This window comes from Opitutus sp. ER46 (assembly GCF_003054705.1).
Classification (GTDB): domain Bacteria; phylum Verrucomicrobiota; class Verrucomicrobiia; order Opitutales; family Opitutaceae; genus ER46.
Genome location: NZ_QAYX01000025.1, coordinates 288,358 through 519,043, shown reverse-complemented (window position 1 = coordinate 519,043; position 230,686 = coordinate 288,358). Strand labels below are relative to the sequence as shown.

Annotated in this window: 176 protein-coding genes and 1 tRNA gene (1 of these 177 cut by a window edge); 61 read left to right on the top strand and 116 right to left on the bottom strand. The window is 66.7% G+C overall.

Translation table 11 applies throughout. The features are described from left to right. The 4 genes from DB354_RS20425 to DB354_RS20410 all read right to left on the bottom strand — a co-directional run. Positions 1 to 1,242: the 5' portion of an MFS transporter gene (locus tag DB354_RS20425; RefSeq protein ID WP_107837488.1), read on the bottom strand. It extends 96 nt beyond the left edge of the window; the window shows 1,242 of its 1,338 coding nt (coding positions 1-1,242); its start codon is at positions 1,240 to 1,242; its stop codon lies beyond the left edge, outside the window. Positions 1,243 to 1,589: 347 nt separating this feature from the next. Continuing rightward, positions 1,590 to 3,158, bottom strand: a complete 1,569-nt coding sequence (gene malQ, locus DB354_RS20420) for a 4-alpha-glucanotransferase (RefSeq protein ID WP_107837487.1) — start codon at positions 3,156 to 3,158, stop codon at positions 1,590 to 1,592. A gap of 16 nt (positions 3,159 to 3,174) precedes the next feature. Further along, a complete protein-coding gene (locus DB354_RS20415; protein WP_107837486.1) occupies positions 3,175 to 5,655 on the bottom strand; it encodes a TIM-barrel domain-containing protein in 2,481 nt (826 codons plus the stop codon). Between the two features lie 80 nt (positions 5,656 to 5,735). After that, the gene (locus DB354_RS20410; RefSeq protein WP_233256711.1) at positions 5,736 to 8,531 is read right to left on the bottom strand and encodes a TonB-dependent receptor; all 2,796 of its coding nucleotides are present in this window, start codon (positions 8,529 to 8,531) and stop codon (positions 5,736 to 5,738) included. A 342-nt stretch (positions 8,532 to 8,873) separates the two neighbouring features. On the opposite strand from DB354_RS20410, the gene DB354_RS20405 reads away from it, so the two are divergent. Continuing rightward, complete coding sequence (locus tag DB354_RS20405) at positions 8,874 to 10,562, top strand: alpha-amylase family glycosyl hydrolase (protein WP_107837485.1); 1,689 nt, start codon at positions 8,874 to 8,876, stop codon at positions 10,560 to 10,562. A gap of 30 nt (positions 10,563 to 10,592) precedes the next feature. Here DB354_RS20405 and DB354_RS20400 read toward each other — a convergent pair whose 3' ends face one another. The 3 genes from DB354_RS20400 to DB354_RS20390 all read right to left on the bottom strand — a co-directional run bounded on the left by DB354_RS20400 (position 10,593) and on the right by DB354_RS20390 (position 13,685). Continuing rightward, positions 10,593 to 10,952 carry an energy transducer TonB gene (locus tag DB354_RS20400; protein WP_107837484.1) on the bottom strand — a complete coding sequence of 120 codons (360 nt, stop codon included), beginning with the start codon at positions 10,950 to 10,952 and terminating at the stop codon, positions 10,593 to 10,595. A gap of 176 nt (positions 10,953 to 11,128) precedes the next feature. Continuing rightward, complete coding sequence (locus DB354_RS20395; protein ID WP_107837483.1) at positions 11,129 to 12,112, bottom strand: AraC family transcriptional regulator; 984 nt, start codon at positions 12,110 to 12,112, stop codon at positions 11,129 to 11,131. A 184-nt stretch (positions 12,113 to 12,296) separates the two neighbouring features. Next, entirely contained in the window at positions 12,297 to 13,685 is a 1,389-nt protein-coding gene (locus DB354_RS20390; protein ID WP_107837482.1) for an alpha-amylase family glycosyl hydrolase, read from the bottom strand. Between the two features lie 603 nt (positions 13,686 to 14,288). Here DB354_RS20390 and DB354_RS20385 point away from each other — a divergent pair. Continuing rightward, complete coding sequence (locus DB354_RS20385; protein WP_199226899.1) at positions 14,289 to 15,233, top strand: hypothetical protein; 945 nt, start codon at positions 14,289 to 14,291, stop codon at positions 15,231 to 15,233. A 106-nt stretch (positions 15,234 to 15,339) separates the two neighbouring features. On the opposite strand, the gene DB354_RS20380 is transcribed toward DB354_RS20385, so the two are convergent. From DB354_RS20380 to DB354_RS20355, 6 genes are all read right to left on the bottom strand, one after another. Beyond that, positions 15,340 to 16,758 (bottom strand): polysaccharide lyase 6 family protein, encoded by a 1,419-nt coding sequence (locus DB354_RS20380; RefSeq protein ID WP_107837481.1) that lies wholly within the window; start codon positions 16,756 to 16,758, stop codon positions 15,340 to 15,342. 84 nt (positions 16,759 to 16,842) lie between these two features. After that, positions 16,843 to 19,059, bottom strand: a complete 2,217-nt coding sequence (locus tag DB354_RS20375; RefSeq protein WP_107837480.1) for a TonB-dependent receptor plug domain-containing protein — start codon at positions 19,057 to 19,059, stop codon at positions 16,843 to 16,845. Positions 19,060 to 19,196: 137 nt separating this feature from the next. Then, a complete protein-coding gene (locus tag DB354_RS20370; protein WP_107837479.1) occupies positions 19,197 to 19,847 on the bottom strand; it encodes a response regulator transcription factor in 651 nt (216 codons plus the stop codon). Then, on the bottom strand, positions 19,844 to 22,867 hold the full coding sequence (locus DB354_RS20365; RefSeq protein WP_146180345.1) for a sensor histidine kinase: 3,024 nt from the start codon (positions 22,865 to 22,867) through the stop codon (positions 19,844 to 19,846). Before DB354_RS20365 ends, DB354_RS20370 begins: the two co-directional genes overlap by 4 nt. Positions 22,868 to 23,047: 180 nt before the next feature. Continuing rightward, positions 23,048 to 24,100, bottom strand: a complete 1,053-nt coding sequence (locus DB354_RS20360; protein WP_107837477.1) for a glycoside hydrolase family 3 protein — start codon at positions 24,098 to 24,100, stop codon at positions 23,048 to 23,050. 21 nt (positions 24,101 to 24,121) lie between these two features. After that, positions 24,122 to 25,144, bottom strand: coding sequence for a dipeptide epimerase (locus DB354_RS20355; protein WP_107837476.1), 1,023 nt, complete (start codon positions 25,142 to 25,144; stop codon positions 24,122 to 24,124). A 127-nt stretch (positions 25,145 to 25,271) separates the two neighbouring features. On the opposite strand from DB354_RS20355, the gene DB354_RS20350 reads away from it, so the two are divergent. Beyond that, on the top strand, positions 25,272 to 26,579 hold the full coding sequence (locus tag DB354_RS20350; RefSeq protein WP_107837475.1) for a DUF1343 domain-containing protein: 1,308 nt from the start codon (positions 25,272 to 25,274) through the stop codon (positions 26,577 to 26,579). Positions 26,580 to 26,591: 12 nt separating this feature from the next. Then, a complete protein-coding gene (locus tag DB354_RS20345) occupies positions 26,592 to 27,596 on the top strand; it encodes an N-acetylmuramoyl-L-alanine amidase (protein ID WP_107837474.1) in 1,005 nt (334 codons plus the stop codon). A 74-nt stretch (positions 27,597 to 27,670) separates the two neighbouring features. On the opposite strand, the gene DB354_RS20340 is transcribed toward DB354_RS20345, so the two are convergent. Genes DB354_RS20340 through murQ form a run of 3 tightly spaced genes read right to left on the bottom strand, consistent with a single transcriptional unit; the run spans position 27,671 to position 31,472 of the window. Beyond that, complete coding sequence (locus tag DB354_RS20340; RefSeq protein ID WP_107837473.1) at positions 27,671 to 28,948, bottom strand: AmpG family muropeptide MFS transporter; 1,278 nt, start codon at positions 28,946 to 28,948, stop codon at positions 27,671 to 27,673. Then, positions 28,945 to 30,552 (bottom strand): family 10 glycosylhydrolase, encoded by a 1,608-nt coding sequence (locus DB354_RS20335; protein WP_199226898.1) that lies wholly within the window; start codon positions 30,550 to 30,552, stop codon positions 28,945 to 28,947. The genes DB354_RS20340 and DB354_RS20335 overlap by 4 nt, the downstream gene beginning before the upstream one ends. Before the next feature lie 29 nt (positions 30,553 to 30,581). Next, complete coding sequence (gene murQ, locus DB354_RS20330) at positions 30,582 to 31,472, bottom strand: N-acetylmuramic acid 6-phosphate etherase (protein WP_107837472.1); 891 nt, start codon at positions 31,470 to 31,472, stop codon at positions 30,582 to 30,584. A gap of 57 nt (positions 31,473 to 31,529) precedes the next feature. Between murQ and DB354_RS20325 the strand changes: the two genes are divergently transcribed. After that, a complete protein-coding gene (locus DB354_RS20325; protein ID WP_107837471.1) occupies positions 31,530 to 32,642 on the top strand; it encodes an anhydro-N-acetylmuramic acid kinase in 1,113 nt (370 codons plus the stop codon). Between the two features lie 150 nt (positions 32,643 to 32,792). On the opposite strand, the gene DB354_RS20320 is transcribed toward DB354_RS20325, so the two are convergent. The 5 genes from DB354_RS20320 to dacB form a co-directional block, all read right to left on the bottom strand. Beyond that, complete coding sequence (locus DB354_RS20320) at positions 32,793 to 34,013, bottom strand: hydrolase (protein WP_158277636.1); 1,221 nt, start codon at positions 34,011 to 34,013, stop codon at positions 32,793 to 32,795. Positions 34,014 to 34,044: 31 nt separating this feature from the next. Then, positions 34,045 to 35,100, bottom strand: a complete 1,056-nt coding sequence (locus DB354_RS20315; RefSeq protein WP_199226897.1) for an N-acetylmuramoyl-L-alanine amidase-like domain-containing protein — start codon at positions 35,098 to 35,100, stop codon at positions 34,045 to 34,047. Between the two features lie 64 nt (positions 35,101 to 35,164). Next, on the bottom strand, positions 35,165 to 38,269 hold the full coding sequence (locus DB354_RS20305) for a TonB-dependent receptor (protein ID WP_107837469.1): 3,105 nt from the start codon (positions 38,267 to 38,269) through the stop codon (positions 35,165 to 35,167). A 283-nt stretch (positions 38,270 to 38,552) separates the two neighbouring features. Further along, complete coding sequence (locus DB354_RS20300) at positions 38,553 to 39,695, bottom strand: heparan-alpha-glucosaminide N-acetyltransferase domain-containing protein (protein ID WP_107837468.1); 1,143 nt, start codon at positions 39,693 to 39,695, stop codon at positions 38,553 to 38,555. Between the two features lie 94 nt (positions 39,696 to 39,789). Then, positions 39,790 to 41,328, bottom strand: coding sequence for a D-alanyl-D-alanine carboxypeptidase/D-alanyl-D-alanine-endopeptidase (gene dacB / locus DB354_RS20295; protein WP_158277635.1), 1,539 nt, complete (start codon positions 41,326 to 41,328; stop codon positions 39,790 to 39,792). 350 nt (positions 41,329 to 41,678) lie between these two features. Between dacB and DB354_RS20290 the strand changes: the two genes are divergently transcribed. Then, positions 41,679 to 44,057, top strand: coding sequence for a transporter substrate-binding domain-containing protein (locus DB354_RS20290; RefSeq protein ID WP_158277634.1), 2,379 nt, complete (start codon positions 41,679 to 41,681; stop codon positions 44,055 to 44,057). Positions 44,058 to 44,143: 86 nt separating this feature from the next. Next, positions 44,144 to 44,287, top strand: a complete 144-nt coding sequence (locus DB354_RS22420; protein ID WP_158277633.1) for a hypothetical protein — start codon at positions 44,144 to 44,146, stop codon at positions 44,285 to 44,287. Between the two features lie 68 nt (positions 44,288 to 44,355). Here DB354_RS22420 and DB354_RS20285 read toward each other — a convergent pair whose 3' ends face one another. The 3 genes from DB354_RS20285 to DB354_RS20280 are packed head-to-tail and all read right to left on the bottom strand — an operon-like array spanning position 44,356 to position 46,983. Further along, positions 44,356 to 45,291, bottom strand: coding sequence for a mannitol-1-phosphate 5-dehydrogenase (locus DB354_RS20285; protein ID WP_343205597.1), 936 nt, complete (start codon positions 45,289 to 45,291; stop codon positions 44,356 to 44,358). 43 nt (positions 45,292 to 45,334) lie between these two features. Continuing rightward, on the bottom strand, positions 45,335 to 45,544 hold the full coding sequence (locus DB354_RS22850; RefSeq protein ID WP_199226895.1) for a hypothetical protein: 210 nt from the start codon (positions 45,542 to 45,544) through the stop codon (positions 45,335 to 45,337). Next, on the bottom strand, positions 45,544 to 46,983 hold the full coding sequence (locus DB354_RS20280; protein ID WP_107837465.1) for an MFS transporter: 1,440 nt from the start codon (positions 46,981 to 46,983) through the stop codon (positions 45,544 to 45,546). Before DB354_RS20280 ends, DB354_RS22850 begins: the two co-directional genes overlap by 1 nt. Positions 46,984 to 47,290: 307 nt before the next feature. Between DB354_RS20280 and DB354_RS20275 the strand changes: the two genes are divergently transcribed. From DB354_RS20275 to DB354_RS20245, 7 genes are all read left to right on the top strand, one after another. Continuing rightward, positions 47,291 to 49,681: a TonB-dependent receptor plug domain-containing protein gene (locus tag DB354_RS20275; protein WP_107837464.1), complete on the top strand. Its 2,391-nt coding sequence runs from the start codon at positions 47,291 to 47,293 to the stop codon at positions 49,679 to 49,681. A gap of 50 nt (positions 49,682 to 49,731) precedes the next feature. After that, the gene (locus DB354_RS20270; RefSeq protein ID WP_107837463.1) at positions 49,732 to 50,634 is read left to right on the top strand and encodes a glycerophosphodiester phosphodiesterase family protein; all 903 of its coding nucleotides are present in this window, start codon (positions 49,732 to 49,734) and stop codon (positions 50,632 to 50,634) included. A 352-nt stretch (positions 50,635 to 50,986) separates the two neighbouring features. Further along, positions 50,987 to 52,405, top strand: a complete 1,419-nt coding sequence (locus DB354_RS20265; RefSeq protein WP_107837462.1) for a PTS mannitol transporter subunit IICB — start codon at positions 50,987 to 50,989, stop codon at positions 52,403 to 52,405. Positions 52,406 to 52,411: 6 nt separating this feature from the next. Continuing rightward, complete coding sequence (locus DB354_RS20260; RefSeq protein WP_107837461.1) at positions 52,412 to 54,430, top strand: PRD domain-containing protein; 2,019 nt, start codon at positions 52,412 to 52,414, stop codon at positions 54,428 to 54,430. 11 nt (positions 54,431 to 54,441) lie between these two features. Continuing rightward, the gene (locus DB354_RS20255; protein ID WP_107837460.1) at positions 54,442 to 54,891 is read left to right on the top strand and encodes a PTS sugar transporter subunit IIA; all 450 of its coding nucleotides are present in this window, start codon (positions 54,442 to 54,444) and stop codon (positions 54,889 to 54,891) included. 10 nt (positions 54,892 to 54,901) lie between these two features. Further along, a complete protein-coding gene (ptsP, locus tag DB354_RS20250) occupies positions 54,902 to 56,728 on the top strand; it encodes a phosphoenolpyruvate--protein phosphotransferase (protein WP_107837459.1) in 1,827 nt (608 codons plus the stop codon). Between the two features lie 5 nt (positions 56,729 to 56,733). Further along, positions 56,734 to 56,997: an HPr family phosphocarrier protein gene (locus tag DB354_RS20245; RefSeq protein ID WP_107837458.1), complete on the top strand. Its 264-nt coding sequence runs from the start codon at positions 56,734 to 56,736 to the stop codon at positions 56,995 to 56,997. A 297-nt stretch (positions 56,998 to 57,294) separates the two neighbouring features. Here DB354_RS20245 and DB354_RS20240 read toward each other — a convergent pair whose 3' ends face one another. Continuing rightward, the gene (locus tag DB354_RS20240) at positions 57,295 to 58,146 is read right to left on the bottom strand and encodes an MBL fold metallo-hydrolase (RefSeq protein WP_146180344.1); all 852 of its coding nucleotides are present in this window, start codon (positions 58,144 to 58,146) and stop codon (positions 57,295 to 57,297) included. A gap of 116 nt (positions 58,147 to 58,262) precedes the next feature. On the opposite strand from DB354_RS20240, the gene DB354_RS20235 reads away from it, so the two are divergent. Continuing rightward, the gene (locus DB354_RS20235) at positions 58,263 to 58,553 is read left to right on the top strand and encodes a hypothetical protein (protein WP_158277631.1); all 291 of its coding nucleotides are present in this window, start codon (positions 58,263 to 58,265) and stop codon (positions 58,551 to 58,553) included. Between the two features lie 83 nt (positions 58,554 to 58,636). On the opposite strand, the gene DB354_RS20230 is transcribed toward DB354_RS20235, so the two are convergent. From DB354_RS20230 to DB354_RS20220, 3 genes are all read right to left on the bottom strand, one after another. Beyond that, a complete protein-coding gene (locus DB354_RS20230) occupies positions 58,637 to 59,941 on the bottom strand; it encodes an acetamidase/formamidase family protein (protein WP_107837772.1) in 1,305 nt (434 codons plus the stop codon). Between the two features lie 96 nt (positions 59,942 to 60,037). After that, positions 60,038 to 61,156, bottom strand: coding sequence for a GNAT family N-acetyltransferase (locus DB354_RS20225; RefSeq protein WP_107837455.1), 1,119 nt, complete (start codon positions 61,154 to 61,156; stop codon positions 60,038 to 60,040). Beyond that, the gene (locus DB354_RS20220; RefSeq protein WP_107837454.1) at positions 61,153 to 62,286 is read right to left on the bottom strand and encodes an ATP-grasp domain-containing protein; all 1,134 of its coding nucleotides are present in this window, start codon (positions 62,284 to 62,286) and stop codon (positions 61,153 to 61,155) included. The genes DB354_RS20225 and DB354_RS20220 overlap by 4 nt, the downstream gene beginning before the upstream one ends. A 170-nt stretch (positions 62,287 to 62,456) precedes the next feature. On the opposite strand from DB354_RS20220, the gene DB354_RS20215 reads away from it, so the two are divergent. Genes DB354_RS20215 through DB354_RS20200 form a run of 4 tightly spaced genes read left to right on the top strand, consistent with a single transcriptional unit; the run spans position 62,457 to position 65,825 of the window. Beyond that, entirely contained in the window at positions 62,457 to 63,404 is a 948-nt protein-coding gene (locus DB354_RS20215) for an NAD(P)-dependent oxidoreductase (RefSeq protein ID WP_107837453.1), read from the top strand. Then, on the top strand, positions 63,401 to 64,381 hold the full coding sequence (locus tag DB354_RS20210) for a 3-oxoacyl-[acyl-carrier-protein] synthase III C-terminal domain-containing protein (RefSeq protein ID WP_107837452.1): 981 nt from the start codon (positions 63,401 to 63,403) through the stop codon (positions 64,379 to 64,381). The genes DB354_RS20215 and DB354_RS20210 overlap by 4 nt, the downstream gene beginning before the upstream one ends. Further along, the gene (locus tag DB354_RS20205) at positions 64,378 to 65,199 is read left to right on the top strand and encodes an MBL fold metallo-hydrolase (RefSeq protein ID WP_107837451.1); all 822 of its coding nucleotides are present in this window, start codon (positions 64,378 to 64,380) and stop codon (positions 65,197 to 65,199) included. The genes DB354_RS20210 and DB354_RS20205 overlap by 4 nt, the downstream gene beginning before the upstream one ends. Beyond that, positions 65,196 to 65,825 (top strand): phosphatase PAP2 family protein, encoded by a 630-nt coding sequence (locus DB354_RS20200; protein ID WP_107837450.1) that lies wholly within the window; start codon positions 65,196 to 65,198, stop codon positions 65,823 to 65,825. The genes DB354_RS20205 and DB354_RS20200 overlap by 4 nt, the downstream gene beginning before the upstream one ends. Before the next feature lie 338 nt (positions 65,826 to 66,163). On the opposite strand, the gene DB354_RS20195 is transcribed toward DB354_RS20200, so the two are convergent. The 4 genes from DB354_RS20195 to yajC all read right to left on the bottom strand — a co-directional run bounded on the left by DB354_RS20195 (position 66,164) and on the right by yajC (position 71,215). After that, positions 66,164 to 66,240, bottom strand: a tRNA-Arg gene (locus tag DB354_RS20195). Positions 66,241 to 66,314: 74 nt separating this feature from the next. After that, a complete protein-coding gene (gene recJ / locus DB354_RS20190; RefSeq protein WP_107837449.1) occupies positions 66,315 to 68,051 on the bottom strand; it encodes a single-stranded-DNA-specific exonuclease RecJ in 1,737 nt (578 codons plus the stop codon). 131 nt (positions 68,052 to 68,182) lie between these two features. Continuing rightward, a complete protein-coding gene (gene secD, locus DB354_RS20185) occupies positions 68,183 to 70,735 on the bottom strand; it encodes a protein translocase subunit SecD (RefSeq protein WP_107837448.1) in 2,553 nt (850 codons plus the stop codon). Between the two features lie 108 nt (positions 70,736 to 70,843). After that, positions 70,844 to 71,215, bottom strand: coding sequence for a preprotein translocase subunit YajC (gene yajC, locus DB354_RS20180; RefSeq protein ID WP_107837447.1), 372 nt, complete (start codon positions 71,213 to 71,215; stop codon positions 70,844 to 70,846). A 240-nt stretch (positions 71,216 to 71,455) separates the two neighbouring features. Here yajC and speA point away from each other — a divergent pair, with 240 nt between their 5' ends. Further along, complete coding sequence (gene speA / locus DB354_RS20175) at positions 71,456 to 73,399, top strand: biosynthetic arginine decarboxylase (RefSeq protein ID WP_107837446.1); 1,944 nt, start codon at positions 71,456 to 71,458, stop codon at positions 73,397 to 73,399. 129 nt (positions 73,400 to 73,528) lie between these two features. On the opposite strand, the gene rlmN is transcribed toward speA, so the two are convergent. The 3 genes from rlmN to DB354_RS20160 are packed head-to-tail and all read right to left on the bottom strand — an operon-like array spanning position 73,529 to position 79,456. Next, positions 73,529 to 74,590: a 23S rRNA (adenine(2503)-C(2))-methyltransferase RlmN gene (gene rlmN / locus DB354_RS20170; protein ID WP_107837445.1), complete on the bottom strand. Its 1,062-nt coding sequence runs from the start codon at positions 74,588 to 74,590 to the stop codon at positions 73,529 to 73,531. 57 nt (positions 74,591 to 74,647) lie between these two features. Beyond that, the gene (locus DB354_RS20165; protein ID WP_107837444.1) at positions 74,648 to 76,801 is read right to left on the bottom strand and encodes a glycoside hydrolase family 36 protein; all 2,154 of its coding nucleotides are present in this window, start codon (positions 76,799 to 76,801) and stop codon (positions 74,648 to 74,650) included. A 6-nt stretch (positions 76,802 to 76,807) separates the two neighbouring features. Then, positions 76,808 to 79,456, bottom strand: a complete 2,649-nt coding sequence (locus DB354_RS20160) for a TonB-dependent receptor plug domain-containing protein (RefSeq protein ID WP_158277630.1) — start codon at positions 79,454 to 79,456, stop codon at positions 76,808 to 76,810. Between the two features lie 226 nt (positions 79,457 to 79,682). On the opposite strand from DB354_RS20160, the gene DB354_RS20155 reads away from it, so the two are divergent. The 7 genes from DB354_RS20155 to DB354_RS20125 all read left to right on the top strand — a co-directional run bounded on the left by DB354_RS20155 (position 79,683) and on the right by DB354_RS20125 (position 90,800). Then, positions 79,683 to 80,393: a GDSL-type esterase/lipase family protein gene (locus tag DB354_RS20155; RefSeq protein WP_158277629.1), complete on the top strand. Its 711-nt coding sequence runs from the start codon at positions 79,683 to 79,685 to the stop codon at positions 80,391 to 80,393. A gap of 65 nt (positions 80,394 to 80,458) precedes the next feature. Further along, positions 80,459 to 83,056, top strand: a complete 2,598-nt coding sequence (galA, locus tag DB354_RS20150) for a beta-galactosidase GalA (protein WP_107837442.1) — start codon at positions 80,459 to 80,461, stop codon at positions 83,054 to 83,056. After that, positions 83,053 to 84,855: an FAD-dependent oxidoreductase gene (locus DB354_RS20145; protein WP_107837441.1), complete on the top strand. Its 1,803-nt coding sequence runs from the start codon at positions 83,053 to 83,055 to the stop codon at positions 84,853 to 84,855. The genes galA and DB354_RS20145 overlap by 4 nt, the downstream gene beginning before the upstream one ends. Then, positions 84,852 to 86,108 carry an SGNH/GDSL hydrolase family protein gene (locus tag DB354_RS20140; RefSeq protein ID WP_107837440.1) on the top strand — a complete coding sequence of 419 codons (1,257 nt, stop codon included), beginning with the start codon at positions 84,852 to 84,854 and terminating at the stop codon, positions 86,106 to 86,108. The genes DB354_RS20145 and DB354_RS20140 overlap by 4 nt, the downstream gene beginning before the upstream one ends. 68 nt (positions 86,109 to 86,176) lie before the next feature. Beyond that, positions 86,177 to 87,232, top strand: coding sequence for a LacI family DNA-binding transcriptional regulator (locus DB354_RS20135; RefSeq protein WP_158277628.1), 1,056 nt, complete (start codon positions 86,177 to 86,179; stop codon positions 87,230 to 87,232). Positions 87,233 to 87,315: 83 nt separating this feature from the next. Continuing rightward, positions 87,316 to 88,530: an MFS transporter gene (locus DB354_RS20130; protein WP_107837438.1), complete on the top strand. Its 1,215-nt coding sequence runs from the start codon at positions 87,316 to 87,318 to the stop codon at positions 88,528 to 88,530. Further along, the gene (locus tag DB354_RS20125; RefSeq protein WP_107837437.1) at positions 88,527 to 90,800 is read left to right on the top strand and encodes a right-handed parallel beta-helix repeat-containing protein; all 2,274 of its coding nucleotides are present in this window, start codon (positions 88,527 to 88,529) and stop codon (positions 90,798 to 90,800) included. Before DB354_RS20130 ends, DB354_RS20125 begins: the two co-directional genes overlap by 4 nt. On the opposite strand, the gene DB354_RS20120 is transcribed toward DB354_RS20125, so the two are convergent. From DB354_RS20120 to DB354_RS20090, 8 genes are all read right to left on the bottom strand, one after another. Next, on the bottom strand, positions 90,787 to 91,005 hold the full coding sequence (locus DB354_RS20120) for a hypothetical protein (protein ID WP_107837436.1): 219 nt from the start codon (positions 91,003 to 91,005) through the stop codon (positions 90,787 to 90,789). The genes DB354_RS20125 and DB354_RS20120 overlap by 14 nt on opposite strands. A 6-nt stretch (positions 91,006 to 91,011) precedes the next feature. After that, positions 91,012 to 91,467, bottom strand: a complete 456-nt coding sequence (locus DB354_RS22115; RefSeq protein ID WP_146180343.1) for a hypothetical protein — start codon at positions 91,465 to 91,467, stop codon at positions 91,012 to 91,014. Between the two features lie 863 nt (positions 91,468 to 92,330). Next, positions 92,331 to 92,987, bottom strand: coding sequence for a hypothetical protein (locus tag DB354_RS20115; RefSeq protein ID WP_107837435.1), 657 nt, complete (start codon positions 92,985 to 92,987; stop codon positions 92,331 to 92,333). Positions 92,988 to 93,435: 448 nt separating this feature from the next. Further along, complete coding sequence (locus DB354_RS20105) at positions 93,436 to 93,933, bottom strand: hypothetical protein (RefSeq protein WP_146180342.1); 498 nt, start codon at positions 93,931 to 93,933, stop codon at positions 93,436 to 93,438. A 334-nt stretch (positions 93,934 to 94,267) separates the two neighbouring features. Then, positions 94,268 to 95,278, bottom strand: a complete 1,011-nt coding sequence (locus tag DB354_RS20100) for a serine protease (RefSeq protein ID WP_146180341.1) — start codon at positions 95,276 to 95,278, stop codon at positions 94,268 to 94,270. An 84-nt stretch (positions 95,279 to 95,362) separates the two neighbouring features. Continuing rightward, positions 95,363 to 95,515: a hypothetical protein gene (locus DB354_RS22765; protein WP_233256710.1), complete on the bottom strand. Its 153-nt coding sequence runs from the start codon at positions 95,513 to 95,515 to the stop codon at positions 95,363 to 95,365. Positions 95,516 to 96,020: 505 nt separating this feature from the next. After that, positions 96,021 to 96,332, bottom strand: a complete 312-nt coding sequence (locus DB354_RS20095; protein ID WP_107837431.1) for a hypothetical protein — start codon at positions 96,330 to 96,332, stop codon at positions 96,021 to 96,023. A 278-nt stretch (positions 96,333 to 96,610) separates the two neighbouring features. Continuing rightward, positions 96,611 to 96,943, bottom strand: a complete 333-nt coding sequence (locus DB354_RS20090; RefSeq protein WP_107837430.1) for a hypothetical protein — start codon at positions 96,941 to 96,943, stop codon at positions 96,611 to 96,613. An 845-nt stretch (positions 96,944 to 97,788) separates the two neighbouring features. Between DB354_RS20090 and DB354_RS20085 the strand changes: the two genes are divergently transcribed. From DB354_RS20085 to DB354_RS20040, 10 genes are all read left to right on the top strand, one after another. Continuing rightward, positions 97,789 to 100,455, top strand: coding sequence for a chondroitinase-B domain-containing protein (locus DB354_RS20085; protein WP_107837429.1), 2,667 nt, complete (start codon positions 97,789 to 97,791; stop codon positions 100,453 to 100,455). A gap of 401 nt (positions 100,456 to 100,856) precedes the next feature. Further along, positions 100,857 to 103,223 (top strand): TonB-dependent receptor, encoded by a 2,367-nt coding sequence (locus DB354_RS20080; protein WP_107837428.1) that lies wholly within the window; start codon positions 100,857 to 100,859, stop codon positions 103,221 to 103,223. Between the two features lie 80 nt (positions 103,224 to 103,303). Then, positions 103,304 to 104,485 carry a glycoside hydrolase family 88 protein gene (locus tag DB354_RS20075; protein ID WP_107837427.1) on the top strand — a complete coding sequence of 394 codons (1,182 nt, stop codon included), beginning with the start codon at positions 103,304 to 103,306 and terminating at the stop codon, positions 104,483 to 104,485. Positions 104,486 to 104,571: 86 nt separating this feature from the next. Next, the gene (locus DB354_RS20070; RefSeq protein WP_199226894.1) at positions 104,572 to 106,446 is read left to right on the top strand and encodes an alpha-L-fucosidase; all 1,875 of its coding nucleotides are present in this window, start codon (positions 104,572 to 104,574) and stop codon (positions 106,444 to 106,446) included. Positions 106,447 to 106,469: 23 nt separating this feature from the next. Next, entirely contained in the window at positions 106,470 to 108,482 is a 2,013-nt protein-coding gene (locus tag DB354_RS20065; protein WP_107837425.1) for an NPCBM/NEW2 domain-containing protein, read from the top strand. Between the two features lie 187 nt (positions 108,483 to 108,669). Continuing rightward, the gene (gene lexA / locus DB354_RS20060; protein ID WP_107837424.1) at positions 108,670 to 109,290 is read left to right on the top strand and encodes a transcriptional repressor LexA; all 621 of its coding nucleotides are present in this window, start codon (positions 108,670 to 108,672) and stop codon (positions 109,288 to 109,290) included. 58 nt (positions 109,291 to 109,348) lie between these two features. Next, positions 109,349 to 109,543, top strand: a complete 195-nt coding sequence (locus tag DB354_RS20055) for a hypothetical protein (RefSeq protein WP_107837423.1) — start codon at positions 109,349 to 109,351, stop codon at positions 109,541 to 109,543. Positions 109,544 to 109,594: 51 nt separating this feature from the next. Then, entirely contained in the window at positions 109,595 to 110,263 is a 669-nt protein-coding gene (locus DB354_RS20050; protein WP_107837422.1) for a hypothetical protein, read from the top strand. Positions 110,264 to 110,316: 53 nt separating this feature from the next. Beyond that, entirely contained in the window at positions 110,317 to 111,945 is a 1,629-nt protein-coding gene (locus tag DB354_RS20045) for a DNA polymerase Y family protein (RefSeq protein WP_107837421.1), read from the top strand. A 453-nt stretch (positions 111,946 to 112,398) separates the two neighbouring features. Further along, the gene (locus tag DB354_RS20040; RefSeq protein ID WP_107837420.1) at positions 112,399 to 116,637 is read left to right on the top strand and encodes a PQQ-binding-like beta-propeller repeat protein; all 4,239 of its coding nucleotides are present in this window, start codon (positions 112,399 to 112,401) and stop codon (positions 116,635 to 116,637) included. Between the two features lie 254 nt (positions 116,638 to 116,891). Here DB354_RS20040 and DB354_RS20035 read toward each other — a convergent pair whose 3' ends face one another. The 4 genes from DB354_RS20035 to DB354_RS20020 form a co-directional block, all read right to left on the bottom strand. Then, positions 116,892 to 118,109, bottom strand: coding sequence for a hypothetical protein (locus tag DB354_RS20035; protein ID WP_146180340.1), 1,218 nt, complete (start codon positions 118,107 to 118,109; stop codon positions 116,892 to 116,894). Positions 118,110 to 118,454: 345 nt separating this feature from the next. After that, positions 118,455 to 119,096 (bottom strand): hypothetical protein, encoded by a 642-nt coding sequence (locus DB354_RS20030; protein ID WP_146180339.1) that lies wholly within the window; start codon positions 119,094 to 119,096, stop codon positions 118,455 to 118,457. Positions 119,097 to 119,201: 105 nt separating this feature from the next. Continuing rightward, positions 119,202 to 120,050, bottom strand: a complete 849-nt coding sequence (locus DB354_RS20025; RefSeq protein WP_107837417.1) for a hypothetical protein — start codon at positions 120,048 to 120,050, stop codon at positions 119,202 to 119,204. A gap of 30 nt (positions 120,051 to 120,080) precedes the next feature. Then, positions 120,081 to 120,980: an AAA family ATPase gene (locus tag DB354_RS20020; RefSeq protein WP_107837416.1), complete on the bottom strand. Its 900-nt coding sequence runs from the start codon at positions 120,978 to 120,980 to the stop codon at positions 120,081 to 120,083. A 113-nt stretch (positions 120,981 to 121,093) separates the two neighbouring features. Here DB354_RS20020 and DB354_RS20015 point away from each other — a divergent pair, with 113 nt between their 5' ends. Continuing rightward, on the top strand, positions 121,094 to 121,567 hold the full coding sequence (locus DB354_RS20015; protein WP_107837415.1) for a GreA/GreB family elongation factor: 474 nt from the start codon (positions 121,094 to 121,096) through the stop codon (positions 121,565 to 121,567). A 42-nt stretch (positions 121,568 to 121,609) separates the two neighbouring features. Here DB354_RS20015 and DB354_RS20010 read toward each other — a convergent pair whose 3' ends face one another. Then, complete coding sequence (locus DB354_RS20010; RefSeq protein ID WP_107837414.1) at positions 121,610 to 123,772, bottom strand: carbohydrate-binding protein; 2,163 nt, start codon at positions 123,770 to 123,772, stop codon at positions 121,610 to 121,612. A 120-nt stretch (positions 123,773 to 123,892) separates the two neighbouring features. Here DB354_RS20010 and DB354_RS20005 point away from each other — a divergent pair, with 120 nt between their 5' ends. Together DB354_RS20005 and DB354_RS20000 are read left to right on the top strand one after the other, a co-directional pair. Next, on the top strand, positions 123,893 to 124,426 hold the full coding sequence (locus tag DB354_RS20005) for a hypothetical protein (protein ID WP_107837413.1): 534 nt from the start codon (positions 123,893 to 123,895) through the stop codon (positions 124,424 to 124,426). Positions 124,427 to 124,490: 64 nt separating this feature from the next. Continuing rightward, complete coding sequence (locus DB354_RS20000; RefSeq protein ID WP_107837412.1) at positions 124,491 to 125,579, top strand: LacI family DNA-binding transcriptional regulator; 1,089 nt, start codon at positions 124,491 to 124,493, stop codon at positions 125,577 to 125,579. 4 nt (positions 125,580 to 125,583) lie between these two features. On the opposite strand, the gene DB354_RS19995 is transcribed toward DB354_RS20000, so the two are convergent. Then, positions 125,584 to 127,209 (bottom strand): hypothetical protein, encoded by a 1,626-nt coding sequence (locus DB354_RS19995; protein WP_233256709.1) that lies wholly within the window; start codon positions 127,207 to 127,209, stop codon positions 125,584 to 125,586. A 164-nt stretch (positions 127,210 to 127,373) separates the two neighbouring features. On the opposite strand from DB354_RS19995, the gene DB354_RS22110 reads away from it, so the two are divergent. Then, a complete protein-coding gene (locus DB354_RS22110; RefSeq protein WP_158277626.1) occupies positions 127,374 to 128,777 on the top strand; it encodes a sigma-54 dependent transcriptional regulator in 1,404 nt (467 codons plus the stop codon). Then, complete coding sequence (locus DB354_RS19980) at positions 128,774 to 130,153, top strand: sensor histidine kinase (RefSeq protein WP_107837410.1); 1,380 nt, start codon at positions 128,774 to 128,776, stop codon at positions 130,151 to 130,153. Before DB354_RS22110 ends, DB354_RS19980 begins: the two co-directional genes overlap by 4 nt. A gap of 90 nt (positions 130,154 to 130,243) precedes the next feature. On the opposite strand, the gene DB354_RS19975 is transcribed toward DB354_RS19980, so the two are convergent. The 40 genes from DB354_RS19975 to flgB all read right to left on the bottom strand — a co-directional run bounded on the left by DB354_RS19975 (position 130,244) and on the right by flgB (position 162,459). Continuing rightward, positions 130,244 to 131,116 (bottom strand): flagellin, encoded by an 873-nt coding sequence (locus DB354_RS19975; RefSeq protein WP_107837409.1) that lies wholly within the window; start codon positions 131,114 to 131,116, stop codon positions 130,244 to 130,246. Between the two features lie 61 nt (positions 131,117 to 131,177). Next, positions 131,178 to 131,486, bottom strand: a complete 309-nt coding sequence (gene csrA, locus DB354_RS19970) for a carbon storage regulator CsrA (protein ID WP_107837408.1) — start codon at positions 131,484 to 131,486, stop codon at positions 131,178 to 131,180. 7 nt (positions 131,487 to 131,493) lie between these two features. Then, a complete protein-coding gene (fliW, locus tag DB354_RS19965; RefSeq protein WP_107837407.1) occupies positions 131,494 to 131,961 on the bottom strand; it encodes a flagellar assembly protein FliW in 468 nt (155 codons plus the stop codon). A 56-nt stretch (positions 131,962 to 132,017) separates the two neighbouring features. Further along, the gene (flgL, locus tag DB354_RS19960) at positions 132,018 to 132,911 is read right to left on the bottom strand and encodes a flagellar hook-associated protein FlgL (protein WP_107837406.1); all 894 of its coding nucleotides are present in this window, start codon (positions 132,909 to 132,911) and stop codon (positions 132,018 to 132,020) included. Positions 132,912 to 132,935: 24 nt separating this feature from the next. Further along, complete coding sequence (flgK, locus tag DB354_RS19955) at positions 132,936 to 134,330, bottom strand: flagellar hook-associated protein FlgK (RefSeq protein ID WP_107837405.1); 1,395 nt, start codon at positions 134,328 to 134,330, stop codon at positions 132,936 to 132,938. Positions 134,331 to 134,370: 40 nt separating this feature from the next. Beyond that, positions 134,371 to 134,892 carry a flagellar protein FlgN gene (locus DB354_RS19950; RefSeq protein WP_107837404.1) on the bottom strand — a complete coding sequence of 174 codons (522 nt, stop codon included), beginning with the start codon at positions 134,890 to 134,892 and terminating at the stop codon, positions 134,371 to 134,373. Continuing rightward, on the bottom strand, positions 134,889 to 135,260 hold the full coding sequence (locus DB354_RS19945) for a rod-binding protein (RefSeq protein ID WP_107837403.1): 372 nt from the start codon (positions 135,258 to 135,260) through the stop codon (positions 134,889 to 134,891). Before DB354_RS19945 ends, DB354_RS19950 begins: the two co-directional genes overlap by 4 nt. A 5-nt stretch (positions 135,261 to 135,265) precedes the next feature. Next, positions 135,266 to 136,411, bottom strand: coding sequence for a flagellar basal body P-ring protein FlgI (locus DB354_RS19940; RefSeq protein WP_107837402.1), 1,146 nt, complete (start codon positions 136,409 to 136,411; stop codon positions 135,266 to 135,268). A 26-nt stretch (positions 136,412 to 136,437) separates the two neighbouring features. Continuing rightward, on the bottom strand, positions 136,438 to 137,061 hold the full coding sequence (locus tag DB354_RS19935; RefSeq protein ID WP_233256708.1) for a flagellar basal body L-ring protein FlgH: 624 nt from the start codon (positions 137,059 to 137,061) through the stop codon (positions 136,438 to 136,440). Then, positions 137,042 to 137,758 carry a flagellar basal body P-ring formation chaperone FlgA gene (flgA, locus tag DB354_RS19930; protein ID WP_107837400.1) on the bottom strand — a complete coding sequence of 239 codons (717 nt, stop codon included), beginning with the start codon at positions 137,756 to 137,758 and terminating at the stop codon, positions 137,042 to 137,044. The genes DB354_RS19935 and flgA overlap by 20 nt, the downstream gene beginning before the upstream one ends. Next, the gene (gene flgG / locus DB354_RS19925; protein WP_107837399.1) at positions 137,755 to 138,537 is read right to left on the bottom strand and encodes a flagellar basal-body rod protein FlgG; all 783 of its coding nucleotides are present in this window, start codon (positions 138,535 to 138,537) and stop codon (positions 137,755 to 137,757) included. The genes flgA and flgG overlap by 4 nt, the downstream gene beginning before the upstream one ends. Before the next feature lie 159 nt (positions 138,538 to 138,696). Further along, positions 138,697 to 139,446 (bottom strand): flagellar hook-basal body protein, encoded by a 750-nt coding sequence (locus tag DB354_RS19920; RefSeq protein WP_107837398.1) that lies wholly within the window; start codon positions 139,444 to 139,446, stop codon positions 138,697 to 138,699. A 315-nt stretch (positions 139,447 to 139,761) separates the two neighbouring features. Continuing rightward, a complete protein-coding gene (locus DB354_RS19915) occupies positions 139,762 to 139,965 on the bottom strand; it encodes a hypothetical protein (protein WP_146180337.1) in 204 nt (67 codons plus the stop codon). A gap of 32 nt (positions 139,966 to 139,997) precedes the next feature. Further along, positions 139,998 to 140,816, bottom strand: a complete 819-nt coding sequence (locus DB354_RS19910) for a flagellar motor protein MotB (protein WP_107837396.1) — start codon at positions 140,814 to 140,816, stop codon at positions 139,998 to 140,000. 3 nt (positions 140,817 to 140,819) lie between these two features. Beyond that, positions 140,820 to 141,680, bottom strand: a complete 861-nt coding sequence (locus DB354_RS19905; RefSeq protein ID WP_107837395.1) for a motility-associated protein — start codon at positions 141,678 to 141,680, stop codon at positions 140,820 to 140,822. Positions 141,681 to 141,761: 81 nt separating this feature from the next. Beyond that, complete coding sequence (locus DB354_RS19900; RefSeq protein WP_107837394.1) at positions 141,762 to 142,556, bottom strand: FliA/WhiG family RNA polymerase sigma factor; 795 nt, start codon at positions 142,554 to 142,556, stop codon at positions 141,762 to 141,764. A 34-nt stretch (positions 142,557 to 142,590) separates the two neighbouring features. Next, positions 142,591 to 142,833, bottom strand: coding sequence for a hypothetical protein (locus DB354_RS19895; protein ID WP_107837393.1), 243 nt, complete (start codon positions 142,831 to 142,833; stop codon positions 142,591 to 142,593). A 31-nt stretch (positions 142,834 to 142,864) separates the two neighbouring features. After that, positions 142,865 to 144,007, bottom strand: coding sequence for a flagellar GTP-binding protein (locus DB354_RS19890; RefSeq protein ID WP_107837392.1), 1,143 nt, complete (start codon positions 144,005 to 144,007; stop codon positions 142,865 to 142,867). Between the two features lie 2 nt (positions 144,008 to 144,009). Further along, positions 144,010 to 144,258, bottom strand: coding sequence for a hypothetical protein (locus DB354_RS19885; protein ID WP_146180336.1), 249 nt, complete (start codon positions 144,256 to 144,258; stop codon positions 144,010 to 144,012). A 1-nt stretch (position 144,259) separates the two neighbouring features. Continuing rightward, complete coding sequence (gene flhA, locus DB354_RS19880) at positions 144,260 to 146,425, bottom strand: flagellar biosynthesis protein FlhA (RefSeq protein ID WP_107837390.1); 2,166 nt, start codon at positions 146,423 to 146,425, stop codon at positions 144,260 to 144,262. A gap of 3 nt (positions 146,426 to 146,428) precedes the next feature. Beyond that, positions 146,429 to 147,532 (bottom strand): EscU/YscU/HrcU family type III secretion system export apparatus switch protein, encoded by a 1,104-nt coding sequence (locus tag DB354_RS19875; protein ID WP_107837389.1) that lies wholly within the window; start codon positions 147,530 to 147,532, stop codon positions 146,429 to 146,431. A 395-nt stretch (positions 147,533 to 147,927) separates the two neighbouring features. Further along, entirely contained in the window at positions 147,928 to 148,680 is a 753-nt protein-coding gene (locus DB354_RS19870) for a flagellar biosynthetic protein FliR (protein ID WP_107837388.1), read from the bottom strand. A 58-nt stretch (positions 148,681 to 148,738) separates the two neighbouring features. Beyond that, the gene (locus tag DB354_RS19865) at positions 148,739 to 149,008 is read right to left on the bottom strand and encodes a flagellar biosynthetic protein FliQ (protein WP_107837387.1); all 270 of its coding nucleotides are present in this window, start codon (positions 149,006 to 149,008) and stop codon (positions 148,739 to 148,741) included. Between the two features lie 54 nt (positions 149,009 to 149,062). Next, entirely contained in the window at positions 149,063 to 149,950 is an 888-nt protein-coding gene (gene fliP, locus DB354_RS19860; RefSeq protein WP_233256707.1) for a flagellar type III secretion system pore protein FliP, read from the bottom strand. Further along, positions 149,947 to 150,411 carry a flagellar biosynthetic protein FliO gene (locus DB354_RS19855; RefSeq protein WP_107837386.1) on the bottom strand — a complete coding sequence of 155 codons (465 nt, stop codon included), beginning with the start codon at positions 150,409 to 150,411 and terminating at the stop codon, positions 149,947 to 149,949. Before DB354_RS19855 ends, fliP begins: the two co-directional genes overlap by 4 nt. Beyond that, positions 150,408 to 150,671 (bottom strand): flagellar motor switch protein FliN, encoded by a 264-nt coding sequence (gene fliN, locus DB354_RS19850; protein WP_107837385.1) that lies wholly within the window; start codon positions 150,669 to 150,671, stop codon positions 150,408 to 150,410. The genes DB354_RS19855 and fliN overlap by 4 nt, the downstream gene beginning before the upstream one ends. Then, complete coding sequence (locus tag DB354_RS19845; protein ID WP_107837384.1) at positions 150,640 to 151,695, bottom strand: flagellar motor switch protein FliM; 1,056 nt, start codon at positions 151,693 to 151,695, stop codon at positions 150,640 to 150,642. Before DB354_RS19845 ends, fliN begins: the two co-directional genes overlap by 32 nt. Positions 151,696 to 151,716: 21 nt before the next feature. After that, on the bottom strand, positions 151,717 to 152,337 hold the full coding sequence (locus tag DB354_RS19840; RefSeq protein ID WP_107837383.1) for a flagellar basal body-associated FliL family protein: 621 nt from the start codon (positions 152,335 to 152,337) through the stop codon (positions 151,717 to 151,719). 46 nt (positions 152,338 to 152,383) lie between these two features. Then, a complete protein-coding gene (locus DB354_RS19835) occupies positions 152,384 to 153,202 on the bottom strand; it encodes a flagellar hook-basal body complex protein (protein ID WP_107837382.1) in 819 nt (272 codons plus the stop codon). A 21-nt stretch (positions 153,203 to 153,223) separates the two neighbouring features. Next, positions 153,224 to 153,688 (bottom strand): flagellar hook capping FlgD N-terminal domain-containing protein, encoded by a 465-nt coding sequence (locus DB354_RS19830; RefSeq protein WP_107837381.1) that lies wholly within the window; start codon positions 153,686 to 153,688, stop codon positions 153,224 to 153,226. A gap of 4 nt (positions 153,689 to 153,692) precedes the next feature. Beyond that, positions 153,693 to 155,480 (bottom strand): hypothetical protein, encoded by a 1,788-nt coding sequence (locus DB354_RS19825; RefSeq protein ID WP_107837380.1) that lies wholly within the window; start codon positions 155,478 to 155,480, stop codon positions 153,693 to 153,695. A 60-nt stretch (positions 155,481 to 155,540) separates the two neighbouring features. Further along, positions 155,541 to 156,149 carry a hypothetical protein gene (locus DB354_RS19820; RefSeq protein WP_107837379.1) on the bottom strand — a complete coding sequence of 203 codons (609 nt, stop codon included), beginning with the start codon at positions 156,147 to 156,149 and terminating at the stop codon, positions 155,541 to 155,543. A gap of 12 nt (positions 156,150 to 156,161) precedes the next feature. Continuing rightward, complete coding sequence (gene fliJ, locus DB354_RS19815; protein WP_107837378.1) at positions 156,162 to 156,620, bottom strand: flagellar export protein FliJ; 459 nt, start codon at positions 156,618 to 156,620, stop codon at positions 156,162 to 156,164. Beyond that, positions 156,617 to 157,918: a FliI/YscN family ATPase gene (locus DB354_RS19810; protein ID WP_343205596.1), complete on the bottom strand. Its 1,302-nt coding sequence runs from the start codon at positions 157,916 to 157,918 to the stop codon at positions 156,617 to 156,619. The genes fliJ and DB354_RS19810 overlap by 4 nt, the downstream gene beginning before the upstream one ends. 24 nt (positions 157,919 to 157,942) lie before the next feature. Next, complete coding sequence (locus DB354_RS19805) at positions 157,943 to 158,527, bottom strand: FliH/SctL family protein (RefSeq protein ID WP_107837376.1); 585 nt, start codon at positions 158,525 to 158,527, stop codon at positions 157,943 to 157,945. Positions 158,528 to 158,540: 13 nt separating this feature from the next. Further along, on the bottom strand, positions 158,541 to 159,560 hold the full coding sequence (gene fliG / locus DB354_RS19800) for a flagellar motor switch protein FliG (protein ID WP_107837375.1): 1,020 nt from the start codon (positions 159,558 to 159,560) through the stop codon (positions 158,541 to 158,543). 11 nt (positions 159,561 to 159,571) lie between these two features. Further along, positions 159,572 to 161,206, bottom strand: coding sequence for a flagellar basal-body MS-ring/collar protein FliF (fliF, locus tag DB354_RS19795; protein WP_107837374.1), 1,635 nt, complete (start codon positions 161,204 to 161,206; stop codon positions 159,572 to 159,574). Positions 161,207 to 161,257: 51 nt separating this feature from the next. Next, positions 161,258 to 161,590, bottom strand: a complete 333-nt coding sequence (fliE, locus tag DB354_RS19790; RefSeq protein WP_107837373.1) for a flagellar hook-basal body complex protein FliE — start codon at positions 161,588 to 161,590, stop codon at positions 161,258 to 161,260. A 40-nt stretch (positions 161,591 to 161,630) separates the two neighbouring features. Further along, a complete protein-coding gene (gene flgC / locus DB354_RS19785) occupies positions 161,631 to 162,050 on the bottom strand; it encodes a flagellar basal body rod protein FlgC (protein ID WP_107837372.1) in 420 nt (139 codons plus the stop codon). A gap of 22 nt (positions 162,051 to 162,072) precedes the next feature. Then, a complete protein-coding gene (gene flgB / locus DB354_RS19780; RefSeq protein ID WP_107837371.1) occupies positions 162,073 to 162,459 on the bottom strand; it encodes a flagellar basal body rod protein FlgB in 387 nt (128 codons plus the stop codon). 222 nt (positions 162,460 to 162,681) lie between these two features. On the opposite strand from flgB, the gene DB354_RS19775 reads away from it, so the two are divergent. The 4 genes from DB354_RS19775 to DB354_RS19760 all read left to right on the top strand — a co-directional run bounded on the left by DB354_RS19775 (position 162,682) and on the right by DB354_RS19760 (position 166,516). Beyond that, positions 162,682 to 163,497: a protein-glutamate O-methyltransferase CheR gene (locus tag DB354_RS19775; protein WP_107837370.1), complete on the top strand. Its 816-nt coding sequence runs from the start codon at positions 162,682 to 162,684 to the stop codon at positions 163,495 to 163,497. 2 nt (positions 163,498 to 163,499) lie between these two features. Next, positions 163,500 to 164,576 carry a chemotaxis response regulator protein-glutamate methylesterase gene (locus DB354_RS19770; protein ID WP_107837369.1) on the top strand — a complete coding sequence of 359 codons (1,077 nt, stop codon included), beginning with the start codon at positions 163,500 to 163,502 and terminating at the stop codon, positions 164,574 to 164,576. Further along, positions 164,573 to 165,889: an HD domain-containing phosphohydrolase gene (locus DB354_RS19765; RefSeq protein WP_107837368.1), complete on the top strand. Its 1,317-nt coding sequence runs from the start codon at positions 164,573 to 164,575 to the stop codon at positions 165,887 to 165,889. The genes DB354_RS19770 and DB354_RS19765 overlap by 4 nt, the downstream gene beginning before the upstream one ends. 105 nt (positions 165,890 to 165,994) lie before the next feature. Next, entirely contained in the window at positions 165,995 to 166,516 is a 522-nt protein-coding gene (locus tag DB354_RS19760; protein WP_107837367.1) for a chemotaxis protein CheD, read from the top strand. Positions 166,517 to 166,631: 115 nt separating this feature from the next. On the opposite strand, the gene DB354_RS19755 is transcribed toward DB354_RS19760, so the two are convergent. Both DB354_RS19755 and DB354_RS19750 read right to left on the bottom strand, forming a co-directional pair. After that, on the bottom strand, positions 166,632 to 167,501 hold the full coding sequence (locus DB354_RS19755; protein WP_107837366.1) for an HDOD domain-containing protein: 870 nt from the start codon (positions 167,499 to 167,501) through the stop codon (positions 166,632 to 166,634). 11 nt (positions 167,502 to 167,512) lie between these two features. After that, positions 167,513 to 169,738, bottom strand: a complete 2,226-nt coding sequence (locus DB354_RS19750) for a chemotaxis protein CheA (RefSeq protein ID WP_107837365.1) — start codon at positions 169,736 to 169,738, stop codon at positions 167,513 to 167,515. A 234-nt stretch (positions 169,739 to 169,972) separates the two neighbouring features. On the opposite strand from DB354_RS19750, the gene DB354_RS19745 reads away from it, so the two are divergent. After that, complete coding sequence (locus tag DB354_RS19745) at positions 169,973 to 170,482, top strand: chemotaxis protein CheW (protein WP_107837364.1); 510 nt, start codon at positions 169,973 to 169,975, stop codon at positions 170,480 to 170,482. Positions 170,483 to 170,682: 200 nt separating this feature from the next. On the opposite strand, the gene DB354_RS19740 is transcribed toward DB354_RS19745, so the two are convergent. From DB354_RS19740 to DB354_RS19730, 3 genes are all read right to left on the bottom strand, one after another. Beyond that, positions 170,683 to 171,840: a response regulator gene (locus DB354_RS19740; protein WP_107837363.1), complete on the bottom strand. Its 1,158-nt coding sequence runs from the start codon at positions 171,838 to 171,840 to the stop codon at positions 170,683 to 170,685. A 19-nt stretch (positions 171,841 to 171,859) separates the two neighbouring features. After that, positions 171,860 to 172,375 carry a chemotaxis protein CheX gene (locus DB354_RS19735; protein ID WP_107837362.1) on the bottom strand — a complete coding sequence of 172 codons (516 nt, stop codon included), beginning with the start codon at positions 172,373 to 172,375 and terminating at the stop codon, positions 171,860 to 171,862. A 245-nt stretch (positions 172,376 to 172,620) separates the two neighbouring features. Continuing rightward, entirely contained in the window at positions 172,621 to 174,123 is a 1,503-nt protein-coding gene (locus tag DB354_RS19730; RefSeq protein ID WP_107837361.1) for a sigma-54 dependent transcriptional regulator, read from the bottom strand. Between the two features lie 235 nt (positions 174,124 to 174,358). On the opposite strand from DB354_RS19730, the gene DB354_RS19725 reads away from it, so the two are divergent. Next, positions 174,359 to 174,763, top strand: a complete 405-nt coding sequence (locus DB354_RS19725) for a hypothetical protein (RefSeq protein WP_107837360.1) — start codon at positions 174,359 to 174,361, stop codon at positions 174,761 to 174,763. 80 nt (positions 174,764 to 174,843) lie between these two features. Here DB354_RS19725 and DB354_RS19720 read toward each other — a convergent pair whose 3' ends face one another. The 4 genes from DB354_RS19720 to fliD form a co-directional block, all read right to left on the bottom strand. Further along, on the bottom strand, positions 174,844 to 175,176 hold the full coding sequence (locus DB354_RS19720) for a hypothetical protein (protein WP_146180335.1): 333 nt from the start codon (positions 175,174 to 175,176) through the stop codon (positions 174,844 to 174,846). Positions 175,177 to 175,236: 60 nt separating this feature from the next. Continuing rightward, the gene (fliS, locus tag DB354_RS19715; protein WP_107837358.1) at positions 175,237 to 175,665 is read right to left on the bottom strand and encodes a flagellar export chaperone FliS; all 429 of its coding nucleotides are present in this window, start codon (positions 175,663 to 175,665) and stop codon (positions 175,237 to 175,239) included. Positions 175,666 to 176,049: 384 nt separating this feature from the next. Beyond that, a complete protein-coding gene (locus DB354_RS19705) occupies positions 176,050 to 176,757 on the bottom strand; it encodes a hypothetical protein (protein ID WP_107837356.1) in 708 nt (235 codons plus the stop codon). Beyond that, on the bottom strand, positions 176,754 to 178,487 hold the full coding sequence (gene fliD, locus DB354_RS19700; protein WP_107837355.1) for a flagellar filament capping protein FliD: 1,734 nt from the start codon (positions 178,485 to 178,487) through the stop codon (positions 176,754 to 176,756). The genes DB354_RS19705 and fliD overlap by 4 nt, the downstream gene beginning before the upstream one ends. A 605-nt stretch (positions 178,488 to 179,092) precedes the next feature. Between fliD and DB354_RS19695 the strand changes: the two genes are divergently transcribed. Further along, on the top strand, positions 179,093 to 179,917 hold the full coding sequence (locus DB354_RS19695; RefSeq protein WP_107837354.1) for a flagellin: 825 nt from the start codon (positions 179,093 to 179,095) through the stop codon (positions 179,915 to 179,917). Between the two features lie 358 nt (positions 179,918 to 180,275). Further along, positions 180,276 to 181,106, top strand: coding sequence for a flagellin (locus DB354_RS19690; RefSeq protein WP_107837353.1), 831 nt, complete (start codon positions 180,276 to 180,278; stop codon positions 181,104 to 181,106). A gap of 260 nt (positions 181,107 to 181,366) precedes the next feature. On the opposite strand, the gene DB354_RS19685 is transcribed toward DB354_RS19690, so the two are convergent. Continuing rightward, the gene (locus DB354_RS19685) at positions 181,367 to 182,446 is read right to left on the bottom strand and encodes a hypothetical protein (protein ID WP_107837352.1); all 1,080 of its coding nucleotides are present in this window, start codon (positions 182,444 to 182,446) and stop codon (positions 181,367 to 181,369) included. A 103-nt stretch (positions 182,447 to 182,549) separates the two neighbouring features. After that, complete coding sequence (locus DB354_RS19680; RefSeq protein WP_107837351.1) at positions 182,550 to 186,566, bottom strand: polysaccharide pyruvyl transferase family protein; 4,017 nt, start codon at positions 186,564 to 186,566, stop codon at positions 182,550 to 182,552. A gap of 298 nt (positions 186,567 to 186,864) precedes the next feature. Between DB354_RS19680 and DB354_RS19675 the strand changes: the two genes are divergently transcribed. Next, positions 186,865 to 189,516 carry a glycosyltransferase gene (locus DB354_RS19675; protein ID WP_158277625.1) on the top strand — a complete coding sequence of 884 codons (2,652 nt, stop codon included), beginning with the start codon at positions 186,865 to 186,867 and terminating at the stop codon, positions 189,514 to 189,516. Between the two features lie 763 nt (positions 189,517 to 190,279). Here DB354_RS19675 and DB354_RS19670 read toward each other — a convergent pair. The 5 genes from DB354_RS19670 to DB354_RS19650 all read right to left on the bottom strand — a co-directional run bounded on the left by DB354_RS19670 (position 190,280) and on the right by DB354_RS19650 (position 199,161). Beyond that, positions 190,280 to 192,619, bottom strand: coding sequence for a tetratricopeptide repeat protein (locus DB354_RS19670; RefSeq protein WP_158277624.1), 2,340 nt, complete (start codon positions 192,617 to 192,619; stop codon positions 190,280 to 190,282). A gap of 138 nt (positions 192,620 to 192,757) precedes the next feature. Next, positions 192,758 to 194,641 carry a tetratricopeptide repeat protein gene (locus DB354_RS19665; RefSeq protein ID WP_107837348.1) on the bottom strand — a complete coding sequence of 628 codons (1,884 nt, stop codon included), beginning with the start codon at positions 194,639 to 194,641 and terminating at the stop codon, positions 192,758 to 192,760. A 6-nt stretch (positions 194,642 to 194,647) separates the two neighbouring features. Further along, the gene (locus DB354_RS19660) at positions 194,648 to 196,948 is read right to left on the bottom strand and encodes a tetratricopeptide repeat protein (protein ID WP_158277623.1); all 2,301 of its coding nucleotides are present in this window, start codon (positions 196,946 to 196,948) and stop codon (positions 194,648 to 194,650) included. Positions 196,949 to 197,198: 250 nt separating this feature from the next. Further along, positions 197,199 to 198,083, bottom strand: coding sequence for an HDOD domain-containing protein (locus DB354_RS19655; protein ID WP_107837346.1), 885 nt, complete (start codon positions 198,081 to 198,083; stop codon positions 197,199 to 197,201). Between the two features lie 232 nt (positions 198,084 to 198,315). Continuing rightward, positions 198,316 to 199,161, bottom strand: coding sequence for an HDOD domain-containing protein (locus DB354_RS19650; RefSeq protein WP_107837345.1), 846 nt, complete (start codon positions 199,159 to 199,161; stop codon positions 198,316 to 198,318). A gap of 268 nt (positions 199,162 to 199,429) precedes the next feature. Here DB354_RS19650 and DB354_RS19645 point away from each other — a divergent pair, with 268 nt between their 5' ends. From DB354_RS19645 to DB354_RS19615, 7 genes are all read left to right on the top strand, one after another. Next, positions 199,430 to 200,356: an HDOD domain-containing protein gene (locus DB354_RS19645; protein WP_107837344.1), complete on the top strand. Its 927-nt coding sequence runs from the start codon at positions 199,430 to 199,432 to the stop codon at positions 200,354 to 200,356. Between the two features lie 19 nt (positions 200,357 to 200,375). Continuing rightward, positions 200,376 to 202,289, top strand: coding sequence for a PAS domain-containing sensor histidine kinase (locus DB354_RS19640; protein ID WP_107837343.1), 1,914 nt, complete (start codon positions 200,376 to 200,378; stop codon positions 202,287 to 202,289). A 730-nt stretch (positions 202,290 to 203,019) separates the two neighbouring features. Then, a complete protein-coding gene (locus DB354_RS19635) occupies positions 203,020 to 204,420 on the top strand; it encodes a tetratricopeptide repeat protein (protein WP_107837342.1) in 1,401 nt (466 codons plus the stop codon). Continuing rightward, positions 204,417 to 204,794: a hypothetical protein gene (locus DB354_RS19630; protein WP_107837341.1), complete on the top strand. Its 378-nt coding sequence runs from the start codon at positions 204,417 to 204,419 to the stop codon at positions 204,792 to 204,794. The genes DB354_RS19635 and DB354_RS19630 overlap by 4 nt, the downstream gene beginning before the upstream one ends. Before the next feature lie 387 nt (positions 204,795 to 205,181). Beyond that, positions 205,182 to 206,756 carry a response regulator gene (locus DB354_RS19625; RefSeq protein WP_107837340.1) on the top strand — a complete coding sequence of 525 codons (1,575 nt, stop codon included), beginning with the start codon at positions 205,182 to 205,184 and terminating at the stop codon, positions 206,754 to 206,756. After that, positions 206,753 to 207,394, top strand: coding sequence for a response regulator transcription factor (locus DB354_RS19620; RefSeq protein WP_107837339.1), 642 nt, complete (start codon positions 206,753 to 206,755; stop codon positions 207,392 to 207,394). Before DB354_RS19625 ends, DB354_RS19620 begins: the two co-directional genes overlap by 4 nt. 12 nt (positions 207,395 to 207,406) lie before the next feature. Further along, positions 207,407 to 207,787 carry a response regulator gene (locus DB354_RS19615; protein WP_107837338.1) on the top strand — a complete coding sequence of 127 codons (381 nt, stop codon included), beginning with the start codon at positions 207,407 to 207,409 and terminating at the stop codon, positions 207,785 to 207,787. Between the two features lie 79 nt (positions 207,788 to 207,866). Here the strand turns inward: DB354_RS19615 and DB354_RS19610 are convergent, their stop codons facing one another. From DB354_RS19610 to DB354_RS19585, 6 genes are all read right to left on the bottom strand, one after another. Then, positions 207,867 to 208,583, bottom strand: coding sequence for a zinc metallopeptidase (locus DB354_RS19610; protein ID WP_107837337.1), 717 nt, complete (start codon positions 208,581 to 208,583; stop codon positions 207,867 to 207,869). A gap of 178 nt (positions 208,584 to 208,761) precedes the next feature. Beyond that, entirely contained in the window at positions 208,762 to 210,867 is a 2,106-nt protein-coding gene (locus tag DB354_RS19605; RefSeq protein WP_158277622.1) for a BamA/TamA family outer membrane protein, read from the bottom strand. Continuing rightward, complete coding sequence (locus DB354_RS19600; RefSeq protein WP_146180334.1) at positions 210,864 to 214,526, bottom strand: translocation/assembly module TamB domain-containing protein; 3,663 nt, start codon at positions 214,524 to 214,526, stop codon at positions 210,864 to 210,866. The genes DB354_RS19605 and DB354_RS19600 overlap by 4 nt, the downstream gene beginning before the upstream one ends. Before the next feature lie 132 nt (positions 214,527 to 214,658). Continuing rightward, positions 214,659 to 216,719 carry a M3 family metallopeptidase gene (locus DB354_RS19595; protein WP_107837334.1) on the bottom strand — a complete coding sequence of 687 codons (2,061 nt, stop codon included), beginning with the start codon at positions 216,717 to 216,719 and terminating at the stop codon, positions 214,659 to 214,661. Positions 216,720 to 216,773: 54 nt separating this feature from the next. Then, entirely contained in the window at positions 216,774 to 218,588 is a 1,815-nt protein-coding gene (locus DB354_RS19590) for a TonB-dependent receptor (RefSeq protein WP_107837333.1), read from the bottom strand. A gap of 144 nt (positions 218,589 to 218,732) precedes the next feature. After that, the gene (locus DB354_RS19585) at positions 218,733 to 218,969 is read right to left on the bottom strand and encodes a ferredoxin (protein WP_107837332.1); all 237 of its coding nucleotides are present in this window, start codon (positions 218,967 to 218,969) and stop codon (positions 218,733 to 218,735) included. A 235-nt stretch (positions 218,970 to 219,204) separates the two neighbouring features. On the opposite strand from DB354_RS19585, the gene DB354_RS19580 reads away from it, so the two are divergent. Continuing rightward, complete coding sequence (locus DB354_RS19580) at positions 219,205 to 220,131, top strand: rhomboid family intramembrane serine protease (RefSeq protein ID WP_107837331.1); 927 nt, start codon at positions 219,205 to 219,207, stop codon at positions 220,129 to 220,131. A gap of 113 nt (positions 220,132 to 220,244) precedes the next feature. Further along, complete coding sequence (locus DB354_RS19575; protein WP_158277621.1) at positions 220,245 to 222,743, top strand: carboxy terminal-processing peptidase; 2,499 nt, start codon at positions 220,245 to 220,247, stop codon at positions 222,741 to 222,743. A gap of 22 nt (positions 222,744 to 222,765) precedes the next feature. Here DB354_RS19575 and prmC read toward each other — a convergent pair whose 3' ends face one another. Continuing rightward, entirely contained in the window at positions 222,766 to 223,632 is an 867-nt protein-coding gene (gene prmC / locus DB354_RS19570) for a peptide chain release factor N(5)-glutamine methyltransferase (protein WP_107837330.1), read from the bottom strand. Position 223,633: 1 nt separating this feature from the next. After that, entirely contained in the window at positions 223,634 to 224,752 is a 1,119-nt protein-coding gene (prfA, locus tag DB354_RS19565) for a peptide chain release factor 1 (RefSeq protein ID WP_107837329.1), read from the bottom strand. Positions 224,753 to 224,859: 107 nt separating this feature from the next. Here prfA and DB354_RS19560 point away from each other — a divergent pair, with 107 nt between their 5' ends. Further along, on the top strand, positions 224,860 to 225,879 hold the full coding sequence (locus DB354_RS19560) for a haloacid dehalogenase-like hydrolase (protein ID WP_107837328.1): 1,020 nt from the start codon (positions 224,860 to 224,862) through the stop codon (positions 225,877 to 225,879). Between the two features lie 193 nt (positions 225,880 to 226,072). Here DB354_RS19560 and DB354_RS19555 read toward each other — a convergent pair whose 3' ends face one another. From DB354_RS19555 to DB354_RS19545, 3 genes are all read right to left on the bottom strand, one after another. After that, positions 226,073 to 226,810 carry a hypothetical protein gene (locus DB354_RS19555; protein ID WP_107837327.1) on the bottom strand — a complete coding sequence of 246 codons (738 nt, stop codon included), beginning with the start codon at positions 226,808 to 226,810 and terminating at the stop codon, positions 226,073 to 226,075. Between the two features lie 167 nt (positions 226,811 to 226,977). After that, complete coding sequence (locus DB354_RS19550; RefSeq protein ID WP_158277620.1) at positions 226,978 to 228,159, bottom strand: FecR domain-containing protein; 1,182 nt, start codon at positions 228,157 to 228,159, stop codon at positions 226,978 to 226,980. A 163-nt stretch (positions 228,160 to 228,322) separates the two neighbouring features. After that, positions 228,323 to 230,518, bottom strand: coding sequence for an adenylate/guanylate cyclase domain-containing protein (locus DB354_RS19545; RefSeq protein ID WP_107837325.1), 2,196 nt, complete (start codon positions 230,516 to 230,518; stop codon positions 228,323 to 228,325). Between the last annotated feature and the right edge of the window lie 168 nt (positions 230,519 to 230,686).

The window sequence follows — 230,686 nt, the reverse complement described above, 5'->3', positions numbered from 1 at the left end:
GGCCATCACGGCCCAAACGAGGTTCCCATGGAGGACGTGCTTCACGATCCCGCCGAAGAACAACGCCGCCAGGATCTCGGGCAGCACGATGAAGAAATTGAAGATGCCCATGTACACGCCCATCCGCTCCGGCGGCAGCGCACCCGACAGGATCGCATACGGCATCGACAGAATCGACGCCCACGCAATGCCGCCCAGCGCCAGCGCGCCCAGCAGCAGGAAGCGTTGCTCCTCGCCGTGGATGAAGCCCACCGCCAGCAGTCCAACCGCGCCGAGCACGAGGCACACGGCATGCAGCCATCGCCGATCCAGCTTCCGCGCCGCCGCCATCAGCACGAACGCCGCCAGGAAAGTCACGGCGTCCTTTGTCGCATAACACACCCCCGCCCACTCCGCGCCGCGCTTGAACAGATCCGAGCTCGGATCGCCGCTGCCAAAGATCACCGGCACCGCGTTCGAAAAATGCAGCCACATGCAGAACAGCCCCATCCAGGTGAAGAACTGCACCACCGCGAGGCGCCGCATCGTCGTCGGCATCTCCGCCAGCGCGCTGCCGATCTCCCGCACCAGCGGTCCGATTCCCTTCGTCTCCGACTTCTTCCGCCGGAACGCCTCCATGTCCGCCGGCGGCTCCTCTTTCGTTGAAATCACCGTCCAGAGCACCGCCGTCAGGAACGCCGCCGCGCCCACGTAGAACGAGATTTTCACGTTCAACGGGAGTGCGTTCGCGCCGTCGGCCGCCGGGCTCACGCCGAACCAGTTGCGCAGCATCCACGGCAGCAATCCCGCCACCACCGCGCCGACCCCAATGAAGAAGCTCTGCATCGCGAAGCCGGTGCCCCGCTGCTCCTCGGGCAGCTTGTCTGCCACAAACGCGCGGAACGGCTCCATCGAGATGTTAATGCTCGCGTCGAGCACCCAGAGCAGCCCCGCCGCCATGTAGAACTTCGGCAGGTGCGGGATCAGCCACTCCGCCAGCGACCCGGCGTTGGGCATCAGGAGCAGCGCGATCGTGCTCAATATCGCGCCAATCAGGAAATACGGCCGCCGCCGCCCCAGCCATCCCCAGGTGCGATCGCTCATCGCCCCGACGATCGGCTGCACCAGCAACCCCGTCAGCGGCGCCGCCAGCCAGAGCTTCGCGATCTGCTCATCGGCCGCGCCGAGGTACTTGTAGATCGGACTCATGTTGGCCATCTGCAGCCCCCAGCCGAACTGGATGCCCAGAAAGCCGAAATTCATGTTCCAGATAGCTGGTAACGAGAGCTTGCGCATGGGGTATTGTTTCAGAAGCCGGAAGCCAGAGGCCGGAGGCCAGAAACCAGAGGTCAGATGTCAGAGGTCAGAGGCCAAAAGCCGGAGGACGGAAGCCGGAGGTCAGATGTCGCATGTCGGAAGTCAGGGGTCGCAGCGAAGGAAGACAGCGAAAACCAGCATCCCACGCCGAGCCAACTCGGGGAGAGTCATCCCATTCGTGTACCTTCGTGTCCATTCGTGGTTACCCATCATTTTCAGCCTCCTGCATTCACCGTCGCCTGCCTTCAGCGCTCCGCTTGAGCCATTCTGCATTCTCTATTCCATGGCGCGCCTCAGCGCGCCATGGGCTCGCTGTACTCGACGATCGCGTGGTCGCCCGCGCGGTCGTACGTGCCGATCCAGTCGCGCAGCGTCGGCAGCCGATCGCGCCGGAGTTCATTCAACTGCACCATCGTGAAACGCCACTGCCAGTTGCCTTCGCAGGTCCCCGGCCGGTTCAGCGTCGCCGCCGCCGGCAGGTCGAGCAGGTCCTGCATCGTCACCACCGCCAGCCGCGACACCGTCGAGAGCAGCACCCGGATCATCGGCCACGCGGATCGCTCGCCATGCAGCTGAAAATACGTGTCGATCTGTTGCGCCAGCTCCGGCGGCACCGCCTCCAGCCAGCCCCGGGCCGTGTTGTTGTCGTGCGTGCCGATGTACGCGACGCTGCCCGGCCGGAAATAGTGCGGCAGGTTCACGTTGTGCGCATCGTGCCCGTACGCGAACTGCAGGATCTTCATCCCGGGCAGCCCCGCCGCCTGACGCAGCGCCACCACGTCCGGCCCAATGTAGCCCAGGTCCTCCGCGATGATCCGCGCCTCGGGCAACGCCTGCTTCACCGCCGTGAAAAACGCCTGCCCCGGTCCCTTCCGCCACACGCCGCCGCGCGCATCCGAGGCTGTCGCCGGGATTTCCCAGTACGTGTCGAAGCCGCGGAAGTGATCCAGCCGGATGATGTCGTACAACGAGAACGCCGCGCGGAGCCGATCGATCCACCAGGCGTACCCGGTCTGCGCCAGGTAATCCCAATCGTACAGCGGGTTGCCCCAAAGCTGGCCCGTCGCCGAGAAGTAGTCCGGCGGCACACCCGCCACCACCACCGGCTGGCCCGCCGGATCGAGGCGGAATACCGCCCGGTTCTGCCACGTGTCGGCGCTGTCGAGCGCAACGAAGATCGGCACGTCACCGATGATCCCCACGCCTTTTTCCCGCGCATACGTCCGCAGCCGCTGCCACTGGCCAAAGAAGACGTACTGGTAAAACGCCTGCCGGTCCGCCTCCCGCCGCGTCGCCCCCGGCAGCACCGCGCGCATCGACGGCCGCCAGGTCCGGTACTCGGCCGGCCAATACGTCCAGGGGTACCCGCCGAAGTGCGACTTCAGCGCCATGAAATCGGCAAACGGCTCCAGCCAGTCCTGGTTCTGCCGCCGAAACTCGGCAAACGACCCCAGCCCTGGCAGTTCATCCCCTGCCCGATCGGCGAAGCGATCGTACGCGCGGCCGAGCACCAGCCAGAAATTCTCGTATAGCCGGCCGTAATCCACCCGCTCCGCCGGCAGCGCGCTCAGGGGCGCCAGCTCCGATTCCTTCAACAGGCCGTCCTCCACCAGCTCCGCCAGGTCGATGAAGTATGGGTTGCCCGCCCGACCGGAAAAGAGCTGGTACGGCGAATCGCCGAAGCCCGTCGGCCCGATCGGACAGATCTGCCAGTACCGCACGCCCGCGTCGGCCAGCAGGTCCATGAAGGCACGGGCGCCCGGGCCCAGGTTGCCGATGCCATACCTCCCCGGCAGCGAAGAAATGTGCGCCAGCACTCCCGCACTGCGGGTATCAAGCCAGGTCGTCGAGGATGCGGACATGAAAGGGGTTGGGTTGCTAACGAATGACGATTTCGTGGGGGCGCGAGTCGTCGGGCAAGATCACCGTCACTACGCCGGCTGCGTCGTGCTTCCACCGGTTCGGCAGGTCTTCCGTGGTCGTCGCGGGCAGCGTCTGGCCGTCCAGTATGACGGTGTTGGCCGGACCCGCGTTGCGCACCACGACTTCAAATTTCCTCGGCGCGGGCACGAAGGGACCTTCCGGCGCCGCTAGTCTCACGCGCAACTCCGCGCCGGAACGGACGCAGCTCACCGCCGTCCGCCGCCACGCGCCCTGCAGGTATGCCGGCGTCTGGCCGTCGTCCTCGTAAAGTGAGCCCGCGGCCGCCCCCGCGGCATCCGGGTAGATCTCGAACCGCACCGGGTCCCAGGGCTTCTCCGCGACATACGCCATCGGTTCCGTGGTCACCAGCACCGAACCGCCGCGCACGAACAGCGGCATCCGGCTCAGCGGCGCGTCGCATCGGCGAAGTTCGCCGCCTTCAACGCTCTCGCCCGTCCAGAAATCGTACCAGCGGCCGCGCGGCAGGTAGACATCCTTCGCCCGCTCGCCCGCCCGCACCACGGGCGCCGCCAGCAGCGCCGGGCCGACCATGAAGCTGTCGTCCAGGTTCAGCGTCGAGGGATCGTCCTGGAACTCGAGCAGGAGCGGCCGGAACCACGGCACTCCCGTCCGGTGCGCCTCCTCGAGCGTGGTGTATAGGTAGGGCATCAGCCGATACCGCAGCTTCAGGTACTCGCGCACGATCGCCTCGTACGGCGCCCCGTACCGCCACGGCTCGTGGTCGTAATTGTCGATCGCCCCATGGTTCCGGCACAGCGGCACCAGCGAGGCTAGTTGATAGCTCCGCGCCAGCAGTTCGCCATCACCGCGGCCGATGAAGCCCGGGACGTCCGACCCGACGAAGGCCTGCCCCGACAGCCCAAGCGACGCGAACATCGGAATGTTCAGCGCGAGCGACTCAAACGTCGCGTTGTTGTCCCCCGTCCACACCGTCGAGTACCGCTGCACGCCGGCATAGCCCGCGCGCGTGATGACGAAGGGTCGATCGTTCGGCCGCAGCCGCTGCAGGCCTTCGTACGTCGCCCGCGCCATGTTCAGCGCAAAGGTGTTTCGGTTCTTGCCGTAAAGCGTCCGCGCCCCGCGGTCGTCGAAGACCACGTCGCGCTGCGTCTCGCCGGTCTTGTCCAGGAAATCCGAGGGCTCGTTCATGTCCGTCCAGATGCCCGCCACCCCGCCGTCGAGCAGCTTGCGATGGAGGTCGCCCCACCAGCGGCGCGCGTCCTCGCGGGTGTAGTCCACGAACACCGCCTTCCCCGGCCAGACTTCGCCAATGTAGGGGCGGCCATCGGTCCGCCGCAGGAAAAAGTCCTTCGCCATGCCTTCGTCGAACACCGCGTATCCCCCCTCGGGCTGATACTTCACGCCGGGATCCACGATTGTGACGACCTTCACGCCCTGCTTCGCCAGCCGCGCTGACATCCCCGCCGGATCCGGAAAACGCTTTGGATCCCAGGTGAACACGCGGTAGCCGTCCATGTAGTGGATGTCCAGGTACACGACGTCCAACGGGAGGTCCCGGCGGCGGTACTGGGCAACGATCTCCTCGACCATCGCCGCCGGGTAATAGCTGTAGCGGCTCTGCTGGTGGCCCAGCGCCCACCGTGGCGGCAGCGGCATCCGGCCCGTCAGCTCCGTGTAGCGGCCGAGGATCTTTTTCAGCCCCGGTCCCTGGAAAAAGTAGTAGTCGATCTCCCCGCCGTCCGCCGCGAAGCCGGCGTACTCCTGCGTCGTCCGCCCCAGGTCAAAGACCGTGCGGTGCGAGTTGTCGTAGAAGAGCCCGTACGCCCGGCCGTCCTCCAGCCCGACATAGAAGGGAATGCTCTGGTAGATCGGATCCGTGCCCTCGACGTAGCCCGGCGTATCCGAATTCCACATGACAAATTCACTGCGCCGGCGGTCGAGCCGCGCGGCCTTTTCCCCCAGCCCGTAGAAATGCTCATCGAGCCCCAGGCGCTTCGCCGCGCCCACCCGGCCCGTCGCCGCGTCGCGCCCCATCGGCCGCTCGTCGGCATTGATCGTGCGCCCCGCCGGATCGCGGAACGTCACCAGCAGCGGCGACCGCCGCACCTCCACCACCAGCTCCGCCGTCGTCAGCGTGACACTCTCCGGCGTCTCCCGCACCTGCCACGGCACCACCGGCCAGTCCGTCCGGGCGATCGCCCAGGAGTGGTCCGGCCCCGCCGGCTGCCCCGCGAACCGCGTGCGCACGCGCACCAGATCCGGCGCCAGCACCAACAGCTGCACGGTCGCCCCATCGGCGCACGTCAGCGTAAGCCCACGTTCCTGCCGCGCCACCGTCTGCACGTCGCCAATCGGACGCAGGGCGCTGAGATCGACCGCCTGGAGCCAGGACGCCGCCGTCGCCGTGACGGCGATCACGAGGGCGCGAAAAAGGGAGGGACGAGGGAGGAGCATGGAAAACCGAGGTTAAGGATGCGGCCGGCGGCGGTCTGCCGGCCGGCCGCACCTCAATGCGCGGGAAACCGGGCGTTGACTCAGAACTTGTACGAGACGCCGGCCGAGTACCAAGCGCCGTACTTCTGGTAGTTCGTCACCAGGCGCGAGTCCTCGTTCTGATACGTGACCTCAGGTTCGTTGTTCAGGTTGTAGGCCTGGATGACGAACGTGAGCCCCTTCAACGAGCCCTTCTGGAAGGCGTAGCTCACCTGCGCGTCGATCAACTTCTGCGCCATGACGGTCTGGAAGTTGTCCCCGCGGGGGCCGAACGTGTAGATGTTGGCGCGGAACTTGGAGCGATACCGCGTGCTCACGCGGGCCGAGAAGCCGTTGCGCTCATAGTAGAGCGTCGCGGTGCCGACCTTGCGGGAGAAGCCCGGGATCGGGGTGTTCTGCGAGCCCGGGCCATAGGGCGCGATCGCGCTCTCGGTGTAGGCGCCGCCAAGGACGACACCGAAGCCGCGCACCGCGGGCAGCAGCAGTTCGCTCGGCAGCTGCACCGAGGTCTCGAGGCCTTTGATCGAGCCACCCTGGCCGTTCGCCGGACGGTTCACCGCGCCAAGGAAGGTCGCCGGCGTGCCGCCGGTCGTCGGATAGCCGGAGAAGTCGGCGATCGTCTTCTGCGAGTAGGTGTACGTGCGCAGGTCCTTGTAGAAGCCGGCCAGCGCGACGTAGCCCTTGTTGTCGTGGAAGTAGTGCTCGAGCGAGAGGTCGAAGGAGTTCGACTCCCAGGGCCGCAGCTCGGGGTTGCCGCCCGAGGCGCTGAACGCGCTGTTGTACGGGTCCGTGGAGTTCGCGAGGGCCGCGTTGTAACCGACGTTCATGCCGGCCGCCATGTCCGCCATGCGCTGGCGGGCGAGCTGCCGGGCGAGGCTCATGCGCACCTGGGTCTTCGGCGTGACCTTCAGCGTCAGGTTCAGGCTCGGGAGGAAGTTGGTGTACTTCTTGCCGCCCGTGGTCGGCACCGTACGGGTCGCGCCGTTGATCGGAATCGCCGATAGGCCGGTCGAGCTCTGGTCGGTGTTGACGACTTGGCCGCCGAGGTTGCCGGTCAGCGGCAGCGAGCCGAGCTTCCGGTTGATATTCAACTGCAGGAACGCCAGCGAGATTTCCTCTTTCACGTTCCAGGCCGCGGAAATCACGTCCGCATTCGGATTCTTGATCGCGCGGTACGTGCCGCTGCTGAGGGCCTGGATCGGGTCATAGGAAGCGAGGCCCTTGATGCCGATGAAGCTGAGGTCGGTGATGCCGGTCAGCGTCGGCAACGGAGCCGTGGCCGCACCATTCGGCAACGCGAGATAGTAGCCGTCCTCGATCTCCGACTTCGTGCGGCGGTTCACGTGCGCGCCGACCTCAAAGCTGCTGAAGATGAAGTTCAGATCGTGCTTCGTGGAGATCTTCGCGGCCGCGAGCGAGTCGGTCGTCGGGATGTACTTCAGATAGCCGACTTGGCCACCGGACACCACGTCGCCACCCCAGCCTTGCGGGCTCGAGAGCTTCATCAGCGTGGCATTGGTATAGTCGAGCGTCGGCGTGAAGATCGCGCCGGTGCTGCCTTGCAGCTGGTAGGTGAGGCGATCCGCCGTGCCGGCCTGGTTGGCGCCGTAGCCCGAATAGGTCTCGAGCACGATGTCCTTGCGATAGATGCGGGAGTAGCTCAGGTCCGCGACCGTGGTCCAGCCGGTGCCGTCGCCGAACTTGAGGTTCCAGCCAAGCGCCCAGATGTCGTTGTTGCGGAACACGCCGTCGTTGCGCGCCACCCCGAAGACATTGCCGTAGGTCGCCTTGGTGATGACGCCACGGTCAACGGTGAAGCCGGGTTGCAGCGTCGCGGAGCTCCACTGCAGCGGGATCTCGATGCCCTTGAGCGACTGGTCCTCCTTAAACTTCGAGCGGAACAGATCGAACGTCGTGTGGAAGAAACTGTTGGGCTTGAACTCCACGACGCCCATGAAGCCGTTGCGCTTCATCTGGCTCGAACGCACGAACGGCTTCGCGCCGCCCAGCACGTAAGGCGCACCCGTGGCGACGGACGCGTCGACGTTGGGATAGCCCCAGGCATTCCACTGCTTGCCCTGGCCCGGGTCATCGGCGTGGGCAAACCCGACGGCGACGCCGAGCTTACCGTCCATGAACTGGTCGATGTAGGAGATCGACGCGCGCTTGCCGTCGCGTTCCGTGCCCGCGACGAGCGGCTCGAACTGCGTGCGCTCGTACAGGGCGTTGAACGCGATGGTGCGCTTGCCCTGCGAGAGCGGGCGCACCGTGCGCATGTCGACCGTGCCGGAAAGGCCCTGGCCGATCAGCGAGGCATCGGCCGTCTTGTACACCACGGCGCCGCTCAGCAACTCCGCGGGGTACTGGTCGAACTCGACCGAGCGATTGCTGCCGCTGCTGACCTGCTCGCGGCCATTGAACAGGGCCGTGCTGAAATCACCGGGCAGGCCGCGGATGTTGATCACTTCGCTGCGGCCATTGAGCCGCTGGGTCGCCAAGCCGGGCAACCGGGCCAGCGAATCCGCGATGCTGATGTCGGGAAGCTTGCCGATATCCTCGGCGATGACGACTTCCGTGATGGTGGGCGCTTCGGCCTTGGCCGTCGCCGCCACCGTGAGACTGCTGGCGAAGCCCGCGGTCACGCGGTACTCGTCAAGTTTGACAATGGGTTCAGCGGCAGGGGCCTCCTTCGCCGGCGCCGCAGGATCGTTTGTGGGGGTGGCGGCCGGGGCGGTCTGCCCTGCGGCCGTAATGGCCGACTGCGTCAGCAGCATGGCCAGCGCGGCGCCCTGCAGAAGGCGCCGACGTACGTTTGCTTTGCTTGTGCGGTTTTGCATGGGGGGTGCGAATCTCTCCATTCCGGAGGTACTGACGACAGCCCGGGGGTAGCCGGGCGCTTGGCTGGTTGGTTGGTTGGAAAACCGCCGCATCAGGGGTCGCGGCAGTATCAAACCGTGCGGCAACGGCCCGCGCCCCGCCATGCGGTTTCGGCACAGAAAACTGAGATGGGTAGGAAAAATCTTGGATGCCGCCCCAGCCCAGCCGGCTGGCGCGCCCCTTCGCGCCGTCGCCTCGCATCAGGCACCCAAGAATATTCCAGCCTGCCTATGATTTGTCTTCCTGCCGGCCTTTGACCCGGGTCCTCGCTCGTGCACGCTCTCCCCACTCCCCCTCCCGATATGCGTTCGCTGCGTTCCCCTTGGCGCGCCTCGTTCCGCGCCCTCCTCGCCTGCGCCGGAGCCGGTCTGGTCTCCGGTTTGTCCTCCCTGAGTGCAACCCCGGCGCCGGATGATCCCCCGGTCGGCTGGTGGCGCGAGGCCACCTTCTACGAGATCTTCGTCCGCTCCTTTGCCGACGCCCGCACGGGCCCGCTCGCCGGCGACGGCATCGGGGATCTGCAGGGCGCGATCGAGCGCCTCGATCATCTCAACGACGGCCGTGGCGCCGCCGGCACCTCCCTGGGCGTGAATGCCGTCTGGCTCATGCCGATCCACCCATCGCCCAGCTATCACGGCTACGACGTAACCGACTACTTCGCCGTGAATCCACAATATGGTGACATCGCCCTCATGAAGCGCTTTGTCGCCGAGGCCCACCGCCGCGGCATCCGGGTCATCATCGACTTCGTCCTCAACCACAGTTCGTCCGCCCACCCCTGGTTCGTCGCCGCGCTGGCCGATGGCACGCTCCCCGGCGGCCAGAAGGCACGGGAGCTGTTCCGCTTCGCGCCGCTGCCCGAGCAGCTCGCCGGCCCCTGGGGACAGTGGGTGTGGTATCCGGCCGGCCGGGATTTCTACTACGCCGTCTTTTCGCCAGACATGCCCGACTGGAACTTCCGCCATCCCGCCGTCACCGCCCACCATCGGCGCGCCGCCGCCTTCTGGCTGCGGGACGTGGGCGTAGACGGCCTCCGGCTCGACGCCGTGCGCTACTTTTGCGAGACCGGCGACGCCCTGCAGGACACCGAGGAGACGCGGCAATGGCTGCGTGAGTTCACCGCCTACTGCCACCAGGTAAAACCGGACGCGTTCGTCATCGGCGAGAACACCGCGGACATGCGCGAGGTCACCCGCAACCTCCGCGGTGGTTCCCTCGACAGCGCCTTCGAGTTCGACCTGGCCAAGGCCACGATCCAGGCCGTGCGGCTGGAAACGCCCGGCATCCTGCAGCAGGCGCTCACCCAGCTCGGCCAACTCTACGGCAACGACGCGCCCTGGGCCACGATCCTCACCAACCACGACCAGGAGCGCGCGATTACCCAACTCGGCGGCGACCTCGCCCGCACCCGCCTCGCCACCGCCGTGCTGTTCACCCTTCCGGGCGTGCCCTTCGTCTATTACGGCGAGGAACTTGGGCTCCGTGGCGCCAAGCCGGATCCGGAGTTGCGCACGCCGATGCCGTGGACGCCCGAGTCGCCCCATGCGGGCTTCACACCCGCCGGGGTCGCACCGTGGCACCCGCTCACGGCCGCCATCGCCACCGAGAACGTGGCGACCCAGGAGGCCGATCCGCACTCGATGCTCGCGCTTTACCGGCGACTTGTCCGGCTCAACGCAAATTCGCCCGCGCTGCGCCACGGCCAGCCGGTCGCCGTGACTGGGAACGATCGTTCCGTGTACGCCACGCTCCGGCAAACGCCGGCGGAGGTCGTCCTCGTCATCGCCAACTTCACGGCGCGCCCCCGGCCTGGCCCGCAGTTGTCCGCCGTCGTCTCTTGTATCCAGGTCGGCTGGACCGCCACGGAGCTGCTGCAGGGCGCAGCGGTCGCCGCGGTGCAAACAAACGCCCAGGGCGGATTCGCCCAGTACGCTCCGCTCGCGGAGCTCGCGCCGCTCACGCTGTACGTCGTGCGCTGGCGGGCGCCTTGAGGGCCGCCGCCGCACGCGTAGGGCGAAAGCTCAGCTCGCCTCTGCGGTGATCAACCGGATCGGCAGCAGGAAGCGGCCGGCCACGGGCTGGCCGTTTTCGATTTTCGGGGAGAACCGCCACTTGGCGAAGACGGGCAGGAGCTGCGCCTGCAGATTGTCCGGCACCCAGCCTTTGAAGCTGATGTCGTGCGGCACGCCCTGCTCGTCGATCGTCACGTAGATTTCGAGCACCATGTCCTGCGCCCAAGGCGGCAGGCCGGTCGGGTTGACGACGGACACCGGCGCCGGCGGCTTGTTGGCCGAAGTGGTCGCGGTGAGCGACTGGGCGGACGCGGTGCAGGCCGCCAGCAGGCTGGCGGCGAAGAGAACGGACAGGGAGGATTTGGACATGGTGGGCAGGGATTGATGGTTTCAACCCAACGCCCCGCCCCCGATGGGCCGTGACGTTGTGGTCATGCCCTCAATACCCGCCCCGCCGCGAAAAGTTACAGGGCCCGCGGGCGCCACGTGTCATACCTTCGCGCCGCCCGGTCGCGTCTCCGGCCGCCGCGAGACCGCGCCAACCCTCAGCGCGCCGAACAGGGCTGGCCGTGGGTGAAGTCGAGCCGGTCCTCGTACACGGTCTTCGGCTGCGACTCGCGCCGGTTGCGCTGCGCATCGAGCTGCGTCCGAAATTCCTGCGGCGACACGCCCTTGTGCTGCTTGAACACGCGCGCGAAATACGCCGGATCCGCGAAGCCGCTGGCGTAGGCGATCTCGGAGATGTTCAGGCCCGTGGTCTCGAGCGCGAGGATCGCACCCTCAATCCGGATACGCTGAATGTAGTGCGTGAGCCGTTCCTTCGTCTCGGTGTGGAACAGGTGCGACAGGTAGTCGGCCGAGCACCCAAGGTTCGCCGCGATGTCCTGCACGCGCAGGTTCGCGTTGGAGAACTGCTCCCGGACAAAGCACTTCGCCTGGAAAACCTTCCCGATGTCGCTGTTCAGGCTCCCCGCGCCGGTCTCGACGATGTTGCGGAAGAGCCCGAGCAGCGCGAGGAGCAGCCCCTTGACGACCGCCGCCCGCGCCGGCGCCTGCATGACGTGAGCGTGGACCAGGCTGTTGGTCAGCGTGAGAAAGACGTCGAGATTGGGCGCGTCGAAGAACTCGATCGCCTGGATGTCCGGCCGCCCGGGCGACGCCTCGTGCGCGAAATGCAGGCTGATCGTGTTGTTGTAGAAGCCCACGACCAGATTGCGGAACGGATGCGCCGTCTCGCGCTGCACCGTCTCGCCGTGCGGCACGCCGGCCGGCACCACGCACATCTCGCCGGGCCCGACCTCAAACTGCTCCCGTGGAAACCGAAAATTCGTCTGCCCGTGGATCTGCAGGAAAATCTCCGGCCGGTAATGATAGTGCATTCCCTTGAGGTCGTGCACCGGCCGCGCCTCGTGCGGAATCCGCAGCCGCAGGTGGCCATGCTCCACCTGTTTGATCCACAGTTCGAAGATCTGGCGCATCTCGGCGCGATCCTGGTGGCTCAAGGCCCGGGCATCGAAAACGGCGTTCATGTGGGACGTCGGCTCTTCCGGATTATCAAACGGTCAGACGCTGGGGAGGGGAATGGCGGGGAACTTGGCGTTGTGCCCCGCCGATACAACCGAAAACCGGCCGCAGGTTACGCGTAAGGTGCAAGTGACCGACCGCGCGCCGGTTGCCCGGTTCCACGGCCGGTCGGGACCATCGCCCTGCGGGTCAGGGCTGGGATACCAGCACGCGAAACTGCCACGCTTTCAGCGCCAGCGGCGTCGTCGCCTTGAACGTCACCTTCTCGCTGGTAAACACATCCTGCCAATTTCCCGCCAACGCGGGATCATAGGCGGTCACGTCGTTCACGTCGCGGGCGGTGAGGTTGAGCAACGCGACGACCCGCTGTCCCTGCGCCTCGCGCACCAGCGCGTAGAGCGCATCGTTGCGGGTGGTCGCGATGCGCCGCATCGCCGCACCGGTCGCGAGCGCCGGGTGCGTGCGCTTGAGCTGGTTCAACGTGCGATAAAAGCCGGTCAGCGGATGCGAGCGCCACACGATCGGGTCGCGCTCAAAGAACTGCAGCCGGCGATCGAGGCCGATCTCCTGCCCGTTGTAGATCAGCGGCACGCCATCGATGACGTACGTCAGCACCGCCAGCGGCGCCGCGCCGCCACCGAGCCGCTCGAACTCCGTCCCGTCCCAACTGTTGCGGTCGTGATTGCTGGTGTAGTACAGCCGCGCCGCCCCCGCCGGGAACGTCGCCCGCATCGCCGCGAGATTGTCGTCGAGATGGGAGACTCCCGCCCGCCCTTGCGCCACGGCGTCAAAGGTCTCCGCCATCGAAAAAGCATAGTTGACGTTGAACGCCTTCAGCTGGTGCTGCGGCAGCTCGGATTCCGATAGCAGGAACAGGTCCGGTCGCAACTGGCGGAGCTTCGCGAAGAGCGCATCCCAATACGAAGTCGGCACGCCCGTCGCGAAGTCGCAGCGATATCCGTTCACGCCGAATTCCTTCACCCAATACGCCATCTGCGCGTACTGCGCCTCGAGCACCGCAGGGTTCGCGAAATCGAGCTGGATCACGTCCGTCCAATCAAAGCCCGTCGGCGGCTGGAAGACTCCCTTCGCGTCGCGCACATAGTACTCGGGATGCTCCTTCGCCATCGGGTTGTCCCACGAGGTGTGGTTCCCCACCCAGTCCAGGATCACCCGCAGGCCCTGCGCGTGCGCCGCCGTCACGAGCTGGCGGAAATCTTCCTTCGTGCCGAACTCCGGGTTCACGGCCAGATAGTCTCGGATCGAGTAGTAGCTCCCGAGCGGCCCTTTCCGGTTCTGCTCCCCGATCGGGTGGATCGGCATCAGCCAGAGAACATCCACGCCCAGCCCCCGGATCCGCGGCAGGTCGGCCGTCACCGCCGCCAACGTGCCCGCCTCCGAGTACTGGCGGATGTTCACCTCGTACACGACCGCGTGCCGCACCCAGTCCGGCATGCCGATCGCGGTCTGCTCCGGACACGGCTGCGGCTTTTCCGCCGCCGACACACCGAGCGCCGCGCACGTAAGGCCGACCAGGAGGGCTGCACCCAGACGCCAGGCCAGGGAAAACCGGCGCATGGCGCGATCCAGACTTGGGGAGGGGGTAACTCGACTCATGCGCCAATGGTTAACGAGTTCCGCCCCGCCTGCCGCCCCAAAAACCCAGAACAATCCGAAATGGCCCGGACAAATCTTAGCCCCGGCGGCGGCTGACTCCGCCGTCGAAGCCACCGAACCGTCGCGGAAGGACTAGGCGAGTTGCAGGGTCACCGGCTCCAAGTTGTCGACGCCGGAGGCGTACGAACCACGCTCCCATCCCGCCTCACGAAAAGCGCACGCGCGGGTAGCCGCACCGCATGCCGACCATCCGGCGAGTATCTGGACATTATTCCGGAGTATCTGGACATTATCCCGTAACTTCCCGAACGACATATCGATATAATTGCAGCCCTCGTCCCCTCCGCATCGTGATGCCCGAGCCCGCGGGAGGGAAAATCTGCGGTTTGGAACGTTGCCAGGCGGCACGTCACAGGTTGGAACGGTGCAGGCGGAAAAGCCCAAGCAGCGGCGCCTACGATGTCCCAGCCCGGCCCCGCGACTCTCCGTCGCCCCGACCTGCAACCTGCGACTTTCCAACCTGCAACGCATCTCTCAGCCTCGGCCTTCAGCTTTCCGCCTTCCATGCCTTCCGCCCGCCCCGCCCGTCGCACCCGCCCCGCTACCACCGTCCGCGCCAGCGCGTCCTCCGCGCCCGTCGACCCCAAGCTCCTCCGCCTGCCGAAGCTCACCAGCGGCATGGAGAAGGGCGTCTCGCTCAAGGCCATGCTGGCGGAACCCGCCATCGAGTGCCTCGCCCACAACCTGACGCTTGCCTACCCCGGCTTTGACGGCCCCGCCTTCCAGGCCGATGCGCTCGCCGGCCTGGAGCCGCTCTCGATCATGGAGCGCGGTCCGCACGTCGCCCGCGTGCTGCGCCGCCATCTGCCGCCGCGCTACCGCGACGCCGTCGCCGTCCTGCTCCGCTCCCTCACGCCCCCGCTGAGCGAGGTCACGCAAGAGGGCCACAGCGGTTTCTTTTACGCGCCACATACGTGCTTTGTCGCCGAATACGGACTAGATCCGGCCCACAACGACGGCGAGGACCCGTTCGAGATTTCGCTGCACGCGCTCTACGAACTCACCCGCCGCTTCACCGCCGAGTTCGCCATCCGCCCCTTCCTGATCCGCTGGCCGGAACGCACGGTCGAGCAACTGCTCGCGTGGACCCAAGACCCCGATGCGCACGTCCGCCGCCTGTGCTCGGAAGGCAGTCGTCCGCGTCTTCCGTGGGGTCAGCAGCTCACCGCGTTCGTGAAGGATCCGACGCCCACGCTCCCCATCCTCGAGGCGCTCAAGGACGATCCCGACCTCTACGTCCGCCGCAGCGTCGCCAACCACCTCGGTGACATCCTCAAGGATCACCCGAAAGTCGCGTTCGCCCTCTGTGAGCGCTGGATTGAAGGCGCCACCGCCGAACGCAAATGGCTGATCCGCCACGCCGTCCGTCTCCCCGCCAAGAAGGGCAACCCCACCGCCCTCCGCCTCCGCAAGAAAGCAAAAGCTGAAGGAACGAAGGCTGAAAGCTGAAGGCGGAAGGCTGTAGGCGGTAGGCTTTAGGCTGTAGGCGGTGTCGCGAGAGGCACGAACCCGCCTCCGTTCAGTTTTCAGCGTTCAGCATTCAGCCTTCGTTCCTTCAGCCTTCGGCTTTCCACGCCGTCCCCACGTCCGCACGCGTCAGCGGCCGCTGCGTGACCGGCGCGTTCGAGAACTCGTCAGCGCCGACGTCCTTCTTCTCCCCTCGGGACTGACCGTCGAAATCCGTCGTCACCGCCCCCGCCACCCCGACCGCCGCGTCGATCGCGACGCTGCCGGCCCGCAGTCGCAACAGCCCATCGCTCCCTCGCACGAGGCCGGCGTCAGCGACGCCACGCACGCCCGCCGCAATCGCCGGCCCCATGTGCTCCGTCCCGCGCTCCGGCGCGACCAGATTTCCCTCCCAGCGCCAATCCGCACCCGCCTGCCCCACCGTGAGCTGCGCGCCGCGTCCCAGCACGAAGAGGTTGTTCGCCACCGTGATCCGCTCCGGTTTGAGGGTGCGCCCGCCTTCGCCGAGCCCGTTCGCCAGGTCGAGATACGGCCCGGCGCTGTCCACCACGGTGTTGAACGCCACGATGCAATCCTTCGCCACGAAGTACCGGTTCAGCGGCGAATTCGGCACGCCCGCGGTGATCCAGAACCCGCCGCGGTCCACCGCCTCGACATAGTTGTTCACGACGACGTGCCCCTCGCCAATGATCCGCACGCCGCCCGAGTGCTTCTTGCCTTCGCCGAGGAAGAAATTGCCGTCCACCACGCAGCGGTTGCCATGCCGCAGCGTCAGCATGCCGGCGCAGCGCCGAAACGTGTTCGCCCGGTACACATTCTCGCACGACTTGCTGGAGATGATCTCGATCTCGCCGTCGCACGCCTCGAACAGGTTCTCCTCCACCAGCGTTCGCGACACGTTCATCGACTGCCCGCTGTAGCCGACCCGGATCGTCTCCCCGCCATTCGCCCCCAGCGGCGGCCGCGGACCGAAGTAATTGTGGTCAATCCGGTGCTCGTTCGGCCCGGTTGGCTCGGACTCCACCTGCAGCGTCGGCTCGCCGCTCGTCTTGCCCTCGAACTGGCAGTGATCGATCCGGTTTCTCACCCCGAACACCCGCACGAAGTGCTTGTACGTGCCGCCGATCATCGCGGTCTCCGTGAGCCGGTTGTGCTCGCCGCGCAGCGTGATGCCCGCCGCCGGGCCGCTCCCGCCGCGCACGAAGAACCCGCTCACCACCAGCCAGCGGCCGTCGATCGTCAGCGTCGAAGTACCTGTCAGCACCACGCCGCCCGGGCGCGCCGCCCGAAACGTGATCGGGGCCTTCTCCGTCCCCTGCCCGCGCAACACCAGCGCCTGGTTCTGCCAGGTGCCATTCGCGAGCACGACCACGTCGCCGGGCGCCAGCCGGCGCTGCAGCGCCGCCAGCTCCGCCGTCGTGCCCGCGGCGTACTCCGCCGCGCCCGCTGCGACGGCAAGCAGCAGCGCCAACGCCACGGGGATGAGGAATCGGGAGGACCATTTCATGGGCGGGGGGGCGGGGAATTCAGCCGGCTCAGGGTGCGCCGCCGACACTGGCACGGCGCATCCGGCGAAGGCGACCCACTTTCGTCAGTGGGACAGGGTGTATTGCAGGTAGAACGACCGGCGATCGCCCACCACGCGTGCCACGTTCGTCGGCGTGATGTACTCCTTGTCGAGGAGGTTGTTCACGTTCAGCCCGACCCGGTGCCGAAACTTCCCGCGTCCCGGCGGAAACGCGTAGTGCACGCCCAGGTTCACCGTCGCGTACGCCCAGGTCTTCAGCTGCCACTGGTTGTTCGTGCCGGTGTACACGCCATTCACATACGTGTCGCCTGCCGCCGGCCCCTCGAGCGGCGTCGCCGCCACGTAGGTGACGCCGAGATTGCTCGACAGCCCGGTCAACGGCCCGCGCAGGAAGTTGTATTTGGCATACACGCCAAAGTTGTCCGGCGAGATCTTCGCGGGTGAACGCCCCACCGACATGTACTGGTAGCCGAAATCGGTGATGCGTGAATCGATGTGCCCCCAGCTGCCACCCACGCTCAGCGGCTCGGTGATCCGCCAGTTGAGGTCCACCTCAAACCCGCGGACGAGATGACTGCCGTCAGCGACGGTGTGAGGCAGGCCCAGCTCATCGAGTTCGGTCACCGCGACGTTGCGGCGGACGACGTAGAATCCACCAACCGTGAAGTTGAGCCGGTCGTCGAGGTACGAACCCTTCAGGCCGTAGTCGTAGCCGTAGGACGTCTCGTTCGGCAGGATGTTCGACGCCGTCGCCTGCTGCGCGTTTGGCGTAAAGCCATTGCTGCGATTCGCGTACACTGCGAGGTTCCGCGTCGCCTTCACGTTGACGCCCACGTTCGGTGACCACGCCCGCGAGAGAAACCGCGCGTTCGCGCCCTTTACGAGATCGCGCAGGCTGAAGCGCACGTAGTCGAAACGTACGCCGGTGTAGAAGAGCACGCGCCCGTCGAGGAACGCCGACTGGTGCCGGAACAGCCCACCGAAAATCGTGGTACGGTTCTTGTTGTTCCGGTTGTAGCGGGCCTGTGCGTAGTCGAACGGCAGCAGGTAGAACGGGATCGAATCGCCGACCTTGAAGGTGCGGATCGGGGTCCATTTCGCGAGATCGGTGCCCGCCACCGCCCACTGCGGATTGTGCGCGTAGTAGTCGTTGAAATCGAACGTCAGCAGATCGCGGTTCTCGACCCGGTGGTTCGCCATCCAGTAGTGCGCCAGCAGGTCGCTCTGCAGCCCGCCGCCCTCCTCGCGCGTCACCGTCTTCGTCGGCGCCGCCGCGCGCGTCATCGTCATCGCGGGCAGCGTCAGCTGGTTTGCCACCGTGTTCTGGTTGAAGTCCCAGCGCCGCGCGCGGAAGTAGTTCGCGCCCACGCGCAGGCTCCAGACGGGGTTGAAGGTTTTCTCATAAACGCCGGTCGCCGAGAACATGCCGCGGTTCAGCTCACTGTTCGGCCCAAGTTCCTGCAGCGTGCCCAGGTTCCGCGCGATGCCGGTGTATTGCTTCGTCACCGAGTCGTAGATTTCCGGTGCGCCGGCGGGCGGTGAATGCTGCTCGCGCAAGACGTACTCCACCTGCAGCAGCAGGCTGCTTTCGTCCCGGAAGAAGTGCTGCACGCCCGTGAAGAACTCCTTGTTCCGCAGCTGCGCCATCTCGGTCTCATAGCCGCGCTCGTAGAAGCCGAGCGTGCTCACGTAGAACGTCCGTCCGCCCGAGCCCAGCGGCCCGGTCGACTCGAGCACCTCACGGTTCGTGTCATAGCTGCCCGCGCTCACCGAGACTTTCTGCGCCGTGCGCTTCTTGGGCCGCTTCGAGATCATGTTGATCAGGCCGCCCGGCGACGACTGGCCGTAGATCGACGCATTCGGACCCTTGATCACCTCGATGCGGTCAATGTTGCTCGAGCCGTATCGCCCGAGCCGAAAGAAGCCGTCGCGCAATTGAAAGGTCTGGTTGAACCCCCGCAGGTTGTACGCCCCGCCCTGGTCCAGCATCGTGAACGAGCTGATGTAGGCGACGTTCTCGTTGAGCTCGAACAGCGCGAAGTCCTCGAAGAACTCGCTCGTCAGCACGTTCACGCTGAACGGCAGGTCCTTGATCTGCGTCGCCACGCGCGTGCCGGTCATCGATTCCGACGCGATGTAGCCCTTGTCCGATGCGCCGGATACGGTGAACGGCGAAAGCGTCACTGGCTCGTCGTTGGGCGGTGAACCCTGGGCGCGCGCGGTGGTCAGGGCCGCGGCACAGCCCGCCAGGAGGAGGTACGTACGGTACTTGGTGTTCATGGGGTCAAAGGGGACGCCCACCGGCGCAGGCGCGCCACGAGGGCAGGGAGCACTCCCCAGTCTACCGACCGCCGGGGCACGCCGGTATCCTCAGACCTAAGGATTCTGGCGCCTCGCCCCCGCGATGTCGCCCGCCGTCAGACACCGGAGGTCCGCTTGTCGCTCTGCAGGTACTTCGCCACCGCGGCGGTGCGCGAGCGCACCTGGAGCTTGCCGTAGATGTTGCCGAGGTGCGTGCAGACCGTCGTGTAGCTCACCCCGATTTCATCCGCGATCTCCTTGCTGGCATGCCCCTCGGCCAGGAGCTGCAGGATCTCGCTTTCCCGCGGCGTGAGCGCCGCGATCTCCTCCGCGCGCGCCGCCGGCTGCTGGAACGATTGCACCACTTTGCGCGCGATCTCCGCGCTCATCGGCGCGCCGCCGGCCTGCACGTCCACGATCGCGCGCACAATCTCCTCCGGCGTGGAGCGCTTCAACAGGTAGCCGCTCGCGCCGGCCTCCAAGGCCCGAAAAATCTGCCGGGCGTCGTTGTACACCGTGAGAATCAGGATCTGCAGCTCCGGCTGCTGCCGCTTCAGCCGCGCCGTGCACTCGATCCCGGTCAGGTCCGGCAGATTGATGTCCATCACCACCACCTGTGGCCGGTGGCGCGCGATGGCGCGCAGCCCATCGCCGGCATTCCGGCTGGCGCAGACGCAGCGGCACGAGGCCGAGGCGTTGATGATCTGCTCCAGCGAGGCGCAGAACGCGGCGTTGTCTTCCACGATGGCGACGGTGATCGGATTCACGAGAAAGAGCGGGGCGAGCCGGAGTCCGGCAATGGTTTCCGCCCGGGGAAGGCCGTCGTGACGATGACGCGCGTGCCGCCGGGCCCGGACTGCCAGTCGATCGTGCCGCCGACCCGCGCAATCCGGGAGCGCATGTTGGCGAGGCCGTTGCCCCCGGCGCGGCCCGCCGCCGGGTCGAAACCGGAGCCGTTGTCCTCGACCACGAGCGTCAGTCGCTCCTCCCGCCACGCGATCCGCAGCCAGGCTTCCCGCGCGCCGGAATGCTTCAGCACGTTGTGCATCGCCTCCTTCGCGGTGAGGAAAAGGTGCGAGCGCTCCTCGGCCGACAACGGGTAGCGTGGCACGTCACCCACCACCTCCAGCCGCGCGCGAATGCCGCTGGCGCGAAAGAGCTCCTGGAAGAGCTCGGCCACGTAGGAAACCAACTGGTCCAGGGAATCGTTGGCCGGATTCACCGCCCACACGATGGCGTCAAGCGACGCGGCCAGGGAACGGACCCGCTGGCCAACCGCCTCGAGGCCGCGGTCGGCCTCGGCCGGCGCCCGCCGGGCATGTTCCGCGTACAGCCCGATCTCCGTGAGGCTCGCGCCGAGGTCGTCATGCAGGTCCTGCGCGATCCGCCGGCGTTCGGCCTCCATCGCCCGCTCGCGCTCCAGCCGCTCCAGCCGCAGTCGCAGTTGACGATGGGACCAGAGGTACGCGCCCCAACCCGCCGCGGCAAGAGCGGCCACGACGAGAACCCGGAACCAGAGCGTCTCGTAGAAGTGCGGCAACTGAACGACCTGCATCGCGGCGGCGCGCGTGCTCCACACGCCGTCGCCGTTGCGCGCCCGGACCCGGAACGTGTATTCGCCGGGCGGCAACGCCCCGTAAAACGCGCTCCGGCGATTGCCGACGTCCACCCAGTCGGGATCATAGCCTTCGAGCCGCACGGAGAACCCCACGGTCTCCGGCTGTACGAAACTGGGCGCCGTGTATTCAAACGCCAGCGACCGCATGCCCGGCGGCAGGCGCACCGCCGCCCCCGGCGGCGCCGGCTGCCGGTCCACCAGCACCCGTTCCAGCAGGATCGGTGGCGGCACGTCGTTGCGGAATGTCCGCGCCGGATCGATTGCCACCACGCCCCGCCGGGTCGCGAACAACAGTCCGCCATCCGCCGCCCGCCACGCCACGGGCTGCCCGCCCGACCACACGGGCAGCGAGCGTACCTCGTCGCCCGCCGCGATCGCATGCAGCGGCGGTGCGCCTCCCCCGTCCCGCAGCCACGGCAGCAACTCCGCCTTCCAGGCCCACAGGATACCGGCCAAGGTGCCGAACCAGATCCGGCCCCGGCCATCCTCGATGATGGCCGAAACCTGCCCGCCCAGCGCCGCCGTCAACGCCGCGGGATTGGTCCAGCGGCCGCCCTCGCCCACCGCGAGCCCCCGGCCGTTCAGGCCCACCCAGAGGCGACCTTCCGCGTCCACATGCACCGCCCGGACTTCGGCGCCCCGCGCTCCGCCGCCGATGCGCACCGGCTCCGCGTTGTCACCTCGAACTCGATACAGACCGCCGCGCCAGGTGCCGACATAAAGGGTTTGATCCGGCGCCGTGGCAAAAGCCGTGGCCGCGGCAATGTGCGCGCCGTCCGCGGTCCGCACTTCATCCAGCTTCTCGTACCGCCAGCGGAAGAGCCCCATCTCATCGGTGCCGATCCACATCGCACCCGCCGCGTCCTCGAAGAGCCCGCGCACGAAACGCAGGTCGGTGTGCTGCCGCCAGAGCCCCTCCCGCCGCACCCAGAGGTGTGAACTGATTCCCGCCCAGACCGAGCCATCCCGCGCCGGCCAGACCACCGCCGGGTCCGATTGGGGCAGTCCCTCCTCCACCGCGTCGCGCACCGTGCCGTCGGGACTCAACCGCAGGATGCCGTGGCCGCGCACACTGACCCAGAGGTCGCCCGCCGCATCCTGCGCGACGTTCTTCACGTTTTCCTGCGGCAGGCCTTCCGGCCGTGCGAGCAGGCGATACGGCATCGGGTGCATCCGCGCCAGGCCCTCCGCCCCCGCCCCCAGCCACAGTCCGCCTTCGGCGTCCTCCGCCAGCACGCGCACATTGCGATTGGGCACGCCGGTGACGACCACAGGCCGCGGTTGCGCCGGGTCGGCCATGCGCAGGAGCGCGCCCGCCGCGAGCCAGACCTTTCCGTCCCGCCCCGCCATCACTTGCCGGACCGGCAACGTTCCCCCGCCCGCCTCGGTAACGATCCTGTTCAGCGCTCCGTCGCGCAGCCGAAACAGCCCGGCGCGCTGCGTACCAAACCACAGCGTGCCGCGCGGCTGTTCGGCGATCGTCAGAATTTCCCCGAAGAACGGATTGTCCCCGTCGTAGGGCCGGGCGACGCCGCGTTCGACCCGCCACACACCGCGTTCGCGCTCCAGCGCGACCCAGAGGCGGCCGTCGGCGTCGGCGTGCAGCGCGCGGATTTTTGCCTCCGCCGGCAAACCCGCAATCTCAGGCCGGCTCCACTCGCCGCCGCGAACCACCCACAACCCGCGTCCCACCGTCCCCGCCCACACCTCGCCCGCCGCTCCCCGGGCCACCGCGCGCACCGCCACGGGAGTCGGGTTCACCGGCTCGAATTTTCCGCCCCGCACTCGGGTCAGACCCGCATCCGAGCCAATCCAGAGCGCGCCGTCCGCGTCCACCAGCAAGGCGTGGATCAAGTCGCCCCCCAACCCCGGCGTGTCGGCCGCGCGAAAGCTCACGAATCGCACGCCATCAAACCGCGCCAAGCCTGAGGTTGTGCCCACCCAGATGTATCCGTCCCGTCCCTGCGCCACCGCCGTCACCACGCTGCCTGGCAGCCCCGCCGTACCGGCGTAATTCTCGAACAAGTAGCGTCCGGAGTCCTCGTCCGCCCAACCTGCCGCCCCAAGCGGCAGCGCCAGGACCACCATCAGCCAGCTGGCCGCGCCAACCCTGGCCCGCCAGGAAAGCCGCGGACGGGGCGAAGGACGTGGGTGAAACAGGGTACGCAAGAGGGAAGCGCCGGGACGCGACAGCCTGCCGCGCTCACCCGAGCCCGCCACGTTGTTGTTGGTGTCATCCTTAAGCAAGGCGCCCACCCAACTCCGCCGTCCCACCCGCTTCGCGCCTTCCGGTTCGCAACCTGCAACCTTTCCACCTGCCACCTGTTAACTCGGCGGCCGTCCCGGCCGTCACGGCCGCCCCGGGAGCCGGGCCTTCAGCGCCAGGACGCGCGCCACGGATTGGTCGATCCGGCTTTCCGGGATGCGGCCGGACTCGACCGCGCGCGCCAGGATTTCGATCGCCCGGGGCGCAATGTCCGAGTCGTAGCTCATGTTGTTGCCGAAGCAGAGCACATCGATGCCCGCCTCGATCGCCGCCGGCACCGCCTTCTCGAGGCCGTAATGGCTCGAGATCGCCTTCATCTCCATGTCGTCGCTCGTCACGACGCCTTGAAAGCCGAGCTTCTCGCGCAGGATGCCGGTGATCACCGCCCGCGAGAGCGTCGCCGGGCGCTCCGGGTCGAGCTTCGCGTTGAACACGTGCGCGCTCATGATCGAGTCGCACAGGCCCGCCTGGATCAACCGCTGGAAGGGAATCAGCTCCTGCTCGCGCCAAGTCTGCGTGACATCCACCAGCCCGAGGTGCGTGTCGCCCGCCGCGCTGCCGTGGCCGGGGAAATGCTTCGCGCACGTGAGCACGCCGCGCGCGTGATGCCCGCGCACATACGCTGACGCCAGCCGGCCGACCGCCTCGGGGTCGGCGGCGAAGCTGCGGCCCTTCCCCTTGATGATCGGGTTGTCGGGATTGGCGTCGAGGTCGACGACCGGCGCGAGGTTCAGGTTGATGCCAACACTCGCCAGCGTCGTCGCAATCGCCTCGCCCTGCCGGTACGCCGCGTCCTCGCCCGCCCGGCCGAGTTCCTCGTGCGACACCGTCTCCGGAAAACCATAGGCCGGCTTCAGCCGGTTCACGCGCCCGCCCTCCTGGTCGATCGACACGAGCAGCGGCACGACGGCGTGAGCCTGGAGATGGGCCACGAGTTCCTTCACCTGCGCCGGCGACACGATGTTGCGGCGGCCGCGGGTGGCCTCGGTCATCTCCTGGTCAAACAGGATGATGCCGCCGACGCCGTGCTGACGCACGTCGCGGAGCGCGATCTCGCATTCCGCGGGCGTGGCGCCGCGGAAGCCGACGTTGAGGAGCTGGGCGATCTTCTGGCGAAGGGTGAGCGGGACGGACATGGCGGGAGGCGGCACGCGGGGTTACTTGATCTTCTCGACGCCGATACCGGGGCGGTCGGGCAGCGTGAGTTTGCCGTCGACGATCGTGGCCCCGCGGAAGCAGTCGTTGCGGATGAGCACCGCGCCGTCGAGGTCGGCCCAGTCCACAAGCGGCGACAACTGGACCGCCGCCGAGATCGCGCACGAGGTTTCGGTCATGCACCCGAGCATCACCTTCATGCCGAGCGCGCGGGCGACCTGAATCATGGCGTGGGCCTCGCGGAGGCCCGTGCACTTCATGAGCTTGATGTTGATGCCATCGAACGCGCCGCGCAGGCCGGCGACGTCACCGATGCGTTGGAGACTTTCGTCGGCGATGAGGGGCAAGGGGCTGCGTTCGCGCAGCCAGGCGGTCTCGTCGAGCCGCGTCTTCGGCAGGGGCTGCTCGATGAACACGATGCCGCGCTCCGCCAGCCACTCGATCATCCGCAGCGCCTCCTCCAGGTTGGTCCAACCCTGGTTGGCATCGACGGTGATGGGTTTGTCGGTCACCTCGCGGATGGTGTTGATCATCATCCGGTCGGTTTCCTGGCCGCGCCCGAGCTTCACCTTGAGGATGCGGTACGGCTCGGCCTCGCGGGTCTTGGCGCGGACGACCTCGGGCGTGTCGAGCCCGATGGTGAAGGAGGTGACGGGAGTCTTCGCGGGATTGAGTCCCCAGATGCGGTACCAGGGGGCGCCGAGCTTGCGGCCCATCCAGTCGTGCAACGCGATGTCGACCGCCGCCTTCGCCGCAGTGTTGCCCGGGGCAATCGCGTCGATCGCCGGCAGGATCTCCTGCAGGCAGAACGGATCGGAGAAGCGCGACCAGTCGATCTTCCGGTGAAACGCCAGGACCGACTCCTGCGTTTCGCCGAGGTACGGCGGCATCGAGGCCTCCCCGTACCCGACGATCCCGTCGTGCTCGAATTCAACCAGGACGTCCGGCGTGGTGGTCCGGGAGTTCGTCGCAATGGTGAACGTGTGCTTCAGCTCGAGGGTGTAAGGGTGGCTCGTGAGCTTCATGGGGACGCGGCGCGACCATGTCAGCGGAACGCCCGGCAGGAATCGAGGCTGAATCCGCGCCCGCCGCCCCGCCGCCAATTGTCACGCAATAACGTGACACCGGCCGGGCGCCCGGCATGCTGTCGCGATGCTTACGCCCCGCACGTTTTCGCCCCTGGTCGCGCTGAGCCTTGTCGTCGTGCTCGCCGGCTGCACCACCCCGAAGCCGGCCGGCACGTCCCGCGCGGAGCCTCCCGCTGCCGCCGCCGGCCCCGCCGCCACCGCCCAGGTGCGGCTGGGCAACGAGGTGCTCGCGTTGCACGGCTTCCGCGAACTCGCCGGCAAGCGCGTCGGGCTGATCACCAACCCCTCCGGGGTGAACCGGAACCTCGAGACCACGATCGAGGTTTTGCGGCGCGCGCCCGGCGTGAAGCTGGTCGCGTTGTTCGGCCCCGAGCACGGCGTTTATGGCGACGTGCCGGCCGGTGAGCAGGTGAAGGGCGGCGTCGATCCACGCACGGGCATCACGGTGCATTCGCTCTACGGCGCCACGCATCGCCCCACCCGCGAGATGCTGGCCGGGCTCGACGCCGTCGTGTACGACCTTCAGGACACCGGCTGCCGCTCCTACACCTTCATCAGCACGATGGGCGACGCGATGGACGCCTGTGGGGAGGCCGGGGTGGAATTCGTGGTGCTAGACCGCCCCAACCCGCTCGGCGGCGAGCGCATCGAGGGCAGCGGCGTCGAGGAGAAGTTCCGCTCCGGCGTCAGCCGCTGGGACATCCCCTACGTGTACGGCCTGACCTGCGGCGAGCTCGCCCGGATGATCAACGACCGCGGCTGGATCAAGCATCCCTGCAAGCTGACGGTCGTGCCGCTCGAGGGCTGGCGGCGCGATATGACCTGGACCGACACCGGCCTGCCCTGGGTGCCGACGTCGCCGCACGTGCCGCATGCCTTCTCCCCCCTGTTCCTCGTCGCCACCGGCATGCTCGGCGAGACCCCCGTGGTGAACATCGGCGTGGGCTACACACTGCCGTTCCAGTGCATCGGCCTCCCCAAGCTGGACGCGCATGCGTTCGCCGCCCGGATGAATGCGTTCGGGCTGCCCGGCGTGCACTTCCAGCCGCTCACGTTCCAGCCGTTCTATGGGACCGCCAAGGGCACGATCCTCGGCGGCGCGCAGCTGTATTTCACCGACGCGGCCCACGCACCCCTCACGGCGATCAACTACTATGCCATCGAGGCGCTGAAGGAGACCGCGGGCTTCGACCTCTTTGCCGAGACCGCGAAGACAAACGCCCAGCGCCTGCAGATGTGGGACAAGGTCAACGGCAGCGATGCCCCGCGCCGCCGCATGGAGGCAGGAGCCCACGCCGCCGACATCGTCGCCTCGTGGAAGGCCGCCGAGGACGAGTTTCGTCAGGCCCGGGCCAAGTACCTCCTGTACTAATACCTCTTCTCCATGCGCTCCCCCAGCCGCTTCCTGGTCGTATTCGCGGTGCTCGCCGCTCTCGTGGTGTCTGGCTGCCAGACGCCCGGCAAACGCGTCAAACGCAAGGGCGACGAGATCGTCGTCGCCGGCCAGCTCTATCACATCGGGACACCGGTCGTGACCTGGATGGACCCAGGTGGTTACGACGCCTACCGCGTCGAGCGGCGCTTTAGCCCAATCGAGGAGAGCAGTTGGGAAAAGTCATCGCTCGCCGTGAAGGGCCTCGGCACGCCAAACCGCTACGGTCTCCGTTCCGAGTCGCTCACGCCCGAGGAAATCGAGCGCGTGCGCGGCGGTGGCTGGGACCTCCCCACGCTGCAGCGGGTCGTCGACCAGTTCGTGATCCACTACGACGTCTGTGGCTTCAGCAAGACGTGCTTCCGCGTGCTCCACGACCACCGCGGCCTGAGCGTCCACTTCATGCTCGATGTCGATGGCACCCTCTACCAGACGCTCGACCTCAAGGAGCGCGGCCGGCACGCCACCATCTCCAACGATCGCTCGATCGGCATCGAGATCGCCAACATCGGCGCGTACGCGCCGGGCACCGAGGGCAAGGTGTTCGCGGATTGGTATCATACCGACAAGGACGGCCGCATCACGCTCACCGTGCCGGAGCGCATCGGCGACCCGATGATCCGAACCAAAGGCTTCGTCGGCCATCCCGCGCGCCCCGCCCCCGTCAAGGGCGTCGTGCAGGGGCAGGAGCTCGTCCAGTATGACTTCACGCCGCAGCAGTACGCCGCGCTCATTCGCCTCACCGCCGCGCTCTCGCGCATCTTCCCCAAGATCAAGTGCGACGTGCCGCGCGACGCCGACGGCCGGATGATCACGAGCAAGCTGCCCGACGATCAGCTCAAGGCCTACCAGGGCGTCATGGGCCACTTTCACATCCAGACGAACAAGACCGACCCCGGTCCGGCGTTCGACTGGGACAAAGTCATCGGCGGCGCGCAGCGACTGCTGAACCGATAGCAGGTCGCCGGGAGTCACCCGGCAACCTGTTAGCCGAAACGCCGGCGCCGTTTTGGCGGACGCCCGCCCCCGCCTCAGGCCTTGCGGCCGAAGGCGGGATCGATCCTCACCAGCGACGCGGCAATGAAGGACGGGATCGTCGCGGCGCAGACGTAGAGGAAGAATTTCTGGTAGCCGAGATGGTCCTCGATCCAGCCGGCGGCCATGCCCGGCAGCATCATGCCGAGCGCCATGAACCCGGTACAGATCGCGTAGTGGGCCGTCTTGTGATGCCCCTCGGCCGCCAGGATCATGTACATCATGTACGCGGTGAACCCGAAGCCGTAGCCGAACTGTTCGACGGAGAGCGCGGCGCCGATCAGCCACAGGTTTTGCGGCTGCGTGAACGCCAGCAGCACGAACACCAGGTTCGGCACGTGCATGATGATGATCATCGGCCACAGCATCCGCTTCAGCCCGTAGCGGGAGATGATGATGCCGCCAACGATACCGCCGACCGTCAGGGCAATCACGCCGGCCGTGCCGTACACGATCCCTACCTGCTTGGTCGTGAGCCCAAGCCCACCCACGTCGCGCGCATCGAGCAGGAACGGGGTGACGAGCTTCAGCAGCTGCGCCTCGGCGAACCGATAAAGAAGGAGAAAGGCCAGGATCCGGCCGATTTCCTTGCGGCGGAAGAACTCGACAAAGACCGCCGCGAACCCGCTGAGGAACGATCGGTTCGTGGTGTCCGGGCGGTCGGTCTCCGGCCGCGGCAACGCCCACGAGTGGTAAAGCCCCGCCACAACAAACACCCCCGCGATGATCCAAAAGACGATCGACCACGCCTTGGTCACGCTGCCGTAGCGCTCCTGCAGCGCGCCCGCGAGGTACACGAGCCCGCCCTGCCCCGTCAGCGTCGCCATCCGGTAGAACGTGCTGCGGACGCCGACAAACGCCGCCTGCTGGTGCGGCGGCATGGCCAGCATGTAGAAACCGTCGGCCGCGATGTCATGCGTCGCCGAGCTGAACGCCATCAGCCAGAACACCGCCAGGGTCATCTGGAAGAAGTGCGTCGTCGGGACGGTCAGCGCCACACAGGCGAGCGCCGCGCCAATCACCAACTGCAACAGGTACGTCCAGCGCCGTTTCGTCCCCAGCAGGTCGACCAGCGGTGACCACAGCGGCTTGATGACCCACGGCAGGTACAGCCAGCTCGTGTAGAGCGCGATGTCGGTGTTCGAGATGTGCAGGTTTTTGTACATCACGACCGACACCGTCATCACGATGACGTACGGGATGCCCTCGGCGAAGTAGAGCGTTGGGATCCAACGCCAGGCGGCGGAAGCGCGGACAGGAGCCGGAGTTGTCATGGAAATGAGGGTACGTTGGACGCCAGGTGCAGCACGGGCGTGATGGCGCACGCCACGCGCGGACTCTCGTTGCCGAGCCGGTCGACGGCACTCACCACGATGGCATCGGGGGCGCCAAGTTCAGCATCGGCGCCGAGCGCGATCACGCGTTCCGCCGCCGGCACCACGGCAAACCGCCATGTGCCGCCCGCGTAACGCCGCCAGACCGCAAAGTGCGTGGGGCGCGGGCCAAATCGGCTGGCCCGCACGACGACGACCTCCGCCGGGGCGGTCTCACGCACCAGCGTCGGCGCCCGCATCGGCTCCGCCTTCATCCACGGCGAGACGGGCACCAACGCCGGTTGCGCGTACGGGCCGCGGCGCAGGTAGGTCGCGAGCCCCGCGCGATCCTGGAGGAGCGCCTTCGCGCTGAAATGAATCTGACCTAGGCTGTCTGGCGGGGTCGGCGGTGCGGCCCGCATCAGCGCGATTTGGCGCCCGAGTTCCTCCGGGCTCCAGCCCTTGTCCGCCCGATCCACCGAACTCGCGTTCAGTCCCGGCCAGATATGGCGCTGCGCCGGGTTGTGCTGCCGCCAGTAATCCAGGAGCACCGGGAACGACTGCGCCTTCTGGTCGATCCGCCAGTAGAGCTGCGGCGCAAGGTAATCGAGCCAGCCTTCCGCCAGCCACTTTTCCACGTCGGCGTACAGCTTGTCGTACTGGCTGAACCCCGTGATGCCCGACGGACGCCGGTCCGGCCGGCCGATGCCGAACGGGCTCACGCCGAACCTCACCCACGGCTTCGCGTCATGGATCGACCGGTACATTGCCTCGATCAACCGGTCGACATTCTGCCGGCGCCAGTCGTCGCGGGCCAGCCGCCCGCCGCGCTTCACATACCGCTGCCACGAGGCGTCATCGGGAAAGTCGCCCACCTCGGGTTTCGGATACGGGTAGAAGTAGTCGTCGATGTGGATGCCATCCAGGTCGTACCGGCGCACCAGGTCGCGAACCACGCCGAGGGTCTGCGCGGCCGCATATTTGTCGCCCGGGTCCATCCAGAGGAGGTCGCCGTACGCCTTCACCGCGGACGGGTGCGCGCGCGCCAGATGGAGTCGCGCGAGCGGCCCCTTCGCCGCCGGACTCCGCGCGCGGTACGGATTCAGCCAGGCGTGCAGCTCGAGTCCGCGCCGATGCGCCTCGTCGATCCAGGCGCGCAGCGGGTCGTAATAGGGTTCCGGCGCCCTGCCCTGCTCGCCCGTGAGAAACTCAGACCAGGGCTCCAGCCGCGAGGGATAGAGCGCGTCCGCCGCGGGCCGCACCTGGAGGATGACGGCGTTGAGGTTCAACTCCCGCGCGCGCTCGAGCAGAGCGATCATCTCGGCCCGCTGCTGTTCCACCGACAGCCCCGGCCGGCTGGGCCAGTCGATGTTCGCAACAGACGCCACCCACATGGCGCGAAACTCACGCGGCGCGGCCGGGGCCACCGCGGCCAACGCCTCCTCGGCTGGTGCCGGGGCCTGGCCCGTCGCACAGCCACCGAGCGTCAACGCCACCGCGGCCAGCAGCGCGGCGCCTGCCGCGCGGAGTCCACTCCCTCGTACCCGTGATTGCATCGTGGCCATGGCGGAAAGTCGCGTTACCTAGGTGTTGATCACGCGCGTTCGCCGGCAATCGCCGCGCGGACATCACCATCCACCTTCTCCAGGGCCGCGCGTGCCGCCGCCGCGTCAAGGCCGCGCTTGATCGCGACGATCGCGACTTTCACGCGGTAGTCGCAGGCCTCGAGCGTGCGCCGGGCCGTCGCCTCGTCCGCACCGGTCGCGCGCATCGTCAGCGCCGCGGCGCGGCGCACGAGCTTCGCGTTGGTCGGCTGCACGTCGACCATGAGGTTTCCGTACACCTTGTGCAGCCGCACCATGATGGCGCTCGAAAGGGTGTTCAGAACGATCTTTTGGGACGTGCCGGCCTTGAGCCGCGTGCTACCCGAAACCACCTCGCTGCCCGTGTCCAGCGTCAGCCCGATCTCCGCCTGCGCCGTGACCGGCGCGCCGGGATTATTCGCCATGCCAATCGTGAGGGCACCGGCGGCCTTCGCCGCCTCGAGCGCGCCGAGCACGTACGGGGTGCCGCCGGAGGCCGCGATCAGAATGACGACGTCGTTGCGCGTCGGGTTGACCGCCCGCAGGTCGGCTGCGCCTTGCTCGCGGTTGTCCTCGGCGCCTTCCACCGCCTCGTAGACGGCGCTGCGGCCGCCGGCGAGCAGTCCGAGCGCGCGGTCCTTGGGCCAGGAAAAGGTGGGGAACAGTTCGACGCTGTCCAGCAGACCAAGCCGTCCCGAAGTGCCGGCGCCGACGTACAGCAACCGGCCGCCCGCGGCGATGCGCGGCGCGGCGGCGTCCACCGCGCGAGCAAGATCGGCGGCCGCCGCATGGACGACGTTGGCCGCATGCACGTGGTCTTCCGTGAACGCGCGGACCAGGTCGATCGTCGCGTAACGATCGAGGTTCTCATGCCGGGTGCTGGGGGTTTCGGTGTTGAGCATCGTAGTGAAGTAAAGTCCTGCGTTGCCGCGGTCCGCTCAACCGCGCATTTCCGAGGCATGTCCGACCTCTTCATCGGCTTGATGTCCGGCACGAGCATGGACGGCATCGACGCCGCGCTTGTGCGCTTCACCCCGCAGGCCGAACTCGTCGCCTCGCACACGCTCGCCTTCCCCGCCGCGCTCCGTGCGGAGCTGCTCGCGCTGAGCCGCCCCGGTCCCGACGAGATTGACCGGATGGGGCGCGCCGACGTGGCGCTCGGCCGCTGCTTCGCCGCGGTCGTGCGCGAGCTCCTGGCCAAAGCCGGGGTCGCACCGAAGGACGTGCGCGCGATCGGCAGCCACGGGCAGACGATCCGCCATCGACCCGACTTCAAGCCGGCCTTCACCCTGCAGATTGGTGACCCCAACGTGATCGCCGCCGAAACCGGCATCGCGGTCGTGGCCGATTTCCGGCGCAAGGACATGGCGCTGGGAGGCCAGGGCGCGCCGCTCGTGCCGGCCTTCCACGCCGCGATCTTCGGCAGCGCGGAGACGGACCGCGTGATCGTGAACATCGGCGGCATCGGCAACGTGACGGTTCTGCCCGCGACGCCCGGCGCGCCGATTCTCGGCTTCGACACCGGTCCGGGCAACACGCTGCTCGACAGCTGGGCGCGTCGCGTCCTCGGACAACCGCTCGACGTCGATGGCGCGCTCGCCGCGCGCGGCCGCGTGGACGCCGCGCTGCTCGGCCGTTTCCTCGCGGATCCCTTCTTCGCCAAAGCCGCGCCGAAGAGCACCGGGCCCGAGTACTTCTCGCCCGAATGGCTCGACCAACACTTGCAGGCGCACGGAGTCGTCGGGGAAGCGGACGTCCAAGCCACGCTGGTCGCGTTGACGGCGGAAACGATCGTGGCCGCGATCCGGCCGCTCGTGCGTTCCCGCGCGCCCGATCTGTTCATCTGCGGCGGCGGCGCCCACAACCCCGTCTTGATGGCGGCCCTGCAACGTGTGCTCGGCGAGGGACGCGTGCAGCGCACCGACGCGCTCGGCGTGCCCGTCGGCTGGGTGGAGGCGATGGCCTTCGCGTGGCTCGCTTACCAGCGCCTGGAAACGCTGCCGGGCAATTGTCCCGGCGTCACTGGCGCCAGGCGTCCCGCCGTCTTGGGCGGACTGTATCTGCCGAATTAAGGCCGGCCCACGGCGAGCCGACCTCGCGGCCGCATCCGCCCCTCCGGGACACGAGGCCCCGGTGGCAAGGAGAAGGCGGCGCGAGAAGGACACCATTTCGGCAGAGGAACGCGCGCGGCGGGCCCGGCAAGCGGCGCCGGAGGTTGCGGTTTACGACCGCGCCGCCGGCACCGGCGGCAGCGCCACCTCACCGGAGGCGACGCGGTGGAGGAACAGCGCCGCGATCTGCGCCCGCGGGGCGATCGTGTCGACGCGGCAGACCTCGCGTTCGCTGTGTAGCCCGTCGGCGATCGGGCCGAGGCCATCGAGCGTCGGCAGGCCGACCTCGCCGAGGAAATTGCCGTCGGAAGCGCCGCCGGTGTGCACCCATTTGAACGGCGGCACGCCGACATCAGCAGCCGCCTTTTGCCACGCGGCGTAGGCGGCCTCCTCGGCCGGGGTGCATTCCTTCGGCGGACGGTTGAACCCGCCCTGCAGTTCGAGCCGGAAACCCTCGCGGGCGTTGATCGCGGCGGCGAGCGCGTGGATCCGCGTGAGCAGCGCATCGCGGTCGGACATCCGCGTGACGCGGACGTCGATGTCGGCGCGCGCGTAGTGCGGCACCACGTTGGTCACGGGCGAGCCGCCGTTGATGTTGGCGACGCTCACGAGCACGCCGGGCAACTCGTCGGGGAGCTTGGCGACGCCAAGGAGAAACTCCGCCAGCGCGAGGACGGCGTTGCGACCGTCGTTCGGCACCTTCGCCGCGTGCGAGGCGCGGCCGTGGCAGATGGCGGTGAACACGCCGGTGCCCTTGCGCGAGTGCACGATGTCACCCGAGGGACGCGCCGGCTCGAAGACGAAGGCAAACTGGTTCCGGCGCGCCGCGGCGCGGAACAGCTCGAGGCTGCCGTGGGAGCCGATTTCCTCATCCGGCGTGAGCAGGACCTCCCAGCCGAGCTGCGCGGCGTTGGCGGTCTGCTCGAACGCCTGGAGCGCGGCGAGGAGCGTCACGATGCCGCCCTTCATGTCGCCCGTGCCGGGCCCCGACATCGTCTTCGCATCCACCCAGCGGCACGTCTGGAACGGGCTGGTCGCCTCGTACACGGTGTCGTAGTGGCCGCAGAGCAGCACGTGCTTCGGGGCCGCGGGCCGCATCCGGATGCTCAGCGAGCGGACGCCCGGCGGGTTGAAACCGGGAGCGTCGGCGGCGACCTCCTCGATCGTGGCGGCGGGAAAGCAGCGGGCGAACTCCGTCCGCAGCGTCTCACGCATCCGGGCCAGCCCGGCGGCGTGATCCGAGCCCGAGTTGATGTTGGCCCAACGCTCCAGCAGCGCGCCGAGTTCGGGCGTGCGCTGCGGCAGGGCGAGAATCGAGGAAGGAACGGACATGGAAGCGGGAGAGAATGCCACCGCGGCGCGGTCAAAGTCCAGCGCGTGCCCCACCCGGCAGCGTGACCCGCGGCGTGTCATCGCCATCGATCTGCCGCAGGTTGGCGAGCGGGTCGTCCTGGAGCCGGAGGAACTTGAAGCCGAGAAGGCGCTGGCGGGCCTGGGGCGACTTGGCCGACTCCACGCCGCGGGCGATGAAGGCGGCGAGCGGCTCCTCGCGGACCTTGGGTTCGGCGGAGTGGATGATGGTGACGGTGCCGTCCGGCGAGTGGGCAATGAGCCCGGTGTGGCCGACCCAGGCCTTGCCGCCGTAGATCTCGGCGTTGGCGTGGCCGGCGTTGATGGAGCCGCGAACGACGTTCACGAAGTCACCGTCCTTGAGTTGCGACGCGATGCGCTCGATTTCGGAGAGCGGGATAAAGCGGTCGTGGTGCTCCTCGACGGGGATCGAGACATCGAGTCCGTAGCGGTTGTGGAGGAACTTGCTGCGGTCGATGCGGGCATCGAACGGCAGCGCCTTGGCGCCTGCGAGTTCGTCGGTGAGGTCGCGCACCAGCCAGCGATTGGAAACGTTCCAATCCGCCTCGGTGTAGTGGTTGCGCGTGGCGACGCCGAGCTTGCCGTCGCGGTAGCGGATGCGTTGGAGCATCCGGATGAACCCGGACCAATCGCGGGTCAGCGCCATCGCGTAGGTGTGCTCGGTGAACACGAGGCAGTCGCTCTTGGTGAGACAGTAGATGGGCTGCGGGTCGTAGGCCTCGAACGGCATCTCGCCGAGCAGGTACAGCTCGTACGGCTGGCCGATGTTCTTGCGGGCCAGGTGGACGATCCGCTGGCGGAGGTCCGGCATGGTGGCCTGCAGGTAACCGAGGTACTGCCCCACCTCGCGCTCGGTGAACTGATAGAGCGGTTTCGCCAACAACGGCGGGATGGGATCGACCGGCGTGGCGGCAGGAGTCGTGCCGGCCTTGGGTGTTGCAGCCGTCGCAGCCGTTGCGGGGGCAGCGGGCGCAGGCGCGGTTGCCGCCAGCGCGCTGGCGCCCAACGCGAGCAGTGTGGAGGAAAGGAGAAGGGTACGGGAATTCACGGTAGATAGAAAAAGGGGGCGGTCCGCATACGGACCGCCCCGCAGGAGAAATGGCAACTCAGGCCTAGAACGTGCCCTTCACGCCAAAGTTGATCGACATCGGCGTGATCCAAAGACTGCGCTTGCGCTCCGGCACCCAAGTATAGCGGTCCGGCCCCGCCTCAGTAATATTGTTCACATTAAGGTAGGCTGTCGCGTTGGGCCGCACGCGGTAGTAGAACCCGACGTTCAGGCGGGTGAGTGACTTACGATGGACCATTAGCTGGACCCAGGACGCTGTGCCGATCGTGCCCACCGTGCCGCTGTTCGTGACCGCATAGTCGCTGGAGTAGCTCAGGTCCGCGGACACATCGAATTTTCCATACGTGTACTGTAGCCCAAGGTTGGCGGTCCGCGGCACGAGCCCTGGGATATCGGCCGTCCTGCGTTCGACGAAGCCGACTTGGGCAGCGCTGTACACAAACTGCCCCTTACCCGTGATCACCGTGTAGTTGCCGCGCACGGTTAAGCCCTTCAGCGCACCGGGTAGGAAGGTCAACCGTTGGCGGAAATCGAGCTCGACACCTTGAACCCTCAGCGTGCCGATGTTTTGCGGACGAAAGATCTGGTACCCGGCGTACTCGCCGCCAAAGCCATTGTTCGGCCCTTCTCCTACCGTCTCGACCGTCCCGTAATTAATGCCAGAGGCAGGCAGATAGTCAGTGATGTTCTTTCGGAATGCACCGACCGAGTACACGCCGTTGACGGTGGGATAATACTCCAACTTCAGGTCAATATTCTTGGCCAACTGCGGCTTCATATTGGGATTACCGTACGTGACCTTGCCTTCATATCCATTATCATCAGCATGGTCATAGGTCGTAACCGATATCCCAGGAATCAGCTGGAGCATATCCGGCCGCGCATAGCTGGTTGACCAGCTTGCTCTCGCCACGAGGTTAGGTGTGACGTTATAGCTGCCGTGGATGCTCGGGAAAAGCTTGGTGTACTCGCCATTCGCGCCGCCTTTCGTATATTCCATCGCAGCCCGTTTGTAGGGATCAGGCTCGCCGGCGGCAGCGGGGACTCTCACCGCTGTATCGCGATAATAGGTCCAGACGTATGTCTTCACCTTCTCGATGCGCGCGCCCCCGACCAACTTAAGTTGTCCGAGCGTCACGTGGCTCTGCAGGTATCCGGCATCGACCATCTCTTTGAAGTGGCGTGAGCTCGTGAAGTTCTGTGAAGCCGTATAATATTCATCTTGGGCCCACTTGCCATTATTGAGGGTCTCGCTCACCGCGACGGGGTTAAAGATCGGCAAGCGTTGGCCGCCGTGATTTTCTTCAAACGTCGTGATTGGCATCAAGGCCGTGTCGGAGATGTAGTTATTCTCCTTCAAGTACCAGCGCAACGGGTTCGACTGGAAATTATTCACCCGCCGATTCACGGTGTCGGCGCCGGCCTTGAGTGTGACAGGAAAAGTGAACGGCAGCGGGTACGTTGCATTGATTGTGCCGCTCCACTCGTCGGTATTTGTGATCGTGCCACGCTTATCGAGACGAACGGAGGTTTGGTCCACCGGAACGGTGCTCCGGTTCGCGGTGGTGGATCTGGTCACGACGTACGAAGTATACGACGCGGGATCGTACACATTCGGTCCTGCAGTCTGCGTGAAAACGCGGCCGGTCAGGTCCGAGTTATCGAGAATGAATCCGATCGAACCCTTCGTCCGAAGCGTTAGCTGCCCACCCTCTCGGTTGTTACCTGCATTCGAATCCCAATGGGTCCGGCTCATGCGCCACGCATGGTCGATTTTCAATCGACCAAAGTTGTGTTCAAAGAAGAGCGTACCGGTGGGATTATTGCTCGTGAAAGAATAGGTCCGAGGCGTGAGGAGCATCTGCCCATTGCCGCTAGTGCTGATCTCGGCGCGGGTGGAATTGGACCCGGCAACGATGCCGGTGGAGGCGAAGGGATTAATGAAGGTATAATGGAAAAATGGTTCGCGGCCTGCATTATAGGTGAATCGTGCGGACACCGTCGTTGTAGGCGACAAGCGGTAATCGGCGCGTAGGCCGAGACCAGTAATGAACCGGTGATTGGCGCCACTTCGCTTATCATAGTCACGGAAGTACGCGGTTGAGGCATCCGTCGTAGCAGCGTATTGCAGCACATCGTAATCGAACTGGGTAGTTATTTGCTGCTGCGCGATGCTTGCGCTGATGCCGAGATTTCGCGTACCGCCAGCAATGTCGAAGACCCCAGTGTAATCCATCGTTGCAGTATACCCTAGGGGATGTTTGCCCAGATCGCTGTTACGTGCGCTGGTACCCGGCGTGTAGCGGCCACCCAAGTTATACGCGAAGCGCTGGCGCTCCTTCATCGCAAGGGGGGAACGGGATTTTAGGTTGATCTGGCCGCCGATCGAATCGGCGCGCTTGTCCGGCGTCTGGCCGGCGATGAGTTCGATCTGCTCATACATCGCGGCCGAGAACGAATGCAGCGTGGCGGTGCGGCCGTTGCCGCCGACGCCGGTCGAGGACATGCCGTCGACCACGAGGCGGGTAAAGCTCTGGCCGTTGGAGGAAACCATGCCGCGGATATCGACGCTGTTGATCAGGTCGTCTTCGTCGGTTTGGAACGAAACGCCGGGCATGCGGGACAGCAGTTCGCCGACGTTCTGCGTCGGCAGGACGCCCCACTCGTCGAGGGCCATGACGTTCTTCGGGTTCGTCGCATTGCGCTGCTCGGTGATGGAGAGCGCCTGGCCTTCACGCACGGATTGCACCGTGTACTTCTCCATGGTCACGACGTCGGCAGACTTGAGTGACACATCGAGCCGGGCGGTCGCGCCGGCCGAGACGTTGACGCGCTCGGTGGTCGGCGTGAACCCGGTGTAGCTCACGGTCAGGTCGACGATGCCCGCGGGTACATTCAGGAATACGAAATAGCCGGCATCGTCGGTAAGGGTCGTGCGGTTCATGCCCGGGAGCGTGACTGCCGCGCCTTGCATGGCGTTTTGGGTCACCGAGCTGGTCACGGTGCCGCTGATGGTGCCGGTACCGGCGGCGTCCGCGGCGTGGGCCGCGACTGCCCCGAGGACCAGGGTAAGGAACAGGCTCGTTGCGACCTGCAACAGCCGAGACGGAATACGGCCAAGTCGGCCGTGCGGAACGGTGTAGTTCATGGGTGGTAGGTCGTGTGCGGCACCAATGGGGGTAGCGCCACACACAGGGTGTGTAAGCTGCCGCCTTGCCTACGGCGCCGCGGATGGAGGTAAAGCGATTTCCGGTCCATGGGCCCGCAAACCGGCCCGGATTGGCAGTTCGGTTAAATAATTCATCACCGCGGTGATGGTCGGAAACGTCCCCCGGGGGCCAATTTCGGGCGCGCGGCGGCCCCGGAGGCGCTCCGTTCCGCTCCGTAACCGATCTTTGGGTACAGTAGTCCGCCCGCTCCGCCTGCGGGCCTCAGATCTTGATGAACCACTGCCGCCGCCACATCGCCCAGGCGACGAGGAAGTGGACGCCCACAAACGCCAGGGCGAACAGGAGCGACGCCAGCTCCGGCGGGGCCACCGGCACGAAAACGTGGTTATACAGCCACGTCTTCAAAACCACCCGCGTGCCCGCCACATCGGTCCAGCGGATCAGCGTCAGCATCCGCGCCACCAGGCCCGCGAGCACGTACATCGCGATCGCGTTCATGCCGAAGATCACCGCCGGCGCGGCCCAGCGGCGCCAGCCCCGCACGTCGATCAGCCAGGCGCACAGCGTGAGCCCGACCGCCGCGCTGCCCGCCATGAACAGCACAAAAGAGCTGGTCCAGAGGTTCTTGTTGATCGGCAGCCAGAGGTGCCACAGCAGCCCCGCGACCACCAGGCCTCCCCCACCCGCCAGCAGCCCGCCGAGTCTCGCGTTCAGCGGGCGCGCGCTCCGCAGCCAGGTGCCAGCCAGCGCGCCGAGCAGCGTCGTCGCGATCGCGGGAATCGTCGAAAGCAGGCCCTCCGGATCGAAACCGCGCACCGGGGCGCCCGACCAGGTGTGGCCGGCGAGCAGGTGCGAATCCACCCACCACGCGAGATTGCCCTGCGGCTCGAGCACACCCGCGCCGTAGCCCGGCACCGGGATGAACTGCAGCGCCGCCGCGTAGGCCAGCAACAGGCCCGCGACCCATGCGACCTGCCCGCGCACCCGCGTGGTGAGCACGATTGCCCCCGCCGCGGCATAGCACAACGCGATGCGCTGCAGCACACCCATGATCCGGAGCTTGCCGAGCACGACGGTATGGCCGGGATACAACCCAAAGGGGAACGTCGCCAGCAGCAGCCCGAGCGCGAAGATGATCGCCGCCCGCACGATCACGTGCCGGTACAATTCCGCCGGGCTCGCCCCCTGCTCCAGCCGCCGGCCGAACGACAGCGTCATCGCCACGCCGACAATCCACAGAAAGAACGGGAACACCATGTCGGTCGGCGTCCACCCATGCCAGCTGGCGTGCCGCAAGGGCGGATACACGTCGTGCCAGGTGCCGGGATTGTTCACGAGCAACATCGCGGCGACCGTGGCGCCACGGAACGCATCGAGGGAAACGAGCCGACCGGTGGGGTTCATCGGCCGCGTTCGATGGCAGGTCCGGGCGCGCCACGCAACTCCGCGTCGCCACCCCACCGGCGTCGCCACGCCCGGCGGCGCGCTGTCCGCCCGCTCAACGTGAGTCGCCGCGATACCGCGCCAGCATCACGGCCAGTTCGTCGAGCTCGTCGCGCGTCCGGTGGTCCGCGGGCGCCACGTGCCGGTTCAGCATGAAACAGAATGCGAGCCGCTCGCCGGCGGCCGTCGTCACGTAGCCCGAAAGCGAATTGGCCCAGCGCAACGTGCCGGTCTTGGCCTGCACCTGGCCTTCCGCCGGCGTGCCCTTCATCCGCCCCCGCAGCGTGCCGTCCCGGCCTGCCACGGGCAGCGCGTCGGCAAACGCCGCCGCCTCGCGGTGCTGCGCCATGAACCGCAGCAGGCGCACCATCGCGTCCGCCGTCACCAGGTTGTTGCGCGAAAGTCCGGAGCCTTCGTCGAACTGCACGTCGCCCGGCCGCAGGTCGTGCTCGCGGAGGAACCGCCCCAGCGCCGTCAGCGCCAGTTCGTCCGCGGTGCGCCACGCCGACGTCTCCGGCTGACGCTCCAGCTCGCCCAGCGTGGCGAACAGGAGATCGGTGCGCAGGTTCTGCGAAACCTTGAGGAGCACCGACACCATCTCGCGCAAGGTCGGCGAGACGATCTCCCCGAGTTGCCGCGCGCCCCGCACATCCGGGGTCAGCTCGGGCCAGCGCACGCCGCGCGCACGGCCGGTCACCTCGATGCCCGCCCGGCGCAGCGCCTCCTTCATGCCGGTGGCAAACCACTCCGCCGGCCGAGGCACCGTGGTGGCCTCGAGCGCCTCTCCGCCACCCGCCGGCACCGTGCCGAACACCGTCACCCAGCGCTCGCCCGGCAGCCGGAGCACGCGCACCTGACGCGCCCCCGACTCCGTCACCGTCGTCAGCCGGTTGTCGATTTGCAGCCCGGTCAGCGGCTGGACCAGCTCGATCACGCCGGGGGCGCCGGGCACGGCCCCCGGCCCCACGCGCAGATCGAGGTAGTTTTCCTCCAGGGCCACCCCCGAGATCTCGGCGCCGTAGTAGTCGTTCAGGTCGTCCGCCGTCCACCCCGCTCCCTGGGGCGTCGTGCGCAGCCACGTCCCATCCGCGATCACGTCGCCGCGGATGCGGCGGATCCCCGCCTCGCGGACCAGCGCCACGAAGGGCTCAAACGCCGTCCAGAAATCCTTGCCCGCTCGCCGGGGGTTCCAGCTTGGATCGCCCCGCCCCGCGACCACGAGGTCGCCCTGCAACGCGCCTTCGCCGTCGACAACCCCGCGAGCCAGCACGGGCGTCTTGATCCGCCAGTCGCCCCCCAGCCGGTCCAGCGCCAGGGCGGCGACGTAGAGCTTGGCGTTGGAGGCCGGGCTCAGCCGCTGCGCCGCATCGCGCTCCACCAGCACCGCGCCGGTGTCCACTGAGACCACCTTCACCCCCCAGGCCGAGCCGCGAAACCGCGGCGCATCGAGCCGGAGGCCCACCTCGGCGCGCAGGTCGGCGAGCGTCTCAGCCCCCGTCACCGCCACGGCTTCCTCGGCGCGTGCCGGCCGCCAAAGCGCCAGCGCCAGGAGCAGTATCCATCCGAAAACACACCGCCAATGACGGGGGATCATGTTCCGCATGGTAGCCGCCCGCGCGCCAAAGACGAAGCCGTTTTCCGTCCCCGCCCCACCCCGCGTTCCGCTCACCATCGCGCCCATCTCGGCTCCTCACTCCGGCGGAGGCGCACCCCGCCTGCCATCTTCACTCCCGCGGCGCGGCCACCGGTCACCTTCACTCTCACTCCAGCGACGGCACGTCGCCGGTCACTTTGCCCTTCACCCTCACTCGCCCCCGTTCCCCGGGGCTGCCGCCAATGCGTTGCACGAGGCAAAGACCATGAATTGCGGTGAATTCAGGGTCGCGCCGCATCGCCTCCTTGGTCATAGCAACCTCCCCCACCGCCATGGCGTCCTCCCACCCCATGCTCCTTCGCCTCCGCTGGCTCATCGCGGTACTCGGCTCCGTCACCGCGCTGACCGCGGCGCCGCGGCTGCGGGTTGGCGTGGATCGCGCCGCCCCGCCGCTCGCCTACGTGGACGACAAGGGGCAGCCGACAGGCTTTACCGTTGAGCTGCTCCGCGAGATGTCCCGGGTGAGCGGCGTCGAAATCGAGATCATCCCAGGCTTCTGGAAGGAGCATATCCCGGAATTCAACGCGGGGCGGCTCCATGCCTACGGCAACGTCCTGTCCACGCCGACAAACGAGGCTGAGATGGCGCTCTCCATCGCCCACGCCGAGCTGCATGGCATGGTGTTCCAGCGGCGCGACCGCCCCCCCATTCGCCGCCGCGCCGATTTTGCCGGCCGGACGGTCGCGACAATGCGCAGCAGCGCGGCGTACTCGGAAATGCTGCGCAATCGCGCCTGGGGCGCCAAGCTCCTGACCTACGAGACCTGGCAGCAGGCGCTCGACGCGACGCACCGCGGCGAATGCGACGCGGCGTTCATGTCCACGCGCCTGATGCACTCGCTCATCAACGAGCACGGGCTGGCGCGCCACATCATCACCGACGTGACGTACCGGTTCCACTTCGGCGTGCACAAGGGCGACCAGGCGACGCTCAACCTCCTCAACGAGGCGCTCGCGACCGTGATGCGCAACGGCACCTTCGATGAGCTGTACGCGAAATGGATTGGCCCGATCGAGCCGCGCCGGCTGCGGTTTGCGGACGTCCAACCCTTTCTCCTGCCCATCGGATTCGGCCTGTGTGCGGTGGCCATCTTCATCGGCTGGCAGCGGCACATGCTGGCCCGGCTCGCGCGCCAGGCCGAGGCCCTGCGGCTGAGCGAACAGCGCTGGAAGTTCGCCCTGGAGAGCTCCGGCGCCGCGGTGTGGGACTGGAACATGGCCGAGCGGAACGTGCTCTACTCGCACGACTGGAAGGCGCTCCTCGGCTATGCCGACGATGAGTTTGAGCCCACGATCACCGCGGCCACGCGATTGATCCACCCGGAGGACCGCTCGCGGCTGAAACAGGCACTCCGGGCCCACTTGCGGAACCAGAGCGCGCCCTTCACCGCCGAATACCGGATGCGCTGCAAGGACGGATCCTGGAAATGGATTCTCAACCGGGGCGTCGTCGTCCGACGCGATGCCCACGGCCACCCGCTGCGCATGGTCGGCACACATACCGATCTCACGCTCCAACGCCACGCCGAGGAGGACCGGATTGTGCGCGCCAAGCTCGAATCCACCGGCCTCCTCGCCGGCGGCATCGCCCATGATTTCAACAACCTCCTCGCCGCAATCGTCCTCAACACCGACCTGGCCTCCTGGCCCAAGGCGACGCGCGAGGACATCAACCGTCATCTCGCCGAAATCCGGAAGGCGGCAATGTCGGCCCACGACCTGACGCAGCAATTCATCACCTTCGCCACGGGCGGCGTGTCGGTGCGCCGACCCACCGCGCTGGAGGCGACACTGCGCAACGCGGCCGAGCTCGCGCTCCGCGGCTCTTCCTGCCGCTTTGAACTGCAACTCACGCCGGACCTCTGGATGGCGGACGTCGATGCCGCGCAGATCGGGCAGGTCATCCGCAACCTGGTCCTGAACGCGCGCGAGGCCATGCCGCATGGCGGCACGGTCACGGTCAGCGCCGAGAATCTCGCCCTGCGCAAGGACGGCGTGCCGGGACTCGAGAGCGGGCGCTACGTGCGCATCAACATCCACGATACGGGGATTGGCATCCCCCGGGAGTTGCTCGCCACAGTCTTCGATCCCTATTTCTCCACCAAGCAGCGCGGGCCGCAGAAGGGCATGGGCCTCGGCCTGACGATCTCCCTTTCGATCGTGAAGCAGCATGGCGGCACCATCCTGGTGCACTCGTCGCCGCAGGAGGCGACGACCTTTTCGATCTACCTGCCTGCGTGCGACGTCATGCCAACCCCGCCGGCCACGACGACACGGGCCCGCCCGGCCGTGCCCCGCGTGCTCGTCATGGATGACGAGGAAGGCGTGAAGGCCGCGCTCGGCGGCGTAATCCGCCAGTTTGGCTACGAAGTCGCCCTCGCCTCCGATGGCGCCGAGGCGGTCGAACACTATCGGCACGCGCTCGAAGCGAAACAGCCGTTCACCGTCGTCATCCTCGACCTCACCGTCCGCGGCGCGATGGGCGGGCTCGAGGCGCTGGAGGGCCTGCGCCGGCTCGATCCCGACGTCTGCGCCATCGTGATGAGCGGCTACGCCGACAACGAGGCGCTGCGCCAGTATACGCAGTACGGATTCAGGGCCTCCCTGACCAAGCCGTTCACCGTGGAAAAGCTCCGCGAGGCGCTGGCGGCGGCGATGCCGCCGGCCTGACGATGCCGTCTCAGCCGGCAAAACCTCAACGCGCCCCGACGCGTCGCTCCCCTCGCCCGCCTGCCCCAGCGGCGCCGGTTGCCGGCATGCAATCCACCGAGACGCTCCGCCATTTCCAGTGTGGCGCCTGCCACAAGTGGTGGTCCATCGGCGACGCCCCGGACCGCCCGCGCTGGTTTTGCCCTTGGTGTGGCCGCGAGAACCGCTTCGTCCCGTTTTCGCCCGTGTGAAAACGGCAAGGGGCCAGCGCCGAGTAAGCCGGCACGGTCCCTCAGGGGTTGGCGCGAGGTGAACTGGACTAGATTCCCGGCTCGTTCAGCCGGGCCTCGACGTTGGCGTAGGCGGTCGCGATGCCAGCGAGCAATTCGGGCGCGGTGATGCCGGTGATTTCCGCCGCAGCGGCCCGGAGCCCCTTGGTTTGAATGAGGTCCTGCAGGCGAACACTCTGCGGGTCGCCGGCATTCGCATACCGAAGCGCGGCACCGATACCCCACAGCAGGTTCTCCACCTTGAACCCGTGGGCATGGCACACAACCAGCGGGCGCACCAACCGGTCCATGGCACCCAGTTTGCGGAGCGGATCGCGGCAAACGCGCGGGAGTTCGTCCTCCAGTGCGGGGTTGGCCAGCCGCGCGAGAATCTTGTCGATGTACCGTTCATGCGCGGCGGGATCGAGGCCGTGCTCCGCGATCAAACCGCGGCCGGATTCCACCATGGCCGCCCGCACGATGGCGCGAATGGGCGCGTCGGCGATGCTCTGGTCCACCGTGCGATGATGCCGGAGCCAGCCGAGGTAAGCCGCGACCGCATGACCCGTATTCAGCGTGAACAGCTTGCGCTCAACGAAGACGATGAGGTTGTCCGCCAGGTTCATGCCGGTGATCTGCGGTGCGTCGCCCCGGAACGAACCCGCCTCCACATTCCACTCGAAAAAGTCCTCCACCACGACATCGGTCGGGTTCGCGCTCTTCACCGGCGGCACGATCCGGTCGACCGAGCAGTCGGGGAACCCGACGTAGATTTCGGCGTAGGCTGCATCCTCGGGTGACAGGTGCTTCAGCACCTCCTGTTTCAAGAACGTGCTCGCGCGCACGCCGTTTTCACAGGCAATCACGTTCAGCGGCTCCTTGACCCCTTGCGCGCGCCGGCGAGCGATGCCGCGCGCGATGACGGGAGCAATGCGCGGCAGCACGGCCAAGCCAACCGCCGTCGTCACGAGTTGCGCGGTGACCATCTCGTCGAGGAGGGCCTCCGCGGCGGTGTTCACCGCGCCGATGTTACAGACCTTCTCGTCCATGTTCTGCCTTCTTTTCGGATGCCACCTGGGGCTCGAGCACATGCACGGTGTAGCACCGGTCGCGGTTAAGCCGATCGACCATCTCCTGGTTGATGTCGGCGAAGATCACGCGATATCCCGCGTGCTCCAGCACCAGGCCGATGAAGCCCCGGCCGATGTTGCCGGCGCCAAACTGGATTGCCTTATTCATCACGAATTCGGTTTGCCGGGCGCAAGTACGGGTGCCGCGACCGGGGCCGCCGGGGAAGGCTCGTCCGCCGCCCCCCTGTAGCCGTGCGCCTTCGCCCGCCAGCTCAGCGCGAACAAGGCGGTGCCGAGCGTCACGATGATCATCAGGCCGCCGAAGGCGGCATCCCAACCGCGGGCCTGCACCAATCGGCCGAGGCCCCACCCGGAAAGGATCGTGCTCGCATACGAGAAGATACTCGTGAAGCCGATGGCGGTGCCCGCGAGGCGCTTCGTCGCCAGGTTCACGACAATGGCGCCGACGAGCGCCTGCGGTCCGTACAGGAAGAAGCCGGTGAGGCAGATCAGCGCCACGCTGACGCCGATCGAGGAAAGCGGCAGCCGCCAGAAGAGCAGCACCGACACGCCCGCGAGGGCCAGCGAGATCACGGACAACCGGGCGCCCCGGCCGCCGAAGCAACGATCGGTCAGCCAACCGCTGGCCAGCATGCCCACCACGCCGGAAATCTCGAAGGCCGCGACAATCCAACCGGCATCGGCCAGCCGGATTCCCTTCATCTCGGTCAGGAAGGTCGGGCCCCAATCCAGGATGGCGTACCGGATGGTGTAGACGCAGAAACTCGCGAGCCCGAGAAACCAGATGTGCCGATTCCCGAACACCCGCCGCAGATCCGTCGCGCTGAATCCCTCTTGGGCGCGGGGGCCCTCCTCGGTACCCGCCAGCTCGGGCAAACCGAGGGACGGCGGCGTGTCGCGCAGACGCCAGAGCAGGAAGAGGGCGCAGAGAATTGCCAGCGCGGCCGGAATGACGAAGCAGAGCCGCCAATGGTAGCTCGCAAGGTAGCCGCACAGGACAACGACGATGCCCGCGCCAATCGAGTGGGACGTGTTCCACACGGAGAAGGCGGTGGCGAGCTGCCGCGGCGGGAACCAGTGCCCCATCAGCCGGGCGCACGGCGGGAACCCCATGCCCTGCACCCAGCCGTTGAGCATCCAAAGCAGCCCCAGCGTCAGCACGGCCGAGCTAAAACCGAACCACAGGTTGACACCGGCCGAGAGCAACAGGCCGGCCGCCATGAACGTGCGCGCGTTCGCGCGGTCGCCGAGGAACCCGTTGGCAAATTTCGACACCCCGTAGAGCAGCCCGTGCAGCGTGAGGAACAAGCCGAGGTCCGCCTTTCCAATCCCGAGATCACCCGCCATCGCGGGCATGGCGGCGCTCAGGTTCTTTCGCACCAGGTAGAAGCTCGCGTAGCCGATCAGCGAGGTGATGAGAATCCGCCGCTGCCAATACCGATACTGGGCGCCGATCTCCCGTGGATCAGTGGAGACCGGTGCGACCACGGGAGCGGGGGCGAAGATCTGCAGCAGGCGCCACCGCGCGCCGGAACGAGGCGGCAGCGCCGAACCGCCGGCAGGGGATGGTGTATTGGGGTCCGACATACAGAGGGCAGATCGCCCGCCCACTTGTCGGGACCGGGCGGCACCTCCAGCAATCGAAAGAAAACCCAGCCCAGCCCCGCCGGACTGGTGCCAAAACTTTCCCCGACAGATCGGCGTGACGCCCCGGCCGCGCCAGCATTCCCCGGGGCGGCGGCGTCACCGCGACCTCCACGGGGCTGTCTCATTTTGGCCGCAGCGCCACCGGCCGAAACTGGTGGTTCTTTCCGTTGCCCGGCCGCCGCGCGGCGTTCGATACCCGTGACACGCGAGGCGCCATCGCGTCCGCGCAACCCCAACTCCACTCCGTATGCAACGCTCCCTCCTTCGAGCCGGCTTCCTGAGCGCGTCCTGTCTGGCGCTCGCGCTTGGTTCCGCCTCCGCCCAAGTCGCCCCGGCGCCCTCCGGCCCGGCCGCCGCCAAGACTGATCCCAACGAGGTCATCACCCTCTCGGTGTTTGAAGTCTCGACCAACAAGGACCTGGGCTACCAGTCGGCCAATGCGGCGGAGGTCACGCGCATGAACACGCCGATCGAGAACATCCCGATGAACCTGACGATCTTCAACAGTCAGTTCATGGAGGACATTCTCGCGACGGACACCTCGGACCTCCTCGCCTTCGAGGCGTCCGCCCAGCGCACGACCGAGAACGACGGCTTCCTGGCGCGCGGTTCCGCCAGTGTCGGCGCGAACTTCCTCAATGGCTTCGCCCAGGCCACCGGCAACGGCTCGCAGCCGCTCGCCAACATCGACCGCGTCGAGGTGATCCGCGGCCCGGCGGCGGTCCTGTACGGTGCCGGCGGTTACGGCGGCACCATCAACCGCATCACCAAGCAGCCCCAGCCCAAACCGTTCTATCGCGCCCGCACCATTCTCCGCGACAAGAGTTCCATCCGCATCGAAGGCGACGCGAACTTCGGTTACCTGCCGTTCGGCAAGAAACGGTTCCTCTTCCGACTGAACGGCGTGCACGAGCGCGGCTACACCTGGTTTGGCCAGAGCAAGAAGGAGGACTCCTTCGCTCCGTCCTTCACCTGGCAGATCGCGCCCCAGACCAAGCTCGTGCTCGAGTATCTCTACAACTGGCGCGAAACCCAGGGTTCCTGGGAGACGCCGATCCATAACGGCGATCTCAAAGGCATCACCACCGGCGACGGCACGTACCACATTCTGCCGCGCAAGATCAACTGGGTGGAGCCCGAGGACTACCGCCGCCAATACCGCAACGTCGGCTCCTACAACTTCCAGCACGCGTTCAGCCGCGATCTCCAGTTCCGCTCCCAGTTCCAGTTCGAGGGCAAGGAGCAGAAGCTCTATGAGCACCAGGCGGCCTCGTCCGGCCTCACGATCCTCAAGGACACCGCCCTCATGCCCCGCCTGTTCCGCGACCAGCCGCGCCGCACCTACGGCTACAACTCCCGCCACGAACTCGTGTGGCAGAAATCGACCGGCCCGCTGCATCACCGCATGCTCTTCGGCTTCGGTACCGTCGAGGTATACGACTACAACACCTCGTACCTGGCGGTGCGCGCCCACGGCGGCATCACCAACCCTTCCCGCCTGTATGGCGACGGTCGCCTCAGCACCGCCAACGCCGGCAATCCCTACAACTATTTTCCCAATCTCACGTACCAGCAGTTTCTCGCGGATCCGACCCTCGCGGGCTTCAACATCAACAATTACATGCCGATCAACCTTTTTGATCGCGCAGCGGAAGGCCCGACCTGGGTCGGACCGCACCGCCCCTACAACTACCTCGACGCCTGCACGAAAACGGTGACGGCCAACCAAGACTACTACTTCAACGACGTCTTCTCGTTCGCCAAGGATCGACTGTGGATCATGGCCGGTCTGCGCCATTCGGAGGTCGAGCGCCGCACCATCGCGTTCGCGAGCGGCAGCTATCCGAACAAGGTCCTGCGTTCGAGCGCGCCGACCGTCTCCCAGAACACCAGCGCCACCACCAACAGCACCGGCGCCGTGTGGCATCTCAACCGCAGCCACACCCTCTCGCTCTACGCCAACCTCAACACCTCGTTCAACCCCGAGTTCCGCTCCCAGCCCGACGGCTCCCGCCTCGATCCCGAAGAGGGCAAACAGAAGGAAATCGGCCTGCGCTTCAGTTTCCTCGATGGCCGCCTGACGGGCTTGTTCACCTATTTTGACATCCTGCAGGACAATGTCACCAAGGCCGATCCCGACCCCGATCGCACCGGGTATTACATCCAGGTGAGCGGGCAGCGGAGCACGGGCTTTGAACTCAGCTGGAACGCCCGCATCACGGACCAGTGGCTCGTCTTCGGCGGCGTCGCCGACACGGACGCCCGCAACGACATCACGGGCGAGGCGAAGGACCTGCAGCCGCAGTACCGCTTCACGATGTTCAACCGCTACAACTTCGAACGCGGCTGGCTCAAGGGGCTCAACGTCAGCCTCGGCACCATCTACACCGGCGAACGTCCTGTGAATCCCGCGAACTCCCGCAACGAACCGGACTGGAGCCCGGTGCCAGAGTGGTGGCGCGTGGACGCGACCGTGGGCTACAAGTGGAAGCCGAAGCGCAGCAAGTATAGCTACGATGCCTCATTCAAGGTCAGCAACCTGTTCGACAACCGCGAAATCTACTATGTCGCCGAACGCCACCGCTACACGATCGATCCCGGTCTGGACTGGCAGGTCGTCATGGGCGTTCGATTCTAGCAACACCAGACGACGGGCCGGCCTGCCCGGCCCGTCGTCTCTCTTCCTTCATGAAAACTCTTATCGCCAGCGCGCTCATCGCCCTGCTCGGCACCACCGCCTACGGCAATGCCTCGGAACAACAGCTGCGGGCCCGGCTCACCGGCCTGTACGCCGAGCACGGTATCCGCTCGATTCCGATCCACCGCGGCGGCGGCATGCACCAGCCGGAGAACACCATCGAATCGTTTGAGTACACGTGGGCCCGCCAGATGGTGCCCGAGTGCGACGTCCGCACCACCAAGGACGACGTGATTGTGGTCATCCACGACGACACGGTCGCCCGCACCGCGCCAGGCGCGCCGGATGACATTCGACGGAAGCGGATCAGCGACCTAACGCTGGCCGAACTGAAGACCGTCGACGTCGGAGCCTTTCGCGGCCGGCCCGGCCAGCGCATCCCAACGCTCAACGAAGTCTTCGCCGTGATGGCCCGCGACCCGCGGAAGTTCCTTTACCTCGACTACAAAGATATCGACCTCGACCGCCTCGCCGCGATGGTGCGCGAACACGGCGTCGACCGGCAGGTGATCTTCACCACCAACCGGCACGACCTGATCAAGGCCTGGCGCCAGCGCGTCCCGGAGTCGCAGACCATGATCTGGATGGGCGGCACCCAGTCGGAAATCGCCGCCCAATTGGACCGGCTGCGGGCCGCGGACTATGCCGGCATCTACATCGTGCATCTTCACCTGCGACCGACGGAGAAGGCCGGGCGCTATAACATGAGCCGCGACTTCATGCTCTCCACGCAGCGGGAACTAGATGCCCTCGGCATCGTGCTCCAGATCCAGCCCTGGAACATCGAAGACCCTGCGATCTACGAACAGCTCTTCGCGATGGGGATTCGCAACGTTGGGACGGATTTTCCGGACATGCTGCTCGCGATCCTCCCCCGTTTCGGACGGCGCTGAATGCCGTATTTCCATTCGGCCCTCGTCTGCCGTCCGGCTGCCGGACGGCAGCTCGGCCGAGCCGTGATGCCAGCCATCTGCACGGCGATCCTGCAATTTGCTTACGCGTCACCTGCTTCGGGCAGAGAACTCCAATATTGTCACCAACGCACCCGGCCGATGCTGCCACTTTTTCCCATTGCGCACGCTGCCGCCCGCCGGGGACGTTACCACCCGCCATCCGTTGGATGAGTCCCGGCCCGTCTGGCGCCCGCGCGGCGTCCGACCCCACCGAGCAGGGGCTGACCACGGCACGCCGGTCTCGTCGATGCCTGCCCCGAATCCCTGCCTAACCCCTCCCCGTCCGCACCCCATGGCCTTTTCTCCCCGCCCCGCCGCCTCCCGGTTCCGCGCGCACCTGCAGAGCACCGGACGTTTCCTCAGCGGCATGGTGATGCCCAACATCGGCGCGTTCATGGCATGGGGCCTGATCACCGCGTGTTTCGTCCCGTCCGGTTGGCTGCCCAACGAGCATCTCGCCCAATTGGTGCGGCCGATGATCATGTTTCTGCTGCCGCTGCTCGTCGGCTACACCGGTGGGCAGATGGTACACGGGACGCGCGGCGGAGTCATTGGCGCGATTGCCACCTTTGGCGCGATCGTCGGCGCTGACACGCCGATGCTGCTCGGCGCGATGATCTGCGGCCCGGCCGCGGCCTGGCTCCTCCGATGCACCGATCGCTGGACGACCGCGCGCGTCAGTCCGGGATTCGAAATGCTGGTGAACAACTTCTCCGTCGGGCTGATCGGTGGCGGATCCGCGCTGCTGGCCTGGAGTGCCGCCGGTCCACTGGTCGACAACATCAGCACCCTTCTCGCCCACGGCGTCGCCGTGGTCGTCGAGCACCATCTGCTGCCGCTGACGCACGTTGTCATCGAACCCGCCAAGGTCCTTTTCCTGAACAACGCGATCAATCACGGAATTCTCGGGCCGGTGGCCATGACGGAAGCGGGCGTCCACGGCACCTCGGTGTTGTTCATGCTCGAGTCGAACCCCGGGCCTGGTCTGGGCATGCTCCTCGCCTATTGCTGGCTTGGCCGCGGCACCGTGCGCCAATCGGCGCACGCCGCGGCGGTCATCCACTTCCTCGGGGGTATCCACGAGATCTACTTTCCGCACCTGCTGATCGCACCGCGGCTGCTGATCGCCACCATCGGCGGCGGCATGGCCGGCACGCTCACCTTCGTCGCACTCGGCGCCGGGCTGGTCGCAGCCCCCTCGCCCGGCAGCATTTTCGCCTATCTTGCCATGGCGCCGAAACACGGCCTCGGCGCGGTGCTGGCCGGCGTCGCCGTCTCCACCGCGGTATCCTTCAGCATCGCCGCCATCCTGCTGCGGTTCACCGGCCGGCAATCCGACGCCGGGGCGTTGGCCGCGGCGCAGGTCCACGCCCGCGCACTCAAGACGCCCCCGGCCCGCGCCCCCCGGCCGGCAGTCTCCCCCGCCGTGGTCCCCACGGGAGTCGTGTTCGCGTGCGATGCCGGACTCGGCTCAAGCGCCATGGGCGCCTCCCTCCTCCGCAAACGCTTCCGCGCCGCCGGCATCACCCTGCCCGTCACCAACTGCGCCATCAGCGAGTTGCCAGCAGACGCCCGGCTCGTGGTTACCCAGCAAAGCCTCACCCCCCGCGCCCGGCAGAAACTGCCTGATGCGGAGCATGTGTCCCTTGACGATTTCCTGAAGACGGCGGTGTACGACGAACTCGTGCGACGCTTCGCCCCGAAGTCCTAACGCGCCGTGCCTTTCGCCAGCAGCATCCCCCTGCGTCAGCGCCTCATTCTCGACCAGCTCCTGGCCGCGCCCGGGCGCCTCACGGCGCGCGAGATCGCGCGCGCGGTGGGGACCAGCGTGCGCACGATCCGCCGGGACCTGCCACAGATCGAGCAGCTCCTCCGCGCCTACCAGATTCCACTCCATCGCAAGGCGGGCACCGGGCTGTGCCTCGGAGGCGCACCCGAGCATCAGGCCCAGCTGCGGCAGGAGCTTCCCACCTCCCGGGTGGGGCAGGTTCGCCCGGTCGATCGCCAGGCCTGGCTCACCTGCCAGCTGCTCGCCAGCTCTGGCCCGCTGAAGCTGCACGCCCTGGCCATCGACCTGGACGTGACCATCACCACGATCACCGCAGACCTCGACGTCCTTGATCCCTGGTTTCGCACGCGACGCCTCACCCTGCAGCGCAAACGCGGCCACGGGGTCAGCCTCCAGGGCACGGAAAACGACCGGCGCCACGCGATCGTCGAGGTGTTCTTTGTGCAGTTCGACGAGGCCGCACTCCTGTCGCTTTGCCGCGACGCCGCGCGACCCGTGCCGCCGGCCGGTGATGCCCTGCTGCACCCGGCCTGGCAGTTGCTTACGCCTGGCCACTTGCCCACCGCCGCCCGGCTGATTGACACCTGCGAAGCCGCGGGCCACTTCGCGCTCGAGCCCGCCGCCCGGCTGGAGTTTGCGCTCCATCTCGCGGTCTTTCTCGAACGCACCGGAGCCCGCCGCTATTGCGAACGCCTCCCGGGCGCCGATGCCCAGACCGCGACCCTTGTCGAGGTGTTGCGCCCGCATGTCATGGGGCTCGTCTCGTTCGCCCCGCCTGAGGCCGAACTGGAACGGCTGGCCCGGTTCCTCCAGGGCCTCGGCGCCCCGCCGGTCGACGAGAAGCTGCCTTTGCTGGCGCAACAGTTTCTCCTCGAATGCGAGAGCCGGCTCTGCGTGCCCGTGGGCGCGGATCCCGCCTTGCTCGACGGTCTACTCTCGCATCTTCATCGCACCCAACATCGGCTCCGCCACCACCTTGAGATTCGAAATCCACTGCTGGACCAGGTGCGCCAGAACTATCCGGACGTCTTCGCCGTCGCCCGCGCCGCCGCGGACGCAACTTTTGTCGCCCCAGTTCTGCCAGACCCGGAAATCGGCTATCTGGTCATGCACCTCGGCTCCGCCTTGCAGCGACGCCGGCAGCGCCGCTGGCGGGCGGCGGTGGTCTGCCCGTCCGGCATCGGCACTTCCCGACTCCTCTCCTCGCGCCTCCGCATCGAGCTGCCCGAGATCGACGTCATCGCGGTCCGCCCCGCCCACGAGGCGGCGGCCATCGATCCGGCCGGTTGCGACCTGATTCTCTCCACCGTCGTCCTCGACCTTCCGCATCGACGGCACGTCGTCGTCAGCCCGATCCTGCCGGAAAATGATGTCCGGAAGATCCGCGCCACCCTCGCGGAACTCGGATCGCCACCGCAGACCGTCGCCTGCGCCGGCGGGGAAGCGCTCGCGCGGCTGAGCGACAGTCATCGCCGCGCGAGCTTCACCCTGGACCTGCTGCATCGTTGGCGCGTCTGCCGGTTCACGCCCGGCTCGGCTTCCCTGACCGACGCGCTCGCCGACTTGATGGCCCCCCTGCTCGCGGATGGCACGCTCGCCAAGGGCGAGACGCACTTGGACCAGCTCGCGCACCGCCTCGGCCAGACTCCGCTCGTGCTCCCCGGCAGCCAGCTGGTGTTTCTACACGTTCGCGACCACGGGATCACGCGGCCTTCGCTTACCCTCCACGTCCCTGAACGGCCGATCGCCACGGCCGACGGCACGACCATCCGGCAATGCCTGCTGATGCTCGCGCCTCAGGATCTTGAACCCGCCCAGACCGCCATTCTCAGCCAGCTCAGCTCACTTTTCGTCGAGCCGGCCACGGTCGCCATTCTCGCCAGCGGTGATGAAGCGGCTGCGCGGGACTACTTCGCGCGCACGCTCGATCAGTCCCCGCAAAACTAGTCCTCCGCGCCATGCCCCCTCCTTTACCGATTCTCTCCGCCGACAAGATCGTCGTCGGTGCCCGCCCCGCCAGCCGAGAAGCCGCGATCCAGGCCGTCGGCAACCTGCTCGTGTCGGCGGGCCACGTCAGCAGCGCCTATGTATCGGCCATGCTTGCGCGCGAACAGCTGGCGACGACCTACCTGGGCAACGGCGTCGCCATTCCCCATGGCACCCGCGAGGCGCTCGCGTTCGTGCACGCTCCCGGGCTGGCCATCCTCCAGGTCCCGGGCGGCGTCGATTTCGGCGGCGGGCATACCGCCCGCCTGGTCATCGGTCTGGCGGCTCGGGATGACAGCCACCTCGACCTGCTAACGGCGATCGCCGAGGTCTGCAGCGACGACACCCAGCTGCAGCGGCTGCTGTCCGCGCGCCAATCCGCCGAGATCCTGGCTCAGCTCGAGTCGAGTCTGCCCGCATGAAACCCATGTCATGGCCCTGCGCACGCGGCGCGGGACCAGCGCCCCAACGCGTTCTGCCCATTGCCCGCATACCAGAAGGCCGCCCGTGCTAAGCGAGCATCACAACAGGGTGCCACAAACGACGACGCGCCTGACCGGCCAGCCGACCTCGGGCGGGGTCGCGATCGGCCGCGCCGTCCACCTGTGGCCGACTCCGCCCGCGCCTCCGCCCCCCCCCGTCCCGGTGCGCGCCGTGGACGAGTCAGCCCGGCTCAAGACGGCCGCTGCCGCGACGGCTGCGGTCGTGCGCGAGCTCAGGGAGCAGACGCGCGCGCGGCTCGGCGAGGCGAAGGCGGAGATCTTCGACGTCCAGCTCGCCTTGCTCGCCGATCCCGAGTTTCTCGACCGCGTGCACGAGCTGATCCGCACCCGCGCGATCGCGGCGAGCGCGGCACTGCGCGAGGTCACGCAAGCGTTCACGGAGGAGCTCAGCGCCACGGAGGACGAGCGGTTCGCGGCCCGCGCCGCCGATCTCCGCGACCTGGCCGAGCGCCTCGAGACCGCGCTGGCCTGCGACGCGACCCCTGCCCCCGAGGAGTTCGACGGCGACGTCATTATCGTCGCGCCAGAGCTCACCCCGTCGCAGACCGCGCAGCTCGACCTGGCGCACGTGCGCGGGTTCATCACCGAATTGGGCAGCGCCCATTCGCACGCCGCGATTCTGGCCCGTGGCCTCGGGTTGCCAGCGGTCATGCGGGTGCCGCAGGCAACGACGATCATTCCCCGCGACACCACGCTTTGCCTCGACGGCACCACGGGCGAAATCCTGCTCTCGCCCTCGCTGGAGCAGATCAGCGCGTGCCGGAAGCAACTAGCGCACCAAAGCAAGGCGCGTATCGGCTGCGCCCGCCATCCGCACCGCCCGAGCCAAACCGCCGACGGCCGACCATTGCCGCTGGGCGCGAACGTCGGCCGATTGGAGGACATTACCGGAGCCATGGCACGGGGCGCGGAGCACATCGGGCTATTCCGGAGCGAGCTGTCATATCTCGGGCGCAACTGTCCACCCGGCGAGGAGGAGCTCAGCACGTTGTACGGCGCGATGCTGGCGCGGGCCGCGCCCCATGCAGTGACAATTCGGACGCTCGATCTCGGCGGCGACAAGCAGGTCGAAGCACTCACCCCGGTCCACGAAGCCAATCCTTTCCTCGGTGTGCGCGGAGTACGCCTGTGCCTGCAGCAGGAGGTCGTCTTTCGCGCGCAGCTGCGCGCCCTGTGGCGCGCGAGCGTCCGCGGCCGGCTGAAGATCATGCTACCGATGGTCACCGTCGTCGCTGAAGTCCGCACCGTGCGCAAGTGGCTCGCCGAGGAGCGGGCCGGACTGGTCTCCCGCGGCGAGCCCGTTGCTCGCGATCTGCCGCTTGGCATCATGATAGAAACCCCCGCCGCCGCCCTGACCGCCGATGCGCTCGCGCGCGAAGTCGATTTCTTCAGCATCGGGACCAACGATCTCACCCAGTACACGATGGCGGCCGATCGCCTCAACGGGCAGCTGGCGCACCTCCAGGCCGCGCACCATCCCGCCGTGCTCCAGCTGATCCAGCGCGCGGTCGAGGCGGCGCATCGCCACGGCAAGCGCGTCAGCGTCTGCGGCGAGATGGGCTCGCACGCCCTGGGCCTGCCCGTGCTCGACGGCCTCGGCGTCGACGAGATCAGCATGCCACCGGACCTGATTCCCGAGGCGCGGGCGCGACTGGCGCGGCTCGACCACGCGGCCAACGTGCGTCTCGCGCGGGAGTGCGTTGGGCTCGGAAGCGCCGAGCAGGTCGCCGCCGCCGTCGCCGCCACCTCCGCCTGAACGCCATGCCGACCCAAGTGCAGACCGTCCACAATCTGACCGGGCTTCATGCCCGGCCAGCACGCCGCTTCGCGGAAACCGCGGCCCTTTTTACGAGCACGATTCGGGTGCGGAAGGGCAGCAAGGCGGTGAACGGGAAAAGCGTACTGGGACTCCTCACGCTCGGCGCGAGGCACCTCGATACCGTCACCATTGAGGCCGAGGGGCCCGATGCGGCGGAGGCGGTGGCCAGCCTGGGACGGCTCCTCCAGCAACAGCACGCTGAATGATGCCGTTTTCGCCCGTGCGAAAACGGCATGGGTCGGGGCCAGGTACGGCTTAGCGCGCGGGCACGAAGGTGTGACAATGCCTCCGCGCACGGTCCGCCGCGCATCTGGCGGCGCCGGGCTCCCCGGAGTATCCGGACATTATCCGGGCGAGTATCCGGACATTATTCTGAGTATCCGGACATTATCCCGCTAGCCGTTGCGTCTCGGCGCTTTATAATTGCAGCCCTCGTTACCCCCGGGTCCTTCGGTGGGGCGATTGGGACTTGATTGGAGCGGACGCGATGGCGCCGCGCCGGCTCACCGGCTGGCGGCCGCGAGGAGGGCTTCAGTGTTGGCGAGAACGGTGGGCGCGAGGTTCGGGCTGTGCGCCGGGATCGCGACTTCGACCGCGAGCGCGCGCAGATCGCGCACCGCAGCCAGCCATGAGCTCACGTTGGCCTCCGCCATGTTGCCCAGCCGCGGGCCACCGATCAGCGCGCAGCCGCCATACAGGAGCTTCCGGGCGGGAAAATAGATGAGCACCTTGTCGGGCGCCTGCGTGGGACCGGGGTAGATCACCCGGACCTGCTCGCCGCCGAACATCAGCGTCAGCCCGTCGGCCGCGCGGAACACATGATCGGGCGCATGGTACCGCTGTTCCGCGAGCGCCCGGTAGCACCGCGAGGTCTCGCCGCCGATGAGCCGCAACGTGAGCGCACGCGTCGCCTCGCCGCGTTCCGCGAGCAGCCGCACCGTCAGGTCGGAGCCGTACACCGCGACGCCGGCGGCCAGGAGCGCCTCGTTGCCGCCGAGATTGTCGTAATGATAGCCGTTGTTGATCGCGACGACGCGGCGCTCTCCCCAGCGCGCCCGTGCCCAGCGCAGCAGCTCACGCGTCGCGTCCGCGGTGCACGGGGTCCCGGCGAGCACCAGCGTGCCATCCGCCATCTCGACGAGCGCGGAGTTGCAGAGCCCGGGGAATCGGTGCGCGACGACGAACGCGCCGTCGCCGATTTCGCGGAGCACGAGGTCGTCCGACAGCTTGATCTCGGCCCGCGGGCTCGGCGCCACCGGGCCGCGACCGACGGCCGCCGAATCCGCCAGCCCCGGAGCGGTCGCGGCGGCACCAGGCACCGGAATCATGAGCAGCAGCAGCAGCACCGAACGCATCGCGAGAGCCTCGCGCCCCAACCCTGCCGGCACGAGCCTGAAAAGGGCAGTCTCGGCCGCGGCGCGCGGTCGGCTCGCCTGCACGGAAGCACCGAAGCGCGATCCACGAGACGCTCGTGGGCTTCGGCTCGTTCGACCCCCGCGCCGCCCCTCAATCTGCCCGCATCGGCCACAACTGCATCCGGCCCGCGTATCAAGGACTCGGCTACGGCCGGCTCCAGCTACAGGAAATTCTCCTCCGCCTCGTGGAGAGAAAGGTCGCGGAGATCCACGTTTCCACGCTCGCCCTGCCCTTCTTCGCGCCGGCACAACGCATGTATTCGTCGGGCGGCTTTCGCTTGGTCCAGCGCACGCCTTGGGCGCGCGACCCGAGCGTCGAGATGCTCCATTTCCTCCGCGCGGCTTAGCGCGGCGGTCGGCGGCGCGAAGCCCAAGCTAAGAGTCACGGGACGCGCAGCGGCCGAGCAGACCGTCGGGGCATGAGAGGTGGCTACCGTCGCTCGAGCGATGACAGGTCGGACTTCGCGATCCTGGCGGCCACTCCCACACTTCGGCCCGCCAGATTGGCCACGCTGTAACGAACCGACGTTCCCAGAACCTGAGCGCTCTCCGACAGCGACAAGCCATAGTCCTTTTGCAGCCACTGGATGATGCCGTCGGTCGCCTGCCGCAGGGCGTCGTCGAGTGAGCCCGCCTGCCCCAGCACCATGAGCTCCGTCGGCGACTCCACGCGCGGCGTTTGAATCGACTTCCCCTTGATCACCTCGACCCGGAATTCGACGTCCATGGACGTTTCCAGCGCCCATTGCGTCGTCTCGCCGTCCCCCTGCAGGGCGTGCGCATCCCCCAAGTAGAGCAGGGCGCCCGGCTGCTGCACCGGCAAGTAGACGGTGTTGCCCTCCACAACCCCGTTGAAATCCATATTGCCGCCGGTGCGTCCGGTGTCGCCGCTCGAAAGCGGTGCGGCGCCGAATCCCGGTGCCAGCGCCAGGCCGCCGAGCATGGGGCGCACCGGCACGCCGAAGCCCTGCAACCCCGGCGCATCTACCGCGGCCGGCGTCGCGAGCCCCGACGCACGATCGAGTTTCCACCGCACGCGCTTGCCCAGCCCTGCGGCCCGGGAGGCCAGCGCAGGGGTTCGGATGCGTCCGACAAGGTCGTCGAGGCTGTCGGCAAAATCCCGGTTCAACCGGACGCGGACCAGCGTCACCGCCAGCGTGTCGCCCGGCTGCGCGGTCATGACGAAGAAGGGCCCCGTCTGGGGATTGCCGTAGAGGGAACGGGTGCGCCCATGCTCGTCGAGGCCTCCCGAATCGATCGTCTTCGTGGCAACGGTGTCGCCCGGCCACACCGTCAACACGGGCGCCCGATGCGGGCTGAATTCGTTGCTGAAGTCCTCCGGCAGATATTCGTGGCGCTGGGGGAGGGAATCCGCCCGCGCCGGCAATTTCCGGGCGGTGAAGGCATGGCGGACCTGTCTTCCGGCGTCGTTGGGATCCGGTAACTGCGCGGTGCCCGCGATGCGTTCGCCGTCGACCGTGCCGGTGAAGACGAAGGTGGCTTCGCCTTTCCTGGCCGTGAATTCGATCGCCTGCGCCGCGGTGCCGCCGCGCAGCGGGTCGCCATCGAGATCGCCCACGAAACGCCCGTCCAGGGTGGCCGGCTGCAGATTCAACGTCTGGTAGCGCGGATTTCCCCAGAGGTCGACCGCCACGAGCCAGGTTGAACCATCGGCCGCCGCCGCCAGCGAAGCCACCGATATCAAAACAAGGAAGGAGAAGAGGCGCGTGATCATGTGCTCCATCATCAACCGCCCTCGCTCGGTAAAGTTACCAAGGGGGAGTCCCTCCCCCGTGAACGCCATCCGCCACTCTTCCCGGCAAGCCACACATCAGCAGCGATGCGTCTCGAGATACGGCACCACGCTGGCCATGACCACGCGGCTGAGCGTTCTCAACCCAGCCCGCCGGTAGGCCGGCAGGTGATTGGCCCAGACCGCCGCGTACTCCACGGAGGCGCGCGCCCCCCGGTTGTACTTAAAGCTTCCCGCGCCAGCGCTGCAGTGAAAGCGGGACTGCCGGCGTTCGCAGGTGAGAAACGCCCGCAGCATCAAGCGGCGGTACAGCCCTAGTGACGCCGGCGCATCAATGTCGTATCCGAGCAAAGGCGTGCAGGATTGCGCCCCGCGATGCGCCATGCCCACGAATCCCACCAAGGGACCGCCCTCCGCACGGCGCAATCCGTGGATCTCGAGGAACCCCGTGGCCGCCCCCAGCCGCAAAAGCTCGGCGGTGTAGTCTGGATTGAAACGCGGATAACGTTCCCGGTACAGCCGCTGGTACAACCGCCACGCCTGCGCGTAGTCCTCCGGCGTGAAGTCCGCCTCCGGAACCCACGCCCATTGCGACGCCGTGCTCCGCGCCAGCTCGAGATCGCGGCGAGGATCCCGGTGCGTGCGCCATTCGCCCGACGCCGGGTCGTCCACGATCCACACCTGCCGCGAAGGCAGCAGCAGGAAGCCAGCCGCCGCGAGTTCCTGGATCAAGGTCGCATGCAGCGGCGGCGTGAGCGACCGGATCACAATCGGCAGTCCGTCCACCGCACGTACGAGGTCATCGAGTCCGGCCAGCACGGCAGCGGCGGAGAACTCCGTGCGATACAGGTTCGTCGCGAGCATCCAGTTGTTGAGGTAAGCGCCCCCCGCGAGCCCGCCCGCGGCGAGCAGTCGTTCCGCGGCGAGCGAGCCTGCGAGATACCACGGCCGCACCCACCGACTCATCTTCACGATGTCCGTCTCCGCCCGCGCATAGGGACCGTAGGCGTTCCGCAAGCTGGCGACCCAACTGCAGTCGCGGTCGCCGCGGCGGTTGATGACGAGCGGCACCGGCTCCTGCCCCACGGACCACGCGGCCACCTCCACGTCCGCGTTGCTCACCAGCGAAACACCGCCCAGCAACCCGGCGGTGAGGAACCGCTGCCACGACGCCTCGGTGCCGAGATCGGCGTTCACGCGATTTCCTCTCCGTTCCACTCGATGTCGGCGGTGGTTGCCCGCGTCAGGCCCAGCCCGGCGCCAAGCGCGCGCACCGCCATCTCCGCCAACGCGCCCAACTGCCGCCCAGGCGAGACGCCCGCGACCGCCAGCGCGTCCCGCGCCCCGGCCAGGGCATCGCGCCCGCGCGCCCTCAGGACCAGTCCCGGTGACTGCAACAGCAGCGGCAGGAGCAGCATGCGCGGCTCGGGCATGAACGTCGTTGGCCCCACCGGCCCCGCCTCGCCCAACAGCGCGGCCGCGAGCGCGTCCGGCGCCTGAACCGCCAAATGGACCCCGCTGGTTCCGCGGGGATTGCACTCCAGCGCCACCAATCGATCGCCCGCGTCGATCACGTCGAAGCTGATCTGCCCCGTGAACCCCGTCGCCGCGATGAACCGTTCACAGAGCAGGCGCAGGGGGGCGCTGGTCACGGGGGAGAAGTAGACGCTCGCGCCGACCCCGAAACGGAAGGCGGGCTCATACGCCACGTGCAGCAGCAGCCGGCCGCGGTCCGCCACGTTGTAGGCGCAGAGTTCCCGACCGGCCACGAACGACTGCGCCAGCCACGGATCGGCGGCACTTGGCCGCAGCCGCGCGACGCGCGCGCGCGAAGGTCGAATCAACACCCGGGAAGCGAAGCGCGAGAACACGGGCTTGAAGACGAACGACTCCGGATTTGCCACGGCCGCCAGGTCAGCCGCGGAACGCAGTTCCACATTCGTTTCGGCGCCGTACCCCAGTTGTGCCGCCAGCCCCGCGAACCGCGCCTTGTCATGCAGCTCGGCCAGCACGGCCAGCGAACTCGTCCGCGCCTGCGTGCCCGCGGGCAACGCATCCGCCGCCGCGGTGAGCCAGAAGACCTCCTCCGACACCGGGATCACCACGTCGATTGCCCGTGCGGCACACAGTTCGGCGAGGCGCCGCCGAAACAGCCCAAACTGCCTCCGGGGGGCCGGCAGCCGCACGTGCCCCGCCACGCCGCCAACTCCTCCCGCAACCGGCACCCACGCACTGTCGGCGAGCCACACCCGGTGCCCGGCCGCCGCAAGGGCGCGGGCGAGATCGGCGGCGATGGGCGCGCGGGAACCGAGGACCAGGACGTGCATGCGGCCGCCACCGTAGACGATCCGGGGCGCGGCGCGCTAATCGAAACTGCCGATGGCACGCATCGAAATTGTCGACGGCCCATCACCTTGACCGCTTTTCCGCGTTTCCGCTAACTCGGCCCCCGTCCCGCCTCCGTATCCAATCCTCCCCTTCACGTCCTGCCCCACCCATGAAAATTCTGGTCACCGGAGCGTCTGGTTTCATCGGTGGCGCCGTGTGGCAGGCCGCCGCGCGCCAGGGGCACGAAGTCCTGGCCACGGGCCGGCGCCCGCTCGCCGCCCCCGGCTACGTCCCGGGCGACCTCACCGCCGGCTGCGATTTTGAGTTTGCGCCGGACGTCGTCCTTCACGCCGCCGCGCGCTCCTCGCCCTGGGGCACGCGCCGGGAATTTGAGCGCCAGAATGTCGAGGCGACCCGCCACGTGGTGGATTTCTGCGAGCGCCACGGCCGGCCGCATCTCGTGCACCTTTCGACGACGGCCGTGATGTACGACCAGTCGCACCAGTTCGGGCTGACGGAGGCCAGCCCGTTGCCGCCGCACCCGATCAACACCTACGCCGAGACCAAGCGGGAGGCCGAGCGCGTCGTGCAGGCCTACCGTGGTTCCTGGTGCATCGTGCGCCCGCGGGCGGTGTTCGGTCCGGGGGACACCGTCGTCTTCCCCCGGATCCTGCGCGCCGCTGCGGCGGGCCGCCTGCCGCTGATCGAGTCGGACCAACCGGTCTGGGGCGACCTGATCTACATCGAGACGCTCGTCGCGTACCTGCTGCGGATCGTGGAAACGCGGGCCTCGGGTCTGTACGTTCTGACCAACAACCAGCCGGTGCCCATCCTCGAGTTTCTCGGGACGGTATTCGCCCGGCTGCACCTGCCGGCCCCCCGCCGGAAGGTGCCGGTCGGGCGCGCCATGGCCTTCGCCACCGCCATCGAGGCGGTGTACGGCGCGCTCCCCTTCCTCGGCGAACCGCCGCTCACGCGGTTCGGCGTTAGCGTGTTTGCGTATTCGAAAACATTCGACGTCAGCAAGGCCCTCCACGATCTCGGCCCGCCCGCCGTTGGGCTCGACGAGGGCGTCGACCGATTCGTGCGCCACTGGCAGCAAACCTCTTCCCGATGAAGCAGTACTTCCGCATTCTTGGATCACACGGCGCCCTGCCGCAGACGCAGGTGCTCGCGCAGGAGCTGGACGAGCGCCTGGGACTGGAGCCGGGATGGACCGCAGACCACACCGGCGTCTGGCGGCGGCACCAGTGCTCCGGCCCCGCCGAGAGTCGCGAACTCACCGTCAAGGTCTGCCGCGGCGCGCTCGCCGATGCCGGCAAGTCGCTGGCGGACGTCGACCTGATCGTCGATGCCAGTCTCTGCGTGCAACAGCCGATCCCGTGCAACGCGGCCCTCGTGCAGGAGACCCTCGGGGCCGAGGCCCGGGGCATCCCGAGTTTGGACGTGCACGCCAGCTGCCTCGGCTTTGTGGCGGCGCTGAACGTGGTCAACGGACTGTTTGCCACCGGCGCGGCTCGCACCGCCCTGGTGGTCTGCGTCGAGACCCCACTGCAGGGCGTAAACTGGGATGAACCCGAAAGCGCGTGCCTGATGGGCGATGCCGCCGCGGCCTTTGTGCTCGGGGCCCGCGACGAGCCCGTCGATTGCGAGTTTGCCTTCGAGACCTATGCCGAGGGCGCACACCTGTGCGAAGTCCGCGCCGGCGGCCACCGGATTCCGCCGTTCCGCTACACGCCGGCGGAGCACGCGGCGTATCAGTTTCACATGGATGGCAAGGCGGTGCACCGGCTCGCGAGCAAGTTGTTCCCGCCCATGCTCACCCGCGTGCTCGCCCGCGCCGGCCGTACCCTCGATGGCCTCGAGGTGGTGCCCCACCAGGCATCGGGGCCCGCGTTGGAGTTCATGCGCCGGCGGCTGGGCGTGCCGCCGGCCCGCTTTCACGTGTCGGTCGCGGAACACGGCAACGTGGTCGCCGCGGGCATTCCCTTCGTCCTGAACCGCGTGCGCCGCCAGCTCGCCCCGGGAGCGCCGGTGCTGCTCGTCGGCACCGCCGCGGGCTACACCCAGGCGGCGGCATTGATCACCCTATGATCGACGCCATCCGGGCCTTCGAAGGCGGCTCGTGCCGGCAACTGCTGGCCATGGTCGACCGCCGCACGTGGCGGCTGGAGCGCTTCCCCGCGGTGTTCTTCGCCCTGCATCATACCCGGGAAGGCTGGGTGTTGGTGGATACCGGATACGGCGGTCGGTTTCACGCCGCCACCCGCCGCTTTCCCGCGCGGTTGTACCGCTGGTCCACGCCGGTCCAGGAGGCGGGCTCCGCGGCGGCGGCGCTCACCGCCGCGGGCATTCCCGCCGGGGAGGTCCGCCACCTTATCGTGACCCACTTCCACGCCGACCACGTGGGTGGACTCGCAGAATTTCCGCAGGCCACGATTCACCACCACGAGGAGGCGCTGCGGCCGCTCCGGGCGCTGCCCGCGTGGCGCCAGGTCCGGGCGGCGTTTCTCGCCGATCCGGTCCCCGACTGGCTGCCGGAGCGTGCCCGGTTGGTGCCGGCGCGCGCTTTCGAAGGCCGAGCCTCCGCCTCGGCCACATTCGACCTCTTCGGCGATGGCAGCGTCGGGCTGGTGCATCTGCCCGGCCACGCGCCGGGCCAGCTCGGCATCAGCTTCGCGCTGGGCGGCCGCCGGCTGCTCTATGCCGCCGATGCGTACTGGCGCGCGTGCCAGATCACCGACGGCGTTGAGCCCCTCCCGGTTGCGATGGCGCTGCAGTGGGATCGTCGGGCGTACCGACAGACCGTCGGCCGGTTGCGCGCCCTGCATGCCCGGGGTGAATACGAACTGCACGCCTGCCACGACGTCGGCGTTGCCGCGCGGCTCAACCAGCTGAGCCCGATGCGATGAAGGCGCGCGAGCTCACGATCCGCTTGGTCTATGGTGGCACCGTCGGGCTCATCGCCACCGTCATGTACCACGGCACCCAGGGGCTCGGGGCGGCCCGGGCCGTGACGCGCGAGCATTGCTGGTCTTGGGACCTGGTGCCGTTCAATCCCGAGTGGCTCTGGCCGTACCTGTCGCTCTTCGCGCTGCTCGCGTTACCGTGGTTCACGTTGCGGGAGCTTGGTTCCGTGCGACGCTTCGCCGTCGTCCTGCTGGGCATGGCCGCGGTGGGATGGATCACCTTCCTGCTCTTTCCCACGGCCTGCGCCCGTCCCGATCCGAGCCGCGTGCCCGAGTATCTCGCCTTCTTTTACGAGCGGGTGGACGGCCCCAACAATTGCCTGCCCTGCCTCCATTCGGCGCTCACCATCTTCGCGACCTACGGCATCTGTGGCCGGCATGCGCGCGGCTCGTCTCCCGGCTGCACCATCCTGGTTTCCGCCTGGGCGGTCACGATCCTAGTCTCGATCCTCGCGCTGCGACAGCACACCGGCGCCGACACCCTGGTCGGCCTCGTCCTCGGCACGGCCGCCGCGTGGCTCTTCTCCCGCTGGGCGAGTAGTGCACAACCCGCGACCCGCGGCCGCTGAGCCTCCGGATGAGGCTCGGCGGGAATCCGGACATTATTCCAAAGTATCCGGACATTATTCCGCGTATCTGGACATTATCTCCCTTAGGCATTGGCGCCCGGCCTTTTATAATTGCAGCCCTCGTGCTCTCGGAGTCGTGCGATCTCGCTGTCCGGCGTGCTAGCGACCACGAGACGCCGTCAGCCATTCCGAGCAGCGGCCCACGGCCCACCGCGCCCCTGAGCGTGCACAACGCGACGGGTCTTCTGCCACCGCACCTTCGGTTTTCGCCGCGCGAAAACCGCCGCAAAAAAAGCCGGCCAGTGCTGCCGAGAGGCGACACTGGCCGGCTTCAAAACTGGCGCACCCGTAGGGAGTCGAACCCCAAACCTTCTGATCCGTAGTCAGATGCTCTATCCAATTGAGCTACGGGTGCGTGAAAGAGCGGGAGAAAAAGCAAGGATTCGGGGCCGAGCGCAAGCGCTAAGTTTTACGCCCGCCCCGAAAATTTCAGAGCAGGTTCTCAACCCGGGAAGACCGCCAATCGATGAGCCCGAGCTGCAGCAGTTTGCGGCCGTTGAAGTGGTTCCATTTCAGCTCCACGGCGAGGTCGATCGGGGTGCCGATCGGGGGCAGGCGCTGCGCCATCTTCCAAGCCACGCCATGCAGCCGGCGGCCGCGGCCGTCCTCAAAATGAAACCGGAAATGCTGCTCCTTGAAGACTTCGGGCGGGTTGCGCAGGACCACTCCCCTCACCCCGAAAACCGGCTCCGGGTTGCCCTGGCCAAACGGGTGCAGCGCATCCAACTCCTCCATCAGCCGCTCGCCGATCTGCTCGGGCATGAGCCAGGCGGCCAAGTCGAGCCGCGCCTCGGCGATGTCACCGCCGGCATGCGCGCGCACCGCCTCGGCGAACCGCGCGCGGAACGACTCGAGGTGCAGCTTCGGCAGCGAAACGCCGACCGCCATCGGATGCCCGCCCCAGCTGGTCAGGTGCTCGCAGCAGGTGCCAAGGACCTCGACGAGGTTGATGCCATCGACACTGCGACCGGAGCCCTTGGCGAGATCGCCCTCGTTGCCGAGGACGACGCACGGGCGGTTGTACTTCCGCGTCACGCGTCCCGCGACGATGCCGACGACGCCGGGATGCCAGGTCTCGCCGAAGAGCACGATGCCGGCATCGGCGGCGAACTGGGTTTCCACGATCCGCTCCGCCTCGTCGGTGATCGCACGCTCGATCTCCTGGCGCTCGCGGTTGAACACGTCGAGCTGCCGCGCCGTCTCCACGCAGAACGCGGTGTCGTCGCTGAGCAAAAGCTCCACGGACAGCGCGGCGTCGGCGAGGCGACCACTGGCGTTGATGCGCGGCCCAAGCCGGAAGGAGATGTCGGTCGGCGTGATGCCCTGGTTGGGCTTCACGCCGGAAACCTCCATGAGCGCGCGCAGGCCGGGACGATGGGTCTGCTCGAGAATGCGCAGGCCGTGCCGGGAGAGGATGCGGTTCTCGCCCACCAGCGGGACGAGATCGGCAATCGTGCCGAGCGCGACCAGGTCGAGGTGGTCCCGCAGCTTGATGCGGAACGCCACGGGATGGTTCTCCGCGCGCAGCTGCTTGAGCAGGCCGTGCATCAGCTTGAACACCAGCCCGACGCTGCAGAGATGGCGCCACGCGGAATCGACCTCGCTCAGCTCCTCGTGGACGTGTGGGTTGATCAGGATGCCATCCTCGAGGGTGCGCTCCTTCGAGCGGTGGTGGTCGATGACCATCACGTCGATCCCCTGGGCGCGCAGGTAGGCGGCCTCCTCGTGGGAGTTGGTGCCGCAGTCGAGCGCGATGAACAATTCGGGCCGGCCGGCCTCGAGCGCCCGGTCAATCGCGCTGCGGGACATGCCGTAGCCGTCCTCGGAGCGCCGGGGCACGATGAAGCGCGGGTTCAGGCCAAACCGACGCAGCACCATGACGAGCAGCGCGGTGCTGCTCACGCCGTCGACGTCGTAGTCGCCGAGCACGACGATCTGCTCGCGTTGCGCGATTGCCTGGCGGAGCCGCGTCGCCGCGGCGTCCAGATTGCGCAGGAGAAAGGGATCCTGCAGCCCGGCGAGGGCCGGCTGGAGGAAACCTGCGGCGGCGTCGGCGTCGCGCAATCCGGTGCGGAGCAGCAGCTCCGCCAGGACGCGACTCACCCCGGCGCGTTTGCTCAGCGCTTCGACCTCAGCGGCCGGAAGCGGCGTATGAGTCCAGCGCATGGCGTGGGAGGGGCGGGCGCCCGACCTCCCCACCGGTCCGGAACGAGCGGGTTCATCCCGCGAAGGCCGGAGCCGCGAACGACTCCGCCTTCGGCCGGACCGGCGCGTGGGGAAGCACGCGCCCTACCCGCTTATTCCGAAGCCTTGCTGGTACCCTGCCACTCGTACTTCGGCGCGATGTCGTGGTGCGCCTCGACGTGCTTACGGTCGCCCTTGTGCCACCAGTAGAAGATCGGGCTCGCGATGAAGATCGACGAGAACGTGCCGGTGACGATGCCGACGAGGAACGTGAACGACAGGTCATTGATGACGCCGCCGCCGAAGACGAAGAGGGCCAACGCGGCGAGGAAGGTCGTCAAGCTGGTCAGGATCGACCGGGCGAAGACCTTCGACGTCGCGATGTTGATGATGTCCTTCAGCGTGCCATTGGGGTTGGTCTTCAACTCCTCACGGATGCGGTCGAACACGACGATGGTGTCGTTGATCGAGTAACCGACGATCAGCAGGATCGCGCCGACCATCGGGGCCGAGAACTCACGTCCGCTCAGGACGAAGATGCCGACGGTCATCAGCACGTCGTGGATGGTGGAGACGACGGCGCCGATGCCGTAGCCGATCTCGAACCGGAAGGCCACGTACACCATGATGCCGATGATGGAGAGGCCGATGGACATCAGCGCGTTCCATTGGATTTCCTTACCAATCGAGGGGCCGATGTTGTTCTTGCCGACCACGTCGAGACCGGCATTCGGAAACGCCTTCTGCAGGGCGGCCACCGCCTCTTCGCCACGACCGGACTCGGTCTGGACGTTGAGGATATCCTGGCCGCCGCCGATCTCGGTCTGGTAGGTCGTCATGACCTCGCCGAGTTTCGCGGCATCAGCCGCCGCCTGCAGCTTCTCGGTGTCGATCTTCTGTTTGAAGGTGAGGCTCGTCACGTCGCCACCGGCGAAGTCGACGCCGTAGATCTTGTGCCCGCGGACGCCGATGCCGATCACGCCGACCGCAACCAGAATCCACGAAGCGATGAACGCCGCGCGGCCGAACTTGACGAAGTCGATGCCCGGCGAGCCGAAGAGGCTCAGCATCCGCATCCGCTTCATCAGGCCCGAGTAGATCGACATATCCAGCAGCATCTGGCTGACGATCAGGGCGGTGAACATCGTCGAGAAGATACCGATCGTGATCGTGACACCAAAGCCACGGACGGGACCGGTGCCGAAGGCGATCATCAGGCCGGACGTGATGAGGGTCGTGAGATTGGCGTCGACGATGGTCGTGAACGCCTTGTCGTGGCCGGCGTGGAACGCGGCCACGAGCGTCTTGCCGAGCTTCAACTCCTCGCGCATGCGCTCGAAGATCAGGATGTGCGCGTCGACGGCCATGCCGACGGTGAGCACGATGCCGGCGATGCCGGGCATCGAGAGCGTCGCGCCGAGGCTGGCGAGCACCGCCAGCACGATGAAGACGTTGAGGGTGACGCTCGCGACCGCGATGAAGCCGGCGAAGGTGTAGTAGGCGATCATGAACGCCGCCACGAGGCCGACGCCGATGTAGGTGGCGCGCTTGCCGCTGGCGATCGCACCATCGCCGAGAGTCTTGCCGACTTCGTACTGCGTCTTGATCTGCAGTTCGACGTCGAGCGGGTTATTGAGGACGTTGGCGAGGTTGATCGCCTCGCGGTCGGTCATGTTGCCGCCGGTGATCTGGGCCGACGGGCTGTCGATCTCCTCCCGGACGGTCGGGGCGGAGTAGAGCTTGCCGTCGAGCACAATGGCGAGGCGGCCGAGCCGGCCGCTCTGGCGGCCTTCCTCGGCGATCTGCCGCGTGACCTGAGCGAAGCGGGCCTTGCCCTCCTTGGTAAACTCGAGGACGACCTCGGGCTTGCCGTACATATCGGGCCGCGCGAACGCGTTCGCCATGGACTCACCGGTCATCTCGGGGATGCGCTTGACGAAGACTTCCTCCACGCCGGTCTCACCACGACGGCCCTCATAATCGAGGGTAAGAATTTCATAGCCAACCGGCGTCTCCACGCCGGCTCCGGGGGTGAGCGTCGGATGCACGATCCGGAAATCCAGGCGGGCGGGCGCCTTGACCTGGTTGACGATGTCGGGGTTGTCCTTGGTGTTGACGCCCGGCAGCTGCACCTCGATGCGATTGTCACCAACCTGACGGATGACCGGTTCGGCGACGCCGAACGCATTGATACGGGTGCTGATGATGTCGATGGCCTTGGCGAGCTTCTGCTGGCGGGCGTCCTTGTCGTCCTTGTCGGCCGGCCGCTCGGTGGCCTCGAGGGTGAAGGCGACGCCGCCGTTCAGGTCGAGACCGAGTTGGAGGCGCGCCTTGGAACGGCGCAGCAGCTCGGTCAGGAGGATGTCGTTCCGCTTCTCAATGTTGGTGAGCGTGCTCTCGAGCCGGATGTCGGGAAAGTACTGCGACAGATCCAGGCGCCGCTCCTTGCCAATCTGCTTCAACGCCACGAACTCGCTCGCGGCCTGGAGATTTTTCCGACGGCCCGCGGCTTCATCCAGCAGCTTGGCGAAGTCCGCCTGTTTGGCCGTCGCGTGCGTGCGCGCGTAGTCCACGAACGGGACATCCTGGTACGGGACGAGCTGCGAAGCGCCCCACGCGATCAGCGCGAGCGTAAGCAGGATCTTCCACAGATTGCGTTTCAACATGGTCGTTTGGGTTTAAAGGTGTGTCCGCTCCGCGCGGCTCGCCGGTCGAGGGACCGGGAGCTCAGGCGGAGCCGGGTGCTGGGGTAAGCCGGACGCGAGCGCGGGGGGTTACTTCTTTTCCGGTGCGTTGGCCTTCTTCACCACGCCGGTGACGAAGCCCTTGCCGATCTCGATCTTGGTGTTGTCGGCGATGCGCACCACGAAGCGGTCATCCTTCACGTTCGTAATGACGCCGTAGATACCACCGGACGTCACCACCTCGTCGCCGCTCTCGAGCGACTTCAGCATCTTCTCGTGTTCCTTCTGCTTCTTGCGCTGCGGCGCGATCATGAAGAAGTACATCGCGGCGAACAGGAGCAGGTAGCCGAAGATCATCATCGGCCCGATGCCACCAGCCTGTGGGGCTCCGGCGGGCGCGCCAGCCGGGGCAGCTGCTTCAGCGAGGACAGGGGAGGAAAACAGCGAGAACATTTTCGGCATTGCGTGTTGGGTGATTTGAAAAAAGAAAACACGCATCTAACTGATTCGTCTCCTGCAAAAGCAAGCCGGAATCCAAGACCGGCCGGCCACGCGGGAGACGGGTTTCCGAAAAGCACCGTTCCGTCACCCGATTGCACCTCTGCTCACAACCAGTCTGCCGCGCCGCCGCTTGTCGGCGCCTTTCCGCCGCGCTCGCGCCAGCGGATCCGCAGCCGTGACCTTCTCCTTCGCGCCAACTCATTGAAAACCAAATCCTCCTCTTGGTCGGTCGCCCAATCCGACGACCTCTACGGCTTCAAACGCTGGGGCAATGGACATCTCTCGGTCGATGACGACGGCTTCGTCGCGATGCAGCCCCTCACCGACGGCCGGTCCGTTCGGATCGTCGACGTGGTCAATGAGGCGCGCAGCATGGGCCTCAAGGCCCCGATGGTGATCCGTTTCCAGGACCTGCTGCGGCACCGGGTCATCCAGCTCAACGAGCTCTTCAACAAGGCCATCAAGGAGGAGGGCTACAAGGGCAGCTACCGCGGGGTGTTCCCGATCAAGGTCAACCAGCTGCGCGAGGTCGTCGACGAGATCGTCGCCGCCGGCAAGGACTACAACTACGGCCTCGAGGCCGGCTCCAAGCCCGAGCTCATGATCGCGCTCGCGATGCACGAGGGTTCGCAGCGGCTCATCATCTGCAACGGTTACAAGGACAATGACTACATCCGGCTCGCGCTGCTCGGCCGGAAACTGGGCAAGAAGATCATCCTCGTCGTCGAGCAGCTCTCGGAACTCGACGAAATCATCCGCCTCTCCGCTGAGACCGGCGTGAAGCCGCTGATCGGGTTCCGCGCCAAGCTCCAAACGCGCGGCGAGGGCAAGTGGGCCCTCTCCTCCGGCGAAAACGCCAAGTTCGGCCTCAACACCGCCGAAATTCTCTTCGCCATCGAGAAGCTCCGCGCCGCCAAGCTCACGCAGTCCCTCCGGCTCGTCCACTTCCACATCGGGTCCCAGGTCCCCAACATCCTCACGATCAAGAACGCCGTCGTCGAAGCCAGCCGCGTTTACTGCCAGCTCGCCAAGATGGGCTTTCCCATGGGCTACCTCGACGTCGGCGGCGGCCTGGGCATCGACTACGACGGCTCCCGCACCAACTTCGAGTCGTCGATGAACTACTCCATGGAGGAGTACGCCCGCGACGTCGTCTTCAACATCCGGGAGATCTGCAATTCCATGGATGTCGAGGTGCCCGACATCGTCAGCGAATCCGGCCGCGCCATCGTCGCCCCCCACTCCCTCCTCGTCGTCGAGGTCTTCGAGCGCATCAACAAGCGCGAGTCCCTCGGCCAGCAGCACCAGCCCGAGGAAAAGCACAAGGTGGTGCAGGACCTCGAGACCCTCCTCCGGAACAAGACCAAGCTCGGCCGGCTCGAGCGCTTCCACGACGCGCTGCAGAAAAAGGACGAGGCGTTCTCCCTCTTTAACCTCGGCTACCTCGACCTCGAGAACCGCGCCGCCGCCGAATCGCTCTTCTGGCAGATCTGCGAGCAGATCGCCAAGGAGGGCCGCAAGGCCGGCTACCAGCCCGAGGAGCTCCACGAGCTGGATACGCTTCTCGCCGACCAGTACGTCTGCAACTTCTCCGTCTTCCAGTCGCTCCTCGACCACTGGGCGCTCAAGCAGCTCTTCCCGATCGCGCCGCTCCACCGGCTCAACGAGAAGCCCACCGTCAACGCCATCCTGGTCGACATCACCTGCGACTCCGACGGCAAGATCGCCTCGTTCATCGACCTGCAGGACGTGAAGGACTACATCACGCTGCACCCGCTGAACAAGCAGCCGTACTACCTCGGGATCTTCCTCACCGGCGCCTACCAGGACATCATGGGCGACCTCCACAACCTCTTCGGCCGCGTCAACGAGGTGCACGTGTTCCTCGAAGACGACGAACCCAACGGCTTCTACATCGAGGAGGCGCTCAGCGGCAGCCGCATCGCCGACGTCATCGAGGGCGTGCAGTACCAGCAGGAGGATCTCTGCCGGAAGATGAAAGCGCAGATCGATGCCGCGACCAAGAAGGACATGGTCAAGCCGCGCGAGGGCGTCCGGCTGCTCGAGCTCTACGAGAGCCAGATGCTCAACAAGACTTACCTGAACATCGAAAAGAAGGCCGCGAAGGCGAAGAGGTCACACTGAGCGGCCGCCCCACGCCCGGCGCGCCGGTAGGGGCTCGACCCTCCACCCCACTCCCGCGGCCGCCACTCACGCCGCTGCCGCGCACCGGCCCTCCGGCCCGTCCGCCCTCCGGCCCCAAATCGCATCCGCTCAGCCGCCCGCGAGCCGGCGCCGCAACTGCCCGCACGCCGCATCGATGTCGGGACCGCGCGACCGACGGAAATGCGCGACCACCCCGGCCGCCCGCAACTCCGCCACGAACGCCGCCGCCGCCTCGTCCGTCGCCGGCTGATACGCCCGCCCGCGCAGGCTGATCCCGGTGGCATTGTAGTTCAGGAGATTCACGTGCATCCGGCGGCCGTCGAGCAGCGCGGCCAGCGCGCGCGCCTGCTCGACGGCGTCATTCACGCCGTGCAGCAGGCAGTACTGGATCGTCACCGGCCGGCCGCTGTGCGCGGCCTGGAACCGGTCCGCCGCCGCCATGATTTCCGCGATCGCGTAGCCGCGGCCCGCCGGCAGCAGCGCGACACGCGTCGCGTCGTCCGGCGCGTGCAGCGAGACCGCGAGGTTGAGATTCAGGTTGGCCGCGTTCAGCGCATCGATGCCCGGAACCAGTCCGACCGTGGACACCGTGATCGCGCGCCAGCCGAGTCCGCCGAGCCGGTTGTCCGCGATCCGGTCCACCGCCTCGAGCACCGCCGGGAGGTTCAGCATCGGCTCGCCCATGCCCATGAAGACGATGGTCTGCAGCCGCCGCCCCGCCGCCAGCGCCTCCCGGCGCAGCGCGAGAAACTGCTCCACCATCTCGCCCGCCGTGAGGTTGCGCTCGAAGCCGGTCTTGGTCGTCGCGCAGAAATCGCACCCCATCGCGCAGCCCACCTGCGAGGACAGGCAACCCGCCGCACGATCGGCCTGGAAACCCGGCATCAGCACCGACTCCACCGTGCGGCCGTCGTGCAACCGCAGCAGCAATTTCACCGTGCCGTCCTCCGCCTGCTGCCGCGCCGCGAGCGTGCTGCTCGTCAGCGGCCACTCCGCCTGGATGCGCGCGAGCAACCCTTCCGGCACCGCCGGCCGCTCCGGCAGCACCAGTTGTCCGCCCGTCGTGTAGAACGCCCGCAACACCCGCGCCGCGTGCACGGGCTTCACGCCCCAGGCAGCCAGCTGCTGCTCGAGTTCGGGAAGACGGAGATCTGACAACGCACGGTTCACGCGGCGCAGCCAGTCAGGGATTCCATCGCGAGCCAAGCCCGGAGCCCGGCCCCTGCGCTAACGCCGCGCCAGCACGATAATTCCCCCGGACCATTCCGGTGCCCCCGCCAATCCGACCCGTGCGTTTTCCTCCACAAACGCCAGCGCCGGAGCCCCCCAGGTCTGCCGCTGCCGCCAGCCCGTCCCGGGCAACGCCAGCGTCACCTCCCCGGCCTCGCCGGCAAACCGGTGCCACACGACCAGCGCGTCGTCGCGACGCACGATCGTCACCACCTGCCAGCCCACCGGGTGCTGCCACGCCTCCCCCACCTGTCGCTGCACGACGAAGTCGCCGTCCCGGATCACCGGCGCCACCTCGCGGTACAGCGCCACCGCCTCGCGCGTGAACGCCCACGCCGCGGGCGCCAGCTCGATGAGCGGGCCCGAGAGGCACATCCGACCGAGGAAGGTCGCCGCCAGCGAGTACGCCAGGCGTTGCGGCGCGTCGTCGGGCCGGAGCACCGCCCAGATTTGTTTCTGTGCGGCCCACACCAGACCGGCGAGGTTGGCGGCGATGATCGGGATGTCCGGCGTCTCATGCGCATCCGAACACGAGCTCATCGCGCTGAGGGCGAGCAGGCTCGGCTCCAGCCGGTGGCCGCCGGACGAGCAGTTCTCGATCACCAGGTCCGGCAGCGCGTCGCGGAGCCCGCGCAGGAACCGCTGCACGCCCTCGAGATGCCGGCGCAGATTTTCACCCGGTGACTCCGGGCCGTCGCACCCCGGGCCGAGCGAGTCGTTGTAATCAACCTTGAGATAACCGATGCCCGCATCGCGCAGCAGGCCGACCACGCGTTCCTGCAGAAACGCGTGCACCCAGGGATCGCGGAAATCCCAAAAACGCCGCGCGCCAACCTGCAGCGGTACCCCGTCGCGATGGAGCTGATGCGCCGTCTCCTCCCAGGCGGCCGAACCCGGGTTCACGCACTCGTACTCGAACCAGAGTCCGGGAATCAGCCCCCGCGCGCGGATCGCGTCCGCGGTGGCGCGGAGCCCCTCCGGAAACGCCCGGCGGTTCACCCGCCAGTCGCCGTTCTGCTGAAACCCGTCGCCCGGCCGCTCGGCCCACCCGTCGTCAATCACGAGATACTCGACGCCCGTCCCGGCCAGCCGGTCGGCCAGCGCCACCACCGACGCGTGCGTGGGATGCCCCCACGAGGAGCACCACTCGTTGCAGACAACCGGGAGCTCCTGCTCCTTCGCCACCGGCCGAAACTGCGCGTGCCGCTGCCAGGAAATGAACCGGCGCAGGGCAACGTCCACCGGCCCCGCCGCCACCGCGAGCGCCGCCACCGGCGCGGCAAAGCGCTCGCCCGGCTCGAGGCATTTCGTCCATTCGCCCGCCAGCCGGTCCGCTCCGCCGCCCGACAACGCCACCTGGTCGTGCCGCCGGTAAATCTCCAGCTGCCACGTCCCCGGCCCCGCGAGCGCCGCCGCCCACGTCACTCCCGCCACGCCATCCTCCAGCGCCGCGACCGGAAACCAGCCGTTGGCCGGCATCGATCCCACCTGGCCAAAACGTTCGACGCGCACCGCGTGACCGGTCCACGACCGCTCCAGGTGTAGCGCCTCGAGGCTGCTCGTCTCGTGGCGCGCCTCGGCACTCCAACCGCTGCGAAAGCGATGCAGCCGCAACCGGCCCGGAGCATCGTCCGCCACAAAGGGGCTGATGCCGCCGAGCGCAAAGGCGCTGAGGTACTCGACGGTCACCGGTTCCGCGGTCCGATTCTCCACCGCCGTCTCGACGATCAGCGCGCCGCCCGGCACGGCTCGCAGGCAATGGTGACAGCGCAGCCCGTTAGCCGCCGCCAGGACCGTGCGCAGAATGACGCCGCCATCCGGTCCGCGTTCGCGGGCGTGCTCAACCACCCGCAGCGACCGGGTGAGTGGGCCGTCCCGCAACGTTCGGCCCGCCGCGAACCCGCCGGCGCCGGGTGTCCCCGCGACCTGCACGTGTACCAGCGGATCCACGTCCCATGCCCGCAGTCGACACCACGGCGCCGGCAGCGCGGCGACTTCGCGGGTCTCCGCCCATTCGCGGGCTTCGACCGCCCCATCCGCCAACGTCAGCGGCAGCAACTGCAGGCCCCACGCCTCGGGCGCGTCCGCTGGCGCGAGGTAGCGCACCAGCGTGTCGCCCAGGACATACTCGGCCTGCGTCTGTCGCGGCATCGCCGGCTAGAAACGCGTGGTCGCCTGCAGCGTCCACTGCCGCGGCGGCGAATAGGACCGGCCGCCAGCGGAATAGAGTTCGTCCGTCAGATTCTCGACGTTGACCTGGAGCTGCACCGGCCGGCGGAACACGTCGACCGTGTAGCCGAGCGCGAGATCGTAAACCACCCAGCCGCGCAGCACGGTGCCCCAGGACGACGTGCTCGCCGCCGGCATCACGGAGGTCTGAGCGCGAACGCCAAAGCCGATCCAGCCCGACTTCAGCCGCCCGTCGGTGAACGCGTACTTCTGCCAGACCTTCAGGGTGTCGTCGGGCGTGTTGTCGAGCGGGCGTCCGTTGAGGATCATGTAGTCCATCAACACGGTCGGGCTGGTGCTCGCCGGTTTGCTCACGGTCAGCTTGTTCGTCCAGAGATGGCTCGCCTCGAGCACCGCCGTGTACTGGCGCGTCGGCTGCCACGTGAAGCCGATCTCCAGGCCGCTCGAGCGGTTGCCATCGATCGTGCGGTTCCACTGCACGCGTGCCGTCTGCGCGGTGTTCTGCGTCGCCGGATTCGGGTCCACCTGCGTGCCGACGTTGCGCGGGTCGTTCGCCGTCCGCTCGTTATCCACGACGATCGTGTTGCGGCGCGAAAGATCGAAGACGCCCAGCCGGCCGATGAGCTTGCGGTCGAAGAGCTCGAGTTTGAGGCCCAACTCGCGGCCATAGCCTTCGAGGTCGGGCACCCGGTTCGCCTCCCGTTCCTCCTGCGAGATCAGTCCCGCGTACGTCGAAGTGTACGGGTTGATCAGCGAGCCGGTCTGCGTGTCGGCGCCGACGTTCTCGCTCGCGTACAGGTTAAATCCGGGGAACGGCTCGATCACGATGCCGTACGTGTGCGACTGCGTCGACTGGCGGTCGGTAATCCCCGAGGTCTGCAACCGCGTGCGGTTGCGGTCCTCGCTCCAGGTGTGCGCCTGGGTGATGCTGTTGCGGTAGCCGCCGAACACCGTGATCCGGTCCTTCCAGAACCCGGCGCTGTAGGCGACGTAGCCTGCTTCCGGGAACGACCGGGTGTAGAACTGGGCCGCGACGCCATCGGCGTACACGGCGTCGGCGAACGCCGCGACCTGCTTGTAGTCAGGAATCGCGTGCACGCGTGGATCGAAGTACGCGAAGATGTTCGAACCGGTCAGCGTCGCCGGCGACCCGATGACGTTCGGCGAGGCGGCCACCGGCGCCAGTTTGGTGTAGTTCCAGACCGGATTCACCGACCACGCCTGGTTGTACGCCGCCTCGTAGCCGAGGAGGAGCTTGTGGTTCACCCGGAAGAGGTCGCGCGTCAGCACCGCCTCGACCTTGCCGTTCACGGGAATCTCGTCGCGTTTCGTGGAGAACCCGTTCGCCAGCGGCGTGCTGCCATCAGGGTAGCGCCGCAGCGCGTTGCCGAAGGCGAGCGTCTCGCTGTGCTGGTTCGCCCAGCGGCCGAGCAGCCGCACCTCCAGCCAGTCCGCGAGGAAGATGTTGGTTTCGCTCTCCACCATGTCGTACGTCGAGCTGTACGGGTCGTTGGCGCCAAAGTGATTGGCGTCGACGCCGCTCGCCCAGTCGCCCGCGACAAATCCCTCGCCTTCGCCGAGCGTCACCCACTTGCCGTACACCGCGTAGCGGTCGGACCGCCAGGTCGCGAACGCCCGGCCGATGCGCGTGCGATATTCCGCCACCGTGTACGGCTGGCCCGCGCCGGCCCCCGTCGTCCGCGTCTTGCCGAGATCGAGGAGCGCCTGGGGCGGCGTGTCGTAGTCGTTCTGGTAGTTCTGCGTCGACTGCTGCGCGTGGCTGACCGAGTTGCCCCAGCGGTCGCGCCGCGCGTACTCCAGCCGCGTGCTCACCTTCTGGAACGGCCGCCAGGTCACCTGCGGGTTGAAGAACCGCGTGTGCGACGCGCTGAAGTCCCGCCAGGTGTTGTCGTCGCTGTAGAGCGCGATGAGCCGGTAGGCCAGTTTGCCCTTGAGCAGCGGCCCCGCGAGGTTCGCCTTCGCCACGAAGCTGTCGTTCGAGTCGTAGCTCGTGCGGAATTCCATGCTCCGCTGGAAGGACGGCTTGTCCGTGATCAGGTTGATCACGCCGCCGAGCGTCGAGCCGCCGACGAAGACCGCCATCGGCCCGCGGGCGACTTCGACGCGGTTCACATTGTCGGTGCTGAAACCGATCATCATCGGCAGGCCGTTGCGCTGGCTCAGGTTGATCGGCTGCCCGCGCATGCGGGTGCGCAGCGGTTCGCCGCCGGTGATCGCGCCGAGCGTCGGATTCACGCCGGCGGTGTTGCGCCCGCCATTGTCCATGCCGCCCTGGTCGGTCGTGATGCCGGCCTGGTAGGCGACAATGCCGTTGAAACCGATGCCGGCGGTGTCGCGGAGGAACTGGTCGGTCACCACGTTGATCGCCAGCGGAATTTTCGAGAGGTCGGCGGCGAAGCCGGTGGTCGCGACCGATTTGTCGGCGACGTACGGCGAGTCCTTGGCGCTCACGACTTCGAACACGGAAAGCTGGATGACTTCGTCCTCGCCCCGCGGCGCCGACGCCGGCGGCGTGACGGATTGGGCCAGGGCGGGCAGGGCCCCGAGGAGGGCGGAGGCGGCGAACGTTCGGAAAGGAACGTGACAGGTATTCATGGGGCAGGAGGTTTGTTTGGCAGCAGGGCGGCCCCCGCAAGGGGTTACACGGTCACTCGCGCTCCGGGGCGCGATTAATCGGGGAAACCATGAGGGGTGCGCCCACCAATGCGTCAGGGTCCCGTCGCCGGAAACCGCCGGGTTACTGAAATCGCTCAGCCCCGCCGCCGAACGCGTTCGACAAGTCCCCGCTGGCGCCACCCGGCAAAAGCTCCACGTTGCCGCCATGTCGCCCGCCCCGTCCCGAGTCTTTGGCTGCCTCACCCTGGCCGCCGCGCTCCTGCTCCCGGTCGGTTGCCGCCACGCGCCCACCGTTCCGGCCGCGCCCGTCCGGATCATGGCCGTGGGCGACTCGATCACCGAGGGCGGCGCCGCGTTTGCGACGTATCGCGTTCCGCTCGCCCGCCGGCTCGCCGCCGCCGGCTACCGCGTCGCATTCGTCGGCACCCGCTCCGGTCCCGGCTCCGCACCCTCGCTCGCGCACGAGGGCTACAGCGGCCGCAACACCGAGTACCTCGCGCGCGTCGTTCCTGCCCACTTTCAGGCCCAGCCGGCGGATATCGTGCTCCTCCACAGCGGCCACAACCACAGCGTCGAGGAGCAGCCAATCCCCGGCATCGTCGCCGCCACGCGCGAGTTGATCGCCGCCTTCCGCGCGACCAATCCCCGCGTCACCGTCCTGCTCGCCCACGTGATCCCGGCCGGGAAGCTGCCGAAGTACCGCTACCTTCCCGAACTCAACCGCGCGCTCGCCCGCCTGGCGCTCGAGCTCGACCGCCCCGGCCAGCGCGTCATCGGCGTCGATCTCGCCGCCGGTTTCAACTGGCCCACCGACACCGTCGACGACCACGTGCACCCCAACGCCCAGGGTGCGGAGAAGATGGCCGCGGGCTGGTTCGAGGCGCTGCAGGCCGTCCTGGGACCGCCCCGCCGGTGAGCTACTGAGCGATTTCAGCGGCCGCCCGGTGGCGCGCCGACCCGGGCTGCGGATAACTCTGGGCGATGCTCCCCCGCCCCGCCCCGCTGTCCGGACTCCTGCTTGCGGCCCTGCTCCTGACGGTCCCCGCGGCACACGGCAGCCCGCGGGAGCGTCTCCTGCTCGATCGCGGGTGGCGTTTTCACCTGGGCGATCCCACCGCCGTGGATCCGGCGGTGTTCGCCTACCCGGAGGTCGACGCACTCGAGCGCACCGCCCACGCCCACCTCGACGAGGAGCCACGCCTCGCCCCGCTGCGCCGCAGCCCGGCCGACCTCAATGCCGGGGCGCCCATCGCGTTTGCCCAATCGGACTTCGACGACAGCGCCTGGCGGATGCTCGACCTGCCGCACGACTGGGCCGTCGAACTGCCGTTCAATCCGCGCGCGTTGCGCAACCACGGCTACAAGAACATGGGCGCGGGCGTCTCGGCCCAGAACTCCTGGGCCGCGCTCGAGGTCGGCCAGTCGGTGCAGGACCTCGGCGGCGTCACCGGCAACACCATCGGCTGGTACCGCCGGGCGTTCGACCTGCCGGCCGGTGATCGCGGCAAGTCGCTCTGGGTCGAGTTCGACGGCGTGTACCGCAACTGCCTCGTCTGGCTCAACGGGCGCTGCCTCGCCCGCAACGTCAGCGGCTACAGCAGCTTCAAGGTCGACCTCGCACCCTTCGCGAACTTCGGCGGCCGCAACACCCTCGTCGTGCGCGTCGACGCCACCCGCACCGAGGGCTGGTTCTACGAGGGCGCGGGCATCTACCGTCACACCTGGCTGGTGAAGACCGCGCCGGTCCACGTCGCCCACTGGGGCACGTTCGTCACGTCGATCCTCGCCGCCAACGGTGACGCCACCGTCACCGCCGAGACCACGCTGCGCAACGAGGGCTCCGCCCCGGCCCGCGTCCGCCTGCGCTCGCACGTCATCGCGCCGGACGAACAGGTCGTGGCGACAAACGAGGCGCCGGCGTTCTCACTCGCGGCCGGCGCGACGGTGACGGTGTCACCGACCCTGCCGGTCCCGCAGCCCCGGCTCTGGTCGCCGGAAACGCCCGCCCTTCATCGGCTCGTCTCCGAGGTCCTCGTCGGCGAGGAGGTGGTGGATCGCTTTGAGACGACGTTTGGCATCCGCACCCTCCACTTCGATCCGCAGGAGGGGTTCATCCTCAATGGCCGCCGCTACGCGATCCACGGGACCTGCAATCACCAGGACCATGCCGGCGTCGGTAGCGCCCTGCCCGATGTTGTCCAGTACTACCGCCTTCGCCGGCTGAAGGAGATGGGCTGCAATGCCTACCGCAGCGCGCACCACCCGCCCACGCCCGAGTTGCTCGAGGCCTGCGACCGGCTCGGCCTGCTCGCCGTGCCCGAGAACCGCCGCTTCGACGCCACGCCCGAAACGCTCAGCCAGCTCGAGCGCCTGATCCGCCGCGACCGCAACCACCCCAGCGTCATCCTCTGGTCCCTCGGCAACGAGGAGTTCAAGGACGCCATGCAGGGGAACGAAGAATGGGGCGCGCCCATCGCGCGCACGCTCCAGGCGCTTGCCCGCCGACTCGACCCGACGCGGCCGACGACGATGCCGATGAACGCCGACTGGGGCAAAGGGTTCTCCCGGATCGTGGACGTCCAGGGTTTCAACTACCTCAAGCTCGGCGACGCCGACGCGTTTCATGCCGCGTTTCCGCACCAGCCCGCCATCGCGACCGAGGAATCCTCCAACGTCGCCACGCGCGGCATCTACCAGGCCGATCGCGTGCGCGCCTACGTGCCCGCCTACGCGACCACGTTTCCCAAGTGGGGCGCCGCGATCGACACGTGGCTCCCGTATTATCAGCAGCGGCCGTGGATTGCCGCCGTGTTCATGTGGGCGGGCTTCGACTATCGCGGCGAGCAGTGGCCGTACGACTGGCCCGCGATCAACTGCCAGTTCGGCATGATGGACACCTGCGGGTTTCCGAAGGACAGCTTCTATTTCTGTCAGGCCTGGTGGTCGGACGCGACGGTGCTGCATCTCTTCCCGCATTGGAACTGGGCCGTCCGCGACCAGGAGCCGATTCCGGTGCGCGCCTACACCAACGTCGACGAGGTGGAGCTGTTCCTCAACGACCGGAGCCTTGGCCGGAAGACGGTCCCGCGCGGCGGCTACGTCGAGTGGCCCGTCGTGTATCAGGCGGGCACGCTCCGCGCCGAGGGTTACCGGGGCGGCAAAGTCGTCGCGACCCGCCGCGTCGAAACCACCGGTCCCGCCGTGGCGCTGCGGCTGACGCCCGATCGCGCCGACCTTGCCGCCGATGGCGAGGACTGCGCCGTCATCACCGTCTCGGCGGTCGACGCCGAGGGTCGCCCCGTGCCGACGGCCATGGATGCCGTGGACTTTGAGATCACCGGCGCCGGCCGGATCATCGGCGTCGGCAATGGCGATCCGTCGTGCCACGAGTCCGACAAGGGCACGCGACGCAGCCTCTTCAACGGGCTCGCCCAGGTGATCGTGCAAACCACGCGCACGGCGGAGCCGTTCACGCTCACCGCCCGCGCCGCCGAGCGCGAGCCCGCCGTGCTCACCGTAAGCCCGCGCGCCGTGACCCCGCGGCCGGCCGTGCCCGTTCCCGCCCCTTCTTCCCGATGACGCATCACGATCTCCACTCCGACTTCGTCGTGGTAGGCGGCGGCCTGGCCGGCGTCTGTGCCGCGGTCGCCGCCGCCCGCAATGGCGCCCGGGTCATCCTCGTACAGGACCGCTCCGTCCTCGGCGGCAACGCGTCGAGCGAGATCCGGATGCACGTCGTCGGCGCCGACGTCCACGGCCGCCGCCCGGGCGCCCGCGAGTCGGGTTTGATCGAGGAGTTCCGGCTCGAGGACGCCTGCCGCAACCCGCAGCGCTCGTACGCGCAGTGGGACCTGCTCCTTTACGAGAAGGTCATGGCGGAGCCGAACGTCACCCTGTTGCTCGACACCGACTGCACCGGTTGCGCCATCGAGACAGTCGACGGGCTGCGCTGCATCCGTTCGGTCACGGCGGTCCGGCAGTCCACGGAGGACACGTTCACGCTGCATGCGCCGCTGTTTGCGGATTGCTCCGGCGACGGCCGCCTCGGCGTCGAGGCCGGCGCCGAATTCACGATGGGCCGGGAGGCAAAGGCCGACTTTGGCGAGGACCTCGCGCTCGACGTGGCCGACCGGCACACGCTCGGCAGCTCGATCATGTTCACCGCGCGCCGCCACGGCACGCCGCAGCCGTTCGAAACCCCGGCCTGGGCGCGACCATTCGATGCCACGGCGTTTCGGCTGCGCCCGATCGAGGGATACGACTACGGCTACTGGTGGCTCGAATGGGGTGGGCAGCACGACACGCTCAAGGACAACCCCGCCATCCGCCACGAGTTGCTGCGGATCGCCCTCGGCGTCTGGGGCTACGTGAAGAACTCCGGCCGCTACCCGGAGTCCGCCCCTTGGGCGCTCGACTGGATCGGCGCCCTGCCAGGCAAGCGCGAGTCGCGTCGATTCCTGGGCCCCCACGTCCTGACGCAGCAGGAGCTCCAGGCGGGGACGGTGTTCCCCGACACCGTCGCGTACGGCGGCTGGCCGCTCGACCTGCATCCGCCCGAGGGCATCGATGCGCCCAATGAGCCGCCGTGCCGGCACATCCTGCTCCCCCACTTGTACGGCATCCCCCTGCGCGCGCTGTGCTCGCGCAACGTGGGCAACCTCTTCTTCGCTGGGCGCAACATCAGCGCGACGCACGTGGCGTTCGCCAGCACGCGCGTGATGGCCACGTGCGCCGTCATGGGCCAGGCCATCGGCACCGCCGCCGCCTTGGGGCGCAACGCCACCGACGGCCCGATTGCCGCCCATTTCACCGGCGCCGCCCTCCAGCAGCTCCAGCAGCGGCTCCTCCGCGACGACGCGTTCCTGCCCGGCATCCGCCACGAGGATTCCGCCGATCTCGCCCGCGGCGCCCGCGTCACCGCCTCGTCCGAAACCGCGCTCGGTCCCGCAGCGCAGGTCACCGACGGCTGGACGCGCGAACTGCGCTCCGATTTTGGACCGTGGGCCGACGGCAACACGCATCGCTGGGAATCCGCAACATTGCCGGCGACGCTCACGCTCACATGGACGGAGCCGGTGCAGATCGCGGAGATTCACCTCACGTTCGACTCCGGCTTCACCCGCGAACTGACGTTGAGCGCCAGCGAGGCGGCGAACCGCCGGATCATCCGCGGTCCGCAGCCGGAACTGGTGCGCGACTTCGAACTGCTTCTCGACGGTGTCGTGGTCGCCCAGGTGGCGGGCAACCGGCTGCGCAAGCGCGTCCAACGTCTGCCGCAGGCGCAGCACGCGCGTGAACTCACCTTGCGCGTCTCGGCCACCCACGGCATCGATCACGCGCGGGTCTTCGAGATCCGGGTCTATTCCACCGCGTCATGATGCTTGCCCGTCTGCTCACCCTGGTCGTCCTGCTGGCACCCTCCGCCGCGCTGCGCGCCGCCGACGCGTGGTTTCATCCGCGCGAGGGACTGCCGCACATTGCCGCGGCGCGGCAGGCTCCCGCCGGGAGCGTGCTCCGGGTCGCCTACCTCGGCGGCAGCATCACCGCCGCCCCCAACGGTTGGCGCTCGCTCTCCGCCGACCTCCTCCGGCAGCTCCTGCCCAGCGCGACCATCGACGAAATCTCCGCGGGCGTCCCCGGCACCGGCTCCGACCTTGGCGCCTGCCGCCTGCAACGCGACGTGCTCCGCCACGCGCCCGACCTGCTGTTCGTCGAGTTCGCCGTCAACGACGCCCAGGTGCCGCCGGAACGCATCGAGCGGACGATCGAGGGCATCGTCCGCCAGACCTGGCGCGCCCGGCCCCAGACCGACATCTGCTTCGTGTACACCGTGGCCGCCGCCTCGCTGCCGGACATCCAGGCGGGCCGCTACCAGGCCTCGGCGCGCGCGATGGAAAACGTGGCCGCTCACTATGGCATTCCGTCGGTGCATTTCGGCGGCGAGGTCGCCGCGCGACTTGAGCAGGGGCGGCTCGTGTTCAAAGGCCCGGCGCCCTCGGGCGCGCCCGAGAGCATCGCCGTGTTTTCCGACGACGGCGTTCATCCCACCGCCGCGGGGCATCGGGTCTATGCCGATGTCCTGGCCGCCGTCCTGCCGCAGCTGCTCCAGCCGAGTACGGCGCAGCCGCACCGACTCCCGCCTCGCTTGCACGCTGACAACTGGGAGCACGCGGGACTGCGGCCGGTGACACAGGCCCGGCGCGACGGCGCGTGGGCGCCCGTGTTGTCGGACGACGCCGGGTTGCGGGGCGTGCAGAAGTCCCTGCTCCCGCCGACGTGGCGCACGGAACAGCCCGGCGCGGCCGTCGAGTTTGAATGTACGGGCACCATCGTCGGGGTCCTCGGCATCGCCGGACCCGACAGCGGGAACTTCAAGGTCACCGTCGATGATCGTCCGGCCGTCATCACGACGTTCTTCGATCGCTACGCCAGTCCGACCTTCTGCCGTCTCCGGGAGTGGTTCTATCCCGAAGCGCTTCCCAGCGGAACCCATCGCGTGCGCATCGAGCTCCTCGCGACGGGGCCGGACAAGCTGGGCATCAAGGCCGCCGCCCATCAGCCGCTCAGCGATCCCGCGCCGTACCGACCCAATCGCCTCACCTTGAGCGGGCTGCTCGTGGTGGAGGAGTGAGCATGAGAACGGCGAGCCGAACTGCCGCATTGCGCCGGTCGGAGCGGCTCACTCAGCTCTCGGCGCCGATGCCGCCCCCACTCCGCTGCACCATCAAGCACATCGCTGCGCGCGCCGGCGTCGCCGTATCCACCGTCTCGTACGCGTTGCGCAACCACCCGAGCATTCCACCGGCCACGTGTCAGCGGATCCAGGCGCTCGCCGCCGAGCTTGGCTACCGCCCGGATCCACAGATCTCCGCCCTGATGGCGCACATCGGCCGCGGCCGGCCGGTCCAGTCCGCCGGGCGCATCGCACTCGTCTGGGTCCATGGCGGACGTGACCTCACCCGCGCCGAACCGTTCTTCGCCGGCATGCGCGAGGGCGCTTCCGCCCGCGCCGGGCTGCGCGGCTACCACCTCGAGGAGTTTTGGCCCGCCGAGGACCGGCTCAGCGGGGCGCGGCTCTCCGGCATCCTCCGCACCCGCGGCATCAGCAGCGTCATCTTCTCTCCGGGCATCGAAGGCGTTTCCGCCAACCTGCAGCTCGCATGGGAACACTTCGCGTGCGTCGTCCTAGGCCACGCCCGCTGGCCAGTGGAACTGCACCGCGTTGCCCACGACCACTACCATGCGGTCGGCGAATGCCTGCAGCGCATGACCGCGCTCGGCGTGCAGCGTCCCGCCATCGTGCTCACCGAGGAGATCGACCTGCGGACCGACAAGGCCGTGCGCGCCGCGTTCATGACGCACCACCCTTCGGAATCAAAGGCCCGCAGCCTCATCTACGCGCTCGACCGCTCGCCGCGGCCCGCGTTCGGCCGCTGGCTCCGCCTTCATGATCCCGACGGCGTGCTCCTCCTGCGCCGGGAAATGTGGGCCGAGATCGCCCACCCGGGCCTCGAGCGGCTGCGCCAGGCCCGGCGCGTGTGGTGCGCCAACTGGCAGGCCGACGATCCCCTGGGCCTGCCCGGCATCCAGCAGCGTTACGACCTCGCCGCCCGCGCCGCGGTCGATCTCGTCACCGGCCTCGAACAAAGCCGCAGCTTCGGTCTCCCCGATCATCCCCAGTGGGTCCAGATCCGCGGCGACTGGCATCCGCAGCCGGGCGTGCCCGCGGCCGCGGCGACGCCCGCCAGGTCCTGAACGGTTTCAGTGACGCCGCGGTTCGCGCGCCGCGCCGTCCGCCTTCCTCTTCTCCGCGTCGGTCGTCCGACGTTACCCTCCCCATGTCCATCCCTCGTCCAAGCCGCCGCGCCTGGTGGTTGCTCCTCCTGCTCTTCGGGATCGGGCTGCTCAACTACCTCGATCGCCAGACGCTCTCGATCCTGAAGGCGACGCTCAAGGTCGAGCTGGCGCTCACGGACATCCACTACTCGTGGCTGGTGACCGCGTTCATGGCGCCGTACATCCTGTTCTATGTCGTGAGCGGCCGGCTGGTGGACAGGTTCGGCACGCGCCGGAGCCTCTCCGCCTTCGTCGGGATCTGGTCGGTAGCGAACATCCTCTGCGGCTGCGCCCAGAACCTCGCGCAACTGGCTGGCGCCCGGGCCCTCTTGGGAGCGGCCGAGCCCGGCGCGTTTCCGGCGATCCAGCGGGTGATGATGACGTGGTTTCCGCCGGAGCGGCGGGCGTTTGCGTGGAGCCTCCTGAGCCCGTGCACCACGGTCGGCGCGATCCTGGCGCCTCCGCTGGTCGCGCTCCTCACGACGACGTGGAGCTGGCATTGGGCGTTCATCCTGCCCGGCGTAGTCGGTTGCGTGCTCGCCGCGGGCTGGTGGCTGACCGACCGGAATCCGCCGGCCGCGTCGGGCGCGGCCGAGGCGGAGCCCGCCGCGGTGCCGCTGCGGACGATCCTGGGCGACACGCGGGTATGGATCCTCCTCGGGGCGCGCGCCGTGACCGACCCGGTCTGGTACTTTCACCTCTTCTGGCTGCCGGGTTACCTGCAGGAGCGGATCGGTGTTTCGCTCTCCCAACTCGGCTGGATCGGCTGGATCCCGTCGTTTGTCGCCTCGCTGGCGGTGATCCTGACCGGCCGGATCACGGACTTCTTCGTCGCCCGGGGGCGGCCGCCGGCGCGCGTGCGCGTCACGATGTTCGCGCTCGCCGCGGCGTTTGCCCCGCTCGGCGCATTCACCACCTTCGCGCCCTCGCTCCTCTGGGCCCTGGTGCTGATCTCCGCCGTGGCGATCATCTGCCAGATCTGGTTCTTCGGCCAGGGGCTCCTCGTAGCCGACATCTTCCCGCGCAACTCCGCGGCGACCATTGCCGGCCTCCTCGGGGCCGTCGGCGCCAGCGGAGGACTTTTAATGAATCTCGTAGCCGGTCCCCTGATCCAGCACATCGGCTACGTGCCGGTCTTCATCGGTCTCGCCTGCCTTCATCCCCTGGCCGCGGTGCTGCTCTGGCGCACGCTGCCGCGACTCGTCCGTGCCGCATGATTCGTCCGCTCCTGCTCCTCGTTCTCTGGGTCGGTGCCCTCTGCGGCCCCGCGCTTGTCGCCGCCGGCCGGCCCACCGACTATTTCGTCGCGCCCGCGCCGGCGGGCGACGATGCGCACGACGGCTCCGCCGCCGCCCCGTTTGCCACGTTCGAACGCGCGCGCCAGGCCGTCCGCGAGACGCTGGCCGGCGGTCGCGCGCCAGCCGACATCGTCGTCACGTTCCAGCCCGGGATCTACGAGCTGGCGGCACCGGTGCGGTTCGACGCCGCCGACTCGGGGCGCGGCGGTCACGTTGTCACCTATCGCGCCGCGCCCGACGCCCGCGTGATCCTTAGCGGTGGGCGGCGCGTGACCAGCTGGCGACGCGTCGATGCGGCCACGTACGCGGCGGAGGTCGGCCACGACGCCGACTTCCGGCAGCTCTGGATCGGCGAGCGTCGCGCGATTCGCGCGCGGCACCCGAACGTTGGGGAGACCTTCACGCTCACGACGGAAAAGGCCGCCGACGGTTTTGACGTGCCGCGGGCCAACTTCGGGGGCGCCGAGCTGCGGCCGGACGAGGTGGAGATGTCCGTCCTGATTGCCTGGATGCACAAGCGACTCCGCATCAGCCGGGTCACCGGCGACGGCGACACCGTCCGCGCCGTGATCAATCCACTCGAGTGGGACGCCGTCACCCGGCAGCCGCAGGGCGACCGCCGCTACGAGCACCGCGCCTATTGGCTCGAGAACGCGGCCGCGTTTCTCGACGCCCCCGGGGAGTTCTTCCTCGACCGGCCGACGGGCACGCTCCGCTACCGCCCGCGCGACGGGGAGAACCTCGCGACCGCGGTCGTGATCCGCCCCGTATTGGAAAACCTGATCGTCCTGGCCGGGACGCCCGCCGCGCCCGTGCACCACCTGCGTTTCGAGGGCTTCACGTTCGCCCACACCGGGTGGACGCGCCCCAGCGTGGCCGGCTTCGTCGACGTGCAGGCAAACTCGCTCGTGCCCGCCCAGCCCGGGCAAGCGGACGATCCGCAGTACCGGCACAACCAGCGCAAGGACCGCATCCCCGCGGCGTTTCAGGCGCACACCGCCGACCACGTCGTCCTGCGCCGCAACCGCTTTCTCCACCTCGGAGGCACCGGCGTGATGTTCACCGGCGGCGGCGACGACAACGCCATCGAGGAAAACGCGTTCGTCGACCTCGCGGCCGGCGGCATCGAGATCGGCGAGGACGCCGCGCGGCCGAACACGCCCCGCCTCTTCCCGCGGCGCAACCGCGTCGCCAACAACTTCCTCGCCCATCTCGGCCAGGACTACTTCGGCTCGGTCGCAATCCTCGGCTACTACACCGACGCGCTGGAGATCGCCCACAACGAGACCGTGGGCCTGCCGTACACCGCGATCAGCGTCGGCTGGGGCTGGGGCCAGCCGCCGGCGCCGCCCGACGCGCGTGCCAATCGCATCACCCACAATCGCGTGCAGAACTTCATGCGCCGGCTCGACGACGGCGGCGGCATCTACACCACCGACCGCCAGCCCGGATCCGAAATCGCATTCAACGTCATCGCCGGCATGGTCACGCCCGATCCCGGGACGAAAGCCGGCGGCGCGCTCTATCCGGACCAGTTCACCTCGGGCTTTCACATCCACGACAACGTCGTCACCGACGCCTCGCGCTGGTTGTACATCTGGAACCCGAACATCCGCGGCAACCGCGTCACGGCGAACTACGCCGACACCTCCGCGCTGCGCAACGACGGCACCGACAACCAGGTCGAACCCGCGGTCCTGCTGCGCGCCGGCGCGTGGCCGGCCGAGGCCAACACGATCGCCGCCGCCGCTGGACTCGAGCCGCGCGCGGCCGGAGTCCGCGAGACGGCGCTCAGCGCCGACGACGTGTTCGTCGATCCCACCAGCGTGGATTTCCGCGGGCTCCGCGGGCACTGGAGTCCCATGGCCGCCAGCGGCGGAGCGGTCCGACTCGTGGCCAACGACGTCGATGCGATCGGCCAGTGGCTACCCGTGATTCCCCGCTCGGGCCGGTATGAAGTCGCGGTCTGGCGCGAACCCGGCGATCCCGCCGCGCGCTACGTTCTCCAATCTCAGAACGGGCGCACGGAAGTCCCCGTCGCCGCCGCGGGCGAGCGCGGCTGGACGTCCCTCGGCCAAACCACCTGGGCCGCCGGCCTGTCGGGCGAAGTCTCGGTCACGCGGGCAGACAAAACCGCCGCCCCGCTGCCCGCCAGCCCCCTCCGCTTCCGCCCCCTCAATCCCCGCTGAGCGCCTGAGGGGCAAACTGATACATCGGAATGCCGGGGGTGAGCGCGGCATTGCCGACCGCTTTTCCCGAGGCGAACTGGTCACCAAGCTTGAGGCCAAAGGCGCCCTCTATCCGACAGATCTTTGGCTCGGCGGCGACAGACAGGCATGCGGCCGCGAGAAAGCGGACAAAGGCTCTTTGGAAGCTATCCGTCTTGGAGATCATCGGAGCTCAATTTTCGGCAGGAGGAGACTCGGTTTCACGAAGGCGCCACTTAACTTTCTCGACCACCATATCCAGAAAGGGGCGGAGCTGGTCATGGATTGGTCGAGAGATTTCGTGTGAGTCGACCGAATGAAGCCCAGTGGTTGAAAGATGTGAGACATATAAAGCCCCAACATCGGCTGAGACAAAATCAGCCACGCGCCGCTCGGTGCCGTTGGTGCGAATCGCCATCTCAAATCCAAGCTTCATCACTACGTGTGGCCCCAATGTACCCTCTACATCGGCGGAAGGCTCCCAAGCCCGAATGGCCACAGAGGCATTCGGCAAACCTCTCTGAAAGGCGTTGCGCAGATAGTTGCCAACGGGAACCTGATGCCGTTCCACGATCTTTGCAGCGGGATATGGCAATGTAAGCAGTTCGAAGGTATCGCCAGGTGCTGCACCTGTCAGGACAGCAGTCACGGGCAGCGGCGAGAGAGTGGTGGCGCGCGGCGGGTCCAAGACTTCACACCCCGAAAAGACGACGACAAACAGAGTCGCGCCAAGCAGCCGGAATCGGTGACAGACTAGCTGGAGCGCTCTTCGCATCAGTTGGAGCGGAGACTGGAAGGTTCGAATCACGGCAAAGTAGGCGCGTAGGCTCGGGCGACTGGTTCGGCTGGAGCGTCCGTTAGGGGACGAAGCGCGACCATAGTGTTCCGGTGGCGAGGGCCAGAAGAGCGAGACCCAGCAGGACATAGAAGGATCGGGCGCCGGCATCGCCGAGTACTCTCCGAACCATCTCAGCGCGTGGATGGTCACGGAGGGAGCGCCATTGGACCGTCGCCGTACTGAACGCGAAACCAGCTGCAGCCAGGAGAAATATAGCAGCTGCGATCGATGACATGCGGTTCGTTCTATTGCGATCTGCCGAATATCAAAGATGCGCCCTCACCCGAGCGGGCGAGCCGTTTGGTCGCACAGGGTGGAGCGGAAATGAAATGCGAGAATCACGCCGATAGCAGCTCATTGGCTCGGGCGACTGGTTGAACCAAGCCGCTGCGCGGCGGTGCGGTGCGGTGAGCATGGGATGAGTCGGTGGTACTGCCTTGGCGGTCGTTGATCTACGGCGAGGTCGGTCGTCGCGAAGGTGGTAGGGCGAGCCGGGATCGGCAAGGATGTTGTGGTCATGACTAACCATAAACCCACAGCCATTAAGGCGCGCAATCGGCACGCTCAAACCCCCTCTCGCCCATTCGTCCGCCGTCACTCCCACCACCGTATCGGCTCCCGTCGCACGCTCACTCGGCTCCAACGGCCAAACACATTCCGCATAAGCGGGCGGTTCACCGCGGCGTGGTCTTCGAACCAGGATTGTTCAACAAGCGTCCTGTTTCGGGCTTCGCCGAAACAGAGCTCTCAGGGTTAGGCTGCGCCCATTCAAGCGAATCGATCTCCGGCTGGGTCAGAGTGCGTTGCGCGCCGGTCGGGAACCTGACCGTTGCGACGGCCCGATCGCGTTCGCGGTTTTCGAATACGAGATCACCCGTCGCCATCATCGCCGGCCCGTGCGTGCTGGCGCTCATCTGGACGCGAATCTTGATCCCGCCCAGCGCGCCGATCAGCCGGTCGGGGATTGTGATGAGCGTGTCCCGCCGCGCGTCTCCCGACCGAGACGTCAGGTCGAGTGTCTGCTTCAGCAGCCTGATGACCGGCTGAAGGAATGTTCCGATGAGAACGCGGTTCACGGGATCGTGAAACGTTCCGATAGCCATCAGCACCGGCATGCCGTTGGGCAGGATGAGCCACACCGGACCACCCGACATTCCGTCCGGTTGTGGTCCGTTGATGCGGACGCCGGTGTCCTCGTCCTGCTGGCGCTCGCGGTCATAATCAACTGCCATGTGGAGCAGCGGATCGCGATTGAGCCGGAACATGCGCTCGGCGGAAAGCCCCTTCCCGCGGATGAATGTCGGCGTCGACTCCACAACGGTCGGCCGCATTCTGGTCGTGGAGTGACTCGCGGGAAATCCGCTGAATACGTACACCGTGTCCCGGAAGCCCTCCACCTGAATGGGGACGTCATGCGCGGAGAGGAAGGTCCGCCCGGCACGGACAAGACTCCGCACCGCATCATCGTTCAAGAGGATAAATCCCACATCCAGCGGATCATCGTAGCGGGTGCCGTCACTATACTCGATTCCTCCAGGACGTGGGTCGCGGACAGCAAGAAATACTTTCCGAAGAGCGTGACCAGCACGCCGGAACCCATCTGCTCGGGTTTCTCGCCGCGCCTGTGCCGCGTGATTGCAACTAGGGTCGTCGTGTGGCGCGCGGGCATAGGGAAGCAGCAGAGCCCTGGCGCGTACCGTTACAACGATCAAACACTCCCGGGCGACGCCGTCTCTCCGCGCGTCGATTGCGCGAGAAAGTCTCGCCCGCTCGTGCACCTCAGTCAGCCATGTTCCCTAGGGAAAGCGGGGATTCACCGGGCTGAAAACGGGGATGCATGAAGAAGCAGCCTGTGAGCTCCGCCGGCCGCAGCAGGTCGCCAAGGAGGAAGCAGTCGAACGGGGCTTCACCCCCGACGCCAAATAGCCAGATGCTTCCGTTGCGGAGTGGAGGCACGCGGAGCTGCCCGAGATTCGTAGTCGCGTCGCGATTGACATTGATTCCGATCGTGAACCCGCCGGCCTCCGGATACCTCCCCATCAGCCGATCCAGCAATGACTGGAGTGACTGCCGCGGATTCAGGTCCTCGGGCACAAATTCTTTCAGCTGGACGAACTCGAATTCCTCGTTGCCTGCCGGCGATCGCCGACGAAATACAGCATCCACGGGGCTGTTTTCCTCCGGCCAGAGAGCAAAAGCCCAGTGATCTTCCGGGTGCAGCGCCTTTCGACCCATGCACATGAGCCCGGCCTGACGCATGAACAGCCGCGGACGCATGCCTCTCCTCCGCCAAGTGGAAGGCGCTCCCCCGGCCTGACCCAACTGAAATCCCATGTCCCACACCATGCAGAGGAGCAGGGCCTTTCGGGGGCCGATATAGGTCAAGGACCTCGCGACATTAATATCCGGCATGGCATCTTCAACGTTTCAGGGTCGGAGCGCAAAATCATCGGAGCAGGCCGTCGTGCAAACACAGAAAAGAATGCCAGCGCTCCACCTGCCCCGAATAGCCGCGGCCTTTTCCGGCAGTCAAGGTGGAGGCGACGAAGGAGCATTACCTTGACGGCCGAGGCACAATTTTCGCGGCGGGCAGGAGGAGCCTTCACTTTAGTCAGGATCGATCCGCGGTTACGCAGACTGTCCCATCATTATTCTGCCACATTCTGCGGATGCTTCCAGACAGGCCGGCAGCGATCTTCTCCGCCTTCGCCTTTTCCCAATGAACTTCTTTCCAATCCGTGGTCCCGGGAGGAACTACCCCCCACGCCTCGAAGAGATCCTGGGAGTTATGGCATTGGTCAGGGAAGACATCGGGGAGCCACGATGACTCGGGCCGACGGGTGTCCTGGATCCCGTAAGGTTCAAGCCAGACTCCAGTGCCGTGTGCTGCGCCCGCGATCCCGGTAGAAACCAAACCGACCACTGCACCGTTTCCTGCGAAGATCGGACCGCCGCTGAACCCCGGAGGGATATTCGCGTTGAGCGTCATGATCGGGCCGCCCCCCAGGGCACCGGGCTCACGGATTTCGAGGCCAGTGACCTTCAGCCGGCAGGCTGACAATTGATCGGAGTAATGCATTAAATCCTCTTTGGTCGAGGAGGTGCCAAGAGCCTCGTTGAAGCCGACTGCAACTACGTCATCGCCCTCCTTTAGCGATGCCCACAATCCGCAGTGCACCCAAAGCGGCCGAGGCCTGTCGCCGGCCTGCAACGCAAATCGCACGCGAGCAATATCGTAACCGATGTCGTCCGGATCACGCTCGGTGCGGTACGCCAGGGGATTTGGATCACGCGGAAACATTAGCACGTTCCCGTCCAGTTGACGAAAAGGGTGCAATATTGGGGCCCCGTAACAGACCCCCGGCACAAAAATCAGGCCATAGGCGCCCAGCCGTTTCATTTCGTCGCCACGTCTCGAACCAAAGCCGTCGTTGATGACGTGCATCGCCGTGCAGAACCCCCCGGAGTAAGAGACGGAGAAACAACTACCGTGGTAGAGAAACGTTCCATCGAGGTTCGAGAAAACCAGGGGGAATACCGACCTGCGCAGCTCCGGCACGTCGCTCACGTCTGCGATCTCGCCATAGCCGGCGACGGGAATGAGCGGTAGCTGATTCGGCATTGGGTGGTCGAGGTTGACGAGGTCGCCCTCGCGCCGGAAGTCCAATCCTGGATCGCAGGCTGGTGCGGCACCGCCCTTACCGTCTCACTTCTCGCGAAGCTTGAGCCAGGCACTCCGCTCAAGTTCAGCAGCGGGCCGCAAGCTTTCGAACTCCGCGAGGAACTGGCTTGGGGTCACAAGTCGGAGCGAGGTCTTGCGCTTACGCGAAGCGACCGACCGGATCAGCTTGCTGTCCATCGTCAGGAAATACTCGCAGTGATTGTGATCGGCCCACGGCCCACGGGGTCAGGCCGATATTCGCTAGATTTCATGCACCCAGGCTCTCACCGCACGTTCTCTAGCAAATATCGGCCTGACCCCGTCGCCCCCCTGCCAACCCGACGGCTCCGTCCGACTCTGCCACCGCACCACCGGACCGCCTCTCCCCTCCGCGGCATGAGTTCATACCGGATTCATTCCGATCCGACCCTGGCCGCCCTGCGCGGCCAGCCGCCGCTTTGGACTCCGGTCGGGACTTCGGTCGATTTGTCGCCCGTTGACGCAATCGGCACGCTCAAAGCCCCTCTCGCCCATTCGTCCGCCGTCACTCCCACCACCGTATCGGCTCCCGTCGCACGCTCACTCGGCTCCAACGGCCAAACACATTCCGCATAAGCGGGCGATTCACCGCGGCGTGGTCTTCGAACCGGGCTTGTTCAACAAGCGTCCTGTTTCGGGCTTCGCCGAAACAGAACTCTCCGGGTTAGGCCTTGTCCCACGTACACTGGGCATCGCGGAACGACGCCTGGAATTCATCCAGAAGCAGCGCCACGTCGAGCTGCTCTTTTGCACTGTAGAAAAGGACCCGGCGTCCCCCTTTCAGTCGAATGTACAAGCGGTAGATTGGTGATCTGAACCAGCGTCGCTCGCCCACCACATCGCAGCCGACAACCTCGTGGCCGTCGATGGTGCCAGGTGGATCGGAAATGCCGGAGAAGAGTTCGAGCGAGGAGATTCGGACCAGGACATCTCGCTCTGGACCGTCGACCAATGACGTGAGTTTGCCTATCTTCATGTTGGCCTACCCTCAAAGATGAGCCACGAGCGCGACGGGACAAGCCGTGGATCGCGAGCTACGGGGCCGGATGGATCGCTGAGGGAGTGTTCGAATCATTGGTCGTGAAGCTCGTTAGCTCGGGCAATTGGTTCTTCCTGTGCGGAATTACGGACGAGCGTCATACATCAGCACCACGCGGCCATACGATGCTTGGCGAGCCAGGTTCGCCACGGCAACAATGCCGCCCAGAGAAGGACAGATGGTGCGCGCTCGCTCGGGCACTCTGGTTCGGCGATTCAAAGCTCGACCAACCGACAGACGTACTCGTGAAACACTAACGTCCCCCCTGCTTCAAACAGGTGCGCTGCATTGGTCCGCCACCAAGCCACAGCACTGGGAGATTTCGACGCCAACGCCAGCATAGCGTCCTCGATATCAATAACGTAGCCGATAGTCTCTTCACGATCGATCTCGCCGGTCACAACACCGCACGTCTCGATCTGTACGGCAGACACCTCGCCACCCATGAGGGGAAGCTCGAGGCCTACCCACTGCTCCCGCACCTCAAGCGGCGCTTCGCCCGGAGGGGTTGCTACGATGCGAATTCTGACTTCCCGGAAAGCGACCATGTATTTTGCCGAACGTCAGCGATGAGCTACGCTCACTGGGTTTAGGGTCGGAGGTTCATGCACGGAAGTGACGTGCGACAATTGACGAATGGTGAGCATTCGCTCGGGCGCTCTGGTTAGGCCCGGGGCGAACAGGCGCAGCGTGAGAAAACCGAACAAAACGACGGCACGGCAAGAAGGACTACGCAGGGGAACCACCACTCGTGCACGAAACGTCTCAGTGCTGCGGAGCCGCTGCTAGGTACCGATCCTGGTCCGAGCCCATCTCGGAGGATCCAAGAAAGGAAACCGGTGGTGAGTAACAGGCCCGCGGTAATGCTCCAAGAGATGAACAGTAGTCGTCGGCGTCGCGCTGCTGCTAGGGTGCACGAGGACCAGATGGCAAAAGTACATGCGAGCACGTATGAAAGCGCTAGAGCAGCGAATACGGTACCGATGTACATGGCCGAACGTGTGTCTAGGCCGACCCCGTCGGCACTAATCGAACTGAACTGTCCCGTATAAACGAATTCACGACCACCAGTGAACATGATCGTCGCAGAAGATCAGGCCTAAAATCGACCTTCGCGGACTGGCGGGCAATTAGCTGCGGGCGGCTTCCAGAATGGAAACGCGGCCTGAGGTCCTGAACACCATACAGTCCAAGATTCGTCTGCGCCACGAACCGAGAGCGACGCGTTATCTACAAGCTACGGAACGCTCCGTTCAGGCCAGCCGCCCGCGGCAGTAACCGAAATCCTGAGGACTGAGGATACCTTTCGCCGGCGGCGGCGGGGTACGATGCGGCCACGGCAAACCCCGCGACCTCGGCACCCCTGCCGCGGCGCTCAACCCCACCCGTCCTCATGAACTCCGGTGCTTTCGCCCGTTACCGTCAGCTCCTGCTCGCCGCCGCACTCGCGGCGTTGACCCTCCCCGCCCACGCCGCCCGTCACGATGTTTACACGACCGCCGATCTGTTGGCGCTGCCCACGCTCGCCGCGGGGGACACCGTCGTCGTCCACGACGGCACCTACACCGATGTCGGCAGCCTGACGCTCGGCGGCGCCGGCACCGCCAGCGCACCCATCACGATCTACGCCGCCAATCCCGGCGCGGCCGTCTTCGCCGGCTCAACGCATATCGTCCTGTCCGGCTCCTGGGTGACGTTCGCCGGCTTCCGCTTCGACGGCCAAACCGCGGCCGGCGGCATGCCCGGCACCGAAAAGTGGGGCATCGTGCAGACCGCGTCCCGCTCGAGCGATTGCCGCGTCACCAACTGCATGTTCCGCGACTTCAACGCCGGCGCTGTCAGCGGCAACACCTACTACTGGTTCGTCGTGCAGGGCTACCGGCACACCCTCGATCACAACAGCTTCGAGGGGAAAACCACCGCCGGCGCGTCCGTCGTCTTCGCCACGCCCGAGGCCGACCGCAACACCCCGCGCGCCCACGTTTTCGCCCACAACTACTTCGGTCCCCGTACCGTCATCGGCAGCAATGGCTACGAGGGGATCCGCGTTGGCGACAGCGCGCACCAGGGCTGGAACATGGCGTCGGTCTTCGAATTCAACTATTTCTACCGCGCCATCTACGCCGCCGGGGAGCCGGAATTGGTTTCGAACAAGTCCGCCTACAACACGTACCGCGACAACACCTTCGTCGAAAACCGCGCCCAGCTCGCCCTGCGCCACGGCGACAACTGCGTCGTCGAGGGCAACTTCTTCTTCGGCGCCAACCTCGCGAACTCCGGCGGCGTCCGCATCATCGGCCAGAACCACGTCGTCCGAAACAACTACTTCCAGGACCTCGCCGGCACCGGCATCACCGCCGCGTTGGTCGTGCAGAAGGGCGACCCCAACTGGCCCGCGACCGACGACGCCAGCACGTACGAGGTCGCGAACAACGCGCGCATCTTCCACAACACGTTCCTCAACTGCGCCCAGCCGTTCTTTCTCGGACGCAACAGCAGCGGCACCGGCGCGCTCGATCCGGTCGGCGTCGAGGTGCGAAACAACATCGTCCAAAGCACCACCGGCGCCGGCGTCGTCTTCAACCTCGGCTACGACAGCGCCGCCATCGCCTTCAGCGGCGACTACGTTTACCACCCCGATGGCAACTACGGCGTCACCGGCCTGCCGGGCGTGACGTACGGCCCGCCCTCGCCCGATCTCGTGGCCGACGCCTCGCTCGGCTACGCGATCCCCTCGAGCACCAGTCCGGTCCTCGGGCTTGCCACCGAAACCACGCCCGCCACCACGCTCGACGTGCGCGCGCTGCCCCGCCCGGCCTCCGGCAAGGACGCCGGTTGCTACGAGCGCGAGGTCACCGGCATCGGCAGTGGTCCGCTCACGCGCAGCGACGTCGGGCCCGAGTTCTACGGCGGCCCGGCCGGCTCGTTCACTCCCCCGGGCGCCCAGGTGGCCGCGCCTCTCTTCAACCCGCCCGCCGGAAGCTACACCGGCACCCAGTCCGTCACGATCGCCACCACGACGACCGGCGCCGCGATCCGCTACACGCTCGACGGCTCCGCGCCCACCGCAAGCACCGGCACGCTCTATGCCGGACCGGTCAGCGTGGCCACCAGCGCCACGCTCAAGGCAATCGCCACCAAATCCGGCCTGGCCGACAGTACCGTATCCACGGCGGCGTACACCATCACTCCCACGGGCGGCACGACCATCACCAGCGCCGCCGGGTTCGTCAGCAGCGCGCTCACCTCCGCGCCGTCCGGCACGTTCACCGTCGAGTTTGACGCCCTCTCCTCCGTCTCGCCCGCCAACGCCGTCATCGGCCTCTCGTCCGGCGCCGCCACCGGCTACACGAGCCTCGCCTGCATGGTGCGGTTCAACACGACCGGCCGGATCGATGCGCGCAACGGCGGCAGCTTCGTCGCGAGCGCCATCCCGTTTGCCGCGAACACCGTCTATCACTTCCGCCTCGTGGTCGACGTACCGACCCACACCTACGCCGCCTACGTCACCGCGCCCGGCGGCAGCGAACAGACGATCGGCACCAATCTGGCCTTCCGGACCGAGCAGGCGGCCGTCACCCAGCTCAGTCACGTGGCCTGGAACGTGAACGCGACTCCCGGCGGCGCCCTCACCTACTGGCCCGTCACGCTCACCAGCGTCTCCGCCGCCAAGTTCTCGATCGCCGCGAGCGCCGTCTCCGCCAGCGCCAACGACGGCAACGTGCCGGCCAACACCGTCGACGGCAGCCTCGCCACCCGTTGGTCGGCGCAAGGCGACGGCCAGTGGATCCAGTACGACCTCGGCGCCGTGCGCACCCCCGCCTGGATCCGTCTCGCCTTCCTCAACGGCGACACCCGCACGTCGTCCTTCGACGTACAGCTCTCCAGCAACGGCTCGAGCTGGACCACGGTGTACACCGGCAGCAGCAGCGGCACGACGACCGCGCTCGAGACCTACAACTTCCCCAACGCGGCGGCCCGCTACGTCCGAGTCATCGGCCACGGCAACTCGGTGAACACCTGGAACAGCATCACCGAAACGGAAGTGTGGGGCTACTGAGCCGCGATCGCCGATCGCGGCTCCTCTTTCTCTTACTCCTACTCTTTCTCTTTCTCTCCCGCTCGATCCGTGACGCCGCGGTCGCCGCGGTTGCGGCGCCCGCGGCGAGAAAGAGCAGGAGAAAGAGTACGAGCAAGATGGGCCGTGAGCCAGAACCCGTCTAGCGGGACGCTCCGCCCGGCTGAGATAACACGCCAGATCTGGCGCGTTACGTGAGATAACACGCCAAATTTGGCGTGTTATCTCAATTTTCCCCGCCACCCCCGACTCACGCCCCGCCGCCGGAATCCTTAGGACTAAGGATACCTTTCATCCTCGGCGCTCGGGTACGATGGGCCCCGGCAAACCCCGCGCCCCAGCGTCCCGCCCCGGCGCTTCACCCCCTTTCCCAGCTCTACCCTATGCTGCCCAACACCCGCCTGCCCGCCTTCGCCGCCTGCCTCGCGCTCGGCGTCGCTACCGCCGTCGCCCAGAACGCGACGCCCAGCTCCGCCGACGAAACCGTCACGCTCTCGCCCTTCGAGGTGAAGGCGGAGCAGAACCGCGGCTACGTCGCCGCCGAAACCCTCACCGGCACCCGCGTCGCCACGCAGATCAAGGACCTGCCCTACACGGTCAACGTGATGACCAGCGAGTTCTTCGAGGACTTCGCCATGTTCCAGCTCGACGACTCGCTCACCCAGGTCGGCGGACTCACCGGGCTCGACGTCGGCGGCGGCTTCAACCTCCGCGGCTTCGCCTCCTCCTCCCAGCTGCGCGATGGCTTCTACCGCCAGGGCCGCTACGGCCAGACCAACATCGACCGCGTCGAGGTCATCAAGGGCCCCAACGCCGGCATCTACGGGCGCACCTCCCCCGGCGGCATGGTGAACATGATCTCCAAGGCCCCGCAAAAGAGCGAAACCCAGAAGCTCACCGTCCGCGGCGGCAGCTTCGACACCCTCCAGGGGACGATCGAGGCCACCGGCACGTTCCGCTCGCCGCGCACGTACTACATCGCCGTGCTCAGCCAGCTCAACCGCGGCTCCGACGTGGACTACTTCCACATGCGCGAGAACCAGGCCTACGCCGCGATCAAGCACGACTTCCTCAACGGCGGCCACCTCCTCGTCTCGGGCGAGCACTTCATCCAGTACCGCCACTCCCCGCTCGGCGCCGCGCCCATGATCCTCGACCAGAAGGGCACCTCCTCCAACGTCGACGACGAGGCGGTCGGCTACGCGAAGAATCTCGCGCACTACAATCCATTCGGCCCCGCCAGCGAGGCCTCCCGCTCCGCCGACACCCTCCGCGCCGCCTACGACCGGCAGCTCGGCAGCATCTTCAGCTTCCGCGCCGGCGCGCAGCTGTTCTCCGCCCGCCTGAAGAACTACAACCAGAACACCGGCTGGGGCACCGTCGCGGTCAACACCTTCAACCCGGCCAGCAGCTTCACCTCCACCCGCGGCGCCACGCCCAACCGCGGTCTCATCAACGAGGACGGCGGGGGCGTGCAGGTCGATCTCGTCGCCCGCTACCACCTGGCCAAGCGCCGGATCGCGAACAAGACCCTCGTGACCGTCGATTTCAACGACTACTACCGCTACGACCCGACGCGAAGCACCGGCGCCGTCGCCCCGCTCGCCGCCTGGCAGGCCGCCGGCTCCGGCCGCATCGTCGCCCTCAACCCCGACTTCACGCCGATCTCGCCGCTCGTGTACTACACCGCCCGTCCCGAGGATGGGCTCGGCACGCTCACGCGCTACACCCGCCGCCGCACCATCGTGGCCGGCGGACAATTCCGCCAGGAGTCACGCTGGTTCCAGGAGCGGCTCCTCACCTACTTCGGCGCGCGCTTCGACAAGGTCCACTTCACCGAGCTCGAATACCTCTCCGCCGTGAACGGCGTCACCCCGACGCTCGACGCCCCCATCCCCGTGAAGCGCGACGTGAACATGACCAAGCCCAACGTCGGCGCGCTCTTCAAGGTCCGCGAAAACCTCCGCGTGTACGCCAACTACAGCGAGAGCTACTTCATCAACCAGAGCGACAACCCCGCCGATATCGCCAGCCCCTACTACAAGTCCGAGACCGCCAAGGGCTGGGACTACGGCGTGAAGGGCGCGCTCTTCAACGACCGGCTCAACTACACCATCGGGCTCTACAACATCCGCCGCTTCGGCGTCCGCGTCACCGACTCGGTCGAGACGCCCGTCGGTTCCGGCAATTTCGTCGACGTCGTGCGCTCCGACGGCGACCAGGAATGCACCGGCTGGGAGGCCGACGTGAACTGGGTCATCACGCCCGCGTGGTCCACCGGCCTGAGCTTCGGCCACGTCCGCGCCCGTTATAACGATTTCGGCACGCGCAACCCGCAGGCCGTCGGCCGCAAGGTCCAGGGCATCTCGCCGGAAAACGGCGGCGCATGGGTAAAGTACAGCGGCCGCGAGGGCTGGCTCAAAAACGTCTCCGCCAACCTCGGCGTCACCTACGTGGCCGAGACGCCCTCCGAGAGCCCTACCGCCGGCGACACCGTGGCGATCGTCGCCGGTGTGCCCACCGTCACCCGCAGCACCTACCAGTGGCGGCTCACCGTCCCGTCCGTCACGCTCTGGAACGCCGGCGTCGCCTACCGCTGGAAACAGAGCGCGCACGCGACGCACTCGTTCCGGCTCAACGTGAACAACGTCTTCGACCGCGAGTACCTGAAGGTGAACAAGAACCTCGGCGACCCCCGTGGCATCTACTTCAGCTACACGCTCACGTTTTCAAACCTGCTCCGGCACTGACCGACTCGACCGCCGCGCGCGCCGGCCATGTCGGCGCCGCGGCGACCCGTATCCGCTTCTTTTTGACGCTGCCCGCTGCCATGTCCGCCCGCCTGCGCCGCACCCTGGTCCTGACCCTCGGCCTGCTCGCGGTTGTCCGCGCCAGCGCCTACGACTTCGGCCCCTGGCCCGCCGGCGGCTCGCCCCAGGAAGTCGGCCGCCGGGTGGCAGATCGGTTCGTGGCCAGCCCGCATCCCAACCACGGCCGGCCCACGCCGCCGCGCGTGATCACGTATCCGGAAGTTTGTGCGTGGTACGGTGCGCTCGTGTTTGCCGACCTGAGCCACGATGCGACGCTCCAGGCCCGGCTCGCCGCCCGGTTCGAGCCGCTCTTCCGCGAGGAGAAACACCTCGTGCCGGTCCCGGATCACGTCGACTACACCGTGTTTGGCGCGGTCCCGCTCGAACTCGCGCGCCAGACCGGCGACCGGCGCTGCCTGGCGCTCGGCGAGTGGATGGCACTCAAGCAGTGGAGCGAGCCTTTTGGCCCGCGCACGACGGCCGAGTCGCACGCGTATTATCGCCAGGGCTACACTTGGCAGACGCGCCTCTGGATCGACGACATGTTCATGATCACCGCGGTGCAGGCGCAGGCCTACCGCGCCACCGGCAACCGCGCGTACATCGACCGCGCCGCGCGCGAGATGGTGCTCTACCTCGACCGCCTGCAGCAGCCCAACGGGCTTTTCTTTCACGCCCCGCAGGCGCCGTTCTGCTGGGCCCGCGGGAATGGCTGGATGGCCGCCGGAATGAGCCTGCTCCTGCGCGAACTGCCGGCGGACAATCCCGACCGGACCCGTATCCTGCGCGGCTATACGCTGATGATGGAGGCCCTCCTCTGGCACCAGGCAGGCGACGGCATGTGGCGCCAGCTGGTCGATGATCCCGCGGCCTGGCCCGAGACCTCCGGCACCGGCATGTTCACCTTCGCCTTCATCACCGGCGTGCAGGCGGGCTGGCTCGAGCCCGCCCGGTACGGCCCCGCCGCCCGCAAGGCGTGGTTGCGGCTCATCACCTACCTCAACGCCGACGGCGACGTCCGCGAGGTCTGCCAGGGCACGAACATCCACGATCCGGCCAAGCACGGCCCCGACGGCCGCGCCTACTACCTAGCTCGCGCGCGGCTGGTCGGCGACATGCACGGCCAGGCGCCCGTCCTGTGGTGCGCAGCCGCCCTGCTCCGCGACGCCGCGCCGCCGGCGCCAGCCATACGCCAGCCTTGAGCTGCCCGTGCGCGGCGTGCGCCCGACGCGCACCCGCCAGCCCGGCACGCCCCGGCCAACGTGCGCCGCTCCTCCGCATCCCTTTCATGATCACCCTCCCTCTCTCGTCCGCTCCGGTTCGAACGCGGTCCGCGCGCCCCGCCATGTCGCGGCGCGCCGTTGCCGCCCTCGTCACCGGCTGCCGGCGCACGCTCCTGCCGCTGCTGCTCCTGCCGCTCGGCCTCGCCGCCGCCGACCTGCCGCCGCCCGGCTTGCGCACGCTCGATGATCCCGATCCGGCGCGCGACGCTCGCGTCGCCTGGCATCGCGAGGCCCGCTTCGGCTGCTTCGTGCACTGGGGCGTGTACTCGGGCCCCGCCGGCGTGTGGAAGGGCCGCGTGGGCGGCACGTACTCGGAGCACCTGATGCGTTCCCTCGAGATCCCGCGCGCCGTTTACCTCGAGGAGATTGTGAAGCCGTTCAACCCGACCGGCTTCGACGCCGACGCCTGGGTGCGGCTGATGCGCGACGCCGGCATGCGTTACCTTGTCATCACCGCCAAGCACCACGACGGCTTCGCGATGTATCCGTCCAAGGTTTCCTCATACAACCTCACCGCGCAGACCGCCTTCAAGCGCGACCCCATGGCCGAGCTCTCCGCCGCCTGCAGGAAGTACGGGCTGAAGTTCGGGTTCTACTATTCGCACGCGTGGGACTGGGAGCACCCCGATGCGGTGGGCAATTTCTGGGACTACGGCCGGCCGGGCGGCGAGTCGGGCTGGTGGGAGCAGCACCCCGAACTCGTGGCGAAGGCGACGCGCTACGTGGAGGGAAAATCCATCCCGCAGATCCGGGAGCTCATCGCGATGTATCACCCGGATATCCTGTGGTTCGATACATCGAGCAAGACGCCGCCCGAGCTCTGCCGGCGCATCCTCGCGGCCGTGCGCGCCGCCGGTCCCGACATCGTCATCAACAGCCGCATTGGCGGCGGCGGTGTGCTCGGCGACTACCGCTCGACCGCGGACCGGCCCGCGTACTTTCCCGAGGTGTTCACCCAGTGGGAGGCGATCCCCACGACCAATGAGTCGTACGGCTACAAGCCGAGCGACACCTCGCACAAACCGCCGGCCCACTTCATCCACCTCCTCGCCCAGGCCGTCGGCAAGGGCGGCAACATCCTCATGAACATCGGCCCGCGCGGCGACGGCGTCATCGACCCGAAGGACGAGACGATCCTGCGCGGCATCGGCGCGTGGATGAAGGCCAACGGCGAGAGCCTGTACGGCTGCGATCGTTCGCCGCTGCCGGTGCAACCCTGGGGCGCCGTCACCCGGCGCGGCAACCGGCTCTACCTGCACGTTTTCGCCTGGCCCGCCGATGGCAAGCTCGTGGTCGCCGGCCTGCGCAGCACGCCCCTCGGCGCGCGGCTCCTCCACGGCGGCGAGTTGCCCGCGCAGCGGCTCAACGTCGACGACCTCCAACTCACGCTGCCGGCCGCGGCGCCCGACGCGACCGACACCGTGCTCGTGCTCGATTTTCCCGCGCAGATCGCGGCCAACAAGGCGCTCCGCCTCGCCGGCTCCGGGACCACGCGGCTGCATGTCATGGACGGCCGCCTCGACGGCCCAGGCATCCGTTACGGTGATGGGAAGACCAACCGGGACGTGACGGAGGAGTGGTCGCGCCCCGAGGCGACCGTCACGTGGACCGTACGCGCGCCGGAGACGCGGCGGTTCCGCGTCACGGCCGAGTACAACACGCTCACCAAGACCACGCGCGGCACGTTCGTGCTCGAGGCGGCGTCGCAGTCGCTGGCCGGCACCGTGTCGCCGACGCCGGCGCTCGACGTGTTTCGGCGCGACGTGCTGGGCGAACTCACGTTGCCCGCCGGCGAGCACACGCTCATCGTGCGCCCGACCGCCCTCCCCAACGGCAACCTGATGCGCCTGCGCCAGATTGAACTGCAACCGCTCGACTGATCCGCCGTAAACCGCCGCTGCTCGTGAACCTCCGCCTCCTTCCGCTCCGCCTGATTCCCGTCCTCCTGCTGGCGGCGCCGCTCCTGGGCGCGCCCGAGACCGTGCCGCTCGCGCCGCTGCTCAACCCGCGTGACTCCGACTACGAGCACGCGCGTCCGACGGTGGACAAGAACACCGCAGGCCGCGCGCTGCGCGTGGCGGGGCGGGAGTTTGCCTTCGGCCTCGGCACGCAGACCGACAACCGCACCGCCATCGAGCTCAAGGGCGCGGTGCGTTTCCAGGCGTTCGCGGGCGTGGACGACGCGACCGAGTCGACGGCGCCGGTCGCGCTGGAAGTGCAAGCCGACGGACGCGTGCTTTGGCGGCAGGAGATGAAACGCGGCGACGCCGCGGTGCCGCTCGACCTTGAGGTGCGCGGGCGCCACACGCTCGTCCTCGTCTGTCACGATCTTGGCAACGCCTACACGCAGGCACACGTCGCATGGGGTGAGACGCGGTTCATCGTCGAGGGCGAAAAGCCGGCGTCGACCGTCGCGCCCTCGCTCGGCGAACCCGCGGTCATCTTGACGCCGATGCCGCCCGCCACGCCGCGGATCAACGGCGCGCGGGTGTTCGGCGCGCGGCCGGGGCATCCTTTCCTGTTTCAAATCCCGGCGACCGGCGAACGCCCCATGCGGTTCAGCGCCGACGGACTGCCCGCGGGGCTGACGCTCGACGCGGCCACCGGGCGCATCACCGGCCATGTCGCCGCGGGCGGCACGTATCGGGTCACGTTGCGCGCCACGAATGCGCGGGGCACGGATGCGCAGCCGCTGCGGATCGAGATCGGCGAGACGATCGCGCTCACTCCTGCCATGGGTTGGAACAGTTGGAACTGCTGGGGCGTGTCCGTGAGCCAGGAGAAGGTCCTCGCCTCGGCGCGCGCGCTCGTGGCCACCGGGCTCGTCAACCACGGCTGGACCTACGTGAACATCGACGACGCGTGGCAGGGGCATCGGCGCAGCCCCACGCACGCGTTGCAGCCCAACGAGAAGTTTCCCGATCTCGGGCAGTTGTGCGCGGAGATCCACGCGCTGGGGCTGAAGGCGGGGATCTACTCGACGCCGTGGATCACGAGCTACGCCAGTCACCCGGGCGGCAGCGCGGACAATCCCGCCGGCGACTGGGTGAAGCCGCCGACGCCCAAGCAGCCCAACCGCAAGATCAAGCCCTGGCACCTGGGCGAGTTCTCCTTTGCCGAGGCCGACGCACGCCAATGGGCCGAGTGGGGTTTCGATTACCTGAAGTACGACTGGAATCCCAACGAGCCGCCCGAGACGAAGGTCATGGCCGACGCCCTGCGCGCCTCGGGCCGCGACATCGTTTACAGCCTCTCCAACAACGCGCCGATCGCGCACGCGGCCACACTCGCAACCCTCGCCAACTCCTGGCGCACCACCGGCGACATCCGCGACATCTGGGGCAACCTGCGGAACATCTGGTTTCAGCAGGAGAAATGGCGCGAGTTTGCCCGGCCCGGTCACTGGAACGACCCGGACATGCTGGTCGTCGGCCCGGTTGACATCGGCAGCGGCAAGAGCATCCGCCCCTCGCGCCTCACGCCGAACGAGCAGTACACGCACGTCACCCTGTGGTGCCTCTTGTCCGCGCCGCTGCTCATCGGCTGCCCGGTGGAGAAGATCGACGCCTTCACGCTCAGCCTGCTCTCGAACGACGAGGTCCTGGCGATTGATCAGGACGAACTCGGGCGGCCGGCGAAGCAGCAGATCGTCGATGGACGCCAGCAGGTGTACGTGAAGGAACTGGCGGACGGCTCGTATGCGATCGGGTTCTTCAACCTCGCCCAGGTCCCGCAGACGATCTCGGTGCCGTGGGAGCGGCTCGGTTTCACGCAGCCCCCCGCCCGGGCCCGCGACCTCTGGCGCCAGCAGGACGTGCCCGTGACCGGTGCCACCGTGAGCGTCGAAGTCGGCCGCCACGGCACCCAGCTCTGGCGGGTGTGGGGCAGAAAAGGGAATGAAGGAGTAAGGGAGTGAGGGGGCGCGGCGCGGCGATCCGCGCCGCAGTCGGTCCCGCAACCTGCAACCTGCCAACTTTTCCACCTTCGAACCCGAGGCGCGTTCTCACATTCTGAAGCCGGCGCTTGCGCTGGCTTCAGAATGTGAGCCGGTTGCGGCGGTTTCCGGGTTTGCCTTCGGCCGGGAACGTGTTCACTTGAACACTATGCCGCCCGAACCGCTTACCGACCGCCAACGCGACGTGCTCGATTTCATCAACGCGCACCATCGACAGAACGGCATGGCCCCGTCCCTGCGCGAGATCCAGGCGCACTTCGGCTTCGCCAGCCCGTTCGCCGTCCAGCGCCACGTCGATGCCCTCACCGAAAAGGGCGCGCTGCGCCGGCTCGACGGCAAGGCCCGCGGCCTCCTCCCGACCTCCCTCCCGCGCCGCGGGGCGCTCGCCGAGATTCCGCTTTTCGGCACCATCCCCGCCGGCCTGCCCACGGCGACCGAACAGGAGCCCGACAGCTACATCTCCGTCGACACCGTGTCCCTCGGGGTGCGGCCCAACGCCAAGCTCTTCGCCCTCAAAGTCCGCGGCGACTCCATGGTCAACGCCAGCATCCTCGATGGCGACGTCGTCTTCCTCACCCCGCGCGAGCCGCGTCCGCGCGACATCGTGGCCGCCCTCATCGACGGCGAATCCACCCTCAAACGTTTTCTCCTCCAACGCGGCCGCGCCTTCCTGCGCGCCGAAAACCCGCGCTACCCCGACCTCCTGCCCGCCACCGAGTTGGTGATCCAGGGCGTCATGGTCGGCCTGCTGCGCACCCAGGTTAACTAGCGCGGCTTCCCGCGCGCCGCGGGCCACGGGTTTCCCCACCGCCCGCCCTCCCCGACCCATGAAACCTTCCTCCGACCGCCGCCGCTCCATCCTGCAGGACCTCAAGTCCGCCCAGGTGATCGATGTCTTCCGCCGTCCCTCCTTCCTCCGCCGGCTGCTTGGCACCTTCGCCGCACCCGCGCCCGAGCCGCTGAAACGCTCCCCTGCGCCCGCCCCGGCCGCCGCTCCCCGCGACGCCGACCGCCACGCCTAGCGCGCCGCCCCGCGCCCGCCATGCCCGCGCCGCTCCCGACCTGCCGCGTCCATGTCCGCCCCCGCCAAACTCAGCGCGCTCCGGCGTCTCCTCGCCGACCGTTTTCCGTCCGTCCCTGGCACGGGCGCGGAACCGCTGGCCCCGCCCGCCCGCGGGCTGCCAACGGGGATCCCGGCGATTGACGACACGGCGGGCGGACTCCCCCTCAGCGCCGTCACCGAGCTGGTTTGCGCCGCGCCCAGTTGCGGCAGCCAGCTCCTGATCGGCGCACTGCTCTCCCGCACGCGCACCACCCGCACGCGCGTCGCCCTGGTCGACAGCGCCGATTCCTTCGACCCGGAGTCCTTCCCGCCCGACCACCTTGCGCACCTGCTGTGGGTCCGCTGCCGCCAGACGGCCGAGGCGCTCCAGGCCGTCGACCTGCTCGCACGCGATGCCAACCTCGGGCTCGTCGTCCTCGACCTACGCCTCGCCCCCGAAGCCGACCTGCGCCGTACGCCCGCCACCCAGTGGTACCGGCTGCAACGCGCGGTCGAGCCCGCCGATCTCGCCCTCGTCGTCGTCACCCCGCGCGCGGCGGTCCCCAGCGCCCAACTGCGGCTCGTGCTCGAGACCTCGCAGCCGACCGCCGCGTGGGACGAAGACCGCGCGGCGCTCACCCGCCAGCTCGCCCCCGCCCGGCAACGGCAGCGGCGGCAACTGCTCACCGGCACCGGTTGACCGCGCGCGGTCGACCACGCCGGTGATTTACTCGCGCTGCTGAGGGCTGACGCATGTACGCGGTGCTCCATCTCGCCGAGTTCGCATTGCAGGCGGTGCTCCGCACCGAGCCCGGCACCGCGGGCCAACCCGCGGCGCTGTTCAGCGACCAGACGCGAAAATCTCTCGTGCTCGTGGCCAACGCCCCCGCCCGGGCCGCCGGCGTCATCTCCGGCATGACCGCCCCGCAGGCCGTTGCCCGCAGTCCCCACCTCATCATCCGCACCCCGAGCCCCACCGCCGAGGCCGACGCCCGCGCCGCCCTCCTGGCCGTTGGCTTTACGCTTTCGCCCCTCGTCGAAGACACCGCTCCGGGCATCTGCACCGTCGATCTCAAGGGCTCGGTCCCCGCGCAATACGGCCCGGCCAGCCGTGCCGCGGTGGCCCAGCTCGCGGAGTTTGGCCTCACCACGACCGTCGGCATCGCGCCCACCCCGCTCCTCGCGCTCTATGCCGCGCGCGCGGCCGGCCATCGCGCGGCCGCCGCCGCAACCGCGGCGCCGCGTGCCAGCGCCGGGCCCGAGCAACTCACGCTGCTTTCGCTCCGGCCGGAGGACGAAGCCGACGCGCCAGCGCCCGCGGCACCGGGCGAGCGCGCCGCCCGGATCGAGGATGCGGCGGGGACGTATGACGCCGCCGCGCCCGTGCTGCACGTCACCGATGCGACAACGTTCCTCGGTCCCCTTCCCCTCGCCGCGGCGGATCCGCCGCCGGAAATGGCGTCGATCCTCCACAGCTGGGGGTTGCGCACGGTCGGCGATCTCGCGGCGCTGTCCCGGGATGACATTGGCCGCCGGCTGGGCCCAGCGGGACTGGCATTGTGGGATCGGGCCCGCGGCGGCGCGGCGCGCCCGCTCCACCCCGTGGCGTTGCCGGAAACATTCGGCGCCGCGCGGGAGTTCGAGGAGGAAGTCGAGACACTCGAGCCGCTGCTGTTCATCCTGCGGCGCTTCCTCGAGCGGATCACGCTGGAGCTCCGCACCCACGGCTTCGTGGCCGCCGAGCTCGCGCTCACGCTCACCCTCGCCGACGACTCGCGCCACGAACGCTCCTTCCGCCTGCCGGAGCCGACCGCGGACCTCGAGATCCTGTTTCGCACGCTGCACACGCACCTCGAGTCCCTGCACACCGACTCGGCCGTGATCGGACTCCGGCTCGACGCCACGCCCGCACGCCCGCTGGTGCGCCAGCAGGGGTTGTTCGACACCGGGCTGCGTGACCCGCACGGCTTCGCCGAAACGCTCGCGCGCATCGTGGCGATCGTCGGCTCCGACCGCGTGGGGACGCCGGTGATGGAGGACACCCACCGTCCCGACGCCGTGAAACTGGAGCCGCCGTCGCCGATCGTGCCGCCGTTGGCGGCGCCGCCAGTGCACCCGCCCGCCGGCCTGCCGCTGCGCCGTTTTCGTCCGCCGCTCCGCGCGCAATTGGAACTGACCGACGGCCGCCCCACGTACCTGTGGACGGAGCGCTTCAACGGCGCCGTGACGCAGCTCCGCGGCCCGTGGCTGAACAGCGGCGGCTGGTGGCAAAACGACCGCTCCTGGCGCCGGGTCGAGTACGACGTCGCCCTCGCCACCGGCGGCCTCTACCGGATGGTCCTCACCGAGCAGCAGTGGCTAGTGGAGGGTGAGTACGATTGAGGCGCGCCGCCGTGCGCGCCGCCCCTCTTACTCTTCCTCTTTCTCTCAAGGGATTGAGGGATTGAGGGATTGAGGGATTGAGGGATTGAGGGATTGAGGGATTGAGGGATTGAGGGATGCACTCGGATCAAGAGAAAGAGCAAGATGGCCCACGCCCCCAACACCGTGGCCTCCGTCCCCCACTTTCACTCTCACCTTCACTCCGAAGGCCGTTCTCGTTCTCGTCACAGAGCTCGCTGAGGCCGGAGGAGGACACGGAGGATAACCAGCCCATGCGCGTCTTCCCTCCGTGCCCCTCCTCCCATCTCTGTGACCTCCGTGTCCTGCCCGGAGGGATTGAGGGAGAAAGAGTACGAGTAAGAGTAAGAGAAAGATTTGGGGCGGACTGAAGTCCGCGAGGCGGCCATCCCCCGACTTGTGTCCGCCGTGAGCCCTCGCAAGCCTCGGCTCCGCTTGAAAGCCACGCTGTCCTGCTTCCTCGTGCTCGCCCTCGCCGCGTTCGGCTACGGCGCCACGACCACCCCCGGAACCTCGCCACGCTTCACCGCCAAGGAACTCAAGCAAGGGTTCCGCGACGACGTCATCCTGGCGCGTCCCAAGGCCACCCACCTGGCGGTCGCCGACAGCGAGGAGGCCGCCGAAGGCGTGCGCGTACGCACCAAACTCAACCGACTCGGCGAGTTGCGCGTGATCGAGGTCACGGCCGGCGAGGACCCGACGGTCACCATTGCGCGGCTCCAGGCCACCGGCCGCTATGAGTTCGTCGAGCCCGATTACCTGCGCTCGCTCCAGGCGACGACGCCCAACGACCCGCGCTACACCGACGGCTCGCTCTGGGGTATGAACAACAATGGCGATTCGAACGGCGTCGCCGGCGCCGACATCGACGCCCCACTCGCCTGGGACATCCGGCACGACGCCCCCGACATCATCGTCGCCGTGGTCGACACCGGGGTGAACCTCACGCACCAGGACATTGCCGGGAATCTCTGGACCAACCCGTCGCCCACGATCAGCGACCTGCACGGCGCCAACTTCGTCGGCGGGGCCGGCCGCGCCGTCAGCGGCGACCCGACCGACGACGACGGCCATGGCACCCACGTGGCCGGTACCATCGGCGCCGTCGGCAACAACGCGTTCGGCGTCACCGGCGTCGCGTGGAAGGTGAAGCTCATGGCCGTGAAGGTCTTCCCCGCCGGCGCCAAGGGCTCGATCTCCGAGATCGCCGCCGGCGTGAACTACGCGATCAGCCACGGCGCGCACATCATCAACGCCAGCTACGGCGGCGACGCCAGCACCACGTACTCCGCCACCGAGCTCGCCTCGATCACCGCCGCGCGCAACGCCGGCATCATCTTCGTCGCGGCGGCGGGCAACGCCGGCGCCGACATGGATGTCGCCCGCTTCTATCCCGCCAGTTTCGCGCTCGACAACATCGTGACCGTCGGCGCCTCCAACCGGCGCGACGAGGTCTCCACGTTTTCCAACTACGGCGCCGCCGTGGACCTCTATGCGCCCGGCGAGGAAATCCTGTCGCTCAACTACGCCAACAACAGCGGCACCGCCACGAAGAGCGGCACCTCGATGGCCACGCCGCACGTCGCCGGCGCGCTCGCGCTGCTGAAGGCGCAGTTCCCGTCCGATACCTACCGCCAGTCGATCAACCGGCTCCTGCGCGGCGCCGAGCGAGGCACGCGTTTCGCCAGCCGCTCCCAGACCGGCGCCCGGCTCAACCTGTACAACGCGCTCACGACGACCTCGAACCTGCCGTTCAACGACGCCTTCGCCAGCCGTCCGAGCTTCACCAACACCAACCTCGTCATCCGCAGCAACAATGCCGGCGCCACCGCCGAGGCGAACGAGCCCGCCCACGCCGGCTTCGCCGCCAGCGCCACACTCTGGTGGGAATGGAAGGCCCCGGCGAGCGGCACGGTCAGCGTCAGCACCAGCGGCAGCGCCTACGACACCGTCCTCGCCCTCTACACGGGCACCAGCGTCGACGCGCTGACGGCGGTTGCCTCCAACGACAACGACTCCTCCGGCACCACCAGCCGGATCACCTTCTCCGCCACCGCGGGCACGACCTACCAGATCGCGGTCGGCGGCAAGAGCGGCGCCACCGGCCTCACGCTGCTCAGCATCGGCACCATCCCGGCCAACGACGCCTTCGCGAGCCCGGTCACGCTCTCCGGCGCGAGCACGCACGTCACCGCCACCAACGCCAACTGCAGCCGCGAAGTGAACGAGCCGCGCATCGTCAGCAACGCCGGCGGCACCTCGCTGTGGTACCGCTGGACCGCCCCGCAGTCGCGGCGCTACCAGATCGGCGCCGTGAGCGCCGAGTTCGACCCGATCCTCGGCGTGTACACCGGCAGCACCCTGGCGTCGCTCGCCGCGGTCGCCACCAACGATAACCTGAGCAGCTTCGGCACCGCGGCCGTGTGCACGTTCACGGCCACCGCCGGCACGACCTACCTCATCGCGGTCGACTCCAAGAGTGCCACGACCGTCGGCACGTTCACCCTGAACATCACCGACTCGGAGTGGCAGGCGGGAGCCGGCGACGCGATCACCGGTTCGCCCGCGGTTGCCGACGATGGCTCCGTGTACTTCGGCAGCACCGACAAATCCGTGTACGCCTACAACGCCGACGGCTCACTGAAGTGGACGTACGCCACGGGCGGGTTGATCGACACCTGCTCGCCCGCGATCGGCGCCGACGGCAGCGTGTACATCGGCTCGAACGACGGGAAATTCTACGCCTTCACCGCCACCGGCTCGTTGAAGTGGAGCAACACGTACTCCGGCCCGGCCTCGAGCAGCCCCGCGATCGGCGCCGACGGCACGATCTACACCCGGGTGGCCGACGGTTTCCTGTACGCCCTGGACCCCGCGACCGGCAACGAGCGCTGGCGCTACAACGTCAACGCGACCGCCTCCGGCTTCTACGGCAACCCGGTGGTCGGCGCCGACGGGACCATCTACCAGGGCTCCGACGATAACGACCGGTACCTGTACGCGCTCAAACCCACCGGCTCGCTGAAGTGGCGATTCGCCACGTCGTCCGGCGTGTACGGTGCGCCGGCCATCGACGCCGCCGGCAACGTCTATTTCACGACGCTGTACGGGCGGGTGTACGGCGTGAACGCCAGCGGCACCGAGCTCTGGCACGTCGACTCCCCCGGCAACATCAGCTCCAGCGTCGCGCTCAGCCCCGACGGCGGGACGCTCTATTACGCCGACTACAACGCGACCCTCTACGCGCGCGACACCGCCACCGGGACGGTCCGCTGGACCTACGCCCTGGAGGGCGAAGTGCGGGCCAGTTCGCCCGCCGTGGATGCCGATGGCCGGATCTATATCGGCGCCTACGACAACAAGCTCTACGTCCTGAACCCCAACGGCACCCTGCAACGGACCTACTCGACCTGCGGAACCGTGCGCTCCGCGCCCGCGCTCGCCAACGGCCGGCTCTACGTGGGCAGCAATGACCAGCGCTTTTACGTGATCGACGTCGGCGCCTCGCCGGCAGCCGGCCCCTGGCCGCAATACCGGCACAACGCCCGCCGCACCGGGCGCGCGCTCGTCGAGGCCATCGCAATCACTGCCCAGCCGACCGCCCCCACAGCGGTGCTCGGCCAGCCGTTCTCGCTCAGCGTCACCGCCGTCAGCCAGGCCGCGCTGACGTACCAGTGGTACAAGAACGGCAACGCGATCGCCGGCGCGACGGGCTCGACCTACTCGGTCGCCGCCGCGACTTCCGGCGACACCGGGATCTATCAGGTGACCATCGCGAACGGCCAGACGACCGTCACCAGTACGTCGATCTCGATCTCGGTCGAAGCCCCGCGTCCAGGCCGGCTCACCAATTTGTCCATTCTCACCAAGACGGGCCGCGGCAGCCAGACGCTCATCGCCGGCTTCACGATCTCCGGCACCGGCAGCAAGCCGCTCCTAATCCGCGGCATCGGACCCAGCGTGCGGCCCTACCCGTTCCTCGTCACCGACGCGATCGGCGACCCCGTGTTGGACGTCCTCACCTTCCCCGCCGGCGTGGCGGTCGCACACAACCAAGTCTGGGGTGGCGGCTCCGCGTTAAGCGCGGCGTTCGAAAAGATGGGGGCGTTCGGCCTCGCCGCGGACTCGCTCGACAGCGCGGCGCTCGTCGACCTCTCCGCCAACTCGCCCGGCACGTTCACGATGCAGGTCACAAGCGCCAGCGGCACGAACGGCTCCGCCCTCGCCGAGATCTACGACCTGGAGTCCGCGACCGTCGGCACCGCCGCCTGGCTCTACAACCTGTCCGCCCGGGCGCAGGTGGGAGGCAGCGCCGGCGTGCTGACCGCGGGTTTCGCCATCTCCGGCAATATGCCGAAGAAGCTTCTGATCCGCGGCGCCGGTCCCCAACTCGTCGTCAACGGCTCGCTCTCCGCCGCCGAGGCGCTGGCCAACCCGAAGCTGGACATCTTCCGCCTTGGCGACTCCACGCCCTCGTACAGCAACGACGACTGGGACGGCTCCGTCGCGCTGCAGGAAGCATTCGCCAAGACGTATGCCTTCCCGTTGAAGACCGGCAGCAAGGACGCCGCGCTCATCGTAACCCTCGCCCCCGGCACCTACACCGTCCAGATCTCCGGCGTGAACAACACCGCCGGCATCGCGCTGGTGGAGGTGTACGAGGTCGGAGAGTGAGAGTGAAAGTGGCGAACGAGAGGCCCCACTATCGAGCGTCACGGGCGGGCATGGGCTGAGCGCGAGGATGGCCCGTACGCGCACGCTCGGAGCCGCCGTTACGCGTGCGCGCAGACGCCACCGTGACATCGAGGTTAGGCCAAAGCGCCAGAACCGTGCAGCGCCCGCGGCACAGTGGTCACAGATTACGGAGGCCCGCGCCAATGCCGCGGGCTTTCAGCTCTCCCCTTTAGGAAATCGCGAACGCGATTTCCTCAGAAGCGCACCGACATACCGGCGCGCATGCCGTTCAGGTTCTTGAAATCAACCTTGGTCGAATAGTGCGCGGTATCGCTGTCGATCGTCTGCGTGTACGATCCGGCCGACTGGTAGATCACGCCGGCGAAGAAACCCGTCTTCTCGGTCAGGTCGAACTGCAGGCTGGCGTCGGCGTAGTAGCCGGGGAGCAGCTTGTAGGCGTCGCTGGTGTCGGTCTCGATGATGTCGGAGCCGATCTCCGGCGTGAGCGACTGGATGACCGTGTAGTTGGTGCCCGAGTAGATGATCGCCGCGGCGAGCGTAAGGTTCAGCCGCAGACGCGAAGTGATCGGAATCCAGACTTCGGCGCCCCCACGGAAAGTGTAGTACGCGCCTTTCACCTTCCAGTTATTGCGAATGATCATCGAGTCACCCGAGCCGGCGGCGACATCCCGAATCTGGCGAAAGAGCGGGATCTGGCTGATCAGCACCGAACTATCGACCGTGACGGACGTCCCGGAGGTACCGCTCGTAGTGGTGCTCGAACTCGGCGCTTCGTACGGCGCATCGGGCGGATTCCGGCCAAAAAGTGAGTAGTGGTCGGCGATTTCCTGAATCGTGCCGGCGACCGTATCGATCTTCCGGGCCGAGATGTCGTTCACCGAAATACCACCGATGAGGTTCCAGGAGACGCGTCCTTTGAGCAGCTTGCCCATGTCGCGGGCAACCATGAGGTCCAGCCCGTTGGTGGTGCGGCTCTTCTGGCTGCGCACCGCCTGGTCGGTGACTTCAGCGGAGTACGAGTGAAAGGCGATGTAGCCGGGGGCCGTGTGGTCGGAGTCCACCTGCCGCGAGTCCGAGTAGTTCCAGGTGTTCGTCTTCCCATCCGGCGCAATCGGGTCGGAGATGGTATTGCCGGTGTGCGGATCGATCATCGGATTGCCGTAATCATCGAGCCGCGCAGTCGTCCGGGCGTCGGGCGAGACGGTGCCGTCGTGATAGCTGCGGGTGATGTCGGTCCGGGTAAGGTCCTGGTTGAAGTCTTCCGGGGTCTGGATGGAGCCGGTGCCGGAGAAGCTCGCGGTCACGCCGCCGAGGGATCGGAAGCCGAGCCGGACGGAGCTCTTGGGTTCGTAGATGTACTCGTCGAGATTGCTGAAATCGGGGATCTCGGTCGGGGGCCGCTGGCGCTGTTCGTCCGATTCTTGCGCGCGGGCAACGGAAAATGCGGACACGGCAGCAAGCAGGGCGAAGCGGAGATATTTCATGCGGTAAGCGCCAACTGGGACGGCGGTGGTAAGCGAATGTTGCATGAAAGTTCGTGGGCGCCCCCGCGGTCGTCAACGAGAGAGTTTGGCCCGCCGCCGGCTTATCCCCACCCAGGCGGCGCGGCTCCGGAAGCCAGTTTTGAATGACCGGGAAGCCGCGTCCGATGCGGGTGCGCGTGCCGGTCGCCACAGGCGTGTTGCCGCCCATTGGCGGCAAGCTCGCTTGCGCAGACGGGCCGGTCCGTCCGCCAGAAAGAGGTACCGGCGGGGGCCGGCGGCGGGGAGGGCGGGATCTGGCCGCGTTTCGCGGCGCTACTCCTTGAACTCGTCCCGCTGTTTCGCGGCTTGGTCCTCGGCCTGCAGCGCCGCGGCAGCCGCCGGATCGACGGCCGCCTCGCGCTCCCGCACCCGCCGTTCGCGGGCGCGGAGATCCTCCTCGCGCTGCTCCAGTTCGATTTCCTTTTCCTGCTGCGCCTGCACCTTCTCAAAAAGCTTGGTTTCGCTCGCTTCGAGGAATTCCTCGCGCTCGCGCAAGGCCCGTCGCGCTTCCTCGACACTCGCCGCCTGGCGCTCGAGTTCCGCGCGCAGCCGCTCGAGGGCGGCTTTCTGCTCGGCCGAAACCGGTTGCCCGGCCGGGGCTGGCTGCCGGGTGGAGGCGATCACCTGCTGGCGCGCGATCAGCAAAGCCTCCATCTCAGCGATATCGCGTTCGCGTTCATTGAGCCGGGCCTCGGATTCCTCGACCACCCGTTCGCGGTCGGCCAGCAGCAGCTCAAGCTGGCGCAGCGAACGCTCGAGTTCCGCAATGCGGGCGGTGTCCTCCGGCGCCGGCTGGCCCGTAAACGGCGCCCGGGTGGCAGAGACGAACGCCCGGATGGATTCGCGGGTGACGGCCGAAGCCTCCGAAACCTCAAGGGGAGACCGCAGCGCCGCCCGGCGACGCGGCAACGCCAACGCGGGCCCGGGGCGGACCGGTCTCGGCGCCGGCGGCGGAAAACTCGGCGGCGGCGGCGGGGGTTGACGCGGCGTTTCGTCCATGGCGCCCGGCAAGCTGGTTCCTTACCGGCCGAACAGCCAGCCGAACCAACCCGATTTTTTGGCGGGGGCGGCGGCCGACTCCGGTACCTTCGCCGGGGTCCGCAGATGGGGTCGCAGCAGTGCCGCGGCCCGCTGTTCCAGCACGGGATTGCCGAGCACCACGAAATGCCGCTCCAGCGAGCCGCCCGCCGCCAGGTCGCGCTCGATAGCGCCAAGCTCGTCGACGAACCACGTCACGGCCACCTCCACGCGCGCCGCCGCATCCGGGGCGTTCGCCACCTGCGCCAGCGCCTCGACGAGGTGCAGGCCCTTGGTGCCGGGACGGAAGGGCAGGACGGTGGCGAGCGACGCCTCGTCCACGTGCGAGAGGGCGTTGAGCAGCTTTCGGAAATCACCGCCCACGATGACCGTCTGCGCCATGCCCTGGGCAAACACGGCGAACTCGCCGAGCGTCGCGAGTTTCTCGAGCCGGCAGAACTCAAGCGTTCCCGGTTCGAGGCCGGTGAGCACGATCGGGAAGTTCTCGGGGATGCCCAGCTTGGCCAGGTTCTTCAGGAGCACGTTGTCCCGCTCCGCCGCGACCTCAGTCTGCTCCACCATGTCGCCAAACGGATCGTCGAAGGCCTGCGTCTCGCGCAGGATCTCGATCAGGGTGTCGATCCGCTCCTCCGGCTGGCCCTTGAGCTGCAGCAGCTCCACGACCTCCTCGAAAGCGAGGTCGATGTACTTGGCCGGGGTTTCATCGGCCCCCTTGATCGGCCACTCCACGCCGTCGAGGTTCTGCGCGAGGCTCGCGAGCGAGGTGTCGACCATGATCGACGTGCTGAACGCGTGGCGAATCTGGTCCCAGTCTTTGGCGGTGGATTTCATCTTGGGAGGGAGCCGCACCCGCGGCGCCGGCTAGGGTGTCGGGGCGTGCTGGATCAGCTCGGTCGCAAACTTGCGGTAGTCATTCACGACGTTGTCGCCGCTCGCGTTGCCTTCGGCGTCGGCGCTCACGAGCGAAACCGGTAGCCCGAGTGCCACTGCCCGGCGCACGACCATCGCATCGCGGATCTGGGCGTCGAAGATCTTTGCCCGCGCCGCGACGCGCTTGGCCGAACGAAACTGGTTTAACCGAAGCTGCATTCGCATCTTCGGCACCTCGATGTCGACGCCGGTCTTGATCGCGTTGAACACGATCCCGTACACCTGCGCCGCCGGCCCCATGGCCGCCTGGCGGAAGCTGGCCGAGAGCTGGTGGAACTTCTGCAGCTTTTCCACCAGCAGCGTGAACCCGATCAGGCTGAGCGCGTCGGGATTGGCCGGCACGTAGAGTTCGTTGCTCGCGAACACGCCGCACTGCGAAGCGCGCAGGATGTTCGGCGGGCAGTCGAAGAGGATGAAGTCGTAGTTCGCCTCGATCTCCCGGAGCTGGTCGTAGAACACGAGGAACGGCGGGCGGCTGGGGTCGCCGTTGTACTCGTTCTCCAAGTCCACGAGGTTGAACGTCGTCGGGACGAGGTCCAAGCCCGGCAGCAGCAGCTCGCCGGCCTTGCCCTGCACGACGTCCTTGAGCACGAGGTCCTTCACGCGCGCCGTGCCGGGATCGAAGATCGAATACACCGCGCCCACGCCCTGGGCGTTGATCTTGTTCCAGCGGTCGAGCTTCATCAGCCAGATGCTCGCGTTGGACTGCGTGTCGAAGTCGCACAACAGCACCCGCTGGCCCAGTTTCACGAGGGCCGCGGCGGTGTTTACGATCAGCGACGTTTTGCCAACACCGCCCTTGTAATTGAGGAAACTGATTCTACGCGCCATGCCGGAAAGCCCGTTGACAAGCGGGACAGAACGCCGGTGAACATGTGGCCCGCCATTCAGCGGTTCCAGTAAAAAACCCGCCGCGGAGCTTTTACGAAATATTTCCCTCACGCGTGAACAAGACCGCCCTCCGCCAAGCCATCTTGGACCGTCTGCAGGCCGATCTGGCGCAACAACGCGCCGCCGCGGAAACGTCGCGCGACGAGGCGATCAGCGAGGAGAGCCGGCCCGAGAACAAGTACGACATGCACAGCCAGGAGGCGGCGTACCTCGCCCAGGGGCAGGCGCGACTCGTGCGTGAAATCAGTGACAACATCGCGCAGTACGCGAGCCTGCCCGTGCCGGCCTTCGCGCCCGACGCAGCCATCGCGCTCGGCGCCGTCGTCGGCCTCGCCAACGGCCGCGCCACGCAGTGGTACTTCGTCGGCCCCCGCGCCGGCGGGATCGAGCTCTCCGTCGACGGTCGCGACGTCCTCGTGATCACGCCACAGTCGCCGCTCGGCCGCGACCTGGTGGGCAAGCGAGTCGGCGACGAGGTGCGCCTGCCCGGCCGGCCCGCGCCGCTGCGGATCAGCACCGTGCTCTGATCGGCTGGGCAACGCGTCCCGTCGGCGGCCGCTCGTGCCGGTTCACTTGGCTGCCGGATCGCCGTACACAATGCCGCGACCGCTGGTGCCGACGTACACGCGACCGAAGACCCGCGGATCACCCGTCAGCGTCCGCACCCAGCCAAACTGATGCTGGGCGTCGGAGATGCGGAGCCACGTGGCGCCGCTGTCGTCGGACCGGAAGTACGCGGTGACACCGCTCACCTGCCCCAGCAGGAACACCGCCGCGCGGGCCCGGCCCGGCGCCGCCCGTCCGAAGCCGACCTGGCTCGCGCGCTCCACGCCCGCGCAGGGCTGGAACGAACGTCCGGCATCCGTGGATACCAACAGCCCGCGCCGCGTCGGCAGCCAGAGGTGGCCCTCCCGACCGGGCTCGACGCGCAACGGCCCGCCCTCCTGCGGCACGCGGGCGAGTTGGCGGAAGCTCGCACCGGCATCGGTACTGCCGAACACCCGGCCCGATTTCCGTCCGTAGATATAGAAGCGTTGCGGGTTCACCGCGTCGGCCACGGGCCGGTCGATGAAGAAGTCCGTGGAGGCCTGCACCGGTCCCTGCGCGGCCTGCCAGGTGGCGCCGCGATCGGTCGAGCGATACGGCGCGGATCCGGTGGGCAGCCAGAGGAGCGTGGCGGCGTCCACGCTGATCGCGATCGCGCCGACCCGGGCGGGCAGCGGCGGGTGCGCTTTGAACGGAGTCCAGGTTGTCCCGCCATCGGTCGAGATCGCGCCGCGCGCCTCGCCTTCGAGCGTGCGCACGAAGATCTCGGGGCGCTGCGCCGCCATCGCGAGCGACGGGTTGCCCCGCTGGAACGGTTGGAACATGCCGGCCGCTGGCGAGCGGCTCAGGTCGTCATGCCGAAAGCCGCCGAGATCCGGCATCGCGCTGAGCAGCGGTGCGCCGGCCGGCGGGCTGATCAGCTCGTCGATGACCGTCTCTTCCAGCCCCTCGTTCTCGAAGCGCCACGTGGGCGCCTCACCCCGCTCCGCGGCTTCGAGCCCGCGGGTCGCCCACACGCCATATCCCGTCACGATCCAGGCGCGCGCCCGATCGGCGGGGTCGAGCGCCACCGCGCCAAACCAATGCGGCTTGAGCGCGTGGATGTAGGGCGTGGCGCGGTCGTCCCATTGCGCGCCCGCGACCAGCGGCCGCCAGGTGCCGCCGCCATCGGTGGTGCGGAAGACTTCATCGCGATACTTCCAGCGGTCGAGGGTGGAAACCAGGACGGTGCCGGCGGCCCCCGGGTCGACGGCGAGACCAGCGTAGCCAAAACGATCGCCGCGCCCGGCATCGGGTCGCAGCGGCGTGACGTCGGTCCAGCGCGCGTCGGCCGGCACGTACTTCCAAACCGCACCGTCCGTCACATCGTTGGGTCCGATCCCATTGCCCGCCGCCAGGTACAGGGCGCCGTCGGCGGCGAACGCAGCGTGGTGCACCACGAACTTCGCCGGCTGGCCGGGAACTGGCGCCCAGGTTTCGCCGGCGTCCTCGGTCCGGTAAAGGACCGGTGCGGCGGCATCGGCCGTGGCGACGTACACGGTGCGCGTCAGGTCTCCGGTCGCCTGCGGCGCGAGACAAACCAGCGCGACGGCCGTCGCGGGGAACCGCGCCACGCGCGCCCAGGTGCGCCCATGGTCCGCACTGCGCCACAGCCCGTCGCGCGTGGTGCCGAGCCAGAGGACCCCACCCTGCCGCGGATCCACCTGCAGGCGTTCGCCCATCGAGCGGCCGTCTTCGTTGGCCCCGAGCCTGAAGGGCAGCGGCGTCGCGGTCCAGGAGCGTCCCTGGTCGGAGGACCGCAGCAGGGCGGCCGGCTTCGCCCAAGGTTGGGTGTACGAACCGCAGGCGAGGTAGAGCTGGTTGGGATCCTGCGGATCGACGGCCAGGCTCAACACCCCCAGCCACTCGGCCTCGTCCTGCCCCAGCGCGTCGTTGAGCGCGGTCCAACGCTCCGCCCGCGCGTTCCACCGGAAGACCCCGCCCACGTCGGTGCGCGCGTACAGGAGGTCCGGCTGGGCCGGGTGATAGACGAGTCCGGTGACGTAACCGCCGCCGTGGATGGCGACATCGCGCCACACGTACGGCAGGACGGCATCGGGACTGGCGGCCGGCAGGACCGCGCAACCAAGCAGGAAGAGGCTGCACGCGGCCCAGCACGTGAGCTTCCGGGGGGTAAGCCGAATCATTGGGGTCACGCCGGGCACGGTAACGAGCCGCGCCGGCGCGCCGCCACCGTTTTTTCGCCGCGCCCCCACAGGGGCTTTCCGAGGATTGCACCGCGCCCGGTTTCTGTTCGTGCTGGCGGCATGCGTCTCCCCTGCCTGCTTGCATTCCTCCTGAGCCTCGCCGCGTTTCTGAGTGGCTGCCAGACCGGAGAAATTCTCGCGGTCGTGCCCATCTCTGACGGCGGCAAGATCAACGTGCCGCTCACGTCCAAGGGTCCGCCGCAGGGCGAGGGCGGTGGCTACCGTGTCGAGCTCGCGATGGTCTTTCCCGGCAAGGAAAACCGCCAGGCGTATTACCAGTTCGGCATGAGTGCGACCGCCAAGGCCCCCGCGCTGCAGCGGTTGCGAATCGAGGACATCTCCGACGAGAAACCCGCCCTGCTCCTCGACGAGGCCAACCCCAAATTCGAAAAGAACAGCTGGATGGGGAAGACCGATATCATCGCCGCCGAGGATCGGCGCATGGCCTGGCTGTTCCAGATCACGTCCTCGATGCGCGTCTACCGTTTCACGCTCACCACCACCGCCGGCGAGACGATCACCTTCAACCACGTCTCCATCTACCCGCCGATGATCAAGGAATCCATGCGGGCGAAGTGGGGCGAAAAGTACTGAGCCCCGGCCGGCCGCGGCCACGCGCGGGCCGCCCCCGCCGCGGTCCCCGCAGTCAACCTCCGCCATGCCGAAATCGAAAAGCTCCCGTCCGCTCCGCGCCGCCACGCTCGCTGATGTCGGTCGCATGGCGGGCGTGTCGGCCATGGCGGCCTCCGCGGTCCTCAACGGCGCGCGCACGTCGTCGCGCATTTCCGACGAGACGCGACGGCGCATCCTGAAGGCCGCAGCGCAACTGGATTACCGCCCCAACGCGGCCGCCCGGGCGCTCGCCAACCGCCGCATGCAGACGATCGGCGTGGCGGCCGTTTTCTCCGGCGGCGAGATCAACCATTACTTCCTCGAGCTCTTCAACGGCATCATGGCCGCCGCCGCCGCCCGGGACCAGAACACGACGGTGTTTTCGCTCCACAACTGGGGCCCGGACGCGAGCCGGCTACGGACGATGTGCGACGGGAGGATCGACGGCCTGATCCTGGTCGCCCCGACGTTTTCGCCGAAGGAGAACGTCCTGCCGACGCACACGCCGTTCGTCTCCATCCACGCCAATTCGCAGCTCGAGGACGTGATCAACATCGAGAGCGACGAGGAGCGCGGCGCCTACGAGATGGTGCGGATGCTGGTCTCCCAGGGGCACCAGCGCATCATGCACGTCGTCGGCCCGGAGGGCATGACCGGCGCGCAACGCCGCGTGCGTGGCTATCGGCGCGCGCTCGCCACCGAACACATTCCGGTGCGCGCCGATCTCCTGATCTCAGCCGGCAGTTACTCGGTCGAAGGCGGACGGGACGCCTTGCGCCAGTGGCTGCGGCAGCATCCCGGTGCGCGACTGCCCCAGGCCATTTTCGGCGCCAGCGACAGCATCGCCGTGGGCGTGATGGAAGCCCTGGCGGAAGCGGGCCTGCGCGTGCCCGACGACGTTTCGGTTGCCGGTTTCGACGACACCCTGGCCGCCCGCATCAGCGTCCCCCAACTCACGTCGGTGCACCAACCGCTCCGCACGATGGGCGCCCGCGCCGTCGAACTGCTGCTGGGGCGCATCGAGCGGCAGGTTGCCGCGGACGCGCCGCCCATTGTCTTTCCCGTCGAGGTGGTGGTCCGCGCGTCGGCGCGCCCGCCCGGCACGACCGATCGGATCGTGCCGGCCGTCGCCTGAGTCGTCAGTCGGCGGAAACGTAGCGCGGCTCGATGTCGACCGGCAGGTCGCGCAGCCGTTCGAGCGCGCGGGCGACCTCCGGCCGCAGCACGACCATCCGCTGCAGGAGGGCCTGCGCGCGGGCATAATCGCCCGTCGCCTGAATCATCATGATCTCGCGGGTCAGGCCGGTCACGGCGGCCTTCATCCGGGCGGCATCCAGCGCGAAGGTGCCGTCGGCCGCGACCGTGATCGCGCCAGCGTCGAGCAGCCAGTTCACCTGGAGCGCCATGCCCTTCGCATGCGCCTCGGTCAGTCCGAAGCGAAGCGTGCGGAACGTTGACGCGAGGAAGGTCGTGTACAGCGCACGCTCGCCGGCCGGGTCGAGTTCGCCCTTGTCCATCAAGTACTGCAGCGCCCAGAGCCCGGAGATGTCGGCCTTGGCCTCCTCGATCGTGCCGTAGAGTTCGCGCAGTTGGTGGCGGACCGTCGTCTCGCGTCCGTCGACGCGCAGCGCCTGAGGCCCGAGTCCATGCATCAGCTCGTGCATGAGGATGTGGGTGAAGAACGGGTCGAACGCGACGTGAGGCTGGTCGCCGGGCGCCAGCACCCGGGCCGCGATCGGCCGCAGCACGCGGTCGAATTTCGCCTGCTGGACGTTGCGGAGCAGCACGCGCTTCGAGCCCTTCTCGGCGACGACGCGCTCGTCGTTCGGCAAGTTGAAGGCGGCGGTCTGGACGCCGTGGTTGGCGTCGCCGGAGGCAAACGCGAGGTTCACGACGCGGATCGGGGCGTAGCCGCCGAGTTTCGCGCGGCGGTACTGCGGGTCGATCGGCAGGTGATCCTCGACATCCTGAAGCTGGCCGCTGAAGCGGGTGAGCTTCGCGGTCTCGGCGTCGTCGGTCAGCGCGATGAAGGCCTCGAAGGCCGCCTTGTAGTTGAACCAGCCGTCACCGTAGGTCTCGTACGGCCCGATCGTGGGCTCGATCGAGGCGTCGAGTTCCATCCAGGCGACATCGCTCGCGTAATAGTCATTGGTGATGAAGGCCTCGGCCCGCTTCTCGAGGTACGCCTTCAGCGTCGGTTGGCTCGTGGCGGCGGCAGCCTCGCGGAGAAGCCGGGCCGCCTCGGCAAGCTCGCCCTGATACTCGAGGCTGTACGGCACGATCACGAAGCGCCCGGCCGGGTCGCGGCGGATCGTCGTGAAGAAGCCGGTCGCGGCGGCGCGCTCCGTCTCGGGCAACTGCCGGATCCAGTGGTCGATCTCCTCGCGCGTGGCACCCGCCGGATAGAAGTTGCCGGCGGTGGATTTCGGGCCGACGCCCGGCAGGAATGGAGCGTGTTCGTCGAGGGCAGACCATGGGCCGGCATTCAGCCGGAAGTACTGCAGGCGGGCCCGCCCGAGCGGCGATTCATCGCGCAGCAGCCCGACCAGCCGGGTCTCGTTGAGGGGATCGGCCTGACGCAGGAACAAGGCGTCGAAGACCTTGGCCGCCGCGATCATCTTCTGCAGCGCCACCCGCTCGTTTGCCGGCAACCGGGAGACATCCACGCCCAGCTCCACCGGGACGAACCGGGCGTGCATCCGTTCGAGGGCGGCGAGATCAGGCACGCCGGAGTTGGCGGCGGAAAGGGAGGCGGATGACAACATGGTGGATAAGGCGGCCAGCAGCAGGAACGTTCGCATCCGTCCCACTCAGCCCGCCGCCTTGGTGGTGTCAACCGACCGCATGGCGGTCGCCGCGCCGCAACGGGCCCCCGCTGAACACCTTTTGCGTTGCCCCGAAAGGTAATTTCCCGCGCATTAGCCGGCCGATGGCTGACCAATCCGTACTCCCGGCGGGCAGCGAAATCCTCGTGCTCGAAGACGACCCCGGTCTCCGCAAGCGCTGCGTGGCCTATCTCACGGCGCAACGCGCAGACGTGACCGAGGTCGGCAACTTGGAACAGGCGCGCCGGATCCTGCGCGAGGCCCATTTCGATTTTGCGCTGGTCGACCTGCACCTGCCCGACGGCGAGGCGCTCGAACTCCTGCGCGAGGGCGCGTTCTCCGAGAACACCGGGGTGGTCGTGATGACGGCGTTTGGCGGGGTGAAACGCGCGGTCGATGCCATGCGGCTCGGCGCCGGCGACTACCTCGCGAAACCGTTCGAGCTCGAGGAGCTCCCCCTCGCCTTCCGGCGCTGCCGGGAGAACCGGATCGCGACGCGGCGCGACGAGTACCGGACCGAGGAGCTCACGCAGGAGGCCGACCTCTTCCACTTCACGCCCGCCCTCGCCGGCGTGCGCGCCAAGCTCGAATCGATCCTCACCGCCGAACGGCGGCTCGAGCGCTCGCTCCCGCCGGTGCTGATCGAAGGCGAGACCGGCACGGGCAAGACCGCCCTCGCCCGCTGGCTCCACCGGCAGGGCCCGCGCTCGCGCCGCACCTTCCTCAGCGTCAACTGCGCCACGCTGCCCGATGCCCTGGCCGAGTCGGAGCTGTTCGGCCACGAGCGCGGCGCGTTCACCGATGCCCGCCAGGCCCGGACCGGGCTGTTCGAAGCGGCCGACGGCGGGACGCTCTTCCTCGATGAGATCGGCTCCCTCTCCGCCGCGGCCCAAGCGAAGGTGCTCACCGCCGTGGAGGATGGCACGCTGCGCCGCGTCGGCAGCACCCATGAGGTGCATGTGGACGTGAGGCTGATCGCCGCGTCGAACCGCCCGCTGGCGCAGCTGGTCGACGAAGGCCACTTCCGCGCCGATCTCTACCACCGCCTCAATCTCCTGCACCTGACGCTCCCGCCGCTGCGTGAACGCGGGAGCGACGTCCTGCCGCTCGCCCGCCACCTGCTGGTGCGGCTCGCCGCCCGCCACCGGCTTCCCGGGCTGCACCTCACCCCCGACGGCGAGGCGCGGCTGCTCGCCCAACCGTGGCGCGGCAACGTCCGCGAACTCGCACACGAGCTGGAGCGCGCGCTGATTTTCGGTTCTGGCGACGCGCTTGACCTGGCCCATCTCGGAACCCCGTCCCCCGCCGGCGCACCCGCGTGGCGCAATCCGGCCTGGGCGTTGCCGGAAGAGGGCTTCTCGGTCGACACCGTGATCGACGATCTGGTGCAGGAAGCGCTGCGCGTGACCGACGGCAACGTCTCGGCCGCGGCGCGCCGCCTCGGCGTCACCCGCGAGTTCCTGCGCTATCGGCTCAGCGCCGAGAAGCGCGCCTCCACCCCGGCATGAAACACCTGCCCTCGCGCCCCGCCGTCGCCACGTTCATCACGGGCGTGCTCGTGATCGCGATCTTCGCGGCGACGACCTTCCTGATCCGCACCGAACTGCGGCGGGACGTCCGTGACGCCATCATCGATCGCGACGCCTCGGTACTGTACCTGATCGCGGAGGCCCAGCTGCGGGAGGCGGAGGCGGACCCCAGCAATCATGCGTTCGTCTCCGAAATGCTGCTGCCCTCGGTCCTCAAGGTCGTGCAGGGCATGCGCGGCGTCTCGATCTACGACGCCGACGGCAATCTCCTCCAGGTCTCGCCGACCACCCTGGTGCCGACCGAGCTCGCCCCGGACGACTACGCCCGCCTGCTGGCCGGCGATCGCGTCAGCCGCTTCATGCCCGAGTTTCGAGTCGATCGCTACTTCATGGACGAGCGCGGGGACGGCCGGCCGCGGGTCGAACCGATGCTCGAGGTGCTGCTGCCGCTGCAGGCGGCCGGCACGGGGCACGCGGTGGGCTTCGTGAAGTGCCTCGTCGACGCCCAGCGACTGCAGCGGGAGCTGGCCAGCATCGACGCCGGCGTGAACCGCCGCACGACCCAGACGCTGTCGATCGGCAGCGGGCTCATCATCATCGTCCTGGCGGGCGCGTACCTGATCATCCAGCGGGCGCAGCGCATCATCGCGGAGCGCAACGAACGCCTCACCCGCGCGAACTTCGAGCTGACGCTGGCGGCCAAGACCTCGGCGCTCGGCGTCATCACCTCGCACCTGATCCATGGTCTCCAGGGCCCGGTCGCCGGCCTGCGCGCCATGGTGGCCGATCGCGCCAACGACCCCGCGGCCCAGGAGCCCGAGTGGCAGTCGGCCGCGAACTATGCGGAACGGATGCAGAGCATGATCCACGAGACCGTGGCCCTGCTGGGAGAGACGAGTACGGCGACCAGCTATGAGCTTTCCGGCTCGGAGCTCGCGGCGACGATCCGGGATCGCAACCAGGCCGCAGCCACCGCCAAGGGCGTTGCGCTCTCCGTAACCGGGAATTTCGCGGGCACGATCGACAGCCACCGCGGCAGCCTGGTGTGCCTCCTAGCTACCAACCTCGTGCAGAACGCGATCGAAGCGACGGACCCCGGCCGGCACGTGGACGTGAACCTCACGCGCGGCGCGGCGATGCTGACGCTGGTCGTGCAGGACGAAGGCCGCGGCATCCCCGACGCGATTCGCGCGCATCTCTTTGAACCCGGCCGCACGGGCCGCGTAGGCGGAACCGGGCTCGGACTCGCGATCAGCCAGCTCCTCGCCCGCCAGATTGGCGCGACGCTCGAGTTGCTGGCGACGAGTTCCTCCGGCACGGCCTTCCGGCTGCAGGTGCCGCTGCCGAAAGACTAGGCCAAAGCAAAGGGCCGGTCCGAAGACCGGCCCAGGGGCTGCACTGAGGGAAAGGGAACGCGCGGCGGGAGGAACCCGGCGCGGGCGGGCTTACGAGTTGAGGAGCTGCAGAACCGACTGGGGCGTCTTGTTGGCTTGCGCCAGCATGGCCGTACCGGACTGCACCAGGATGTTGTACCGTGCGAACTGCGTGGACTCCTCGGCGACATCGACATCGCGGATCCGCGAGATGGCGGACGAGAGATTCTCGTATTCGACCTGGAGCGTCGACGACGCGAGCTCGAGGCGGGACTGGCTGGCGCCGAGTGACGCGCGTTCGCCGGCCACGTCCTGAATGCCGGCCGTGATCGAGGCGATCGCATCGGTCGACGCGAGGCTCAGGGTGTAGTTGCCGGCACTGTCGGTGGCGATGATCGCGCCCATGTCACCGTCGCGCAGGTTGATCTGCGGGATGTTCATGGTCTGGCCGACCGCCTGGCCGACGGTGACCGTGAGACCGGCACCGCTGTTGTTGGTGCTGTCGGAGCCGAAAAGGGTGATGCCGTTGAACTGCCCCAGGGGAGTGCTGCCCGCGGTGCCGTCACCGATGGTCTGCTTCAGCTGATCCTGGAGGGCGGAGAACTCCTTCTGGTAGAGGGCGACGTCGGTCGAGTTCTTCGTCACGTCCTGCGCGAGCATCCCGAGCTCGCTCATGCGGGCGAGGATCTTGGTCATGCCGCTCATGAAGCCATCCGCGGTCTGCGTGTAGGAAATCGCGTTCTGCACGTTCGTGGTGGCGGCCTTCACGCGCATGTTCTGCGCGTCGAGCTTCTCCGAAACGGCCAGACCTGCGGCGTCATCGGACGGGTTGACAATCTTCGAACCGGAGGAAAGCCGGTTCAGCGAGCGGCCCAGCATTTCCTGGCTGCGATTCAGGTTACGGGCGGCGGAGATGGCTTCGATGTTGGTGTTGATAACGCTCATGACGGGTCTGAGTTAAGGCTGGGTTTGTTTTGAAAACGGAGGGAGGCCGGGAGGCGTGGCCTCAGGCTTTGGGCGCCGCGACCGGAGCTTGGTCGACGGGGTTGGCGGGAACGGGGCGGGCGGCGAGCGGCTGCCCGACCGCGGGCTTCGTCGGCAGCACCGGCAGCGGGCCACCCGGCTTGTTGTGACGGACCGCCGCGGCCTGATTGCTCGCGGCGATGTCGGTCAGGACTTCCTTGCGGAAGATGGCGATGTCGCGCGGAGCCGAAATGCCGATTTTGACGACGTCACCTTCGATGCGGGTGATTCGGATCTCGACCGAGTCACCGATGACGATCGCCTCATTTACTTTGCGTGATAGGACAAGCATGGCGGCCTCACAGGGAGCGGGCGACGGTCGACGCCTGCGGGTTTTCGACCAGCGCGTGGTGGGCGCTGTAGCGAGAGTAGTTCGAGATGACGAGCTGCCGGCCGATGCGCGTCCGGCGATTCACGACGATGGGCCCGATCAGGTTCACCGTCGCCTCGACCGGGTTCTGCTTCCGGAGGGTGACGATGTTCAGGATCATCGCCTGCGAGGGATCGACGATGCCGAGCTGCTCGGCGTCCTCATCGAAGATCTCCGGCTCGTATCCCGGCACGATGCCACCCGGCTCGATCACGATGAAGAACAGGTGGTCCGTCGGGCTGTGGAGCTTCATCCACAGGAACGGGAGGTGATTCGGGAGGTAGAGGAGTTCGGCGCGCTTGTAGGTGCCAAACCCGACGATTCCCTGCGGCAACTGGAGTTCGTTGGAGGGCGGGACATCGATGTCGGTCGGGAAGACTTCGGGCAGGACTTTCATGTCGGTAAAGAGGTCGCGAGGGTGAAGGGCGGATTGGAACGAAGGTCGGGGAAGAGTCAGTTGATATAGTCGAGGAGGGAGATCTGCATGATCTTCACCGACGACTGGAGCGCGGCTTCGTATGCCGTCTGGGTTTGGGTGAGCTTAACGATGGTTTCAGGCAGGTCGACATCGACCTCGCCGGAGACGAGCTTCTCAAGTTCGGTCGAACGATCCTTCAGCTGGTCCTGATGCGCCTCGATGCGGGTCTGGATGCCGCCGTTGCGGGCGAGCGAAGCCACCAGCACGTCTTCCGAGTCGATGAGGGCGGCCTGGGCGGTGGCGAGCCCGCTCGAATTGTTGGTGTCCAGCGAGTCCCGGAGGTCGATCAGGTTCTTGAGGAAGTCCCGCAGGCTGAGATTCGTCGCCTCGTCGGTGGTCGGCGAGACGGTGGCGGACTCGGAGAGCGGGAGGGAAACCTGCTCGCTGTTCCCCTCGTAGGAGACCGCCGTGATCTTGCCGTCGGTCCGCGTCGCCGCGAAGGGAGCGGTATCGAGCTTGGTGCCGCCAAACAGGTAGTCGGTGCCGAAGCGGGAATTGGCGAGTTCGAGCGTCTGCTCGATCAGCTGGTTGACTTCGGTGGCATACGCCTGGCTCTGCGAGGAGCTCAGCGCGCCGCTGCCGAGGGTGGCGATCTCGGAGGCGCGGTCGGACACGGTCTTGATGGCGTTGAGTCCCGAGAAGGTGGCCTGGCTCAGCTCGAGCGCGCGGGTCGCGTTGCTGGCGTACTGCGTGATTTTGCGCTGCTCGCTCTGCAGGTTGAGGGTGCGGCCAACCGACGCCGGATCGTCCTCGGGCTGGAAGATGCGCTGCCCGGTGGACACCTGCGTCTGCAGCTTCGCCTGCTTCGTGCTGAGATTCTGAATCTGGGAGACGATGTTGTCCTGGACGGTGTTGGTCGTGATGCGCATGGGATGCCTTGCTTAGGTCCGGGGTCAGGCGCCGAGGCGGTTGACGACGGTGTCGAGGAGTTCGTCGACGACGTTGAAGACGCGGGAGGAGGCCTGGAACGCGCGCTGGAACTTGAGCAGGTCCGCGAGTTCCTCGTCCATGGAAACGCCGCTCACGCCATCGCGCTGTTTCCGCACGAGCTCCTCGATGTTGTTCTGGTCCTCGACGCGGGAATTGGCGGCGGACAGGGACTGGCCGATGCTGGCGACCGACTTGCTGTAGAACCCGACGAACGTGCCGTCGATCGCCGCGCCACCGCTGATCGAGAACGTCTTGCTCGCCAGGCCGGCAATCGCCAGCGCGATGCTGTTGTTGCCCGAAGCGCTCCCGTCACCGGCTTTCAGCGAGGCGGAGGTGATGGTGCCGACGACGGCGATCGAACCGGCTTCGGTGCCGTTGAAGAAGTTGCCGCCGGCGACACTGGACGGGTTGTAGGCGGCGTTGACGGACGTGATCAGCTGGCCGGCGAGCGCATCGAGGTTGTCGCGCAGCGTCTGGACCGCACCGGTCTTGGCCTTGAGCGAGCCCTGGATGGATCCGCTCGCGAGATTGAGCGTGGCGGCGGGCGTACCGGCGGTGATCTGGGTGCCGTCAAAGGACACCGTGTTGTCAACCGTGGCACCATTGACGAGCATGACGCTGACGCCGCTCGTGTCCTTCGCGGAGAGCTGGAGGGTGCCATCGCCGAGGTCCTTCACGGTGACGGGAAGCTTGGCGGCGAGTTCCTCGAGGCGGGCCTGGCGCTGGTCGCGCAGGTCAACGGCGGTGCCGGCGGCGTTGACCTCGAAGCGGGAAATCTGCTCGTTCAGCTCGGCGATCGTGTTCAGCAGGTCGTTCACCGTGCTGACGTCCGTCGTGATCTGGGTGTCGAGGTCGTCCTGGACCTGCTGCAGGCGCTGGTCGGCAAGCTGGAGACGATCGGTGAGGATCGTGGCGTTCTGGAGCAGGGTCTCACGGACGCCATCACTGGTCGGGCTGCCGGCGAGGCTCTGGAAGCTGTTGAAGAAGTTATCGAGGGCGGCGCCGATGCCGCTGTCGCTCGTGCCGGTGGTGGTGCTCTCGATGCTCTGGCCGAGGGCGGCCTGCGCGCGCTGATACCCCTTCTGTTCGGCCTCGTAGCCGGAGGTGATCGAGATCTCGCGGGCCACCTGGAGATCGAGGAGCTGGTCGCGCAGCTGCTGCACGCCCAGGGCCTCAAGGCCGAGGCTCTCCGCGCCGGTCGGGGTCGCGATCGTGCCGCGGTCGCCGTAGATCACCCGTTGCCGGGCGTACGACGTGTTGTTCACGTTCGCCAGGTTCTTGCCCGTCGTCTCGAGCGCCGCGCTGTGTGCGGTGATCGCCTTGACGGTGGAATTGAGGGTGGCGAAGAGGCCGGCCATGGGAGCGGAAGGTTGGGGGGGTGAACCGGGGAGCGGTGGTTCAACCGGTGGCGCGCAGCGTCGAAGGCGCGTGCGTGGTCGCGACCGACACGCGGCCGGCCGGCGAATACGTCTTGGTGTAGCTCTGCGGCCGCAGCATCTGGAGCGTCTCCTGGTGGAGTTCGACGGTGCGGGCGAGGAGCGAGTGGTTGTGGCGGCTGGTGCGGCGCACGCGGTGCAGGAGGGCGTTGACCTCGTTGATCAGCGCTTCGAGCAGCGGACGGGCATCGGCCTCGATGAGCGGGAGCATGGCCCGCAGCGAGGTGTTGCGCGGCTGGCCGAGGCTGTCGGCAAACTCGGCGACCGCGCTCTCGCGCTGGCCGCGGCAGTCGGAGAGCCGCTGGGCCTGGGCTTCGATCTCGTTGGCGAGCAGGAGAACCTGATCGGCTTCACGGTTAAAGAGGCTGCGCTGCTGGGCCTCAAAAAGGCGGAGGAGCTCACCGTAATCCTGCAGCTCGGCGCGCAGGCATTCGACGATACCCTGCCAGGACGTTGTCGTGGGAAATGTCGCGAGACCAGTCATGTGGCTGACGGCGTTGCCGCCGGGTTGGAGATTCGGGGAGTCAGTTGTTTCTCGATCACGGCCGCGAGGCCCATGCCGGCGCCGGAGGTGAGCTTCTGGGCCATCGTGTCGGTCAGGAGGTCGCCGTAGACGCTGCTGGCGGAACCGCCGGCGTTGCCGAGCATCGACGTCATGGTCTTGCCCAGCATCTGGCGGACAAGCACGGCCTCGAACTGGGCGGCCACGGCGGCGCGCTGCTCGGCGGGGGCGGCATTGCGCAGCGCACTGCCGCGGAGCTGCTTGGCCCGGACGCGCTCGGTCGCGGTCAACTCGCCGGTTTCGTCGGCGGGCCGCGGAGAGGTGGAGGAAGTGATGCCGGAGACGTTCATGCGGCTCAGTTGATCACGAGTTCGGCCTGGAGGGCGCCGGCACGCTTGAGACTTTGGAAGATGGCCATCATCTCGCGCGTCGAGACGCCGAGGGCGTTGAGGGCGGCGGCCAGCCGCTCGATGGTCGGTGGCTCGTTCACCACCGTGAAGCCACCCTTGACCTCGTTCACGTTCGTCTGGGTGGAGGCGACGGTGGTGGTCTGCCCGCCCGTGGCGAAAGCGCCCGGCTGGCTGACGCCGAGATTGGACGTCACCGTGATGGTCAGCGCGCCATGCGCGATCGCGACCTGGGAAAGCCGGACCGTGGAGGTGGCCACGATGGTGCCGGTGCGCTCGTTGATCACGACGCGGGCAAGGGTGTCGGCCGAAGCCTCAACCTGCCCCAGGTCGGCGATGAAGGCCACGTCGCGGCCGCGGTAGTTGGCGGGCATGGTCACGGCGATCGTGGCGGCGTCGACCGGATTGGCGGCGGCCGGCCACTGGGCGTTGATCGCGTCGGCCATGCGGGCGGCGGTGGTAAAATCGGGATTGTGCAGGAGAAGGCGGAGGACGTTGTCCTGGACGAGGGTCGCGCGAATCTCGCGCTCCACGATGGCGCCGTTGCTGATGACGCCGGTGGTGGGATGATTCTTCTGCACCGTGGCGCCGCCGGCACCGCCGGAGCCGCCGAGGAAGCCGCCGATCGCGACCGGGCCCTGAGCCACGGCGTAAACGCGACCGTCGCCACCGATTAGCGGCGTCTGGAGGAGCACCCCGCCCTGCAGCGTCTTGGCGTCACCGAGGGAGGCCACATTCACATCGATCCGGCTCCCAGACTTGAGGAAGGCGCCGATGTCGGCGGTGACCATGACCGCCGCGGTGTTCTTCGCCTTGAGGTCGCTGGCGCTGACGTCGAGGCCGTGGCGCTGGAGCACGTTGGCGACGGCGCGGAGGGTCGCGATGGCGTTGCTGTCACCGTCACCCGCCAGGCCGACGACCAGGCCGTAACCGACCAACTGGTTGTCCCGGCCACCTTCGACCAGCGTGAGGTCCTTGACGCGCGAGGCGTGGAGCGTGGCGCTCAGCCCGAGGGCCGCCGCCACAAGGAAGCAGGCCCGGAAGGTCCGACTTCCGAAGTACCGGGCAAAAGAGGTGCGTCCTGCTGTAGACATCCTGGGAACGAAAAAGGTGATCGGGATCAGAACGGCCGGAGCTTCTCGTAGATCTTGGTCAGCCAACCCCGCTTCTGGGCCTCGGTGAGGGCGCCCTCCGAGTAGAACTCGACGCGGGCATCCGCGATGTTCGACGACACGAGCGTGTTCGTGCGCGAGATATCCTCGGGCCGCACCAGACCGTGGAGGACCACATACTGGGTTTCGCCGGAAGACCGGACGACGCGTACGCCCTCGATGACGAGGTTGCCGTTGGGCAGCACGTCGGTCACGAGGACGGCGGCGCGGGAGGAAAGACTCTGGGTGTTGCTGACGTCGCCACCGCCCGAATACGACGAGGAGCCGCCGACGCTGAGGCCGGGCATCTCGCTGGCGTGCGAGCCGACCCCGCTGAAGATGAACTTCGAGACTGCGTCCTCGAGGGAGGACTTGCGCTCCGACTTCTTCGACTGGCTGTTCTGCGCGGCGACCGACTCGGCGACGATGATCGTGAGGATGTCGCCCGGTGCGCTCGCCTTGCGGTCGGCGAACATCGCCGCCGGCACCCGTCCGCTGGCCGGCCAGATGGAGTCGGCCTGGACCGCGACGGCGGTCGCGAGCAGGGCGAGCACGGCGCTCGAGCGGCGGAGACTAGAAGCGGACTTGGACACGGTTTTCATCGACCACGAGGGCGGCAAAGTCCTTGCGCGAATCCGGGTTGCGCACGGTGACGGTGTCACCCTGCGCGCCGTTCTCCATCGCGACGGCTTTCATCGTCACGACCAGCATGCCCTCGGTCGCGGAGACATCCACGACCTGGCCCTTGCGGACCAGGGGGCGGCGGCTGATGTCGCGCCAGGTCAGGATATGACCGGCGGCCACGCCGCGGGAAAAGATGTACGAGCGATCGCCCACGGCGGTCGGGAGCGCCTCGCGCTCGCGGAAGAGGTCGACGCGGCGGGTCTCGAGCAGGGCCGGGTCGAAGGTAGCGCCGATCGTGAGCGGCTCACGGGTGGACCAGACATCGCGCCAGAGGGAAGCACGCAGCATCAGGGTGATGTCGGGCAGCGCCTCGCCATCGGCGACGAGCCGGCAACGCAGCAGCATCGCGGAGGTGGCGGTGTTCGGATAATCGGTGACGACAACATCCCACTGGCGGGCGGTGCGCGTCGGGGCGGCCCAGGCGCGGATCAGGTCGAGTTCGAGGCTGCCTTCGAGATTGAAGTGACCGGCGACATCGCGGCTCAGCGAGGCGAGCAGTTGCTCGCGGCTGAGGGTGACGGCCTCGGCGTTTGCCGGCGCCGCGGTGAGCGGGCCGAAGGCAAACACGGCGAGAACCGACAGGAAAATGGACCAGCGGGTCTTCATCGCTTCATGTTGGCCGCGCTCTGGAGCATCTCGTCCGAGGCCTGGATCGACTTGGAGTTAATCTCGTAGGCGCGCTGGGCGATGATGAGCGCCACCATCTCCTCCACGATGTTCACGTTGGAGTTCTCGACGTAGCCCTGGATGGTGCGGCCGAAGCCGTCCTCGGAGGGTTTGCCCGCTTCGGGCGTGCCGCTGGCAGCCGTCTCTTCGTAGAGATTGCCACCGAGGCTGCGGAGGCCGGAGGGGTTCGGGAAACGCGTGAGCGTGAGGGCGAAGGTGCTGGTCCCGGTGGCCGTCTGGACCGTGACCTGGCCGTCTTCGGAAACGGAGACGGACGTCGCGCCGCTCGGGATCGTCTGGAAGCCGCTGCCGACTGGGAGGCCGTCGGCGGTGACGACCTGGCCCTGGGCATTGAGCTTGAAGGAGCCGTCGCGGGTGTAGGCGAAGGTGCCGTCGGGCCGCTGAATCTCGAAGAAGCCCTCGCCCTGGATGGCGATGTCGAGCTTCTCACCGGTGGCGGTGAGCTGGCCCTGCGTGAAGACCTTGGACGTGGCCGCGACGCGGGAGCCGTTGCCCACCTCGACGCCGGTCGGAACCAGGTTGCCGCCGCCGGATTCGGAACCGGACGCGCGCGGAGCCTGATAGAGCAGATCCTGGAACTCGATCTTGCTGCGCTTGAAACCCGGGGTGTTCACGTTCGCCAGGTTGTTGGCGATCGTGTTCAGGTTCATCTGCTGCGCCTCCATGCCCGTGGCGGCGGAATAGAGCGAGAGGTTCATGCGCAGGAAATCAGGTTGAGGGTGGCGCGCGGCGCGCCGGACTCGCCGGCGGTCAACGCGGTGGAAATTGGGGCCGGCCCGCCCCCATTGCGGGCTCGGCCATGCAGTCGTGATTGCGGTTGTCTGTCTGGGGAAGTCATGCGGCTGGCGGTTTCAGGTTCAGCCGAGGGCCTGGAGCGTCTTCTCCATCTGCTGATCAATCGTGGTGATGATCTTCTGGTTGGCTTCGTAGGCCCGGGAAATGAGGACGAGGTCGACCATCTCGCGGAGCGGGGTGACGTTGCTGCTCTCAAGATAGCCCTGCAGGAGGTCCGGCTCGGCCACGGGTTCGGGCTGGCCGCCGGCGCCGGGGATAAAGAATCCACCGGAAGTCGGGACGAGGGCGGCATTATTGGCGAACCGCTGGATCGAGAGCCGGCCGAGGGCGACGTCGCCCTGGAACAGCGTGCCGTCGCGATTCACAACCAGGCTCTTGCCATTCTGGAGCAGCGTGATCGGGGCGCCGCTGTCCGTCAGGACTTCCGCCCCGCCGGCGCCGACGAGCGTGCGATCCTGCCGGAGGTGAAACTCGCCGTTGCGGGTGTAAGCCCGGGAGCCGTCCGGCATCTGCACTTCGAAAAAGCCATCGCCCTGGATCGCAACGTCGAGGTCGCGCTTCGTGGGCTGGGTCTGTCCACCGCCATAGTTCACGCCGGTGTTCACCTTCGGGAACAGCGTCTGGAACGTGGAGTCGCTGCCGATCTTCGCCCGCGGGTCAGCCTGGATCTCTCCGGCCGTCGTGGTGCTGATGTTGATCGTCCGCTTCCGGTAACCGTTCGTCTCGCTCGAGGTGATGTTTTGCGCGACGGCCTCCTGCCAGCGCTCAAGGGCGCTGAGAGCAGATGCACTTTGATAGAGGCCGATGTTCATGGACGCGGAGGCTTAAGCCATCCGTGTGCCGCGGCCGTTCCAACGCGCGCAACTTACCTATAATCCGAGAATTAAACTTTTCAGATTTTTTCGTGGCATTTCCTGCCCCACCCCTGCACTCCCGCGCTCCGGGTGCGGCGGCAGGAATTGCCCAGCCGACATGCCGCCCCTGACCGGAGGCATGGGACAGCCGGAAGGAAGCGAGCCCGCAGGGGTAGCCGGGCACAGCAAGGTTGCCCTGCCCTGCCAATGGCTGGCGCCAAGGCAGACCAGGTTGCCGGCGATCCCTGCCGGCGGATTCCGCACCACGGCCGCTCAGCGGCCCGGCGGGTACAGGCACTCGATCTCGGTGCGCTCGCCGCAGACGCAGGTAATGATCAGGCGGACGATCTTGTCGCCTTCCTTCACCACCTCGACCTGGGCGTGCGATGCTCCCGGCGCGCTGGCCGCCAACGGCGACAACGCGTGAGGTCCGTGGTGCGCCGACGCTTCCTGCGCGCCCGCACGCAAAGACTTCATATTCAGTTCCTTTTTGCCTTGGAGAAAGGGTTTCATGGCTTCGACTTCGTCCCGTATTCCAGCTTCCGGACAGGCTGCTCGACGAGCTTGGTGTCTCGGAGCGACCGGGTGGACAGGCTGAGACTGACAGTGATGCGCTGATTGGCTTCGGCGTCGCGCGCGACGCCTGGCACCGGGTGTGTGTCGCCGTAGCCGGTGACGCGCTCGATGAGGTCGTCGTCGACGGCGTAGTGCACGAGGGCACGTCGGGCGGCCAAGGCGCGATCCGACGAGAGTTCCCACGCGCTGTAGTCGGGTTTCGTGGCGACGATGCCCGACCGCGTATGACCGTCGATCACAACGCGGAACCGGTGCCGGTCGATGACCCAGGCGAGATTCTGCATGACGAACCGGCCCCACTCGGTGAGCTCGGCGGTGTCGGAGACGAAGAGCGGCTTCCGCCCGCGATCGAACACCGTGACCCGCAGGCCGTCGGCGGTGATTTCCACGTCGATCGGGGCCTCGGCCATATTCTCCTCGAGGTGCAGCAGGCGGTAGAAGTCTGCCGCCACGCTATTGAGAAGGGTCAGCTTCACGTTCTGCTGGTTTTCCTTCTCCTTCTGGGTGCCGGACTCCTCGCCGCTGCTGGTGTTCGGCGTGGAGCGCTTGTTGTTAAAAGGCAGGACGCCCGACGTCGCATCGGCAGCGGTCGCGAGGAACGGGTTCTTGAAGTACTGCGAGGTGGCCAGGACGATATTGGGTTCCTGCGCGCAGATCCATAGCACGAGGAAAAGCGCCATCATCGCGGTGACGAAGTCCGCGTAGGCGACCTTCCAGGCGCCGCCGTGATGAGCATCCTTCTTCTTGGCCATCGCCTATTTCGCAGAGAGGGACTTGAGCGTCACCTCGAGTTCGCCTGCGTTGGGCTGGACGTTGCTGTCGAGCGAGCGCCGCGCGACCTCGACTGCGGTCATGGGAGCGAGGCCCTTGGCGAAGCCGGCGACCGCCTGCATGATGCAGCGGAGGATCTGCTCGTCGGCGGCATTGTTGAACTTGATGCGATTCGCGAGCGGGTTGACGAAGCCGTATGCGAAGAACACGCCGAGCAGGGTACCGGTGAGCGCCGCGGCCACCTTCTCACCGACGGCCGCCGGGCCCTCGGCGATGGAGGCCATCGTGTTGATGATGCCCAGCACCGCCGCGACGATGCCAATGCCAGGCAACGAGTCGCCCACCAGGTTCAAGACGTGGACCGGGTGATCCGCCTCCGACGACTTGGAGTCGAGTTCGGCCTGCATCAGATTCTCGAGCTGGTCGGGCTTGATCTTGCCGTCGATGACGGGCTTGAGGCCGTTGCACAGAAACTCGAGGCGCTCGGGGTGATCCAGGATGGCCGGGTACCGCTTGAAGATGGAGCTCTTCTCGGGGTCCATGACGTGCTCTTCGAGGGCGATCAGGCCGTTGCGCCGGCCGACCATGAAGATCTCGTACAGCAGCTTCAGAATCTCGACGAATTCGGCCTGGCTGGTGGCTTTCGCCGTAATGGAGCCGATAACCTTGTGGGCCAACTCCTTGAGCACGTGTCCCGGGCTCGCGATGACGAGCACGCCCGCGGCGATGCCGAGAATGACCACAAACTCGGATACATGCAGCAGCAAGACCGGGTTGCCACCGGCCAGCACGAAGCCGCCGAGCATGGCGCCCAAGACGATGATACCACCCAGGATTACGAGCATGGGAAACGAAGGGGCGTGGCGGAGCGCCGATGACGCGCCACGGAGAGTTCAGCCGCAGGGATCCGCATGGGAGCTTTCGCGTCAGCGATTGCGCGCGCGCTGCAACCAGCCGCGCAGACCGAGGATGGTCTGGGCGTGAATCTGGCAAATGCGCGACTCCGTCAGGCCGAACACCGCAGCAATTTCGGCCAGGCGCATGTTTTCGTAATAGTACATCGCGAGGATCTTTCTCGGTATATCGGGCAGCTCGCTAATCCTTTGAGTGAGAAGTTGCAGCAGCTCGGTTTTCTCGAGCGTATCCCGGCCGGTCTTGTCGGCCTCGTCAGCCAGCAGCTCGTGCAAGGAGGCGCCCTCCCCTTCCTCGCCCTCGGTGTTCTGGTCGATGGCGATGAAGGTCACCGGCTTCGCCTCGTCGACCCACTTCTGGTATTCCTTCTCCGTGAGGCCGAGGGACGCGCAGACTTCGGCGTCGGTGGCGGCACGGCCGACGCGCTGCTCCACCTCGTTGATGGCGAGCTTGAGCTTCCGGGAACGGGCCCGGGCCCGGCGCGGGCACCAGTCCATACGGCGCAGTTCGTCCAGGATCGCGCCCCGGATGCGCATCGCGGCGTAGCTGGCGAAGGTACTACCCTGCTCGGGGTCGAACTTGCGCACCGCGGCGATCAGGCCGGTGACTCCGACGCTGTAGAGATCGTCGGCGTCCACGTGGGCGGGAACATTCAGCTTGATGCGGTCAACAACGTTGCGGACCAGCGGCAGGTACCGGGAGATGAGGTCTTTCTCATCCACGGCGCTCGGCGAAACACCTTGGTAAGCCCTCCAAGCCGCGGCGGCATTTGCATCCGTGCCTTGTGGGTTTGAAGCGGTGGAGCTCATAGGAATCTAGGGAGAGGTAAGCGAACAGTGGGGTTTACTTCTGCTTGGCGGCCGCGTTGGCGGCGGCAGAGGCCGCGGTGGCGGCATTGCGGGCGATGATCGTTTCGCGGATACCGCGCACGAGGATGGTCCAGAACCAGCGGAAGAGCATGGCGCCCACGAGGCATCCGACCGCGCCATCGAAGAAGATGCGGTCCGGCTGATGGCCAGCCCAGTAGCTGGCACACCCGGTGACGAGGAACCCGGCGAATCCGCCGGCAAGGAACACGAATTTCATGGACGAGCTGGAAAGGGGTTAAGCGAGGGGGTCAGGATTCCTCCTGCGGGAGCGTGCGGCGGACGATCGCGCCAGGGACGTCCTCTTCGCAGTCGCCGGTGAGCGACGGGCCGGTGGCGAGGAAGAGCGGTTCCACCTCGGTATCGAAGAGGTAGTCCCAGAGTTTCCCCCACTGGGGCACCTCATCGAGGTGGGTGAAGACCACGTGGGTCGCGCCCAGGTCACGGCCGGCGGCGTACGCATCGCGCATCGAGGCGCGGTCGTAGGCGGCGTTGAGCACGAGGACGCGCTCGGTGATCTGCTCGCGATCGAGAAACGCGCCGATCGGGGCGTTGTCAGCCGGGCGCTGCACCGAGAGGCCGGGCAGGTCGAAGTAAACGAAACCGCCCGGGACAGCCGCGTGCGTTTCGCAGGGGAAGTGCGCCAGCGGCACGCCGAGGGCCTCGGCGAACACCGGCAGCGGGCCGAGCGGATTCGGGCGATCGAACTCGACGCTGACCACGTGACCGAGCCGGCCCCGGCGAAAGACTTCCTGCGCGATCCACTTGCAGAGCGCGGTGGTGCGACCGACGCCCGAGGTGCCAAGGAACGCGGCGCGGGAGAGCGGCGGACGCTGCGGCCGCGTGTCGGCCTGTTCACGGAGCAGCCGGGACGTCTCGGCGAGCGCGCGATGGAGCGGCAGCGTGTTGAGCTCCGCCCAGTTGGCGCGGGCCTGGAGCCGGTTCAGCGCAGTCTCGGTCAGTCCGGAGCGCCGCAGCAGGCCGCTCAATCCCAGCGGAGGGGAGATCCGGCTGTCGTCGCGCGCCGGGGCGCGGCGCGGCGACGTGGAATCAGTGTCGTCCTCGGGCGCGGCCGCGGCGGGCGGGGGCGTGGGCAGCCGACGGGCGGGCGGAATGAAATCCTCGATGGAATCCGGCGGCAGCGCCGCTTCATCCGAAAGCCCGTGCAGCCGCGACGGCGTGGCCGGGGTCGCGGGAGCCGCATCAACCTGCGCCACGACCTCGAGGCGCGGTGACGAGAACAGCCGCTTGATGCCCGACGCTTCGATGGAACGGACCGACAGCACCCGGGCGTTCGGGCCGAGCTTCTCGCGAATGAGCGCGACGGCCTCGTCCGCGGTTTTCACCGTGAACTTGTAGGCGCCAGGCGCGAGCGTTGGGCGGGGGTCGGCCATGTTCAGCAGCGGCGGAAAGACGGGAGGACGACGGACCGCTCCACCGTGACCGGCTCGATCACGAGCTCGGCGGTCGCCGGACGGCGGGACGGCCGGGCGTCGGAACGCCGGGCGCGGTTCTGCCGCTGGGTGGCAAACGCGCCGCGCGTGCGCGGGCCACAGAGGATGAAGAGCGGGGTGACGCGCGTGATCGTGTGCACGCGGCCGGAGTCAGTCATCACCTGGGAAACAGTTTCTTGATTGAGGATCATGTTAGGCGGCGGCTTTGAGCGGGACTTCGGCGCGCGCGAGGTGCGCCGGGAGAGTGACGATGCCGGCGTTCTCGATCTCGGTGCTGGCGGGCAGCTCCTGGTACGCGAGGACGGTGAGGCGCGGGAAGGAGGACTCGAAGAAGCGCTTGATTGGCAGGCGGATCTCGGTCGACACGATGAGGACCGGCTGATGGCCACCCTGCACGAGCTCGGTCGTGCGCTTGTTGAGTTCCTCGAGGAGGTGGCGGCCCGTGGCGGGATCGAGGGCGAGGCCGACCTCGGTCGGGCTCCGGTGAACCTTCTGGGCGAGCAGTTGCTCGAGGCGCGGATCGAGGGTCGCGGCGCGGATGACGCCCGGGCGGGTCTCGTACTCCGGCACGAAATAGAGCCCAAGGCGGCGGCGGACGAGCTCGCTGAGATCGTCGGGGTTCTTCGAGAGCGGGGCGAAGTCGGCAATGCCCTCGAGGATAAGCGGCTGGTTGACGATCGAGATGTTCTCGCGGAGCAGGTTCTGCAGGACGCGCTGGATGATGCCGAGCGTGACCAGGTCGGGCAGGAGCTCGGCGATGAGCGCCGGCTGCGCCTGCTTGAGATGGTCGACCATCTGCTGGACCTCCTGGCGGCCGACGAGATGGTGGGCGTTGACCTTGAGCGTCTCGGAAAGGTGCGTGATCAGCACCGAGGCCGGATCGACCACGGTGAAGCCGTTGAGCTCGGCGGTCTTCTTCTCCGACTCGTCGATCCAGGTGGCGTCGAGATTGAACACCGGCTCGCGCGTCGGCACGCCCTTGAGGCGAACCTTCGAACCGGAAACGTTCATGGCGAGCCAGCGGTCGGACATGAGCTGGCCACGGGCGACAGGCTTGCCGCGGAGGAGGAAGCGGTAGTCGTTGGGCGCGAGCTCGAGATTGTCGCGGACCGAGATGGGCGGAACGACGATGCCCTTCTCGCGGGCGAGCGCCTTGCGGACGCCGGTGACGCGGGCGAGCAGTTCGCCACCGGTGCGGACCTCCGCGAGGGAAAGCAGGCCGTAACCGATCTCGATGGCAAAAACGTCGACCTCGATGAGCTTCCGGACGTCTTCCGGTCCACCCGAGCCACCCGCCGCCGGGGCGGGGGCACCCGCGGCGCCGGGCGTGCCGGGCTTGGCGCCCTTGGCGCCCGGGGCGGTCTTGCCGGCGGCCACTTCGGGACCGCGCTGCAGTTCCTGGTTCTCGAGCACGCGGGCGATGTAGTACGCGAGACCGGAGAGGCCGAAGAACGGGATGAGCGGCATGCCGGGCATCAGGCCGAAGCAGGCCATCATGCCGGCGGCGATCTTCATCGCCCGCGGATAGCGGAAGAGCTGGCCGGCGAGCTGGACGCCGAGATTGGAATTCTCGGAGGCGCGAGTGACGAGGATGCCGGCGCCGACCGAGAGGATCAGGGAGGGAATCTGCGAGACGAGGCCGTCACCGATCGACAGCAGGGTGAACTTCTGCAGCGACTCCACCAGCGAGAGGCCCATCTGCATCACGCCGATGGCGAAGCCGCCAACGACATTGATGAGGGTGATCATGATGCCCGCGATCGCGTCGCCGCGGACGAACTTCGAGGCACCGTCCATCGCGCCGTAGAAGTCGGCTTCCTTCTGGACCTTGATGCGGCGGGCGGTGGCGGCGGCCTCGTCGATGATGCCGGCGTTCAGCTCGGCATCGATGGCCATCTGCTTGCCGGGCAACGCATCGAGGGTGAACCGGGCGCTCACCTCGGCGATACGACCGGCGCCCTTGGTGATGACCACGAAGTTGATGACCACCAGGATCAGGAACACCACCGCGCCGACCACGAAGTTGCCCTGGATGACGAAGTGGCCGAACGAGTCGATGATGTGACCGGCGTAGCCGCTCACCAGGATCTGACGGGTGGAACTGATGTTCAGGGCCAGCCGGAAGAGCGTCAGGGCCAGGAGTAACGTCGGGAAGCTGGAGAACTCCGGCGGATCCTTGATGTAGATGATCGCGAGCAGCACCAACAGCGACAGGCCGATGTTCAGCGCCAGGAAGACGTCCAGGATCGCCGGCGGCACCGGGATGATCAGCAGGAGGACGGTGAGGAACAGGCCCCCCGTAAAGACCAGGTCGGCGCGCTTCATCAGCGCGGAAAAGGTGCTGTTGTCGGTCGCCATGGGTTAGGCTCCCGCCTCCATCCGACGCGCCTTCAGGCGATGGAAGTAGTACCGGTGCGTCCGGTAGACGACGGCCAGGATCTCGGCCACGGCCTGGTAGAGCTCGGAGGGGATCGCCTCGCCCACGGTGCCCATCGCGAACAGCAGCCGGGCAACCGGCTTGTTCTCGACCATGGGCACGCCGTTTTCGGCGGCGATCGCCTTGATGCGTTTGGCAAAACCGTTCTCGCCCTTGGCGAGGATGACGGGGGCCTTGTCCTTGCCGCGCTCGTACTTCAGCGCGACGGCAAAGTGGGTCGGATTCGTGACCACCACGTCGGCAGTCGCGACGTCCGCGAGCATCTGCTTCTGCATCAGCCGGCGGGCCATGCGGCGCATGGCGCCTTTGACGCGGCCGTCGCCTTCAGACTGCTTGTGCTCCTCCTTCACCTCTTCCCGCGTCATCATCATGTCGCGGTGCGTCTTGAACTTTTCGTACGCGTAGCTGATCGCGGCGACGACGCCCAGGGCGAGGAGCAACCGGGTGAGGAACAGCACGGTGGCGCGATTGAGGAACTCGCCGAGATAGGCCGCCTCAACCGGAGCCGTGAAGAGCGGGTCGTAGATCAACCCGCGGGTGCCCAGCCAGAGCGCGGTGCCGATCGCGGTGAGCTTCAGGATATCGATGCCCGTGCGCACGAACGCCGCCTTCGAGAAGATGCGGTTGAAGTTCGCGATAACGTTCAACTGCTCGATCTTGAACGTGACGGCCTCGGGGGTGAGCCGGAAGCCGCTCTGGACGCCGCACGCGAGGAAGATGGCACCAAGGATGGCCAGCAGCACCGGCCCGAGCACGCGCGCCGACAGCAACAGCATCTCGGCCAGCATGCCGGAGACGGTGTCGATCGAAATGGGGGTGCTGGTGAACCGCGTGAAAATCGCGACCGAGTACTCCGCCACCTCCCGCGACATCGTCGGGATGAGCATCGTGAACACCCCCAGGAGAGCGCCGATCGGGAAGAGCACCGCCAACTCAGCCGAACGCGCGAACTGACCCCGATCGTGCGCCTCGTTCAGACGCTTCTCGGTCGGTTCCTCAGTTTTGGAGTCCTGGTCGTGATCGGCCATTGGTAGCGCGTGCTCTTGAGCAACGGCGGTGCCAACGGGTCACTGTACGCCATATCTTTCTGATTGATAATGCTTTAATACTTTATAATCGACGCCCTCCCTAGGGAAGTTTCCTACTTCAGGCCCCGGGTAAAAAAGAGGCAATTTTTGCCTGTGATCGCCGCAGGACTCTCCCCTAGCCGCGCCATCGACGACGGCTGCGCCGCCTTGGCGTTCGCCCCACCCCGCTCCGACTCAAACCAGGAGCGCTTCCGCCTGCCTATGCCCTCCTCCCCTCGAGGACGAGAGCACGAGGAACGCAATTATATCCGGTTGTTCCCGAGCCTTTTGCGCAATAATGTCCAGATACTTGGGATAATGTCCAGATACTCGCCAAAGAGTGTCCGGATCCCCTCTCAGCCCGCCCGGAGCATCTGCAGCATGCGATAAGGCAGGTCGCCGAACTCCACGTACAGGTAGCGCGCCACGAGGGCACCGGCCGTACTGAGCAGGGCGAGTCCGAACAGCGCGCGCGCCGAGAAGCTCACGATGAAAACGTTCATCTTGGGCACCGAGCGACCGAGGACCGAGAACGCCAGGTTCACCAGGAAGTTCATCGCAATGAAGGGCGCCGCAATGCGCACCGCCAGCTCGATCATGTGCCCGGTGCTCCGGATCAAGACCATGCTCGAGGCCGGATCGAGCATCGCCCGACCCGCGGGTGCGAGTTGGAAGCTCTTGGCGAAGGCCAGCAGCACCGCGTAGTGACCGCCGAGCAGGAAGAACAGCACGATGGCCATGGCCGACAGCATCCCCGCCACCGGCTCACTGGCCGGCGTCGGCACGCCGATTCCGGGCATCGCGGTCATGCCGACTTCGGTCGAGATCAGCCGCCCGGCCATGTCGATCGCGGCAAAGGTAATCCGGACCACAAAGCCAAGCGCGAGCCCGACAATGACCTCAAGCCCGGCCGCCACGATCAGGGGCCACATCGCCAGCGGCACGGGCACCGAAGGGACCAGATGGGCGAGCAGCGTCGCCAGCCCCACGCTCAGTCCCAGCCGCACCGTCACCGGAATGGCATGCCCCGCAATCACGGGTAGCTGCAGGATGACTCCGATCGAGCGGAGAAACACCATCAGCCAGACGATGATGTAGTCGATGGTCACGGTCGCGCTTGCTCAACCCAGGGAGGCGGCCGTCACGGCGCCGCCCGGCGGCTCGTCGTCAATGCGCCATGGTCCCTATCCGCGAGATCGTGGTGATCGCGTATTCGGAGAGGGAGCGCAGCAGCCACGGCGTGAGGAGGAGCAGCAGCCCCGCCATGGCGATCAGTTTCGGCACAAAGGTGAGCGTCTGTTCCTGCATGCTCGTGACCGACTGGAAAAGCGAAGCCGCCAGGCCAACGACGAGCATCACGCCGAGGAACGGCGCAACCAGATACAGGGCGAACATCACCGTCGATTTGAAGATATCGATCGCGAGGTCGGGATTCATGAGATGACGGGTTACGAGCGCGGGAAAGGGAGGGCGGACGCGGGGACGGGGCCCTCAGGCGGAGAAGCTCTGGACGAGCGAACGTACGACCAGATGCCAGCCGTCGACGAGGACGAAGAGCAGCAGTTTGAGGGGCAATGAGATCGCCACCGGTGGCATCATCATCATGCCGAGCGCCATGAGGACGGACGACACCAGGAAATCGATCACTAGGAACGGCAGGAACAGCAGGAAGCCCATCTGAAAGGCGGTCTGCAGTTCGCTGACCACGAACGCCGGGATGACCACGCGCATCGGGAGGTCCTTCACCGCGGTCGGCCCGAAGCCGCCCAACTGCAGGAAGTACTCGATGTCACGCGTGCGCGTCTGCTTCAGCATAAACTGCTTCAGCGGCACAGACGCACGATCGAGCGCCTCGACCGACGTGATCTGCTTGTTCAGGTAAGGCTGCAAGGCGTCGGAGTTCACCCGGTCAAAGACGGGCCCCATCAGGAAGAACGTCAGGAAGAGTGAGAGTCCCACCACGATCTGGTTCGACGGGGCATTCGTCGTGCCGAGCGCGGTGCGCAGGAAGCCGAGGACAATCACGATGCGCGTGAAGCTGGTCATCAGCAGCACGATCGAAGGCGCCACCGAAAGCAGCGTCATGATGATGACGATCTGCACGGCGACGCTCACGTCGGTGTTGGTGCCATTGCCCTCGAGCCCGATGTTCAGCCGGAAAGGCGTACCGGTCGTCGGCGCGGCCGCCGGGGGCGGCGTGGCAGCCGGCTGCCCGGGTTGCGCCTGGGCCGGAGTGCCCAGCGGATTGACCACGGTATTCGGCGTCGTCTGAGCGTGGGCTGCGGGAACAGCGAGGAAAGCGCCCGTGCCGAGCACGACCGCGGCCAGCAGTGACCGCAGGGGCCGGATACTCGGCAGGGGGAAAAGGCGGAACGTCACTTGGTCTCCTCCGTCGGCCGCACGGGCCCGTCGTTGAGCGTCGAGAGCATCTCTATCCGACCGGGGCACACCCCGAGCAGGAACTTCTTCTCGCCGTAGGAAGCGACGACGAGGAACTGGCGGTTGCCGAGCGAGCGAGTCTCCTCGACCGCGAGCGCGCTGCCAGGCCGGCCACCAAGGCCCTGGGCCCGGCGATTACGCAGGAAAAGCCAGAGGCCGCCGGCGGCCAGCAGGACCGCCACGGCGAGGGTCAGATTGTTGGCCATGCCCCCGGCAGAGGCCGCCGGCGCTTCGGGGCGCGCGGTGCCGCCGGGATAGATCACCCTGTTGTCGTCGGCCGCCAGGGCCGCCGTGGAGAACAGCGCCAGGAAAACGAGGCCGCGGGCAAACCGCCGCAGCATCAGGCCCAGTTCCGCCGTTGCGCCGCGACCAGTCCGTTGGACGCGTGAGGCTGCGTTCATGTCCGTTTGCTGCCCACCAATTCGGTGATCTTGATGCCGAAGTTGTCCTCGACCACCACCACCTCGCCGTAGGCGACGAGCTTGTCGTTGACGAAAAGGCCGACCGGATCGCTCGCGTGCTGCATCAGCTGCACGATGGAGCCGGGAGCGAGCTCGAGCACTTCACGCATGGGAAGGAGGACCGAGCCAAGCTGCACGGTCACCTTCACCTTCACGTCGAGCACGATATCAAGAGACTTTTCGTCCGTCAGGTTTGGCATGGAAGAGAGGGTCCGACACGTGGACCTTGCTGGTGATCTGGACGGCAACACGGTCTGTATCCAGGCCGACGGTGCCGATAAACTTGGAGGTGTCGTTCAGGACGATGTGCGTCTCGCCGCAGACTTCCGGCCGCATCTCGATGACGTCGCCGACCCGGAAACTCGCCACTTCGCGCAGCGTGAGGTCAAACGCGTGCCACTCGGCGCGGACGGGGATCATCACGCGCTCGTACGCGGGGTGCCACTCGGCCCGCTTCACGGTCTGGGTCACCGCGGTGTCTTTCTGCCGGCGCGCCTGCATCTGCTTCACCACCGGCTCGATCGTGTAGTACGGGACGCCAATCTGGATCTGCTCCGAGCAGTCGCCGAAATTACACTCCAGCGTCAGGGCGAGCATGATGGCATCACGCGGCGAGGTCTGCAGGAAGCGGCCGTTGTTCTCGTGCCCGATGATGGACGGATGCAGTTCCTGCTCCGACTTCCACTGGGCACACCACTCCTCGAGCATGATCAGGATCACGTCCTCGATGAGGGCGATCTCGATCTCGGTCAGGTAGCGCTCGGCCTTGACGGAGTGGCCACGACCGCCGAGAAGGCGATCAGCCACGGTGAGCGCCAGGCGCGGGTTGATGTCGAGAATGCCGACGCCGACCATCGGATCGACCTTGAAGAGGCTCAGGTGGGTCGGGTTCGGCAGCGAGTCCGTGAACTTTGAATACGTGACCGTGGTGAGCTTGGCCATCTTGAGGCCGAACTCCATGCGCAGGTACAGCGACAGGCGCGCGCTCAGGTAACGGATGAAATCCTCGTGCAGCAGGCGCAGCCGCCGCAGCTCTGCCTCGGAAAGAAACGCGGGATTGCGGAAATCGTAAGGTTCGACCTTCGGTCCGGACCCGTCCGTGCTGGCGGCAAACGCCCCACCCTTCGGCGCCTGGGCGGCCGCCTCGGCCGCCTGCTGGGCCAGCAGCTTGTCGATCTCGGACTGATCGAGAAAGTCGCTCGCGGGTTTAGGGTCGTCAGCCATGGCAAGGACTTGGGACGGCGCTTACTGGACGACGAAGTCGGAGAAGTACACCTGCTCCGCCACGCGCTTGCCCATCGCCTGATTGTAGGCGGAAACGAGTTTCTCGCGGATGACGTTCTTGGCCCCGGCCTCCTCGAGGTCGGCGAGCGTCAGCGACGACAGCACGTTGAGCGTGGTGTCGTAGAGCTTGGTGCGGTTCTCCTCGAAGACCTTCTTGATATCGACGGTGCCCTTGGCGTCGCCGACGACGTGGAAGCTGGTCTTGAGGTACCGGGTGCCCATCGTGCCAGCGAGGTTCACGACCACGTTGGTAAATTCATAAGTGGAAGCCTCCTTCGGCTTCCCGTGCTTGCCGCCCTCGGCCTCGCCCGCCTCGGCGGCCGGCGCCTCGACGGTTGGCGGCGGCAGGGCGAGCTTCTTCTGCAGTCGCGGCACCAGGACGTACTCCGCCGTGACCCAGGTCAGGGCGGGAGCGATCACGATCGAGACGATCGCGGGAATCCACGCCTTGATCCCACCTCCGGCCGCGGCGGCCGGAGCCGCCGGAGCGGCGGCCTCGGCGGCGGGAGGCGGAGCCTTCTCGGGTTTGGCCGCCGCGGGCGGCGGGGTGGCCGAAGCGTCGGACTTGGGAGGGGGCGGCATGGGCGATGAGGAGGAAGCGAAGGGATATCCGCGTCAGCGCGGATGATCAGCGCTTCAGATTGACGATGTCCTCGAGCACGGTGTCGGAAACGGTGATCAGGCGGGACGCGGCCTGAAAGCTGCGCTGTGACGTGATCAGGTTCGCGAACTGCTCAGTGAGATCGACGTTCGAGAGTTCGAGCTGACCGGACTGAATCTTGCCGAGGCCATTGGACGTGGGGACGCCGATGTCGGCAACGACCGCGCCGGTGGAGCCGAAATCGAAGAGATTGTTGCCCACTTTCATCAGCTTCGGCTGATCGGTGATGTTGAGCAGGCCAACCTTGCCGGAGGCCGTCGCGGTGCCATCCGATGCAAAGGCGGTGAGCGTGCCATCGCTGCCAATGCTGACCGACTTCAGATCGGCGTAGGAGACGGCGGTACCACCGGCGTCCGCGCCGATCGCCTGGACTTTCGCGCCCGCGGAATCGAGGACGTTGTAGCCCTGCGCGTTCACCAGGAAGCCATTGTTGTCGAAGTGGAAGGAGCCATCGCGCGTCGCGTAATTAACTCCCGAGCCGTCCTGCACCACGAAGTAGCCGTTGCCGGAGACCGCGAGATCCGTCGTGCTCCCGGTGCTCGTCATCGAGCCTTGGGTGAAATTCGTGTTGATGCCGGCGAGTTGGACGCCGGTGCCGATCTGGACCGCCGAATCCGTCGTGCTCGCGGCGCGGAGCGTGTTGCTGAACGTGTCGGCAAAATTGGCCGACGACCCCTTGTACGCCGTCGTGTTTACGTTCGAGATATTCGTGCCGATGACTTCGAGGCTCTTGCCGAAGGTCTTCAACGCGCTGACGCCGGAAGTGAGGGTGCCGAGGAGGGACATGTTAGGGCTGCTGGTTAAGGGTTATTCGCCGGTGGTGGTCTTGGAGCTCGAGGCCGTGACGGCGGCCGGCTCGACCAGAAGCACGGAGGAGATGTCGTAGAGGCTTTGGCCAACGATCAGTTTGGGGGTGCCGTCAGAAACTTTAATGCCGCTGACCGGACCAGAAATGGTCTGCCCGTCGCCGATATCCACGGTCACGTTGTGGCCGAGATACGAATTGGCGGTCACGAGCGATTGCTGCTCCTGCATCGTCGCGAGGGTCTTCGAAATATCCGTGGTCTGCTGGAGCGACGTGAACTGGGCCATGCTCGCAATGAACGTCGTGTCGTCCATCGGCTTCATCGGGTCCTGGCTCTGAAACTGCTGGGCGAGCAGTTTGAGAAAATCCTCCTGCCCGAGAACTTTCTTGGCGCCAGTCGCGCTGGACGTCGTGTTTGCGGCCTCGGTGGCAGCGTACGAATTCGAGACGGGTGAGACGGTCGACATGGTGTTAAGCGAGCGTGTGGAGGTGAACGGAGTTGCCGGAATAGGTCCGGGGACCAGCCACGCTCGCCGCTGCGGTCGTGGAAGAGCTGCTCCCGGTCGTAGGCTCACGGCCGGAGGCAAAGGGGAAACTGACGTTATCGCCCGTCTGGCGGGACTGCTGCTGCTGCTCGCGCTGGCGGGAGGCACCGTCGCCCGACGAGGAGAACTCGCCCTGCTCACCGCTGCTGGCGAACACCGGATCGGCGAGACGCACCGTGCGTTCACCGTGCCCCGCGGCGGTCACGTGCTGCCATTCGGTCGAGAGCGCGGCCCGGAGCTCGGCGGAATCGGTCTGAAAAGTCGTCTGGACCTCACCCGCACGCATTTGCACGCGAACCTTCAGGTCGGCGTCGCCCACCGTGAACTGCAGATTGACGCTGTGTTGATCGCGAGCGGCGAACCGGGCCGTCACATCGAGCACCGCCTCAACCGCCCGATGAGCCGAGCTCGTGACTTCCACCGCCGTCGGCAAACTAGAGGTCTGAACGCGCACCGCCGCAGCTGAATCCGTCGCCGTCACCACCGGGGTGTCGGAGAGCTTGAACTCAGAAAGGGGGGAGCCGGCGGACATCGTGGGCGCTGATTTAGCACTGGCGATGCCAATGCCGGATCCACGCTTCTCAACATCCTCAACATTAGCGGCTAAAGAAGTTCTTACTGACGCCTTTCCCGTCGTCGACAAGCCGCTCGCCGAGCGACGGGTGCCAGCGGCAAAATTTGCCACCGAGTCTTTGGCGTTCGTCTCCGACTTGGGCGTCGGAGCGCTCGCGGCAGAGGCTTCAGTCGCGGCGCCCGTCATCGTTGGCATCGCGTTTGCGTTCGCGCCCACGGGCGGGGTCGAGACGGCGGTCACGACCGGGGCCGCCGGGGTCGACGCAACCACCGGAGAGGGAGACGAGCTGGGCGTCGCCTGCGGCTGGGCCGGTGCCGGGCTCGAGACGGCGGTGGTCGGCACGGCGTTCGGAGTCAGCTTGGCGTAAGCCGCTCCTCCGCCGATCTGGCGCTGCACCGTTGCAGCGACGTCGGCGTAATCTCGCGCCGCCTCATTCGGCGCGGCCGGCGCGGCGTCGGTGACAGCCGTGTCCGCCGTGGCCGAAGTGACCGCCGGCTGGCGGAGCTCCGACGCCGTGACGAACGTCGTCGCGCGGGTGACGGTCCTGCCCCACCCTGAAAGATCAGTCTGGCCGAACTCATTCGTCGTCGCATCGCCGCCGGAGCTGGATCCGCCATCGCTGGCCTCGGCGGTTTCGGACGTGCCGGTCTCAAGGTCGGCGTCCGCTTGAGTCACCGGCTGCGGAAGCGGGATGGGGGCAAGGAGAAGCGCCGCCATGGCGGCGGCCTGCCGGTCGCCCGCCTGGAGGAGGTCTGCCGGTGTGTCCTTCGTCTCCACCGTGGGCGTGTCGTCTTCGGTCCCGCTCGCATCGGCCGGGACGGCATCCTCGCCCCCGATGGCAATAGCGACGTCGGTGGCGGGACTAAGCGCCATCGCCGGCGTCATGGTGGGCGCCAGCAAGGAGGCGACGATCCCGGCGACAACGGGCGTGTTCGTCGGGTCCGCGGCGATCGGGGGCTTTGGAACCGGAGTACCATCGCTCGCGGCAGGCGTCGCCCCGGCGGCCGGAGAAGCGCCCGCCCCAGCCAGGAGCTGGGCGAAGCCGGCCGAGCTTTCAGTCGCCGGCTCGGTGCTGGAGGAAGCCGCCGCGCCGGGAAGCGCCAGGGGGTCGGAAGGGACGGTGAGAAGGGAGAGTTGCATGAAGCGGACACCCTCCGTGGCGAAAAACCGCGACCGTCCTTGGCGCGGTGATAGCTGTCGTTAAGGGTTGGATTTCGCGGCTTTCACCAGGCGAAGTTTCTCGGAAAGAATCGCGGCGCGGCGGGCCAGCGGACCGTCAGTGCCGGCCGTCTTGCTCATTTCCTCGAAGATGGGACCGACGACGTCGGGCTTCATCAGCGCGAGGATCTTGACGGCGGTGTTGTCGTCCATCTCGCGGATGATCGCGACGACCGCACGGGGCGAGAGATTCGTATAGGTCTGGGAGAGCTTCTTCAGGTTCACCGCCTCTTCGCTCCCCATCTCGATGACGCGGTCGTTGATCTCCTTGCGCAGCGCATTCAGGTCGGTCCGCGCCTTGGCGAGTTCCTTCTCGGCGGCCGCAATGCGGGCCTCCCGCTGGTCGAGCTCCGACCGGCGCTTCAGCATCACCTCGCGATCCTCCTTCAGCTCGCTGGCGAGGTTCTCGATCTCGATGGTCCAGAAGTCCCAGCCCTTCTTCTTCATCTCGCTCGGCGGCTTGTGGTCGCGCTGGTAGATCGCCTGGTCGACCACCGCGTTGAGGGTGCGCCAGCTCACCCCCAGCCCCACGGCGATACTGAGCAGTACGCCAAGGACGCTGGTGACGACGGGATTGAGAATGCGAGTCATGATGCCGAGAGATTAAGGGTTGGCCGCCGCGGCCGCGCGACCGGCGCGACGGTTGGCATAGTCGTCGAACTCCGCCTGCTCCTCGCGCATGGTCTCGTAGCGGTGCTGGGCTCTCGCCTTCTGCTCGAGCCGCTTGACCACCTCGAGCCGGCGGTGCGCCTCGATGTACTCGGCGCGGCGCTGTTCCATCGTCTGCTGCGCCTTCGCGCGGGCCTGCTTGGCCGCGACCTCAGCGTCACACTCCTGCCGGTAGGCCTCGAGCGCACGTATTTGCTCGCTGGCGGAGAAGTTGTGCGCCCGGCCGGCCACGAGATCGGCGGCGAACTGGCGCACCCGGGCCTGCGCGGCCGCGACTTCCTGCTCCGCCTTGGTCAGCGCCTGCACCGCAAAGGCAAAGGCCTCCTGGGCGCGCGCGTCCTGGTGCGTGCGAAGAATCGCGACTGGCTGGAGCGTAAAGCGAAAGCGTTTCATCCGACGATCTGCTTCAGCTTGGTGAACGTCTGCGCCCGCGGGGTGTGCTCCTGCGTGGGCTGCCGCAGGAACTGCCGGAGCGGCTCATACAGCGAGATGGCGTGATCGAGCGCGGCGTTGGCGCCCTTCTGATACGCGCCGATCGAAATCAGGTCTTCATTCTTCCGATAGAGCGCCAGGACCTCCCGGGCCCGCGCGCTGGAGGCGACCTCCTCGGTCGAACAGACGTCGCGCGTCAGACGGCTCACACTCTCGAGCACGTCGATCGCCGGGTAATGATTGAAATGCGCCAGGTGCCGGGAGAGCACGACGTGACCGTCGAGAATACCGCGGACGGCATCCGCCACCGGCTCGTTCATGTCGTCACCTTCCACCAGCACGGTATAGAGTGCGGTGATGGCCCCGCTCTCGCCGGCGCCGGCGCGCTCGAGAAGCCGCGGCAGCATGGCGAAGACCGAAGGCGTGTAGCCACGCGTCGCGGGCGGCTCGCCAATGGCGAGGCCAATCTCGCGCTGGGCCATGGCGAAGCGCGTGACCGAATCCATCATCAGCAGCACGTTCTTCCCGGCGTCGCGCCAGCCCTCGGCGATCGCGGTGGCCGTGAAGGCGGCGCGAATCCGGAGCGGCGCGGGCTTGTCGGACGTCGTAACGACGACGACCGCCCGCTTCAGCCCCTCGGGACCGAGATCCTTTTCGATGAACTCACGCACCTCGCGGCCACGTTCACCAACGAGCGCGATGACGACGACGTCCGCCTCGGACGCCCGCGCGATCATGCCCATGAGGGTCGACTTGCCGACACCGGAGCCGGCGAAAAGGCCGAGACGTTGACCGCGACCGAACGGAATGAAGGCATCGATGGCGCGCACCCCCGTGACAAAGGGAGTCTTGATGCGCTGGCGGCGCAGCGGATGCGGCGGCTCGGCGCTCTGGCTCTCCTTGCGCTCCACCGGAAGCATGCCGAGGCCGTCAAATGGCCGGCCCAAGGCATCCAGCACGCGGCCGAGCATCTCCGGGCCCGTCCGTGGCAGCGGCGGCCGATCGCAGGCTGCGACCTCGCAGCCCACGTGCAGACCCGTCGTGTCGCCGAGCGGCATGAGCAGCACCTTGTGCTCACGAAAACCGACCACTTCGGCCTGCACGCTGAAACCGTCGCGGGATGAGCGCACCAGACAGAGGTCGCCAAGGCCGACATTGGGGCCGTCCGATTCGATGATCAGGCCCGCGACGCCCGAAACCGTGCCGACGCGCTGCACCGGTGGCAGATGGCGGATCTGCGACCGCAGGATGTCGATCATCGGCGTGACGTGAGCCATGGCGGATCAGAAAGCTGGCGACAGGGTCGCCTTCAGTGCGTCGAGTTTGGATTCGATGCGGGCGTCGGTGAGCCCAAAGCGACTGCGCACCTGGCAATCGCCAGGCGAAAGCGTGGGGTCGGCGCGGAGCCGCAGACCGGGATACCGCTGGAGCCAGTCGGGATTGAGCTTCTGCAGGAGCTCGGCGTCGCGCGCGGAGACGAGGAGTTCCAGATTCTCGCGTTCCGGGAAGATCTCCTTGAGCGCCTCTTCGCAAATGCGGGACACCATCTCGGCCGAAGGCTCGCAGCCGGCGAGCAGACGGCGGGCGATATCGAGCGCCAGTTCGGGCAGCGCCTCGCGCAACTGGGCGACCAGCGTCGGTTCGAAATTGGCGAGTTGGTGAAAGATGCCGTCACCCACGCGCTGGATGTCCGCGCGAAAGTCGACGAGCTGCTGGTCGGCCAGCGCCCGGGTTTCGTCGACGCCGCGGCGGTACGCCGCTTCCTCGAGCGCGGCGATCTCCTGCTCCGTGAGGAAGCGACCATTCTTGCCGGGGACGGCAACTCCGGCGAGCGGACGATCGAAGGCGATGAGACGGGCGAAGGCCATGGTGGGCGGCGCGTCAGGCGACGGTCTGCTCCTCCGTCTCGAGCGTGATCTGCCCCTCTTCCTCGAGCCGGCGGACCACCTGGATGATCGCGTCCTGGGCGGTCTCGACGTCCTTCAGGCGAACCGGCCCAAGCATCTCGAGCTCTTCCTTCAGGCTTTCGGCGGCGCGCTTGGAAATGGAACCATATATCTTTTCGCGCAGGGTCTCGCTCGCCGACTTCATGGCGGTCGCCAGGTTCGAAGAATCGACCTCGCGCAGCACGCGCTGCAGATCGGCCGGCTGGAGGCGCAGGAGGTCCTCGAAGCTGAAGAGCTTCTTGCGGATCGCGGCGCTGAGGCCGGCGTTGCGCTCCTCGAGGCGGGCCAGGAGATTCTTGCTCATCTCCTTGTCGAGTTCGTTCAGCAGATCGGCGACCGAGCGGACGCCACCGCTGCGGTGGAAAGCCGGGCGAACCTTGCTGTCGTAATGCTTGCCCAGGCTCCGCGCGATCTTGCTCACGAGGTCGAGCGACGTGCTCTCGATCGTGCCGAGCCGCTCGATGACTTCCTCGCGCAGATCAGGCCCGAGGAGAGCGAACACCTCGGCGGCCTTCGCGCTGTCGAGATACGAGAGCAGGAAGGAGATCGTCTGCGGCTGCTCGTGCTTCACGAGGTTGAAGATCTGCCGCCCCTCCATCTCGGAGATTTCCTGGATGACCTCGACCGACGTGCCGGTGGGACCGACGCGACCGATGATCGAGGAGGCCTTGTAGTCGCCCTTGGCAATTTCGAGCGTGCGTTGGGCGTAGGCCAGACCACCGAGGGCGGAGGAAACGCTCTTGGCGATGAGACCGGAGAACTCCTCCAACGACAGCCGCTGCACCTCGGTCGGGATGATCGAGTACGTCGACATCTCGCGGCAGACCAGCTCGATCTCGGCGTCGTCGAACTGCCGCAGCACCTCGGCCGCCGCTTCGGGACCGATGATAATGAGGAAGATCGCGAGCTTCTGGTGCCGCGAGAGCTTCCCGTAATCGAGGTCGTTGAGAGCCATGGCGGGAAAAATCAGTTCTTGCTGGCCGGAGCCCCACCGGGGGAACCCGCACTCACCCACTCGCGCAGCGCGACGCCGATGTTCGCCGGCTTCTGGCGGATGAGCTCGTTCAGGAGTTCCGGCGTGACGTTGCTCGCGTTCGGCAGGGTGCGGGTGGTCTGCTCCGGCGACATCGAGAGGACCTCGATCGGAACGGCTTCGGGCTTCTGCCGCTTGAACATGCGCCAGAAGACGAGCAGCACCACGCCGGCGCCCACGACGGCCGCCCAGCGGCTCGCGACCTCAAACCAGCCCCCCACCCGCGCTTCGAGCGGAACCGGCGGCAGGGCGGCCAGTGGATCGACGGCCGTGAATTCCTGCTCCTGCAGCGTGACCAGCGAGTCCAGCGTCTGCCCTGGCTGGGGCTTCAGACCGAGGGCGTTGATGACCACCTGGCGAAGCTGATCGAGCTCCTGCGCTGTCCGCGGAGCCGCGGGCTGCGACGTCGGACGCGCGTCCTTGGCCGTCGGGTCCGCCGGCGGCACCAGCGTCGGGGGACGGCGCGAAATGATCACCGAAGCGGTGAGGCTGCGCACGGTTCCGGGGTTGCGCGTGGTGCTCGTGGTGGTGCGGTCGATCTCGTACGTGATCGTCTTGTTCTTCCGGGTCTGCTCGGACTGGGAAATCGGGCGCGCGGTCTCGGTCGCTCCGGCCTGCTTCTCCGGCACATTCGCGCTGACGCCGGCGGCGCCACCACCCGAGCGCGTCTCGGTGGTGTTGGTCGTGTCGTCGGTCTGCGTCTGCGAGCGGACCACCTGACCGTCGGGGTTCCACCGTTCGGAGTTCATCGTGGTGGCCTCGGTGTCGATGTCGGCCGACACACGTACGACCGCGTTGCCGGGCCCGATCACGGCGGAGAGCATCGATTCCACCTTCTTCGCAAAATAGGCTTCGACCTGTTCGCGATAGCGGATCTGCGAGGACGCGGTGCCGAGGGTCGGGTCCTGCTTCAACTCCTCGGAGAGGGTGCGGCCGCGGTTGTCGATGACCGCAACCTGGTCGGGCGCGAGCCCCTGCACCGCATTGGCGACGAGATGCCGGATCGCGTTGACCTGGTCGATCTCGAGCTTGCCGCCACCGACGTCGACGAAGACCGAGGCGGTCGATTTGACGCCCTGCTCGGTAAGCAGCAGGCGGTTTTCAGGCTGCACGATCATGACGCGCGCGCTGCGCACGCCCTGCAGTTGCATGATGGTGCGGCCGAGTTCGCCCTGCACCGCGCGGAGATAATTGGTACGCTGGACGAAATCGGAGAGGCCGAACTGTCCCTTGTCGAAAATCTCAAAGCCCACGCCTTCGCCACTCGGAAGCCCCTTGCCGGCGAGTTCCATGCGCAGCTTGTAGACCGCGCTCGACGGCACCTGCACCGCGCTGCCGCCGGCGGTCACCTTGTGCGGGATGTTCTGCGATTGCAGATAGCTGATGACGGCGGCGGCGTCCTTGTCGCCCATGCGGGCATAGAGCAGCTGGTAGTCGGGGCGCTGGGACCACAGCGTGACGCCGATGAGGCCGCCGATGACGGCAACGGCTGCGACAATCAGGGAGACACGCTGGTTGACGCCCAGGTGTTTCCAGAGTTCGAGGAGCGATTGCGCGAAATTCTTCATCTAGAGGGAGACCAAAATGATCAGGAGGTGGAGGGAATCGTGGGGTAGAACTCACACCTGCATGCGCATCAGCTCCTGGTAGGATTCGACGAGCTTGTTGCGCACCTCGACCATCATGGAAAAGGCCACGGACGCCTCCTGCATCGCGATCATCCCCTGGTGCAGTTGGTCGGTCTCGCCGAGCAGCACCTTGCGGGTGATATCCTGCGCCGCGTCCTGCTTGGTCTGAACCGTGGAGACCACCTCGTCGAGGACCTGCCCGAAACTCTCGGTGGGAGCAGTCTTGCCCGCGCCGGACAACCCGACGGCGATCTTCGGCTGGGTGGTTTCGATCCGGGTGAGCGGCGAGGCGGAAAGCGGGTTGATGGAGCCGATCAGGGACATAAGAGGAGCGGGTTGGGCGGTTGAGGCGGGGCGGCCGGGCTTACTTGCCGATCTGGAGTGCCTTCACCGCCATCTGGCGGGCGTTCTTCACCACCGCGAGGTTGGCCTCGTAGGCCCGGGAGGCGGTGATGAGGTCCACCATTTCGTAGGACAGGTTCACGTTGGGCATCGTGACCATGCCGTCGGGGCCAGCGTCCGGATGCTGCGGGTTGTAGACTTGTTGCCCCGGCGTGCGGTCCGGCGTGATGCCCGAGACGCGCACCGATTGGAGTCCAGCCCCGCCGCTGCCGGTTTGACGAACCAGTTCGGACTCAAAGGAAACGACCTGCCGCTGATAGGGGCCGCCGGCGAGGGTCCGTGTGGTCTGCGCATTGGCGATGTTCTGGGCAACGATATCGAGGCGGGTCTTCTGGGCGTTCAGCGCACCCGAAGTGATGTCGACGGCAGCGATCAGGTTCATGCGGCGTCAGGGCTTAGGGGGATCAGACCGAGCGACCGGTGATCGCGACTTTGAGTTGCTTGAGGTTGTTCGAGACCAGCTCGGTCAGGAACTCGTACTCCACCGAATTCCGATCCATCGCCACGAGTTCGCGCTCCAGCTCGACCGTATTGCCATCCGGTCGCACGCTGCGGGCAGTATGGTCCTCGGCGAGGCGAGGGTTGATGGTGTCGGCCGTGGCCGCGAGATCGCCCGCCGCCACCCGGGCCTTCAGCTGGGCGGCAAAGTCCGGAGCAACATCAAGCCGACGGAAACCAGGCGTCTCCGCGTTGGCGATATTGGTGGCGATGGCCTCATGGCGAAGGACCGATGCGTCCAGGAGCTTCCGCGCCAACTGGTAGTTGTCGGATTGGAAGATGGGATCGATCATGGCCCGCGTTTGAGCAGAGCCGGTGCCAGCGGGCGGACGTCGCCCACAACAATCTATTGGAACGTGTGATACAGATCATGCGCCACCACGGCGTGACCCTTTCGGACTTAGGTGGCGACGAGGCGGAAAATTCTGCCGCCTCGATTCCAAACCCACGGCAGAATCATGTTATCGGCGTTTCATTGCCTGTCTTTCGTGCCGATTACTCCAGGGATATTCCTCATGAGGGACAGTGAGTTTGAATTCATCCGCCAGCTCGTTTACGCGCGCAGTCGCATCAATCTCAGCCAGGACAAACGCCAGTTGGTGTCCGCTCGGCTGGGGAAGCGCCTGCGGGCAACGAAGATTCCCACCGTCACAGCGTATTGTGAACTCCTCCAGAGCGGAGCCGCCGGCGAGGAGTTGGAGCACCTGATCGACGCGATCTCGACGAACCACACGTTCTTCTTCCGCGAAGCCGCCCATTTCGACTTCCTGCGCGACACCGTCGTGCCGGAGATGCTCGGTCGGGCACGGGAGGAGCGTTGGTCGCAATTTAGGATCTGGAGCGCCGCGTGTTCGTCCGGTGAGGAGCCGTACACCCTCGCGATCACGCTGGCCGAGTGCATGCCCGACTTTCCCTGGCAGATTGAGGCGACCGACATCTCCCACCGGGTCCTGGCCAAGGCGGAGGCGGCGATCTACACCGGCGAGACGGTTTCCCGGATGCCCAGCCAGGTGATCCGGACCTACTTTCAGCGCGGCTTCGGGCCGCAGGAAGGCTACTACCGGGTCAAGTCCTCACTCCGCGACCGCGTGTCGTTCCATCACCTCAACCTGCTCGAGGGCGAGCCACCGTTCCGCGAACCGTTCCAGGTCATCTTCTGCCGGAACGTGATGATCTATTTCGATCGGGACACCCAAAACGAATTGGTCTCCCGACTCTCAAAGCGCCTCGTTCCCGGCGGCTACCTTTTCGTTGGGCACTCCGAAAGCCTCACGCAGATGCGTCACACGCTGCAGCCGATCAAGCCAGCCGTGTATCGGAAACCCCTCTGATCATGCCTCTCCCTCCCATACGTGTGCTCGTGGTCGACGATTCCGCCATGGTGCGGAAACTCGTGACCGACGCCCTCAAGAACGATCCCGAGATCGAGGTGGTCGGCACCGCCATCGACCCCTACGTCGCCCGCGACAAGATCACGCAGCTCAATCCGGACGTCATCACCCTCGACATCGAAATGCCGCGGATGGATGGCCTCACGTTCCTCAAGATCCTGATGGAACAGCGTCCGATGCCGGTGATCGTGATGAGTTCGGTCACCGCCCAGGGATCGCAGCACGCTTTGGATGCCTTGCGCCTCGGAGCGTTCGACGTCCTCTCCAAGCCCGGCGGCCCCTACTCCTTTGGCGATCTGGGCCCACAGTTGATCGAGCGCATCAAGGCCACCCGCGGCGCGCGCGTCCGGCGCGGCACCGTCCCGGTCGCCGATGCGCCCTTGCGACGCAGTTCGCCCCGGGTGTCCACCACGCGCGACATCATTCTGCTCGGCGCCTCCACCGGTGGCACCGAGGCATTGCGCACGGTCCTGACGCGCCTCCCCGGCGGGCTGCCGGGCATCGCGATCGTGCAGCACATCCCGCCGGTGTTCTCAAAGACGTTCGCCGACCGGCTCAACGAACTCTGCCAATTCGAGGTCCGCGAAGCCGTCGATGGCGACATCCTGCGTCCCGGACTGGCGCTGGTCGCGCCCGGAAACTTCCACATGATCGTCCAATGGGTGCACGATCACTATCAGGTGCGCGTCACCGGTGGTCCGCCGGTGTGGCATCAGCGACCGGCGGTGGACATTCTCTTCAAGTCGGCCGCCGACACCGGCGCGGGCACGCATGCCCTGGCCGGCCTGCTGACCGGCATGGGACGCGACGGCGCCGAGGGCTTGCTCAAGCTCCGGGAAAAGGGCGCGGTCACGTTTGCCCAGGACGAGGCCAGCAGTGTGGTTTACGGCATGCCGCGTGCAGCTTGGGAAAATGGCGGGGCGCAACGACAGCTGGCCATTGATCGCGTGGCTGATTTCATTATCCGCCATCACGAGTCGGGCTCCCGCCCGCCCTTCGACCACGCCCCCACGCCATGATCGTCCCTTCCCAGCCCACCGGCAGCGGCCCCGTTCCCAGCCAGCCCGCCAAGGCGCCCGCGAGCACCTCGCAGATTCTGGTCGTCGACGATGAGCCTGTCGTGCTGACGGCGCTCAAAGTGACGCTCGAGCGCGAAGGATTTCCCGTCGTCGCGTGCACCAGCCCGCGCAAGGCGCTGGAGATCCTGGCCGAGCGGGACTTTTCGGTGATCATCTCCGACCAGCGCATGCCGGAGATGATGGGACTGGAATTTCTCGTGGAGAGCCGCCAGATCCGGCCATACGCGTCCCGCATCCTGATCACCGCGGTGCTCGCTTTGCCGACGATCGTCGACGCGATCAACAAGGGCGAAATCTTCCGGTTCATCGCGAAGCCATGGCTGCGCGAGGAACTCATCGCGACGGTGCGCAACGCCGTGCAGCGGCACGAGCTCGTGACGCACAACGAGGCGCTGCAGGCCGAAACCCAGCGGCTGAATGAACGCCTGCGCGAGGCCAACGCCGCCCTCGAGGTGAAGGTCCAGGATCTAGAGAAGCAGCGCCAGCATCTCGACGCGGCGAACCACGAACTCGCGGCCAATTACGAGAACTCGCTCGAGCTCTGCCGTCGCATCCTGACCACTTACGATCCCATCCTCGGCGGCCAGGCTAAGGCACTCGTGGAGTTTGCCACCCAGATGGCGGCGACGGACAAATTTACCGCCAAGGAGAGGCACGCCCTTCGCGCCGCCGCCTGGCTTTGCGACCTCGGCTTGATCGGTGTCCCGCGCGAGATGCTGCGTGCCTTCCGCACGAAGTCCGACCAGTTGACCGACCGCGAGCGCGGGATGCTCCACAATCACCCCATCTACAGTCAGACGCTCGCCTCCCTCGTCGACTCCAACGTCGAGGTCGGCGAGGTCATCCGCGCGCACCACGAGCGCTACGACGGCCGGGGGTATCCGGATGGCCTGGCCGGCGATGGCATCCCCTGGCCCGCCCGGTGTCTCGCCGTGGCGGTTGGCTTTGTGGAATCCGGCCTGTCGAAGACTGCCTCAATCGACGCCCTGCTCGCGAAGTCCGGCACCGATTACGACCCGGAGGCGGTGCGGCTCTTCCTCAAGGTCGCCAATCTCGTCCAGTTGCCCAAGCAGGTGCGCGAGATCATGCTCGATGAACTCGAGCCCGGCATGATTCTCGCCAACGGGATCTACAGTCCGCATGGCCTCCTCCTCATCGGGGAGGGGCAGCCGCTGAGCAGCGCAACCATCGCCAAGATTCGCAGCCACGACAAGACGACGCCCATCAGCCAACGCCTCCTCGTCTACACCTGATCTCCCGTTCCCGCCCAGGCGACGACCGACCGGGTCCCCACTCCGTCGGCCACCCCACCCTCCCTCGGCGCAACCCACACCGTCCTCCCACCACGTACCTGCACCATGGGATCACCCAGCATTTCCGCTCTGTTCGCCCAACGGGTTGTCGTGGGTGTCGGCGACATGGGCGTTTCGAACAACTCCCAAATCACCCTCAGCACGTACGCCCTCGGCTCTTGCGTGGCCGTGGTGGCATATGATCCGGTCGCCGTGGCAGGGGGCCTGCTGCATCTGATGCTTCCGGAATCCAAGATCTCTCCGGAGAAGGCGGCGGCCCAGCCGGCGATGTTCGCGGATACCGGCCTGCCCCTGCTCTTTCGCTCCCTGGTCGGCGTGCGCTGTGACCTCTCCCGCTTGCGCATCTTTCTCGCCGGCGGCGCCAACGTCCTGTGCGACACTGACACCTTCAAGATCGGCGAGCGCAACATTGCCGCGGCCCGCGCCTTCCTGGCGAAGAACGGTTTCAGCATTCGCTGCACCGCCGTCGGTGGCACGGTGAACCGCACCGTGCACCTGAACGTAGGAACCGGTGAGGTGAGCATGAAGATGCCGACGGGGAACAGCTCGGTCTCACTCGCGGCCTGAGCCGCGCACTCGATTGGGCCCGCACTACGCGATCAAGGATCGCGCTGCGCGTTGTGTCACGAGTACGGATCGCACGCCCGCGCCTGCGCACAAAGGCGCGGCGCGGCAGGGCGGGCTACATCGCCATCGCGCCGTGCGTCAGACGGTGCTGCAGCCGCTGCTTCGCGCGGTCGTGCACGATCGCCATCGTCTCCTGGAGAAGCTCGGGCGTGAAGCCCCACTCCAGCAGGAACGCCGAATCGAGTTCAAAGAGGAATCCCTCCTCGGCCACGCCTGGCCCAAACGAGGTCGCGATGTACTTGCCAGCATGCAGATGGGCAAGCAGCGGCAGCGCGTCGGCCGGACCCTCGCGGGGCCGCTCGCACCACTCCACCACCTGGGTCAGCAGCGGGGGGAACTTCCAGGCCGCGAGCAAACGCGCCGCGACGTCGGCATGGGTGTAGCCGAGCACTTCCTTCTCCGCCTGCGCCCACGTGCCACCACGCGCGGTGCAGTGGTTGCGGATGGCCGGGAAGAACGTGGCGCACGCATGCGCCACCGCCAGCTTCCCGAGATCGCAGACCAGGCCGGCGGTGTAGGCGGACTGCGGGTCCACCCGCTCGCTCGTCTCCGCGAGCACCTCCGAAGCGAGCGCCGTGCACAGCGCATGACGCGAAAAATCTCCCGGTTCGCCACTCGACGACACCGCTTCCCAACGGCTCACCAACGCGAGCGCAGCCAAGCGGTAGAGCTCCCGCATGCCGAGGCGGACGACGGCGTCGGAGATCGTCTCCACCGGAACGCTCGCGAAGAACGCCGAATTGGCGAAGCGCAACGTCGAGGCCGCCAGCGCGGCATCGAGCTTGATGATGTCAGCAATCTCGTCGGCGCTGCTGTCGGGGGACATCAGCACCGCGGTGAGACGCGGCAAGAGGGCCGGCGAACACGGCAGCCGAAGCGCCTGATCGCAGACTTGGTCGATGGTTGGGGGAACAGTGTTGGCCACGGGCGGGCGGGTTACGCCGCGTTGAGCAGGGAACCTGGATCGAGAATCAACGCGATGTTGCCATCGCCGAGAATGGCTCCGCCGGCGACGCCAGGCAAGTTCTGCATGTAAGCACCGAGGTTCTTGATGACGACCTCCTGCTTGCTGACCATCTCGTCGACCAGCAGGGCGGTGACCTTGCCGGACGTTTCCACGATGACGACGATACCTTCCCACGGGTTGGCAGCGTCGCCCGGAATTCCAAACTGCCGGTTGAGCCGGTGCACCGGGATGAAGCGGCCGCGCAGATCCAGGACCTCTCCCTTGCCGTGGACGGAGGTGATGCTCTCGCGCGTGGGCCTGAGGGCCATCTGCACCGAAGTGCTGGGCAGGATGAAGCGATCCTCGCCAACGCGAACCACCAGGCCGTCAATGATCGCCATCGTCAGCGGCAGCTTGACCTTGAAGGTCGAACCCTTGCCGACTTCGGAATCGATCTCGATCTTGCCGCGGAGGCGCTCGATGTTGCGCTTCACCACGTCCATGCCCACGCCGCGGCCGGAGACGGACGTCACCTTTTCCGCCGTCGAGAAACCAGGGGCGAAGATGAGGGCCAGGGTTTCCTCGCGGCTCAGCACCGTGCCGTCGGGGAACATGCCGCGTTCGACCGCCTTGCGGTAGATCTTGGCCGGATCGATGCCGCGTCCGTCATCCTGCAATTCCACGACAATGTTGCTACCCTGATGGTAGGCGCGCAGGCGGACCGTTCCCACCTCGGGTTTGCCGGCATCGATACGGGCGGCGGACGTCTCCAGGCCATGATCGAGGGCGTTGCGGACCATGTGGACGAGCGGATCGCCGATCTCCTCGACCACCGTGCGATCGAGCTCGGTGTCTTCACCGCTCGTCTCGAACGCGACCTTCTTGCCGAAATCGCGGGCGAGATCGCGCGCGAGTCGCTCCATCTTCTGGAACGTCGGCTTGATCGGAATCATCCGCAGCGACATCGCCGTCGACTGCAGCTCCTTCGTGATGCGGCCAAGCTGCGCGACGTTGCGCTGCAAGGTCGTGTTGATCTGCCCCTCCTGTCGGGCGGACTCAATCAGCTGGCTCTGCACGATCACCAGCTCACCGACGACATCCATCAGCGAATCGAGCTTCTCGGTGTTCACGCGCACCGTCGCGCTTGCCGCCATCTTCACGGGTCCAGCAGTCGCCTTCTTGTCCGGTGCCGCGGCCACGGTCTTTTCCGCAGTTGCCGCACCGGCCGGCATTGGCACCACGGGAGCAAGCTCTGCGGCCGGCGCCGCGGCCTCGGCCGCAGATGTCGCCGGCGAAGCTTCGGGCACCGCCGCGGGAGCGACCTCGCTCGCCGGAGCGGTCGCAACGGGCGCGGCCGAGGCAGCAGCGGGAGGAGTCACTGGCGCATGGGCGGGAGCCGCCGGCGCGTGCGGCGAAGCCGCGAGACGTTTGACGGCGGAAATCAAGTGACTGACCGGAATGATCTGCGAAGGCAGCTGGCCCTTTTCGAGGGCGATTGCCACCTGCTGGGTAAGGGCCTGGAGCGCGTCGCGACTGCGGAGGATCTCCGTGATGATCGCAGCGTTGAGCTGGATCTGGTGGTTGCGCGCGAGGTCGAGCAGAGACTCCACTTCGTGGGCCAGACGCTGCATCGGGACCAATCCGAGAAAGCCGGCGTTGCCCTTGATCGTGTGGAACGAACGGAAGATCGAATTCAGCGCCTCCTGATTGTCCGGCTCCTGGTCGAGGGCGAGCAGTGCCGCTTCAATCTGCTGCAGGTGATCGACGGCCTCGGCGTAGAACTCGCCCAACAGCTCCCGGTTTTCGTCCAGGTGCAGGTCGAGCAGGACGTCGCCCTCACCGTCGCCCGCCGCGACCGGCGCAGAGGCAGTCGCCGCAGCAGCCGGCGCGGCCGCTTGGCCCTGGGCCGGCACGGCTTCCCCACCCCGAACTGCAGCCAAGGCGCCCGGAAGCCATTCCACGAGGCCACGGACCTTCGCCAGGCTCGCGGCATCGAACGGCTGCGCCTTGTCCAACAGCTTCTCGAGATCATTTTGCACCGCGGCGATCGCGTCGCGGAGCGCGGGCTCGGGCGCACAGAAATCGCGCAGATCGCCCAAAAGGCTGTAAGCAGGCACCAAGCCTTCGTCACGGCCCACCTGGGCAAGAATCGACTCCGCCGCGAGCCGGTTGACCGCATCGTCGATGGCGGTGAATTGAGAGGAGGAAATGGCCATTGTAGTCCCGGTGGTCTGGGAGACATCACCTCATCGGTGCGCAGCACCTAAAGTTAACCGATTTCTGGCATGGGACTAAAGTCAGCCCTCCGTTGTCCGATTCCATACGCAAGTAACCAAGCTGCCAGCGCTGACTCTAGGCACTCCCACAACCAGGCCGCTGCCGCCCACGAAGTCAGGCTTCGCCAGCGCGAATCTTCTCAACGTTCGGCCCGAAATTCCGAAATACATCGTATGTCCACTGCAACTGCTCCCGCCGCCACCAGCGCGAATTCGTCCCTTTCCGGCAAGTACCTCACCGTCGTCCTCGAGAACGAGGCGTATGGCATCGGGGTGCTCAAGGTCCGCGAGATCATCCGCATGCAGAAGATCACCCCGGTGCCGCAGATGCCGCACTACGTTAAGGGCGTGATCAATCTTCGCGGCCGGGTGATTCCGATCGTCGACATGCGCGTCAAGTTCGGCCTCAAGGCCGAGTTCGCCGAACGCACCTGCATCGTCGTCGTCCAGGTCCGCCTGCCCAACGATGCGGCGGTTCAGATGGGTCTCATCGTGGACAGCGTCGAGGAAGTCGTCACCCTTTCGGCCACCGAGATCGAGCCGACGCCCGAGTTCGGCACCCGCGTCAACACCGAGTACATCCTCGGCATGGCGAAGGTGAAAGGTGCCGTGAAGACCCTGCTCGACATCGACCGCGTGGTCGCCGCCGAGACCGTGCAGGCCATCGCCCAGGCCGTCGCCTGATTCCCCTTCCCACTCGCCCGGTCCGCCCCGCGGACCGGGCTTTTTTATTGCCCGTGCCATCGTGGCGGGCGCGACCGCACGGCGGTCGTGGCTCGAGGCCGGCTCAGTCCCATCGAGCGGCGTTCGCCACGCGTGGACACAAAAAAGGAACCTGCGGGCCGAGCCCGACAGGTTCCTCATCCATCACACCCTGGCTAAATTCAGGTGGACGCGAGCGCTGGGCTGCCGACGGCCTTGCTCAAGTTGGTTTTGGCCTCCTCGAGCGAGTCGTAGAACGTCCAGCCGCGCGTATCCTCAAAGCCCTTGCACTCCGAGATGATCTGGGCGTTGCCGACGAGCACGAACTGCATGGCGAGTTCGCGACAGGTCTGCATCGCCTGAAAGAGCAGCTTGATGATGCCCATGTGGAGCGACTTGATCTGGTGCACGTCGATCACGACCTTGTTGAAGCCGGCATCGACCGCTTCGGCGAACTTCGGCTTCAGGTAGGCCCCAGCCTCCGCGATCACAGCGGGCGAGCAGTGCTCGGGGAGTCGCATCACCATCATGTCGCCCTCGATGGCGTAATAGCGTTGCGACGTGTCGAGATTCATTGCCTTCGCGATCTTCGACTCGAGGTCGAGGGTGTCGATCGGCTTGGTGATGATCGCCGTGAAACCGACGGTCTGCGCCTGCTGCTGCTGCTGCGTTTCCGTCTTCACGACGAGCGCAAACACCGGGGTGTACTTGGTCTTCACGTTGGTCCGGATCAGGCGGAAGAGCGTGAACGCCGCCTCTTCGGGCAACGAGAGACTGACCATGATCAGGTCGGGCGTGGCCTTCGACATCTGGTCGGCGGCCTCGGCCTGGGTGGACACACCCTTGATCTTCCACGGCGTATGTTTCAACCCCTCCTGGATCTGCTGCACGATCGCCGGTTTGTCCTCAACGATGAGCAGTTCGGCCGGATCGAGAATCGATTTCGCCTTCGCCGGCCCCTCGTTCATCGGCTTGAGGTCGATGACGCGGCTGCACTTCTCGATGAGCACATCCTCTTTGAACGGCTTCACCAGGTAGTCACGCACCCCGATCTTGGCGATCTTGAGCACATTGTCGCGGCCGCCTTCGGCGGTAAGCATCACGACGGGAATGCCCTTGAGCGCGGGGTCCGACTTCAGCTTCGTCAGCATCTCCACGCCGTCCATGACCGGCATCGTGACATCGAGGAGAATAAGGTCGGGCGATTCTTTCGCGGCGACCGCGAGACCTTCGACGCCGTTCGCGGCCTCGAAGATTTCACAATCGAAAGGCTTGAAGGCCTTTTTGACGATGATGCGGACGGTTTTCGAGTCGTCCACAGTCAGAACTTTGTAGCGCATGGTGGTGTGGAATCTCGGCTCACTCGTCCGACTTCATCAGGATGTCGGCGATAACCCGGTGCTCAGCACAATCGAAGTAGTAGATGTGACGAACCGCCGAGCTGATCGGTTCGATCGAGAAATTGGTGCCCCGGAGGATGGACGGAATCGTCAGCTTGCAGGGGTAACCGGCATCACAGAGCGCGTTCTTGAAGCTGCCCACCGTCATGTTGGTGAGTTCGCCGATCGCGTCGTTGATCACCTCGTCGCCGGCAAGCTCCAGCTCCTTGTCCGTCATCCCGAGGAGGTGGCACGTGCACGCTTTGGCAAATGCAAGATCGAGGTGAAGATAGATCAGGCCATTGCAGTCACCGATAAAGCCGACGGTGCCAACCACCTGCGGACGGTCGGACGGCGCCAGCGCCTTTCCCTGGAGGGATTCTCCTTGGGAACAAAATGTGGGCGTGCGCCCAAGCATTGTCTTAAACACGTCCGAGACGGCACGATTGATATTATCGCGGATGAGCGCCTCGGTGATTTCAGCAGTAGCAGCCATAGCTAGGGCGGGATTGACGGGGATTGACTCGTTATCGGCGCGAACCGGATGCGGTTTAACGCAGAATGGCCGAGGAAGCGGCGAATTCTGAGGCGCTCGCCGGTCACAGGCACCGGGCATGCCGCCCAGAGCCGCGTCCGGAGGCTCCCCCGCTAGCCGGTTGCGCGAATCCCTCAGCCAGGGCCTCACGCCCGCCCGTTCCGCTTGGCGGCGCCGATAACGCAACCGATTGACGGCCGCCCCGCTCAGGCGTCGGTAGAATCCATGCCCACGTCGATCGGGTCGCCCGCCTCGCGGTACTCCTGCAATTTGTTGCGCAACGTGCGAATGCTGATGCCGAGGGCCGCGGCGGCCTGGGTGCGATTCCCGCCCATCTGCTTCAAGGCCGCCCGAATGGCCTGCTTCTCGAGTTCATCAAGCTTGAGGACCTGTCCCGCCGGATCAGTCACGCCGGGAGAAGCCACCGCGCCGGCCGCAGCCTCCTGCCCGGTTGGGGCAGCTTCAACAATGGCGGCGGTGGGCTCGACGACAGACGGGGCATCCCAAACCTGGGCCGCCGCAGCGATGGCTGCCGCATCAATTTCGACCGGCAGGCCGAGCGCCGAGGCGTTCACGGGACGGCCCGATTCGGAGAGGATCACGGCGCGCTCGATCGTGTTCTGCAGTTCGCGCACATTGCCCGGCCAGCGGTACGCCATCATCGCTCCCCGGGCTGAATCGGAGAATCCCGTGACTTTCACCCCGTGCTTGCGCGTGAAGCGCCGCAAAAAGTGCTCCGCCAGGAGCGGGATGTCGTCGGTGCGTTCACGCAGCGAGGGGACATGCACCGGAAAGACGTTTAGCCGGTAATACAGGTCCTGACGAAACTCACCGGCCTGGACGTAGCTGAGAAGGTCGCGGTTCGACGTGGCGATGATGCGCACGTTCACCTTGATCGTGCGCGAGCCGCCGACGCGCTCAAACTCGCGCTCTTGCAGCACGCGCAGCAGCTTTGCCTGGAGACTCGCCGGGATCTCGCTGACCTCGTCGAGCAGAAGCGTGCCGTTGTTCGCCAGCTCAAAGCGCCCCTCGCGTCGCTCCGTGGCGCCGGTGAACGCGCCGCGTTCGTGGCCGAAGAACTCACTCTCAATCAAGTTCTGCGAGATCGCCGCGCAGTTGACCTTGATAAACGGCTGCCCGCGCCGGGGGCTGCGGCGGTAAAACTCACGCGAGATCATCTCCTTGCCCGTTCCGCTCTCGCCGGTGATCAGCACCGTCGCGTCCGTGGGCGCCACGCGCTCGATCAACTGCCGCAGGCGGCTCATCGCCGCGCTTCGCCCGACCAGCAGTCCATCCGCGTCATCCGGGTCGTCGCTCAACAGGCTGTTGACCTTCACCAACTGCCGGTACGTCTGCGCCTTTCTTAAGATGACATCGATCTGCGACGGCGAGAAGGGCTTCAGCACGTAGTCGAATGCTCCCGCCCGCATGCAGGCCACCGCCGACTCGATCGAGCCGTAGCCGGTGATCATGATGGCGAGCGGCCGTTCCGGCATCGTGGATACCTGCTCGAGCAATCGGAGTCCGTCGCCGTCGGGCAGCCGCAGATCAAGCACCATCAGATCGAATGGTTCACGCCCCAATGCCGCCGCCGCGTTGGCGAGGGTGTCGGCGCAAGTCACGGCGAGCTTGTGCCGGAGAAAGATGCTCTGGAGCAGATTTCGGACAACCAGGTCGTCCTCGACGATGAGGATTTTCTCGAAGGACATGAGCGGACGCGACGCGAGGGCGCGGAAAAGGAACGCGACTAAATGTGACGGGGCGTCGCAGTTCAAACAAATGTTGCGTCGAGCCCTCATCGCGGCGAGGTGCCTCAAAAACCCATGCCCCTCAAGCAGATGAAATGGAGCGCTTCCCCGCCCCCCCCGCCCGGCGGAGCGACGCTGCAGCCAGGGGTTTTCCCCTCAAGTACGCGCGTCAATGTGTCGAATATTCTCCTTTGGAATGCGCCTCCTCTCCTTCGTCTCGGACATCGAACATTCGATCACTGCGGAATCTCCTGTCGTTGATGGCGGCGCTTGGGACTTTGCCCGGACCGTCAACTTTCAACAAGGTCTCTGCCGGCTGACGCTGGCGCCCCGTCCCGCAGCGGATCTCCCTTTTCCCAGCGGCACGATCTTTCTCCAGGCGTTTTCCCTGGCCGATGGCTCGCAGTGCTTGAAGGCCACCCTGAGTTGGAAGGATTCTCCCGTCACCACGGCAATGGCCGTTTACTCGACGCCCCAGCTAAACTGGAAACTCGAGGCCTCCAAGATCGCCACGGCCTGGATGGAAGGGCCGCCGGCGAATGCGCAGGCTCCAAATTCGCTTCCGACGGAAGGCCTCACCCCGCTCAGCGCCACGGGCTGATCGATTCATCCGGAGTATTTCCGGCTTCCCGCATCGATGCGCGGTCGAAACCGCGCCACGTTTGTCGCCCCAATCCGGGCCTAACCGCGAAGAGTGACCTTGCTGCGCGAGGCCACCGCACTCGACCCATAGACGGGGGCAATCTGGGCCACCCGGCGCTCCTTGACCTTCAAGGCCTGCAACTCGTCCTGGAGCGCATCGGCTCGGGCTTGCATGGCGGCTACGGTGTCGCTCCGCCGCTGGCTCAACGCCGCGATCCGCTGCCGCAATCCCGGATCGGCCACCTCGTCCGCATGGCCGACCAGAAATTCGATCATCGGCGCCGCGCGCCGTTGAACGTCCTTCACGGACTCAAGGTCGTCTGCGCGAAAGCAGTTGGCCTCCTCCGTTACAAGTGCCTCGAGATCAGACACGAGGCGGGCGCAGGTTTGAGCCGGAGTCTCCATGAGAATGATCGAAACCGCGCCGGCGGCTCAGGCGACGCCGCGCACGCGATCGCCCGACGTGCCACTTTCCTGCTGGGTTAGCATCTGGGCCCACGCATCCCGCAGCTCGCGCACGAGTCTTTCCACCTCCACCACCGGTTCCACCTGCTTGCGCAGATTGGCCTCGAGGAGGCGGCGATTGTGATAGTCGTACAGCCGGTGCATCGTCTTCGCGAAGTCGCCGCCGGCGTCCATGTTCAGGCCGGCCTGCAACTCGGTGATGATCGCCTGCGCCTTGAGCAGGTGATGATTGATGTTCTCGATCCGCCGTGGATCAGTCGTCGGCTGCTTGAAACCTTCCTGGGCCAAGGCCAGGGAGGTGAGAATCCCGTCATAAAGCATCAGCACGAGCTGCCCCGGCGAAGCCGTAAGGACGGCATTGGCGCGGTAAGTCCGCGCGTAGCTTTGGGCGAGCATCGAGAAATCAGGACTGATCTTCGCTCAAATCGGGAGACGCGAGGATCTTCGTGGCAACCTCACGGATCACCTCCGGCGGAGGATAGCCCGGATCAGCCGCCAGGCCCTGGGCCCGGGTCACCACTTCGGTGCGAACCTCAGGCTGGCGCTGGAGCTCAGCCCGCAGAAATTCCGCGCTTTCCGTGGAAATGCGATCGGTTCGAGCCGCGGACGCCCGCGGCGCTGCCTGCCCCGCGGACGACACGAGTGGCGTGCGCGGTGTACGGTCGGGAGATGACGCAGATGAGATCATTGACTATTTCGAGTTTCGAAACGGTCAGCCGCTGCTTTCGTCACAGGGAACGCCGTTGGTTGCATCATTAATCGACCGGTAAGGACGGGACTTTAGCGGCGTCCGGGCGGAGCCTCTTCCCCACTCTCCACAGTTACCGGAGGCAAAGTTGCAAAGGTCGCCGCCGCCGCATACGCGGCAAAACGGGAGGGTGACTGGAGCACCGACGGCGTCAGGTCCCCCGGCACGCCGCCATGCTCACTCTGCAGGAAGAAATTACGTGCACTCGCCGCCACGCGCGCATCGTCAGCGGAGAACAAGTTGTCAAAGGTCCACACCAGCCGCGTGCTTTTCACGGTGGCCAGGCGACTCCGCACACCTATCGCCAATGGGTGGTAGGGCCGATAGACGGTGATATCGACAAACACCACCGCGTCGGCCCCGAAAATCCGTTGCATCGCCGGCAGGAAGTCGTGCGGCAACGCGGACGACGAGGACAAAGCCACCGCGCCAAAACGACGCAGGCACTCCGCCCTCGGCAGCACGACGACCTCGAACCGATTCTGATCCTGCAGCGCCTGCCGAAACACCGGATCCAGGTCCGCCCCCGTCTCCTCCGGCGCGCTCGTCCCCGTCCAAACCGGCAGCATGACGACCCGACGGATACCACCGAGCGTCGCGTCGCGGGCGACGTTCGTCGGCGTGTGGAACGGCCCCACCCGCGCGGGATCGGTCAGGCCGGGCGACGTACAGCCGGCGAGCAACGCAAGCACGGCCGCGCTCAGCAGCGAAACGGGTGCAAGAAGGCGAAGATGAATCATGAGCTCTTGCTCGAGAAGGCGTTGGTCAGGGCGTCCGATTGGGACTGGGCCGTCGACTGCGCATCCAACATGGCGATGAACGCCTTGGTCAATCGTGCTTGTTCCGTGGCGATTCGGGTCTCGAGCCGGTCGATCTGGTCATCGATCGCCTTGTTGTCGGACCGCAGGCTCTCCTGCTCCTTGTTCCCCGAACTCTTCAGGTTGGTAATGAGCTCGTACATCTTGGGCACCATGCCGCTGGAGCCGGACAGGAAGAACGCCTTCACGTCGTCAGGCGAGTTGGTCAAGGCGTCGGTCAACTTGGCGGTATCCTTGATCTTCAGGTGACTCGTAGTGCCGTCGAAATCGATGCCCAGGTCGTCGATGTGGTCGATTGAGCCGGTCAGGCCAGTAAGCGTTTGGAACGCCATGGTACGCAGCTTCCGTCCCCACTCCTGCACCTCACGATTCCCCGAGAGGAGCGACGTCGTCACCTTGCTGCCGCTGACAGAGGTCTTGGTGTACGTGTCGATCATGTCCTGCACGGCATTGAACTTCGAAATGAAGTCCTCGACGTAGCTGCCCATAGAGGAGGCATCACTCTCGATCGTGAGGGTCTGGGCGCCCGTTGAGTTGACCGTCACACTGAGGCCGGCGATCCCGTGAGCCGATGAGGCCAGGGTGTTGGTGCTGCTGGTGAGCCAGTCGCCATCGTTCACCCGGAACACGGCATTGGTCCCGCTCTTTAGCGTGGGCACTTTGGCTCCGTCTGCCGTGAGGTTCAGCACACCGAGCAAGCCACCGCTCGCTTCGCTCACGCTCAGGCCCATGTCACCCGTCGTCTTGTTGGTGAGGACCACCCGGTCATTCGCGCTGTCATAGCTCGCGCTCACGTTGGCGGCAGAGGCCGTAATCCGGTCCAGCACCGACTTAAGGGTGTCGGTATTGACGTTATAGCTGATGGGCACGCCGTTCACGGTGAAGGATCCGTTTCCTTCCGCGTCCAACGCGCTCTCGGCGATTGCCCCCCTCAGACCGGACTGCACGAGCGTCGCGGTGGTCTTCAGCGTACCAAGGCCCCCGGAACTCGTGATCGTACCCGTCTGGTTGTTCGCCAGCTTCATTGCGGCGAGAAAATTGCTCGTGTCATTCGCCGCCCCGAGCACAAGCGAGCCGCTCCCCTTCGCGAGGGTGATCGCGTCCGAGGTACTGTCGTATGACCAGGTGGCACCGGTGGCTGTCGTGATGCGATCCAGCACGTCCTTCAGCGAATCCGTCGCCGCCACGCTGATCTGCTTGCCGTCCACCGTAAAGGTCCCCGCGGTGACAGCCGTGGCGATCGGAAGATTGCTGATGGTCAACGAGCCCAGGTCGGAGGCGCTTGAGGCGAGCGAAGCCCCGATATCCGCGCCGCCCTGCAAAGCCGCGGTGCTCGCAAGCGTTTGGATCTCGAATTTGTAGGAACCGAGGCTGGTGCCGTTGGATGAAGTCGCCTTCCAAGTGCTCGTGGAGCTGTCGCTGCTTACCGTCCGCATGTCATACACGTTGCTCGACCGCATCGCCTGCACCGAATCCTGAAGCTCCTGCAGAGCGGTCGTGATGTCGCCGAGCGCCGTGATCTCAGACAGATTGTTGGCCTGGGTCGTCTCCAGGTTGGTTACTGGGACGCGCTCTACCGCGATCAACTTGTCCACCACGTCCTTCCAGTCGAAGGCAGAATCAGAAAGCAGTCCGGAGATTTGGATACCCATGGTGTTGAAGGATTCGGGCGCACTGCGCCGTAAGGTGTATCGGCACGCAAGATTCGCGCCTTTAGCAGCCTATTAATCATAGGCTTCTGATTATCAGCACCTTTTACACATTTACGATCCGCTCACTTCCGCCCCGGCATTTTCTGCCGCCCGCCGCCGACGGCCTCTATCGCCCCAAGGCCGCGGAATGAGACCGGCAGATCAGCGTCACCGCCACGCCGGGTCCGCGATCCGGGTTTCCAGGCGCGAACCAGGTCTTCCGCGAACGCAACCGCCACTCGGGCGCCACCCGCTCCGTCGCGCCCCGCGAGTTTCCGTCGGGCGCGCGAGGCGCCGCCGGTTCGTATCCGGCTCTATGTTACACGGATCGTGGCGGCGGGGTGGATCAGTACCCGCGGCGCGCGCGAATCGACGCAAGCCCCCAGGGCTTTAGCCAAAACTGCGCGAGCAACGAAAATAAACTTGCATTCCGAAATTAAGGTCCCGCGACGCCGCGACGATAGCTCTCTTCGTTGGGACAAATGTTCTGACCGGCGCGATCCGGAGCCGCCTCCACCGGATACGTCCGCAGCACGGAGCTGCATTTAGGATCAAGGAAGATCACCATGCCAGTTGTCATTAACACCAACTTTGCGGCCACGACGGCTGCAAACAACCTCGCCGCGTCAAACGACAGTTTGCAGAAGAGCCTGAATCGGCTCTCAAGCGGCTCGAAGATCGTTACCCCGGCCGATGATGCCGGCGGTCTCGCCGTGTCCATGAAGCTGTCCGCGGCCGCGAAGCGGTCCGGCGCCGCCGCGATCAACATCGGCAACACCGTGTCGATGCTCCAGACGCAGGACGGCGTGCTCAAGGTCACCGGCGACGTGCTCCAACGCATGAGCGAGTTGTCGACCCTCTATCAGGACCCGACGAAGAACAGCACCGACAAGTCGAACTACGACGCCGAGTTCGTGCAGCTGCAGAAGCAGCTCGCCTCGCTCTCGACCGAGAAGTTCAACGGCACCGCCCTCTTCGGCAGCACCGAGATCGTCGTGCCCGTCTCCGAAGACGGCAAGGGCACGGTCACCCTCACCGCGAAGAACCTTTCCAGCACCGATGCCACGGTCGGTCTCGGCGCCCTCGCCGACTCCGCCGGCGCCGGCTCGCTCTCGAGCATCGGCACCGTCGATGCGATCACCCAGGCCCTCCAGAACGTCGCCACCATGCGCGCCAACAACGGCGCCGAGCAGAGCCGCCTCGGTTTTGCCGGCGACGTGCTGACGACCAACAAGGCCAACCTCGAAGCCGCCAATAGTCGGATTATCGACGTCGACGTCGCCGAGGAATCCACCCAACTCGCCCGCTGGAACGTCCTGGTCCAGTCCGGCACCGCCATGCTCAGCCAGGCCAACCAGAGCGCTCAGACCGCGCTCAAGCTGCTCCAGTAATCCCCCTCGTCCCCGCCGCTCCCCCGGAGTGATTGCCGGCCGGAGCGGCGCCCATCCCCGATCGTATCACGGTTGTCTGTCTCGGGGTGGGGCCAGGGCCAGTAGCAGCGACAGCTCCGATCCTCCGCCGCGCACCGGCGTGAGGTGCCGTACGGGGTCCACCGGGTTTCCGACGCAGCCCCTGATCTTTGAAAGTCCAAACACGACGAGGTTCTTCCCTCCTTTCCCCCTTTTCCTCGGCGCTGCGCGGTTGCAGCGCCGGGAAAACTGGAGCTTCCGCTCCAGACAGCGGGGCCCGCGCTGATTCCCAGGGCCCGTGGCGACGACGGATAGTCGCTTTAAGATCAAGGATAGAACCATGTCAGTCGTGATTAATACCAACACAGCGGCGACGATTGCCTCGAACAACCTCGCCTCCTCGAGTGCCAGCTTGCAGCGCAGCCTTAACCGGTTGTCGAGCGGCTCGAAGATCGTCAATCCGTCGGATGATGCCGGTGGCTTGGCGGTGTCGATGAAGTTGTCTGCGGCCGCCAAGCGTTCCGCCGCGGCGAACAGCAACATCGGCAACGTCACGTCCTACCTGCAGACTCAGGATGGCGTGCTCCAGACCTCCTCCAAGGTCATGGACCGCATCTCGGAACTCTGGACGATGTACCAGGACCCGACGAAGAACAGCTCGGACAAGGCCAACTACGATGCGGAGTATCAGCAGCTGCAGAAGGAGCTCGATTCTCTCACGCAGGAGAAGTTCAACGGCGTCTCGCTGTTCGGTTCGGCAGGTACCGGAGTGGTCGAGTCGGTCAAGGTCTCCGAGGACGGCGTCCAGACGGTCGCCATCACCGCGAAGGCCCTAGCCAGCAGCACGGATGGCGTCGGCGCCTTCTCCGATGCCGCTGGCGGCGGCTCGCTGTCGTCCATCAGCTCGATCGACAGCATCAAGACGGGCATCCAGAACGTTGCGACGTTCCGCGCCAAGAACGGCGCTGAGCAGAGCCGCCTGGGTTTCGCCGCCGAGGTCCTGACGACCAACAAGGCCAACCTGGAGTCCGCCAACAGTCGCATCGTCGACGTCGACGTGGCCGCGGAAAGTACCCAGCTCGCACGCTGGAACATCCTCGTCCAGTCCGGCACCGCGATGCTCTCGCAGGCCAACCAGAGCGCCCAGTCCGCGCTTAGCCTCATCCGCTAAGCCCTCCGTTCAGGGATAGTCCTGATTCGCCCAACCTGGCCGCCGGTAACACGGCGGCCAGGCAAAAGCGGACCCGGTCCCCCTGCGGAGGCCCCGGCGCGGGCCTTCGCCCGCCGCTTGTGTTGATGACAGTGCAACAAGGCCCCGGCTCACCCCCGGGGCCTTCGCATTTTTGGAGGTCAAACCTCAACACCCCCTCCCAGCGTCGTGGCCGCGCGACTGTGCGGTGCGCCCGCCTCACATAGAGTCCTGCGGCCGAATCAACGTACGCCGAGAAAACCCGCAATCGCCTGTGCCACGACCGCACCCACCGTCTCGTGCTCGTTAAAGTGCAGGTAGATCCGGCGTCGGTCAGCCTCGCTCACCTCCAAGGCCTGCTCGCAGGCCCGGAGCAGTCCCTTGAGGTCCTGGTGTGGGTAGCGAACGATCAGCCCTGCGTCGGCCAACTCATTGAGTCGGTCACCGGCGGCAGAGTTTTCCGACACCGGCACCGCGCCCAGGCATCCGAGCCAGAACGGCCGGTCCGTGTGCGTCCGGCTCATTGCCGGCGTGCCAAACTTCCGTCCCTCCGGCGCCAGGCCCACCTTGTAGCGATTAAGCCTCAGGCGGTCCGCCACGCTCACGGAGTGATCGTGGCTCGGTACGAACCGGTCCTTCAGATGCTCCGACAGAAACTCGAACTGCCTCAGCCGATTGTCGGTCAGCCCGAGCTTGGATCCCAGGAACAACACCTTCTTCTCCGGCTCCTCCTGAAACGGAGCCGCAAACGGCAGCACATTGGCCACCCAACTCCGGTGGATGCGTCGGCATCCCGCGCGCAACAACGCGGCGCCGCGGAAATCCAGCGGGGCCTCGTCATGGATCAGGACGTCGAGATACGGCGCCACGTCGCCGAAACCCGGCATGTACCGGCTCGCCTCGTCGAAGGCATAAAGCAGATGCCGCACACCCACCTTGGAGAGCAGACCGAAGATCCTTCCAGCCATCGCGCCGAGCAACTGCGGCTGGTGACCCATCGTGATCAACCACCGCTCCTCGCCGGGCTGGCGGGGCAGCTTGGCAAACTCGAGCAGGCCGGCGGCCCCGCCGACATAGGCGGGCAGGAACTCGAGTTCAGGATGCGACAGGGCGGCAAAGCACCGCGCGTTTTCGGTGTACCAGTCGCAGTCGAGCCGCGCCTTCCGAAGCAGCTCCCCATCCCCGGGGTTTGCCAAACGTCGCCGAACATCCATCCCCACCGCGCGCGCCAAGAAATCACCCGCCGGCTCCAGCGCATCCGTCCACTGGTCAAAATAGCAGACCCGAATGCGGCGAAGCGGCGTTGAGGTGGACATGGTCATCACGCTGAATGCCAGCTTGAGCGGCCACGAGCCAACGCGGTTGGCACGCCGCCGTCGCGAGGGACGCCCAAGCGCCCTGCCGCCGAGCCAGAGTCCGTTGGGTTCATTTTCGGGCGGTCGTCGACGGCCGCGCGGCAGACCACTGTTTCACTGTGGCACGTATCGAAACCAAACGCGGGGTAGTCCGATTCGGCTCGGCTCGCATAATTAGGTCGAGGACTCGCTCCGCCGCTGGCATGTCGCCACGACGACAGTCGAGATCCGCGATGAGCTCCAGGATCGTCAACTGCGGTGCCGGCAGGATCTCGACCGCTCGCGCGAGAAGGTCACGGGCCTCGGCGAGCTTACCTTCCCGCACACACTGCTGCGATTGTTGGACATATTGCATGGCGACAGACGCCGCCGCCCGGGGATCGGTAACGCCGCGCTCCTCCAACCGGCGTTTCATTTCAAGTGCGGGTCCAAATTCGGGGACGACTCGCAGCACCTCATCGAGCGCCTTTTTGGCTTCACGCCACTGATTACAGCTCTCGGCCGCGCGCGCGGCGTACCACAGCACGCGCCAGTGCTGCAGACCATTGCGCTGCGCTGCGCCGAATGCTGCCCCAGCAGCGGCGCCGTTTCCCATCCGAAGCGCCACCAATCCGGACCAGAGATTGAGAAAGGCATCCCGAGGAAACACATGCCTGAAATACCCCCCGCAGGATTGCTGCATGATGCGGGGCATTCTCCCAATCTCTTCTTCCGCCGACAGCAGCATCGTTACATCCTCCGCGTTCATGCTGATCGAGTAGGCGGTACCAGCCTCACCCAACATGGCGACAAATGTCCTGGCGCCGGGGTTGATCGCTGCATCCCGCCCCAGCGTGATTCCCGCGGGGACGCCAAGGACACTGCAGTTCGGACGCATTGTCTTGGGCCCCTTCAGAAGGCGGCTGATCTGCTCCCCAAAGCCCCGCGCCGCGTTCTTCGCGCCCCAGTTTTCGCGTGCGAACGCAGCGGCATTCCGCCCCAGCCGTTCCCGTTCCGCCGGGTCGGCATGGAGCCGCTCGATGGCCCGCGCGTACTCTTCCGGCGACGTCACCAAGACACCGGTCTCCCCATTCCGGATCAGCCTTCCAATCCCGCCATAGGGGAATGCGACCACCGGAAGCCCAGCGAACATCGCCTCCTGCAGATTCAACTCCGCCGCAGCGTAAGTATCCGGCGCGAGCGGATATCCATAGACATCAAGTTCCTCCAGCACCGAGCGGATATCCTCAACTGGTCCACGGAACTCAAAACGCGCCCTTTGCCCCGCCTGCTCCGCCGCCCGCTCCAGCCACCCCGTGTCACCGTGCCCGCAGACCACGAATCGCGCGTCTTCGACGCGAACGCCGCAACTCAGCGCCACATAATCCGGGTGCATTTTCACCGGATCCACCGTCCCGATATATCCCACTCGGAACCCCGTGTGCGCGCGGCGCGCAAAACCGCTCAACCGACTGAAATCGGCCCCGGCCAACACCATTGCCTTCCGGCTTGCGTCGACGGTCGAAAAGGCCGGATGCGCGTACGTATGCGGACTGCAAGCAACCGTCAGGTCGGCATATTCCAGCAGCGCCGGCGAGATGACATGAGGAGCATGGTAGCCGCCCACATGCAGCCAAAGCGCGAGTCGCATGGGCGGCAACTCACGGGAGAACAGCTGGGCAATTTCGGGCGAATTCCACCAGTGCACGAGCACGATGTCCGCTGCAGCCAGGGCGTGAAGCAGCTCGGTCGTTCCGGGAACGTCGAGCACCTCGAATGCAGCGGCCGCAGCGAGGCGGCGGCCGTCACGTTCCGCCGGACGCAAAGACACGATGCGGTGCTCAAAGGAGCCGAGATGGCCCAATTCCGTCGCCATGGCGATTGCGGCCCGGGCCGCGCCACCGCCACCAAGGCACTCGAGCACATGCAGCACAACCACGTCGCCCGACGCGGTCCGGTCTCGCGGCGCCGGCCGAGGCACGGCGGAGCCAATTTTTGCCGCCAACCCCAGTTGCGTCAGCGTTCCCAGTTCGGCGGGCGACGTCAGCCGGTGCGCTTGTCCTGACTCTTCGAGAAACGCGCGAATTTTCCCCCCGGCCGTGTAGTCAATGGCGACAAAGGGAACGCCGACGTCCGCCGCGAACACACACGAATGAAAGCGCATGCAGACGCAGAACTCGGCTTCGGCCATGGCCCCGGCGATTTCCTCAGGAGTGCGGGGTTGCCAGTCGACAACGAGGCGAGGCGAGCCCACGGCCCGCGCAAGTTCCCGTGCAAACAACCGGTCGTCATTCCCGACCGAAAAATAGTGCATGGCCCAGAGCTCAACCCGGTGGTTGGGATACCAGTCGAGCAGGTTTCGAAGCAGCTGCACGAGGTTCTGTCGCACGGCCTCCGAACCAAGCTCCTGCGGATACTCGGCGGTTAGTTCCCGCAGAAAGCAACGGATGATGCCGCTGCCCTGCCCCCGGTGCTGCACCCCGAGGGCGCGAATAAAGGCGGACGCCGGATCACGCCTGACTTCGATGTGCTTCGTAATCCCGAGAGCACGAAGCAGGTCGCGCGAAGCGCCATCGCGAACGCTGATCCGACTCGCCAGGCGCGCGAGTCGGCAAACGTTCCAGCGACAATCAGCCTGGTTGAGGGGGCCGACCCCACAGCCTTCAATCACGCGCGGTTTCCCCTGATCGGCAAAGTGCTTGAACAGCCGAAGCACGAGACCTGTCTCGGGAATATCCATCAGCGGTCCGCCGGCCATGACCACCGCGTCACAATCCGAGACCGCCGCGGCCGCGGCCGCACTGGCGTAGTCGCTCACCGTGATTCGGTTCTGCAACTCCAGGGGCCACGCGGCGATGTTAGCCCGCGTGTAGTACGGGTGCAGGCTCAGCAGGTGAAAGCGGAGATCCGCATTGAGCGCCAAATACTCGCTCAAGATGCCACGCAGGATGGCGATGTCGCCGGCAGTTTCCGTGCCGTACCAGCCAACCAACACGACCTGCCGCATGGCCGAAAAGTCCACGTCACTTGCCAAGGCCTCGGGCGCCGTGAGCGACGCGTCAGGCGCGGCATACAAGGCTTCCGCACGGCGCCGGTCCTCCGCCAGTCGATTTGCCACCTCAGGCAGCCAATCGTCATGGTAATCATGGATGCACCCGGAACAGAAGCGACGCCCGATGTCCGCTCGCCTCGCCTCCAGAAGCGCGTGGGCGTCTTCTACGGAGGCGGGAAGGCGCACCGGCCTGTCTTTGGGCGCGCACGCGGCAACACTTCCCAAACAGTCCACGTTGATTGCGTTGCCGCGACGATAAGGACACCCAACCAGACGTTCATCGCCGGTCAGCAGGGCCAGAATCGAACGATACGTCTTCTGGACCTCCGCGGCCGTTTCGTAGGTGCCAAGCAAAAGATGAAAGAAGGACACCAAGTGCCTCAACTGAGCGTCGTCGAAGTTCCGAATCTCCTCGCGACAAGATTCGTTGTACAGCCGGTTGATGAACTCCCCCACACGGAACCGAACGTAGATCTGGTGCTCCTTCGCCCAGTCGAGGAGTTCGTGCAGCCCGTACACGTTGCGACGAACGATCGTGCACGCCGCTATGGTCGGCACCGCTGCCGCCCTAAGCGCCATGAGCGTCTCAGTCGCCGCGATGAACGCGCCTTGGCGCCCTCGCACCGCGTCGTGGAGCGCTCCGACTCCATCAATCGAGACCATGCCGTCGAGCGTCAGCCCCCGCGCCGCGTAGTCGCGATGGACAGAACCATATACCTCGACCGCCCGTTTGGTTTGCAGGCCGTGGGTGATAAACGAGGCGCCACGCATCCGGGGCAGAGCGCCCGGGAGCATGTGATACAACTGGACGAGATCCTTGCGGAGCGTCGGCTCGCCACCGGTGACCCCTACATGCACGACCTCGGCGAAATACGGCTGGGCGAGAAAACCATGCAGCTCAGACAACCCCAGCACCTCCCGACGACCCGATTTCCACACTTCACACATCACGCAGCGGCTATTGCACACGTCGATCGCCTGCAGATTAATGACCTGCGGCAGCACGGGCCGGTCAGTCTGCGATGGTGACGTCGCACACTCTCCATGGTTGGTCATACGGTGAATTCTGGATGCAGGGCCCAATGCGGTGACGACATGGAGCCGAGATAAAAGCACGGCATACGCCAATCGAGTTCATCCGCGCGCTTCCGACTTTCATGCAGGAGTTTACGTAGGGAGCCTCTTGCCTGAGTGGATCGCAGGCACGATCCTCGGCAATAATTGCCGGGGGTAACTGCGCAGCGCGAGCTGAGCATCGGCGATGAGCGAACTGAGGAACAAACCTCAGTCCAGCCGCTGCTTGCAAAGCGTACGGCAAACCTGGCGTGGCGTGTGCAATCGTGGAACCTCCCACATGCCCACCGTCGACATCGTCTATCAAGCCACCGGAAAGCACGCCTGGTGCATTCGTGACGGTTGGACTGCAACCGCACAACGGCTCGGCTGCCTCAACCGCGTTTTTGAGCCGCGCGCCAACTGGGGCGACTCAGACACAGCCGACGACGACGGGCTGTACGCATACCTCGCCGCCCCGAGCAGTGACGTCATGATCTTGCTCGGCTTCGATTGGCATTCGCAGGCGTTGCACACGTCGTCGCGCTGGAAGGAACGTTGGGCGGCCGCGACAACCACGAAGGTCCTCTACATCCACGAGTCGCTGGACAACAACTGCCGACTCTTCGGCAACGACGGAATGAAGAATGCCGCGCTGTCGGCAGTCGAGTGTGCCGACGTGATCGTCTGCCCGGATCCGGTGGACGCCGTCTGGCTGCGAACAAGAACAACGAAACCTGTCTTCATTCAGCCCTATGGCGTCGACGAAGGCGTCTTCTCGGATCGAGTGCCGTTCAATCAGCGCAAGCCGCGCCCCTTCTTCCGAGGGAACACCACGCCGTACAACTCTCAAGCGACCTACTCAGAACGGCGAACTCTCATCGAACATCTTTCCAACCTTCGGCTGCTCGATCTACTCCCGTTCGACCACGCGCAGCCCGGGGTCGACCGATTTGTTGAGGATTACAACGCGCACCAGATCGCCGTCGCGTTCCCGTCGCTGTCGATTGTTCACTCCACGCGAGTCTTCGAGGCCATGGCCTGCGGGTGTGCGGTTGTCTCCTGCCGGACCGGTCGGCCGGAGCAGGATGCCCTGTTCGAATCCGGCAAACATCTGCTCTATTATAGCGACGCGGCGGAATTAGCCGACGGCGTACAACGGCTGCTGCGCGACCCCGGCAAATCGGCCGCGATGGCGGCGAGCGGTCGCGATTTCGTTCTCGGCGGAATGACGCTCGCCCATCGACTTCGTGAGATTCTCGGCTGGTGTACACCATCAATCCAGACCACCGCGCAAGCCAGGCGCCGGGCAGCGTCCCACAACGTCAAGCGCCCTATCGTCGTCGATGGCGTCATGTTCCAGCTTCATCGGTCCCGCCCTTTTGGGATCGCCCGGGTCTGGCAGTGTCTTTTGGCCGAGCTCGCAAAGTCTTCCCTGGCCGATCGCATTCTCCTGCTCGATCGCGACAACACGGCACCCCGTATCCCCGGCCTGCGCACGCGTCCCGCGCGGCAATTTGATTTCAACACCTACGCAGACGATCCGCTGCACTTGCAGCAGATCTGTGACGAGGAGAATGCCGCGCTGTTTATCTCGACCTATCTGACCTGGCCCGAAACGACGCCATCCGCGCTCATGCTCCATGACATGATTCCCGAGGTGCGGGGCCTCGACCTGAACGACGTGCAGTGGCAGGCAAAGCTAAAAGCGATCGATCACGCATTCGCCCACTTCTTCGTCTCCGAATCCACGCGGCGTGACTTCAATCTCCTTTATCCACAACACGCCAACCGGCCCAGCTACCTGACCCGCAATGCGGTCGCCGACGAGTTCCGGCTGCGAACTGGCTCCGAAATCGATCAGTTCCGCAAGAAGCACGGTATCCAGAGGCCGTACTTCATGCTCACGGGCAGCCGCACCACCTACAAGAACGCCATGCTGTTCTTTCGGGCGTTTCAGTTGCTCGAAGACCGGACCAAATACGCGGTCGTGTGTACGGGCCGCGAGCTGGAATCGTACTTTCGCCCGTTTGTCGCCGGCGCCGAAGTCCACAGCCTGAGCCTCGATGATCAGGAGTTGTCGACCGCCCTGTCCGGAGCCATCGCACTCGTCTACCCCTCACAGTACGAAGGTTTCGGACTTCCTATTCTGGAGGCGCAACGCTCGGGCTGTCCGGTTATCACGTGCCGCAATTCATCGATTCCAGAAGTTGCCGGCGAAGCCGCGATCTTTGTCGGCGAAAGCGACGTCGCTGCGATGAAAGCCGCGCTGGTTGCGGTGCAGGCCCCTGATGCCCGGCGCCGCCTCATCGCCTCCGGACAGGAGAATACACAGCGATTCTCATGGTCAAAGACGGGCGAGGTCATGGGCGCCGCCCTCGAGGAACTACTCGTCCTCGCCGGAAAGCAGCCCGCCGCCCCCGGAGACCCCATCAGCACCGCCACTCGTCTCCGCAGCTTTCTCCAGCATCACACCAAGGCGTCCGAAGATCTCCTCCGCGCGATTCTCGTTCTCAACGACTCATTCCGCGAGCGGCGCCTTCAGGATAGGCGTTCCACCGCTGCACTCATCGCAACAGTCGGAGCCCAACTTCCGCCGTTGATGGCCCAAGTCACCCCGCAACTTGCTGGCGCCGACGAATGCGATGGCGCGCTTTCGCTGCTGTTGGGGATCGCGCTTCAGACCCAGCAGCGATTCCCGGCGGCGATGCAGCGATACCTGCGGGCAATGAAGCGCCAAGCCACCTATAACGAACTGTTTCGCGTCCAGCTCGCGCTGCGCATCGCGGAACTCTCACTCACCTTGGGTCAATACGCGGCCGCCCGCGACACGCTCCAACGGCTCATCCTCAGCACGAGCCCCAATGACGCGGCGGCGACCGCGCTCCTGACGCGCATCGCCCGCGCCGAGACACAAGGACGACGCGGGCCGGTTGCCGCTACGCCGCGGTGAAACCCGAAGGGTACGCCCTGCGGGCATACGACCGACGACTTCAACATTCGAGTCCAGCCGGCGCCGTTACGGCAGGGGCGGGTCGAAAAGCGCCGGTTGCGCCCGCGATCTTCTCGCGATCTCACCCAAGCGGCGCCCCGTAGCGCCCCTTTTGGGCGCGCGATCTCTGCCTTACGCCGTCCTCCCGTGCCAGCACCGGTGCGTCTCGCGCCTCTTTTCCGCCCTTCTTGTGCCCCAGTTTTACCCCTCCCACCTTGGACTTCGTTTCAACGGCGGCACGGAACGGCGATACGCAGGCAAGGAGGGCTGCAATTATTACCTACTTACTGGCAATCGGTTGCATAATAATGTCCAGATACGCCATCATAATGTCCGGATACTTTTTCATAATGTCCGGATACTCCGTACGGAAATCATGCGGAGATTTGAAGCGGACCGTCGGAAAACTGAACAAACCCTCGGGGCTAGTTCGCCACTTTTCGCAGCACCACGCTCATGCTGTCCTCAGCGAGATAAAGTGGTTCTCCGCACGCGCACGTGAGCGACGCGCAATTGAATTTTTCACCGCCGCAGCGCCAGCACCGGAGTGGCAACACGCTGCGTTTGTCCACGTGGATCTCAGCGATCGCGCCATTAAGCTCCGTCACTTCTGACAGCAAAAACAGGCTCGATTGCGGGAGCGGCGCCAACCAAGTCCGCGTCGCGCCTGCACGCGGGCACGGCAAACGGTCAAGGCCAAGAACGGTGGCTCGATTCCGAGACGTTACGCGACGGGGTCGTAGACGCGCAGGGCCGGCAGTCGCGGATCGTCCGGCGCGAGTTGCTCCAGGATTTTCACGATATCCGTTAGCATTTCGGCGTGCCCGCAGCGGTGCGCGATGTCGCCGAGATAGAACCAACCTTCCGCATTCTTCGGATCGATCTTGATCGCGGTCTGCAGCGCCGTGAGCGCGCCGTCGATATTCCCGCTCGCCTCAAGCGCGCGCGCCAGCTCCTGCCACATGGCAGCCGAGGGCGTGGCATTCTGAACGGCCTCGAGCAGGTACTCGGCCGCGCGAGCATAACGATTCGAGTTCGTGAGGATCCGCCCCATCAGGCGGCGGAGTTCCGGGTTCGCCGGATGTGCTCCGAGCAAGCGCCGCACTTGGTCTTCAGCTTCGTTGCCCAGGCCGACCTCCAAAAGGTGGGCCGCCGATGCGGTAGCCGCCGCGACGTCGGATTCAACCGACACCGAAATGATGCTCTTCTCCTTGCGGAAGCCTTCCGGCGACGTGGCGAGCAACTCGTCGAAGGCCGCGGTGATCAAGGCGCCGAAGGCATCACTGGCCGCGAGCGTATCGAGGAAGATGGGCGAGGCCTCCATCTTCTCGCGGATGCGCCCGCTGAGCGCCGTCCGGCGCCCGGCGTCGGTCGCAAGTTCCCCGGCCAGGCGGAGATAGTCAGCCTCGTTGGTCACGATAAGCTCCGGGAGATCCAGCGATCGCAGCAGCGATCCGCCCATGCGCGAGCGGAACGTGGTTCCTTCCCAAGCAACAACCGGAATCCCCGCCTCGAGCGGGTCGGCGAGCGAGTGAGCGCCGCCGAAGGGGTAGGTATCCAGGTACACGTCAGCGATCCGCAACAACTGGCCCACCTCCGACCGCGACGGGAACTTCTCCGTCGAGATCATGAGGCGGTCGGTCGCGACGCCGTGCTCGGCCAGCACGCGGTCGAACTCGGCACAGAACCGCTGGATCGGATACGTGGACGACCAGTTCGGGTTGAACGGGTGCACCAGCAGGCGGGAGTTCGGCACCGCCGCGAGCAAGCGCGCCCAGGCGTGCTGCATCTCCGGGATGATCTTGAAGTAGTTGGCCGCGGTCGCGAACAGCACCACGTCGTCCGGCACGCCGAGGGTTGCCCGCGTCCACGTCGCCCGAGGCTCTTCCTTGTCCGCCGAATAGTTGAAGGCGTGCGCCGGGCCGGGCAGCAGGCCCAGCCGTTCCGAGAACTGCTCCGCAGCATCGGCAACTTCCGTGAGGCTGCCGGACACATAGAGGTCGATCTCTGGGAAGCCGGTCGTGATGCAGGACGAGTTGTTCGCGACTTGGAGCGGCGCGATCCGATAGAGCGCCAACTGCGTGACCTCATGCACCGACGCCGTGACGTTGGCGCCAAACACCAACACGTCGAGATTCGCGTCGCGCAGCACCGACAACTGACCCTCGAGATCACCCGGCAGGACCCGGTACTCCTGCACCTTGCTCTTGCAGTAGGTCGCGAGCGGAGTGTCGGCCTCGCGCAGCGCGAACAAGATCACTTCGAAGCGCTCGGAATCGAGCTGCTCGAACGTTGGTAGCGTGGTGTACGTCTCGGTCTGCGAATCGAAATGGCGGTTGAGGAAACCCACGCGCAGCCGTCGGCCATCCCGGCTGAAGGCCAGGGGCTGAAACGGCGTGACTTCACGGCCGAGCAGCCGCTTCAGAATCTTCCCGCGCAGCTCCGCGTGCCGTCGCAGGCAACCCTCCGAGAAGTACAGCGGGATGCCGGAGGCGCTCTTCAGGTAGGCAGTGCCGGCCGCGCGCACCGCGGCCGATCCAAGATTCCGCTCCACCAACCGGGCCAGATCTTCGAGATGCCTCACCACGAAACCGGCATAGCGGTTGGCATCGCCGACCTTCGTAAAGCCTCGGGGCGCAGCAAACAGCCACGCCGTGTATTCGGCCCACATCCATTGCGGTGTCGCCTCAATCCCCGGCACCTCTCCCCACTGCCAGGCGGAGCCCAGAGTCATCATCGCAAGCGTCGCCGGCCAAGAGGCCTTCCGGCCGTCACTGACCATCGCCCGGTCTGCATCGGACAGCGCGTAATCGTGCAGCCCACTGCGGTTGAGGCTCGCAATCAACGGCAGCGTCGCCGCCACGAGCGGATGCGCGTTCTCACGCTTGGCGAGTGCGGCCGCCCGTGCGGCTACCGCTCGCGTGGCGCTCTGCACCACCTCGCGTTTCTCCGCTGAGCCTGGATCCAACTCGTAGCAGTCCAACGCGTCCTGCGCTGTCTTGACGAGATTCAGCGGCGAGGACGCGTCGTCCGCTTGGGTTGGGTGCTCAGAAACGAGAGACACAGGGGTGGCCATGAGATGCCAGTTTGCAGGTCTCGGGCCTATCGGGATACAAACATTGCAATACGTTTATTACCAGATATTTTTGACTCTTTTCCCCGACACGCCCTAAGGTAAGGGCCCCATGGCGGAAAAAACTGCCTACGAAGCACGCTGACTTTTCCCCCGCTCGATCCAACAGGCACGGAGGGCGGCGGCGAAGCGCTTCCCCTGCCCCACGTGGTCAAGCAACGGCGAGCGCTGCAGGTCAGCGCGCAGCCCCGCAGACGCCGCGACGGCTTCCGCCGGCTGCGCCGCCAAACGGACCGCCAGGTCGACATACCCTTCCACATCGGGCGCCACCCAATCCGGGTGTCCCACGGCGCTCAACAGCGAGGCGCTCACCCGCGCCGCGTGGCGCGAACCCTGCACCGCCACCACCGGCCGCCCCATCCACAGCGCTTCACAGGTCGTCGTCGTTCCGTTGTAGGGGAACGTGTCCAGCGCAATGTCCATGCGGCTGTAGAGCGCCAAATGCTCCGCGGCCCCTGCCGTGCGCGGCAGGAGTTCAATCCGGTCGAGCGGCAGACCGCACTCGGTCATCCACGCGTTCATGTGCTCCTTCACCTGCGGTTCCTCCAGGTCGCGCCCCTTCAAGAGGAGCCGCGAACCGGGCACGCGCTCCAGGATCCGCGCCCAGGCGCGGAACAGCCCACTGGTGAATTTCGTCGGACTGTTGAAACACCCAAAGGTCACTGGGGCGCCCACGGTCATCGGCAACGGTGCCACGGGCCCGGCCTCAACCGGCGGCTGGTACGTCCACGCCGTCGGCGCGAACCGCACGAGTTTCTCCGTCGCAAACGCATCCGCCTCCCCTTCCGGGTCCGCGACCGGATCGGTGAACCTGTAGTCCATCGCCGGCACGCCGGTCGAATCGGGATAGCCCAGATAGGTGATCTGCACCGGCGCCAGGCGTTTCGCGAAGATCGGCAGCCGGATCATGTTGCCGATGTGCCCCGCGAGATCGACCAGCACGTCGGGGCGGTCGGCCCGGATCACCTTCTCCACCGCCGCATGCGGCTGCCCCATGAAATTGCGCCACACCGTCGCGTGCTTCTTCAGCCGCGCCGACATGTCGTCCTCGGAAAAATGGTCGTGGTACAGGTACAGCTCGAACTGCGCCGGATCGAGCTGCTGCAGCAGCGGCTCGAGAAAGTACGCGCAGGAGTGCGTGCGCAGGTCCGGCGAGAGAATCGCGAGCCGCAACCGGCGGTCCGGAGAAACATCATAGCCCGGAAGCGACCGCGGTCCCGTGCCCACCAGCCGGCCGTAGCGCCGGTGTTCCTCGAACAGCTGCTGCCGGGTGATGCCTTCCAGGTTCTGCAGCGCGAACAGGCGATAGCTGTACGCCTCCGCGTTCCGGGGTTCCACTTTGAGGTATGCGTCGTACTCCGCGATGGCCGCTTCCATCCGGTACGTCTTGTGCAGCGACTGCGCCCGGCCGTAGCGCGCCGGCGCATAGTCGGGGCGCAGGGCGAGCGCGCGATCAAAGCGCACGAGCGCCTCGTGGTTCCGGCCCATCAATCCGCAGGTCAGGCCGAAGTGCGTCCAGCCTTCGACGAACTTCGGGTTCAGCGTCACCGCTTTCTGGTGACACGCAATCGCGTCGGGAAAGCGACCCTGCAACTTCAGCGCGAACCCAAGCACGTTCCAGCCGTCGGCGCTGTCCGGCGCAGCCTGGAGCAAACGGCGGAGGATCTTCTCCGCATCCGGCAGACGTCCCTGCGCGATGTACACGGCGGCGATGCGCGTCGCCGCCCCCGCCGAACGCCCGTCGAGGCGGAATGCCTGCTGATAGAGGCGCATGGCGTCTTCACTGCGTCCCTGCTGCTCCGCGAGCTGCCCCCACAGGTCGTAAACCAAGGCCGCGCCGGGCGCCTGCGCGGCCACCTGCCGGTAGATCGACTCGGCCCGCTCCAGGCGGCCTGCCTTGTGGTGCGCGATGGCTTCGTTCAGCCGGTGCGTGAGCTGCGGATTTGCTGCCATGTCGGCTCAAGCCTCAAGGCGGTTGGCGCCGACGTCACTGCCGCAGTTTACCGGTTCTCGCCCACGGCCCAGGCATTGGCACAGGGCGGCAAGTTGGGGATGGTCGGGGGCCGTCTCGGCCAGGGCGCCACATGCCTCGCGTGCGAGATCCTTCTCGCCCAGCTTCGTCGCCAGTTCCACCAGCGCGCTCCATGCGTCGGGCCGGCCGGGATCAAGCCGCAAGGAGGCATGCAGCGCATGCAGGGCCTCCACCACCCGGTCCGCCTCCTGCAGCCCGTTCGCCAGCGTCATCCAGAGATTCGCATCGTGCCGCCGCTGCTGCACCGCGGCGAGGAGGTATTCCACGCCCCGGCTCGCATCTCCCTCGGCCAGCAAGGCGCGGCCGCAAAGCGCGCGCAGCTTCGGATCCCGCGGCCGGATCATCACCGCGCGCATCGCGGCCTCGGCCGCTCCCTGCAGTCCGCCATTCTCGAGCACCGCCTGCGCCGCCGTCACCGCGCTCGCGATATCCTCCGCCGCTCCCGCCCGCACCGCATCGGGCTGTCGGCGAAAACGACTGCGCCCGAGGGCCTCAAGCTGGTCGAACGCCGTCTCCAGCACGCCGGCAAATCCATCGGAGGCCGCCAGGGTGTCGTGGCATGCGAGCCCGACGTGCAACGCGCGTTGCAGTTGCCGGCCAACGCTCTCCCGCCAGCCGGGATCGGCCGCGAGACTCGCCGCCAGCTCGACGAAGGCCGGGCCATCGTGGGCCGTCAGCTCGCCGAGCCTCGCCTCCTTGAGCCAATCCGACACCACGGGATCGGCCGAGACCACCGGGACGCCGGCCGCCAGCGCTTCCGCGGCCCAGACCGCGCTGCCCGATGTCGTCAGGAAGAGGTCGGCCAGCCGCACGATCCCACGCGTTTCCTCGTGCTGCGCTTCCCGCGGCGCCAGCACGCTCACCCGATCGTTGGCCACGTGGAGTTCATCGAGGGTGGCGCAGACGATCGTACAGAAGCGTTCGAATCCGACCGGGGTGAGTTCGTTGTCCGGCACCACCTGCAGCACGAGGGCCGCTTCCGGGACCTGCGCGAGAATGCGCCCGAAATTCACCAGCGTCTCCAGCGTGCCATGGGTCGTGCCCAGCACCGCCACCAGCAGCACCGTCCGCTCCGGGAAGCCCAGGTCGGAGCGGGAGCAGACCCGCTCGGCGTCTCCGCCGCGACGCAACGCGAAAGCCGTCGTCGGCAGCGCCCCAAGCCGCTCCGAATGGCGCGACGGCGTCCGTGGGGGCGCCAGTTCGGCCGGGACAAGGCATAGGTCGGACTCCGGCAAGCCGCTCGTGATCCCCGCCGGATTCTCCACCGCCTGCAGGGGGGCAACCCGGATGCTCGCGAGCCGGCTGAAACTATCCGCCAGCGTGGTGTCCCCCACGAACACGGCGACGTCGAGCCCGGCGTCGCGCAGCATCTCCGCCTGGCCGGCACAATCGGCCGGCAGGACGCGAAACACGTCGGCCGATTCGCGGCAACGCCAGCCGAACGCCGTCGTCGCCTCCTGCAGCGCAAAAAGGCGACGCTCGAACCGATCGCCCGGCAGGTGCTCGAACTGGGCCAGCGCCGCCGTGGTGTCCGCGTTCGCCTCCCATTGTCGCGCCACAAAGCCGACGCGCAACCGACGCCCGGCCCGCGGGCGGACGCACGGTTCAAACGGCCCAATGAAGCTGCCGTGCAACCGGGCGAGAATCTTGCCCTGCAACTCGGCGGGCAGCAGCACGTGCGACCGCGCGAACCGCAAGGGATGCAGCGGAGCCTGGCGCGCGAACGCCTCGACTGCCGCGCGCACCGCGGGCGCGCCAAGGTGCCGTTGCACCCAGCGCGCCAGTTCGTCGGCGTGCCGGCTCAGATGGCTCGCGTAGAGCGCGCATTCCCGATCCGACGCCAGCGTGTTCGGCGCGGCGAACAGCCACTCTGCGTACGCGCCCCAGAGCCAGTCCGGAACATGCGAGAACACCGGCGCAGCATCCCAGCGCCACGCGGCGCTCACCAGCATGGAGGCAACCAGCCCCGGCCAGCCGAGGGGTTGCCAATGCGCCAGCTGACGCTCGTCCTTCGCGCGCAGCGGCAGATCGAGGGCGCCACACGCGGCCAAGCCGTGGATCGCTTCCAGCACGATCGGGATCGCCGGCGAATTCACGTCGCGCCGATCAAGTTTGGCGAACTCCGCGGCGACCGCCTCCCGCACCCCGCGCAATGCAAGCACGACTTCGAGCTGCGGGGCAGTTCCCAACTCCTGGACGGCGGTGCGCAGCGCAGTCGCGCTGGTCATCAGGTCTGGATCAGCTTGCGCCGAACGCTTTTCAGCGAGCGCGAAGTGGACGGCGGGCGACATACGCCGAACACTATGCAACCGTCACGCCAGCGTGACTCACAGCTGCGCAAACCGCTCGCCACCGATAGATTGTACAACATTTCCAACCCATTTCCGCCGCATCGCGACCGGGCGGCAAAAACTTCCCCCGTCTCAAACGTGCGCAGCCAGTCTGTTTGGCAGCCTGCGGACGACGTCCGCCCGGCGGCTAAGCGATCGCGCTGCGCACCGGGCCAAAGGCCTCGAGCGCCGAGCGGGTCGCTTCTTCAAAGGTGGCCTCCTCAAACCCAACGGCCGCCAGTTTCTCTGGCGCCAGATTCCACAGGAGATACTCGCCCGCGAGCCCATGCCCAAAACGATCGGTCGCCCCGGCCGCGAGGTTCAGCAACCGGGCCAGGAACGATGCGCTTTCACCGCACGTGGTGTGATCGCGGACCGCCTCGATGATCGCGGCCGGGAACCGCCAGCCCTCAAGGACGAGGGCGGAGGCTTCGGTGCTGGTGCAGCCAAAGGTTGCCTGCTCCCATTCCGGCAAAGATCCCCGCGCATACGGCTCCACCTCGAGATGCCGGCCCTGGCTGCGCATCGAGCGATCGAGCGCGATTTTTCCGGTCGAACGCAGCAGGCCCGCGGTGTAGGCCACGCGCGTATCGATACCCGCATGACGCGCGAGTTGCTCCATCGTCAGCGCCGTCAGCAGCGAGTTTTCGCGGAACTGCACGCCGGTGATGTCGTAAAGCGGGAGGTGCTGGTTCGAAACCTGCGCGAGCACGGCGAAGCCGGCGACGCGGTAGACCTCCGCAAAACCCACGCGCATCAGCGCCTCCTCGATGGAGGCAATCGGCTCGCCGGGGTTGTACGCGACGCTGTTCGCGATGCGAATGATGCGCGCCGTCAGCGCCGCGTCGCGGCGCAGCAGCTCGGTGATCCCCTCGATGCTCGAGTTCACGTTGGCCAGCATCGGATCGAGGCGCGCCAGCACCTGCGGACTCGCCGGGAGCATGTTGACCGCCAGCAACAACGCTTCGCGCGAGGGCGGCAGGGCCGCGCGGTCCGCGAGTTGGGTGGGTGCGTTCGAGGTCGAAGATGTCATGGGCGGTCAGGAGCGGCGGGCGCTGGGATGATCAGGCGGGCGCACGCTGCAAGTCGTGGTTCGCAATTCCCGCGCCATCGCCCTGCCCCCCGACGTAAGTCCGTAAGCCATTCCGAGTTCGGTAGCGGAAAATATCTCTGCCGAAACACGGCACGATCCAGCCGTGATGCCGGAGAAAAATCTGCCCGCGGAGACGGCGTACAATGCCTGATTCACGTCGATGGCGTTGGCGTTAACTGATGGCTTCGCGAGCCCGTTCAAACTGGTAGCCGGCCCGCTCGATGGCCCGCTCGATCATGTCGGAATCCACGTGGGCGAGTTCCAGCTTGGCCGGAGTGACGTCCCAGTAGGTGATCTCTCCCGGCAACGGATACCCCGCCTTCTCCGCCGCGCCGCACGCGATATTCAGGAGCGCCGCCATCGGCGTGGCGGTCGGATGCGGCCGGTAATGCTCACGAATCGCATCGATCGTCGGCTGCGGGAAACGCCACTCGCCGAGCACCATCGCGGCGGCAGCGCAGTTGTCGATGCCCACCGTCTCCATTTCCCAGGTGTCGAGCGGACGGCCCTGACCCGACGCCGCGTAGTTGCGAATGTGCAGTGGACCGGGAGCCAGACGGTCCACCGCGATCTTGCCGGTCGATCGCAACAGCCCCGCGGTGTAGGCCGCCCGGGCATCGAGATCGATGGCCGGGGCCAGGATCTCCATGATGAAGGCGCAGAATAGGGAGTTCTCCCGGAGGCGGGTGCCACTGACGCCGTAGTTGCGCAAGCTGTCCTCCGCCACCTGCGCAACCGCCGCGAGACCGATCAACCGATACACCTCGTTGAAGCCCACGCGCATCAGCGCCTCCTCGATCGAGCCCGCGCGCGAGCCCGCGCCGTACGCCGCGCTGTTGCTCACGCGGATCACGCGCGCCGTCAGCGCTGAGTCATGGCGGAGCAGGTCAACCACGTCGGTAAGGTCGGAGTTCGGATCCAGCAGCAACGTCCCAAGTTGCGCCAATATGCGCGGCGCCGCCGGCAGGTTCTTCACCACGTGCAGCAGCGCTTCGCGAGAGACGGTCGGAGCGATCATCAGATAGATTATCGGCTGCGGGGCGCGTAATTTAAGTAAATGGCGTAGCGACCGTCATCAGGACGGCCGCCCCAGCCGGCTGCGACGGGGCAAATGCCGGCGGGCTCGCCAGACAATACCGGACGATTTCGGGCGCGAAAGCCTGGGTTGGTTTTGTTTCGGCCCGATCGCCCCGCGCTTGAGCAGTTTCCCTCAAGCGCCGCCCGAAAACGCCGATAAACACCGGCAGCACGTGCCGCATTCCGTCGTCGCGTCACCTCCCTTTCGCATGTCTCCTGCCGCCTCCGTTCCCGTCCCTTGCGCCTGCGCCGCGCCCTACTCGGAGGACGAGATCAAGCGCCGAATTGTTGCCTGCCCCAAGCTCGCTTCGCTGCAGAGCGTCAACCGGGAGCTCAACGCGCTCGTGCGGTCGGAGCGCAGCGTCCTCTCTCAGATTGCCGAGGTCATCCGCCGCGACCCGTCCCTCGCGGCGCGGCTGCTGCGCATGGTCAATTCGGTCTATTTCGGGCTGTCGACCCACGTGAACAACATCGAGGAGGCCGTGTTCTTCCTCGGCCTGCGTCAGGTGCGCGAGCTGGCGATGGCCACCCCCGTATTGGAGGAGCTGGGACGTCTGCAGAGCGGGCGTCCCCTCCCGTGGCGCGACCTGTGGACGCACAGCATCGGCACCGCGATCATGACGCGGGAGATCCTGAGCTCCACCGCGCTGCACATCGACGACGACACCGACTATCTCGTCGGCCTCCTGCACAACGTGGGCAAGATCATCATGGCCTATGCCTTCCCCGACGAGTTGCAGGCCATCATCGCCACCCGGGTGCACACGCCGGCAGATGTGGCGGCGCGGGAGCGCGAGATCATCGGCTGGGACCACGGCCAGATTGGCGCCTACTACCTTGGCCGGCACAACCTCCCCGACGAGATCGTGATGGCGGTTGAACACCACGACGCCCCGGAGAAGGCGCCCGAACATCAGTTTTTCGCCGCGGCCATCCAGGTCGCGGATTACGTCGTCCGCCATCACGCGATTCACAGCGGCTTTGAGCAGGTCGATTCCATCCCTACCGATGCGTGGATGAGTCTCCCCGGCTGGAGCATCCTCTACGGCAACGAAGACCATGAGAACGAACTGGCCCGGGCCGCGATCGGCAACTCGCTGCGCCGACTGCCCTCCATGATTGAGGGGCTGCTGTAGCCGCCTGCCGAAGTCGGCCATGGATTCGAATCCCGTTCCCGCCAACGCGCCCAGCGGTTCCGCCGCCACGTGGCTCGGCCCTTGGGCCACGAGCGCCGATTTTGCGTACTGCCGCGACCCGCAGGGCCGCATCCTCGCCGTCAATGTCTCGTTCGCCCGCAAGTTTGGCCGGGCCGCGGCATCGTTCACCGACCGGCCGGTCAGCGAACTCGTGCATGCCGAGGACGCCCCGGTGCTGGAATCGTCGGTGCTCGAGGTCGCCCAGCCGCCCTACCAGGCGCGGACCGAACATCGGTGGATGACGCCACAAGGCATCCGCTGGCTCGAATGGGAGGAAAGCGCCGTGCGGGATGCCGGCGGCCAGCTGCAGGCGATTCGCGCGGTCGGCCGCGACACCACGCGCCGGCGCCTCGCTGAAGAGCAGTACTACCGGCTGTCCCGGGCAGTGGAACAGTCTCCGGTCTCGATCGTCATCACCGACCTCGATGGCCACGCGCAGTACGTGAACTCGAAGTTCACCCAGGTGACGGGGCACACCCTCGAGGATATCATCGAGAAGAACATCGAAGTGCTGCAGGACGGCCATCCGGACCAGGCTTCGTTCAACGCATTCTGGAAGACGATCCGGGCCGGTGGTGAATGGCGGGGCGAGTTATCCACCTCGCGCCAGGATGGGTCGGTCATCTGGGAGTCGGTCAAGGTCTCGTGCGTCCGCAACTCGAACGGCGACATCACCAACATCCTCTGCCTCCGGGAGGACATCACCGAACGCAAGCTGCTCGAGCAGCAGCTGCGGCAGGCGCAGAAGATGGAGAGCCTCGGAACGCTGGCCGGCGGCATCGCCCACGACTTCAACAACCTGCTCGCGATCATCAACGGCTACTCGGAGTTCTGCCAGCAGGGCACCCCCGATCCCGCCGTGCTTCAAAAGAGCCTGCGCGAGATCCACCACGCCGCCCAGCGGGCCAGCGGGCTCGTGCGCCAGATCCTCACCTTCAGCCGCAAGAACGACGTCAAGTTCGCACCGGTCGACCTGAACCAGCTGGTCCGCGACCTCACGACGCTGATGTCGGAGACGTTCCCGCGCACGGTGACGCTGCACCTGCAACTCCAGGACCGGTTGCCTGCGCTCCTCGCAGACACCAACCAACTGCAGCAGATCATCCTCAACCTGTGCGTGAACGCCCGCGACGCCATGCCGTCGGGCGGTTCCATCACGCTGACGACGGAGACCGTCGCCGGCGGCACGCTGCGGCGCCTTGGTGGCGACGCGACCCGACAATACGCCTGCCTCCATGTCGTGGATACCGGCACGGGCATCCCCCCCGAGGTGCGGCAGCGAATCTTCGAGCCGTTCTTCACGACCAAGCAGGGCAGTCACGGCACCGGCCTCGGCCTGGCCGTCGTGTATGGCATCGTCGTGTCGCACCACGGTTTCATCGATGTCGAGTCCGCCCCGGGCAAGGGCAGCACCTTCAGCGTCTACCTGCCGCTCGCCGAGGTCAGCGCCGCGGCCCAACCCGGCGCCTCGGGCGGGGATTTCCCGGGGGGCAACGAGTCGCTGCTGATCGTCGATGACGAAGAGTCCCTTCGCAACCTGCTGGCGACCGCGCTGGCCCGAAAGGGATACACGACGACAACCGCCCACTCCGGCATCGATGCGATCGAGCTCATCAGCGACACGAGCCGCCATTACGATGCCGTGTTGCTGGACCTGAACATGCCGGGCGCGACCGGCGTCGAAGTTCTGAAGGTCATTCGCCTTTGCCGGCCGAAGCTGCGGGTCGTGATCGTCAGCGGCCATATCACCCCGGCCGCAAGAGCCGAGTTCGAGCAGCTTGGCCAGCGGTACTTCGTCCAGAAGCCGTACAAGCTCCACGAGCTCGGCCGGCAAGTCCGGCAGTTGCTGGACTCTCCCCTGCTAAACGATTGAGCGGCAAGGCCTCGGTGCGCGGATTTCAATCCGGCGCCGACCGCAGAATACCGGCGCCGCGGGCAGGAATTCCGGTTCAGAAAGGGCACGACCGTGCCGATACACCAGCGGGCAATTATCGGGACTATCCACCACCATGGAATGTCGGAAACGAAATGAATCACCGCCAACCACCGCACCTACCGGCCGGTGTGCGCAGGGCTTTGCATTGCCTTTCGCTGCTACTGGTACCGGCGCTGACCCTCGACGAGGGCCACGCTGGCACCCGCCTGCGAACCGTCAATGGGCCCGTGGCAGATACCCCCTATCTGCCCGTACTCGGTTCGCCTACCTTGCGGATTCAGGAAGCGCCTCCTCCTCCCGACCTGGTGACTCGCCCGGCTCCTGCCGCGCCCCCGGTTCCCGCCTCCACGGATGCGGAATCGGCGGTCGGTGCAGCCAACACGGGCGCTGTTCTGCCCGGAACTGACGCGACGGACGCCACGACAAAAACGGCCGGACCAGAGAACACGAATGTGCGCGAAGCGACTCCCGTCGCCAAACCGCCTCCTGCCATCTTGCCGGACAACACCCGCCCTGTTATCCATCCCGAAGATTTTCTGCCGTACTTCCAGATTCCCGGTGCGGCCCGCAACCCGAGTGACGTGACCGTCTTGGTTCCTGGGGTCCCGTCCGCTCCGGCTCCGGCGCCGATTCCGCCTAGCTCTGCCACCTACACGCAATCGCCCAGATGATTCGTTTTCGCCCTGCGCCGTTCTCGTTCGCACGCGCGGTCGCCTGCCTGGCGCTCGTGCTGGTGCTGAACGCGCGCGCCCGGGCGAGTGAAGCGCCCGCGCCCGCGGCTCCGGCGCCAGCTCCCCTGCAGGGACTCAGCGCCGCGCGTGAAACCGCCGCGCCTGCCGTCTCCTCCACGCCGAGCACGCTGCTCGCGCCTCTCGCCGGAAATGTGACCGGCGGCAAGGAGACCCAGGCCTCCCCGGCGGTAAGGGCAGCGCAGTCGGAAAAACGCAATATTCGGGACGAAATCCAGGGGCTGCTGAACCTCGGGGCCAGCCTCACCGACCGGGCCGCCCCGGATTACGAAGCCGCCGAGATCGCCTACCGACAGGTGCTGAACTCGAGCGACGCCGATGTGCGCGCCACCAAGTCCGCCCTGCTCGGGCTCGGTCACATGCATCGGAAGAAGGGCGAGTTCACCAAGGCCGCCGCCATCTACGAACGCTTCCTGGCCGACTATCCCGGGGACGAGCGCATGCCCGACGCGCTGCTGGAACTCGGTCGCACCCTGCGGGACATGGGCGCCTACAAGCTCGCGATCGCGCGTTTCTACAGTGTGATCAATTCGACGCTCAAGGTGGCGGGAGAAGACTTCGAGCGTTACCAGGTGCTCGCCAAGACCGCGCAGTTCGAGATCGCCGAGACCCACTTCGCCGCCGGCGAATACGAGGAGGCGAACAAGTACTACACGAAGTTTCGGCTGCTGGATGTTGCCCCGGTCGACCGCGCCCGGGCCCACTTCAAGGCCGCCGACGCGCTCCGACGTGAAGGCAAGCTCGACGCCGCCGTCACGGCCTTTCGTGCCTACATCGAGCAGTGGCCGGACGACGAGAACATGCCGGAAGCACGGTACCTGCTGGCGATGACCCTGCGGGATCTGAAACGCCCCCAGGAAGCGTTCGCCGTCGCGCTCGACCTGCTCCGCGCCGAGAAGGCCCGCGTCGCCACGGCGCCCAAGCGCTGGCTGTACTGGCAACTCGTCACCGGCAATCAGCTCGCCAACGAGTTCTTCGACCAGGGCGCGATCGTCGACGCCCACAAGATTTACTCCGCGCTGCTCGAGCTCTCGCCCGACCTCTCGTGGCGCCTGCCGATCACCTACCAGTTGGGACTCTGCTTCGAGCGGCTCGGCTCGGTGGAGCGCGCCCGGGACTCTTTTCAAAGCGTGATCGATCTGGCCGGCGCCAAACCCGCCCCGCAATATGCTGAACTCGCGGAGATGGCGGCGTGGCGAATCGAACATCTCGCGTGGCGCGACCGCGTGACCCGCGAAGTCAGCTCATTCTTCGACTCGACGACCGGCAAGCAGGTGGCCAATCCTCCGACACCACCCCCGAATGCCGCCACGCCATGAACGATCCGATTCGAGACCACCAGCAGCTCTGCGATGAGATTCACCAGTGCGTGCTGGATGAGAACCGCTTTCTCCGCCAGCACCAGCGCGCCCCGGACGCCGAGTTTCTGACCCGCAAGCGCCAACTGCTGGAGCGGCTCGACGTGTCGCTCGGCGCGCTCCGCTCGATTCCTGCCGCCTCGATCCGCGATCCGGAAAGACGCGACCTGCTCGAAAAGACCCGTGCACGCATTCTCCAGGTTCTCCAGCTCGACAAGGAGAACGAACAGTTGCTGCTGCGCCTCAGCCTCGGGGGCGCCCGCCCCGCATCCGCCAGCACCGCACCCACCGCGTCGGTGGCGATGCTGCAGAAGATCTACTCCCGCTGTTCCTGACCGGTTGCGCTCACGCACGGCCTTGGTTCAAGGGGGGGCCGTTGCCCGTCGGGCTCGCTGAAAACGAAAAATCCAGCGCACCCGGACTGTTATTCGTTCCGGGCGCGCTGGATGTCGTGGCCACGGCAGAGTCCGTGGAACCATGTCAGTGCAGCAAAGTGATCCTCTGGCTGCCCCAGCGCAGCCGCGGTGGACGGAGGTGCCGCGCGCTGTCCTGCCCGATGAAACCAAGCGGCGCGAAAAGCGCGCTGGACGAGTCCACGGTGAGGAAAATAGGCTGCTTCACCCCAGTTGCCCATCCGGGCCCTCCCGTACTTTTTCGTCGCGTTTGTCGCTGGGTAATTTCCTTCAGGTCGTTCCCTTTCAGTCGATGCCTTCCCTCGTGCCATGATGCATGTGCTCTACGCCGAAGACGATCCGCATGTCGCGGAAGTGGTCCGGTTCGCGTTCTCGCACGCCGGCGCGGACATCGAGCTCGATGTTACGACGACCGGCCGCGGATGCCTCGCCACGATGCAGGAGCGCGAATACGACGTCCTGCTGCTCGACCTGATGCTGCCCGACCTCGACGGCCTGCGCGTACTCAGCGAGCTTGCCGCACGCCGCGACACCACCCCGGTCATCATGGTCAGCGGCCATGGGCAGCATGAGCTTGCCGTGCGCGCGTTGCGGGCCGGCGCGATCGACTGCATCGACAAGAGCTCGCCGGAGTTCCGCCGCATTCCCGAGATTGTGCGCCGGGTGCAGGCCCGACACCCCCGGCGACGCACGGGCGCCCTGTCCGACGGCGCGCTGCCACGCCGCCTGCTTTTCCTCGATCCCCTCCCCGAAGAGCGCGACCAGTTCGCCGTGTTTCTCGCGACCAGCGTGCCGGCGTTGCAGATCACCACGGACGCTCCAGCCGCACTCGAATCGATCCTGCGGTCGGGCGCTGCGCCTGGCGCAGTCGTCGTCGGTCCCAATGTCGAGTCGGGCGAGATGCTCGCGGCGCTGCGCCAGTTGCGCGCCCACGACGAAGGCCTGCCGGTCATTGTCATCTCCGGCCGCCAGGACGCGGAGACTTCCATCGCCGCCTTCAAGCTTGGCGCGCACGACTTTCTCCTGCGCGGCCCCGACTGCTACACCGAGCTCGTCTTCTCGCTCCACCACGCGCTGCGTCAGGCGGACGCCGAGCGACTCAATGCCGAGCTCACACGCCAGCTCGAGGCCCTGAACCAATCGCTGGCCGATCAGGTCGCCGCGAGAACCCGCGACCTGGAGAACGAGATCGTCGTACGGCGCGAAGCGGAGCACCGCGCCGAGGAGAACGCGGCACGCCTGCAGGCACTCTCGACCCGGCTCCTGAGCGTCCAGGAGGAGGAGCGCCACCGCCTCGCCCAGGAACTGCATGACCAGATCGGGCAACTGCTCACGGGCTTGCGGTTCCAACTCGAGGCGGCCCGGGATAACGGCTCTGCCGAGGGGCTGCGCGGCGCGCTGGCCGTGACCGACGAACTGCTGCGCAGCGTGCGCGCGCTCACCCTCCAGTTGCGCCCCCGGCTGCTCGATGACCTGGGGCTCCGCCCGGCGCTCGAGTGGCACGCGAAGACCGTCCACCAGCAGACCGGCACGGCGATCGAACTGGAGCTGTCCCTGCCGGAGCGGCGCTTCAGTCCGCAGATCGAGATCGCCGTTTTCCGCATGGTCCAGGAGGCGCTGACCAATGTGGCCAGGCATTCCGGCGCCAACGCGGCGGTGGTCACCGTCACCGCCGACGAGTCGATCCTCCACGTGGAGGTGGCCGATCGCGGCCGGGGGTTCGATGCCGCGGCCGCCCTCGCCCGGCGCGATTCGCTCGGGCTGGCCGGGCTCGCCGAGCGGGTCCGGCTCACCGGCGGCCGCTTCGAGATATTTTCCCAGGCCGGACAGGGCACCCGTCTCCACGCCGAGTTCGACCTCGGCCCCCACTCCTACGCGTCATGATTTCCGCCATCATCGCCGACGACCACGAGATCGTTCGCCACGGCCTGCGCAGCATCCTCGAGCAGGACGGCACCTGTCGCGTGGTGGGGGAAGCGGCGGACGGACTGACGGCCACGCAGCTCGTCGACAAGTTCAAGCCCGCCATCCTCATCCTCGACCTCAACATGCCGCGCGTGCACGGCCTCGAGGTTCTGCGCCAGGTGCGGGCCGGCAGTCCCCACACCCGCGTGATCGTGCTCTCGATGCACAACGACGAGCCCTACGTGATCGAGGCGCTGCGGGCCGGTGCGATGGCCTACCTGCTCAAGGGATCCGAGTCCCAGGACATCACCCGCGCCCTGAAGGAAGTGCTCGCCGGCCGCCGCTATCTCAGCGCCACGCTTTCCGAGTGGGCCATCAACGCGCTGGCCGCAAAACCCGCGGACGACAACGATCCGCTGCACCACCTGACCCAACGTGAACGCATGGTCCTCCAGCTTGCCGCCGAAGGCCTCAGCAACACCGAGGTGGCCGAAAAGCTCTTCATCAGTCCGCGCACCGCGGAAACGCACCGCACCAACTTGCTGCGGAAGCTGGGACTGCAGACCCAGACCGACCTGGTCCGGTTTGCCATTCGCAAGGGCCTCATCAGCCCGTAACCAGCCCAACCCATGGCCCGTATCCTGATCATTGACGACGACGACCTGCTTCGCGACGTGCTCGCCCGGACTCTGGCGATTTCAGGCCACATCGTCGATCAAGCGGACAACGGCCAGGCCGGGCTGGATCGTTTCCGGGCCGCGCCCGCCGATGTCGTCATCACCGATATCGTCATGCCGGTACAGGAGGGCGTTGAAACCATTCTTCAGTTGCGTCGCGAGCAGCCCAAAGTGCCGATCATCGCGATGTCGGGAGGCGTCGCCAATTCGAAGCTCTACCTGAATATCGCCGGGCGCATCGGCGCCGACTACGTGCTCTCGAAACCGTTCTCGCCGCAGGAACTGCTCGAGGCGGTCAACCGGGTCGTAGGGCGGTCGCCGCCGCAGCAGTAATGACGAAGCTAAAAGAGACGCCCGGCCGCTGCGGCTCTGACCGCATGCCTGCCGGGCGCCAGAGATTCGTACCAGCTCCTTAGTCGTCGCGGCGCGCGGAGAGCAGATAGATCAGGTTCAGCAGGGAACCGATGAATGCGGCGAGATAGGTCAAGGCCGCAGCATTGAGTGTCTGGTCCACGCCCTCCATCTCATCGCGGTCGACGATTCCGAGCTGCACGAGCTGCACCTTGGCGCGGCGGCTCGCGTCGTACTCGACCGGCAACGTGACCAACTGGAAGAAGGTCAGGACCGCGTAACAGATGATGGCGATATCCAGAACGACGCCGCGCAGATGGGCGAACATCGGGAGAATGAACATCGCGATCATCACGATCGGGAGAACCTTCGAGACAATGCTCGTCGCCGGCACCAGCGCCATGCGCAGATTCAGCATCGAGTAACCGACCTTGTGCTGGATCGCGTGGCCTGCTTCGTGCGCGGCTACGCCGAGCGCGGCCAGGCTTGAGCCATGATAGTTCTCCGAGGACAGCACCAGCCGCTTGTTGATCGGATCGTAGTGATCGGTCAGATGTCCTTCGGTCTCTTCGATCGTCACATCGGTGATGCCGGCGTGAGCCATGACCGCCTCGGCGGCCTCACGACCGCGGATGCCACCGCGCGAGGGAATCTGGGCATTCTTCGCGTACGTGCTCGAAACGCGCATCTGCGCGTACATCGCAAAGATAAAGACCGCGATGAAGAGAACGAAGAACAGCCATCCAGGGATGAGTGCTGCTGCGATTGTGGTGATCATGTTTCTGAAGTTGGTTGACTGAATTCCCGGGAGCCCGGGAGGCCCTTACCTTAGCCAGAGCCTCCGCTTTTCCAGCGAAAACGGCTGCAATGGAAAAGCCTAAACGTTTTCTACCCGGGCGCCCACGAAGTGTTCCCCGCCCTTTGGGCCCCGGGTTTCGCGCCAGTACCCGCCCCCGCTAGAAGGGGAAGCCAATGGATACCTGCCACGTGCCCGGCGGATCGTCGTGCCGGGGATTGACGTTGCGGCCGTATTCGAGGCGAACCGGACCCACGATCGTCTGGTACCGTAGCCCCAGCCCGACGCTGTAGAGCCGCTCGCGGAATGGATAGTCACGCAACTGCGTGGCATTGCCCAGCGCATCGGCAAACGCCACTACCGACCAAGTCTGGGTGAGCGCCTGTTCCAACTCCACGTTAAGGAGAGCATAGCTCTTGGCGCCCAGGAAACGGCCGTCCGCTCCGCGCGGCGCGGCTTCGCCCATCTGGTAACCACGGATGCTGTTGTCGCCGCCGGGGAAGAACCGCTTGTTCACCGGCAGATTTCGGTCGTCGTCCGCACCGACAGTCGTGATGACGCCATGCGACAGCCCCACATGGATCCAGCGGCCTCGTCCCCACGCGGTGTGATAGGAGCCACTGAACTCGAAACGTTGATACTCGGCCACTCCGCCAAACTTCGGACTCGCGAGTTCGAGCTGGACCATGCCGTGGTAGCCCTTGTGCGGCCGCAACGCATTGTCCCGCCGGTCGGTCGTCACCACCGCCGTCACGCTCGCCACATTCAGCTGTTTCGCATCGGTCGCCACGGTGGACAACGCGTTCTCCCGATTGCGGAGCGCCTCAAACGTATAGCCCAGGGTGGCGTCGCCATGCAGCGCGGCGAGCGCGCGCCGCAGGCTGAAGGTTGCACCATATTCCTGCCGTTGAAACGCGATCTCCTGGCGCTGGAGGCCAAAGACTTTCGCCGCGCCATCGATGGATTCACCGAAAAGCTCCGGCACCGTGTAGGTGTACTCGCCGCGCGTGCTCTTCATCGACTGCACGAGCAGACCCCGGCTCTGGTGTGCGAGGCCAAAGAGATTCATCTGTCGGTACTCCACTCCACCGCGGAGCTGCTCATAGCTGCCATACCCCATGATCAGGTTGGTCTCGTACGCGGGTCCCTCCTTCAGGGAAAATACGGGATCACGCGTCCCCTCGCCCGCCGGCTCGTACCGCAGGTCAACCGACTCAAATACCCCGAGGCGCGAAATGCGTTGTCGCGCCCGGTCCATCTCCACCGGGTTCAGCGGCTCCCCCGGGCGGAGGCTCACCCGTCGTTGCAGGACCGACTCGCGCGTCTTGCGGTTACCCTCGAACCGGGCCTGGCCCATCGTCACCCGCGGACCGGAATTGACGCGTGCCACCAGTACCACCTGGCGCACCCCTTCGTGCACCGGTCCTGGTCGCGTGTGCAAGGTGACCGCCACATCGGGGTAACCGCCGTGGTAGAACCCCAGGCGCAAGGCCTGCCGCACATCCTGCTCCAGCGTCGGCGTCGCGTTCACGCCGCTCCACATCGAGGGATCAGGCAGCGTGACGCCCTCCGCGGGCACATGACTTACCTCAACCCGTTCCACCACCCACCGCGGTCCCTCATGCACCACCACGCGCAGGGCCACGTTCCCGGTGCGTTCATCCACCTGTTCGATCGTCGCCTCCACTTTCGCTTCGCCGTATCCGCGCCGCCGCAACTCGTCGAGCAACGCCGCCTCGCTCCGCCCCACCCGTCCTTTCGAATACGCATTGGCGCGCGCCCGCGCCAAGAGCACGGCGTCGCTCCGAAAATACGCCTCGCCGTCGTCGCGACCGAGGACGGTGAGTCCCTCGATGCGCACGCCGGTGATCCGCCAGCGCGGCCCCGACTCGATGCGGAAACGCAACGCCTTCGCCCGCCACGTCCGCGGCACCGGGTGCTCGAACGTCGGGTCAAACGTGAAGCGCTCCTCCGTCCCGTCCTCGCGTGTCGTGACGATCTCGATCGTCGGCCGCTGAAACCCTTCATCGTTGAGCGCCGACGTCAGGATCACGGCCGCATCCTCGATCGCGTTCGCACGAAGAACATCCGCCTCCCGCGCCCCGGTCAGTCGTTCCAGCGCCAGCCGCATTTCGCGATCATCGATCCAGCCAAGCCCCGAGACTTTAATCGGCACCTTGGCGTCCGCCAAAGTCCCGAACGTCGCCAAGAGCATCGCGGCGACGACCCGTCGGAGGGAGAAAATGCGATGATTGAGCCGGCTCATTTCTGCTTCTTTCGCGGCGCCACACGCCATTTGAGCCCCGCGTTATACTCGTCGAACTCATCGTACTCGCCCGTCGCGGTCCAGCGGTCACTCAACTGGTATTCGATCTCATACGTCTCGCGGCCCTGTCGGGAGATCCGGGAGCCGGTTTCAATGGAAAGCCGTCCCGGTTCTCCGCTCCCGCCGCCCAGCGAGCCCAGGATGCTTTGGCCAAAGAAAGCCCCGATCTGCACCGCGCGTTGCCGCAGAGATGGATTCAGTTCGTTCGAAGGCGGAGTCCCAGTCATCACCATCAGGAGCACCTGTTCGGAATCCAGGGCTGGGCTGGAGCTGAACTGGATGTTCGGGGCCGACGCCTTCCCGTCCACTTCCATGGTCAGGTCGTAGCCCCAGTGCCGGGTCGCGCCGCGCAGGAAGATCTGGGCCTCGTACGGATTCTCCTCCGTCAGCCGCACCGCGCCCTGCCGCACCGCAAAGCTCGCAAACGGCATGAGCACCTGACCCTCGTCAAGGGTGGCGTCGCCGATCGCGCGCGGCTCGCCCAGCGTCCCCCCCAGGTGAAATCGCACGGAAGCAAGCCCCGCAAACACGGGCATCCTGATTCGCAAGAATCGGTTTCCACTCACATCCAGGTCCAGCCGCCAGCCATTGAGGGGGACGGTCTCCACGGAGAAATAGGGAGGTCGCCGCGCCGGGCTCGCCCCGCCGCCCTGCGGCAGGTACGCGCGAATATCGGTCAAGAACAAGCTGTCACGCAGCACCACGCGGCCATTGATAATCGGGGCGCCCGCGTCCGGCGTCCGGAGCCGAAGATCCAGATCGCCACGCAGGAGCAGCCCCGAACGCCGCACGAAGGGCAGGTTTTCGCCTCGCAACCGGACGTCATAGCGCGGCTGAACCACCGGACCACGCCCGCCAAGGGTCGGCAACTCCACCGTGCCACTCAGGACAACCGGCTGCCCGCCCGCCATCGCCGTCACTTCGCGCAACGTCACCCGCTGGTCGGAGAACGCAACGTCAGCGTTGACCTGCTGGAGCACCCCGAGCGGACCAAGCGGCCGCGAGGCGGCCTCGCGCAAGTGCACAAAGCCGCCCAGCGCGCCACGGTCAAACCGGACATCGGCCTCCACCCGCCCCACCGGCGCGAGGGCCGCCGGCAGAAACCGGGCGAGTTTTGCCACCTCAGCTTCCGGAACCTCCAGCCGCGCCTCGGCGCCACGGCGCAGATAGTCCAGCGGCTCCGCCCGAAGCTCATTCCAGGCGCGACGCGGCAGCGGCAGCCGACCCGACGCCCGAACCAACTGGCCCTCCACCCGAAAGCTGCACCGTTCGAGCAGAATGCCGTCGTTGTCCGCCTTCATCGCCACATCCACATCCGCCAACGCGGGCAGCGGGCGCGCAAAACGCCGCGCATCCATGGCCGCGCGCGACGCGCGAAAGCTCACATTCCCCTGGGGCGCCCGCCAGGTTCCACTGATGCGCGCCGCCGCCTCCGGCGTCTGCAGTTCCACCCCGGTGAGCTTCGCGAGCTGCTGCCAGAATGCCGCGTTGGGCACCGTCACGGCCTCGAGCGCCACCGGGCCTTCCGGGTTGATCGCCACCATGGGCCGGCGATCCGGGTGGATCGTCACCGGCGCCCGGCCCGATGCGTTCACCACCGCATGCCCACTCTCCTGCGCATGGAGCGCCTGCACCCACAGGCCTTCCGCGTCGCCCTTCGCGGAAAGCGTGATCGCCGCCTGTCGCTCGGGCGACAACGCGAACTCGAGTCGTCCCGCCAGGGAATACACCAGTGGCCCGTTCTCCCAAGATCCCGTGAGGGCCAGGGACGGCACCGTCCAGACGGGGCCCTTCAGCTCCACGACGCGCGCCAGCCAGGCCGACTGGAAGCCGTGCACGCCAAACTCGAGATCGCGCCGGGCCGTTCCCGTCAGTCGCGCCAACAGCGATGCCTGCGGCCCCTCCAGCCGCAGCGTATCCACCGCGAGCGCCGGACGCCACGTCACGCGGGCCGGTTGCGCGAGTTGCAGCTCTGTCCGGCCATCGACGATCCACGCCAGCGCCGTCAAGCGGGCCTCGTCCGGGTTCACCGCCCCCCTCACGGTTAGCATGGCCTCGCCCATCTTCGCTTCGGCCGCGCAGTCCTCGATCTTGGCGCCAGCTCCACGCCACGTGATCTGCAACGCCGCCGGTTTGAGCTGGCCCGCCTGCAGCTCCGCCACGCTCAGCCGACCCTCGTGCCTCAGCGCCGTCACCGCCCCTTCGAGGGTCGCGGTGAGGCTGGCGCGCGTAAACCGTACGCCAGTCGGCAGCCATGGCCGAACGGTCTCATACGCGATTTCCCCTGCGGCCGTCACGCCGCGGAACTCCTTCCGAGCGAAGTTCCACTCTCCTGCTGCGCGCAGCTCACCGCCCGCGGAATCAACGAGCTGAAGCTCCCGTACGTTGAGTCGCGGCCAGTCGACTCGTCCCAGCAGCCGCAGCCGTCGGACCGCCAACTCCGGTACGCGGAGATTGTCTGCGCCAAAGCTGAACTCGACCGCCGGTGGCCCCTGGTCCGCATCCACCACCCTCGCCTCGCCCTCCACCATGCCCTCGGCCGTGGCCCAGGGAAGGCGCGCCAGGTCGGCATGCACCGCAAAGCGCGCCGAACTCTCCCGCATGCGCCCCGATCGCTCGAAGGTGACCGGTGCCGTGAGCTCCGCCTCGAGGCCGGGCAATGTCGCCCGCAGCGCCGCCAGCGTGAATGCCTCTGGCGTTCCATTGCCGCTCAACGTGACCTCCATCGGCGGCGTCTCGCTCCCGGGCGGGGGCGCGCCGCGGAGCGCGAGGTCCGTCAGGAAGTGATCGAGCCGCCAGTTCACCCGCGCGTGGCCCGTGACGCGCGCGTACTGCCCGAGTTTCAGCACCCGACCTTCCACATCGAGATTCTCAATCGAGGCGGACGCATCCGGCGGCAGCCAGCCTTGGGCGGAGAACCGCGCCGTGAGCTGCGCGGTCTGGTTCCACGCCTGCACGACGCCCGTCACACAGGCGCCTTCGCTTTCGAGCCGCAGCGCGCGCTGCTCGGCGACGTTCTCCGCCACCAGCCAGATCTGGTCTGTCTCCCGGCCGAACGTCGCATGGGCGTCGACTACGATGCCACGATACTCCAACGCGGTCACCGTCAGGGTGCCGTCCTGCCAGCGGGCGCTCCGCGCCTTGATTTCCCCGCGGGGCCAACGCACCACGCCTGCGCCCGTCCGCGCTTCCGGCACCCAACGGTCCAGCTCGCGGGCGATGCGCTGCAGCCGAATCCGCAGCGGCATCCAGCCGTTCGCGCTCGGCGTGGGTGGGCGCTGCGGTCGCGCCGCCACGTCGACGGACCAGGCTCCCACCGCGAGCACGCTGGGGGAGTTGGTGAGCTGCCGCCACCCCCAGAGCAGCGGCGTCGGCGCCTCGACATGGTCGACGCGTACGACGACGCCATCGCGACGATACTCGATCTCCCGCAGGACAAAACGCCCATAGCCCTGGCGTTCATACGCTCCCACCTTGGCGCCAAACCGGCCTGCCAAAGGGGGCAATACGAGCCCCAGCCACCACGGCAGCGTCAGGGCTGTCAGCAGCAGCAGGGCCCCCGCAACCGCCAGAACAGGGAGCGAGCGTCGGCGCCGCATGCGGGGCTCCTCCTATCGTCTCTCGCGCCGAAACGCGACGATCGTGGCCGGACAAGGATGGGTTTCATGCATGGGGGCTCGCTACCCGGCGCCGCCGTCGCGTGGCGGCAGGCCAGAGCGGCCCGCCGGGCCTCATGCCGCCGGCATCAAGCCGCTGCGCTGCAGCAAGGCGTTCAGGTCGGGGTCTCGACCCATGAACGCCCGGTACAGTTCCGCGGGATCCGCTGAATTTCCCCGGCTGAGCACATGGGTGACAAAGGCCGATCCCACCCCGGGGTTGAACACGCCTTCCCGCTTGAACCGGGTGAACGCGTCGGCATCGAGCACCTCCGCCCATTTGTAAGAGTAGTAGCCCGCCGCGTAGCCCACGGGATCAGCGAACACGTGCGTAAAGCGCTTCACGATCGTCGGCGCCGGGGGCTCCGTGGGTACCAGGCACTCTGCAATGGCGGCGCGAAGCCGGGGCTCAACATCCAGTGCGCCGGCAAATTCGCCCGTGCGCATGTGCAGCAGGAGGTCCAGCTTCGCAAAGGCGACCTGCCGCATCATCACCGAGGCAGAGCGGAAGTTCCGCGCCGCGATCATCTTGTCGAAGAGCGCCGCCGGGATCGCCTCGCCTGTCGCATGGTGCCGCGCAAACAGGTCGAGCCCTTCCCGCTCCCAAGCCCAGTTCTCCAGCAACTGCGAGGGCAGCTCCACGAAGTCCCATGCCACGTTGACACCGTTCAGCGACTTGATCTCCACCTCGCCCAACAGGTGATGCAACAGGTGGCCAAACTCGTGGAAGATCGTCGTGACTTCGTTGTGCGTGAGCAGCGCCGGCTTTCCCCCCCCCGGGGGCGTGAGATTGCCACAGATGAGGCCGAGGTGTGGCGCGCGCGAACCGTCCGCGCGGGGACCACCGGTAACCAGATAGTTCATCCAGGCGCCGCCGCGCTTCGCTTCCCGCGGATGCCAGTCGGCGTAGAAGGACCCGACGTGTCGTCCCCGCGCGTCGCTCACATCGTAGAATGTCACTTCTTCGTGCCACGTCTCCACCTCCCCGCGCTCGCGGGCCACGATCTTCAGTCCGAAAACCCGGCCCGCGATCTCGAATAGCCCGGCAATCACGCGATCCATCGGGAAGTACGGTCGGAGCAGTTCTTCATCGAAGTCATACCGGGCCCGCCGGAGCTTCTCCCCCCAGAACGCCAGCTCCCAGGGCGCGAGGCGCCGGCGGGCGGTCTGCGTCTGCTGCGCCCGGAACTCCTCCAACTCCGCCGTCTCCTGCGCGAACGCCGAAGCCGCGCGATGCCGCAGATCCTCGATGAACGCCAGCGCTTGGGCCCCCGACTTGGCCATGCGCCGCTCCAGCACGAGGTCGGCAAAATGGGGATACCCCAGCAACGCCGCCTTCTCGGCGCGCAAGGCCAGGATCCGCCCGATCAGCGCGGTGTTGTCGTGCGGGGCCTGCGCACCCACCGCCGCCGACGCGGTCCACATCTCCCGCCGCAGCGCGTCGTCCTCAAGATACGTCATGAACGGATCGAGCGACGGCATGTGCAGCGTGAAACGCCAGCCGGACCGGCCCTTCGTCTCCGCGCTGTGCCGCGCGGCCGCTTTCGCGTGCGCCGGGAGTCCCGCCAGGCGTGCCTCGTCCTCGACCACCACCTGCCAGGCATTGGTCGCGTCGAGGACATGCTCGGAATACTGCTGCGTGAGTTGCGCGAGTTCTCCCTGCAGCGTCTCCAGCCGCGCCCGCTTGTCGGCCGGCAAATCGGCACCCGCCTGGCGAAAATCCTTCATCGTCTCCTCCAGGAACCGGCGATGGATGCCCGTGACGTCTCGGGCCGCCGAAGACTCCCCGAACGTCTTGAGCCGGCGCCACAACTCCGCATTGAGCGGCACGCTCGCCTGAAAAGCCGCTACCTTCGGCAGCATCAGGTTGTGCGCCTCGCGCAGCGCCGGCGCATCCGCCACCGACTGCAGGTGCGCCACCTTGCCCCAGGTCACGGTCAACTCCTCCGTCGCATGCTCCAGGGCAAGAAACGTGTTCTCGTACGTGAGGCCTTCGAGCGGTCGGGCGGCAATGGCCGCAACCGCGGCCTGCGCCCGCGCGATCGCGGTCTCGACCGCATCTCCCACCTGATCCGCCGTCAGTTGTGACCAGCGGATATGGAACTCGGGATTGAGGAACGGATTGGAGGCGGCCATGGCGGTCACGCAGTGCGCCCGCCGACGATCCGATGTCAAATCGCAAGCTTCCCGCTACCAGGTGTAGTTGGCACCGACCGACCACGTCCGCGGGGACGCCGGCACGGCCGGAATATCCTGAAAGCGGCTGTTCCAGACGTTGTCCATCTGGGCCGTCAGTTCGACCCGCCGCCAGGCGGTCGGACGCCACGCGAGCGCCACTGTCGTCAGCACCGCCTCGTCGCCGCCCACGGTGCGCAGCGCGTTGGCTGCCTGCCGTCGGGCCGCGTTGTCCACCCGCAGCTCCACCCCGGGTGCCACGCGCACCGTGGCCGCGAGCGTCAGGCGCTGCCGCGCATAGTTGAGGGCATAGAAACTCGCATCGACCGGCGCGCCCCGGTAGTCGGGATCCTTCGTCAAGGCCGTGTAGCCGAACACGAGGTCGACACGAGGCCAGCTGCGCCGCGCCACCAGCTCGAAGCCCGCGGTATCCAGGTTGACCGCGTTGGCGGTGCGCGCCGTCACCCCGCGGCGAAAGGTCCAGTCGACCAGGTCGTGGTCGTGCCGGGCAAACACCGCTGTGTCCACCATCCAGCCCCATGCCTGCACCGTGCCGCCCGCCTCCAGCGTGCGCGCAATCGTGCGCCTCAGTGCCGGGTTGCCTCGGAACAGGCCGCTGCCCGGACTGGCGTTGCTGGCGGTGTAGGACGGTTCCTGCACCGTCTGCGTGTACCCAAGATGCAGATACCGCACTGGGCCGCCCGCCAACGTCTGCCCGAGCTCGAACACGGGCGAGAACTCGCCGGTCCGGCGGTTGGAGTCATCATAGGCGAGCCCCGCTCGGGCCGTGAGCATGTCCCCCCCGCCGACGGTCCACGACTTCTCCGGAACGACTGCCACCTTCGCGAGCGTACGACTGCCCGGACGCAGGGAGGTCGATTTCAGCTCATCCGCGAGCCATTCGGCGCGGGCGGTGAGCGCCCAGCCGCCCAAGTCACGCCGGCCTTCCGCCGCGACTCCCTGCTGCCAGGTCGTGTGCTGGAACGGATGCACCGGCGGGAGCGGCGCGAACCGGTTGAACGCATAGTCGTCCTTGTTGCGCCGATAGTACGCTCCAATCGCGACGTAGTCATCGCCCCCGAGCGCCACCCGATGATTCGCCGCCAGCAACAGCGTCTGAAGATTCTCGGATTCAAAGGAATTGAAGGGCGTGTAGAGATTCGGCCAACCGAAGTTCTTCTCCTGGTACCCCACGACGAGGTCGGATTGGGCCGTGCGCGTCGCGCGCTGCAGACGCCCATTCGCCCGACGGAAGCGATGGTCGCTGAACGCGATCGGCCCATCGGACTCGGAATGCGCAAGGGCGACATCCGCGCCCCAATCTCCCGCGTCGGAACGTACGCCCTGGTACACCTCCGACCGCCGCAACCCATGCGGTCCCGCCCCGATCTGCGCGGCGCCCCCGTCCCGGATCTCCCGCCAGCCATAGCTGATGGCGCCGGTCGTGGCATTCGTTGTCGTCACGGCCAGCCCCATCCCCGTCAGCACTTCCGGAGCTCCCAGCAGCACCGGCGCGATCGGCAGCTCCGCGAGATAGTGTCCCGTCTGCGGATCGGTCAGGGACAACACGCCAATTCGAAAACCCGAGTTTTCAAACGTGCCGCCGCGAATCGTGATGTCCGCCTGTCCCTCCACGAGGTTTCGCCCCTGCAGGTCTACCCGGGGCTCGTACCGTAGCGCGGATACCGGCATCGCGATGGTGCCGGTGGGCGTCTGGTTCGCGACGCGTCCTGAGTACACCGTGAACGGCGGCAGCGCGGTGGGCTCCGCCGCCGCGCTCGCGACCGCGGCGCCCAGCAGTAGGGTGAATCCGAAGCAGATTGGCTTCATCCCCGAACCGCTAACGCCCCCTCCCGTGGAAAACAAGCCATTGTTTATCCGTATATCGTGTCCGCTTAACAAGCGTCGTTTCGGCGGCACAAAAAAGCCCGGCGGTCGGGCCGGGCGCAATGAGGGGGGTGGCAGGGCGGACGCTTACTCGTCGCCGTCGTTGCCGATGGCTTCGACAGGACAGCCCTCGAGGGCCTCCATGCACTGGGCGACTTCCTCCTCGGTCACCGGCTGCTTCGACACATAGGAATAACCACCTTCATCATGTCGGGCGAAGAACGACGGGGCGGTCTCCCGGCACAGGTCGCAGTCGATACATTGCTGATCGACGTAGAATTTTCCCGGAACGTTCGGTGCCCACTTGTCAGCTTTGTTCGCCATAGATCGGCCGAAACAAGCGAACAACCCCCGGGAGTGTCAAGCGGCCAGCCGGGTCATCGTGACCCAATTTCCGTCCCCCAAACGCCGGAAGGACGAAGGCTTCCAGATGCTTTGAGCCCCCAATGCAAAGCTCAGCGCGGACATTGAGTTCCCGCTGAAATGCGTGTGGTCACTACGGCGCCCGAATTGGAGCCCCCGGCTTGTATTTGAAGTCCCCGCCACTAGCGTCCCCCGGATGCGTTCTGATCGGCCTTCCCTGCGCGGTGAATACCGAGGTGAAAAAACCTCGGCGCTCACGTGGCTGATCTGCGCGCTCCTTGCCGTCTTCATCGTTCAGTTCGCCCTGTCCACCAACTGGCTGCGCAGCGGCTCCCAGCTCAGCGACGCCTTTGCCCTGAGTGTACCCGCCGTCCGCGACCTCAGGCTGTGGACGCTTCTGACGTACAGCTTCTTACACGACACGCAGTTCATCTTTCACATCCTGGTGAACGTCGGCGCGCTCTTTCTCCTGGGACGGGAGCTGATTCCGATGCTGGGCACCCGACGCTTCATGGGCCTTTACGCGGCGGCGACGATCGTCGGGGGCCTGGCTTGGACCGCCGTCCACTGGCGGTTCGGGGGCAACCAGACCTTGATCGGAGCCACCGCCGCGGTCGACGCGCTGTTCATCGTTTTCGTCTGTTTCTTCCCGAACCAGGAACTGAATTTCCTCCTTTTCTTCCTGTTCCCCGTAACGCTGAAGCCGAAGCACGTCGCTGCGGCGCTTGTAGCCCTCGATGCTGTTGCCTTGGTCGCCTGGGAGCTGCCGGGGCTCAAGCTCCCCTACGGTGCCACCTACGCGAGTTCGGCGCACCTGGGCGGAATGCTCACGGGATTCCTCTTCTACCGCTACATTTACGACAACCCTTGGTTCAACCGGCGGCACCGCCCGGGCGAGATCGAGCTTCCCCGCTGGCTGCGGCGTCCGGGAAACGAGGGCGACGGCACTCCCGCCTCGTTCCCGCCTCCACCGCCCCTGCCCGATGCGCCCGCGAACCCGGGAGATGTGCGCGCCGAAGTCGACCGAATCCTCGACAAGATCAACAGCCAGGGCTTCGGGTCGCTCACCGAGGAGGAACGGCGCATCCTGGATGAAGCCCGTCACCAGATCAGTCGCCGCTAAGCCCGCCGCCCCACGGGCTTTCTTTTTTCTCAACCACCCTGCGTTTCTCCACCCCAGCTTGAATTTCCAGAACTGGACTGAACATTTCGAAGGAGTTCCCATCTAAACCGCCCATGAGTTGCGCCATTCCCATCGCCCGTCGTCTCGCCTTTCTGTCCGGTATTGTCCTCGCTGGCGCAACGGCCCTCGCGGCCAACGATCCCCAGACCGCAACGTCCAGGGTGCCCAGCGCGAGCACGGACCAGCGCTTCACCACCCCGCCGCGCGTCGCCGCCGAGGCCATGACGCTGGTCCAGCTCCTGGAGCAGGCGCATTACAACCGCGATGCCGTGGGCACCGACTACTCCGACGTGATCCCGGACTACATGAGCGACCTGGACGGGCAGCACCTGTTCTTTCTCAACAGCGACAAGACCCGGTTTGTCCAGGAGCACGGCAAGAACACGTATTACAATGTTCGTTACGTGGGTAACCTGAATCCCGCGTACGACATCTTCTACACCTATCAGTCCCGCGTGCAGGCGCGCATCAACTGGGTGTTCGACGAGCTCAAGAAGGATTTCGACTTCTCCACCACCGAGACTTACCGCGTCGACCGCACCAAGTCCGAATGGCCCTCCGACATGGCGGCGGCGGACGACCTCTGGCGCAAGCGCCTCAAGTTCGAGCTGATCGCCGAGATGTTGAGCACCAAGGACGCGAAGCCCGTGGCCTCAGCTGACACCAAACCTGGCTCCCCCACGGGGCCATCGACCAACGGCGCCATTACGGTCCCCGGCGAAGCGCCGCGCGTCGGAACGGCGTCCCCTGACTCGAGCAAACCGGCCGCGCTTCCGAATTCTGCGCCGGCCCCGGCCACCCCTGCGGTGAAATCGTCGAACCAGGCATCCAACGTTGCCGCCACCGCGACCACCCCCGCCACGGCTCCTCTCTCGAAACTCGACAAGGCCAAGGAGACCGTGCGGAAGCGCTACGAGCGCATGCTCAAAAACCTCGCCGAAATTGACCAAAACGACCTCGTCGAGCTGTACCTGTCGACGATCGCCCGCCTCTACGACCCGCACTCCACCTATTTCTCCGCAACCACGTTCGAGGACTTCGCCATCCAGATGAAGCTTCAGCTCGTCGGCATCGGCGCGCTGCTGGGGTTGGAGGATGACAACTGCGTCGTGAAGGAGATCGTGCCCGGCGGCCCCGCCGACCTGGGACGCCAACTCAAACCCAACGACAAGATCATCTCCGTGGCCCAGCCCGGCCAGGAGCCGGTCGAGGTCATCGGCATGAAGCTGCGCAAGATCGTCGACATGATCCGGGGCGAAAAGGGCACTCCTGTGCATCTCATGATCCAGCCCGCCGAGGCCGCCGATTCCGCCGTGCGTCGCGAAATCATCATCACGCGCGACGTGGTGAAGCTGAACGCGCAGCGCGCCCGGGCCGCGGTATTCCAGCTGCCCAACGGCAAGGGGCAGACGGAGCCCTTCGGCGTCATCACCCTCCCCGCGTTCTACGGCCCCGCCGACGACGGGGATACGGACTCGGAAAAGACCTCCGCCTCGAAGGATGTCGCCCGGCTCATCGCCTTGCTCAAAGACCGCAAGGTCAAGGGTATCGTGCTCGACCTGCGCCGCAACGGCGGCGGCTACCTCACGGAGGCGATCGAATTGACGGGCCTGTTCATTGGTCGCGGTCCCGTGGTGCAGGTGAAGAGCTACGACGGTGAGATCAGACCCGATAGCGACGAGAACCCGCAGGTGGCTTACGAGGGGCCACTCGCGGTGCTCGTTGACCGCTTCAGCGCGTCCGCCTCCGAAATCGTCACCGGTGCGCTCCAGAACTACGGCCGGGCCGTGGTCGTGGGCGACAGTTCCACGCATGGCAAGGGCACCGTGCAGCAGGTTGTTGAGCTGAAGCAGATCAGCAACGAACTCCGGCGGGCGACGGAAAAGACCGGTGCCGCCAAGTTCACCATCCAGAAATACTACCTGCCGAGCGGCGCCTCCACCCAACTCAAGGGTGTGATCCCCGACATCACGCTCCCATCGATCGAGGATTACATCCCGAACATCGGTGAGGCGGACCTGCCTCGCGCGCTCGTCTGGGACCAGATTCCGAGCAGTCTTTTCGATGGCCAGCCGCTCGACGCGAAGTTCATCAAGCCGCTGCGCGAAGCCAGCCTCAGTCGGCAGGCCAAACTCGAGGAGTTCGAGTATCTGCGCAAAAACGTGGAGTGGTTCAAAACCCGCCAGCAGCAGAAGCTCGTTTCGGTCAATTTGAAGGAGCGTGAGCGCCAGAAAGACGCCGACGAGGCGTTCCGGAAGGAGATGAAGGCCGAGCGCGAGAAGATCGCCAAGTCGGACTTCGCCTACACCCCGATCTATCTGGCACCGCCGCCGCCACCGAAGATCAAGGCGGCCCCAAAGGAGGGGGAAGATGACGACGGGCTCGATGAATTTGAGGAGAACGAGACCTATACCAAGGCCGACGTTCACCTGCGTGAGGCACTCCGCATCGTTGGCGACGCCATCAACCTGGGGCAGAATCGGGAACTCTGGACCAGCAACCGTCCGCCGATCACCGTCGCCGCCAAGACCAACCCCAAGGCCGGCAGCTGAAGTCTGCCTCCGCCCTGCCTGGTCAGGCGGCCGGCTCCGCCGGCATCCAGGCAAACACGTAGCGATCGCGTCCGGTCAGATCCCGACGCGATTCCGCCCGGGCAAAGCCAGCCGCTTTCGCCATCGCGAGAAGCGCGGCATGCTGAGCGATCCCGGTCTCCAGCGCCAACAGCCCGCCCGCCCGCAGGAAAGTGGGGGCCTCCGTAATTATCTCGCGCAGGTCCGCGAGCCCGCCTTCCGCGGCTGTCAGCGCCGATACCGGCTCATGCTGCCGCACCTCCGGATGAGTCTGGGCCGTCTCTTCGGCTGAAAGATATGGCGGGTTCGAAACGATTAGCTCGTACGGGCCCGGGGCCGGCAGGGTCTCAAACCAGCGCGAGCGGCCCAGGCGCACGCGGGCGGTGCCCGGATCAGCGGCCGCATTCTCCGCCGCCAGCGCCAGGGCTTCTTCGCTGAGATCCGTGGCCACGACTTCAGCCACTGGAAACGCCCGCGCCAGTGCCAACGCAATGGCGCCGCTTCCCGTGCCCATATCCAGGATCCGAGCCGGGGGATTGGGCACATACAAAGCGACCAGTTGTTCCACCAGGAGCTCGGTCTCGGGACGGGGAATGAGCGCCCGTTTGTCGACCTTGAGCTTGAGCCCGTGAAACTCGGTTTCGCCCAGGATGTACTGCAGTGGCTCGTGCTGGGCTCGTCGGCGCACCAACGGGCGGATTTTCTCCAGTTCGCTCTCGGCAAGCGGCCGCTCGAACTGGAGGTAAAGCTGCATCCGCTTCAGCCCAAGCGCGTGGCCAATCAGGTGCTCCGCATTGAGCCGCGCGGCATCAACGCCCTTCGCACCCAGAAACTCTGTCGTACGCTTGATGATCTCCAGGACGGTGAGCATGTCAGTCGTCCAGATCTGCCGCCCGGGCCGGCGCAAACGCCTGTCCGGTCAGCGCCGCCAGCTTCTCCTCATAGTCGGCCTTCTGGAGCGCGTTGATGAGCGTCTGGATATCGCCTTCCATCACCTGGGGCAGGCTGTAGAGCGTGAGGCCGATCCGGTGATCCGTCATCCGGTTCTGCGGGAAATTGTAGGTGCGGATGCGTTCGCTGCGATCGCCCGAACCGATCTGGCTGCGTCGAGTCGCGGCATACTTCGCCCGTTCCTCCTCCTCGCGGCGCTTCAGGAGTCGGGACCGCAGCACCGTCATTGCCTTTGCCTTGTTCTTCAGCTGCGAACGTTCGTCGGCACAAGACACGATCAGCCCGGTCGGCTTGTGCACGATCTGGACCGCGGAATCCGTGGTATTCACGCCCTGCCCACCGGGGCCGCTCGCACGACTCACCGTGATCTCGAGGTCCTGCGGGTCGATATGGACGTCCACCTCCTCGGCCTCGGGCAGTACCGCCACCGTGACCGTCGACGTATGAATGCGGCCGTTGGCCTCCGTGACGGGCACGCGTTGGACGCGATGCACCCCGCTCTCGAACTTCAGCTGTTTGTACACGTCGACGCCCGTGATCAGGAAAATGACCTCCTTGAAACCGCCGCGCTCGGACAAGCTGCTGCTCATCGGCTGGATTTTCCATCCGCAGCCATCCGCGTACTTCGAATACATCCGGAAGAGTTCAGCGGCAAAGAGGCTGGCCTCGTCGCCACCCGTGCCCGCGCGGATCTCCATCACCGTATCGCGGGAATCGGTCGGGTCCGGCGGGATCATCGCCAGCAACACCGTCTTGCGCAGCTCCTCGCGCCGCTGCTGCAGTTCCGGGAGTTCCGCCGCCGCAAGTTCCTTCAGGTCGGCATCAGCCGTGGGGTCCTTGCCCAGGGCAAGCGCCTCCCCGACTTCACGATCCACGCGCTGAAACGCTGCATGATCGGCGATCAGCTGGCTCAGTTTCTGGTGCTCCCGGGTAACGTCTGCCGCCCGCCGCGGATTGGAATAGAAAGACGGGTCGGCCATCTGTGCCCCGAGTTCGTCGTGGCGGCGTTGAAAAGGTTCAATGTCGGGAAGTTCGTCCATGGATTACACAGCGCAGGGGCCATTTGCGAATTGCGCGAGCCGCGGCGCCCGGCTTGTGTTTGCAGCATCGATCGGCGCGGCACGACGCCTCGCACTAGTGATCTGCAATGGCCACAACACTCTTCACTCAAAACACCATCGCGTGCATCTGGGACTTCGACAAGACCTTAATCCCGGAATATATGCAGGCGCCGCTCTTCCGTCGGTACGGCATCGACGAAGGAACGTTTTGGGAGGAAACCAACAAGCTCGCTGAGCACTACCGGCGCCGCGGTTATCACCTGTCGCCGGAGATCGCGTATCTCAACCACCTGCTCACCTACGTGCTCGCCGGCCCACTGGCCGGATTGAACAACAAGATTCTCTTCGAGTGCGGCTCCGACATTAAGTTCTACCCCGGCCTCCCGGAATTTTTCGGCCGCGCCAAAGCCTTCGCGCTCGAGAAACCCGAGTACGTGAAGCACGAGATCTCGGTCGAACACTACATCGTCAGCACCGGCATTGCGCCCATGATCCGCGGCAGTGCGATCGCTCAGCACGTGGACGGAATCTGGGCCTGCGAGTTCGTCGAGAATCCCCTTCAGCCCGGCTTCCTCCAACAGAAGGAACTCTCGCTTGAGGCGAGTGCCGAGATTGCCCAGATCGGCATGGTGATCGACAACACGACCAAGACCCGCGCGATCTTCGAGATCAACAAGGGCACCAACCGGAACTCCGCCATCGATGTGAATTCCAAGATGGCCGCCGAGGATCGGCGCATTCCGATCCAGAACATGATCTACATCGCGGACGGTCCAAGCGACGTCCCGAGTTTTTCGGTGGTGAAGAAGGGCGGCGGCCGGGCGTACGCCGTGTACAATCCCGATAAGCTCGCCGAATTCGAGCAGAACGACCGTCTGCTGCAATCCGGGCGCATCGATGCCTACGGCCCAGCCGACTACCAGCCCGGTTCGAGCACCGCTCAGTGGCTCCGGCTCCACATTCATCAGATCTGTGATCGCATCGTGGCGGACCGCGAGTTGGCCGTCGCCAGCAAGGCATCCAAGCCGCCGCGGCATCTGAACACGGCTCCTGACGAGTCAGCCGCCGCCAAGAAGGCACCCAAGCAGGAGACCTTCCTCGAGTAAGGTTCACCGCAGTCGCGACAATCCCGTTCGTCTGCGCAGCTTGGCCTCCGCGCCGGTGGCCGCTTGGCGCTACCCTTCTGCCACGCTGCAAGGCCTTGCCGGCACAGGCGACCTCGTGAGCCGTGCCCAGGACATCCGGACACAAAAAAAGGCACTGGGGGAGATCCCAGTGCCTCGAAAGGAAGGCTTGGCCTTACGGATTGGTGCCCGAGGGGCTGACCGTCGGGTCAATCACCGGCGACGTCGGAGTGGTGTTCGGGGTCGTCGTCGCCGGGGTCTCAGGCGCCGGCCCAGGGGTGACGGTCTCAACCGCTGGAGTGCTGGCCACGGCCTGGGTCGCCGTCGAAGCAGCAGCCTGACCGGCAGCGGCATTGGCCGTCGCGTCCGAGCGAACCGTGTCACTCGAGGTGTTCGTCGCGGTGGCGACGGCGTTGATCACGGAGTCAGCAGCCGTCGGAGCAACCGTCGTAACCGCCGCCGTGATCGCACCAGACTGCGAGGGAACCGCCGTCACGACCGCCGCGGCAACCGCCGCCGCCTGCGTCGGAGCAACGACCACGACCGCCGCAGCGATCGTCGCCGCCTGGGTGGGAACCGCCTGAGCGGCAGCCGAAGCAATCGCCGCCGCTTGGGCGGGCACCGCACGGGTCACCGCGACCGCGATGCTTGCCGCCGTCGCCGGATGAGCCGCCGCCGCTGCGCTCACGAGACTCGGAGCCAAGGTCGGATTGGCGGCCGCAATCTGAGCAAGCGCTGTGGTGTCACCGGACTGCAGAGCCGCAGTCACTTGATTGACAACCTCCTGCGACACATTGGCCGCCTGCAACTGAGCGGCGAGCTGCGAGGGCAAAGCGCTGCCAGAATCGGCCGCGATAGCAAACGACGACAAAGCGCTGGCGACCAAAGCCAGCAGTAGGCTGCGTGTTTTCATGGGATCGTATTAAAGGGTGGTAGGTGTGGTGGGAATGGCGGTTAGCGAATTATGCAATTGGGTCACCGAAGCAAGGATTAAACCTATTATGGCGCGGTGGATACCCCCAGGACGAACCGGTCTAAAGCAGGCCGTTGGCGTAAACTCCAGCCCCATAAAATACCGGGTTAAGATGATGGGCTCACCGTTGGATCGACCACCGGAACACTTGGCGTCTGCGGCAAGCCCGTGTCACCAGCTTCCGGCGACGGCGTGACGGTTTCCGGCGGGGTGGCTTGGGAAGCCGATCCGGAGGTGATGCCGCTGATCGCATCGCGGGAAACGCTCACCGCGTTCGCGGCCTGCGTCGCCGATGCGTCGGCGCTTGCCTGCACCGCTGAGGTGGTCTGGCCGGTCGCCGATGCGACCTCGGAAACAATCGCACTGGCCGCGCCGGCCGGCGCCGTACTCTGCGCCGCAGCGGTAATAACTCCCGCCTGCGCCGGCGCCGCTTGGGCCGCCGCGCCGGCAATCGCTGCCGCCTGCGCCGGCGCCGATTGCACCGCCGCCGCCGTGACGGCACCCGCCGCCAACGCCGCCGAATCTGCCGAGGCCCCTGTCGCAGACGTACTCGATGTCACCGCCGTGACCGCCTGCGCGGTGAACGTCGTCGCTTCCGTCGGCACCGCCATGACCGCCACCGCCAACACTTGGGCCATCAGGTTCACGGCCGAGTCCGCCGAAATTGAGCCGAGATTGTTCTCCACCACGGTTGCCAGGACCTGCACCGCATCTCGCACCAACGTCCCCACCTCGGGGTCCGACGCGGCCGCCGTCGCCAGGGGCATCGGCGCCCCCGGCGGCTGCCCCGGATCGGCCCGGCTGATCATGCCTGCCTGCACCGTGAACGACACTCCCGCCGGAGTGGTGAACGTGATCGCATCCGCCGTCGCCGCGACCGCGAGCCCGTCGTGGGCCAGCGATATGGTGAAGGCCGTGCCGCGCGCCGCCGCCACGCCCCGTGGCGTCTTCACCTGATAGCTCTTCCCCGCGTTCCGCTTCTTGTCGATCTGGCTGACCAGCGTGCCTTGCTTCAGCTCCAGGACCGACCCTGCACTCGACAACGTATCCAGCCGCACAATCGAGTTCGCTTTCACGGTGGCCACGATTCCGGTCGCCACCTCCACATACACCTCCTGGCCCGTCGTACGAATCTCGGCGTTAAGCGGGAGGACCATCGCTTCCCGCGCCGGGGTCACCCGGCCATCCACCTCCACCACCGCGGAACCCGTGCCGACGAGCTTAACAATGCGTGCTTCCTGAGCCACCGCGTTGACCGCAACCATCAGCGCCATGACCAGCGCGAGCATCGAGAAACGGAAGGGCAGCGTTCTCATTGTGGGGTGGTTTCGACGTCACGTCGGGCCACGGAGCTGTGGCGTTCCTCCAGACGTCCAAAACCGTCGCGAACCTGCCAGAACGCCCTGCCAACTCAACTGCAAAGCCGGTCCTAACCCACCCTCCCGCCCGGTTTCACTTTTCCTTCATCTCGTATACTCCGTCCCACTCCGCCGGCGGCGGATCCAGGCGGTGCCGGCTCACCAGTTCGATATAAATGAGTGACGGCGTCGTCTTTACCCCACGCTCCAGTTCCGTCGCCAGCGGCTCCAACGCCGCGCTCCGTCGAAAACCGGCCTCCGCCCCCGCCCAGTCCTGCCCATAATATCGCTCCAGTGCGGCCGCGAACTCCCCGAGGCACGCCTGCGTTACCTCCGACACTTCGCCGCGCCGCCCCACGATCTCGTGGATTGGCACCGCCGCGCGCCGCCCTTTCACGCGGATCCGCCCCAGCGGCCGGAACACCACCTCGTCCCCCGCTGCCGCCTCACAGGCCCGCCGCGTCGCCTCCGTGCACATCGCATAGGTTCCCCAGCTCTTTGCTCCCGACTCCATCCGCGCCGCCAGGTTCACGTGGTCGCCCATCATCGTATAGTTGAAACGCGTCCGGCTCCCCATGTTGCCGATCACACACGGGCCGGTGTTCAACCCGATCCGGGTTCGGATCCGCATAACCAGCTCCGGCCACCGCGCCTCCGCCCGCCAGCGCTCCCGCAGTTCTGCAAGCGCCCGCTGGATTTCCACCGCGCTGCGGCATGCCCGATAGGCGTGGTCCGGCAGCCGGACCGGCGCCCCGTACATCGCCACCACCGCATCGCCGATGTACTTGTCCAGGGTTCCCCCGTTTGCCTGCACGATGTCCGTGCACAAGGTCAGATACTCGTTCATCAGCTCCACCAGCCGGTCCGGCGGCAGGATCTCCGAAAATGAGGAAAACTCCTGGATGTCGCTGAAGAACGCGGTGATCTCCTCCTCGTGTCCGCCGAGCTCCGGCTGCTGTCCCGACGCCACCAACTGCCGCACCAACTCGGGCGACACGTAAGTCCCAAACATGCCCTTGATGCGCTCCTTGGCGTGCAGCTCCTGCAGCATCCGTCGCGCGATCATGAAGCCCTGCAAAGCGCCGTAACCCAACAGCGGCCCGACCAGCGGCACCACCCAACTGCCGTTGATCCACGCGAGCGTCGCGCCCGCCACGAACACCAGCGGCACGCCCCCGCCCACCACGCCCTGCACAATCGGACGCCGGCGCCCGTACGCCGCCAGCGTGACAAGGCCGGCCCCAAACGCTCCCGCCCAGATCCAGCCCGGCGGAACCACGCGCAGATAATCCTCCCGCAGCACGTTCTCGATCACGTTGGCGTGCACGAGCACGAGCGGCGTCAGCGGCGCAAAGGGCGTCGGCCCGAGGTCCGTCAGCCCATCCGCCACCTGGCCCACGAGCACGATCCGTCCCGCCAACGCCGGCACCGGCACCGCCTGCCCGTGCGCGAACCGCTTCGCCAGCGTCACCAGCACCGTGCTGTAGCCGTACTGGCGCACCCCCTGCGGGCCGCTGCGGAAATTGATCGCATAGGCTCCCGTCGCATCGATCGGGATGCGCCGCCGCGCCAGCGGACTCTCGATCTCCACTTCCCGCCCCAGCCTCACCGTCACCTCGCCCGCCGCCACGCCCCAATGCGCCATCAGCGTGCGCAACGCGAGCGCGGGATAGACCTCCGCGCCGATCCGGACCACCAGCGGCGCCGTCCGCCGCACGCCATCCGCCCCCACCGGCGTATCCACGAATCCGATCGCCGCCGCCGTCGCGAGTTCGCCCTGCGGCGCGATCATCGCCGGCGCCGCGGGGATCAGCCGACGATCGCCCTCCACCCGCGTGATTGGCGCCAGCTGCGCTCCCGCCGCCCTCGCCTGCTCCGGCGTCCAGCCGTCGTCCTCCGCTTCCGGCCGCATCGCCCCGAGCACCACCGCCCGGTTTTGCCGGATGCCGCGGGCAAAGTGCGCGTCCGACCCACTGGGCTCCGTAAAGAGAAAGTCCCACGCCACCACGCTCGGCCGCACGCGCCCCAGCAGCGCCATCAGATCGCCATGCACCTCGCGGTCCCAGGGCCACCGCCCGATCTCCCGCAGGCTCGTCTCGTCCACTGCCAATAACGCGATCTCATCCGCGGGAACCGTCACCTCCAGCCGAGCCCGCAGCCGCACCCGCTCGTCCATCGTCAGGTTCTCGATGTGCCGGAAGAACGGCGTCTGCATCAGCGCCAACGCGACGCCAAAACACAGGGCCGCCGGCAACGCATGCTGCTTCAGGAAGGCGAGGACGCGCTTCACGGCCGCCGAGCCTGCCCTCCCGCCGTTCGCTCCTCAAGGTCCAATCCTCCCCGTGGTCCTCGTTCTCATCGCTCTCGTCACGGAGCGCACGGAGGACGGAGGAGGACGCGGAGCGAAACCGGCTCATGCGGTATTCCTCCGTGTCCTCCTCCGATCTCCGTGGCCGCC

What these genes read in the sequence shown, in the direction of transcription:
- DB354_RS19660 (WP_158277623.1), bottom strand. Translation starts at nt 196,948, where the DNA reads ATGACCAGCGCGACTGCGCTGCGCACCGCCGTCCAGGAGTTGGGAACT.
- DB354_RS20350 (WP_107837475.1), top strand. Translation starts at nt 25,272, where the DNA reads ATGCTTACGCCCCGCACGTTTTCGCCCCTGGTCGCGCTGAGCCTTGTC.
- DB354_RS19920 (WP_107837398.1), bottom strand. Translation starts at nt 139,446, where the DNA reads ATGAACATCGGCCTCTATCAAAGTGCATCTGCTCTCAGCGCCCTTGAG.
- DB354_RS22110 (WP_158277626.1), top strand. Translation starts at nt 127,374, where the DNA reads ATGGCTGACCAATCCGTACTCCCGGCGGGCAGCGAAATCCTCGTGCTC.
- fliW (WP_107837407.1), bottom strand. Translation starts at nt 131,961, where the DNA reads ATGAAAGTCCTGCCCGAAGTCTTCCCGACCGACATCGATGTCCCGCCC.
- DB354_RS20140 (WP_107837440.1), top strand. Translation starts at nt 84,852, where the DNA reads ATGATGCTTGCCCGTCTGCTCACCCTGGTCGTCCTGCTGGCACCCTCC.
- DB354_RS20010 (WP_107837414.1), bottom strand. Translation starts at nt 123,772, where the DNA reads ATGATTCGGCTTACCCCCCGGAAGCTCACGTGCTGGGCCGCGTGCAGC.
- DB354_RS19910 (WP_107837396.1), bottom strand. Translation starts at nt 140,816, where the DNA reads ATGGCCAAGAAGAAGGATGCTCATCACGGCGGCGCCTGGAAGGTCGCC.
- prmC (WP_107837330.1), bottom strand. Translation starts at nt 223,632, where the DNA reads ATGCTCACCGTCCTGGAGATCATCAAGCGTACGACAGAGTTTCTGGGT.
- DB354_RS19895 (WP_107837393.1), bottom strand. Translation starts at nt 142,833, where the DNA reads ATGAAATTCGTGTTCCTTGCCGGCGGATTCGCCGGGTTCCTCGTCACC.
- DB354_RS19635 (WP_107837342.1), top strand. Translation starts at nt 203,020, where the DNA reads ATGATTCGTTTTCGCCCTGCGCCGTTCTCGTTCGCACGCGCGGTCGCC.
- DB354_RS20335 (WP_199226898.1), bottom strand. Translation starts at nt 30,552, where the DNA reads ATGGCCACGATGCAATCACGGGTACGAGGGAGTGGACTCCGCGCGGCA.
- DB354_RS19805 (WP_107837376.1), bottom strand. Translation starts at nt 158,527, where the DNA reads ATGGCCTTCGCCCGTCTCATCGCCTTCGATCGTCCGCTCGCCGGAGTT.
- DB354_RS19865 (WP_107837387.1), bottom strand. Translation starts at nt 149,008, where the DNA reads ATGAATCCCGACCTCGCGATCGATATCTTCAAATCGACGGTGATGTTC.
- prfA (WP_107837329.1), bottom strand. Translation starts at nt 224,752, where the DNA reads ATGGACGAACTTCCCGACATTGAACCTTTTCAACGCCGCCACGACGAA.
- fliJ (WP_107837378.1), bottom strand. Translation starts at nt 156,620, where the DNA reads ATGAAACGCTTTCGCTTTACGCTCCAGCCAGTCGCGATTCTTCGCACG.
- DB354_RS20395 (WP_107837483.1), bottom strand. Translation starts at nt 12,112, where the DNA reads ATGAACGCCGTTTTCGATGCCCGGGCCTTGAGCCACCAGGATCGCGCC.
- DB354_RS20115 (WP_107837435.1), bottom strand. Translation starts at nt 92,987, where the DNA reads ATGCGGCCGACCGTTGTGGAGTCGACGCCGACATTCATCCGCGGGAAG.
- lexA (WP_107837424.1), top strand. Translation starts at nt 108,670, where the DNA reads ATGCCGCCCGAACCGCTTACCGACCGCCAACGCGACGTGCTCGATTTC.
- DB354_RS20045 (WP_107837421.1), top strand. Translation starts at nt 110,317, where the DNA reads ATGTACGCGGTGCTCCATCTCGCCGAGTTCGCATTGCAGGCGGTGCTC.
- DB354_RS19845 (WP_107837384.1), bottom strand. Translation starts at nt 151,695, where the DNA reads ATGGCTGACGACCCTAAACCCGCGAGCGACTTTCTCGATCAGTCCGAG.
- DB354_RS20240 (WP_146180344.1), bottom strand. Translation starts at nt 58,146, where the DNA reads ATGCGTTCGGTGCTGCTGCTGCTGCTCATGATTCCGGTGCCTGGTGCC.
- DB354_RS19940 (WP_107837402.1), bottom strand. Translation starts at nt 136,411, where the DNA reads ATGTCTACAGCAGGACGCACCTCTTTTGCCCGGTACTTCGGAAGTCGG.
- fliE (WP_107837373.1), bottom strand. Translation starts at nt 161,590, where the DNA reads ATGTCCCTGATCGGCTCCATCAACCCGCTTTCCGCCTCGCCGCTCACC.
- DB354_RS20210 (WP_107837452.1), top strand. Translation starts at nt 63,401, where the DNA reads ATGAAGCAGTACTTCCGCATTCTTGGATCACACGGCGCCCTGCCGCAG.
- DB354_RS19885 (WP_146180336.1), bottom strand. Translation starts at nt 144,258, where the DNA reads ATGATCCTCAATCAAGAAACTGTTTCCCAGGTGATGACTGACTCCGGC.
- DB354_RS19665 (WP_107837348.1), bottom strand. Translation starts at nt 194,641, where the DNA reads ATGGCAGCAAATCCGCAGCTCACGCACCGGCTGAACGAAGCCATCGCG.
- DB354_RS20105 (WP_146180342.1), bottom strand. Translation starts at nt 93,933, where the DNA reads ATGCGTCCGCGGCTGTTCATGCGTCAGGCCGGGCTCATGTGCATGGGT.
- DB354_RS20255 (WP_107837460.1), top strand. Translation starts at nt 54,442, where the DNA reads ATGCCCCCTCCTTTACCGATTCTCTCCGCCGACAAGATCGTCGTCGGT.
- DB354_RS20165 (WP_107837444.1), bottom strand. Translation starts at nt 76,801, where the DNA reads ATGCCGCGACAGACGCAGGCCGAGTATGTCCTGGGCGACACGCTGGTG.
- flgB (WP_107837371.1), bottom strand. Translation starts at nt 162,459, where the DNA reads ATGATCGATCCCATCTTCCAATCCGACAACTACCAGTTGGCGCGGAAG.
- yajC (WP_107837447.1), bottom strand. Translation starts at nt 71,215, where the DNA reads ATGCCGAAAATGTTCTCGCTGTTTTCCTCCCCTGTCCTCGCTGAAGCA.
- DB354_RS22420 (WP_158277633.1), top strand. Translation starts at nt 44,144, where the DNA reads ATGCAATCCACCGAGACGCTCCGCCATTTCCAGTGTGGCGCCTGCCAC.
- DB354_RS19585 (WP_107837332.1), bottom strand. Translation starts at nt 218,969, where the DNA reads ATGGCGAACAAAGCTGACAAGTGGGCACCGAACGTTCCGGGAAAATTC.
- DB354_RS20145 (WP_107837441.1), top strand. Translation starts at nt 83,053, where the DNA reads ATGACGCATCACGATCTCCACTCCGACTTCGTCGTGGTAGGCGGCGGC.
- DB354_RS22765 (WP_233256710.1), bottom strand. Translation starts at nt 95,515, where the DNA reads ATGGACAGCAAGCTGATCCGGTCGGTCGCTTCGCGTAAGCGCAAGACC.
- DB354_RS19900 (WP_107837394.1), bottom strand. Translation starts at nt 142,556, where the DNA reads ATGAGCTCCACCGCTTCAAACCCACAAGGCACGGATGCAAATGCCGCC.
- DB354_RS19645 (WP_107837344.1), top strand. Translation starts at nt 199,430, where the DNA reads ATGTCTCCTGCCGCCTCCGTTCCCGTCCCTTGCGCCTGCGCCGCGCCC.
- DB354_RS19685 (WP_107837352.1), bottom strand. Translation starts at nt 182,446, where the DNA reads ATGACCATGTCCACCTCAACGCCGCTTCGCCGCATTCGGGTCTGCTAT.
- DB354_RS19735 (WP_107837362.1), bottom strand. Translation starts at nt 172,375, where the DNA reads ATGGCTGCTACTGCTGAAATCACCGAGGCGCTCATCCGCGATAATATC.
- DB354_RS20085 (WP_107837429.1), top strand. Translation starts at nt 97,789, where the DNA reads ATGAACTCCGGTGCTTTCGCCCGTTACCGTCAGCTCCTGCTCGCCGCC.
- DB354_RS20325 (WP_107837471.1), top strand. Translation starts at nt 31,530, where the DNA reads ATGTCCGACCTCTTCATCGGCTTGATGTCCGGCACGAGCATGGACGGC.
- DB354_RS20345 (WP_107837474.1), top strand. Translation starts at nt 26,592, where the DNA reads ATGCGCTCCCCCAGCCGCTTCCTGGTCGTATTCGCGGTGCTCGCCGCT.
- DB354_RS20050 (WP_107837422.1), top strand. Translation starts at nt 109,595, where the DNA reads ATGTCCGCCCCCGCCAAACTCAGCGCGCTCCGGCGTCTCCTCGCCGAC.
- DB354_RS20375 (WP_107837480.1), bottom strand. Translation starts at nt 19,059, where the DNA reads ATGAACACCAAGTACCGTACGTACCTCCTCCTGGCGGGCTGTGCCGCG.
- DB354_RS19575 (WP_158277621.1), top strand. Translation starts at nt 220,245, where the DNA reads ATGAGTTGCGCCATTCCCATCGCCCGTCGTCTCGCCTTTCTGTCCGGT.
- DB354_RS19630 (WP_107837341.1), top strand. Translation starts at nt 204,417, where the DNA reads ATGAACGATCCGATTCGAGACCACCAGCAGCTCTGCGATGAGATTCAC.
- DB354_RS19835 (WP_107837382.1), bottom strand. Translation starts at nt 153,202, where the DNA reads ATGTCCCTCCTCGGCACCCTCACTTCCGGCGTCAGCGCGTTGAAGACC.
- DB354_RS19770 (WP_107837369.1), top strand. Translation starts at nt 163,500, where the DNA reads ATGCCTCTCCCTCCCATACGTGTGCTCGTGGTCGACGATTCCGCCATG.
- DB354_RS20025 (WP_107837417.1), bottom strand. Translation starts at nt 120,050, where the DNA reads ATGAAATCCACCGCCAAAGACTGGGACCAGATTCGCCACGCGTTCAGC.
- DB354_RS19690 (WP_107837353.1), top strand. Translation starts at nt 180,276, where the DNA reads ATGTCAGTCGTGATTAATACCAACACAGCGGCGACGATTGCCTCGAAC.
- DB354_RS20320 (WP_158277636.1), bottom strand. Translation starts at nt 34,013, where the DNA reads ATGTCCGTTCCTTCCTCGATTCTCGCCCTGCCGCAGCGCACGCCCGAA.
- DB354_RS19820 (WP_107837379.1), bottom strand. Translation starts at nt 156,149, where the DNA reads ATGACTCGCATTCTCAATCCCGTCGTCACCAGCGTCCTTGGCGTACTG.
- DB354_RS19640 (WP_107837343.1), top strand. Translation starts at nt 200,376, where the DNA reads ATGGATTCGAATCCCGTTCCCGCCAACGCGCCCAGCGGTTCCGCCGCC.
- DB354_RS20070 (WP_199226894.1), top strand. Translation starts at nt 104,572, where the DNA reads ATGATCACCCTCCCTCTCTCGTCCGCTCCGGTTCGAACGCGGTCCGCG.
- DB354_RS19980 (WP_107837410.1), top strand. Translation starts at nt 128,774, where the DNA reads ATGAAACACCTGCCCTCGCGCCCCGCCGTCGCCACGTTCATCACGGGC.
- DB354_RS20155 (WP_158277629.1), top strand. Translation starts at nt 79,683, where the DNA reads ATGTCGCCCGCCCCGTCCCGAGTCTTTGGCTGCCTCACCCTGGCCGCC.
- DB354_RS20385 (WP_199226899.1), top strand. Translation starts at nt 14,289, where the DNA reads ATGCCTTCCGCCCGCCCCGCCCGTCGCACCCGCCCCGCTACCACCGTC.
- DB354_RS19745 (WP_107837364.1), top strand. Translation starts at nt 169,973, where the DNA reads ATGTCCACTGCAACTGCTCCCGCCGCCACCAGCGCGAATTCGTCCCTT.
- DB354_RS19590 (WP_107837333.1), bottom strand. Translation starts at nt 218,588, where the DNA reads ATGAAGCCAATCTGCTTCGGATTCACCCTACTGCTGGGCGCCGCGGTC.
- flgA (WP_107837400.1), bottom strand. Translation starts at nt 137,758, where the DNA reads ATGAAGACCCGCTGGTCCATTTTCCTGTCGGTTCTCGCCGTGTTTGCC.
- DB354_RS20075 (WP_107837427.1), top strand. Translation starts at nt 103,304, where the DNA reads ATGTCCGCCCGCCTGCGCCGCACCCTGGTCCTGACCCTCGGCCTGCTC.
- DB354_RS19730 (WP_107837361.1), bottom strand. Translation starts at nt 174,123, where the DNA reads ATGTCCTTCGAGAAAATCCTCATCGTCGAGGACGACCTGGTTGTCCGA.
- fliS (WP_107837358.1), bottom strand. Translation starts at nt 175,665, where the DNA reads ATGCTCGCCCAAAGCTACGCGCGGACTTACCGCGCCAATGCCGTCCTT.
- DB354_RS20305 (WP_107837469.1), bottom strand. Translation starts at nt 38,269, where the DNA reads ATGAACTACACCGTTCCGCACGGCCGACTTGGCCGTATTCCGTCTCGG.
- DB354_RS19650 (WP_107837345.1), bottom strand. Translation starts at nt 199,161, where the DNA reads ATGATCGCTCCGACCGTCTCTCGCGAAGCGCTGCTGCACGTGGTGAAG.
- DB354_RS20355 (WP_107837476.1), bottom strand. Translation starts at nt 25,144, where the DNA reads ATGAAGCTCACGAGCCACCCTTACACCCTCGAGCTGAAGCACACGTTC.
- DB354_RS20205 (WP_107837451.1), top strand. Translation starts at nt 64,378, where the DNA reads ATGATCGACGCCATCCGGGCCTTCGAAGGCGGCTCGTGCCGGCAACTG.
- fliN (WP_107837385.1), bottom strand. Translation starts at nt 150,671, where the DNA reads ATGCCAAACCTGACGGACGAAAAGTCTCTTGATATCGTGCTCGACGTG.
- DB354_RS19840 (WP_107837383.1), bottom strand. Translation starts at nt 152,337, where the DNA reads ATGCCGCCCCCTCCCAAGTCCGACGCTTCGGCCACCCCGCCGCCCGCG.
- DB354_RS19550 (WP_158277620.1), bottom strand. Translation starts at nt 228,159, where the DNA reads ATGCTCGCGCTGGTCATGGCGCTGATGGTTGCGGTCAACGCGGTGGCT.
- DB354_RS19975 (WP_107837409.1), bottom strand. Translation starts at nt 131,116, where the DNA reads ATGAGCGTTATCAACACCAACATCGAAGCCATCTCCGCCGCCCGTAAC.
- DB354_RS19995 (WP_233256709.1), bottom strand. Translation starts at nt 127,209, where the DNA reads ATGTTGTCATCCGCCTCCCTTTCCGCCGCCAACTCCGGCGTGCCTGAT.
- DB354_RS20080 (WP_107837428.1), top strand. Translation starts at nt 100,857, where the DNA reads ATGCTGCCCAACACCCGCCTGCCCGCCTTCGCCGCCTGCCTCGCGCTC.
- DB354_RS20200 (WP_107837450.1), top strand. Translation starts at nt 65,196, where the DNA reads ATGAAGGCGCGCGAGCTCACGATCCGCTTGGTCTATGGTGGCACCGTC.
- DB354_RS19725 (WP_107837360.1), top strand. Translation starts at nt 174,359, where the DNA reads ATGCGCCTCCTCTCCTTCGTCTCGGACATCGAACATTCGATCACTGCG.
- DB354_RS20380 (WP_107837481.1), bottom strand. Translation starts at nt 16,758, where the DNA reads ATGAAATGGTCCTCCCGATTCCTCATCCCCGTGGCGTTGGCGCTGCTG.
- DB354_RS20415 (WP_107837486.1), bottom strand. Translation starts at nt 5,655, where the DNA reads ATGCTCCTCCCTCGTCCCTCCCTTTTTCGCGCCCTCGTGATCGCCGTC.
- DB354_RS19620 (WP_107837339.1), top strand. Translation starts at nt 206,753, where the DNA reads ATGATTTCCGCCATCATCGCCGACGACCACGAGATCGTTCGCCACGGC.
- DB354_RS19775 (WP_107837370.1), top strand. Translation starts at nt 162,682, where the DNA reads ATGAGGGACAGTGAGTTTGAATTCATCCGCCAGCTCGTTTACGCGCGC.
- DB354_RS20130 (WP_107837438.1), top strand. Translation starts at nt 87,316, where the DNA reads ATGTCCATCCCTCGTCCAAGCCGCCGCGCCTGGTGGTTGCTCCTCCTG.
- DB354_RS19555 (WP_107837327.1), bottom strand. Translation starts at nt 226,810, where the DNA reads ATGAAAACACGCAGCCTACTGCTGGCTTTGGTCGCCAGCGCTTTGTCG.
- DB354_RS20290 (WP_158277634.1), top strand. Translation starts at nt 41,679, where the DNA reads ATGCTCCTTCGCCTCCGCTGGCTCATCGCGGTACTCGGCTCCGTCACC.
- DB354_RS19615 (WP_107837338.1), top strand. Translation starts at nt 207,407, where the DNA reads ATGGCCCGTATCCTGATCATTGACGACGACGACCTGCTTCGCGACGTG.
- fliF (WP_107837374.1), bottom strand. Translation starts at nt 161,206, where the DNA reads ATGAAGAATTTCGCGCAATCGCTCCTCGAACTCTGGAAACACCTGGGC.
- dacB (WP_158277635.1), bottom strand. Translation starts at nt 41,328, where the DNA reads ATGATCCCCCGTCATTGGCGGTGTGTTTTCGGATGGATACTGCTCCTG.
- DB354_RS19605 (WP_158277622.1), bottom strand. Translation starts at nt 210,867, where the DNA reads ATGAGCCGGCTCAATCATCGCATTTTCTCCCTCCGACGGGTCGTCGCC.
- DB354_RS19750 (WP_107837365.1), bottom strand. Translation starts at nt 169,738, where the DNA reads ATGGCCATTTCCTCCTCTCAATTCACCGCCATCGACGATGCGGTCAAC.
- DB354_RS19560 (WP_107837328.1), top strand. Translation starts at nt 224,860, where the DNA reads ATGGCCACAACACTCTTCACTCAAAACACCATCGCGTGCATCTGGGAC.
- DB354_RS19675 (WP_158277625.1), top strand. Translation starts at nt 186,865, where the DNA reads ATGCCCACCGTCGACATCGTCTATCAAGCCACCGGAAAGCACGCCTGG.
- galA (WP_107837442.1), top strand. Translation starts at nt 80,459, where the DNA reads ATGCTCCCCCGCCCCGCCCCGCTGTCCGGACTCCTGCTTGCGGCCCTG.
- DB354_RS19705 (WP_107837356.1), bottom strand. Translation starts at nt 176,757, where the DNA reads ATGATTCATCTTCGCCTTCTTGCACCCGTTTCGCTGCTGAGCGCGGCC.
- DB354_RS20230 (WP_107837772.1), bottom strand. Translation starts at nt 59,941, where the DNA reads ATGATCACGCGCCTCTTCTCCTTCCTTGTTTTGATATCGGTGGCTTCG.
- DB354_RS19905 (WP_107837395.1), bottom strand. Translation starts at nt 141,680, where the DNA reads ATGCTCGTAATCCTGGGTGGTATCATCGTCTTGGGCGCCATGCTCGGC.
- flgC (WP_107837372.1), bottom strand. Translation starts at nt 162,050, where the DNA reads ATGAACCTGATCGCTGCCGTCGACATCACTTCGGGTGCGCTGAACGCC.
- DB354_RS19680 (WP_107837351.1), bottom strand. Translation starts at nt 186,566, where the DNA reads ATGACCAACCATGGAGAGTGTGCGACGTCACCATCGCAGACTGACCGG.
- DB354_RS19595 (WP_107837334.1), bottom strand. Translation starts at nt 216,719, where the DNA reads ATGGCCGCCTCCAATCCGTTCCTCAATCCCGAGTTCCATATCCGCTGG.
- DB354_RS19600 (WP_146180334.1), bottom strand. Translation starts at nt 214,526, where the DNA reads ATGCGGCGCCGACGCTCGCTCCCTGTTCTGGCGGTTGCGGGGGCCCTG.
- DB354_RS19580 (WP_107837331.1), top strand. Translation starts at nt 219,205, where the DNA reads ATGCGTTCTGATCGGCCTTCCCTGCGCGGTGAATACCGAGGTGAAAAA.
- DB354_RS20300 (WP_107837468.1), bottom strand. Translation starts at nt 39,695, where the DNA reads ATGAACCCCACCGGTCGGCTCGTTTCCCTCGATGCGTTCCGTGGCGCC.
- DB354_RS19810 (WP_343205596.1), bottom strand. Translation starts at nt 157,918, where the DNA reads ATGATCGACATCCTGCGGTCGCAGATCCGCCATCTGCCACCGGTGCAG.
- DB354_RS20405 (WP_107837485.1), top strand. Translation starts at nt 8,874, where the DNA reads ATGCGTTCGCTGCGTTCCCCTTGGCGCGCCTCGTTCCGCGCCCTCCTC.
- DB354_RS20095 (WP_107837431.1), bottom strand. Translation starts at nt 96,332, where the DNA reads ATGAAGATAGGCAAACTCACGTCATTGGTCGACGGTCCAGAGCGAGAT.
- DB354_RS20220 (WP_107837454.1), bottom strand. Translation starts at nt 62,286, where the DNA reads ATGCACGTCCTGGTCCTCGGTTCCCGCGCGCCCATCGCCGCCGATCTC.
- DB354_RS20005 (WP_107837413.1), top strand. Translation starts at nt 123,893, where the DNA reads ATGCGTCTCCCCTGCCTGCTTGCATTCCTCCTGAGCCTCGCCGCGTTT.
- DB354_RS19875 (WP_107837389.1), bottom strand. Translation starts at nt 147,532, where the DNA reads ATGGCCGATCACGACCAGGACTCCAAAACTGAGGAACCGACCGAGAAG.
- DB354_RS20055 (WP_107837423.1), top strand. Translation starts at nt 109,349, where the DNA reads ATGAAACCTTCCTCCGACCGCCGCCGCTCCATCCTGCAGGACCTCAAG.
- DB354_RS20400 (WP_107837484.1), bottom strand. Translation starts at nt 10,952, where the DNA reads ATGTCCAAATCCTCCCTGTCCGTTCTCTTCGCCGCCAGCCTGCTGGCG.
- DB354_RS20090 (WP_107837430.1), bottom strand. Translation starts at nt 96,943, where the DNA reads ATGGTCGCTTTCCGGGAAGTCAGAATTCGCATCGTAGCAACCCCTCCG.
- DB354_RS19945 (WP_107837403.1), bottom strand. Translation starts at nt 135,260, where the DNA reads ATGAACGTCTCCGGCATCACTTCCTCCACCTCTCCGCGGCCCGCCGAC.
- malQ (WP_107837487.1), bottom strand. Translation starts at nt 3,158, where the DNA reads ATGTCCGCATCCTCGACGACCTGGCTTGATACCCGCAGTGCGGGAGTG.
- DB354_RS20135 (WP_158277628.1), top strand. Translation starts at nt 86,177, where the DNA reads ATGCCGCCCCCACTCCGCTGCACCATCAAGCACATCGCTGCGCGCGCC.
- csrA (WP_107837408.1), bottom strand. Translation starts at nt 131,486, where the DNA reads ATGCTTGTCCTATCACGCAAAGTAAATGAGGCGATCGTCATCGGTGAC.
- fliG (WP_107837375.1), bottom strand. Translation starts at nt 159,560, where the DNA reads ATGGCTCTCAACGACCTCGATTACGGGAAGCTCTCGCGGCACCAGAAG.
- DB354_RS19760 (WP_107837367.1), top strand. Translation starts at nt 165,995, where the DNA reads ATGGGATCACCCAGCATTTCCGCTCTGTTCGCCCAACGGGTTGTCGTG.
- DB354_RS20360 (WP_107837477.1), bottom strand. Translation starts at nt 24,100, where the DNA reads ATGTCCGTCCCGCTCACCCTTCGCCAGAAGATCGCCCAGCTCCTCAAC.
- DB354_RS20390 (WP_107837482.1), bottom strand. Translation starts at nt 13,685, where the DNA reads ATGCGCCGGTTTTCCCTGGCCTGGCGTCTGGGTGCAGCCCTCCTGGTC.
- DB354_RS20245 (WP_107837458.1), top strand. Translation starts at nt 56,734, where the DNA reads ATGCCGACCCAAGTGCAGACCGTCCACAATCTGACCGGGCTTCATGCC.
- ptsP (WP_107837459.1), top strand. Translation starts at nt 54,902, where the DNA reads ATGGCCCTGCGCACGCGGCGCGGGACCAGCGCCCCAACGCGTTCTGCC.
- DB354_RS19890 (WP_107837392.1), bottom strand. Translation starts at nt 144,007, where the DNA reads ATGGCCGACCCCCGCCCAACGCTCGCGCCTGGCGCCTACAAGTTCACG.
- DB354_RS20215 (WP_107837453.1), top strand. Translation starts at nt 62,457, where the DNA reads ATGAAAATTCTGGTCACCGGAGCGTCTGGTTTCATCGGTGGCGCCGTG.
- DB354_RS20410 (WP_233256711.1), bottom strand. Translation starts at nt 8,531, where the DNA reads ATGCAAAACCGCACAAGCAAAGCAAACGTACGTCGGCGCCTTCTGCAG.
- DB354_RS19765 (WP_107837368.1), top strand. Translation starts at nt 164,573, where the DNA reads ATGATCGTCCCTTCCCAGCCCACCGGCAGCGGCCCCGTTCCCAGCCAG.
- DB354_RS19915 (WP_146180337.1), bottom strand. Translation starts at nt 139,965, where the DNA reads ATGAAGTCTTTGCGTGCGGGCGCGCAGGAAGCGTCGGCGCACCACGGA.
- DB354_RS19825 (WP_107837380.1), bottom strand. Translation starts at nt 155,480, where the DNA reads ATGCAACTCTCCCTTCTCACCGTCCCTTCCGACCCCCTGGCGCTTCCC.
- fliD (WP_107837355.1), bottom strand. Translation starts at nt 178,487, where the DNA reads ATGGGTATCCAAATCTCCGGACTGCTTTCTGATTCTGCCTTCGACTGG.
- DB354_RS20020 (WP_107837416.1), bottom strand. Translation starts at nt 120,980, where the DNA reads ATGGCGCGTAGAATCAGTTTCCTCAATTACAAGGGCGGTGTTGGCAAA.
- DB354_RS19830 (WP_107837381.1), bottom strand. Translation starts at nt 153,688, where the DNA reads ATGTCGACCGTCTCACCCGTCTCGAATTCGTACGCTGCCACCGAGGCC.
- DB354_RS20120 (WP_107837436.1), bottom strand. Translation starts at nt 91,005, where the DNA reads ATGATCTCCAAGACGGATAGCTTCCAAAGAGCCTTTGTCCGCTTTCTC.
- DB354_RS20160 (WP_158277630.1), bottom strand. Translation starts at nt 79,456, where the DNA reads ATGAATACCTGTCACGTTCCTTTCCGAACGTTCGCCGCCTCCGCCCTC.
- flgL (WP_107837406.1), bottom strand. Translation starts at nt 132,911, where the DNA reads ATGCGCATCACGACCAACACCGTCCAGGACAACATCGTCTCCCAGATT.
- flhA (WP_107837390.1), bottom strand. Translation starts at nt 146,425, where the DNA reads ATGGCGACCGACAACAGCACCTTTTCCGCGCTGATGAAGCGCGCCGAC.
- DB354_RS20340 (WP_107837473.1), bottom strand. Translation starts at nt 28,948, where the DNA reads ATGACAACTCCGGCTCCTGTCCGCGCTTCCGCCGCCTGGCGTTGGATC.
- recJ (WP_107837449.1), bottom strand. Translation starts at nt 68,051, where the DNA reads ATGCGCTGGACTCATACGCCGCTTCCGGCCGCTGAGGTCGAAGCGCTG.
- DB354_RS19625 (WP_107837340.1), top strand. Translation starts at nt 205,182, where the DNA reads ATGATGCATGTGCTCTACGCCGAAGACGATCCGCATGTCGCGGAAGTG.
- DB354_RS19740 (WP_107837363.1), bottom strand. Translation starts at nt 171,840, where the DNA reads ATGCGCTACAAAGTTCTGACTGTGGACGACTCGAAAACCGTCCGCATC.
- DB354_RS20270 (WP_107837463.1), top strand. Translation starts at nt 49,732, where the DNA reads ATGAAAACTCTTATCGCCAGCGCGCTCATCGCCCTGCTCGGCACCACC.
- DB354_RS20100 (WP_146180341.1), bottom strand. Translation starts at nt 95,278, where the DNA reads ATGCCGAATCAGCTACCGCTCATTCCCGTCGCCGGCTATGGCGAGATC.
- secD (WP_107837448.1), bottom strand. Translation starts at nt 70,735, where the DNA reads ATGTTGAAACGCAATCTGTGGAAGATCCTGCTTACGCTCGCGCTGATC.
- flgK (WP_107837405.1), bottom strand. Translation starts at nt 134,330, where the DNA reads ATGGCCGGCCTCTTCGCCACCCTCAATTCCACCGTCAAGGCGATCACC.
- murQ (WP_107837472.1), bottom strand. Translation starts at nt 31,472, where the DNA reads ATGCTCAACACCGAAACCCCCAGCACCCGGCATGAGAACCTCGATCGT.
- DB354_RS20285 (WP_343205597.1), bottom strand. Translation starts at nt 45,291, where the DNA reads ATGGTCACCGCGCAACTCGTGACGACGGCGGTTGGCTTGGCCGTGCTG.
- DB354_RS20000 (WP_107837412.1), top strand. Translation starts at nt 124,491, where the DNA reads ATGCCGAAATCGAAAAGCTCCCGTCCGCTCCGCGCCGCCACGCTCGCT.
- DB354_RS19695 (WP_107837354.1), top strand. Translation starts at nt 179,093, where the DNA reads ATGCCAGTTGTCATTAACACCAACTTTGCGGCCACGACGGCTGCAAAC.
- flgG (WP_107837399.1), bottom strand. Translation starts at nt 138,537, where the DNA reads ATGAACCTCTCGCTCTATTCCGCCGCCACGGGCATGGAGGCGCAGCAG.
- DB354_RS22850 (WP_199226895.1), bottom strand. Translation starts at nt 45,544, where the DNA reads ATGAATAAGGCAATCCAGTTTGGCGCCGGCAACATCGGCCGGGGCTTC.
- DB354_RS19610 (WP_107837337.1), bottom strand. Translation starts at nt 208,583, where the DNA reads ATGATCACCACAATCGCAGCAGCACTCATCCCTGGATGGCTGTTCTTC.
- DB354_RS20125 (WP_107837437.1), top strand. Translation starts at nt 88,527, where the DNA reads ATGATTCGTCCGCTCCTGCTCCTCGTTCTCTGGGTCGGTGCCCTCTGC.
- DB354_RS20280 (WP_107837465.1), bottom strand. Translation starts at nt 46,983, where the DNA reads ATGTCGGACCCCAATACACCATCCCCTGCCGGCGGTTCGGCGCTGCCG.
- DB354_RS19855 (WP_107837386.1), bottom strand. Translation starts at nt 150,411, where the DNA reads ATGAACGCAGCCTCACGCGTCCAACGGACTGGTCGCGGCGCAACGGCG.
- DB354_RS19655 (WP_107837346.1), bottom strand. Translation starts at nt 198,083, where the DNA reads ATGACATCTTCGACCTCGAACGCACCCACCCAACTCGCGGACCGCGCG.
- DB354_RS20265 (WP_107837462.1), top strand. Translation starts at nt 50,987, where the DNA reads ATGGCCTTTTCTCCCCGCCCCGCCGCCTCCCGGTTCCGCGCGCACCTG.
- DB354_RS19950 (WP_107837404.1), bottom strand. Translation starts at nt 134,892, where the DNA reads ATGACTGGTCTCGCGACATTTCCCACGACAACGTCCTGGCAGGGTATC.
- DB354_RS20275 (WP_107837464.1), top strand. Translation starts at nt 47,291, where the DNA reads ATGCAACGCTCCCTCCTTCGAGCCGGCTTCCTGAGCGCGTCCTGTCTG.